This is a genomic window from Nocardioides alkalitolerans (genome assembly GCA_038184435.1).
Classification (GTDB): Bacteria; Actinomycetota; Actinomycetes; order Propionibacteriales; family Nocardioidaceae; genus Nocardioides; species Nocardioides alkalitolerans_A.
Window position 1 is genome coordinate 3,123,091 of sequence record CP116227.1, and the last position, 229,203, is coordinate 3,352,293.

Below are 229,203 nucleotides of genomic sequence, written 5' to 3' on the forward strand. Positions count from 1 at the left end.
GTCGAGGGCGGCCGGCACGTAGCCGTCGAGCCAGGCGTCGACGTCCGTGGCGGTGAGCGGGTGGGCGTCGGCGGGCTGGTCGACCGGGCGGGGCGCGGGGGCCTGCGCCTCGCTGCCGGCGCTGCCGCCGCACGCGGTCAGGGCGAGGAGGCCGGCGGCGGCGAGGGCCGTCGCCGCCGACCGGATCGGGGTGCGGGATCGGGGTGTCGTGTCCATGCTCCGACCCTCGTCCCGCGACCCCCTCCCGGGCATCGGGCGCGGGTGCTCACCGCGCCTCCTCCTTCCGGAGGAGACGGGGTCGTGCGGACGTCGCTCAGGAGGCCGCCCCGGCCGCCGCCACGACCGCGTCGGTCAGCCGGTCGAGCAGGGCGGAGGCGACGCGCCAGCGCTGCCAGAACAGGGGTACGACGACCGGATCGGCCGGCAGGCGCACGAGCCGCCCGCGCTCCAGCGCGTCACCCAGCTGGCCGTCGAGGAACATGCCCCAGCCGAGCCCGCGGCGCACGGCCTCGGCCATGTCGGCCGTCGTCGGCACCCGGTGCACGACCTCCGGCGGCGTCGCCCCCGCGGCGGCCACGATCTCGTGCTGCAGGTCGTCGAGCTCGTTGAAGCGCACGAGCGGCAGCCGCGACCAGTCGAGCCGCCCGTCCACGGTGGCCCGCTCGAGCACCGCCGGGGCCACGACGGGGTGGTAGCGGAGGCCGCCGATCGCCCGCACCGAGCAGCCCTGCACCGGGGTGGGGTCGGACGTGACCGCGGCGAGCACCCGCCCCTGCCGGAGCAGCCGGAGCGTGTGGGCCTGGTCCTCGACGTACACCTCCAGCGCGACGCGCTCCCACCCCGCCGCGACCCCGAGCACCTCGTGGAACCAGGTGGCGAGCGAGTCGGCGTTGACGGCCACGGCGGCGCGCAGGACGTCGGAGTCCCCGCCCAGCCGGCGGTCGGCCTCGGCGGCGAGGAGCGCGGTCTGGCGCCCGAGCGTCACGAGCACCTCCCCCGTGGGCGTCGCGCGGCACGGCACGCTCCGGGAGACGACGACCTGCCCGACCTGGGTCTCCAGGGCACGGATCCGCTGGCTCACGGCGGACGGCGTCACGTGGAGCGCGCGGGCCGCAGCGTCGAAGGTGCCGGCCTCGACGACGGCGACGAGGGCGGCGAGCTGGGCCGGGGCGTACATGAAGCAATGCTAATGCTCGTGCAGATTCTTTCGCTTCCCTTCAGAAGCCGCGCTGCCTAGCGTCGGCCCCATGGACGCCACCACGACCGCCGTCGCCGCCGCGACCGGGCTCCTCACCGGGCTCGGTCTCATCGTCGCGATCGGCGCGCAGAACGCGTTCGTGCTGCGCCAGGGCCTGCTGCGACGCCACGTCGGCCCGGTGGTGGCGGTGTGCGCGGCCTCCGACGCGGTGCTGATCGTCGCGGGCGTCGCCGGGATCGGCACGCTGGTGGCGCTCGCGCCGGCCGTCGTGGACGTGCTGCGCTGGGGCGGGGTCGCCTTCCTCACGGCCTACGGGCTGCTGGCGCTGCGCCGCGCCGTACGCCCCACGGCTCTCGACCCCGCGACCGCCGCCGGGCGCGGCGTCGGCCGGACGGTCGCGACCGCCGCCGCCCTCACCTGGCTCAACCCGCACGTCTACCTCGACACGGTGCTCATGCTCGGCTCCGTCGCCCAGCAGGAGGGCCCCGGGCTCCGCTGGTGGTTCGCGGGCGGGGCGGTGCTGGCGAGCGTCCTGTGGTTCACGGGACTCGGGTACGGCGCAGGTCGCGCCCACCGGCTGCTCGAGCGCCCCGGCACGTGGCGCGTGCTGGAGGCCCTGGTCGGTGTCGTCATGCTGGCGATCGCCCTGCGCCTGGCGCTGCAGCCCGTCTGAACCGCGCGGGGAGTGACTGGACGCGTCCCCTAGAATCGGGGAGTCCCGACCTCCGTTCCGCCCTTGCTGACGCCTGCCCGCGACCAGCACCGACCACGAAGGCCGTGCATTTGCTCGCAGTCGCCGTCGCCCACTTCATCGCCGCCGCGGCCGCCCCTGCCCTCGTCCGCCTCGTCGGACGCCGCGCGTTCCTCGTGCTGGCGCTCCTCCCGGCGGCGACCACGGTCTGGGCACTGACGCTCTACGACGACGTGAAGGACGGCGGCACCGTCACCTCCGTCGTCGACTGGGTGCCCTCGATCGGGCTCGAGCTGGCCTTCGCGGTGAGCACGCTGCAGTGGGTGATGCTCCTCATCGTCGCCGGCATCGGCGTGCTGGTGATGACCTACTGCGCCTGGTACTTCAAGGACGGCGACCCCGGTCTCGTCATCTTCACGACGAGCTTCACGGCCTTCGTCGGCGCCATGCTCGGCCTCGTCCTGGCCGACGACCTGCTGGTGCTCTTCGTGTTCTGGGAGCTCACGACGATCTTCTCCTTCCTGCTCATCGGCTTCGAGCCGACGAAGCGCGCGAGCCGCCTGGCCGCGATGGAGGCCCTCATCGTCACGACGCTCGGCGGGCTCGTCATGTTCGTCGGCATGCTGCTGCTCGGGCAGGAGGCCGGCACCTTCCGCATCACCGGGATCCTCGCCGACCCGCCGTCGGGCCCGGCGGTGACCGTCGCCGTGCTGCTGATGCTCGTCGGCGCGGTCAGCAAGTCGGCGATCTTCCCCTTCCACTTCTGGCTCCCCGGCGCCATGGCGGCCCCGACGCCGGTCAGCGCCTACCTGCACGCCGCCTCGATGGTGAAGGCCGGCATCTACCTCGTCGCCCTGCTCGCCCCGGCCTTCGCCGGCGTGCCCGGTTGGCACCTGTCGCTGCTCACCCTCGGCACGGTCACCATGCTGATCGGCGGCTGGCGGGCGCTGCGGCAGCGCGACATCAAGCTGCTCCTGGCCTACGGCACGGTCAGCCAGCTCGGCTTCCTCACCGTCGTCTTCGCGATCGGCTCCCGCACTGCCGCCCTCGCCGGCCTGGCGATGCTCCTGGCGCACGCGCTGTTCAAGGCGCCGCTGTTCCTCGTCGTCGGCATCGTCGACAAGCAGACGGGCACGCGTGACCTGCGCGAGCTGTCCGGCGTCGGCCGCGCGATGCCCGCCGTCGCCGCGGCCGGCGTCATCGCCGGCGCCTCCATGGCCGGCCTGCCGCCCCTGCTCGGCTTCGTCGGCAAGGAGTCCGTCTTCGCCGCGCTCCTCGAGCTGGCGCACGGCGAGACGGCGGGCGTGCCCGGCTGGGCGGGCTGGCTCGTCGTCGCCGGCCTCGTCGCCGGATCGGCGCTGACGGTGGGCTACACCGTGCGCTTCCTGTGGGGCGCCTTCGCGAGCAAGCCCGGGGTGGAGCCCACCGTCGTCAAGGCGCCCCACCCGGCCTTCACCGTCTCCCCGGTGCTGCTCGCCGCCCTGTGCCTGGGCGCGGGCTTCGCCGGCGCTCCGCTGACGACCGCGTTCGCGCCGTACGCCGACACCCTGGTGCCGGGCTCCCACGAGGAGTACCTCGCGCTCTGGCACGGCTTCGGCCTCCCGCTCCTGTTCTCCGTCGTCGCGATCGTGGTGGGCATCGGGCTCTTCCTGGTGCGCGAGCCGCTCTGCCGCTTCCAGGCCCGCACGGCGCTGCCGGTCACGGCCGAGGGCGTCTACCGCTTCGGCATGCGGGCCGTCGACCGCTCGGCCGTCGAGGTGACCGGATCGTTCCAGCGCGGCTCGGTCGCGAACTACCTCGCGATCATCCTGCTGGTGGTGCTCGCCCTGCCCGGGTACGCCGCGGTGCGGGCCCTGCTCGACGAGGGGTCGCGGATCGAGCTGGTCGGCTACGACCGCCTGGCCCAGCCCATCATCGGCGCCGTCATCGTCGCCGCGGCGATCGCGACGGTGCGGTCGCGCCGGCGTCTGCGGGCGGTGATCCTGGCGGGCGTCACGGGCTACGGCTGCGGCCTGCTCTTCCTCGTCCAGGGCGCACCCGACATCGCCCTCACCCAGGTGCTCGTCGAGACGGTCACCCTCGTCGTCTTCGTGCTGGTGCTGCGGCGCCTGCCCGAGTACTTCACCAACCGGCCGCTGACGCGCCGCCGCTACTGGCGGGTGGCGCTGGCCGCGCTGTTCGGCACGGCCGCCGCGGTCTTCGTGATGGTGGCCGCCGCGGCGCGCACGGCCACGCCGGTCTCGGAGGCCTTCCCCGCGGCGTCGGTCGACTTCGCCTACGGCAAGAACATCGTCAACACCACGCTCGTCGACATGCGCGCCTGGGACACGATGGGCGAGATCTCGGTGCTCGTGGCCGCGGCGACCGGCGTGGCGAGCCTGATCTTCCTCGACACGCGCATGTCGGGCATCCGCCGGGTCGCCGACATCCCCTACCCCCAGGGCGTGGAGAAGCAGCCCACCAAGCCCGGGCGCCGCGTGTGGCTGCCCGGCCCCCGCACGCTGAGCCCCGACCGCCGCTCGATCATTTTCGAGGTGGTCACCCGCCTCGTGTTCCACATGATCATGGTGTTCGCGATCTACCTGCTCGTCGCGGGCCACAACACGCCGGGCGGCGGGTTCGCGGCCGGCATGGTGACCGGCCTGGCGCTCATGATCCGCTACCTGGCGGGCGGCCGGTACGAGCTCGACGAGGCGGCACCGATCGACGCCGGCATCCTCATCGGCACCGGGCTCTTCATCGCCACCGTCGCGGGCCTCGCGCCGATGGCCTTCGGGGGCACCGTCCTGCAGTCCTACGACGTGTACGTCGACCTGGGCTTCCTGGGCGAGCCCCACCTCGTCTCCTCGGTGGTCTTCGACATCGGGGTCTACCTGGTCGTCGTCGGCCTCATCCTCGACCTGCTCCGCACGTTCGGGTCACGGCTCGACCGGCAGATCCTGCGGGCCGAGCGCGAGGACGACTCCGTCTCCCGTGCGACCGGAGGGGTGCACTGATGCAGGTCAACCTCACGCTCCTCGTGGTCGTCGCCGCCCTCATGGGCGCGGGCGTCTACCTGCTGCTCGAGCGCAGCCTGACGCGCGTGCTCGTCGGGCTGGTGCTCATCAGCAACGGCGTCAACGTCATGTTCCTCGTGGCGAGCGGTCGGGCCGGCACCTCGCCGATCGTCGGCAGCTCCGACCCCGCGGACATGGCGGACCCGCTCCCGCAGGCCCTCGTGCTCACCGCGATCGTCATCACCCTGGGCACGGTCGCGTTCCTGCTCGCCATGGCCCACCGGTCCTGGCAGCTCAACGGCAACGACGACGTCCAGGACGACGTGGAGGACTCCGCCATCCGCAAGCTCGCCATCGACGACGCCAACTCCGACAGCTACGACCTGAGCACGTCGGGTCAGCACGAGGACGACCCCGTGGAGGAGGGCGCATGACCGCGCTCGTGCCGCTGCCCGTCCTCCTCCCCCTCCTGGGGGCCGGGGCGGCGCTCATGCTGTCGAAGCGCCCGCGGGCGCAGCGGGCCATCACCGTCGGCGTGCTCGCCGCCATCGTGGTCATCGCGGCCGTGCTGCTCGTCGCCGCCGACCAGGACGGACCGCAGGTCGTGTGGCTGGGCGAGTGGAAGCCGATCGGCATCGCGCTGGTCGCCGACCGCCTCGCCGCGCTCATGCTGCTCGTGTCGGCGATCGTGACGCTCGCCGTCCTCCTGTACTCCATCGGTCAGGGCATGACCGGCGACGAGTCGGAGACCCCCGTCTCGATCTACCACCCGACCTTCATGGTGCTGGTCGCCGGCGTCTCCAACGCCTTCCTGGCCGGTGACCTGTTCAACCTGTTCGTCAGCTTCGAGATGCTGCTGTTCTCCAGCTACGTGCTGCTGACGCTGGGCGGCACCGCGGCCCGCATCCGGGCGGGCACGATCTACGTCGTCGTCAACGTGCTGTCCTCGATGCTGTTCCTCGTCGCCCTGGCGGCCGTGTACGCCGCGGTGGGCACCCTCAACCTGGCCCAGATCGCGCAGCGGGTGGACGACCTTCCCGACCACGTCGCGCTGACGCTGCAGCTGCTGCTGCTCGTGACGTTCTGCATCAAGGCCGCCGTGTTCCCGCTGTCGCTGTGGCTGCCCGACAGCTACCCGACCGCGCCGGCGCCCGTCACCGCGGTGTTCGCGGGCCTGCTGACGAAGGTCGGCGTCTACGCCATCATCCGGCTGCAGACGCTGATCTTCCCCGGCAGCCCGCTCACCGACCTGCTCCTGTGGGCGGCCCTGCTGACGATGGTGATCGGCATCCTCGGCGCGATCGCGCAGTCGGACATCAAGCGCATGCTGTCCTTCACGCTGGTCAGCCACATCGGCTACATGATCTTCGGCGTCGCGCTCGCCACGAAGACGGGGCTCTCGGGCGCGATCTTCTACGTCGCGCACCACATCACCATCCAGACCGCGCTCTTCCTGGTGCTGGGCCTCATCGAGCGCCGCGCGGGCAGCACGGCGCTGCTCCGGCTGGGCGGGCTCGCCCGCTTCGCCCCGGTGCTGGGCGTGCTGTTCTTCATCCCGGCGATGAACCTCGCCGGGATCCCGCCGCTGTCCGGCTTCCTCGGCAAGGTCGGCCTGCTGCAGGCCGGTCTCGCGGAGGGGTCGTGGCTCGCCCTCGTGCTCGTCGCCGGCGGCACCCTCACCAGCCTGCTCACCCTGTACGCCGTGGCGAAGACCTGGGCGCTCGCCTTCTGGCGCTCGCCGGAGCAGGCCCACGAGATGATGAAGCTGCTCCCCGGCACCGGCGACGCCCACACCGAGGAGGACGCCGCGACCCCCCAGCTCGTGCGCCACCGCGGCCACGTGCACGTCGGCTCCGTCGCCTTCGGCGAGCGCGACCTCGCGGAGGCCAAGCGGGTGGCCGACGCCGACGAGCCCGACCGCGACCTCTACCAGCGCGTCATGGACGGCTCGCTGCCGGACCGCCTGCCCTTCTCGATGGTCGGACCCGCCGCCGGGCTGGTGCTCGTCAGCATCGTCATCACCTTCGTGGCCGGGCCCCTGTTCGGCTTCACCGACCGGGCGGCGGAGGACCTCATGGAGCGCACGCCGTACTTCTCCTCCGTGCTCGGGGAGGACACCCCGTGAGCCCCCAGATGAAGACCACCCGGTCCGGGAAGCAGCGGCCCGCCCGCTACCGCTCCGTGCAGTGGCCGATGGTGCTGGTGCTGACCCTCGTCTGGTGGGTGCTGTGGGGCTCGTACTCGCTGTTCTCGCTGCTCGGCGGCGTGGCGGTCGCGGTCTCGGTGTCCCTCGTGTTCCCGCTGCCGCCGCTGCGGATGCGGGTGCGGGTGCACCCCTGGGCGCTGCTGGTGCTGCTCGCCCGCTTCCTGTGGGACGTGCTGCTCGCTAGCCTCCAGGTCGCGTGGCTGACCCTCTTCCCGCCGAAGCCGCTGACGAGCGCGCTGGTCGAGGTGAAGCTGCGGACCGACTCCGACTTCGTGCTGACCGTCGTCGCCGAGCTCCTGTCGCTGGTGCCCGGCACCGTCGTCGTGGAGGCGCACCGCGCGAGCCACACGCTCTTCCTGCACGCGATCGACGTGACCGACGAGGCGGGCATCGAGCGGGTACGGCGCGACGCGCTCGAGCAGGAGGCCCGGGTCCACCGGGCCTTCAAGGTGAGCGACGAGGACCTCGAGGAGGCCGTCTCATGACCGTCCCGCTGATCATCTGCGGGGTGCTGCTGGGGGTGTCCGCGCTCCTGGTCGTCATCCGGATGACGCTCGGCCCCACCACCCTCGACCGCGCCATCGCCTTCGACGTGCTGATCGCCATCAGCATCTGCGCCATCGCCGTCGAGGCCGCGATCGACCGCAACTCCGAGACCATGCCGCTCCTCCTCGTCGCGACGCTGCTCGGCTTCGTCGGCTCGGTGAGCGTCGCCCGGTTCTCGCCCGGGAGCGACGACGTGGAGGCCGAGGAGTCCGACGATCCCGTCAACCGCGCCCGCGGGGTGGCCAACCGCCGCGAGCGGAGCCTCCGCGAGCACAGCCTGCGCCGCCGGAGGATGAACCGATGACCGTCACCACCGTGCTCGACGTCGCCGCCGGCGTGCTCCTGCTCGCCGGCGCCGTGCTCTCGCTCATCGCCGCGATCGGGCTGCTCCGCTTCCCCGACCTGCTCACCCGCATGCACTCGGCGACGAAGCCGCAGGTGCTCGGCCTGCTGCTCGTGGTCCTCGGCCTCGCCCTCCGGCTCCGCGAACCGTCCGCCATCGCCATCCTCGCGCTGGTCGCGGTGTTCCAGATGGTGACGGCCCCCGTGGCGTCGCACATGGCCGGCCGCGCGTCGTACCGCGCCGGCCAGGTGCGCAAGGACCTCCTCGTCGCCGACGAGCTCAGCGACGCGCTCCCCCGGCTGGAGGAGAACCGCGGGGCGCCGTGAGGGCGCTGATCCCACCCCGCCGTACGACGCACCACGGCCCGGCACCCACGAGGGTGCCGGGCCGTGCTCGTGCTGGTCGCGCGTCGGGATCAGCGGCCGGTGCGCTCCGGGCGCTGCTCGCGGCTCCAGCGGGTGTCGCTGCGACCACCGCGGCTGTCGCTCCGCGGGGAGCGGGAGTCGCTGCTGCGGCCGCGCTCGCCGTAGGACCGGGTGTCGCTCCGGCCGCGGTAGCCGCCCGTGCGCGGGGCACCGCCACGCGGGCCACCGTTGCGCTGTCCGCCGCCCTGGCGCGCCGGCGGCGCGGTCGTGCCCGACGCGACGAGCGCCTCGGCGGTCATGGGTCGGGGGGCGGTGCGGATGTCGTGGTGGCGCACGTCGACGGACGCGCCGCGCTGGAGCCGCACGAGGGCGTCGAGGAACTTCGGCGTCGTGATGGTGACGACGGCGCCGTCCGTGCCGGCGCGGGCGGTGCGGCCCGAGCGGTGCAGGTAGGCCTTCGGGTCGGAGGCCGCGTCGAAGTGCACGACCAGCTTGACGCCGTCGACGTGGATGCCGCGCGCGGCGACGTCGGTGGCGACGACGACCTGCGCCGCGCCCGACGAGAAGCGGGCGAGGTTGCGCTCGCGGGCGCGCTGCGACAGGTCGCCGTGGAGGTCGACCGCGGTGACGCCGTGCTGCTCGAGCGCGGAGGCGAGCTCGATGGCGCCCTCGCGGGTGCGGGTGAAGACGATGGTGCGGCCGTTGGCCTCGACGAGCTGCACCGCGGCGTCGACCTTCTCGCGGAAGCCGCCCACGACGAGCGTGTGGTGGGTCATCGTCGTGACCGCGCCGGCGTTCGGGTCGAGCTCGTGGACCTTCGGGGCCGTGAGGTGGCGGCGCACCAGCTTGTCGACGTCACCGTCGAGCGTGGCGCTCAGCAGCATGCGCTGGCTGCCGGCGGGCGTGCGGCCGACGAGCTCGTCGACGGCCGGGTAGAACCCCAGGTCGCAGAGGTGGTCGGCCTCGTCGAGCACCGTCACCGCGATGTCGTCGAAGGAGCAGTGGCCGCGCTCGACCAGGTCGCCGAGGCGGCCCGGCGTCGCGACGACGATGTCGGCCCGCTGGCGCAGCTGGCGGGTCTGGCGCTCGTAGGGCACCCCGCCGTACACCGTCGTCAGCTTGAGGCCGACGCCCGCCGCGAGGGGCTGCAGCGACCGCGCCACCTGCGTGGCGAGCTCGCGCGTCGGGACGATGATGACGGCGCGCGGGTGGTTCGGGCGGCTGCGGGCGCCGGCGAGGCGCTCGAGCACGGGGATGCCGTACGCGAGGGTCTTGCCCGACCCCGTCTGCGCGCGGCCGAGCACGTCGGCGCCGGCGAGCGCGTCGGGGATGACGGCGGCCTGCACCGGCGTCGGGGTCGTGATGCCCTGCGTGGCGAGCGCGGCGACGATGTCGCGGCGCAGCGCGTCGAAGACGGTGGCCTCGGGGGTGGTCTCCGGGCTGGTCTCGGGCGTGGGGGTGTTCTCGGACATGCGGGTTCTCATTCCTCGCGCACACGCGCGATGACAGGCATGCGTCTGCGCCCGGAACCACGGGTGCGGGTCCGGGGGCCTGACGAGACGCGATCTCGATGGACCCGATCGCTGGTCTCTGCGCCGCGGGAAGCCGCACGCACCACACCGGGCACAAGGAAGAGTGACCCCGACCGACGCTGTCGGTCCGGGGAGCCACTGGCCGTCGACCAGGGTACGGCGCCGCGCGACCCCACCCGCAATCCCGGCGCCTGTCGGTTGGGTCACCCGCAGCGCGCCCCGAGGGGAGGTGGCACCCTTGGCCGGGTGAGCGAGGACCTCGACCCCCGACCGACCCTCATGCGCCGCCGCTGGTGGGTGACCTTCACGGTCCTGCTCGCGGGCCTGGTCGTGGTCGTGTGGTGGGTGCGTCAACCCGACGGCGAGCCCGTCGAGGAGCAGGCCGGCGGCGACGGATCCTCCGCCGAGGCCGCGACGGGCGGCGACGCCGACGGCTCCCTCGTCACGCCGGACTCCTTCGACGCGATCGGCGGCGGTGCGTGGACGCGCGACGTGTCGCCGGAGGCCGAGGACCGGCTGGAGGAGGCGTTCGGGGTGTTCGACGACCGCCCCGCCGGGGCCGAGGGCACGCCCGCGGGCGCCGTCTACGCCATCGGCGAGAGCACCGACCTGGCGGCCCAGCTGGTCGTCGCCATCTTCGTCAGCGACGAAATCGCCGCCGTGGACGCCCCCGAGCTCGCCGCCCAGACCGTCTCCTTCAACCTGGGCCAGGAGGTCACCTCGTCCGAGGTCGACGGTGGCGGCGGTGTGGCCTGCGGCTACGTGCCGGTCGTGCTCGAGGACGAGAGCCGGGCGGAGCAGTGGTTCTGCGCCGCGGCGTACGGCGACGCGGTCGCCAACCTCCTCCTCCCCCTCACCGTCGAGGGCGAGGAGGACGCGACGGCGCAGGCCACCGCGTTCCTCAACGCCGCCCGCGCCTGACCCCCGCGCGACCCCCGCGCGTCAGGCCTCGCCCCCGAGCGGGAGGCGCAGCTCGTCCGGCGCGCCGTCGGCGATCCGGACGGGGACGCCCCAGTCCTGCTGGTGGAGGTGGCACGCCGCCCCCACAGGCACCTCGCCGTCGGTGTCCGCGTCGCACGACGCGGCCCGGGCCGCCACGTGCAGCACGCCCTCCCCGACCGCCGGGTCGAGCTCGAGCTCCCGGGTCAACGGGACCGCGCGGCCGTCGCCGCCGCGGAGGAGCGCCGGCGGCGTCGCCGTCACCAGCAGCTGCGTGGCCGGCCCGAACCGCTCGTCGACCTTCTGGCCGGGCGGCGGCACGAACGGCACCACCAGCCGGAGCCGCGCCGCGACCTCGGTGACGGGCCGCTGCGTGCGGTGGGCGAAGCCCTCGGTGGTCACGGCGGCACCCAGGGCCACCGCGCTCAACCGGTGCGCCGTCGACTCGACGACGACGAGTGCGTCACCGGCGACGTACGCCGCGCTCGGCTCCGCGAGCCCGGTCGCCAGCGTCGTCAGCTCGCCGGTGGGCCCGACTGCGGGGTCGAAGCGGCGCACGGCCCCGTTGTAGGTGTCGCAGACCGCGACCGAGCCGTCGGGGAGCGCGGTGACGCCCAGCGGGTGCTGCAGGAGCGCGGCAGGGCCGTCCGGACCGCCGGCACCGCCGGGCCCGTCGCGGAACCCGAAGTCGAAGAGCCCGGTGCCGACGGCGGTGCGGACGACCAGCCCGTCCTGCTCGTCGTGCTCGATCCACCGGAGCGACGAGGTCTCGGAGTCGGCCAGCCACAGCCGCGCGCCGTCGCGGGAGACCGCCAGCCCGGAGGTCTGGGCGAACCACGCCTCCGCGAGCGGCCCGTCGAGCAGGCCCTCGTTGGTCGTGCCCGCGGCGACCTCGACGTCGCCCGTGCGCGGGTCGAGCGTCCACAGCTGGTGGATGCCGGCCATGGCCACCCACACCCGGTCGCGCCACCAGACGACGTCCCACGGCGAGGAGAGCCGCTCCGTGCCGTCGCCCTGCATCCACTGCGTGCCGTCGCCGGCGAGCGTGGTGACCACGCCGTCGGCGAGGCGCAGCCCGGCGAGGCGGTGGCCGACGGTGTCGGCGACCACCGCGTCGTACCCCGCCGCGGTCGCCACCTCCGCCGGCAGCAGGCAGACGCCGTTGGGCTCGCGGAAGCCGCCGAAGCGGCGCTGCACGGGCCCCTCGGGGGCGGCCAGCTCGACGACCTCGTCGTGACCCGCGTCCGCGACCAGCACCCGGCCGTCGGGCAGCGGCACCGCCGACGCCGGGAACCGCAGGTCGCCGGGGGTGACGGGCGGCGCCACGTAGGGCGAGTCGCCCGGCTGCAGCGTGCCCCGCGCGCGGTGCTCGGCCACCAGGCGGTCGAGCAGACGGTCGATGGCGTGGGCGTGGCCCTCCCCCGCGTAGTGCGCCACCACGTAGCCCTCCGGGTCGACGAGCACCAGCGTCGGCCAGGCACGCGCCGTGTAGGCCTGCCACGTCTCCAGCTCGGGGTCGTCGAGCACCGGGTGGTGCACCCCGTAGCGCTCCACGGCCGCCACCAGCGCGTCGGGATCGGCCTCGTGCACGAACTTGGGGCTGTGCACGCCGACGACCGTGAGGTGCTCCGCGTGGCGCTCCTCCACGGGCCGCAGCTCGTCGAGGACGTGGAGGCAGTTGACGCAGCAGAAGGTCCAGAAGTCGAGCAGCACGAACCGGCCGCGCAGCTCGGCCGCGCTGAGCGCCCGGCCCCCCGTGTTGAGCCAGCCGCGCCCCCGCAGCTCGGGGGCACGGACGCGGGGCACGAGGCCGTGGTCGGTGCCGTGGTCGGTCGTCATGGGGACGACGGTAGAGGGCGGCACCGACACCCGGGGACGGCCGTCCACAGGCGGCCCGACGCCCTAGGCCCGGCGTGCACGCCCCACTACTCTGGCGGACATGTCCACCCCTCCACCCAGCGCCGCCGAGGTCCCCTCCGACACGGACACGACGGCCCGCCTGACCTCCTACGTCGACGTCTGGTGGGCCGCGGTCGAGGACTTCCTCGCCCTGGCGACGTCGCTCGCCCCCGAGGAGTGGCGACGCCCGACCGACCTGCCCGGCTGGACGGCGCACGACGTGCTGGCGCACCTCGTGCACCTGGAGTCGCTCACCGTCGGCGGCGAGCACCCCCAGGTCGACATCGGCGAGGCGGCCCACGTGCGCAACGACATGGGCCGTTTCACCGAGCAGGGCGTCGTCGCGCGGCGTGACGCCGACCCGGCGGCGCTCGTGGAGGAGCTGCGGAGCACGACCCGGGGGCGGTACGACGATCTGCGGGCCCACCCGCCGACCGATGCCTCCGCGACGGCGCCCGGGGCGTTCGGCCTCCTCGGCTGGGACACCGAGACCTTCCTCGGCAACCGGCCCTTCGACGTGTGGATGCACGAGCAGGACCTGCGGCGTGCCGTCGACCGGCCCGGTGGCCTCGACGGCCTGCCCGCGGCGTACTGCGCGCAGCGTCTGCTCCGCTCCGTGCCCTTCGTCGTCGGGAAGCGGGTGAAGCCCGCGCCCGGCACGTCGGTGGTGGTCGAGGTCGGGGCCCTGCCCCCCGTCGGCGTCCTCGTCGGGGAGGACGGCCGGGGGCGACCGGTGCCCGTCGAGGAGCTCGACGCCCCCACCGCCACGATCCGCACCGACCTGGAGGCCTTCTGCCTCGCCTCGGGCGGCCGCGGCGAGGCCGACCCCGCGCGCTGGGAGCTGTCCGGCGACGAGGACCTCGCCCGCCGCGTGGTCGCGAACCTGGCGGTGACGCCGTGAAGCACGACCCCCGCACCTGGTCCCTGGCCGAGATGCCCGACCTCGCGGGCCGCACCGCGGTCGTCACCGGCCCCACGAGCGGCCTCGGCACGGCGACGGCCCGCGAGCTGGCCCGGGCCGGCGCCCGCGTGGTGCTCGCCGGCCGCAGTCCGGCGAAGCTCGACGCCACGACGTCGGAGATCACGGCCGCCGTTCCCGGCGCCGACCTCGAGCGGCTGGTGGTCGACCTCGCCTCCCTCGGCTCCGTCCGCAGCGCGGCGGCGGACGCGGCGCGCCTGGGCCCGATCGACCTGCTCGTCAACAACGCCGGCGTCATGGCGACCAAGGCGCAGCGCACCGACGACGGGCTCGACCTCCAGATGGCCACCAACCACTTCGGCCACTTCCTGCTGACCGGGTTGCTGTGGCCGCAGCTCGTCGCCGACGGCGGTGGGCGGGTCGTCTCCGTGTCGTCGTTCCTGCACACGGTGGCCCGCCGCGCGCCCCTCGGCGACCCGCGCACGCCGCCGCGGCGCTACTCCCGCTGGGGCGTCTACGCGCAGACGAAGCTCGCGAACCTGCTCTTCACCTACGAGCTGCAGCGCCGCGCCGAGGCCGCGGGCGCACCGGTGACGGCGCTCGCCGCGCACCCGGGGTACGCCGCGACCCACCTGCTGTCCTACGGCCAGACCGGCCGCGGCACGGGCGGGCTCGCGTCGATCCTCAACGCCGTGGCGTCCGCGACGGCCCAGTCCGCCGACGACGGGGCGCTGCCGACGCTGATGGCGGCCACGGCCGACCTCCGGGGCGGCACGTTCTGCGGACCCAGCGGGTTCAACCAGCTCCGCGGGCTGCCGCGCCCGGTGGGGTCGACGAAGCTCGCGCGCGACCCCGAGGCGCAGCGCCGCCTGTGGGAGATCAGCGAGGAGACGGTCGGGCTCAGCTGGCCGTGAGCCGGCCCTGAACCCTCAGCGCGAGCGCGGCCCGAAGGTCGGTGCGATCTTGGCGAAGGCCGACTCCCGCGCGACGCGGGTGTTGCGCGTGGCGAGCAGGATGACCTGCTCGATGCGCTCGCGCGCGAACGTGCGGCGGGCGCTCGAGGTGCGGGCGCCGTCGAACAGGCGCTTGGCGGCGGCCACCGCGTCGGGGGACTTGGCCTTGATCTCGACCACGAGCGCCTCCGCCGCAGCGACGGGGTCGGCGTCGACGCCGGTCACGAGGCCCAGGTCGAGCGCCTCCTTGCCCGACACGACCTCGGCCGTCATGGCGAGCTTCTTGGCGACGTCGAGGCCGACGAGCTCCGAGATGCTGCGCACGCCGCTCATGTCGGGGATGAGGCCCCACTTGCCCTCGAGCACCGACCAGCGGGCGTCGGGCGTCGTGAACCGGAAGTCGGCGGCGAGCGCGATCTGCAGGCCGCCGCCGTAGCAGTGGCCGTGGACCGCCGCGATCACCGGCACGGGCAACCGCCGCCAGGCCCAGCACGCCTCCTGGAACGTGTTGGTGCCCCGGAGCGGCGAGGGCACGAGCGCCCGGGCGACCCGGCCGGGCCGCTTGAGCACGGTGCCGAAGTCCAGGCCCGCGCAGAACGACTCGCCGGCCCCGCTGAGGATGACGGCGCGAAGGCTGCGGTCGTGGCGCAGCCACCGCGCGACGCGGATCAGGTCCTCGAGGGTGTCGAGGGTGAGCGCGTTGAGCTTGTCGGGCCGGTCGAGCACGACGCGCGCGATGCCGTCCTCGACGGTGCAGGAGACGTAGGTGGTGGCGGGCGACGCAGACATGGGCGTCATGCTACTCGTAGGTAACTCACGACCAGGTCAACGTTCCGTCGTCGAGGTCGGAGCGGCGCAGCGCCCGGAGGTCGTACAGGTAGTTCTGCACCACCTTCCACGGCGCCTCGGCGCCCTGCTTCGGGAGCTGGTCGACGGAGCGCTGGACGTAGCCGGCCTCGAGGCCCAGCAGCGGCGCCTCCGGGACGCCCGGGTCGCGGTGCACCTCCACCTTGCGGAGCCCCGTGCTCCGCATCCGCCCGAGCAGCCGCGAGACGTAGTCCGCGACCAGGTCGGCCTTCAGCGTCCACGAAGCGTTGGTGTAGCCGATCGTGTAGGCGAAGTTCGGTACGCCGGTGAGCATGAGACCGCGGTAGCTCATCGTCTCGGGCAGCTTGACCTCGGCGCCGTCGACCGTGAACTGCAGGCCACCGAAGGCGAGCAGGTTGAGCCCGGTCGCCGTGACGACGATGTCGGCCTCGATCTCCTCGCCGCCCTCCAGCCGGATCCCCGTCGGCGTGAACGTGGCGATCCGGCCCGTCGCGATCGACGCCTCGCCCGAGCGCAGCACCCGGTAGAGGTCGCCGTCCGGCACCACGCAGAACCGCTGGTCCCACGGGTCGTACGGCGGGTTGAAGTGCGTGTCGACGTCGAGGCCCGGCACCTGGCGCTTGGTCCAGGCGCGCACGCCGCGCTTCACGACGGACGGGAACGTCTGGCTGGCGTTGAAGAACACCATCTGCTGCAGCACGTTGCGCCACCGCGTGACCTGGTAGGCCGTCATCTCGGGCAGCACCTTGCGCGCCAGCAGGGAGAGCTGGTCCCGCGCCGGGATGGAGATGACGTAGGTCGGGGTGCGCTGCAGCATCGTCACGTGCTCGGCCGTGGCGGCCATCGAGGGCACGAGGGTGATCGCCGTGGCCCCGGAGCCGATGACGACGACCTTCTTGCCGCTGTGGTCGAGGTCCTCGGGCCAGGCCTGCGGGTGCACGAGCTCGCCCTCGAACAGCTCCTCGCCGGGGAAGGTGGGCCGGTAGCCGGCGTCGTAGTCGTAGTAGCCCGCGCAGCAGTAGAGGAAACCGGCCGAGTACGTCGCGGTCTCGCCGTCGACGACCACCTCGACCGTCCACCGGGAGGTCGCCGAGTCCCACGCGGCCGCGACCACCTTGTGGCCGAACCTGATGCGGTCGACGAGGTCGTGCTCGGCGGCCGTCTCCTCGACGTACTCCCGGATGGAGGCACCGTCGGCCAGCGCCTTCTCCCCGAGCCAGGGCTTGAAGCGGTAGCCCAGCGTGTACATGTCCGAGTCGGAGCGCACGCCGGGGTAGCGGAAGAGGTCCCACGTGCCGCCGATCGCGTCACGGGCCTCGAGGATGAGCAGCTCGAGGTCGGGGTGGTCACGGGTCAGCCGGGCCGCGGCACCGATGCCGGAGAGGCCGGCCCCGATGACGAGGACGTCGACGTGCTCACGCGGGGAGGGACGGCTGGAGGGAGCCGGGGTCTGCGCCATGCCCGGCATCATGACCCGGACCGGGCCCTGTTGTCACGCGTTCAATAGCGTGGATCGGGCCCGGTCCGGGTCAGGAAGGTCACTCGTTGGTGCCGGGGATCAGCTGCAGGCGGATGTCGCCGGTGGCCTGCGGGTCCTCGTCGTACTCCGTCACGACGACCGAGTAGTCGTCGCCCTGGCGCACCTGGACGAGGCAGGTCTCGTCGCCGAAGGAGCTGTCACGGTTGCAGATCTCGTTGCCGTGCTTGTCGAAGACCTGGAGACGGAAGTCGACCGCGGGGTCCGCGATGTTCTCGAGGAAGACGGTGAGCGACCCGCTCGTCGTCGCCACGAACGGGGCGTTGCCGCCGCCCGCCGGCATCGTCGTCTCGAGCGTGGTGCCGCCCTCGCCCCAGACCGCAGCACCCTCGGGCGCCTGCGCCGGGGTGAGCCGGGACCGGTCGGCCACGGCGAGCACCGTGCCCTCCAGGTCGCAGATCGCGTCGCTCGTGCAGCTCGAGATGTACATGCCCTCGGGGAGCACGAAGGCGCCCGAGAGGTCCTCGTAGATCGCCGCACCCATGGGCGCGCCCGCCGGCAGCGGCACCTCGTCGCCCAGCTCCAGCGTCTCGGCGTCGACCACGTCGACGAACACCTCGACGGTGTCGGAGCCCGCGAAGACGTTGAACTCGACCTCCTGCTCGCCCGAGCGCTCCGGCACGAAGGCCGCGAAACCCTCCTCGCCGTACCAGCCCTGGGCCGAGGTCACCTGCATGGCCGCGTCCTCGGGGAACGGGATGCCCATGTCGTCGGAGCTGGAGAGCAGCACGATCTGCGACTCGTCCGCCTCCACGGTGAGCACGGCGGTGTCGTCGTCGACGGGGATCTCGTTGACCTCGCCGAGCGTGATCCCGGCCGCGTCGGGCCCGTCGGTGCCCTCGGTCCCCTCGGTGCTGCTCGTCTCGGGGTCGTCGGCCTCCCCCGGGTCGTCGTTGTCCTTGAAGACGGTGAGCACGAGCGCCGTGATGACGACACCCACGACGAGCACGCCGACGACGCCCCAGATGGCGATCCACTTGCCGCGGCCGCCACCGCCGTTGGGGGACGGCTGCCCGACCTCGCCGTAGCCGCCGCCGTAGCCACCGCCGCCGTAGCCACCGCCGCCGTAGCCACCGCCGTACCCGCCACCGGGCTGGCCGTAGCCGCCGGACTGGGGGTAGCCCGCGTCGTACCCGCCGGACTGGCCGTAGCCGCCCTGCTGGCCGCCCGACGGCGCGCCGTACGACGAGGACGGGGGCAGCCCGCCGCTGACGCTCGTCGGGGCGTCGCCCGGGTCGGCGGAGCCGGACGGGGAGGGGCCGCCGGTGACGTGGGTCGCGTCGGCCGGGGTGCCGCACGTGTCGCAGAACGCGGCGTCGTGGGGCATCTGGTGTCCGCAGACGGCACAGGTGCTCATGGGGTGTCCTTCCAGCACTCGTCGTCCGCGCCCAGACGCGGGCGGCTCGGGAAGACAGCGAGGGCCGGACCGCCTCTACCCCGCGAGGGACCCGCTCAATCAGGCCCGCTCGATCAGGCCCGCTCGATCAGGACCGCTCGATCAGGCGACGCGCTCCACGTCCGCCTTCTTCTGCGCGCGCAGCCGGCGGGCCTGCTGCTCGAGGCGGAGCTGGGCCACGCGGCGCACCTTGCGGTCGCCCGTGGTCATCGCCCACAGCATCTTGAGCTGGCTCGGCAGGTTCTCCTTGGTCGTGGTCTCCAGCCAGCCGTTGGGCAGGGAGAGACGGACGACCTTGTGCCAGGCCGAGTAGACCTGCGCGGGCAGCGACGCGGAGTGGTAGTTGAGGTCGTACTTCTCGAAGAGCGCCTGCACCTTCGGGGCCACCTCGGCGTACCGGTTCGACGGCAGGTCGGGGAAGAGGTGGTGCTCGATCTGGTGCGAGAGGTTGCCGGTCATGAAGTGCATGGCCTTCGAGCCGGAGATGTTGGCGGAGCCGAGCATCTGGCGCAGGTACCACTCGCCGCGGGTCTCCCGCTCCGGGATCGCGGCCTTCTCGTAGGTCTCGACGCCCTCGGGGAAGTGGCCGCACATGATCACGGAGTGGCTCCACACGTTGCGGACCAGGTTGGCCGTGAAGTTGGCGGCCAGGGTCGGCAGGAACGAGCCGGTCGGCAGCGACAGCAGCGGGTGGACGACGTAGTCCTTCGTCATCTGCTTGCGGATCTTGCCGAGGGTGGCGCGGGCGGCCTTCTTGAAGGACTCCGGACGGCGGTCCTTCGGCGTCTTCAGGTTCTTGCCGAGCTCGAGGTCGTAGGCCGCGATCCCGTACTCGAAGAAGCACGCGTTGATGAAGTTCCAGATCGGCTGCGCGAGGTACATCGGCACCCAGCGCTGGTCCTCGTCGACGCGCATGATGCCGTAGCCGAGGTCGTTGTCCTTGCCGACGATGTTCGTGTAGGTGTGGTGCACCTCGTTGTGGCTGTGCTTCCAGCCCTCCGCCGTCGAGGCGTTGTCCCACTCCCAGGTGGTCGAGTGGATCTTCGGGTCACGCATCCAGTCCCACTGGCCGTGCATGACGTTGTGGCCGATCTCCATGTTCTCGACGATCTTGGCGATCGAGAGGCCGATGGTGCCGACGACGAACGCCGGGGGGAACGCGCTGGCGAGCAGCACCGCGCGCGAACCGAGCTCCAGCTTGCGCTGGGCGTCGATGACCTTGCGGATGTACGCCGCGTCCCGCTCCCCGCGGGTGTCGAGCACCTCCTGGCGGATGGCGTCGAGCTCGATGCCGAGCTGCTCGATGTCCTCCGGCGTCAGGTGCGCGACGGGGTTCTGGTCCTTCTTGGTGACGACGGTCATGGTGATGTCCTCCCGGGGATCAGACGTCGAGGTGGCATGGGCCGGCAGCGGCCGTGATGCAGGTCTGGATGCGGATGCCGCCGGGCCCGGTCTCGCCGGGCACGGCGGTGGTGAGCTCGCCGTTGCGCAGGTCGCGCACGGAGCCCTCCTTCAGCGGTACGACGCAGCCGAAGCAGACGCCCATGCGGCAGCCGCTCGGCATGAGGACGCCGGCGGACTCGCCCGCGTCGAGGAGCGTGGTGGACCCGTCGGTCTCGACGCTCGCGCCCCCGGCGAAGGTGACCGCGCCGCCCTCGCCGACGACGAGCGTCGCGGGCCGGAACTGCTCGGTGTAGAGCACCAGGTCGCGCGCGGCGTGGTGGGCCTCGAGCGCGTCGAGGAGGCCGCCGGGACCGCACGCGTACGTCGCGCGCTCGTCGAGGTCGGGCACCAGGTCGCCGAGCGTGTCGACGTCGAGGAGGCCGTGCACGTCGTCGTACCGCGCCACGAGGTGGATGGCGCCGGCGGCGTCGAGGGCCTCGAGGTCCCGGATGAAGATCGAGTCGGGGCGGCTCGGCGCGACGTGCACGACCGTGATGTCGAGGTGCGCGCTGCGGGCGGGCCGCACGACGCCGGTGTCGGTCACGGGGAACAGGTTGCGGAGCATCCCGACGACGGGCGTGACGCCGGAGCCGGCGGTCACGAAGAGCAGCTTCGCGGTCGCGGGGCCGTCGGTGACCTCGGGCGCCAGCACGAACTCGCCGGTGGCCTGCTCGAGGTGGACGAGGGTGCCGACCCGCACGCGGTGCACGAGGTGGTGGGACACGACGCCCTCGGGCACGGCCTTGACGGTGATCGAGATGTTGCCGTCGGGACGCGGGCCGTGGGTGAGCGAGTAGGCGCGCCACTGGCGGACGCCGTCGACGTCGATGCCGACCCGCACGTACTGGCCCGGCACGTGCCCGGCCCAGTCGCGGCCGGGGCGGATGACGATGGTGGCGGCGTCGGCCGTCTCGGGGGTGACGGCGACGACCTTGCCGCGCAGCTCGGCGCCCGCGCGGAGCGGGTTGAAGAGGTCGAGGTAGTCGGCCGGCACGAGCGGGGTCACCGCCGCGTTCGCGACCCGCTCCAGGCGCGCACGGAGCGTCGTGGAGCCTGCGCGGCGACGGGTCGCCGACGTCAGCAGGGGCACTGAGGAGCTCATGTGTCCATCGTGAGGGCTCGGACGCTTCGTGTCGTCACGCTCCGCAGGTGAAGTTGCGGCATGATGTTGTTCGCTCGGAACAACTCGGAGGTGCTCCATGGATGCCGCAGGCGACGCAGTCACCCTCTCGGAGGGAGCCGTGACCGCGCTCCGCAGCGCTCTGCCCGACGTCGCCGACCGGACCGTCGACGCCATCATCACCGAGGTACCCAGCTATGAGAACGCCCTGTCCGGACCGATGGGCGCCACGATCCGGCAGGCCGTGCAGCTCGCGCTCGGCGGGTTCGTCGCCCTCGTCTCCGGCTCCTCCGCCGCGACCGGCCGCCGCCGCGACCCCCGGAGGCCGGCGACGGCGTCGACGCGGGGCGCCTACGACCTGGGCCGGGGCGAGGCGCGCAGCGGACGGTCGATGGAGGCGCTGCTCGCGGCGTACCGGATCGGGGCGCGCGTCTCCTGGCGCGAGCTGTCCCGCGTCGCCGTCGACCACGGCGTCGGCGCCCGGATGCTCGCGGAGTTCGCGGAGCTCGTCTTCGCGTTCATCGACGAGCTCTCCGCCGCCAGCGCGGCCGGGCACGCCGACGAGCTCGCCGCGAGCGGCCGCGTGCGGCGACGCCGCCTGGAGCGGATCGCGCACCTGCTGCTGGAGCGGGCGCCCGCGGACGCCGTCCACGCGGTCGTCGCCACGACCGACTGGGAGCCGCCCGCGACGCTCACCGCCCTCGTCGTGCGCAGCGACCAGGCGCGGGCCGTGCTCACCGCGGTGGACCCCGCCACCCTGCAGCCCGCCGACGAGCTCCCCGCCCTCGCCGACGGCGAGCGCACGCTCCTGCTCGTGCCCGACGTGCGGCGGACGGTGCTGCTCGAGCAGCTGGGGCAGTACGACGCGGTCGTCGGCCCCACGGTGCCGTGGCTCGAGGTGCGCACCTCCTACGACCGGGTCGAGCGTGCCCTCGGCCTTCCCGGGCTCGACGGGACGGACCGGGTGGACGGGCTCCTCGACACCGACGACGTGCTCGTCGACCTCGTCGTCCACGCCGACCCCGCTGCCCGCGCCGCCCTCCGCGCCCGCGCGCTGGCCCCGCTCGAGGGCGTGCGCGCTGACACCGCCGCCCGGCTCGAGGAGACGCTCCGCGCGTGGCTCCTCCACCAGGGCCGCCGCGAGGAGGTGGCCGCGGCGCTGTTCGTGCATCCCCAGACGGTGCGGTACCGCATGGGCCGCGTGCGCGAGCTGTGGGGCGACGCGCTCGGCGACCCCGAGGTCGTGCGCGAGCTGGTGGTGGCGTTGGCGTGACGCAGCCCTCCGAACGCGGATACTGGTCCCCATGACCTCGCTCCCCCGCCGTGTCGTCGCCGGCCTCGCGTTCGCCCTCGTGCTCACCGGGTGCAGCGGCAATGACTCCGACGGGCCGAGGGTGGCGACGGCCGAGCCGTCGTCCGAGGCCCCCGGCGCCGACGGGCCCGAGGTGCGCACGGACGACTCCGACGACTTCGCGGACCAGTCCTACGTGGCGATGGGCGACTCCTACACCGCGGCGCCCGGCGTGCAGCCGGCCGACGACTCCTCGGGTCTGTGCGGTCGCTCCGAGGTGAACTACCCCCACCTCGTGCAGGGCGCGTTCGGCGGCTCCGAGCTCGCCGACGTCTCCTGCTCCGGCGCCACCACGGCGGACCTCCTGGCGCCGCAGCAGCTGTCGACGGGCGCGGTGCCGGCCCAGATCGACGCCGTCACCGCCGACACCGACATCGTCACCATCAGCACGGGCGGCAACGACTTCGGCGCCTTCGCGCTGCTGGCGGGCGACTGCGTGCAGACCGGCTGCGAGGACATCGACATCGCCGCCGTGCAGGCGGGCCTGGCCCAGCTGTCGACCGACCTCGCGGGCGCCATCGAGCAGGTGCAGGAGCGGGCGCCCGAGGCGCGGGTGCTCGTGGTCGGCTACCCCCAGGTGGTGCCCGCGGGCAACGAGGGCTGCGACGACGTGCCGCTGGACGCCCAGACCATCGGCCTGGCCCGCCTCCTCAACCAGGAGCTCTCCAACGCGCAGAAGCGCGCCGCCGAGACCGCCGGGGTCGAGTTCGTCGACCTCTACGCGGCCACCCAGGGCCACGCGCTCTGCTCCGACGAGCCGTGGATCAACGGCGGCGACACCACGGGCGCCGTGCCCTACCACCCGCTCGAGTCCGGCCAGCGCGCCGCCGCGGCGGCGATCGTCGAGCTGCTGGACAGCTGAGCCCGGCCCCCGGCCCCGACGCTCAGCCCAGCTCGATCCCCGCGCCGTACACGGCCTGACCGGCGACGTACGTCGCGGCGACGGGCATCTCCCGCAGCCAGGCGCCCTGCTCGGCGGTGGAGCCGAACGCGGCGTACGGGTCCGCGTCGAGCAGCACGAGGTCGCCCGGGTGCCCGGGGGCGACGGTGCCCCAGCCGTCGGTGGACGCGGCGAGGGCCTCGGCGACGGTGAGGGCCTGCTCGCCGTGCCACGGCTCGCGCTCGTCGGCGCTACGGTGCACCGCCGCGGCCATCGCGAGCCACGGGTCGAGCGGCGAGACCGGCGCGTCGGAGCCGAGGGCGAGCTCGACGCCGTCGTCGAGCATCCAGCGGAACGCGAAGCAGCGGCTCGACCGCTCCTGCCAGATCTTCTCCGTGAGGTCGCGGTCGTCGAGCAGGTGCGCGGGCTGCACGCTGGCGCGGATGCCCAGCTCGGCCATGCGCCGCGAGTCGGCGCGGCCGACCATCTGGGCGTGCTCGATGGAGCCGCGGGCACCGGTCGTCGCGTACGCCGTGAGCGCGGCCGCCACCGCCGCGTCACCGATCGCGTGGGTCGCCACGTCGAGGCCCGCCGCGTGCGCACGCTCGAGAAGCGTGCGCAGCTCGGCGCCCGACAGGTTGGGCTGCCCGGCGGGGTACTCGAGGCGGTGGGCGTCGGCGTAGGGCTCGCAGCACCACGCCGTCCGGGTGTTGAGCGACCCGTCGGAGATGATCTTGAGCGGCCCCATCTGCAGGCGGTCGTCCTGCGGGCCGGTCACGTCGGCCACGCCCGGCAGCACGTCCCCCGTGCGCAGGCCGAGCGAGAGGACCTCGTCGAGTCCCTCGGCGTACGTCGACATCCGCACCCGCAGCCGGTCGCACCCCTGCTCCCAGCGGTGCAACCAGTCGGCCGCGCCGCCGGAGAACTCGAAGTCGACGAGGCCGACGATGCCCAGCGAGGCGGCGGTGTCGAGGGCGCGGCGGTAGGCCGCGGGCGACGTCCCGTCGTCGCCGACGAGGGTGGAGAGGCGCGCGTACGCCGCGAACCACTCCGCCTCACGCACCACGGAGTCCCGCACGGGCATGGCGAGGTGGAGGAGCGCCGTCGTGTTGAGCCACGCGTGGTGGCCGTCGCCGGAGATGAGCACGACGGGCACCTCGCCGGAGACCGCGTCGAGCTCGCTGACGGTGACGTCGCGGTCCCAGCCGCCGGAGCGGTGGCCCCAGCCGATGACGGGGTGGCCGGGCTGCTCGGCCAGCCGCTCCGCGACCATGCGGGTCGCGTCCTCGGGCGAGCGGGCCGCGGCGAGGTCGAGGCGCTGCGACGCGAGGGTCCACTGGCCGAGGTGGACGTGCTGGTCCCAGAGGCCCGGGATCAGCCAGCGTCCCTCGGCGTCGACGACGTCGGCCGCGGTGGCGCCGGGGTGGACGGGCAGGTCGGGACCGACCGCGGTGACACGGGCGTCGGTGACCACCACGTCGACGGGACGGGGCGAGGGGCCGGCGACGACACCGGGCCCGACGGGCACCAGGCGCGCCTGGCGGATGAGCAGCGTGGACACGGGGCGCAACGGTAGCGAGCGTCGGTGACCCACAGCGCCTCCCGGGCGGGCAGACTGGTCACATGTCCTCCCCGCTGCCCCCGCCGCCGCTGCCCCCTCGGTCCGGCGGTCGACGCTCGCAGGGGCGGGGGACGGTCGTCATCGCCTTCGTCGTCGCGTTCGTGCTGGCCTCGGTGACGTCGCTGGCGGTCATCCTCGTCGTCGACCAGGTGCGCGACCGGCAGGCCGACGACCGGAGCGACGAGGACCGCTCCGAGGGCCCCACCGACGACTCGTCCGACGACTCCTCCGACGGTCCTGGGGACCGCGAGGGCGACCCCGTCGACGTACCGGAGCTCGCGGCACCCACGGAGCCCGCCCTGGCGGCGGCGGTGAGCGAGCCGCGGGAGGACTCGGTCTACCCGGAGGTCGGCGACCCCGGGGTGGACGCGCTGCACTACGCGATCGACTTCTCGTGGTTCCCCGAGGACGACGACTTCACGGCCACGACGGCGGTGACCTTCCGCGCGACCACGACGGCGGAGCGGTTCCAGCTCGACCTGGCCGAGCACCTCGACGTCGAGTCCGTCGCCGTCGACGGCGAGCCGACGGACGCGTTCGAGCACGACGGCAAGGACCTCATCGTGGACGTGCCCGTGACCGCGGACGAGCGGTACGTCGTGGAGGTCGTCTACGGCGGCCCGCCCCAGCCGGTCGACGCGCCGACCACGCGGTCCGACTTCGAGGGCGTCGGTCTGCAGCGCTCCGACTCGTCCGACTACGACGGCTGGCTGTGGACGATGCAGGAGCCGTACGGCGCGTTCACCTGGTATCCCGTCAACGACCAGCCCGCCGACAAGGCCATCTACGACATCACCGTGCACACGTCGCCCGACTGGCAGGGCGTCGCGAACGGCGTGCTGACCTTCTCCGAGTCGAACGACCTCGAGTTGGTCAACCGGTTCCACGCGGACGCCCCCATGTCGTCGTACCTCTCGACGATCGCCGTCGGGGACTACGAGCTCACGGAGGACGAGAGCGACTCGGGCGTGCCGCTCGCCTACTGGACCCCGTCCGGCGACGAGGAGATCCTCCAGGCGATCGAGGAGACCAAGGACGCGCTCGCCTGGGTGGAGGACAAGCTCGGCCCCTACCCGTTCGACAGCCTCGGCTCCGTCGTCGTCGACTCCGAGAGCGCCATGGAGACCCAGACGATGATCACCTACGGCAACACCGGCTACACCCTGTCGCCCGAGGTGATCGTGCACGAGATCGTCCACCAGTGGTACGGCGACAAGGTGTCCCCGAACGACTGGCGCGACGTCTGGATGAACGAGGGCATGGCCATGTACCTCCAGATGCTCTACGAGGCGGAGGAGGCCGGCATCGACGTCGACGAGTACGTCACGTACTACGCCGCCGAGGACCAGTCCTACCGCGACGAGGCCGGCCCGCCGGCCGCCTGGGACCCGGACCAGTTCGGCCAGTCCAACATCTACGTGCCGCCGGGCGTCATGTGGCACGAGCTGCGCACGCAGCTCGGCGACGAGGTCTTCTGGGAGATGACCCGGGCGTGGCCGTACGCCGCGGGTGACGCCTTCGTGTCCACGGGGCGCGAGGAGTACTGGGCGTGGCTGTCGGAGCAGGCCGGTGGCGACCTGACGCCGTTCCTGACGGAGTGGCTGCTGGGCGAGACCGAGCCCCGCACGACGTTCTGAGGGGGTCGGTCCCGCCCGGGCGGGTTGGAGCGCGGGAGTAGGTAAGGAGGCATGACGGACTCCTCCAGCGCCCCCGGCTCGACCGGTTCGACCCCGCCGCCCAGCGTGATCGTGCTCTTCGGAGCCACTGGCGACCTGGCCAAGCGCAAGCTCTTCCCCGCGTTCCTCCGCCTCGCTGCGTCGGAGTGGCTGCCCGAGTCCTACGCGATCATCGGCTCGGGGCGGCACTCCCCCGGCTCCGACGACGAGTTCCGCGACCAGGTGCGCGAGGCGCTGCAGGAGAAGGCGGACGACGACGAGCGCGACGCCATCGACGGGCTGGTCGAGCGCATCAGCTTCCAGACCGCGTCGGCGGACGACGGCGCCGACCTGGCCGCGGCCATCGGCGACGCCGAGAAGAAGGTCGCCGAGGAGGCGGGCGCCGACGTCGCGGACGTGCGCCGGCTCGTCTACCTGTCGGTGCCGCCGTCGGCGATGACGGACATGATCGGCATGCTCGACCGGGAGGGCATCACGGAGCGAGCCCGCCTCGTCGTGGAGAAGCCGTTCGGTCTCGACCTGGCGTCGGCGGAGGAGCTCGACGGCGTGCTGCTCGACGCCGTCGACGAGGAGCAGGTCTTCCGCATCGACCACTTCCTCGGCAAGGAGGCGGTGCAGAACATCCTCGCGCTGCGCTTCGCCAACGGCCTGTTCGAGCCGGCCTGGGACCGCCGCTCCATCGCGTCGGTGCAGATCGACGTGCCCGAGGAGCTGACCATCGAGGGGCGAGCCGGCTTCTACGAGTCCACCGGCTGCCTGCGCGACATGATCTCGACGCACCTCTGCCAGCTGCTCGGCTTCGTCGCGATGGAGGACCCCGGGGCGTTCGAGGCGCAGGCGGTCCGGGACGCGAAGGCGGCGCTGTTCCGCGACGTACGGCCCCTGGACCCGGCACGGGTGGTGTTCGGGCAGTACGAGGGGTACCGCGACGAGGAGGACGTCGACGACGACTCGACGGTCGAGACGTTCGTCGCGGCCGAGGTCTTCGTCGACAACGACCGGTGGCGGGACGTGCCGTTCCTGCTGCGCACCGGGAAGGCGCTCGCCGAGGGGCGGCGCACCATCACGCTGCGGTTCCGCGACCCCGAGTCGGACATGTTCGAGGAGCCCTCGTGCGGCAACGAGCTCGTGCTCGAGCTGACCGACGAGCCGCAGATCACCGTCGACGTGCGGGCCAAGAAGCCCGGGCGGGCCTTCGACATCACGATGGCGACCATGCAGGTGCAGGTGCACGGCACGGCGGAGTCGTTCCCCCTGGAGGCCTACGAGCGCCTGCTGCTCGACGTGCTCCACGGCGACCAGACCCTCTTCACACGCTCCGACGAGGTCGAGCGGCTGTGGGAGGTCTGCCAGCCGGTGCTGGACGACCGGCCCGAGGTGCACCCCTACGCGCAGGGCTCGTGGGGCCCGCAGGCCGCCCTCGACCTCGCCCCGGGCGGGTGGCGGCTCGGTGGTTGAGTCCCGCACGGCGGGTGACGCGCCGGACATCGCCGCCCACGGCATCATCGGGGACCTCCGCTCGGCGGCGCTCGTCTCCACCGACGGCACCATCGACTGGTTCTGTCCCGAGCGCTTCGACCGGCCCAGCGTGTTCGCCTCGATCCTCGACGAGGAGCGCGGCGGCGCGTGGCGGCTCGCGCCGACGGGCGAGGTGACGCGCACGCAGCAGTACTACCTGCCCGACACCGCCGTGCTCGTCACCCGCTTCCTCACGCCCGACGGCGTGATCGAGGTGCAGGACTTCATGCCGGTGCTGCAGCCCCACGACCCCGACCACCAGCAGCGGCTCGTGCGCCGGGTCGCGGCGGTGCGCGGGCGGGTGCCGATCGCCACCGAGATCGAGGTACGGCACGACTACGGCGCCACCGCCGCCCAGCCGGTCGCGGTCGAGGACGGCGTCCACATCCCCGACGGGCACGTCGACCTGATGCTCACCTCGACGCATCCCCTGTCCGTCGACGACGGGGTCGTGCGCGGCGAGGTGACGCTCGAGGACGGCGAGGTCGCGCTGTTCGTGCTCGAGGTCGTGCCCAAGGGCGAGGAGCCCGAGCCCTGCGCCGTCGACGACACCGAGCGGTTGCTCGACCTGACGTCGGCCTACTGGCGCGGATGGCTCGCCACGTCGTCGTACGCCGGCCGTTGGCGCAGCACCATCGAGCGCTCGGCGATCACGCTCAAGCTGATGTGCCACGAACCGACCGGAGGGGTCATCGCGTCGCCGACGACGAGCCTGCCCGAGGAGATCGGCGGCGGGCGCAACTGGGACTACCGCTACGTGTGGATCCGCGACGCCGCCTTCACCCTCTACGGGCTGCTGCGGCTGGGGTTCACCGACGAGGCGGGCGCGTTCACGGCGTGGCTGTCGAAGCGGATCGGGGAGGCCGACGCCGACCACCCGACCTACGAGAAGCTCGGTCCGCTCCGCGTGCTCTACGACCTCGACGGCAAGGTACCGACCGAGGAGCACGAGCTCGACCACCTGTCGGGGCACCGCGGGTCGCGGCCCGTGCGCGTCGGGAACGCGGCGGTCGAGCAGCTGCAGCTCGACATCTACGGCGAGCTGATCGACTCGATCTACCTGTTCGACAAGTACGGCAGCGGCATCAGCCACGACGGCTGGACCGACCTCGTCACCGTGCTCGACTGGATCATCGGCAACTGGGACCGCGACGACCACGGCATGTGGGAGATCCGCGAGGACCCCCGGCCCCACACCACGTCACGACTCATGTGCTGGGTCGCCGTGGAGCGGATGATCCGCGTCGCCCGCAAGCGCGGCCTGCCCGGCGACATCGCCGCCTGGGGGAAGGTGCGCGACGAGATCTACGAGCGGATCATGAGCGCCTCGTGGAACGCCGAGCTGGACTCCTTCACGCAGACCGAGGGCGGCGACGTGCTCGACGCCGGACTGCTCCTCATGCCGCTCGTGAAGTTCACGGCGCCCGGCGACCCGCGCTTCCTCTCGACGCTCGCGGCGGTCGAGGAGCACTTGGTGACCGACTCGCTCGTCTTCCGCTACGACCCCGGCGCCGACGGCTCCTCCGACGGGCTCGAGGGTGCCGAGGGGACGTTCTCGATGTGCTCCTTCTGGTACGTCGAGGCGCTCACCCGCGCGGGCCGGCACGACGAGGCGCGGCTCGCGTTCGAGAAGATGCTGACCTACGGCAACCACCTGGGGTTGTACGCCGAGCAGGTCGGGCTCACCGGCGAGCAGCTGGGCAACTTCCCCCAGGCCTTCACGCACCTGTCGTTGATCTCCGCCGCGACGAACCTGGACCGGGCGCTGGGCTGACGGGCTCGCCCGGGTCAGCCGCGCAGGCAGAGGTAGGCCATGCCGAGGACCCCGCGGTAGCCCTCCTCGTAAGCGGCGCGCTGCTGCTCGTGCCGGCGGCGGATCTCGGGAGCGGCGGGGTGGTCGTGCCCATGCGTCTCCAGCCAGCGGGTGAAGCGGCCACGGAAGCCCGCCTCGAAGGCGTCCCACTCGTCGAGGTCCGCCCGGTCGGCCCGGAGCACCTCGAAGCCCGCCTCCCTGGTCAGCTCCACGAGGGCGTCGAGGGTCACGAACTCGTCGTCGCGCCCCGACAGTGGGGCCGTCGCCGCCGGGTGGGGCGGGGCCGACCAGATGGCCTCGCCGTAGACCAGGCGCCCTCCGGGGCGGACCAGATCGCGAAGGGCGTGCAGTGCCGCGGCGTAGTCGAGCCGCTGCGCCTCCTCCACCGGCGGCCCCCAGATCTGGCTGGCACCGATGCAGATCACCGCGTCCGCCGGGCGCAGGTCGGCGTCGCGACCGGGTGCCGCCTCGAACGTCGCCCTTGCCGCCAGCCCGCGCACCCGCGCCTGCTCGACGGCCCGCGCGATCGACGGCGCCGCACTGTCGATGCCGCGGCCGTGTGCCCGCGGCGCGGCCGCCAGCACCCGGAGCAGGAGCTCACCCCAGCCGCAGCCCAGGTCCAGCACGTCGGCAGGCTCCGGGTCGGCCACGAACTCGACGAGCCCCGCGGCGCGCTCCTCCGAGAGCGGGGTCAGCCAGGTGAGCGACGCGTGGAGAGGTGGCAGCTCGGGCTCAGGTCTCGCCGTCATCCGACCATCCTCCCGGCTGGGCGCGCCGGTCGGCGAGTGCGATGAAGAGGCGGGCCTCGTTCTCGGAGCAGGGGTGGGTGCCGGACGGGCCGGTGGTGAAGCCGAGGCCGTTCGGGGTGAGCCAGACGTAGCGGCCGGGGGCGCGTTGTCTCGCGTGGTAGCCGGCGTGGGTCTTCCAGCGGTGGTGGCGGCGGACGAGGGGGCCGGAGTTGTGGGTGCCAGTCTGTGCTGGCTGTCTGACTCCCCTCTCGGGATCGAACGGGGTGGGGTGGTCGTAGTCGACGTTGCGGCTGGTGGAGGTGGCGTAGGGCCAGTAGTCGCCGCCGGTGATGAGGTGAACCCGTTCTTTCACTGACTCGGGGTGTTCGTAGGCGGTGGTGCGGACGGCGTCGGCGAGGTCGATGACCGGCTTGACGGTGACCTGGGTGGTGGCGAGGAGCTGGTGGAGGGCGCCGAGGGTGCGGGGCCCGAGGGCTTCGACGCGGGCGACGCCCTGGGTATCGAGGAGGGTGGCCTCGTGGAGGTGGACGTAGAGGACCGTCTTCGGCCGCAGCTTGGTCAGGTCGGTGCTGCGGAGGGCATCGAGGACGTCGACGGGCAACGCGGTCGCGCGTGAGGGCGGCAGGGGCTCGTCGTCGGTGACCGGCTCCGGCGCGACTCCAGTCTCAGCGCCGCTCGCGGTGGTTTCGTGCTCGACGAGGAGCGCGAGGAGCTCGGCCGGCCGCGCGAGGTAGCCCAGCGCAATGGCCCGCACCTCATCGGCGGTGGCGTCCGGGTGGCCCGGAGCGATGATGTCGGCGACCCGGGTGACGGTGGCCTGCACCCAGGCCGCGTCCCCGGCGTCGAGGCGGGCGATCAACGTCCGCAGCCCGAACTCGTCGGTGCGTCCGAGCCCGACATAACGCCGACGCTTCTCCTCCTCCACGCGGGCCTCGTGCAGGGCAGGGTCGGCCTCGATCACCTTGCCCTCGGCCACCGTCAACACCCGCCCGGGCGCCTCGGTCGCGATCATCCGCGCCACCGCGACATCCACGATTCCGACCACCGAACCCGACAAGTGGCGCGACATGCGGGCGACCTTCCGCGCGACGTACACCTCCGCACCACCCTCCCGCACCACCGCCCACGTCAACGGGAGACGGTGCTGCAAGTCCAGCACGTCGGCCAGGGCGTTGATCGTCGCCGCCACCCCGGCACCCCGCGCGAGGGCGATCTCACCGAGCGCGTGGTCCTGCACCCGCGGCGTACCCTCCCCACCCACCATCACCAACGGGTTCCGCAGACGGGTGGACTCCCCCGAGTGCACCGCCGCCCACGCCGCGATCACCTCCAGGTCACGCACCTCCGCCAACCGGCGGGCGCGCACCGCCTCCGCGGCTGCATCCAGCAGCCCACGAGGCGAGAGATGGTCGAACATGTGTGCGATTCTACGCCCGCCCACCGACACCCGCCACCGCGAATCCACAGGCCCGCACCCTGCGCCGTACGACCCAACTCGACGCTCCTGCCGCGCCGTACGACCCAACTCGACGCGCACGCCGCGCCATACAACCCAACTCGACGCAGGCCCGAGTTCACCATCCCCTCAGCATCGGCGACTACCCTGCCGCGCGTGACCGCCGCGACCGACGACCCCGTCCTCGACCTCACCGAGGACGAGCGGGCCGAGCTCGCGGCGTACGAGGCCGGTCGTCGGGACCGCAGGATCGGTTGGCTCCTGCTCGTCGCGGGCGTCGTCGGCGCCGTCGCGGCCGTGACGCTGCTGCTCGAGCGGATCCAGCTGCTGCAGGACCCGAGCTACATCCCCTCGTGCAGCCTCAACCCCGTGCTGAGCTGCGGTTCGGTGATGACCAAGGAGCAGGCGCGGGTCTTCGGGTTCCCCAACCCGGTGATCGGGGTCGCCGCGTCCCTGCCGTGGCGGTGATCGGCGCCGGCGTCCTGGCGGGCGCGGCCTACGCACGCTGGTTCTGGGCCGGGCTGCAGGTCGGCGTCACCTTCGGGATCGGCTTCGTGGCGTGGCTGATCAGCCAGAGCCTCTACGAGATCAACGCCCTGTGCCCCTACTGCATGGTCGTCTGGGTCGTGATGGTGCCGCTGTTCTGGCAGGTGACGGTGCGCAACGCCGAGGCCGGCGTGCTCGGCGCCGGGATCGCCCGCTCGGGCGCGGTCCGCGTCGCCCGCGCCTGGTCGGTGCTCGCCGTCGTGCTCGTCTACCTGCTCGTCGCGCTGCTGATCCTCCAGCGCTTCTGGGACTACTGGTCGACGCTGCTGTGAGGCGCCCGTGAGGCTCACCCGCAGGGCCGCCCTCACCGGTGCCGGGATCGGCACCGCGGCCGTGCTCGCGGGCGGTGCGGGCGTCGCGACGGGCGTGCTGCCGGGCCGCGCGCAGCTCTACTCCCGCCTCGGTCTCGACGGGGAGGACGGCCAGGTCCCCGACGTCGAGCCCGGCGACCTCGTCAGCGGCGAGCTCGTCTCGGCCGCCCGGGGCGGTCGGCGCGTCGGCTGGAGCCTGGCGACCCCGCCCGGCACGAGCCCCGAGGGCCTCCCCCTCGTCGTCGTGCTCCACGCGCGCGGCGCCGACCACACGTCGGCCTTCGCCCGCGACTACCTCGGCCTCGACCGCTTCCTCGCCGCGGCCGTCGCCGACGGGATGCCGCCGGTGGCGCTCGCCAGCATCGACGGCGGCAACGCCTACTGGCACGAGCGCCGGGACGGGGACGACCGCGACGACCCGGGGGCGATGGTCGTCGACGAGTACCTCCCCCTCCTCGCCGACCGCGGCCTCGACACGAGCCGTCTCGGCCTCCTCGGCTGGTCGATGGGCGGCTTCGGCGCGCTCCGCCTCGCCGGGCTGCTCGGCCCCGACCGCGTGCGCGCCGTCGCCGCGCTCAGCCCGGCGCTGTGGCGGGAGTTCGACGACACCGCGCCGGGTGCGTTCGACGACGCCGCCGACTTCGAGGCGGTGACGGTGATGGGCCGCCAGGGCGACCTCGACGGCATCCCGGTGCGCGTCGACTGCGGCCTCGGGGACCCGTTCTGCGACGCCGCCGAGGAGTACGTCGCGGGGTTCGCCCAGCGACCCGCAGGCGGGTTCGAGCGCGGCGACCACGACCGCGGCTACTGGCGTCGCCTCGCCGGGCCGCAGCTGCGGTTCGTCGGCGAACGGGCCTGACCGCCGGCTGTCACCGGCGGCCCCTAGGATCCCGCCTGTGGAGCCCTTCCAGAGCCTGCGCTCGAGCGCAGGAGCGGCGAGCCCTGACCTGCTCGCGGCGTACGAACGCGTCGACTGGGCCGCCACCGCGGTCGGTCCGCCCTCGTCGTGGTCGCCCGCCCTCGTCGTCGCGGTGCGACTCGTGCTGGCCACCCCGATCCCGTCGGTGCTCTTCTGGGGGGACGAGCGCACGTACTTCTACAACGACGCCATCGCGGGCGTGCTCGGCGACCGCCACCCCGTGATCCTGGGCCAACCGGCCGAGGCCTCGTTCCCGGAGTCGTGGGACCAGGTCGGGCCGCTCATCGCCGACGTGCTCGAGCACGGGCGGTCCGCCCGGCTCGAGGACGCACTCGTGCCGGTGCAGCGCCACGGGCGGGTCGAGGACCACTGGTACAGCTACGCCTACTCCCCCGTGCGCGACCTCGACGGCACGATCGTGGGCGTGCACGGCGTCTCGATCGAGACCACCCGTCAGGTCCTCGCCCAGCGCCGCCTGCAGCTGCTCAACGCCCTCGGCAACGCGACCGCCGGGGCGCAGTCGCTGCTCACCCTGCGCGTCGCCGCTCTCGGGCTGCTCCGCACCGAGCTGCCCGCCGTCGAGGTCGTCGACCTGCGGATGCCGGTGCCGGTCACGGAGGCCGCCGCGCCCGGCACGCGCACGGTCGTCGCCGTCACCGGCGAGGTGGGAGGGACCCGGACCGCCGCGGAGGAGAGCGCCGTCCCGGGTGCAGACCGCTGGTGGACGCACCCCGACGGCGTCGGGCCCGGGCACGGCATCGTGGCGTGGGAGCCGAAGGAGGATCAGGCTCGTCCGCCGGGCGCGGTCCGCGTGAGCTCGCTCGGCTCCGCCGCCTGGCTGCAGGAGCAGACCATCCTGGTCTGCCGGGGCGACGCCGCGACCGACGAGGACCTCGGCCCGTTCCTGCAGGTCGTCGCCGACTCGATCTCCGCCGCGGTGATCCGCATCCGTGGCCTCCAGGGCGAGCGGGCCGACGCCGCCAGCGACCGGGCCCTGTCCCTCGAGCTGCAGACGGCGATGCTCGCCTCCCGCCACGACGCCCCCCAGGTCGAGGGGGCCCGCACGGCGAGCCGCTACGTGCCGGCCTCGGCCCGGCAGGAGGTCGGCGGCGACTGGCACGACACGTTCCCGCTGCCCGAGGGTCCGCTGGTGGTGACCATCGGCGACGTGGCCGGGCACGACGGCCGCGCGGCCGCGGCGATGGGCCAGCTGCGCAGCCTGGTGCGCGGCATCGCGCTCGCGACCGCCGGCGCCGGCGGTCGGCCCAGCCCGGCCCGGATGACCGAGCTGCTCGACCAGGCGATCGAGCACTTCGAGGTGGGCGCCGTCGCGACCTTCCTCCTCGCCGAGGTCGCCGTCGAGCAGCTCGACGGCGACGCGGGCTACACGATCCGCTGGGCCAACGCCGGCCACCCGCCGCCCGTGCTGCTCGGGCCCGACGGCACGGCGTCGCTGCTCGACCCCGGGGGCGAGATGCTGCTCGGCATCGACCCCGCCACGGTGCGCCGCGACCTCGAGGCGGTCCTGCCGGCCGGGTCGACCCTGCTGCTCTACACCGACGGGCTCGTCGAGCGCCGCGGGGAGCTGCTCGACCAGGGCATCGAGCGCCTGCGCGTCGCCGTCGGTGACGCCGGCGCCGGACCGGACGCCGATCCCGACGCCCTGTGCGACCACGTGCTGACGGCCCTCGGGCCCTTCGAGGACGACGACGTCGCCGTCCTCGCCGTACGCCTGGGCTGAAGCCCGCGACGTACGGCGAGGCGGACGGTCAGCCGATGCGACCGAACGACACCGTCTGGTGCAGCGACTTCCACGCCGGCTTGGCGATGGCGATCCCGAGGGTGAGGTTCTTGCCCCGGTACGCCGCGGTGGGCGTCCACGAGGCCGACCGCGCGCCCGGCACCTTCGCGCCGTCGGCGAACCACTGGTAGTAGACCGTCGCGCCCGACGAGACGGCGGTCGCGGTCAGCGCGGGCCCGGTGACCGACGAGACCCGGCCGACGCGGGGGGCGCCGGAGCGGATCGCGGGCGCGGCCACCCAGCCGGCGGGCACGGAGCGCTGGCCCACACGACCGAAGTCGAAGGAGCCGTTGCGCGGGAAGTAGCCCGGCGCGGTGAGCTGGATGCCGAGGGTCAGGTGACGGCCGACCGTCTGCGCCGGCGGCACGTAGGTGCGCTTCGTGGCCCCGGGGATCCGCGCGCCGTCCAGGAACCACTGGTAGTTGGCCGTCACGCCGGACACCGCGCCCGTGTGCGTGAGGACCGCCGGGGTGACACCCACCGACGAGCCCGCGACGGGGGCGCCGGACTTGCGACCCGCGTTCTTGATCCAGCCGGACGGGAACTGCGCGACCGGGTCGGAGGTGACGACCCACCACGGCTCGTCCCAGCCCAGGTAGACGGAGCCGCGGTCGGCCTTCTCCGCGCGGATGGAGACGAAGGCCAGGCTGTCGCCGGCGGTGTGGGGCAGCACGAAGCGGGTCACGGGCGCGCCCGTGGTGACCTCGTCGACGACGAGGTCGAAGGGCAGCTCCGTCTCCTCGCCGTCGACGACCACGACGGCGACGCCGTCCTCGTCGCGCGCGGCAGCACGGGCGGCCGCCGCGACCGCCGGGCGGTCGGCCGTGCGGAAGTCGCTGTCGAAGCCCCAGCCCCAGTAGTCCCAGTCCTCCTCCGACACCGTCACGACGCGGGTGTGGAAGGTCGTGCCCTCCTCCCAGGCGCCGTCGAACGCGATGTCGATCGGCTTGCCGGTGGGCAGCTCCTCGTCGACGGCCTGTCCCGCCACCTCGAGCCGCGCGTCCACCGGGCTGTCGACCTCGTCGTACGTGAACTCCGTGCTCGTCGACTCGACCACGCGGCCGCGGATGCCGAGCTGCTCGATCGTGACCGTGTAGGTCTGGCCGTCGACGAGGACGTCGTCACCGAAGCCGCAGTCGATCCAGCCGTAGCCGACACGCTCCTCGGGGTCCCAGTACGCCTCGGCGTCCACGGCACTCTCCGGCGACAGCCGCAGGCGGTAGGACGACCCCGGGGTCGCGTCGTCGAACTCGAGCAGCACCCCGCAGAAGGGCGCGACGTAGGGCAGGAAGACCTCGTCGGGGATCTCCTCCGGGATGTCGTCCACCGTCAGGTAGTCGATGTCCGTGATCGCGAGCCCGGCCGGGTCGGCCTGGGCCGGCCCGACGAGCGTGAGACCGCTGGCTGCGAGAGCCGCGGTGCCGGCGACGACGACGCCGGACCTGACGATGGTGCGCATGAGTTCCCCCTCGACGTGAGGAGCCCGGCGCGACGCGCACCGGGCTCGTGCTGCGCACGGTAGGGCACGGAGGCGTACGACGCGGGCGATCCGGCGCGCTGGTCTGGACCGCCCCGGCCAGGATCGAGTCCGGGGGAACGCACCGTGGCCCCAGCGCGTCGGGGAACGGCGCGCTGGGGCCACGGGCCCAGGGGTGGTGCGTCAGCCGATGCGGCCGAACGACACCGTCTGGTTGAGCGACTTCCACGTCGGCTTGCTGACCGCGATGCCGAGCGTGAGGGTCTTGCCGCGGGTGGCCGCGGTCGGCGTCCAGGAGCGCGACGTGGCGCCGGGGACCTTCTGGCCGTCGACGAACCACTGGTAGTGGACCTTGGCGCCCGACGAGACGGCGGTCGGGGTCAGCGTCGGACCCGAGACCGAGGAGACGCGACCGACGCGGGGGGCACCGGACTTCACGGCCGGGGCCTTGATCCAGCCGGCAGGGACGGAGCGCTGGCCCACGGTGCCGAAGCCGAACGAGCCGCTGCGGGCGAAGTAGCCCGGCGCGGAGAACTGGATGCCCAGCGTGAGCTGGCGACCGAGGGCCTGCGTCGGCGGCACGTAGGTGCGCTTGGTCGCGCCAGGGATCTTCTTGCCGTCGAGGAACCACTGGTAGTAGGTCGTGACCTCCGCCACCTTGCCGGTGTGCGTGATCGTCGGGGCGGAGACGCCGACGGCCGAGCCGACGTACGCCTTGCCCGACTTCGTGCCCGGCGAGGTGATCCAGCCCGACGGCACCGTCGAGGTGGCCGGGGAGGTGACGATCTCGAACGGCTCCTCGAAGGCCACGTAGACCGGCGCCTTGCCCGGCTTGTCGGCGCGGACCGACACGAAGACGTAGTCGCCGCCCAGGTGGTGGGGCAGCGAGAAGCGCGACACCGGCGCGGAGCCCGTGACGGTGCGGTTGAGCACGTCGACGAACGGGTCCTCGTCGACCTCCCAGTCGCTGTCGACGACCTCGCGCGGGACGATGCTCACGCGCGTGGTGAAGGTCGAGCCCTCCTCCCAGGCGCCCTCGTAGGCGATGTCGATCGCGCGGGCGGTCGGCAGGGTGTCACCGGCGCGCTGGCCGTCGACGGCGACCCAGGCGTCCAGCGGCGCGCCGACCTCGTCGTACGCGATCTCGGAGGTGGTGGACCCGAGCTTCGCGCCGCGCGCGGAGTACTCGTGCACCGTGACCAGGTAGGTCTCACCGTCGACGAGGACCTCGTCGCCGTAGCCGCAGTCGACGCCCGCCGCGCCGAAGCCCTCGCTGTCGTACTCGACCCAGTTCACCAGGTCGAGCGGCGTGCTCGGCGTGGCCGCGCTGGCGACCGTGACGTCGTAGTCGGCCGCCGGCGTCGCGTCCTCGAACGTCACCTCGAACCCGCAGGTCTCCGAGACGTAGGGCGACCACTCGGTGTCACCGGCCTGGGGCTTCGGGTAGGTCGGGCCGCTGATCGTGATGTCGCCCGGCGCCGCCGCCTGGGCGGGCGCGGTCGCGAGCCCGCCGAAAGCCAGCGCGGCGACGGCGACGACGCCGGTCGTGGTGGTGGTGCGCATGTGTTCCCTCTCCTCAGAAAATTCTCAGGAAGCCTAGGAGGAGGTGGCACTGCACCGCGGTCGAATTGATGGATCGGCGCTCAGCAGACCCGATCCGGCCCCACCGGTCTGGACCAGGAGGACACACCCGGCCCGCTCAGTCGAGGCAGAACTCGTTGCCCTCGGGGTCGCGCATCACGACGTGCCCCTTGCCCAGACCCGGCTCCGCCTCGTGGCGCTCGACGCGGGTCGCGCCCAGCGCCACCAACCGCTCGGCCTCGGCCTCGAGCGCCGCCATCCGTTCGTCGCCCTCGAGCCCCGGCGCGGCGCGCAGGTCGAGGTGCAGCCGGTTCTTGACCGTCTTCCCCTCGGGCACCCGCTGGAAGTAGAACCGCGGCCCGACCCCGGCGGGGTCGCTGCACGCCGAGGCGTCGTTGCGCCGCTCGGGCGGCACGCCCCAGGCGTCGAGCGCCGCCTCCCAGCTGGGGAACCCCGCCGGGGGCGGATCGATCTCGTAGCCCGTCGCCGCCGCCCAGAAGGCGCTCAACGCCCCGGGGTCCCCGCAGTCGAAGGTCACCTGCACCGTCACCGCCATCAGCCCTGCTCCTTCCGTCGGACCGGCCGCCGCACGCGCCGCGGCACCACGACCCCGCGCTGCGGCGCCGCTCGCCCGCCAGCCTCCGACGACGCCCCCGTCGGGAGCAACCCACCCCACCTGACGTACCGCTGCTCGATGTCCATGACCCCACCGTCGCAGCAATTCAGGAACACTTCGGTCCGCTATCGGTGGCAAGATTCGACCGTGCCGGAGACGACCACGGAGCGGGTGCTGCGCCTGCTCGGCCTGCTGCAGCAGCGCCGCACGTGGACGGGTCCCGAGCTCGCGGCGGAGCTCGGGGTCACCGACCGCTGCGTACGGCGCGACGTCGCCCGCCTGCGCGACCTCGGCTACCCCGTCAACGCGGCCCAGGGCGTGGGCGGCGGCTACCAGCTGGGCGCGGGCGCCGCGCTGCCGCCGCTGCTGCTCGCGCCGGACGAGGCCATCGCGACGACCGTGTCGCTGCTGCTCGCGGCCGGCGGCACCGTTGCGGGCGCCGCCGACGCAACCCTCCGCACCCTCGCCAAGCTCGACCAGGTGCTGCCGCCCCGCCTGCGCGCCGAGGTGCGCGCCATGGCGGAGACGACGGCCACCCTGGAGCGGGGCGGCGTGCAGGTCGACGGCGGCACGCTCATGCGGCTGGCGGGCGCCACCCGCGACCGCGTGCGGGTCCGCTTCGCCTACGCCCGGCCCGGCGGCGGGCCCACGGAGCGCGACGTCGAGCCCTCGGGCCTCGTCGCCACCGGTCGTCGGTGGTACCTGCTCGCCTGGGACACCGACCGCGACGCCTGGCGCACCTTCCGCGTCGACCGGATCGGCGACCTCGTCGTCACGACCTGGCGCTGCAGCCGTCCGCCGCACCCGGATCCCGCGACGTACGTGCACAGCAGCGTCACGGCCTCGCCGTACCGGTTCGTCGCCACGGCGCGCGTCGCGCTCCCGCTCGACGAGGTGCGCGAGCTGCTCGGACCCCAGACCGCCCGGGCCGAGCCGGACCCCGAGCCCGGGTGGACGCGGATCGTGGCGGGGGCGGACGACCTGGAGTGGATGGTGCTACGCCTTGCGGAGATCGACGCCCCGCTGGAGCTCCTCGACCCGCCCGGGCTCCGCACCGCCGCCGCTGCCCTCGCCGAGCGCCTCGGACGCATGGCCGGCGGCTGAGACGGCGGCTGAAGCCGCGGGCGTGGGACCACGCGAGCCCGCCGGCCCCTCCTCCGTGGAGGTGGCCGCCGTTCCGGTCGCCATCGCGGCCATCACGGCGGCGGAGGCGACCCAGCGGGAGGTGACGAGGACGGTACGACGCGGGCGACCCATCCCCCGAGGGTGACGCGCCTTGCTGAGGGTGGCCTGAGGCCTGCCGACCTCAGCCCGGCTCAGCCGACCTCAGCCAGCCTCAGCCGACCGGCGGACCCGCGAGGAGCGCCAGGCCGGTCAGCACCGCGACGGCGACGACGCCGGCGGCCAGGCCCTGCAGCGGCTTGCGCACCAGCCACGAGACCGGCTTCTCGAGGCCACCGGACGCCGGCTCGCTCGCCAGCCGCCACGTGTCGCCGAGCAGGCCCTTCCGCTCCGTCGCGAGGTCGAACCAGATGGTGAAGAAGGGCGGGATCGCGGAGGCGAGGCCCGTGATGGTCCGGCGGAACGACCACCGCTGGTCCTGCGCGACGACGATCGTCGTCAGCAGGAACGCGATGAACGCGATGCCGTGGAGCATGCCGCCGACGCTGACGACCGCCTCGGTCGTCTCCGTGACGTACTTCAGGAACATCCCGGCGAGCAGGAGGGCCCAGGTGCAGGCCTCGGTGACGGCGACGACGCGGAACAGGCGGCGGGGCGACATGGCCCGCATCCTACGACGTCGTGTCGTAGATCGCCGATCCGTGGTGACGACTCAGGCGAACGCGCGCTCGACGAGCGACGTGAAGAAGCCGAGGCCGTCCGTGCCCGGCCCGGTGAGGTCCTCCACCGCGTGCTCGGGGTGCGGCATGAGGCCGACGACGTTGCCCGCGACGTTGGTGACGCCGGCGATGTCGCGCTGCGACCCGTTGGGGTTGCCCACGTAGCGCGCCACGACCTGGCCCTCGCCCTCCAGGCGGTCGAGCGTCGCCTCGTCCGCGACGTACGCCCCCTCGCCGTTCTTGAGGACGACCGTGATCTCCTGACCGGCCTCGTACGCCGAGGTCCACGCCGTCGACGCGTTCTCGATGCGCAGGCGCTGGTCGCGGCAGATGAACTTGCGGTGGTCGTTGCGGATCAGCGCGCCGGGGAGCAGGTGGGACTCGCAGAGCACCTGGAAGCCGTTGCAGATGCCGAGGACGGGCATGCCCTTCCCGGCTGCCTCCACCACGGAGGTCATGACCGGCGAGAAGCGCGAGATGGCGCCGCACCGCAGGTAGTCGCCGTAGGAGAAACCGCCCGGCAGGACGATCGCGTCGACGCCGCGGAGGTCCTCGTCGCCGTGCCAGAGCGCCACGGCCTCGTTGCCGCCGATGCGGACCGCGCGCTGCGCGTCGACGTCGTCGAGCGAGCCGGGGAAGGTGACGACGCCGATCCTCACGCCTGGTCCTCCACGCGCACCGTGAAGTTCTCGATCACGGGGTTGGAGAGCAGCTTCTCGGCGGCCTCGTGGACCTGCGCGAGCACCTCGTCGGTGACCTCGGCGACCTCGAGCTCGAAGCGCTTGCCCTGGCGGACCTCGCTGATGCCGGTGAAGCCGAGGCGCGGCAGGGCGCCGGCCACCGCCTTGCCCTGCGGGTCGAGGATCTCGGGCTTGGGCATGACGTCGACGACCACACGGGCCACGGGGCGCTCCTGGAGGTGCTGGGGGTTGCTGCGAGGGCTGCTGCTGGGGGGTTACCGGGGGCCATCCTAGTCCCGCCGCGACCCACGCCCGACCAGCGGGACACGGTCGCGGGGGAGATGTGCCGGCCGCACGTCCTGTGCGAAACTCGATCGGGTTGTCAGCCTCCCCGACCCCAGGTGCTCCCCTCCCCCATGACTCCTCCCACCGCCACCCTCCAGCGGTCGCCCGAGGCCGGTCCCGCGCCGCGTCCGGCGGCCGGGGCGGCCCCGGCGGTCGACCCGCACACGAGCCCCCAGCCCGCCGGCACGCCCCACCCGCCGCGGGTGCGCGCCATCGACGGGCTCCGCGGGGTCGCGGTCACGGCCGTGGTGCTCTACCACCTCTTCCCGACGCTGGTGCCCGGCGGCTACCTCGGCGTCGACGTCTTCTTCGTGATCTCCGGCTTCGTCATCACGGCGAGCCTGGTCCACCAGCGCCGGACCGAGGACGGCCCGGGCCTGGTCCGGTTCTGGGTACGGCGCGCCCAGCGTCTCCTGCCCGCCCTCCTGACCCTGCTCCTCGCCGTCGCCGCGGCCGCGGCGCTCGTCGGCCCCGTCGTGAGCGGGCGCCTGCGGGAGCAGGTGCTGTCGGCGCTGACCTTCACCAGCAACTGGTTCCAGGCGAGCGCCGAGTTCTCGTACTTCGAGCACACCGACCCGCCACTGCTGCAGCACCTGTGGTCCCTGGCGGTGGAGGAGCAGTTCTACCTCGTCTGGCCGCTGCTCCTCGCGCTCCTCCTCGTCGCGGTCCGGCGCCCCCGCACCCGGGTCGTCGTCGTGCTCGCCGCGGCCGCCGCCAGTGCCGGCGCCATGGCGTGGCTCCACACACCCGGCCAGGACCCGAGCCGGCTCTACTTCGGCACCGACACCCACGGCTTCGGCCTCCTGCTCGGCGCGGCCGCCGCGCTCGCGGTGCCCCTCTTGACGGGCACGCCGCGCACCCCCCGGGTGGCCGCCGTGCAGCGCGCGCTGACGCACCCCGTCGTACCGATCGCGGCAGCGCTCGCCGTGCTCCTCGCCATGGCGAGGCTGCGCGACGACCTCGACCTGACCTACCGGGGCGGCATCGCCGCCGTCGCCCTGGCGACGGCCCTGCTCCTCGTCGGGCTCGTCGTCCGCGGCGGCGGACCGGTCCGCGCGGTGCTCGTCGTCCGTCCCGTCGTGTGGCTCGGCGAGCGGAGCTACGGGATCTACCTGTGGCACTGGCCCGTGCTCGTGCTGCTGCGCGGCGCGTTCCCCGACAGCTCCGGGATGCTGCGGGGCGCCCTGACGGTCTACCTCACCCTCGCGGCGGCCTCGCTGAGCTGGCGGTACGTCGAGCGCCCGGTCCTGCGGCACGGCTTCCGCGGCGCCGCGCGGAGGGCCTGGCGCGTGGTGCGGGCGGACCTGCTCCCCCGCGGTGTCGTGCTCGTCGTCGGCCTCGCGGTCCTCGCCCTCCTCGCCGGACAGGGCCTGCGCCAGGCGCCGGACCGCGGCCAGGTGGAGAGCCTCGTCGCGACCGGGCAGGACGCGCTGGCCGACGCCGGGGCGTCGCTGGAGGACGGCCCGGCGGCGGAGCCGTCGCCCGAGGCGGAGCAACCGGCGCCGCCCGCGCTGGCGGACGCGTCCCCTGCCGAGATCGGCGCGCAGACCGTCGTCATCGGCGACTCCGTCACCCTCGCCGCGGCCCCCGGTCTCGTGGCGGAGCTGCCCGGCGTCGGCGTCGACGCCGCCGTCGGACGCCAGCTCGCCGAGGCACCCGCGATCGTCACCGCGCTGCGGGAGGCGGGCCGGCTGCGGCCCTACCTCGTCGTCGCGCTCGGCACGAACGGCGACATCAGCAGCCGCGACCTGAGCGCGATCGTCGCGGCCATGGGCGAGGGACACCGGCTGGTGCTCGTCACCGCCCACGGCGACCGCCCCTGGATGCCCGAGGTCAACCGCAAGCTCCAGGCCTTCGTGACGGCGCACCCCTGGGTCGGGCTCGCCCGCTGGGACCAGGCCGCCGCCCAGGTCACCGACTTCGCCTCCGACGGCATCCACCCCGGCGAGCAGGGCGGCGCCGTCTTCGCGCGCACGGTCGTGGAGACGCTGCGCACCCTGCCCTGATCTGGGGGCGCGCGGCACACTGGAGGCATGTCCAACCGCGTCCCGCCCGGCGCCGCCGGCGCCCTGACCCTCGAGTTCCCGCAGTCGCTGGCCGTCTACGAGGACTACGCCGCCGCCCAGCGCACCGTCGACCACCTCTCCGACGCCGAGTTCCCCGTCGAGAACTGCATGATCGTCGGCACCGACCTCAAGCAGGTCGAGCGGGTCACCGGCCGGCTCACCTACCCGAAGGTCGCCGCCGCCGGCGCGATCTCCGGCGCGTGGCTCGGCCTGTTCCTCGGCCTCATCTTCTCGTTCTTCGTCGAGCAGAGCCTGGGCGCGATCCTGCTGTCCACCGTGCTCCTCGGTGTCGCGTTCAGCGTGGTCTGGGCGGTGATCGGGTACGCCGCGACCGGCGGCCGCCGCGACTTCAGCTCGGTCAGCTCGGTGGTCGCGACCCGCTACGAGGTGCTGGTCGAGCACAAGCACGCGGCCCGCGCCCGCGAGCTCCTCGCCGACCTCCCCGGAGCGCTGCCGAACCCGTTCGCCTGAGCCTCGCTCAGATCTCCCCGAGCTCCGACAGGAGCGGGGTCGCGGCGGACACGCTCGCGTAGAACGCGCGGTACGCCGCACGCTCGTCGGGCGTCATCGTCGCGAGGTCGAGACGGATCGGACGACCGTCGGCGTCGGAGAGCCCCGGCGGCACGTAGTCCGGGTAGTAGGCGTCGACGACGACCTGCAGGAGCTGCGGCGCCAGAGCGTTCTCGAGTGCGTCCTCGACCATCCAGCAGTCGACCCCGTCGGTGCACGCGCCGTCGCGCACCGCCTCGGCGACCCGCACCGCGCCGACGTAGGCCGATCCCGCGCCCTCGACCACCGAGGCATCGAGCGCGCCGGCGTCCGCGACGGCCGCCTCGAGGTCGCCGCGGAACACGTCGGCCGCCCACGCGCCGTACGCGGTGGCGAAGAGCTGCCCACCGCCGCCCTCGCGCGTCGCCACGGCGATGGCCCGCAGCAGGTCGTCGCGGGGGAGGTCGGGTGCTCCGGCACCGGCGCGACCCGAGCCGGCCGGTGCCGCACCGCCCAGCGTGGCGTGGAGGGCGGACGGCCACCGGGCGAGCGTCGCCAGCAACGCGTCCGCGAGCGCGGGCTGGATGTCGTCGGCGTCGCCGACGACCGTCACGGCGGTCGTCAGCAGGCTCGCGGGGTCCTCCGCATCTCCGTCGGGCGCCAGGGCGTAGGGCAGCGCGGTGGCCACCCGCGCCGCCTGCTCGCCCGACCACGGGGTCTCGACCAGGACGGCCCGCAACCGTTCCGCGTCGTCCGCGGGCAGCCCGTCGCCCCCGTCGAAGAGGTCGACGGTGGCGCGCTCGGCCGCCCGGGCGAGCGCCTCCGGCACCTCCGGCTCCTCCGCCCCGTCGCCGCGCACCAGGGCCACGACGCCGATCACCGCGACCACCACGACCGCGACGGCGATCGACACGGCCGTGCCGACGACCGACCGACGTGGTGCCATCAGATGGGCTGGGGCACGCCGGGCCGCATGCCGGCGGCGACCGTGATGTCGGTCTCCTCCAGGTCCGCCGCGGCGTCCTGCATCGCCTGGGCGTGCTCCCGCACCCGGCGGGCCCAGCCGTTGTACTCCTGCGTCCAGGTGGACTGCAGCGTCGACGACGCGGGGCCCGAGGTCGAGCCCGGCAGCGCCGCCGCGATCTGGCCGGCGTGCTCGCCGGCGGACAACCCGTCGACGGCCTCGCCGGCCGCCCCGATCCGCTCCGCCGCGCTCTGGATGTCCGAACGGACCATTGCCACGGTCATGCCTGTTCCTCCTCCTGCCGGGACCGGCTCAGTTGCCGTCCTGGCGCTCCGTCTGGCTGGCCGACCCGTCGAGCTGGTCGGCGAGGTCGCTGGAGAGCTGGCCGGCCACGCCACCGGGGCCGCTCGTGCCGTTGAGGCCGGCCCACGCGTCGGCCTGGGCCTGGGTCCACTCGTTCATCGGCACCGCCCGGCCGTCGGGGCCGACGAGCTCGGGGGCGTACTGCTGGAGGTAGTCGACGGGGAGGTTGCGGTAGACCGCACCCTCCGCCACGCCCTGCAGCGCGCCCTCGGTGTTGTAGACGTACGAGCCGATGTCGGCGCGCACCTCGTTGGTGGTGTCGACGTCGTTGAGGCCTGTGATGCCGTCGACCGCGAGGTCCACGACGTCCGGGGCCACCGCCCCCACGAACGGGATCTCGCCGGCGAGCTTGTTCGCGACGTACCCGCCCGCCTGCCAGTAGCCGTCCCCGGCGTTGCTGGCCTCCTGGTCGGCGCGCAGGCCCTCCGCCCGCAGGTGCTCGCTGTAGCCCTCGCCGAGCGAGCCGACGACGTCGGCGAACGGGGAGTTGACCGACGAGATCGCGTTGTCGAGGCGCGAGTTCCACTGGCCCGTGAGGTCCTGGCCCTCGGCGCCCGCGTCGACCGCGCCGCTGAAGACCGCGTCGTACCCGTAGTTGGCGTAGAGCGTCGCCGCGCCCGTGAGGTTCTGGCCCGCCGTCTCGTCCTGGCCGACCTGCTGGAGCACGTCCCGCAGCTCGGCCTCGGAGAAGCGCGCCCGCATGTCGGCGGTCTGCTCGCCCGGCAGCCACGGGTTGGTGTCCCCCTGCGACTGCAGGTCCTGCGCGCCGGGGCCGCTGAACGCGTCGTACACGTCCGGCATGTAGGCGCCGAGGATGGTGGAGTAGTCGCGCTGCAGCGACGGGTAGTCGTCGAGCGCGCCGCCCTGGGCGGCCGTGACCGCCTGCTCGGCGAGGTCGGCGGAGACCGGCGTCGGCGACTCGGTCGTCGCGGACACGAGGGCGTCGCCGAAGTGGCGCATGCCGGTGACCCACTCGTCCTCGTGGGGGCTGATGTCCCACTCGCGGTCGTTGAGGTAGTAGTCGATCCGGTTCGCCGGGGCGTCCTGGCCCTCGGCGACGTAGGGGTCGCCCGACAGGAAGTCCCGCGCCGCGTCGGGGTTGTGCGACATGCCCTCGAAGACGCCCGCCATGGGGTCGAAGCCGCTCGGCGTGCCCGGGTCGAGGCGGTCGTCGTACATGAAGTCCTCCCACGAGCGGGAGTCGTCGGCGCCGTACGCCGTGTAGTCGAGCCGGGCGTCCGGCCCCGTCGACCACTGGTTCCACGGGTGGCCGCCGTTCTCGGCCATGTACTCGACCTCGTAGCGCTCGACCTCGGACCCCAGCCGGTTGAGGAAGTACGACCCGTGGCCCGGCTCGCCGGCCGCGACGCCCAGCAGCTGGAGACCGTTGACCGTGTCGGTGCCCCAGTTGTAGTTGTAGTCGGTCGAGCTGGCGTGGTCGACGAGCGTGTCGACCCACGACTCCGCGACGTGCGTGGTCGAGCCGGCCTGCCCGTCGGCGGTGATCCCCGAGGTGCCGGCGGCCAGGAGCGCCCCCAGCTGGCGCTGCGACTCGCCCATGGTGCCGACCGTCGGCGGCTCGGTGCCCTGGTCGCCGTGGGGCATGAGCAGGTTCTGCTGGAGCTCGAGGTAGGTCTCCGGTCCGATCTGGTTGAGCGCGGTGGTCGCGACCGTCGAGTTGTGGCCGAACGCGGCGAGCTGCGCGTTGAGCTGGGCCAGCTCGGAGTCGGTCAGCCAGTCCTCGGGGTCGGTCTCCTGCTCCCCGTAGTTCCAGTCGCCGTAGTTCAGCCGCTCGAGCTGGCCGGCCAGCGACTCGCCCAGCGCCTGCTGCTGCTGCGTCGAGAGCTGGTCGACGTAGGGCGCGGTCTCCTCCGGGTGCTCCATGAAGTAGTCGACGAGCTCCGACTCGCTGAGCCCCTGGAGGTGGGGCGGCAGGCCCGCGTCGGACAGCGTGCCGGTGCCCCCGTCGTACTGGTTCGACTCCGCGCTGCCCAGCACGGCCGCGAGGTCGGCGTCCGCCTGCTGCGCGTCCGACAGCGCCGTCGTGATCTCGTCCACGGCGCCCTGGACGGCCTCGCGGTCGCCGTCGCCCTCCTCCGCGCCCGCCGGGGGATCGGCGCGGACCTGGCCGCCGGCCGTCGACAGGAGCCAGCCGCGCGCAGCGATGGTCTGCCGGGCGGCCTCCACCTTCTGCTGGGCCGCGAGGATCGTCGAGGCCGCGGTGTCGATGGCCGTGATGACCGGGGCGATCTCCGCCACCAGGTCGTTGAGGTCGTCGCGCAGCCGCGTGTGGTTCGTGCGCGCCGACGTCGACCCGTCGCCCGTCCACGTGCTCGGGGGGTACCCGTCGTCGACCTCGTCCTGCAGGTCCAGGAGCGTCCTGCGGTCCTCGTTCAGCCGGTCACCCACGGCCGACAGGTCGGTCGGCTTCCAGGACAGCAGGGTGTCGATGTCGACCATCCGGTCCTCCTCGTCGCGCCGCCCCTCTCCCGTCGGGGGCGGAACCGGCGAGGGTCGTTCCCGCCCCGGCCGCCGGAGAAACCCGGCGGCCGGGGAACGGTCAGTCGAGCTCGCGCTTGAGGATCTTGCCGGTGGCGGTCATCGGGAGGGTCTCGACGATCTCGACGGTGCGCGGGTACTTGTACGCCGCGAACTGCTCCTTGCCCCAGGCGACCAGCTCGTCGGCGGTCACGGGGTCGGCGGTCTTGTCGAGGATGACGTACGCCTTGACCTCCTCGCCGTGCGACTCGTGCGGCACGCCGATGACCGCGGCGAGGGAGACGGCGGGGTGCGTCATCAGCACCTCCTCGATCTCGCGGGGGTACACGTTGAAGCCGCCCCGGATGATCATGTCCTTGGCGCGGTCGACGATGTAGTACCAGCCGTCGGCGTCCTTCTTGCCGAGGTCGCCCGAGCGGAACCAGCCGTCCTGGATCGCGGCCGCCGTGGCGTCGGGCCGGCCGTAGTAGCCCTTCATGATGTTGGGGCCCTTGATCGCGATCTCGCCGACGGCGTCGTCCTCGGTGACCTCGTTCCACTCGGCGTCGATCAGCTTCATCTCCACCCCGGGGATGGGGGTGCCGATCGAGCCGACGCGCGGCTCCTCGCCCCACGGCGAGAACGAGGCGACGGGCGAGGTCTCGGAGAGGCCGTAGCCCTCGAGGATCGTGACGCCGAACTTCTGCTGGAAGTTCTTGTGCACCTCCTTCGGCAGCGCGGAGCCACCGGCGGCCGCGACCCGCAGGTTGGCGGCGAGGCTCGAGACGTCGACGGAGTCGTCGAGCGCGCCGAGGAGGCCCCAGTACATCGTCGGCACGCCGGCGAAGAAGGTCACCTTCTCCTTCAGCATCAGGCCGAGCGCCGGCTGCGCCTCGAAGCGCGGCAGCATGACGACGGTGCCGCCGAAGGCGAACGCGCTGTTCTGGATGACCGTCTGGCCGAAGGAGTGGAAGAGCGGCAGCACGCACAGGTAGGTGTCGGGCTCGTCCGCGTTCGCGCCGAAGAGCTGCTCGCTCACCAGCGCGTTCGACAGCATGTTGGAGTGGCTGAGCTCGGCGCCCTTCGGCTGGCCGGTCGTGCCCGACGTGTAGAGGATGACCGCCGTGTCGCCGTCGTCGGTGGCGACGGACTCGAACGTCGGGGCCTGGCCGGCGAGGGCCTGGGCGAACGTCTCCGCGCCCTCGATCGGCGACGGAGCGGCCGGGTCGGCCGTGATCACGAAGAAGTGCTCCGCGCCGGGCGTCTGGTCGAAGCCCGCCTTGCCCTCGGTGCCCATCGGCAGCTCCGGCGTGCCCTGGAAGCAGAAGTAGGCCTTCGCGTCGGAGTCGTCGAGGTGGTAGGCGATCTCGCGGGCCTTGAGCAGCACGTTGAGGGGCACCACCGTCGCGCCGGCCTTGAGGATGCCGTAGTAGACGATCGAGAAGTACGGCAGGTTGGGGCAGGTCAGCGCCACCTTGTCGCCCGGCTTGATGCCCCGGGAGACGAGCAGGTTCGCGACCTGGTTGGCGGCACCGTCCACCTGGGCGTAGCTCAGGCGGGTGTCGCCGAGGATGATCGCGGTGCGGGTGGGGAACTGCTGCGCGGAGCCCTCGAGCAGGGACGACAGGTTGGTCATGGGACTCAACCTACTGGGAGGTAGTGAGGCCCGTCACCCAGTTCGGCGCGCCAACAGCCGCGCGGCCGACCGCAGGTCCGCACGGAGCGCGGGCGGGGCGGCCACGCGCAGGGCGAGGGCCACTGGCGCGAGGGGACCGGGCACCTCCAGGTGCGCCACCGCGCGGGCGTCGGTGCCGCCGTCGGCACGGGGCGTGTAGGTCATCGCGAGGGTGGCCCGCACGAAGCGCCACGTCCCGGCCTCGACCCAGCGGTGGGGCGGCTCGCTCGCCTCGACGGTCATCCGCGGCCGCACGCCGGGGACGACGGTGACGTCCTCCCACGACGTACCGGTGTCGCCGGCGTGGTCGCCGACCGCCGTCACGGCGGCCACGCGGCGCAGGCTGGACTGCCACTCCGGCCGGTTGGCCGGGTCGGCGAGGTAGGCGTGCACGACGTCGGGCGACGCCGCGAACGGCACCGTCAGGTCGGCGATCAACCGGGGGACGGGCACGTCAGAACCTCTCTCCGGTGAGCCGCTCGTAGGCCTCGACGTACCGCGCCCGGGTGAGCTCCACGACCTCCGCGGGCAGGGCGGGCGGCTCGGCCCCCGAGGTGCGGTCCCAGCCCGCGGCGTCCGAGGTGAGCCAGTTGCGCACGACCTGCTTGTCGAAGGACGCCTGCGTGCGGCCCGGCTGCCAGTCGTCGGCCGGCCAGTAGCGCGAGGAGTCGGGGGTGAGCACCTCGTCGGCGAGCACGATGGTGCCGCGCCCGCCCTCGCCGGGCGCGCGGCCGAACTCGAGCTTCGTGTCGGCGAGCAGGATGCCGCGCTCGCGGGCGAGCTCCTCGGCGCGGGAGTAGACGCGCAGCGTCAGGTCGCGCAGCGCCTCCGCGTCGTGCGCCCCGATGGTGCGGGCGACGGCGTCGAACGACACGTTCTCGTCGTGGTCGCCGAGGTCGGCCTTGGTCGCGGGCGTGAACACCGGCGTCGGCAGCCGGTCGCCGTCGACGAGGCCGGGCGGGAGCGCGATGCCGCACACCTCGCCGGTCGCCTCGTAGTCCGCCAGGCCGGAGCCCGTGAGGTAGCCCCGCGCGACGCACTCGACGGGGAACATCTCGAGGTTTGCGCAGACGACGGCGCGGCCCGCGACGGAGGCGGGCACGTCGGTGGAGACCACGTGGTGGGGCACGAGGTCGGCCAGCTGGTCGAACCACCACAGCGACATCCGCGTCAGCAGCTCGCCCTTGTCGGGGATGGTCGAGGAGAGCACGTGGTCGTAGGCCGAGATCCGGTCGCTCGCCACCATCAGCAGCCGGCCGGCGTGCTCGCCGGCGTCGATGCGGTAGAGGTCGCGCACCTTGCCCGAGTGCAGGTGCGTGGCGCCCTCGACGACCGGGGCGGGCGGGATGTTCGCGATCACGGGCGCCATCCTCCCACCCGCCCGGAGGCGGGTCAGGCAGCGGTGACGCGGCCGGACACGTCGGCGAGGAACGCGCCGTACGCCTCGGCGAAGACCGCCGGCGCCTCGAAGAAGGCGAAGTGCGCTCCGCCCTGCTCCCGCGGGAAGACGACGAGGCGGGCCCCGGGCACCTGGCGCGCGATCCACTCCTGGCTGCTCGGCGCGACGTGCGACACCTCGCCACCGACGACGAACGCCGGGACGTCGACGTCGGGGAGGACGTCGCGCCAGTCCTGCAGCGCGTGGTCCTGCAGGAGCCGGGAGCCCCACGGCATGGGGAGCAGGAGGTTCTGCTCGGCCAGCCACTCGTAGTCGGCGTCCGGGATGTCCGGCGTCAGCATCGTGCGGAGGAAGTCGCGCCGCGCCGTCGGCCCGTCCGGCCCCAGCAGGACCTTGCAGAACCCCTCGAGCCCCGCGAAGTCGAGGATCGCCCCGACCTCGGGGGCCTCGGCGGGGTCCATCCACGGCAGCACGGCAACGACGCTCGGCTGGTCGACGAACGCCACGCTGCGCACGCGGGCCGAGCCGTGGCCGTCGAGGTAGGACCACAGGATCGACGCACCCATCGAGTGCCCGAGGAGGTGGAACCGCTCGTCACCGAGGTGGTCGAGGAGCTCCGCGAGGTCGGCGGCGAGACTGGCGATGCGGGCACCCCGCTCGGTACGGCCCGAGAGTCCGTGGTTGCGCATGTCGAAGGTGACGACGTCGCGCTCCTCGGCCAGCAGCGGGGCGACCCGGTCGAACATCGCCTGCGACTGCGACCACCCGTGCAGCAGGACGAGGGTCTCGGGGGACCCACCCCCGGCGCCGGCCGTGCGCGCGGGGAAGCGGCGCCACTCGATCGCGCACCCGTCGCGCGTGGTGAAGGTCGACGTCGTCGGCATGAGGGGCTCCTTCGAGGCTCGACCCCCGCCGACCGTCGGCGGGTGACCTGGGCCACAGCGTGCACCGACGGACCCACCCCGACCACCTCCCGCCGTCGAACGCGGGCCCGGCGCCGTGCTCACTCTGTCGAAGGGCGGTCCGCACCGGGGAGGTCGAGGAGCTCGAGGCCGACGTGGAGGGCGAGCCGCGTGCGGCCGTCGGCCAGGTCGAGGCCGGTCAGCTCCGCGATCCGCCCGAGGCGGTAGTAGAGCGTCGTGCGGTGCACGTGCAGGGCTGCGGCGGTGGCGGGACCGGCACCCGCGTGGTCGAGGTAGGCACGCACGGTCGTCACCAGCGAACCGTCCACGTCCGCCGCGAGGAGGCGGCGCAGCTCGTCGGGGACGGCCTCGGCGCGCTCCGCGGCCGGCACGCGCAGCAACGCGGCCCGCACGCCGAGCCCGGCCCAGTGGGCGACCACGCCGGAACGCCGCGGGTCCGCCACCTCCGTGCTCGCCAGGGCGAGCCGGGCCTGGGCGTCGGACCGGTGGGCCTCGGCGAGGGACGGCACGCCCGCCCCGATCCCGACGCGGACCCGGGACGCGTCGGCGGCGCTGCCCGCGACGTACGCCGCCCACCGGCGTGCCGCCTCCCCGGTGGCGTCCGCGGACCACGGCGAAGGCGTGCCGACCACCAGCACCGCACGGCGGTCGTCGGCGGGGTCGAGGGCGCCGGCCTGCCAGACCGCCGCGCGGTCGACGGCGGGGCGGGCGACGGCACGGCGCAGCCGGGACCGCGCCGTCCCCTCTCCCGGGTCGCCGTCGAGCGCGACGCGCAGCACGGTGAGGTCGCGCGCGGGCACGGTCCCCTCGGCCTCCAGACGCCCCAGCGCAGGCAGGCGGACGTGCGGGTCGGGGCTGAGCACGTCGTGGAGCAGGCCCGGTTCGACCACCGGCGCCGTGAGGACGGACGCCGTGGCGGTCGCCTCGAGCAACGGCGCGAGCTGCGCCGCGACCCGCTCCGTCGCCGCCAGCTCGTCCGGCCCCAGCGTGCCGTCCGCGTCCATCACCATGAGCAGGCCGCGCAGCTGCCCGCGGTCACGCACGGGCACGCACACGCGGGCCCGCATGCCGATCTCCGGAGCGGCCGGCACGACGCCCGGCACGGTCCACCCGGCGACGCCCTGCGCCAGCACGTGGCGCACCGCGTCCGGTCCGGCGTCCCGCTGCAGCACGGCCCGGACCCGCACCTCGTCCTCGTCACCGAAGTGGCGGCTCGTGGCGAGGAGACGGACCTCCGGGTCGTCCAGCACGACCGAGCGACGCAGGCGGTCGGCCAGGTCGTCGATGAGCTGCTGCACGGACACGGGCCGGGATCCTACAGACGGAGCAACCCCGCGCCGACGCTCTCGACAGGCAACGGGTGCGTCCCGGGCGGTCCCGACCGCAGGCTTGCGGGATGGGCGAGCAGCGGTTGCGGGGGCGCACGGTGGTCGTCGTCGGCGCCGGCACGAGCGGGCACCGGCCCGGCATCGAAGCCGGCATCGAAGCCGGCATCGAAGCCGGCAGCGGATCGGGCAGCAGGCCCGGCAACGGGGAGGCGGCGGCGCTGGCGTACGCCGCGGAGGGCGCCCACGTCGTCGCGGTCGACCGCGACGAGGAGCAGGCCGTGCGCGTCGCCCGGCGGATCGCGGCCCGCGGCGGCAGCGCCCTGGGCCTGCGGGCCGACGTCGCGGTCGAGGCCGACGTGGTGGCCATGGTGGCAGCGACCGTCGCGGCGTTCGGCGCCCCGCACGTGCTGCACCACAACGTCGGCGTCGCCACGATGGGCGACGTGGTCGACCTGCCGCTGGAGCAGTGGCGCCGCGCCCTCGACGTCAACCTGACCGGCGCCTTCCTGACCTGCAAGCACGTCCTGCCGCACATGCTGGCGGCCGGTCGCGGGGTGGTCACCTCCATCTCGTCGGTGGCAGCCGTCCGGCACACCGGCTACGTCTACCCCGCCTACAGCGCCACGAAGGCCGCCCTCGACCAGCTGACGGTGTCGATCGCGCTGACCCACGCCGCCGAGGGGATCCGGGCCAACGCCGTGCTGCCGGGCCTCATCGACACACCGCTCGTCGGCGACCAGATCGACGGCAGCGACGCGGCCCGAGCGGCACGCCACGCGGCGAGCCCGACCGGCCGGATGGGACGGCCGGAGGACGTCGCCGCGGTCGCGGTGTTCCTCGCGACCGACGACGCCCGCTACGTCAACGGGGTGTGCCTGCCGGTCGACGGCGGGCTCGCCGCCCGCTGCGGCTGAGCGTCACCGCCTCATCGTCGGCGCGGACGTCCCTGGAGCCACGGCTCCAGCAGCCGGGTGATCCACGGCAGTCCGAACCACACCATCACCGGCGTGGCCACGGTCGTCTGCAGCACGATCCGCCAGTGCAGCGCGAGGTCGGGCAGCAGGCGCGCACCGAGCTCGCCGAGCAGCAGGCTGAGCGGGAGGAACACGACGAAGATCGAGACGGCCTGCTTCCAGCGCGGCGGCGGGCTCGGGATCCCGGGGTAGGCGACGTCGTGGTGCTCGGGCGGGTCGAACCACCCCTCGATCCCGGTCATCCGCTGCACGCGGAACTCCCCCACCAGACCTTGCGCGGCGCCGAGCCACCAGGCCCGCTGCGGGGACGCCTCCCACGCCGCGAGCGCCTCGTGGTCGGCGAACCGGTAGAGCATGTGCCACGCGTCGTCGCCCTCCGCCGACCGCACGTAGCCGTGGCCGAGGAACCCCGGGAACTGCTCGGCCAGCGCCGTACCCGCCCGGATCCACGCGATCATCTCCGCCTCGCGCGTCGGATCGGCGTACCGGGTCGCGGCGACCGTCACCGGTCCCGCCTGCTGTGCCGTCATGCGACCCCATGGAACGGCACGGGGTACGCCGCGCGCACGCCCACGAGGGTGTGAGTCCCGCCTCGGTCGGGTGCGGGGCCGGCGCGGCACCGGCCTAGGCTCGCGTCATGTCCGTCGTGAAGATCAACGCCATCTCCGTCCCGCCGCAGGCCGCGCCCGAGCTCGAGAAGCGCTTCGCCGAGCGCGCCGGCACCGTCGAGGGCCAGCCGGGCTTCCTCGGCTTCCAGCTGCTGCGCCCGACCGCCGGCGAGACGCGGTACTTCGTCGTCACGCACTGGGCCGACGAGGAGTCGTTCGCCGCCTGGCGCGACGGCGACGCCCGCGCCGCGCACGCGACGCCCGAGGGCGAGGCACCGCGCAAGCCCGTCGCGTCGGGGGCCGACCTGCTGGAGTTCGAGGTCGTGCTGGACGTGTCTCCGTCCGCCTGAGCGTCAGCCGACCCTGTCTGGGCGCCGGCCGGCAGGAGTTCTGCGGAACGGGTGCGATTTCCGGGCGCCCGGAACTGCATCCGTTCCGCAGGACTCCTCGGGGGTCCGGGCTGACCCCGGCCCCTTGTCCACAGGCGGGACCGAGCCGGATCGACGAGCACCGCCACCGGGAAGAACCGGGGGCGTGCCGCCGATCGAACCTGCCCCTCCTGTGGTCCGAACCGGACCCAGCCGACGTCGTGCCTGGACCCGGGTCACGCCCGGCGTGCACCGGTCCGCCGACGCCGTCGACCCCTTCCGCGCCGGCCTCGTCGCCTGGCAGCAGGTGCTCCCCCGTCGCGCATGCTTCACCGGTCTCACCGCGGCACGGCTCCGCGGCTGGTGGCTCCCGGAGCTGCCGACCGTCGTCCCGGTCTTCGCCGCCGTCGGGCCACGTGACGGCACCGTCGAGCGTCGCGGGCTCGTCGTCCAGCGGTTGACCGGACCCCCGCCGTACGAGCTGGACGGCGGCCTCCGCGTCGCCGACCGTGTCGAGACCCTCCGGAGCGCGGCCCGGTGGCTGGGCGTGCTCGACCTCGTCGTGCTCGTCGACGGGGCGTTGGCGGCCGGCGTCCCGCGTGAGGTGCTCGACGGGGCGGGCGATTGCCGCCGCCGCGGGGTCGGACGGCTCCGCACGGCCCTGCAGCTGGCCGACGCCGGCGCCGAGTCGGCCTGGGAGACGCTCCTCCGCGTGCTGCACGTCGTCTGCGACGTGCCCGTCCGCACCCAGCACCCCGTGGTGCACGACGACGTCCAGGTGGCGGGCGGCGACCTGTGGATCACGGGGACGCGGACGCTGCAGGAGTACGACGGCGCCCACCACCGCGAGTCGCGCCAGCAGGCCGAGGACCTGGCCCGGCAGCGACGGCTGACCCGGGTGGGGTGGACGCGGAACGGCTACGTGCGGAGCGACGTGCTGCGGCGCGCCCACCAGGTGCTGCGCGACGCCGACCGCGCCCTGGGGCGACCGCACGACCCCGACCGGCTCCGGGCGTGGTTCGACCTGCTGCGCGGCTCGGGCTTCTCCGCGGCGGGCCGCGCCGAGCTCGCGCGGGCCTGGGCCCGGCCGAGCGGCGGGCGCACCCGCCGCTAGAGGATCTCCCCCGGCGCGTACGCCGCGGCCTCGGGGTGCGCGGCGGCGAGCGTCTCGACGGCGGCGACCACGGCCTGCACCTGGGCGCGGGCGGCGCCGGTGAACTCGATCGGGTCCGCCACCAGCGCGTCGATCTGCTCGCGCGTCAGGCCGAGGCGGGCGTCGCCCGCGAGGCGCTCGTACAGGTCGTTGACGGCCAGTCCCTGCCGCATCTCGAGGGCGACGCCGACGGCGTGCTCCTTGATGGCCTCGTGGGCGCTCTCACGGCCGACGCCGTTGCGGACGGCGCTCATCAGCACCTTGGTGGTGGCGAGGAACGGCAGGTAGCGGTCGAGCTCGCGCTGGATGACCGCCGGGAAGGCCCCGAACTCGTCGAGCACCGTCAGGAAGGTCTGGAAGAGGCCGTCGGCGGCGAAGAAGGCGTCGGGCAGCGCGACGCGGCGCACGACCGAGCAGGAGACGTCGCCCTCGTTCCACTGGTCGCCGGCCAGCTCGCCGACCATCGACAGGTAGCCGCGGAGCACGACCGCGAGGCCGTTGACCCGCTCGCAGGAGCGGGTGTTCATCTTGTGGGGCATGGCCGACGAGCCGACCTGGCCCTCCTTGAAGCCCTCCGTGACCAGCTCGATGCCGGCCATGAGCCGGATGGTGGTGGCGAGGTTCGAGGGCCCGGCCACCAGCTGCACGAGCGCGGAGACGACCTCGAAGTCGAGCGAGCGCGGGTAGACCTGGCCGACGCTGGTGAGCACGCGCGAGAAGCCGAGGTGGGCGGCCACGCGCTCCTCGAGCTCGGCGAGCTTGTCCGCGTCGCCGCCGAGCAGGTCGAGCATGTCCTGCGCGGTGCCGACCGGGCCCTTGATGCCGCGGAGGGGGTAGCGCGCGAGCAGCTCCTCGATGCGCTGGACCGCGACGAGCATCTCGTCGGCGATCGTCGCGAACCGCTTGCCGAGGGTGGTCGCCTGCGCGGCCACGTTGTGCGAGCGACCGGCCATCACGGTGGTCTCGTGCTCCGTCGCGAGCCGGGCCAGCCGGGCGAGCGCCGCGACGGCGCGGTCGCGGAGGATCAGCAGCGACTGCTGCACCTGCAGCTGCTCCACGTTCTCCGTGAGGTCGCGCGACGTCATGCCCTTGTGGATGTGCTCGTGACCGGCGAGGGCGCAGAACTCCTCGATGCGGGCCTTCACGTCGTGGCGGGTGACGCGCTCGCGGGCGGCGATCGAGGCGAGGTCGACCTGGTCGACGACGGCCTCGTAGGCCTCGACGACCCCGTCCGGCACGTCGATCCCGAGGTCGCGCTGCGCCTTCAGCACGGCGATCCACAGCTGTCGCTCCAGCACGATCTTGTGCTCGGGGGACCAGGTGCCCGCCAGGTCGGCGGCGGCGTAGCGCGTGGCGAGGACGTTGGGGACGGAGGCGCGGGTCACGGGCCGCATCCTCCCACGCTCGCCCGGAGGGGGGTGGCGCGAGGGCCGCCGGGCGGCGACGATGGGACGCGGTCGCCGGCGACCCCCCTCCCGGCGATGTCTCGGAGCATCGAGGAGCCCCCGTGCGGAAGCTGCTGTCCGGTCTCGTCCTGTCCCTGTCGCTGGTCGCCGGCGTGCTGCTGGTGGCGCCCCCGCCGGCCACCGCCGCGGCGACGACCACCCTGAGCATGTCCCCCACGTCGGTCGCCGCCGGCGGCACGACCACCGTCGTGATCCGGTCGACCTTCACCCCGGTGCCCGGGAGCTTCCGGCTGCAGGAGCGCCGCGGCACGCAGTGGGTGACGGCGAAGGAGCTGCCGTCCTACCGCAACTACGGCTTCGAGCTCGCCGTCGGCGGCACGACCGGCACCCGCACGTTCCGGGTCGCGGCGAAGGCCGACAGCCGCACGTGGGTCCACAGCCGGGCCGTCTCGATCACGGTGCGCTCCGCGACCTCCACCGCGCTCAGCACCACGACCCCGCGGGTGGCCAAGGGCGGCACGGTGCAGCTCGCCGCCCGCTCGACGTTCCTGCCCGACGCCGGCTCCTTCAAGCTCCAGGAGAAGCGGGGCTCGACGTGGTCGACGGTGGCGTCGCTGCCGTCGTACCGGAACTACGGCTTCACCCACCCCGCCGGCGACAGCGACGGCGTGCGCACCTTCCGCACCGTCGCCACCTCCGGCGGCACCTGGGTGGGCAGCAGCTGGGTGAGCGTCACGGTCGGCACCCCGGCTCCGCCGCCGACCGACGAGATCGCCGAGGCCCGCAACCGCATCGTCGCCGACACCAACGCGGCCCGTGCGCGGCAGGGCCTGCCCGCCCTCGCGCAGCTGTCGGGCATCACGACCGTCGCCCAGGACTGGGCCGAGACGATGGCCGCGAACCGGCGGATGGAGCACAACCCGAGCTACGCCAGCCAGATGCCGCGCGGCTGGACCCGGGCGGCGGAGAACGTGGCCTACGGCTACAACGTCACGTCGGTCGTCGACGCGTGGATGAACAGCCCCGGCCACCGCGCCAACATCCTCGGCGACTTCACGCACATCGGTGTCGGCGTCGCGAAGGGGTCCGACGGACAGCTCTACTACGTGCAGAACTTCGGGAAGTACTGACCGCCCGGGGCCCCGACGTCAGACGCCGACCTCGCCCCGCTCCGCGGCGAGCGCGATGTCCGTGCGGTGCTGCGCCCCGTCGAAGCCGATCCGCTCCACCCCCGCGTACGCCGCGGACCGCGCCTCGGCGAGCGACGGGCCCACCGCGGTCACGGCGAGCACGCGGCCACCCGCGGTGACGACGTCGGCGCCGTCCCGCGCCGTACCGGCGTGGATGACGTGGACCCCGTCGAGGGCCTCGGCGTCGGCGAGGCCGGAGATGACGTCGCCCGTCGAGGAGGTCTCGGGGTAGCCGCCGGAGGCCATCACGACGGCGAGCGCGGCACCCGACTTCCAGCGCGGCGGCTCGACCTCGTGGAGCGTGCGGGTCGCGGCCCCCAGCAGGAGCGGCGACAGGGGCGAGTCGAGCAGCGCCATGAGCGGCTGCGTCTCGGGGTCGCCGAAGCGGGCGTTGAACTCGACCACGCGGGTGCCGCGCGAGGTGAGGGCGAGGCCGGCGTAGAGCAGTCCCGCGAACGGGGTGCCCCGCCGGGCCATCTCGTCCACGGTCGGCTGCAGCACCGTGCGCAGCACCTCGGCCACGAGGCCCTCGGGCGCCCAGTCCAGCGGCGTGTAGGCGCCCATGCCGCCCGTGTTCGGGCCCTCGTCGCCGTCGAAGATGCGCTTGAAGTCCTGGGCGGGCTGCAGCGGGTAGACCGTGCTGCCGTCCGTGATCGCGAAGAGGGACACCTCGGGGCCGTCGAGGTACTCCTCGATCACCACCCGCTCGCACTGCGCCGCGTGGGCGAGCGCCTCGGCGCGGTCGCTGGTGACGACGACGCCCTTGCCGGCGGCGAGCCCGTCGTCCTTCACCACGTACGGCGCGCCGAACTCGTCGAGCGCCGCGGCCGCCTCCTCGGGGGTCGTGCACACGTGGGCCGACGCCGTGGGGACGCCCGCCGCCGCCATGACGTCCTTGGCAAAGGCCTTCGAGCCCTCGAGCTGCGCCGCCTCGCCGGACGGGCCGAAGCAGGCGATGCCGGCCTCGCGCACGGCGTCCGCGACGCCCGCGACGAGGGGCGCCTCGGGTCCGACGACCACGAGGTCGACCGCGAGCCGCTGGGCCAGCGCGGCGACGGCGGCGGGGTCGAGCGGGTCCACGTCGTGGAGCGAGGCGACGGCGGCGATGCCGGGGTTGCCCGGCGCGGCGTGCACCTCGGCGACGCCGGGGTCGAGCGAGAGGGCCCGGGCCAGCGCGTGCTCGCGCCCACCGTTTCCGATGACCAGCGTCTTGAGGGGGGTCGTCACGGGCGACGATCCTAACGGGCCTGACGGGGCCTAACGGGCCCCGGGCGCGGCCACCTCACCGTGCTCGACCAGCGCCACGTCGGGCTGCGTGCCGCGCACGCGGAGGCCGAGCGCGGCGGCCGACGTGCAGGCCAGTGCCACGACGACCATGAACGGCGCGAAGATCTCGGCGGCGCCCCAGACGGTGGCGGCCCAGCCCGCGACGATGGTGGGCACGGCCATCGCGCCGTACGCCAGCACGTAGAACGCCGACATCACCTCGCCGCGGTGGTGGGCGGGCACGACCTGCCCGAGGTGGCGCAGGGACGACCCGAAGGCGAGGCCGAAGAAGAACCCGAGGACGGCCGACGTGCCGAGCAGGACCGCGGCGTTGCCGAGGGCCACGGACCCGATGCAGACGAGGAGCATGACCGCCGTGCCGAGGTCGCCGACCACCGCGGCGTGACGGGCCGACCACCGCGCGCCGACCGCCTGGCTCGCCGCGGCGGTGGCCGCGGAGATCGCCACGACGCTGCCGCCGAAGAGCAGGTTCGTCGTGCCCACCGCGTGCGCCGCGATGCTCGGGAACAGCGAGAGGAAGACGCCGAGCACCGACCACGCGGCCATCACGCCCAGCGCGGCGAAGCGGAAGTCCGCCGAGATCGCCCGCGGCACCCGGGGACGGGCCACGTTGAGCCGCACGGCGCGCCCGTCGCGGTGGGGCTCCGGCATGAGCAGCACCGCGAGGCCGCCGAGGAGGGCGAGGGCCGCGAGCACGACGTACGGCGCGACCAGCGGCGCCGCGCCCAGCTCGGCGTCGACCGCGACGAGGAAGATGACGACGGCGATGCCGAGGTTCATGGTGACGCCCGAGTGGAGCCCCACCCGCGCCCCGTCGGCGGGGCGCAGGTCGAGCAGCGCCGCGGACCCCGACACGACGATGGCGCCGACGCCGAGACCGTGCAGCACGCGGGCGACGAGCAGCGCCGCCACCCCGTCGGCGACGGCGAACACGGCGAGCCCCGCGAGCACGAGGCCGATGGCGACCAGCAGCACGGGACGCCGACCGAAGCGGTCGGAGACCGACCCCGCGACGAGCACGCTGGCGAGGGCGGCGACGGCGTACGCCGCGAAGACGACCGTCGTCGTGATGGGCGCGAAGTCCCACTCGGCGGCGTAGATGCCGTAGAGCGGGGCCGGGGCGCCCGAGACGCCGAGGCCGAGCGCAGTCAGCAGGAGGAGGGCCGGGTAGGGCCACCGGACGGGCCGGTCGGTCGGGGTCATGCGCGCCTCCTGCTAGATTCGATGCCGATCGAACTCGTGGCAGACTACAACAAGTTCGATGCTGATCGAACGCGAGGAGGACGAGGTCCGATGACCGAGACGGAGGCGTGCTCCCCCGTGCCCGGGCTCGCGGCGACCGCCGACGTGGCGTCGGTGCAGGTCGTGCTGGCCGCGCTCGCCGACCCGGTGCGGCTCGAGATGGTGCGGCGCCTGGCGGCCGCCCCCGAGCGCACCGAGCGCTGCTCGGCGCTCTACGACGACATCGGCAAGTCCACCGCCAGCCACCACTTCAAGGTGCTGCGCGAGGCCGGCCTGACGGAGCGCGCCTACGTGGGCGGTGTGCTCCACCAGCGCCTCTGCCTCGACGCGGTCGAGGCCGCCCTGCCCGGACTGCTCCCGTCGGTGCTGTCCGGGCTGGGCTGACCCGACGAGCTCGCGGGCTCAGACCGGGTTGACCACGATGGTCTGCTCGCGGCCGGGGCCCACGCCGACTCCCCAGAACGGCGCACCGGAGAGCTCCTCCAGCGCCTTGACGTAGGTCTGGGCGTTGGCCGGCAGCTCCTCGAAGGTGCGGCAGCCCGAGATGTCGGTCTGCCAGCCCTCGAAGTACTCGTAGACCGGTGTCGCGTGGTGGAACTCGGTCTGGGTCATCGGCATCTCCTCGACCCGCTGACCGTCGACCTCGTAGGCCACGCACACCGGGATGCGCTCCCAGGAGTCGAGCACGTCGAGCTTCGTCAGGAAGAACTCCGTGAGGCCGTTGACGCGGGTCGCGTAGCGGGCGATCACCGCGTCGTACCAGCCGCAGCGGCGCGTGCGGCCGGTCGAGACGCCGACCTCCCCGCCGATGCGCTGCAGCGCCTCGCCGTCGGCGTCGAACAGCTCCGTCGGGAACGGGCCCGAGCCGACGCGGGTGGTGTACGCCTTGATGACGCCCACCACGCGGTCGATGCGGGTGGGTCCGATGCCGCCGCCGACGCAGACGCCGCCGGCGACCGGGTTCGACGAGGTGACAAAGGGATAGGTGCCGTGGTCGACGTCGAGCATCGTCGCCTGGGCGCCCTCGAAGAGCACCGTCTTGTCGGCGTCGAGCGCCTCGTTGATGAGCAGCGAGGTGTCGGCCACCATCGGGCGCAGGCGCTCGGCGTAGGACGTCAGCTCCTCCACGACCGCCCCGACCTCGATGGCCCGGCGGTTGTAGACCTTCGACAGCAGGTGGTTGCGCGTCTCGAGCGCCGCCTCGACCTTCTGGGTCAGGATCTTCTCGTCGAAGATGTCGGCGATGCGGATGCCGACGCGGTTGACCTTGTCGGCGTAGGCCGGGCCGATGCCGCGGCCCGTCGTGCCGATCTTCTTGTTGCCGAGGAACCGCTCGGTGACCTTGTCGATCGTGGAGTGGTACGACGCGATGACGTGCGCGTTGGCGCTGACGAGCAGCTCGGCGGTCTCCACGCCCTGCTCGTGGAGCAGGTCCAGCTCGCGGAACAGCGCCTCGGGGGACACCACGACCCCGTTGCCGATGACGCAGGTCGCGCCCTTGGTGATGATGCCGCTCGGCAGCAGGTGGGTCGCGAACTTCTTGCCGTCCACGACGATGGTGTGGCCGGCGTTGTGGCCGCCGCTCGTGCGGACGACGTAGTCGATGTCGTCCGTCGTGGCGAGCAGGTCGGTCGCCTTGCCCTTGCCCTCGTCGCCCCACTGGGCGCCCAGGATGATGATCGCGGGCATCGCAGCCCTCTCGTTGTCGGGTGTCGTGCTTGCGGTCCGTGCAACGCACGAGCCCCGGTGCGGGCAACAGCGTGCCGGGTCACCAGGGCTCTTGCGGCCCCACGCTACCAAACCCCGCCGGGACCGGCCCGCTCGTCGGGCCCGCTCCCGGCCCGTCCGGTGGGGGCCTCGCGTAGTCTCGCCGCGATGGACCCGCTGCTCGTGATCACGAACGCGTCCGCCGGCACCTCCGACGAGGAGACGCTCGAGCGGGCGCTCGACGTGCTGCGCGAGAAGGCGTCGGTCGAGGTGGCCGCGACCTCCAACCCCGGCGAGCTCGACGGGGTGCTGCACCGTGCCGGCTCGCGCCGGATCGTCGTGGCGGGCGGCGACGGATCGCTGCACGCCGTGGTGACCGCCCTGCACCGGCGCAACGAGCTGGGCGACCGCGTGCTCGGCCTGCTGCCCCTCGGCACCGGCAACGACTTCGCCCGCGGCGCCGGGATTCCGCTGGAGATCGAGGCGGCCGCCCGGGTGGTGCTCGACGGCGAGGTGCAGCCCGTCGACGTGCTCGTCGACGAGCTGGGCGGCGTCGTCGTCAACAACGTGCACCTGGGTGCGGGCGCCCAGGCGAGCCGCCGCGCCGTCCGCTGGAAGGAGCGGCTGGGGTCCGTCGGGGTCGGCAAGGTCAACCTCGGCAAGCTCGGCTACCCCATCGGCGCCGCGCTCGCCGCGGTCAAGCCCCCGCACCTCCGGCTCCACGTCGAGGTCGACGGCCGCACCGTGGCCGACCTCGACAACCCCGTGCTCATGGTGGCCGTCGGCATCGGCCGCACCGTCGGGGGCGGCGCCGCGATCACCCCGGAGGCCGAGGTCGGCGACGGGAAGGCCGACGTCATGGTCGCCTTCGCGACGGGCCCGGTCGAGAAGCTGGGGTACGTCGCGGACCTCGCCCTGCGCCGCCACCAGGAGCGCGACGACGTGCGGTACCTGCGGGCCACCTCGGTCGCCGTGGCCGGCGAGGAGTTCTGGACGAGCGCGGACGGCGAGATCTCGGGCCCCGAGCGCCGGCGGTCGTGGCGGGTCGAGCCCGCGGCGTACCGGATGACGCTGCCGCGCGACACCCCCGACGCCTGAGCGCTCCCGCCCCTCAGATCCAGCCGCGGCGAGCGGCCTCGACGCCCGCCTGGAACCGGGAGTCGGCCCCGAGGTCGATCATGAGGTCGGAGACCCGGCGGCGCACCGTGCGGAGGCTGACGCCGAGGGTGCGGGCGATCTGCTCGTCGGCGGCGCCCGCCGCCAGCTCGGAGAGCAGCAGCCGCCGGCTGCGCTCCCGGGCGCCGCGCAGGTCGAGCTCCGGCACGGGCACGGCGCGGTCCCAGAGCAGCTCGACGTACTGCGCCAGCAGCAGCACCAGCGCCCGCTCGTGCACGGCGAGCACCCCGGCGGTCTCGTAGCCCGGCATGTCGGGCACCAGGGCGTGGGTCAGCGGGATGACGAACAGGCGCGTCGGCACGTGGGCGAGCACCCGGATCTCCTCGCCCATCCGTGCCCGCTCGGCCAGCGCCTCGGGGGCCTGCTCGAGCGCACGGACGGGATAGAGCGCCCGCGCACTGCGGCCCGAGCGGAGTGCCTCGGTGAGGGCCCGCTGCAGCGCCGGGTGGGTCGGCTGGCGCCACTGGTCGGGCCGCAGCGACAGGATGTCGCCGGTGCTCTCCTCGATCCAGCGCGCCATCGTCGCGGCGGCCTCCCCCTCGGGGATCCGGTGGCCCGACAGCGGCTCCCCCGCGTCGGGCCCCACGGGGATGCGGGGCACGACCTGCGGGACCGTGGTCGCGAGCTCCCGCACCCGACGCACCGCGGCCTCCACGCGGAGGACCTCCTCGTCGAGGAGCTGGCTGAGCACGTGCGCCATCGGCGGCACCTGGAGGAGCCCGGCGGCGTCCACCGCCACGGCGCCCATGGCCACGAGCGGTGCGAGCGCCCGCTGCAGCTCGGCGGGACCGTCGAAGTCGAGGGCGTCCGCGACGTCGTCGAGCGCCTGGCCGTGACGGCCGTGCACGCGCCAGTAGAGGTCCTCGGTCTCCAGGGTGAGGCCGAACTCCGAGAGCGCCGCCTGCACCGCCCGCCGCGTCACCATGTCGCCACCGTAGCCAAACCCTGGCAACTTCCTGTCACTGGCGCGTCGGAGCCACCTGTCCGGATCGGGTCAGTGACAGCATCGACCCTGACGCTCGGTCGCTCCGCGGGGGACGCGATCAGTCGGCCCGTCGGGGGACGGATCCGCGAGCGTCAGCAGAGGGCGCCGTGCCGAGGGGATACGGCGCCCTCGCACATTTCCCGGCCCCCGCGGCGGCCCGGTAACCTGCCACGCGGCCCTCTTTCCCACGCACCAGAGCGAAGCAGGCGAGCACCCAGGCATGGCACGACGCAGCAGCGACTCCCCCGCCCCCGAGCCCACCGACTGGGTGACCCGGGCCGCGGACGACGCGATCCGCCACGCGGGCGGCGACCCGCGCGACCCCGCGGTCGCCGAGCAGCTCCGCGCCGCCGGCACGGTCGTCACCTGCGCGTCGGGCATCAGCCCCTCGGGCCCGATCCACCTGGGCAACCTGCGCGAGTTCCTGACGACGCACTTCGTGGCCGAGGAGCTGAAGCGCCGCGGCGTACCGGCTCGTCACCTCCAGTCGTGGGACGACTTCGACCGGCTCCGCAAGATCCCGGAGGGGGTCGACCCGTCGTGGACCACCCACATCGGCAAGCCGCTCTCCGCGGTCCCCGACCCGTGGGAGTGCCACACCTCGTGGGCCGAGCACTTCAAGGCGCCGCTGCGGGCCGCCCTCGCCGAGATGGGCTGCACGATGGAGGAGGTCGACCAGACCGACCGGTACCGCGCCGGGGCCTACACCGCGCAGGTGCTCCACGCGATCGAGCGTCGCGACGTCATCGAGTCGGTGCTCGCCCGCCACCGCACCAAGCAGGCCGTCCCCGAGGACGCCTCCGCCGAGGAGGCCGCCGCGCTCGAGGACTCGGTGGCCGAGGACGACGAGCCGACCCAGACCGGCGACCTCGCCCGGTTCCCCTACAAGCCGTTCTGCCGCACCTGCGGTCGCGACACGGTGACGCTGACGTCGTACGACGAGGAGACGACCGACCTCGCCTACACCTGCGACGCCTGCGGCGACTCCCACGTCACCAACGTGCGCACGCAGCCCGAGGGCAAGCTCGTCTGGAAGGTCGACTGGCCGATGCGCTGGTCGGTGGAGGGCGTGAACTTCGAGCCCGGCGGGGTCGACCACGCCTCGCCCGGGTCGTCGTACACCGTCGGCAAGGAGATCGTGAAGCTCTACGACGGCCGTGCGCCGTCGTTCGTGGGCTACTCGTTCGTCGGTGTCGCCGGCATGGCGAAGATGTCGTCGTCGAAGGGCGGCGTGCCCACGGCGGCCGACGCGCTCCGCGTGCTCGAGGCGCCCGTGCTGCGCTGGCTCTACGCGCGGCGCCAGCCCAAGCAGGCCTTCACGGTGGACCTCGGTCCGGAGGTCGTGCGCCTGTACGACGAGTGGGACGCCCTCGGCAAGAAGGCCGCGAACCCCGCGAAGCGCGACGCCCAGGTGCTGGCGTTCGAGCGCGCCTCGACGACGTCGAGCGCCGGGACGCTGCCGACGCCGCCCGTCGTCGTGCCGTTCCGCACGCTCTCGTCCATCGCCGACGTGACCGCCGGCAGCGCCGACCAGATCAGCCGGCTCGTGGGCGACCTGGGGCACGCGCACGACTCGGTGGCCGACCTCGAGCCGCGGCTCGGCCGGGCCATCACCTGGACCCACGAGTTCGTGCCGGAGGAGGACCGCACCACGGTGCGGACCACCCCCGACCGCGAGCTGCTCGCCTCCCTGGGCGAGCTGGAGCGCACGTGGCTGCACCTGTTCCTCGAGCACCTGCCGAGCGCCTGGGCCGACGGCTCGCCCGACCTCGACCGCGTCACGACGGTGGTCTACGGCGTGCCGAAGCTGGCCCGCGGGCTCGCGCTGGAGGACCAACCGACGGACGAGGTGAAGGCCGACCAGAAGGCGTTCTTCCGGCTGCTCTACCGGCTGCTCGTGGATGCCGAGCGCGGCCCCCGGCTGCCCACCCTCGTGCTCGCCCTGGGCCCGGACACCGTCCGGGCACTCATCCAGGCGGCCTGAGCCGGTCCCCCTCCCGGGACGTCATGCGAGGCGGCGGCGCGAGCCGCCGCCTCGCATGACGTCCGGAGGAGTGGTAGGGCGTCAGACGGCGCCGAGCAGGGCGTCGTACGCCGCGGGGCTCGAGTCGCGCAGGAACTCCGAGCACCGCTCCCACTCCGCCGTCTCGCCGATCTCCCGCGCGGTGAGCGCGAGCAGGGCGAGGGCGCGCAGGAAGCCACGGTTGGGCTCGTGGTCCCACGGCACCGGGCCGTAGCCCTTCCAGCCGTTGCGGCGCAGCTGGTCGAGGCTGCGGTGGTAGCCGACGCGGGAATAGGCGTAGACCGTCACGGCGTCCGCCCCCTCGGCCTTCGCCTGCTCGGCGAGCGCGGCCCAGGCGACCGGCGACTCGGGGTGACGGCGGACGACGTCCGCAGGGGCGGAGCCCTCCAGCTCAGCAGCGGCGGGGTCCTCGGGCAGACGGGTCGGCGGCGGACCCGCCATCAGGTCGACGTGGCTCATGCCCCCCAGCCTGCCACGGGTCAGCGCGAGGCGACGATCAGCTCCGCGATCTGCACCGTGTTGAGCGCGGCACCCTTGCGGAGGTTGTCGTTGCTGACGAACAGGGCCAGGCCGCGGCCGCCGTCGACGCCCTCGTCGACGCGGATCCGGCCGACCAGCGACGGGTCCTTGCCGGCCGCGTCGAGCGGCGTCGGGATGTCGACCAGCTGCACGCCGGGGGCGTCCGCGAGGAGCTCCTTGGCACGCGCCGGCGACAGCGGCCGCGCGAACTCGGCGTTGATCGCCAGCGAGTGGCCCGTGAAGACCGGGACACGCACGCAGATGCCGGAGACGCGCAGCTCGGGGATGCCGAGGATCTTGCGCGACTCGTTGCGCAGCTTCTGCTCCTCGTCGGTCTCCTCGAGGCCGTCGTCGACCAGGTTCCCGGCGAAGGGCAGCACGTTGTAGGCGATCGTCTTCTTGTAGACCCCCGGCTCGCCGAACGCGACGGCCCCGCCGTCGTAGGCCAGCTCGCGAGCCTTGTCGCCCGCCGCCTCGATGCCCGTGGCGAGCTCCTCGACGCCAGCGACGCCGGAGCCCGAGACCGCCTGGTACGTCGACGCGACGAGCCGCACCAGGCCGGCCTCGTCGTGCAGCGGCTTGAGGACGGGCATGGCCGCCATCGTCGTGCAGTTGGGGTTGGCGATGATGCCGCGCCCGGCCGCGATGACGGACGCCGCAGCCTCCGGGTTCACCTCGGAGACGACCAGCGGGATCGCGGGGTCCTTGCGGAAGGCGCTGGAGTTGTCGACCACGATGACGCCGGCGTCGACGAACCGCTGCGCCTGCGCGCGCGACGTCGTCGCGCCCGCGGAGAACAGCGCGATGTCGAGACCGCTCGGGTCGGCCGTGGACGCGTCCTCGACCGTGATCTCGCGGTCACCGAAGGGCAGCACGGTGCCCGCCGAGCGCGCCGAGGCGAAGAACCGCACCTCGTCGGCCTCGAAGCCGCGCTCGAGGAGGATCTGCCGCATGGCGACGCCGACCTGCCCGGTGGCGCCCACGACGCCGATGTTCACGCCCATGTCAGCGCCCCGTCCCTGCGTAGACGACGGCCTCGCCGTCGGAGTCGTCCAGGTCGAACGCCGTGTGCGCCGCGCGCACCGCGTCGTCGATCTGGGTCTCGTCGATGATGACCGAGATGCGGATCTCCGAGGTGGAGATCATCTCGATGTTGACGCCCGCCGCGGCCAGCGACGCGAAGAACTTCGCGGTGATGCCCGGGTGGGACTTCATGCCGGCACCGATCAGCGAGACCTTGCCGATCTGGTCGTCGTAGAGCAGCTTGTCGAAGCCGACCTGCTCCTGGAGCGCCGCGAGCGCCGTCACGGCGGTCTGGCCGTCCTCGCGCGGCAGCGTGAACGAGATGTCCGTGCGGCCCGTCGCGGCGGCGGAGACGTTCTGCACCACCATGTCGAGGTTCACGGCCGTCGTCGCGAGCGTCTCGAAGATGCGCGCCGCCTCGCCCACCTTGTCGGGCACGCCGACGACGGTGATCTTGGCCTGGCTCTTGTCGTGGGCGACGCCCGAGATGATCGCGTCTTCCATGGCTGCTCCCTGCTGCTCGGGGACGATCCAGGTGCCTTCCTTCTGGGAGAAGGTCGAGCGCACGTGGATGGGCATGTTGTGGCGGCGGCCGTACTCGACGCACCGCAGGTGGAGGATCTTCGCGCCGTTCGCGGCCATCTCGAGCATCTCCTCCGTGGAGACGCGGTCGAGCTTGCGGGCCTTGGGGACGATGCGGGGGTCGGCCGTGAAGACGCCGTCGACGTCGGAGTAGATCTCGCAGACCTCGGCGCCCAGCGCCGCCGCGAGCGCGACCGCCGTAGTGTCGGAGGCGCCACGGCCGAGGGTCGTGACGTCCTTCGTGTCCTGGCTGACGCCCTGGAAGCCCGCCACGATCGCGATGTCGCCGGCCTGGATAGCCTGCTCGATGCGGCCGGGCGTGATGTCGATGATCTTCGCCCGGCCGTGCGCGGAGTCGGTGATGACGCCGGCCTGCGAGCCGGTGAACGAGCGCGCCTGGTAGCCCAGCTGGTTGATCGCCATGGCGACGAGCGCCATCGAGATGCGCTCCCCGGCCGTGAGGAGCATGTCGAGCTCGCGCGGCGGCGGGATCGGCGTGACCTGCTGCGCGAGGTCGCGGAGCTCGTCGGTCGTGTCACCCATCGCGGAGACGACCACGACGACGTCGTGGCCCTTCTTGCGGGTCGCCACGATGCGCTGCGCGACCCGCTTGATCCCGGCCGCGTCGGCCACGGACGAGCCGCCGTACTTCTGCACGACAATGCTCACGTCAGACCCTCTTCACCCAGTACGACGCGGCCCGTCGCCTCGCGACGGACCGCTCTTGACCGGCGCCGATCCTACCGGCGCGGCCGGGGTGCGCCCGACCGCGTCCCACGGTGGGAGCCGCCGCCGGACCTGCCGAGGGGGCGGGGGCTCAGCGGCCGGCGTCGAGCATCTCGTCGGCGGCCGCGATGCGCTCCACCTCGCCGACGAAGCTGGCGTCGAGACGGGCGTGGGCGACGATCGACTGCAGGGCCCGGAGGGCACCCGAGGCCTCGCTGCCCCAGCTCGCGACGTACGAGAACTGCCACCACCAGAGGGCCTCGGCGACGCGGCCGGCCTCGAAGTGGCGCAGGCCGTGGGCGAGGGCGGAGGCGACCGACGTGAGATCGTCGGACAGCGTCGACTCGACGAGCTCCGGCGCTCCCCCGGTGTCGGGGCCGTAGGGGTCGAACACCTCGGTGAACTGGTCCACCCCGTCGAGCAGGTCGGCCAGCCGCAGCCGCATCTCGTCGAGGTCGGGATCCGGACCCGCGTCGGGCTCGAACTCCTCGACCGGGTCGAAGTCCTGCTGCACCCCGAGGCGCGCTCCCGCGAGGAGCACCTGCGAGACCTCGAGCAGCAGCAGCGAGATCGACCGGCTGCCGTCGGCCTCGCGGGCGATCGCCTGCAGCGCCACGAGGAAGCTCGCGACCTGGTCGGCGATCTGCTGCGCGAACTCGTCGGGCGCCTCGCGGGTCTCGACGGGCGCGACCTCCGCCAGCGACCGCAGCGCGGCCTCGTCCTCCGGGTCCAGCCCGGTCAGGTCGAAGACGACGCCCTCGTCCTTGAAGCTGTCAGTCATCTGCCGATCTCCTCCCGACGAAAGCGCGGCCGAGGGTGACCTCGTCGGCGTACTCCAGGTCACCACCCACCGGCAGTCCACTCGCAAGTCGGGTCACGCGCAACCCCAGGGGCTTGAGCATGCGCGTGAGGTAGGTCGCCGTCGCCTCGCCCTCGAGGTTGGGATCGGTCGCGAGGATGACCTCGGTGACCGCGCCGTCGGCGAGCCGCACCATCAGCTCGCGGATGTGGAGCTGCTCCGGGCCGATGCCGTCGATCGGGCTGATGGCGCCGCCGAGCACGTGGTAGCGCCCCTTGAACTCGCGGGTGCGCTCGATCGCGACGACGTCCTTGTACTCCTCGACGATGCAGATCACCGAGACGTCACGGCGCGGGTCGCGGCAGATGCGGCACTCCTCCTCGGAGGAGACGTTGAAGCAGATGCGGCAGAACTTCACCTTCACCGTGACCTCGACGAGGGCGTCGGCGAGCCGCCGGACGTCCGTCGGGTCGGCCTGCAGCAGGTGGAAGGCGATGCGCTGCGCGCTCTTCGGACCCACGCCGGGCAACCGGCCGAGCTCGTCGATGAGGTCCTGGACGACGCCTTCGTACACCGAGCGGGACCGCCGCTCAGAAGCCGATGCCGCCGGGCAGGCCCGGCGCACCGCCCTGGGGACCGCCCTCGGGGCCGCCGAAACCGCCGAGACCGCCGGCGAGCGGGCCGAGCTTCTCCGCGGCCATGCGGTCGGCCTGGGTGCGCGCGTCCCGGTACGCCGCCACGATCAGGTCACCCAGGTCGGAGAGCGAGTCGGGGTCGGCCGCGTCGACGGCGCTCGGCGGGATGACCACGCCCTTCAGCTCGCCCGAGCCGGACACGCGCACGGTCACGCCGCCGGACGAGCCGTCGACCTCCGCCTCCTCGAGCTCGGCCTGCGCGGCCACGAGCTGCTCCTGCATCTGCTGGGCCTGCTGGAGGAGGGCGCCCATGTCGAAGCCGCCTCCCCCGGGGAGGCCGCCGGCCGGGTCGAACGGGTTCTGGCTCATCGGGTGCTCCTCGGTGGATCGGGCGGGTCGGGTCGGACAGGTCTGCGGGCCCCAGTGTGCCGGGGTGGTGTGCGGGTCAGTCGTGGCGGATCTGGTCGATGACGACTGCCCCGAGCTCCCGCTCCAGTAGCGCCGTGCCCGCCAGGTCGGGGGCGTCGTCGACGGGGTCGTCGGGCGACGCGGCATCGTCGGGGTCGTCGAGCCAGGCGGGCGGCTCGTCGGGCGGGGGGCCGTCCTGCGCCGCCGCCCGCTGGCCGGCGGCCGCGTGCGCCTGACGTGCGGCGTCTGCCGGTCGGGCGGGGGGCTCGGGACGCTCGACGGGCTCCGGGCGCTCCGGGCGCTCCTGGCGCTCCGCCTGCGGGGCGGGGCCGGGCTGGTCACGCGGCTCGGTCTCCGCGGGGCGCTGGGTCTGTGCGGCGGGGGCACCCGCTCCGCCGGGCTCGACGGCGGGAGGCTGCGGGGCGCGTGGCGGGGTGGGCCCGCCGCCTCCGGTGCCCCCGCTGCCTCCGGCGGCGCCCGGGTCGACGATCGCCTCGATGCGCCAGTCGAACCCGAAGGTGCGGACCGTCGCCTCCTGCACGACCTCGATGCTGCCGCCCGACTCGAACGACGAGCGGGCGCCGGCGTTGGCGAACCCGAGCGTGAGCACGCCGTCGGAGAACGCCACGACCTGCGCGTTCTTCGACAGGTGGATCCAGGTGACCCGCCGCATCGACTTCGTGGCCTCGACGACCTCGGGCCACAGCCGCCGCACGTCGGCGAGCGTCATGCCGCCCGAGGACGAGCCCGCGCCGGACGGGGCTGCGCCGGACGGGGCCGGAGCGGCCGGGGCGGACGGGCCCGGCGTCGGCTCCGGGGCGGCCGGGGCGGGAGCAGCGGGAGCCGCCTGGGCGCCGCCGGGCACCACCGCGGTGGGCCACCCGTCGTCGGTGGTCGGGGCGTCGGCGTACGCCTGCTCGCCGGGACGCTCGCCGGGGCGGTCCGCGGGCGGGCCGGCGGGTGCGGCCGGCTCGGTGCGCTCGGGCTCCGCCGGCCGAGGAGCCGGCTGGCCGCCGTCGTGCTCACCGGGGCGGTCCCCGGGGCGGTCGCCGACCGGCGACGGAGGCGCTGCCGGACGCGGCGGCACCGGGGGCGGCTGGTCGGCGACGGGGCGCGGGTCCCGGCGCTCGGCCGGACGCTCGGGGGCCTGCGGCGCGGCAGGGGCCGCGGCCTGGGCCTGGGCCGGCAGCGCGTCCGCGAGCCGCGGGCGCACGGTGCGCGGCGCCGGGGCGGCCGCACCGTCGGCCTCGGCGGCGATCGCGGCGCCGCCGGGCATCGCCATCCGCCGCTCGATGCGGTCGAGGCGCGCCATCACGCCGTCGCTGGTGGAGTCGGCGGCGGGCAGCAGCACCCGGGCGCAGATCAGCTCGAGGAGCAGCCGGGGCGCCGTGGCACCGCGCATCTCGGTGAGCCCGGCGGCCACGAGGTCGGCGGCGCGGCTCAGCTCGGTCGCACCGAAGCGGGCCGCCTGGGCGCTGAGGCGCTCGCCCTGGTCCTCCGCGACCTCGAGCAGGCCGGTCGCCGGGGCGTCGGGCACCGCGGCGATGATGACGAGGTCGCGCAGGCGGCGCAGCAGGTCCTCCGTGAAGCGCCGCGGGTCCTGGCCCACCTCGATGACCTTGTCGACGACGCCGAACACGCCCGCGCCGTCACCCGCGGCGAACGCGTCGATCACCTCGTCGAGCAGCGTGTCGGGGGTGTAGCCGAGCAGGCCCGTCGCCAGCGCGTGGGTCACGCCGTCGGGGCCGGAACCCCCGATGAGCTGGTCGAGCACCGAGAGGGTGTCGCGGGCCGAGCCGGCACCGGCGCGCACCACGAGCGGCACCGCCGCGGGCTCGATCGGCACGCCCTCGCGGTCGCACAGCTCCTGCAGGTATCCCGACAGGAGCTTCGGCGGGATCAGCCGGAACGGGTAGTGGTGGGTGCGCGACCGGATCGTCGGGATGACCTTGTCGGGCTCCGTCGTCGCGAAGATGAACCGGAGGTGGGGCGGCGGCTCCTCCACCAGCTTGAGGAGCGCGTTGAAGCCCTGCGTCGTCACCATGTGGGCCTCGTCGATGACGTAGACCTTGTAGCGGCTGTGGACGGGCGCGAAGAACGCCTTCTCCCGCAGGTCGCGGGCGTCGTCCACACCACCGTGGGATGCGGCGTCGATCTCGATGACGTCGATGGAGCCCGGGCCGCCGCGCGCCAGGTCGCGGCACGAGCGGCACTCGCCGCACGGGTCGGCGATCGGCGCCTGCTCGCAGTTGAGCGCCCGCGCCAGGATGCGCGCGCTCGTGGTCTTGCCGCAGCCGCGGGGGCCCGAGAACAGGTAGGCGTGGTTGACCCGGTTGCTCGCCAGGGCGGCGCGCAGCGGCTCGGTGACGTGGTCCTGGCCGATGACCTCGGCGAACGTCTCCGGGCGGTAGCGCCGGTAAAGAGCGAGGGGGGAGTCCACGAGAGGCACCCTAACGAGAGGCGCTGACAACCTCGACCGCAGCGGTCGGGGGACGAAAAGGCCCCCCGTGCACCCGGCAGAGCTCACTTACCCTTGCTGCCTTCCGGCCCTGGGGGAATTGGGCGAGGTGCCGCCACACGGGGGGTTGGCAGCGAGTGTAGGCGACCCCCCGAGCGAGCGACAACGCGACCACTCCGGGGACGGCGGAGCGCGGCGGACCGCGCCGTACGGCGGGTGTCGGCGCGCCCACCGGATTTCACCGGCCCCGCGGGACCCAGTACGCTCCTCGGCGGAGGTATCGCCTAGTGGCCTATGGCGCACGGCTGGAATCCGTGTTGGGTTAACGCCCTCGGGGGTTCGAATCCCCCTACCTCCGCCACGTGCTCGACGCGAGAACCCCCGCCGGGGTCGACCCGGCGGGGGTTCTCGCGTTTCGCGGGCGCGATGTCAGACCGTGATCTCCAGCCGCCGGATGCTGTCGTCGACCACCGTGAAGATCATCCGCAGGTCGACCTCGCCGCCGGGGAAGTTCCCGGACAGGTGGGTGGCCACCTCCCAGGCGTCGTCCGCCGGCCGGGTGACCGCGCCCAGCGTCGTCACGACGTCGAACTGCCGTGCCGACTCCTCGAAGACCTCGAGGGTCGCGGCGCGACCCTCGAGGGGCACTCGGCGAGGTCCTCCACTTCGCCGTCACGGTCACCAACCGCACGGAGGCCGAGACCCGGGTGGTGATCGACTACGTCGTCCACTTCCGCAAGGCCAACGGGACGTCGTCACCCAGGGTGTTCAAGCTCGCCCAGCGCAGGCTCGCCCCCGGCCGCTCCGCCGACCTACGGGGCACGCACGCGTTCCGCGAGCTGACCACCCGGCGCCACCACGGCGGCGAGCACGCCCTCGAGATCCAGGTGAACGGACGCCGGCACGGCTACACGACCTTCACCCTCGAGACGGACTAGATCAACGCTATACAGAAATACATAAACGCTATACAGAAATACATAACAGCGCTGCACTCGAGGCATGATCTCGACCCCAGCACCGACCCCGCCCACCGCCCACCGTGACCGTCTCGACGGACGCCGCGCCCTCGTGACCGGCGGCTCCAAGGGCGCTGGCCGCGCCGTCGTCACGCGGCTCCTCGAGATGGGGGCCGACGTGTGGACGACCGCCCGCACGATGCCTGCCGGCCACGACCGCCCCGACCGCTCCATCGCCGCCGACACCGCGACGCCCGAGGGCGTCGCCCGCGTGGCCGAGCGCATCGCGGAGGCCGGTCCCCTCGACGTACTGGTGCACGTCGTCGGCGGGTCGACGACCCCGACCGGCGGTTTCGCCGCCGCCGAGGAGGAGCACCGGCTGCGCGAGCTGAACCTCAACCTGCTGGGGGCGGTGCGGCTCGACCGCGCGCTCGTCCCCGCCATGGTCGAGGCAGGCGCCGGCACGGTCCTCCACGTCACCTCGATCCAGCGGCAGATGCCGCTGCACGACGCGACGCTGCCGTACGCCGCGGCGAAGGCCGCGCTGCGCACCTACAGCAAGGGCTTGGCCACCGAGCTCGCTCCCCGCGGGGTGCGCGTCAACGCCGTCAGCCCGGGCGGCATCGCGACTGAGTCCCACGCCGACTTCGTGGACCTGCTCGCCACGGGCAACGGCATCACGCACCGGGAGGCCGAGCAGGGCATCCTCGACTCGCTCGGCGGGGTGCCGCTGGGGCGCTTCGCCACGCCCGAGGAGGTCGCCGACCTCGTGGGGTTCCTCGTCTCGGACCGCGCCGCGACGATCATCGGCGCCGAGTACGTGATCGACGGCGGGACCGTCCGCACGGTCTGATCGCGTGGGGCGCGAGGTTCGGACGGCCCGACCGCGGGAAGAGCGGGACCCATGACGGACGACCAGATCACACCCCTGCCCCCGCTCTCGTGGTGGCTGCTCCTCGCCGTCGGTCTGGCCGCGGTCGCGGGGATGCTGTACCTCGCGTTCGTGCCCGCGACGGTCCACCAGACCGTCGACGACGACGACCACCCCGGCTACACGACGACGTGCGCCTCGCTGGTCGCGGCCGGCTGGCCCGGCGACGTGCACCCGAGCGAGCGCCAGACCTCGCGCGGCGTCACGGAGACCGACACCTCCGAACCGCCGTACGACGCCTGCCACGCCCGCCGCACCCTCGCCGCCGCAGGGATCGGCGCGCTCGCCGCTCCCGCGAGCGCGCTCGTCTACCTCGTGGCCGTCAGCCGCCGACGTACGCCGCGGGTCGACGCCCCGGCGTGACTCCATGCCTCACGGGCAGGCGGTCTCCCGCTGCTGCACGTCGCTGCCGCCGATGCGGCCCAGCGGCGTACCGGGGGAAGCGGTGGACGGCGCGAGGTAGCAGCTGTAGTCGCTGCGGTTGAAGCCCTCGAGGTGCAGGTGGGGACCCGTCCAGCAGTTCTCGTCGTAGGCGATGTCGCCCCCGACCACGCCCAGGACCGTGTCGGTGTCCACCGTGTCGCCCTCGGCGACGCGCACCTCCTCGAGGTGGAGGTAGGCCACCCGGCCGATCTCGGTGCCTCCCTCGCTGACCGAGACCTGCACTCCCTCTCCCCCGCCACCGTTCGAGCACGAGGGGGCGACCTTGGCGACGGTGAGGGTGAGGCCGTCCGGTCCGCTCAGGCGTGGACGCACCGGGGTCCCGGCGGGGACGCCGTAGTCGGCCGACCAGTCGCCGGGGTACCCCGTCTCGGCGTCCTCGAAGTTCACGGCCGTGTGGTGGCCGTCGGGGTGACTGGTGAGCGTCGCGTCGTAGTCGGCCTCGATCGTCACCTCCGAGCCGCCCGCGTGGGCCGGTGGGGCGAGGAGGGCGGTCGAGGCGGCAGTGGTCGCCGTGGTGGCGGCAAGCGTGAGGGCAGCAGCGGCTGCGGTGTGGAGGCGCACGTTGTTCTCCCGAGAGTCGACGTTCGTTCCGCGTTCCACGCTACGACGACGAGGCGGTGTGTCAAGGCCCCCGGTCGTGCCCGGGACTCAGTGCCAGCTCCGCGAGCTGCGGGTCGACGTCACCAGCAGCGGACGGTCGCCGAGCAGCCCGGACCACCGCACGGCGAGGGCCAGCGCGTGCCAGAGCAGCGTGCTCGTCCCGGCCGAGAGCGGCTTGCCGTCGTCGTCGACGGTCGTCACGCCGTACGTCGCCGCGGCGCGCCCGGGCCACAGCCGCGCCACCTGGCCGGAGGCCACGACGGCGCGCTTCTCGAGGAGCTCGAGGCTGGTGTAGCCCATCGGCACGTTCGCCAGCAGCGCCTCGTCGGCGAAGTCCGCGAGCTCGCCGCAGCGCGACAGGCCGTGGTTGGTGCGCACGAGGAACAGCAGCTCGTCGTGCCCGGTCGCCGTCGCCGCGGGACGACCCGCGAGCCACCCGGACGGGCCCGGGGCGCGGAGCTCCTGACGCCCCACCCGCACCGAGCGGTCGTGCCACGCGTCGGCGTCGGTGACCATGGGGATGTTCAGGCTCACCGCCGCCGCCACCGGCTCGTCGCGGGCCGCAGCACGAGCGCGAGGGCCAGCGCCGCCCCGGCGAGCAGGCCCCACCACAGGAACTCCGAGCGTGACACCCCGAGGTGGTCCTCCGGCGCGCGCGGTGCCCGCGCCTCGACCGTCTCGCCGGGCAGCGTCGTGCTCGTCGTGACGGTGCCGTCGGGGGCCACCTCGAGCACTCGCGTCAGCGCCTCGAGGGGCTGCACGACCCCCGCCCCGCCGTACGCGTTCGGCGCGTCCGTCACCCCGCCCGCCGTCGCGACGATCCGCGAGGCCACCTGGGGGGCCGTCCAGCCGTTGCCCGAGCTGAACATGACCGCGGCCAGGCCGCTGACGACGGCCGTGGCGTACGACGACGAGGCCGGCACCTCGCACGCCCCGTCAGGCAGCAGGGTGAGCGCGCCGCCGCTCGGGGCGACGACGTCCGTCGAGTAGGACGGCCGCGTCCACGACGAGGCCGGGGCGCCGAGCTCCGGCATCGCGGCGACGCCGAGCACGTTGGGGAGGTCGTACGCCGCGGGGTAGGCCACCGCGTCCGACGGATCCTCCTGCGGGCGGTTGCCGAGGCTCGGCGGGTCGCCGCCCTCGACGTTGAGGCCGGCGGCGACGACCAGCACGTCGAGGTCGCCCAGCTGCTGGACCAGCGAGCCGATCTCCGGCGACTGCGAGGCGTCGACGGTCATGGACACGTTGACGACCTTGATGTTCCCGCCCGCGTGGTTGGCGACGACCCACTGCAGGCCCGCGGCCAGTCCGGCGACCGACGGCTCGACGAGCCCGTCCTGCCCACCCTCGCCCGTGTTCACGTCGGCGACCTGCACCGCGTAGATCTTCGCGGCCGGAGCGACCCCCACCCCCGGACCGCCGCCGCGTCCCGCGATGATCCCCGCCACCTTGGTGCCGTGGTAGGACTCCGTCGTCGGCGTGGTGCCGGCCAGGTTCACCGATCCCGCCACCGGGAGCGCGTCGCTGGCGGCCACCCCCGTGTCGATGACCGCGACCCCGACCCCCTCGCCGCGCGCGATGCGGTGGAGCGACGCGTAGTCGAGGTCGGTCGCCAGCGGAGACGTCCCCTCGCTGCTCAGCGGCTCCCCGTTCTGCGACGGTCCCGCCGGGCACTCGACGGCCGCCGCCGGCGCGGTGGCCCCGGGCAGCAGCGTCACGCACGTCGCCGCGGCCGTCAGCCCGAGCGCCGGTACGACGCGCCCCACCGCCCGTCGGATCACCCGCCCGCTCCCGCCTCGGCCTCGGCGCCCTCCTCGGCGGGCGCCTCCTCGCCCGGGGCGACCGGCGGGCAGGTGCGGTCCGCCTGCGCGCTGGACCCGATCGGTCGGAGCGCCTCCTCGCGGGTCAGGGTGACCCCGCAGCCGAAGTGCTCGATCCAGGCCGTCGGCACGACGGCGGCGTCGTCGATCCCGTAGCCGAGCTGGGTGAGTGCGTCACCGGGCAGCGCGTAGCGCACGCCCTGGGAGTCGACGAGGAACGCGTCGCCCGCGCGGGTGTCGGTGAAGCCGCCGACCCGCACGACGGCGCCACTGCCGCGCTCGACGAAGGTGCGCACCTTGTCGGCGCCGACCCCCTCGGCGGCCGCGGGCGCGGACGGCCGGAACGCGAGGGACACCGTCGGGGGCACGTCGTCGTGGGTGCTCAGCACGACGCACGGCTGCTGGGCCGCCGCGTCCTGCCGGAGCTCGGGACGGTCGACGGGCCAGACGTCGTTGGGGGCCGGGTCGGCGTACCGGGTCCCGATGTCGCCGGTGACCTGGGACGGCTCGCCGATGTTGGGCAGCGTGCGGTAGACCGCGGCCCCGAAGTCCGACATCTCGCGGTAGCCGTCGGCCGTCAGCACGACCTCGTCCCCGTTGCGGTCGAGCACGAGCATGCCGGTGAGCGCCGGGTTGCCGTTGGAGAGGGTGAGCCCCTCGATGCCCTGGCCGGGCTGGTCGAGCTGCCCCTCGAAGTCGAAGGCGTCGAGCCCCAGCGGGGGCGCCGCCGGGAACAGGTCGACCCAGTCGCGCGGCACCTCCACGACGTCCTCCGGCACGGGCCCCTCGAGCACCTCGAGCAGCTCGGCGGCGGCCTCGGCGGACGGGATCTCCATGCGGAAGACGCGTGGCGTGCCGTTCGCGTCGGGCTGGCCGGGGGCCAGCAGGAAGTAGGCGCCGCCGCTGCTGACGACCATCGCCGCCTGCTCGTCCACCTCGACCGAGGGATCGGACGCCACGGCGACCTGGAACCCGCCCCCGTTCGTCGTGCACCCGGTCCACCCGGTGCGGACCAGCGCGTCGCCACCCGGCATCGCGACCGGCGCCTCGGGGATGCCGATGGCGTCGGCCTGCTCGTACTTGTTGATCTCCTCCTCCGGCACCGTCGTCGGGTTGAGGTCGGAACCGAGGATGAGGCGCGCCGAGGTGGCGTTGACGATGGGCACCAGCACGGTGTCCTCGCCGTTCTCCCCGACCTGCACGAGGTAGAGCTGCACCGAGTCCTCGGCGAGCACGACGCCCTCGCTGTCGGCCCAGCCGGCGTTCGGCCGGGGCTTGATGAAGCCGAGCACGGCGGCGGCGGCCAGCACGAGCACGGTGATGGCGACGCCGCCGATGATGGCCCGGCCGGGCCGGCTCGGCTCGACCTCGCGGCCGCCCGGGGCGCCGGAGACGAAGGCGGTCACGAGCCGCCGACGGCTGAAGGAGTAGGCCTCGACGAGGTCTCGCTTGGTGGCCACGTCAGCGCGCGATCAGGTCGGGCACGCCCACCGCGAGGGCGAGCAGCGGGAAGAGGGCCACGAGCGCGATCGTCTCGGCGATGTCGCCCAGACGCGCGCGGCGCACCGAGGTGCCGCCCGGCACCAGCGTCGTCAGGAGCACGAGGCCACCCGCGACCGCCAGCGCGACGGCGGCGGTGGGCCGCCAGTCCGGGTGGACCACGAGCACGCTGACGGCGGTGACGAGCAGCCCGAGGATGCCGGTGCCGAGACCGACGAGCACCTCGAGCCCGGTGCGGTACTGCCGCGTCCGCATCATCACCACGACGCAGCAGAGGGCGGCGAGCACGGTGCCGGAGAGGCCCAGCCCCACCGCCAGCGGCGCGACCAGCACCACCAGCAGGCCCACCGCGGAGGTGATGCCGACGAGGATCTCGTGGGCCGTGCGGGCGTCGGCCAGCACCCGCTCCGGATCGATGTCGTCGGGGTCGTTCTGGATGTCGTCGACGGTGGCCAGCTGGTCGACCCGGGTCGAGGTCGCGCTGAGCGCGAGCCAGGGGAAGACGCTGCCCGCCACCACGACGAAGACGAGCACGACGGTGAGGACGGCGCTCGGGTCCCAGTCCGTCACCCCGAACAGCCACCCCCCGACGGCCATCAGCCCGCCGAGGAGCACCGGTGCGGCGAGGAGCGGGCGACCGTCCTCGAGGCCCACCACCACGACGAGGGCCACGGCCAGGACGCCGAGACCGACCGCGGTGAGCACCGGCACGTCCCACTCCACGGCGGCCAGGTAGCCCGCCACCCCGCCGTACGCCGCGCCGAGGAGACCGACGACGACCGCCGCCTGCCGCTCGTGCTGGACGCGGGACAGGACGACCGCCCCGGCGCCCAGCACCAGGGCGATGACCGCGGCGCCGACGCCGGCCAGGAGGGAGTCGCTCTGGATGAGGAGCGACCAGGCGCCGACCCCGAGGAGCAGGGCCGCGGCCCCGAGGGCCGTGCGGCGACCCGCCGCCGGCTCCCAGGGCTTGAGCTCGCGCTCGACGACGTCCGTCATCGCCTCGACGACGTCGTCGTACACGCGCGGCGGGTCGTCGTCGACGCCCGCGCTGACGGTGAGGAGGCCACCGTCCTCGACGCCCTGGATCATGAGGCCGGCGTCGTGGGCCAGCGTGCGGCCGTCGTGGGTCACCACGCGGTAGCCGCCGTGCACCGTCGCGGCGTCGAGGAGACCGACGCTGCGGGCCAGCTCGGGCACCAGCTCGGCCACCGGCACGGCCGACGGGAGGACGAGGTCGACCCGCCGCCGCCCGGACGCCACGGTCACACGCACCAGACCCGACGTACCGACCTGTGCCTGGCTCATCGTGGGGCCCCTCCTCGGGCTCGGCGGGTCACGCGCCCGGAGGGCGGCCCGCAGGGGGAGGTGCGGCGGGGGCGCCGCACCCGGACACACGAGCCGCCCCGACCATCACTGGTCGGGGCGGCTCGGTCGACGACTCAGACCGGGAAGCGGTCCGCGCCGCGGAGGTCGGCCGCGCGGTACTCCTGGTTGGAGGCCTGGACCGCGTTGCCGGTGCTCTCCAGCAGCGCGATCATCTCGGCGATCGCGGTGTCCCACTGCGCCTTGGCGGTGAGGTAGGCCTGCTGCGCCTGGCCCTCCCACTCGCTGCGCAGCGGCGAGAGCTCGCTCTCGAGCTGGTCGAGGCGCCCCTCGATGTCGCGGGCGGTGCTGACGAGGTCCTGCGAGGCAGCCTCGAGGCTGCCGTGGTTGACGCGGATTCCGCTCATGTCTCTCTCCTGCTCCTCGAGCCCGGCTCAGCCGAGGCGGTTGAACTGCGACTGGAAGGTGTCGGCCTGCGTGGTGTCCGTCGAGACCGCGTCGGTCTCGGTGTCCCGCAGGGAGGCCTCGAAGTTGTTGAGGGCGTTGGTGATCGTCTGCTGCTTCTCCTGCCAGGCGTTGTGCAGCTGGTGGAAGGCCGCGGCACCCTGGCCGCCCCACTGCGCGCCGATGCCCTGGATCTTGCTGGAGAGCGTCTGGCTCTTGCGGTCGAGGTCGATCTTCGCCTCGGCGACCAGCTGGGCCGCGCTGGAGAGACTGCCCTCTCCGATCTGAACGTTCGACATGCTCATCTCCTTCTCCCCCGAGCGGTTTCCGAGACGCGCGAGGAGCTGACCGTGTGGTTCGGACTCGCCGGGAGAGGTCGCTGCCCACCCGGACGGTGGCGTGTGGTACCCGGGGCCCGAACCGGTAAACACCTCAGCCGACGATTTCCCAGATTCTGCGGAAAACCCCGACCGTCACGACGAAGGCCGGCACGGCGAGCGCGACGGTCAGCGCCTCGGCGATCTCGGCGCGCCGTCCCCACCACACCGAGCGCCACCCGCGGCCCAGCGCGACGGCCGCGGCGACCACCGCGACACCGACCACGACGGCGGCCAGCCCGAGACGGCCCGACCACGACTGCTCCGCCACCACGGCCACCAGCACGCACCCCAGGCACCACAGGCCCGCGAGCCGCAGGGCCACCCGTGCGGCGGGGTGCCGGTAGCTGCGGGCCACCAGCAGCTGCGTGCAGCCCACCAGCGTGACCAGCAGCGGCGCGCCCACCTCGTCGATCGGCAGACGGGTCGTCTGCAGCACGAGGGGGGCGGCCACCAGGGAGACGGCGAGCACGGCCGTCGCCGCCGACCCGACCAGCCGTGCCCCGCGCTCGACGACGTCCTCGACGGCCGCGCGGCGGATGATCGTGCGGGTGCGCCGGCTCGTCGTGCGGTCGCGCGCCGACCAGGCCGAGACGGCCAGGCGTTCGAGGTCCACGAGAGTCTGGTCGGGCACGTCGACGGCCACACCGGGCACGAAGCGGCCCGCCACGAGGCAGAGCAGCAGCAGGGTCGCCCACACCACCCGCTCGTGGAGCCCGACCACCGCGGCGAGGCCGGCCACGACGAACACCGTGCCCCCGGCCCACATCCACACGCGCAGCTGCTCGTCGGACACCCCCGTCGAGGCGCGGGCGACCGCCGCCGTGACCGCCGCCCCGAGCGCTGCGATGCCGACGACCATGGGGAGCCGCGCGGACGCGGGGTCCCAGACGGCGACGAGCGCCGCCGTACCCCCGAAGACGGGAGCCGCCAGCACCCGCAGCTCCACGAGGCGGCCGAGCGGGAGCACCCCCACGAACGCCCCCGCGAGCAGCAGCCCGACCAGCAGCCGCCGGTCGTCCTCGCTGCCGCCGGCCAGCACCCCGAGCCCCGCCAGCAGGGCCGCGGCCGCGGCCAGCGCCACGAGGCAGCGGGCCACGGGACCCGGCCCGTCCGCAGGGTCCGTCCGGTGGCGGTCGCCCCGCTGGCGGTCGGGTACGGCGGGGGGTGCGCCGTACGTCGCCACGACGACGCTGCCCGAGCGGATGCCGGCGTCGGCCAGGGTGACCCGGCCGGGCAGCTCGGCGCCCCGGTGGTCGCAGAGGCGTGCGGGCGTGCGCTCGCCGGTCTGCTTGGCGTACTCCCGGAGCACGTCCACCGCGGAGGCGCCCTCGGGGACGAGGAGGTCGAGCACGCCGGAGCGGCCGTGCACGGAGAGCGCGAGCGTGCCCGTCGTGCTGCCGGCAGCCGCACCGGCCACGGTCTCGGTCATCCGACCCCTCTCTCGTCAGGGCGCGCCGGTGGCGCACGAGGGAGGCTAGTTCCCCGCCCGCGACCGGACTACCCGTCCCGATCGGGACGGGTTTCCAGCGACATCTCCACAAGGTGCGCGGCGGGGGTTTCGCCAGGGGGTCCGACGGGGCACGAAGGCGCCGGTGCGGCCTGCCCTGGCGCGTACCGTGAGGGGCCCGACCGGGCCGACGAGGGGAGCCGTGTGAGCACCACGCTGCGCAGCAGCCACCGCATCGACGCACCCGAGGTGCCGACCGGGCAGATCGTGCTGCAGCCGCCGCCGCAGATCCAGGAGCACGAGGGCGCCAGCGGCGTGCTCATGAACGCGATCCCGATGCTGGGCAGCATCGGCTCGATCGTCGTCATCGCCTCGCTCTCCAGCCAGGGCGGCACGACCGGCGGACGCTCGATGCTCGCCGCGGGCATGTTCCTCTTCGCGACCCTCGGCTTCGTCGCCGTGCAGATCGACCGGCAGCGCAAGCAGCGCAACCAGCAGGTGACGGGGTCGCGCACGGAGTACCTGCGCTACCTCGCCGGCATCCGCCAGGCGGCACGCGACTCGGCCGACCGGCAGCGCGAGGCCCTGACCTGGCACCACCCCTCCCCCGACGCCCTCCCCGCCGTCGCCGAGGACCGCACGCGGCTGTGGGAGCGCGCCTCGGGCGACCCCCACTTCCTCCAGGTGCGCTGGGGCGTGTGCCCGCAGCCGCTCTCCGTCGAGCTGGTGCCGCCGGAGAGCGCACCCATCGACCAGGTCGACCCCGCCGCCGCCTCGGCCCTGCACCGCCTCCTCGTCGTGCACCGCGTGCAGCCCGGCCTGCCGGCCTCGGTCGACCTGCGCGCCTTCGACCGCGTCGAGGTCTGCGGGCCCGAGGAGCAGGCGCGCTCCCTCGCGCGGGCGATGCTCACCAGCGCGGTCGCCTTCCACGGCCCCGAGCAGGTCGTCGTCGCGGTGCTCAGCTCGGAGGCCAACCTCGAGCACTGGGACTGGCTGAAGTGGCTCCCCCACGCGCAGAGCGCGCAGCAGTCCGACGCCGTCGGCCCCATGCGGATGGTGAGCACGTCCATCGACGACCTCGGGGCGCTCCTGCCGCCCGACCTGGCCGAGCGGCCCCGGTTCGGTGCGGACGAGCGCGCGGCCACCCCCCACGTCGTGCTCGTCGTCGACGGCGGCATCCTGCCGCCCGGCAACCACGTCATCCCGCCGGACGGTCTCCACGGCGTCACGGTCATCGACCTCCCCGCGCGGTGGGAGGAGCTCGAGGACCCGACCCGCCTGCGTCTCGAGGTCGTCGGCGAGGAGTCCGACGGCCGTCCGCGCATCGACGCCATCCGCGTGCGCACCGAGGTCGTGCACGGCACCGGCGACCAGTGCTCCATCGCGAGCGCCGAGGCCCTGGCCCGGCGGCTCACCCCGTTGCACACCGTCGCGAGCGGCGACTCCGGCGAGGGCGGCAACCCCGCGGAGATGTCCGGCCCCACCGACTTCATGGACATGCTCGGTCTCGGCGACGTCCACGGCTACGACCCGGCCGGGGCCTGGCGCCCGCGGCCGGCCCGCGACCGCCTGCGCGTGCCCATCGGGACCGGCGACGGCGGGCTCGTGCACCTCGACATCAAGGAGTCCGCCCAGCAGGGCATGGGTCCCCACGGGCTCGTCATCGGCGCGACCGGCTCCGGCAAGTCGGAGTTCCTCCGCACCCTCGTGCTCGGTCTCGCGATGACGCACTCCTCCGAGCAGCTCAACATGGTGCTCGTCGACTTCAAGGGCGGCGCCACGTTCGCCGGCATGTCGGAGATGCCGCACGTCTCGGCCGTCATCACCAACCTCAGCCAGGAGCTCACCCTCGTCGACCGCATGCAGGACGCCCTGTCGGGCGAGATGGTGCGGCGCCAGGAGCTGCTGCGCGAGGCGGGCAACTACGCCTCGATCCGCGACTACGAGCGGGCGCGCGCCGGCGGCGAGGACCTCGCGCCCCTGCCGTCGCTGTTCATCGTCGTCGACGAGTTCTCCGAGATGCTCACGGCGAAGCCGGAGTTCATCGACCTCTTCGTCGCCATCGGCCGCCTCGGCCGCTCGCTCGGGCTCCACCTGCTGCTCGCCTCGCAGCGCCTGGAGGAGGGCCGCCTGCGCGGCCTCGAGTCCCACCTGTCCTACCGGGTGGGCCTCCGCACCTTCTCGGCCGGCGAGTCGCGCGCCGTCCTCGGCGTGCCCGACGCCTACGAGCTGCCCGCCGTGCCCGGTCTCGGCTACCTCAAGCCCGACCAGTCCACGCTGCTGCGCTTCAAGGCGGCGTACGTCTCCGGGCCCCCGCCGGCGAGCTCGCGCGCCACGGTGCGCCGCGACGAGGGCGGCAACGTGCGCGGCATCCTGCCCTTCACGATCTCCGAGGTGCAGACGCTCGAGCCGCTCGAGGACGAGGTGGCGCCGGTCGAGGAGGTGCGCCCCGCCGCGCAGGGCGAGCAGCCCTCGCTGCTCGACATCGCCGTCGACCGCATGCACGGCAAGGGCCCGTCCGCCCACTCGGTGTGGCTGCCGCCGCTCGACGTGCCCGACACCCTCGACCAGCTGATGCCGGACCTGACGACGACGCCCGACGCTGGTCTCGTCTCCCCGCACTGGCGCAGCATGGGCGGCCTCGTCGTGCCCCTCGGCACCGTCGACCGCCCGCGTGAGCAGCGGCGGGACACCCTGACGATCGACATGGCGGGCGCCGGCGGTCACGTCGCGGTGGTCGGCGGCCCCCGCAGCGGCAAGAGCACCCTGCTGCGCACCATCGTCACCAGCACGGCCCTCACGACGACGCCGCTCGAGTCCCAGTTCTTCGTGCTCGACTTCGGCGGCGGCACCTTCGCGCCGCTGGCCCGGCTCCCGCACGTCGCGGGCGTGGGCACGCGGGCCGAGCCCGACGTCGTACGGCGCATCATCGCCGAGGTGCAGGGCATCGTGGACCGCCGCGAGGCCTACTTCCGCAACCAGGGCATCGACTCCATCGAGACCTACCGGACGCGGCGCCGGCAGGGGCGCGCGGACGACGGGTACGGCGACGTGTTCCTCGTGGTCGACGGGTGGAGCACGCTGCGTTCCGACTTCGACGACATCGAGATGTCCCTGCAGCAGCTCGCCGGTCGCGGCCTGACCTTCGGTCTCCACATCGTCGTGGGCGCCTCGCGCTGGCCCGACTTCCGCGCCGCGATGCGCGACGTCTTCGGCACGCGGCTCGAGCTGCGGCTCGGTGACCCCATCGACTCCGAGATCGACCGCAAGATCGCGGCCCTCGTGCCGACCGGCCGCCCCGGCCGCGGCCTCGTGCCCGGCAAGCTGCACTTCCTCGGCGCCCTCCCCCGCGTCGACGCCACGCCCGACCCGGCCACCATCGGCGACGGCGTGGACGAGCTCGTGCAGCGGGTCTCGGCGGCGTGGACCGGCCCGACCGGTCCCAAGCTGCGGCTGCTCCCCGAGCAGATCGAGTCGGACCGCGTGCTCGCGCAGGCCGCCGAGACACTGCTGGAGGGCGGCCGGACCCTGGCCGACAGCGGTCGGATCCTCCTCGGCGTCAACGAGAAGGAGCTCGCGCCGGTCGGTCTCGACGTCGACGCCGAGCCCCACCTGCTCGTCTTCGGCGACGGCCGCTCCGGCAAGAGCGCGCTGCTGCGCTCCTACGTGCGGGAGGTCATGCGCACCCGCACGCCGAAGCAGGCGCAGGTCGTGGTCGTCGACTACCGCCGGTCGCTGCTCGGGGAGGTGCCGGACGAGTACCAGCTCAACTACCTGACGAGCGCGGCCCAGGCGACGCCGCTGCTGCGGGACCTCGCGAAGTACCTCGAGAACCGCATCCCCGGCCCCGACGTCACCCCCGACCAGCTGCGCAACCGCTCGTGGTGGCAGGGCTCGGAGGTGTTCGTGGTGATCGACGACTACGACCTCGTCTCGACCGGCTCGAACTCGCCCGTCCAGCCGCTGCAGCCGCTGCTCGCCCAGGCCCGCGACGTCGGCCTGCACGTCGTGCTCGCGCGGCGGTCGGGCGGCGCGTCCCGCGCGCTCTACGAGCCCGTCATCCAGTCCCTGCGCGACCTGGCCATGCCGGGCATCGTGCTGTCGGGCTCGCCGGACGAGGGTGCGCTCATCGGCAACGTGCGCCCGCAGAAGGCGCCGCCCGGCCGGGGCCGGCTCGTGACCCGCGACCGCGGCACGGAGGTCGTGCAGCTGTCCTGGTCGCCGCCGACCGACCTCTGACCTGCGGTGGAGCCGCGCCGAGGGGAGCACGTGCGCGTCCGTCGGCCCGCCGCCGTCCGTATGATCACCGGGTGATCTTCAAGCGGGTGGGCAGCGGGCGTCCCTACCCGGCCCACGGCCTCGACGCCAAGGGCTGGGCGGCGGTGCCGCCTCGACAGGTGCGGCTCGACCAGCTGGTGACGACGAAGGACACGCTCCAGCTGGCGGCGCTCCTCGACGAGGACTCGACGTTCTTCGGCGACCTCTTCGCCCACGTCGTCGTGTGGCGCGGCGAGCTGTTCCTCGAGGACGGCCTGCACCGTGCGCTCCGCGCCGCCCTGCAGCAGCGCAACGTGCTCCACGCCCGGGTCGTGGTGATCGACTCGTGAGCGACGCCATCGACACCCGGGTCCGCACCGCGATCACCATGACGGTGCTGGTGGTCCTGCTCCTCGGCGCGGCCGTCTGGGGCTGGACCCGGCTGACCGCACCCGTGCCGAAGCCCGACCTGGGCGCCGCGAGCAGCGGCGTCTGCACCCCGCGCGACTACGAGGCGGGCGCGACCCTGACCGCCGCCGACGTCGTCGTCAACGTCTACAACGCGAGCGGCCGCTCCGGGCTCGCGCAGCAGACGATGACCGCGCTCACCAGCCGCGGCTTCTCCGCCGGCAACACCGGCAACGCGCCCGAGGGCACCGAGGTCGCCCGGGTGGAGATCCGCGCCAACAACATCGAGTCGACCGCCGTCGGCATCCTGCGGGCCAACCTCGGCGACCCCGTCGTCGTCACGCTCGACGAGGACGTCGACGCCGTGACGCTCTACGTCGGCCCCGGCTGGGACGAGCTCAAGGGCGAGGAGGGGTCGCGCACCGTGCCGGTCGCCGAGTCCATCTGCGGACCCAACGACGTGCCGCTGCCCTGATCTGGTCTGGGTCTGGGTCTGGGTCTGGGGCCGGGGCCCGAAGTGGGACGTTGGTACACCGCCGCCCCGCTCCGGACTACCCAACCGCACAGTTCCGGGCCTCCCCGGCGCGCCCGCCCCCTCGCCGTACCCGCGACGTCATGCACCCCGGCGTTCCGGGCCGGCGGTTCGCACGACGTCCGCGAGGTGGTTCAGGCCTTGCGCCCCCAGCGCGCGAGGCGGCCGTGGCGCGACACGAGCCGCAACCGCTCCTCGGTGCTCTCGCGCAGCCCCCGGGGCGTGACGATGATGAGGTCGTCGCCGCGCCGCAGCGCGGTCGTCGGCTCGGGCACGAGCACCGACTCGCCCCGCACGACCAGCGAGATCGAAGCCCCCACGGGCAGCCGCAGCTCGCCGACCTCGACGCCGTGGAGGTGGGACTCGGCCGCGATGCGCACCTGCAGCAGGTCGGCCGCGACCCGCTCGAGCGGCGCCGCCTCCACCTCCAGGTCGCGCAGCTCCTGACCGTCGACCAGGCCGAGGCGGCGGGCCACCCAGGGCAGCGTGGGGCCGGTGAGCAGCGTGTAGGCCACCACCAGCACGAAGACGATGTCGAACAGCTGGGTCGCCCCCGGCACCCCGGCGGCGAGGGGGATGGTGGCGAAGACGATGGGTACGGCGCCGCGCAGGCCCGCCCAGGACAGGAACGCCTGGTCCCGCCAGGGGGCGCGCTGCACCAGCGAGCTGACCGCCACCGACAACGGACGTGCGACGGCGGTGAGGATGAACCCGGCGACGAGGGCGATGCCGATCGTGTGCCAGGTCAGCCGCTCCGGCGTCAGCAGCAGGCCGAGCATGATGAAGAGACCGATCTGCGCCAGCCAGGCGACACCCTCGACGAACGACCGGGTCGCCCCCCGGTGGGGGAGGTCGGCGTTGCCGAGCACCAGCGCCGCGACGTACACCGCGGCGAAGCCGGAGGCGTGCGCCAGCGCGCCCAGGCCGTAGGCGAGGACCGTGAGGCAGACGACGGCGAGCGGGTAGAGGCCGGAGGACGGGAGGGCGGCGCGCCGCATCGTCCAGGCGCCGGCCCAGCCCACGGCCAGGCCGACGGCGAGGCCCACCACGAGCTCGTAGAGGATCTCCAGCGCCATCGCCAGCACGCCGTGCTCGAGCGCGCCTCCCGCGCTCACGAGCACGACGAGCACGACGGTCGGGGCGTCGTTGAGGCCCGACTCGGCCTCGAGCACGCCCGTGATGCGGCGCGGCAGCGGCACGACGCGGAGCACCGAGAACACGGCGGCGGCGTCGGTGGCCGACGTGGCGGCGCCCAGGAGCACGGCGATCTGCCACGGCAGCCCGAGCAGGTAGTGCACGCCGAGCGCGACGACCGTCACCGAGACGGCCATGCCGATCGTGGCCAGCGCGAGCCCGAGCGGCATGCTCGGCCGGATCTCGCGCCAGTCGGTCGTGAGACCGCCCTCCGCGAGGATGACGACGAGCGCGCCGAAGCCGATGGCGTGCGCGAGCGCCGCGTCGGAGAACTCGATGCCGAGGCCCGACGAGCCGAGGGCGACGCCCATCAGCAGGTAGAGGATGAGGCTGGGCAGGCCCGCCCGCGACGAGACCCGCACCGCGAGGATCGCGAGGAGCGTGACGGCCGACCCGACGAGGAGGAACACGTCGAGGTCGTGCGCGTCGAACGTCACGGGCTCACCTCGGGGGTCGGTTCGGGCTGATTCTACGGAGCGCCGACGGTGCGCGCGGGACGAACGACGGTGGTGCGCCCGTGAGGTGCGCCGCGCCTGGGGAGCGCGAGCGGGCCGACCCGTCGCTCGTCCCCAACCCGTCCCCGACGCTCCGTGTTCCCCAGGTACGTCGCGGTCCCTCCCCCGCACGTCGTGCGTGCGGTTCGCTTCTCGTGGGTCGCGCGCCGCGGCCCTCGGGGGAAGGAGACCACCGTGCTGCTGCCGGACACGGCCGCGCTCCGGGCGCTGGCCACGACCTACCACGACCGCTCGGCCGACCTCCGCGACGAGGCCGCCGCCCTCGTCGCGCGAGCCGTCGCCGCGCCCTGGCAAGGTGCTGCGGCCGACGCCATGCGGGCGGCGGCCCGGGCGGCGGCCGACCGGATGCGGGCGACGGCCGACGAGCACAGCGACGCCGGTGCCGCGCTGGCCCAGCACGCGGCGCAGGTGGAGGCGACGCTCGAGCTCATCGCGGGCCTGCGGCAGCGGTTCCTCGAGCTCGCCGCCTCGGTGGGCGCGACGCTCGTCGACGTGGCGGGCGACGTGCTCGACGCCGCAGGCGCCCTCGGCGACACCCTGGGCGACACCCTGGGCGACACCCTGGGCGACGCCGTCGGCGGGCTCGGCGAGCTGGTCGGCATCGGGGGCGACGACGCGGCCGCCGAGCTCCGCGACCGGCTCTCGCGCATCCGCGTGCCGGCGCCGGGCGACCCCGCCTGGCTCGACCTCGACGTCCCGGGCCTGCGGTGAGCGGCGACGCGACCCCGTCGCTCACCACGACGGGCGGCGCGGGCGGGTTCGAGGCCCAGCTGGAGGCGGTGCGGGGGCTCGCGACGGAGTACGACGCGGTGGCCGGGCGGCTCGTCTCCCTCGGTGGCGGTGCGGCGGCGACGCTCGTCGACCCGACGCTCGTCGGCAGCGCGCCGTGGTCGCCGGCCACCTTCGCCGTCGCGGAGGCCCACGTCGCGGGGCTCAACCTCGGCCCGACGGGGCTCCCCGCCGGGGCGGCGGGGTGGTGGGCCCAGGCAGCGGCGGTCCGCGCGGCGGCCACCCTGCTCGAGGAGGCCGACGCGCTCGTGGCCGACCTCCACCACGACCTGCGCTACCTGGCGTCCTACCAGGCAGGCTGGGCGCTCGGCACGATCGGTCGCGCCCTCGGCGTGGACGCCGACGGCCTGCGACCCGACGGGTCGGCCGCCGACCTCCGCGGCCTGGCCGCGCGGCTCTCCGGAGCGCCGGGCGACGCCGAGGGCGCCGGAGCCGCCCTGGAGTCCTGGGCGATGGCGAACCCGGAGGCGGCCGAGTCCCTGGTCGCGTGGGCGCCCGGTCTCCTGGAGGGCGCCTGGGACTCGGGCGACGTGGTGCCGACGCCGTTCGGGGGGCGGTGGTACCTGCCGAGCGTCGGAGCGGCAGCCGGCGTCCTGGGCCTCTGGTACGTCGACGGTCGCGCCCACGTCGAACGGGTCGCCGCCACGACGAGCCGGGGCCCGAGCGACCTCGCCGCCGGTGTCGCCGCCCTCGACCGGGTCAACGAGCTGTCGTCGACCGAGCGTCCCGAGGGCAACGGCACCATCGAGATCCAGCGCATCGGCTCCGGGGAGCAGGCCCGGTGGGTCGTCCTCCTGCCGGGGACGGACGACCCCGGGACCCTCCCCGGGGAGCAGGACGACGACGTCCGCGACCTCGGCACGAACCTGCGGGCGATGGCGGGCCAGTCGACCGCCTACCAGCGCGGCATCGAGGCGGCGATGACGGAGGCCGGCATCGGTCCCGACGACCCCGTGACGATGTGGGGGCACTCCCAGGGCGGCATGGCGGCCGTCCAGGTCGCGAGCGGTGGTCGCTTCGCGGTGGAGGACGTCATCACGCTCGGCGCACCGATCGGGGCGATGCCACCGGCCCCGGACGGGGTACGCGTGACGTCGCTGGAGAACGAGCGCGACGTCCTCGTGCTCCTCGACGGCACGCCCAACCCCGACCGGGTCGAGCACCTCACGGTGCGCTTCGCCGGCGGAGGCTCGACCCCCGGGGAGGCGCACTCCCTGGCGGAGTACGCCCGGGGCGCCGCGGCCGTGGACGCCGCGACCGACCCGGTGGTGCGGCAGCGGGTCGAGGAGCTCCGGGCGTCAGGCGCCCTCGGGGCCGGGGAACCGGCGGTCTCGTGGACCTACCGCATCACCCGGGAGGGGATCGGGTGAGCCGCTGCTCAGGCGGGATAGCCGGTCGGGTTCTGCGACTGCCAGCGCCAGACGTCGGCGACCATGTCGTCGAGGGAGCGGCGGGCCGTCCAGCCCAGCTCCTCGGCCGCGCGGGTCGTGTCGGCCCAGTAGGCGGGCAGGTCGCCGGCCCGGCGCCCCACCACCTCGTGCGGCAGCTCGCGACCGACGACCGCGCAGAAGGCGTCGAACAGCTCGCGCACGCTCGTGCCCCGACCACCGCCGAGGTTGAAGGCGCGCACGGGCGTCGCCTGCTCGTCGAGGTGCTCGAGCGCGGCCACGTGGCCCTCGGCGAGGTCGACCACGTGGACGTAGTCGCGCAGGCAGGTGCCGTCGGGCGTGTCGTAGTCGTCGCCGAAGATCGCGAGCCGCTCCTGCCGGCCGACGGCCACCTGCGCGACGTAGGGCATGAGGTTGTTCGGCACCCCCTGCGGGTCCTCCCCGATCAGGCCCGACGGGTGGGCGCCGACGGGGTTGAAGTAGCGCAGCAGCGCCACCCGCAGCCCCGACGTGGCGGCGGCGTGGTCTGTCAGCACCTGCTCGGTCATCACCTTGGTGCGCCCGTAGGGGTTGGCGGCGGCGAGCGGGGCGTAGGTCTCGACGTACGGCACCGGGGCGTGGTCGCCGTAGACGGTCGCGGAGGAGGAGAACACGAACCGCTCCACGCCGTGGCGCCCCATGGCCTCGAGGAGGGAGAAGGTCGCGTCGAGGTTGGTGCGGTAGTAGCGGAGCGGCTGCACGGCGCTCTCGCCGACCGCCTTGAGACCGGCGAAGTGGATGACCGCGTCGGGGCGGTGCTCGGCCACGAGGGTCTCGGTGCGCGCCGCGTCCGTCAGGTCCACCTCGACGCACGGCACCTCGACGCCGGCCAGCTCGCGCAGGCGGTCGAGCACCGCCGGCCGGGCGTTCGAGAAGTCGTCGGCCACCACGACCTCGTGTCCCGCCTCGAGCAGGGAGAGCACGGTGTGGGAGCCGATGTAGCCGGCGCCGCCGGCGACCAGGATGCGCACGCGGTCATCGTAGGGAGGCTCGTCCGGCCGGGTGGGGTGATCGGCCTCGCGGGCGCTGTGATGTTTCGTGGAGGGAACAGGGGGAAGGCAGGACCACCGACGTCGGGGGATGGACGCAGAAGAGTGCGGCACACGACGAAAGGGCGACGGACATGTATGGCGATGCGGCAGTGATCCGCAGACGCGCCTCGGAGCTGGACGAGCAGGCGGTCGACATCCGCGCGCTGGCAGACCGGTTGGTCGCCGGGGCGGACTCGGTCGGTTGGACCGGTCGTGCTGCGGACGACCTCCGTCTGCGCATGCGCGACCGCGCCGCCCAGCTGCGCGACGTCGCGGGCCAGCACCAGGACGCCGGGCAGGCCCTGGCGAAGCACGCCGGTGCGGTCGGCGAGGTGAAGGACGCGATCGCCGGCATCGAACGCCGGGCGCACTCGCTGATCGCCGACGCCCGCCACCGGCAGGCGGAGCTCGCGACCTTCGACGACGCCGCGGGGGTGCAGCGCACCCTGAGCCCCACCGACCAGCAGCTGGTCGACTTCGATCCCCCACCGCCGGGCCATAAGGACTGGCTCTCCGTCTCCCTCGCGGGACTGTGAGGAAGCAACCATGACGACGATCGATCTCGGCGTTCCGAGTCCCACCCCCACCCACCTCTTCGACCGGCTCCCCCGACGGGTGGCCCTCACGCTCCCCGAGCTGCGGCTCTGCGCCGAGCGCGCCGGTGGCGCCCCGCTCCCCTTCGTCGACGTCGAGCCCGCCCCGGCGGACGGTGCGGCGCCCGACGCCCTCGCCGACCGGCTCGGCGTGCGCCCGGCGGACGACGACGCGACGGCGTACGCCGAGGCGCTCGCCTCCCTCGGCGACCCGTCCGTCTCGCTGACCCGCCGCGGCCTGCTGACCGGCGACGGCGTCGACGCCGGGATCCTCGGTGCGGTCGGGCTGCTGGCCACGCCCCGCATCGGGGTCGACATCGACGTCGTCGTCGCCGGCGGGGCCCGGGCCAAGGCCTGGCACCGCCAGGCCGACGGCGCCGTCGCCAGCCTCGCCACGGCCGACGGCCTCGTGTTCGAGCTCGCGTGGTTCGACAGCGAGGCCTGGCCCGACGAGCTGCGCCGGGTCGCGGCCGTGCCGGAGGACGTGCCGCTGGCGCCCTCGTCGGTCCCGGAGTCCGTCGACCTGCCCTACGAGCTGGTGGACGCCGCCGGCGAGGCGCTGCGGAGCAACCGCTCCGACGTGCTGCCCGCGCTCGTGGCGCAGCACTCCGGCGAGGCGCGGGACGCCGGCGGCCGCGTGCTGCCCGACGGCGAGGTCCTCACCGTCGTGCGCGCCCTCCACGACGAGACCCAGGGTCGCGTCCGCGCGATGGTGGCGGACGTCGGCACGGGCAGCACCACCGTCGGGATCGTCTCGTGGGTGCTGCTCGCCGACGGCTGGCACGGCCTGCGCCCCCACCGCGACGGCGACCAGCACCGCGTCGAGGTGCACCGCGTCGAGCCCGGCGACTTCCCCGCGGCGCTGGCGCCGGTCCTCGCGGAGGTGGCGGGATGACGACGCGACCAGCCGGCCCCGCACGACCGGACGACTCGGAGGACCCGGTGGACCAGACGACGAACGACCCGACCGACCCGATCGACCCGACCGACGGCGAGACCAGCGCGTCCGCCCGGTCGGCGGCACAGCAGGACACCTACGACCAGATGCTGGCGCTCGCCGACCTCTTCGACGCCACCGGCGACGACCTCCGGGCGCGGGCGCGCCTCGGAGAGGCGATCCTCGCCGACGACGACGTGACGGCCTCCGCCCCGCTCTCCCCCCGCACGTGGGAGGACGCCGAGGCCGAGATCCGCTCCGCCACGCTCGGCAAGCACGGGCTGCTCAACCGCTCGCTGGAGCTCGACGCGGACGCGCTCGCCGTGCGCGCCACGGTGCTCACCTACCGCTGGATCGACGAGCTGCAGGACGTCGCCTACCGCACGCTGGGCTCCGTCGCCGGGCGGGCGATCGGCTACCTGGCGCCCGAGGTCGCGCTGGGCGGGGCGATCGTGTCGGCCGGGCTGATCGAGACCGACGCGCTGGAGCGGGACGGGCTCGCGGCGTACCTCGGCGAGCTCGCCGAGCAGAACCCCGACCTGCTCGACCACGTGACGAGCGGTGGCGGCGGGCTCGTCGAGAGCCTGCAGCTGCGCTCGCTGCTGACGGCCAGCTACCTCGCCGGCGAGCGCGGTGCGGCCGCCGGGCGGGCCGGCCTGGAGACCGTCGGGGCCACCTCCTTCACCTCCGACGCGGGCGCCGCCTTCCGCGACATCGCGGTCGCGCTGGTGGACGAGGAGACGGAGGGCGCCGCGGCGGACACGGGCGCCGCGACCGTCGACGACCTGCGCGCCCCCCGGTCCATCGAGGAGCTCATGAGCGCGTTGGCGGCCACCACCCGTCGCGTGCAGGTGCAGCGCGTCGGCGCCGACCGCTTCATCGCCTACCTGCCCGGCCCCGACGCGCACACCCCGGCGCGCCTGCGGCTGGTCGGCGGCGACCACGGGGCGTACGGCGCGGAGGTCGTGGCCGCCGTCGAGCAGGCCGTGGGCGACACGACCGGCGCGCGCGTCATGCTCGTCGGCTCCGCCCAGGGCGGTCTCGCGGCCGCGGAGGTCGCGGCCGAGGCGTCGTCCGACAAGTTCACGATCGAGCAGGTCGTCACGGCCGGCGCCCCATCCTCGCAGGTCACCCGGGTGCCGGAGCCCATCCGCGTGCTCTCGCTCGAGGACCGCGGCGACCCGGTCGCCCTGCTCGGGTCGCTCATCAACCAGGGCGTCGGCAACCGCGTAACCGTCGTCTTCGACGGTGACGACGCGCGGCGCTCGGCCGGGCAGGACCTGTACGTCGCGGGCGGACGCGCCGCGGACGCCTCGAGCCACCCGGCGCTGCGGGCCGAGATCGACCGCCTCACGGAGCTGGGGTACCTCGCCGGTTGACCCCCTCTCGGGGGTCGTGGTGCCGGGCCGACGGGAACCGGTGGCCTGGCACCACGACCGCGAGCGCCGGGATGAACACCCGCCGCGCTCAGAGCACCTTCTGCACGAACTCCTCGAGCTGCGCCAGGTTGCGGCACTCCACCATCGGCACCACCGCGCCGTAGCGGGAGGCCGCCGAGTCGCCCGTGTCCCAGTTGCGGGGGTGCTCGGGGTTGAGCCACCACGCGACCCGGATTCCGTGCGTCATGGCGCGGAGGTCGTCGAGCGCCAGGTCGGAGTAGTTGCTGCGCGCGTCGCCGAGCACGAGCAGGGACGACGCGGGGCCGAGCGCGTCGCCGTACTCCTGTCGGAAGGTCCGCAGCGCGGATCCGTAGCTGGTGCGCCCGACCAGCGCGGCGTGCTGGATGCTGGCGGCGAGCTCCTCCATCACCTCGACGGGGTCGCGGCCGGGTCGCAGCACGCTCGTCACCTCCGTCGTGCGGTCGACGAACGTGAAGGCGCGCATGCGGCCGAAGTGCTCGCGCAGCGCGTAGGTCAGCAGCAGCGTGAACTGCGCGAAGTGCGCCACCGAACCGCTGACGTCGCACAGCACGACCAGGTCGGTGCGGTGGGGACGCTTCGGCCGGTGCCTCGTGGTGATCGGCACCCCGCCCGTCGACATCGACGCGCGCACGGTGCGGCGGAAGTCGAGGGGCCCGCGGCCCTGGGCGCTGCGCTGCTTGGCGAGCCGCGTCGCCAGCCGGCGGGCCAGCGGGCCGATCTGCCGCCGCATCTCCTCGAGGTCGTCGCGGCGGGCCGCCGTGAACGCGACCCGGTCGATGCTGGGGCGCACGGCGACGTCCGCGACGTACTCCGGCGTCTTGCGCTCCGCGATCCGGCGCCGGGCGTCGTCCTCGACCAGGCGCGTGAAGCGTCCGATGCCCCGGGCCGCCCGCCGCTCGGCGACGAGCCGCGCGGCCGGGTCCATGGCCGCGGAGTCCGTGTCGCCGAGCAGGCCTGCCGCGAGCCGGTCGGCCAGCTCGCCGGGGGCGAGGCGGCGGAGGGTCTGGTACGCGGAGTACGCCGTCTGGCCCGGCTGCCGGCCGGGCATCGCCCCGAACCGGCCGACGGCCTCGGCCGCGAGGCGCTCCAGGGCCGGGGCGGACGGGTCGCCCTCGGTGCGCAGCTCCGCCTCGAGACCGGCCGTCAACCGGTCGCGGAACGCCGCGATCGCCTCGGCGTTGTCGCGGGCGGGATCGGTCGCCCGCCCGGTGGCCGGGTCCTCGACCTCGGGATCGAGGGTCGGGAGGCCCTCGCCGACGAGGTGGGGGAAGTAGAGGTCGAAGAGCGTGTCGAACGTCGGGCGCTGGGCGGGCCGCTTGACGAGGGTCGCGGCGTACCCGGCCCGGATGGCCGACCGGTCCGCCCAGTCGAGCGCCCGCCACGCCTCGACCGCGTCGAGGCCCTCCGACAGGGACACGGGCAACCCGGCCCCGCGCAGCGCCTCGACGAAGGCGATGTGGCGGTCGACGAGACCGCTGGTCGGTGCGACGCCCTCGGCCACCGCTCAGCCCCTCAGCTTGAGCTCGCGCACCGCCCGGTCCTGGTCGGTCGCGTGCTTCAGCACCGCGCCGAGGGTGGCCGTGATGGCCGCCTGGTCGAGCTCGCGCACCTCGAGCGCCACGAGCGTGCGGGCCCAGTCGATGGACTCGGCGATCGACGGGGCCTTCTTCAGCTCGAGCTCGCGCAGCCGCACCACGGTCTCCACGAGGCGGCGGGCCACGGCGTCGTCGAGCTCCGGCACCTGGGCGGTGACGATCTCGCGCTCACGCTCGGCGTCGGGGTAGTCGAGGTGGAGGTAGAGGCAGCGGCGCTTGAGGGCCTCGGACAGCTCCCGCGCCGCGTTCGACGTGAGCACGACGAACGGGCGGCGCGTCGCCGCGACCGTGCCCAGCTCGGGGATCGTCACCTGGAAGTCGCTGAGCACCTCGAGCAGCAGGCCCTCGACCTCGACGTCGGTCTTGTCGACCTCGTCGATGAGCAGCACGGTCGGCTGCTCGCGACGGATGGCCGTGAGGAGCGGCCGGGTCAGCAGGAACTCCTCGGTGAAGATGTCGTCGTGCGTGGCGTCCCAGCCCTGCGTGGGGCCGTTCTCGCCGCGAGCGGCCTGGATGCGGAGCAGCTGCTTGGAGTAGTTCCACTCGTAGAGCGCCCGGGCCTCGTCGAGGCCCTCGTAGCACTGAAGGCGCACGAGCTCGGCACCCGTGGACCGGGCGACGGCCTTCGCCAGCTCCGTCTTGCCGACGCCCGCCGGGCCCTCGATGAGCAGCGGCTTCTCGAGCCGCCCGGCCAGGAAGGCGGTCGTCGCCGTCGCGACGTCCGCCAGGTAGCCCGCGTCGGCCAGCCGGCCCGTCACGTCGTCGGGCGAGGAGAACCAGGTCATGCGCCCCATAGTGGCACCGACCCTGACAGCGAGGCTGTCAGGGTCGGTGCGAGGGGACGGGGGAGGTGGAGCAGGGTCAGGCGACGCGCTTCCGGCCGGTGACCATGTTGAAGACGATGAGCGCGATGATCGCGCCGATGATCGAGCCGATGAGGCCGGAGGCGCTGAAGTTCATGGGGCCGTCGCCGATGAGCGAGGCGAGCGTGCCTCCGACGAACGAGCCGACGAGGCCGAGGACGAGCGTTCCGATGATGCCCATGCTGTCGTCGCCGGGGACGACAGCGCGTGCGATGAACCCGGCGATGAGGCCGATGACGAGGAAGATGATGAGACCCATTTGTTCAACCTAGCGCGGTGGTCCAGTCCACCCAATGGTGCTAATGGGCCTCGCCGAGGTCCTCGTGCGCGCGGTGCGACTCGGGCTCGATCTGGAAGGTCGCGTGGCGCACCTCGAAGTGCTCCGCCACGCAGCTGCTGACCCGGTCGAGCATGCCGCCGACGCCGTGGGTGGCCAGCGCCTCCTCGGTCACCGTCACGTGCGCGGACATCGACGGCAGGCCCGACGTGATGGTCCACGCGTGGAGGTCGTGCACGTCGACCACGCCGTCCATCCGGCGGAGGTGGGCGGTCACCTCGGCGAGGTCGAGACCGTCGGGCGCGACCTCGAAGAGCACCCGGAGCGCGTCGCGCGCGAGGGTGAACGCCCGGGGCAGGATCATCACGGCGATGAGCAACGAGGCGATCGGGTCGGCCTGCTGGAAGCCGGTCAGCAGGATCACGAGCCCGGCGACGATCGCGAACACCGACCCGAGAAGGTCGGCCATCACCTCCATGAGCGCGCCGCGCAGGTTGAGCGAGCCGGTGTCGGAGCGGCTCAGCACCGCCATCGAGACCCCGTTGGCCACGAGGCCGGTGAGCGCGAACAGCACCATCGGCCCTGCATCCACCTCCCCGGGGTCCGCGAGGCGCGAAACGCCGGCGACCAGCAGCACGGCGCCCAGCACGAGCAGCACCACGGCGTTGGCCAGGGCGGCGAGCACCTCGGCGCGGTGGTAGCCGAACGTCGTGCGCTCCCCCGCCGGCCGCGCCGCGACGTACGACGCCCCGAGCGCCAGCAGCACGCCACCGGCGTCCATCGCCATGTGGGCGGAGTCCGCGAGCAGCGCGAGCGACCCCGTGAGGATGCCGCCGACCGCCTGGAGCACGAGGATCGAGGCGGTGACCGCCAGGACGATCTTGAGGCGTCGCCGGTCGGCCGCCCTGCCCGCTCCGTGGCCCCCGTGACCGTGACCGTGGCCGTGTCCCATCGCGCTGCTCCTGAGGTCGACGCTCGTGTCAGGTCGCGACCATACCCCCCGGGGGTATCTTGCGGCTGGTTCTCATTCGCCCGTACGGCGCGGGATCAGCGCGCGAAGGCCGGGGTGGGGCCCAGCGCCTCGCGCCCGTGCGGCTCGAACCAGGTCCCCAGGTCGGGGCCCTTCGGCACGACCTGCGTCGGGTTGATGTCGCTGTGCACCACGTAGTAGTGCTGCTTGATCTGCTCGAAGTCCGTGTTCTCGCCGAAGCCCGGCATCGTGAACAGGTCCCTGGCGTACGCCCACAGCGCCGGCATCTCGCTCAGCTTCTGGCGGTTGCACTTGAAGTGGCCGTGGTAGACGGGGTCGAAGCGCGACAGCGTCGTGAAGAGCCGCACGTCGGCCTCCGTCAGGCGGTCGCCCATGAGGAACCGCCGGTCGGTCAGCCGTTCCTCGAGCCAGTCGAGCGCCGTCCACAGACGGTCGTACGCCGCGTCGTACGACTCCTGCGACCCTGCGAAGCCGCAGCGGTAGACGCCGTTGTTCACCTCGGTGAACACGCGCTTGTTGACCTCGTCCATCTCGTCGCGGAGGTCGTCGGGCCACAGGTCCGGGGCGTCCTCGCGGTGGTGGTCGCGCCACTCGGAGAAGAAGTCGTGGGTGATCCACGGGAAGTCGTTGGTGACGACCTTCCCGGTCTCGACCTCGACGACGGCCGGCACCGTGATGCCGCGCGGGTAGTCGGGGATCCGCGCGAAGTAGGCCTCCTGCAGCCGCTCGATGCCCAGCACCGGGTCGCGGCCGCCCTCGTCGAGGTCGAAGGTCCAGGAGCGCTGGTCGTGGGTCGGGCCGGGCGTGCCGAGCGAGATCACGTCCTCCAGCCCGAGCAGCTGGCGCACGATGATCGCGCGGGTCGCCCACGGGCAGGCCTTCGCCGCGACGAGGCGGTAGCGCCCCGGCTCGGCCGGCCACAGCGGCACGTCGGTCGGGCCGTGCTCCGGCCGTCGCGGCTCGCCCGTCGCGGGGTCGACGGCGGTGATGCGGTCCGGGATGTAGTTCATGTCCCGGTCGAAGCCCTTGCCCTTGGCCACGTAGCCGGGCTTCTCGTCGGTCTCGGCGCTCATGCGCCCAGCCTAGAGAGGGAGCCCAGGGAGAGGACCTAGACGGCCGGCGGGGGCAGCTGCTGCGGTCGACGGCGGGCGGCGCGCCCCGTCACGACGAGGGCCACGATCGATCCGACGAAGGCGAGCAGCGCGACACCGATCACGATCCAGGCCCGGTCCCGCAGGCTGGCGAGCAGCGCGTCGATGACGGCGGTGGCCAGCGCGCGGTCCTCGCCGCGCACCTGGAGGCCGGCGATCTCCGAGCCGGCCGCGACGGCGACGAGCAGCAGACCGGTGGTGATGACCGTGCCGAGCGCCCCGACGAGGAGCGCCGTGAGGCGGGAGCGACCGGCTGGGATCGCGATCGCCCCGACGAGCAGCACGAGCGCCAGCACCGGCAGCCAGGTGCCGGCGGCGACCAGGCTCTGGTAGGCGCCCTGGGCGTCCTCGAGCCGCTGCGGCGGCGCGGTGCGGAAGGTCATCGAGCCCTCCGGGCGGTCCGCGACGGGCAGGCCCTCGGCGCGCATCCGCTCGGCGGCCAGGTTGTAGAGGTCGGCCAGCGAGATCTCGACGTCGCCGTCGGCCGCCGCGGCGTCGCCCCGCAGGATCGCGACGATCTGCTGGTGCGCCGTGCGGTTCGCCTCCTCCCACACGGTGGGGAAGTCGTCGCTGTCGAGCACCTCGTCGACGACGGCGCCGATCACGTCGGACGCGCCCGGCACGTCACCGACCTGCAGCTGCGCCGTGAGCACCCGGGACAGCTGCTCGCCGACCTCGCGCCGCACGACGGGGTCGTCGGACAGGTCGCCGACGTTCGCGACGTACGCGTCCGTGTCGTCGACCTGCGTCTTCGCCCACGACGCGGCGACCGCCAGCGGCGCGGTCACGGCGAAGGCGAGCGCGAGCAGCACCCCGATCGCGGTCCGGAACCCTCGCACCGTCACACTCCTCTTCCCGCACCCTGCGTGGCCAGGGAGGCCACGAAGTCCAGCTTGTCGAGCACCGGCTCCGGGATGACGAACGGGTAGAGGTCGTCCTTGCCCATGGACCGGTTGATCTGGTTGAGCGCCACGCTGAGCGGCACCCACACCCCCAGCACGAGGTCGCGGAACGAGGAGAACGCGGACGGGTCGATCGTCACCAGTCCCTGCGCCGCCGCCGTGTCCACGGTGTCGGAGATGTGCAGGTAGTGCGCGAACGTCTCCGCGAAGTCCTCGAAGGGGTGCATGGTGGCGTACGTCGTGATGTAACGCCCCTCCCAGCCCTCCGGCGGCCCCTCGCTGTAGTGCCGGTCGATCTCCGCCTGGTAGTCGGCGGTCTCGTCGCCGAAGAGCTCGCGGCAGCGCTCGAGCCGCTCACCCCCGGTGACCAACGTGTACTGCAGGTAGTGGCCCACCTCGTGCCGCAGGTGACCGAGCATCGTGCGGTAGGGCTCACCCAGCTCGACCCGCACGCGCTCGCGGCGGGCGTCGTCGCTCTCCGCGAGGTCGATCGTGATGACCCCGTCGGCGTGGCCGATGACGACGTTCTCCTCGACGCTGCTCAGCATGTCGAAGCAGAGGCCGCCGACCGGGTCCTCGTCACGACCGACCACCGGCAGGCCGAGCGCGTCGAGCTCCACCACCAGGTGGCGCTTCGCCGACTCGGCCGCCGGGAGCTGGGCCAGGCCGACCGCGTCGCCGTCCGCCGGACGGGTGCGGGTCAGCGCGCACGCCTCGCAGGAGCCGCCCTGGGTGGAGGTCACCCAGGTGCACCCCGAGAGGCCGCGGTTCGCGCAGACCCACCACCGCTCGCCCTGGTGGTCGACGTAGCGCCCGTCGTCGTCGACGGGCACGATCGCCCGCTCCGCCCGCGAGAACCCCAGCCGGGTGTCGCACGCGACGCACCGGGAGTTGCCGAAGAAGAGCTCGTTCTCACACACACGGCAACGGAAGGACCTCACGACCCGGAATCCTCACACGGAGGACCAACCGACCTCGCTCAGGACTCCCGCAGCGGGATCACGTCGCTGTCGATCCGCCACTCGCCGTCCTCGTCGACGAGGTCCCACGTGGTCGACGACTCGCCGAACTCGCCCGTGTAGTCGACCTCCGCGGTGCCCGAGTCGCCGGACACGTCGACGCTGGTGACGGTCACGTCGTCCCACTGCTTCGAGGCCGTCGCCGCGGTGCCCAGCTCCGCGCAGTCGGTCACGTCGTAGTAGTTGAAGTTGAGCTCCTGCACGTCCGCGGAGTTGAGGTCGCAGACCGTCTCCCAGTCGTCCTCGTCGACGGCCGCGGCGAAGGAGTCCGCGACCGACTCGGCGTCGGACGTGTCGGCACCGCCGCCGTCGTCCGAGCCCTGCGACTCGTCGTCGGTCGGGTCGTCGGAGCCCTGCGACTCGTCGTCCGTCGGGTCGTCGGAGCTGTCCGAGCCACCGTCGGCCGTGGGGTCGTCGGACTGCGAGTTCTCGTCCGCGGTGTCGCGGTCGTCGTTGTTGTCGTCGTTGTTGCCGAGGACCAGGAAGCCCACGACGAGCGCCGCGATCAGCACCACCGCGACGACGCCGCCGATGATGGCGAAGAGCTTGCCCTTGCCGCCGCCACCGCTGCCGCCGGGCGTGCCGGAGTCCCAGCCGCCCTGCTGACCGAATCCCTGCTGGTAGGGCGGCGTGCCGCCGTAGCCGGGCTGCTGGCCGAAGCCACCGGGCTGCGCGCCGTACCCGCCCTGCTGGCCGAAGCCGCCCTGCTGGCCGTAGCCCTGCTGCGGGTCGGACCCGGGGGCGCCCTGGCCGAACGGCGTGCCGACGGCGGTCGCGCCGTCATCCGGCAGCGTCTGCTCCGTCCACCGTTGCCCGTCCCACCACCGCATCGTCCCCGAGCCGTCGTCGTACCAGCCGGGCTCCGTCACACCGTCGTCGGTCATGCGCTCATCCTCTCTCCTGCGGGGCGTTCTGTCGCGGATCAGCTGGGGATCAGGTCGGTGTCGAGGCGCCACTCGCCGGACTCGACGACGAGCGTGACCTCCTGCTGCCCCGGCGCGCCCGCGCTCGACGTGTGGGCGAGCGTCGCGGTCGCGGTGTCGCCCTCGCCCGCGCCCTCCGGGACGTCGAGCGAGCGCACCTCGACCTCCGCCCAGTTGCGGTCGCCCGCCGCGGCGGCGACAGCGGCGCAGTCCTCGACGTCGAAGAAGGAGAAGTTGTAGATCTGGATCCCCTGCGAGCTGGCGTCGCAGACGGTCTCCCAGTCGTTGCCCTGGGCGGCCACCGCGATCTCCTGTAGCAGCGCCGCGGCCGCTTCCTCGGTGGCGCCCGGAGCGGCCGCGGCGTCGGGGGCCGCGGCCGTCGGCTGCTCGGCGGGCTCGTCGGCGCCCTCGTCCGCGCTGCCGTCGTCGCTCGAACCGTCGTCGCTCGAACCGGAGCCGCCGTCGGAGTCGCTGTCGTACGTCGCGTCGACGCCCTCCACCCGCCAATCGTCGTCCTCGCGGACCATGTCGAGCACGATCTCGTCGTCGTTCTCGGCGTCGATGTCGGGGTTGTCACCGTCGTACTCGTAGGTGCCCGGCACCCGCACCTTGATCTCGTCGTCGGCCTCGGGGTCACCCTCGACCACCTCGACGTCGCCCGGCACGAACTGCCCGTTGTCGCTGAGGTCGGCGCGCAGCTCGTCGATGTCGGCGTAGTCGCCGAACACGTCGCTCGTCCCGTTGCCCAGCAGCTCGTCGTAGGTGGCCGACGCCAGGTCGTCGAAGTCGTCGCAGTCGGTCGCGTCGCCGGCGTCGAAGTCGCTGTAGAGGTCGTCGCGCCCGTCGGTCGACGTCAGCTCGCACATCGTGCGGAAGTCGAGGGTCGCGTAGGCCTCGGTGTACTCCACCGCGACGTCCTCCGGGCCCTCCGCGGCCGACGTCTCCTCGTCACGCCTCGGGTCGTCGTCGCTGTCGCGGAACCAGACGAAGTACGACGCGACGCCGCCCCCGATGAGCACGAGCGCCACCAGGGCCGCCACCAGCGCGACGAGCCCACCGCGCTTCTTGGTCGGGGGCTGGCCGGGCTGGCCGTACTGACCGGGCTGGCCGAACTGACCCACCTGGCCGTACTGACCGGGCTGGCCGTACTGACCGGGCTGGCCGTACTGACCGGGCTGGCCGTACTGACCGGGCTGGCCGTACTGACCGGGCTGGCCGTACTGGCCCTGCGGCGCCTGAGGTGCCCCGGGGCCCTGGGCCGGTCGCGACTGGTCCGTCCACTGCTGGCCGTCCCACCAGCGCTCGCCGCCTGCCCCGTCGGGGTACCACCCCGGTCCCGCCTGCCCGCTCATCACGTCCTCTCCCGGTCACGGAACCCCCCGTGACGCCCGGCAGGTCTTCCACGCTGCGCGGCGTCCGAAACGGTCGTGGCCCCCGCGCCACGGAAAATGCCGCGGTGGGGCCACGGCCCCGGAGGTTCAGCTGGGGAGCGGCGCCACGTCCACCGCCACGGACAGCCGCGAGGAGGACGCCTCCGTGTAGATGACGCCCTTCAGCGGCGTGACGTCGGCGTAGTCCCGGCCCCAGGCCACGGTCACGTACCGGTCGTCGGCCCACGTGTCGTTGGTCGGGTCGACGGCGAGCCACGTGCCGGGGCCGCGGCCGCCCTCGGCGTCCGGCAGGCCCGGCACCCAGACGGCGCTCCACGCGTGGCTCGCGTCCGCGCCCACGAGCCGCTCCCGGCCGGGCGGCGGTGTGGTCGCCAGGTAGCCCGACACGTAGCGCACCGCCAGCCCGTGGGAGCGCAGCCCGGCGAGCGTCAGGTGGGCGAAGTCCTGGCAGACGCCGGCGCGGTCCGCCATCAGGTCCGCGACCGTGCTGCTCACCGTCGTCGCCGCCGGGTCGTAGGCGAAGTCGGCGTGGATGCGTCGCACCAGGTCCGTGACCGCCTCACCGACCGGGCGGCCGGGCGTGAGGGAGGCCGCGACGTACGCCCGCACCTCCGGCCCCTGGTCGGCCAGGGAGGAGGGAAGGGCGTACTCCCACGCCTCCCACGCGTCCGGGCTCTCGGGGCGGGCCGCCGGTCGGGCGTCCTCCCAGGGCTGGGCGAGCACGGCCGCGTCGTACGCCGGGGTGGTGACGTCGACGACGCTCTCGGCGTACACCTCCAGCTCGCGGTGCCGCGTGACGACCTGGAAGTACGACGCCGTGTTGCCGTGGACGTCGACGTCGTCGCGCACCTCGGCCGCCGGCGTCACCTGCAGCGAGCGCTCGTGCACCTGCTGGAACGGCAGCTCGCGGGGCGTCAGGTAGGCGATGCCGAGGCTGTTGGTGACGTCGTCGTCGTAGGTGTAGGTGGTGCGGTGCCAGACGCGGTACCTCACGGGGCGTCCTCCCCGAGCGAGCCCTGGTGGCGCGGGAGCCGCTCGACCAGCTGCCCGAAGGGCCGGGGGCCAGGACCGGCGGCGAGGTGCAGCGCGGCGACGGCGTCGGAGAGCTGGGCGACGTCGGCGACGAGCTGGGCGAGGAACCCCCGCAGGTAGGGCCGGTGCGCCCCGCCGATCGCGACGAGCGCCCGCACGTCGACCGTGGTGACGCGCTCCGCGAGCTCCTCCAGCAGGCGCTCCGGACGGGTCGAGCCCGTCGAGCCGGGCATCGCCGCGAGGTGGCCGCGCAGCTCGTCGAGGCAGAACGCCACCGAGCGCGGGTTGTGGGGGTCGAGCAGCAGCAGCTCGAGCACGCTGTCGACCTTGACGTAGCCGCGGTGCCGCCGGCGGTGCGTCACCACCGACTCCGTCGCGCCGAGCACGACGTTGAGCACCCGCCGGTCCGTGTCGAGCCCGCGCCGCTCCACCGTCGCCGCGGCGAGCAGCCGCGCGACCTGCTGGGCGCGCTCGAGGGTGCGCCCGGCGCCGGCCATGTGCCAGCCCGGGTCGCGCACCATGTTGGCCGTGACGCCGGTGAGGGCGAGCATGCCGTCGAGCATGCGGCCGCTCGCCTCCTCCACGCGGTGGCTGTGGGGCGAGGCCGTCAGGGTCGCGGCGGCGCGGTCCAGCGCCGCGAACGCCCGCCAGGTGTCCGCGGACAGCTGGTCGCGCACGCCCCCGGCGCACGACCGCAGCGCGGCCAGCGACTGCGCGACGCTGCCCTCCCGCGCCGGGTCGAGCAGCACGGCGTGGAACTCGGCGTCGAGGGGCGCCCCGAACGCCTCCGCCCGCGCGGCCTCCGGACCGGCGAGACCGGCGAAGGCCGCGGCGTACGGCGCGGTGTCCGGCAGCGGGCAGAGCCGGTGGATCGCCGACCACGCGACGGCCAGGCTCGCCCCGCCCGACGACCACGGCCGGGCGCGGTAGTCCTCCGCCAGCGCGTGGGCGGTGAGCACGAGGCGCAGGAGGTCCTCGGCCCGCTCGCGGTAGCGGCCGAACCAGAAGAGGTCGTCGAGCACGCGCGGACCGCTGGCCGCGCCGGGCACCGCGTAGGACAGCTGCAGCTGGTGGGCCAGGTGCTGGTCGGGCTCGGCGGCGTCCTTCTTGAGGACCCAGACGTCCTTCGACACCCACGGCGAGGTCCGCCCGCCGTCCCGGCGCTCGCGCACCGTGGCGAGCCCGCCGACGAGCGGGCGGTAGGACGAGCCGTACCAGAGCGAGAAGGTCCGCAGCGACATCGGACCGGGAGCGATCCGGCCGGTCGGCGGCCCGTACGACGCGCGCTCGCGCCCGAAGGTCGGCACCTGCGAGAGGGCGATGGGCTGCTGGCCCACGTGGGCGTGCGGCTCGGCGAGGATCCGGGCGCGCAGGGAGTCGGGGTCGCCGTCGACCCGGGTGCCGTCGATGCGCCGCACCTCGAGCTCGTCGAGCCGGTCGAGGACGGTGCGGCGCTGCTCCGCCTCCCCGCACCACCAGGTCGGCACCGCGTCGAGGCGCAGGTCCTCCCCCAGCAGGTGCTGGGCGACCGCCGGGAGGTAGGGCAGCAGGCCCGGGTTCTCGAGCACGCCGGAGCCCAGGCCGTTGACGACGCGGACCGTGCCGCGGCGTACCGCCTCGGAGAGGCCCGCGACCCCCAGGCGCGAGTCGCCGCGCAGCTCCAGCGGGTCGCTGAACGCGGCGTCGACGCGCCGCAGGATGACGTGCACCGGCTCGAGGTGCTCGAAGACACGCATCCAGACGGCACCGTCACGCACCGTCAGGTCGCTGCCCTGCACGAGCGGGACGCCGAGGGTGCTCGCGAGGAACGCCTGGTCGTAGGCCGTCTCCGAGTGCGGTCCCGGCGAGAGCACGACGACACGGGGGTCGGCGGGGTCGCCGGGCGCCGCCTGCAGCAGCGACGTGCGCAACGCGTGGAAGAAGGGCGCCATCCGGTGCAGCGTCGCCTGGCGGTAGAGCTCCGGCAGCACCCGCGAGACGACCCGCCGGTTCTCCATGGCGTACCCCATGCCGGACGGCGCCTGCGCCCGGTCGGCCAGCACGCGCCACTCGCCCGCGGCGGTGCGGCCGAGGTCCGTCGCCGAGAGCAGCAGGGGTCGGGGGTCCGCGTTGGAGGCCCGCGCCACGACGCGGGCGTAGCCCGGGTGGCCGAGCACGAGGGGGGCCGGGAGCACGCCCGAGCGCAGCAGCGTCCGGGGTCCGTAGAGGTCGGCCAGCACCGCGTTGAGCAGCTCGGCGCGCTGCGTCAGCCCCACCTCGAGGGTCGACCACTCGTCGGGCTCGATGACGAGGGGCACCGGGTCGAGGCGCCACGGCTCGGGACGCTCCCCCGGCAGCGCGTAGGTGACGCCGTCGTCGGCGAGGGTCCGCTGGATCTCGTCGTCGACGCGGGCGAGGTCACCGGCCGTGAGCCGGAACGCCGCCTCCGCGAGCGGACGCCAGGCGGGCCGGAGGGTGCCGTCGGGGGCGACCAGCTCGTCGTACCGGTCGGGGGCCTCCCCCAGCCGCGGCTGCGCCAGCGCCGCCGTGTAGTCGTCGAGCACGGTCACCGGGACACCCTGACACGGCGGGTGCCGCCGCGGAGGGTCAGGAGGCCTCGGTCACGGAGTACGAGACGACCGAGCCGCCGCCGACGGGGTCATCGATGACGGACACCGCGACCTCCCACGCCTCGCCCGTGAAGCTGCCGATCAGGACCTCGCCGAGGTCCTGCGACGTCGACTCCTCGTAGCCGTCGGCCTCGAGCAGGCCCGCGGCCTCGTCGTACGCCTCCTGGGGCGTGCCGTCGTGCTGGAGCGCGGCGGTGTAGACGCCCGTCTGCTCGGCACCCACCTGCACCTCGCCCTCGACGAGCGGGACGTCGTCGGGGAAGCCGTCGGGGAGCTCGTCGTCGAAGCCGAGCTCCTCGAGGTCGTCGAGGTCGCCGGTGGGCACCTCGGAGGCGTCGGCGTCGTTCGCGTCGCCGGACTCGCCGGACTCGCCCGCGTCGCCCGACTCGCTCGAACCGGCGTCGCTCCTGTCGCCGTCGTCGTCGCTGCACCCGGCGAGCAGGGCGACGCCGAGGACGGCGGCGACGGGGAGCAGGGCGAGGCGGCGGACCTGGAGGCTCTTCATGGCCGGGTTCCTATCGGGCAGCGGTGAACGGGTCGCGAACGACGGGTGGCCCAGTCCACCACGAGGTGCGGCGCGGGCCGCGCGTCAGGTCAGGGCCGGCGCCACGACGAAGGCGGCGCGGGTCGGGTACTCCGCGTCGTCCGCCGACTGCCCCGTCACGTCGGCCACCGAGAGCCCCACGACGGCGTCGTCCGCCTCCCGGGTGAAGACGCGCATCTCCGTCATGCCCTCCGGGTCGACGGGGGCGACCTCGGCGAAGCCCGCGCCGACGAGCCGGTCCTCGATCGCCGTCGCGTTGTCGTCGGCCGAGCCGGGCAGGCGCTGCAGCACGTACCACCCGAACTCGTCGCTGCCGAACGACGCCACGTCGGGCAGCGCCACGTCGTCCGCGAGCATGCCGTCGGGCAGCTCGGGGAGCTGTCCCACGCGGTCCAGCGCGGTCTCGTCGAGCTCCGGCAGCGCGTCGACGACGGCCTGGATCCGCTCGCCCGAGGTCGCCCCCGGCGCCGGGAGCGTGGGCTCGGCGGTGGTCTCGGCCGCGACGTCCCGGCTGGCCTCGGCCGCCGGGTCGGCCTCGTCGCCGCTGCAGCCCGCGAGGAGGCCAGCGCCGAGCACCGCCCCGACGAGGGCGGCGGTCACGCGGGCGGTCGGACGCGGCGTACGGCGCATGCCCGCGATCGTCGCAGCCGATGCTGAACGGTTGCTGGGAGGGGGCGCGGGCTCCTCCCCCGCCGCCGGATGTCATGCGGAGCGGCGGCGCGGGCGACCGGAACGCATGACGTCCCGGGGGCGGCGGGGCGGGCCGGGCGGAAGAAAACGCGGAGTGCGGTGGGGAGGGGATGAGGAGAGTGCGCCGGCCTCGGCGTGGGGGTGAGACGAGTGCGGGATCCGACCCCGCGACACGCCGAGGAGGCCGGGGCTCCGTCCGCGTTCTCTTTCTCCGGTTCGGGAGCCCCTCCGGTTCGGTCCGCGTTTTCTTCCCCCACGGTGGGACGCCGCGACGGCCACCAGCCCGGTCCGCGCGGTCCGCTCTCCCCGTGACGGGGGCGAGGAGGAGCGGCCGTGCGGGCCGGGCTGGTGGGGTCGGGGGTACCGCGGGTCAGCCGAGGACGGTGATCGTCCCCGTCGTGCCGTCGACCTCGATCTCGGCGCCGTCGGGGATGCGGCTCGTGGCGCTCGCGGCGGAGACCACGCAGGGGATGCCCAGCTCCCGGGACACGATCGCGGCGTGGCTGAAGGGTGCCCCGACGTCGACGACGACGGCGCCGGCGGCCATGAACAGCGGCGTCCAGGACGGGTCCGTGATGGGCGCGACGAGGATCTCGCCGGGCTCGAGGGCCGACGGGTCGTCGGGCGTCAGGAGCACGCGGGCGCGACCCCGGGCGACGCCGGTGCAGCCCGAGACGCCGGTGATGGTGCCGCCGGCGGCGAGCACGTCGCCCGCGGCCGCGTCCCGCCGCTCCCACGTCTCGACCGGCGGCGGGTCGCCGGCCACCACGAAGGGCGGCACGAGGTCGAAGAGCGCCAGGTAGGACGTCTCGCGCTCGCGCACCGTCGCCGTGAACGACGACGGGTCGGCCAGGTAGGCGTCGAGCTCCTCCTCGAACAGCATGAAGACCTGCTGCGCGTTGTCGAGGGCGCCCGCGGCCACGCCGCGACGGCCGAGCTCGAGCGCCGCGAGGCGCTGCTCGTGCATGAGCATCGCGGCGGTGGTGCGGCCACGCTCGCGACCCCGCAGCCACAGGGCGGCCGCGCCGTACGCCGCCTCGAACTGCGCGAGACCCTCCTCCGATCCTGCGAGGGCGGCGCGCAGCTCGGTGGCCGCGGCCTCGCGCTCGGCGGCGCGGGCCTCGGCCTTGACGGCCGGGTCCTCGCCCTCGTCGACACGACGCATGCGGTCGATCGTCGACAGCACCATGTCGGGCTTGACCCCCCACGTCAGCGCGCGGATCTCCCACTCGGCAGGTCCGCGGAAGTCCCAGTCGGCGAGGAACTGCCGGAGGTCGGCGACGAACGCCTGCACCTCCGCCTCCTCGCTCGCGACGAGGCGGTCGTGGAGACCCTCGGTGCCGGCGTCGAACAGCGCCGCGACCGGTCCGGTCGAGGCCGCCCGGCCCAGGCGCCAGATGCCCTTCGACGGGCCGGTCGAGTCGACGTCACCGATGCCGCTCACGAGGGTGAGGGCCAGCTCGGGACGACCGACCGCGGCGGCCACCTGTGCCATGGCCCCCAGGCCGACGCCCGACTTGAGGCTGGCCTCGATGTGGTGCTGGAAGAGCCGGCGGGCGAGCGCGTCGAAGGACGTCAGCCGGCGACGCAGCTCCTCGTCGGTCGCCGCGGAGAGGTCGGGCCGCTGCGCGCGGATGGCGTCGACCTCGGCCCGGTCCGCGTCGTACGCCGCCAGGTCGGTCGCCCCCAGCACCTCGCCCATCAGCCAGGCACCGGCCTTGGCCTCGAAGGCGGGGTCCTCGTCGAAGTCGCGGCGCTCGCTCTCGTAGGACGGGATGCCCGGCATGTCGCCGAAGTACTGCAGGTCGACGGCCTCCGCGGACATGCCCGGCACGCGCACGCCGAAGAGACGCATGAGCGACATGTTGATGTAGAGGTAGCTGCCGAACGCCGGGAGGATCGCCTTCTCGACCGACGCGTCGTAGAGGTCGTGGTCCCAGACGCCACACGCGACGAAGGCGTCGCGCCACCCCGGCTCCAGGTTGTGCTGGAAGCCCGCGGAGGCGTTCAGGGGGCTGATCGGGTCGGGGAAGATCTCGCCGACGTTGGCGCGCGAGTAGAGCGGGAACAGCTTCGACGTGGCGTCGTCGATCGGCCAGTCAGTCATGCGAGATCTCCTCGGTCGGGAAGGTCCGTGGCGTCGATTGCGACGCTGCAGTCACATCATGTTGTGAGGCCGGTCACCTGTCAATAGGTCGATGTCGACCCGAGAATCCCCGCCGATCGACTTCTCTGGGGATCGAGCCCGCGAACAACTGGACGAATGTGCGACGGTTCCGTCACAATCGTCATTCCACTGCGAGAGGCGGTCACGCGTGCGCATCCTGGTCACCAACGACGACGGCATCGAGGCACCCGGCCTCCTCGCCGCCGCCCGCGCCCTGGTCGACGCCGGTCACGACGTCGTCGTCGGCGCCCCGACCCGTGACTTCTCCGGCTCGGGCTCGGGTCTCGGCCCGATCGACGACGGCTCCGTCGTCGGGTGGCGCGAGCACCGCCTGCCGGGCGTCGACTGCGCGGCGTACGCCATCGACGCCCCGCCGTCCTTCGCCGTGCTCGCGTTCTGCTCCCGGCTCTTCGGGCCGTCGCCGGACCTCGTGGTCGCCGGCATCAACGACGGCTACAACACCGGGCGCCTCGTGCTCGCCTCGAGCACCGTCGGTGCCGCCCTCACCGCCGCCACCGTCGGGGTCGGGAGCATCGCGGTCAGCACCGCCGAGGCGCCCCACCACCGCTACGACACCGCCGCCGCCGTGCTCGTCGCCGTCGTGCGCCAGGTCGTGCAGCAGGGCCGGCGCGGCGCCTGCCTCAACGTGAACGTGCCCGCCCTCGACGTCGCCGACCTCGCCGGCGTCGAGGTCGGCGGCCTGGCGCGCCGCGGCCTCATGGGCCTCGGCCTCGAGCGGGGCGACGACGTCATCACGCTGCGTCGCTACGCGAACGACCGCGGGATCGACGGAGGCACCGACGCGGCCCTCGTCGGGGCGGGGTACGTCGCGGTCACCGCCCTCACCGGCGTCACCCAGGCCGACCACGGACGGGCGGGCAACGCGGGCCTCGCCGCCGTCGTCGACGCGGCCCGCGCACAGCTCCGCGCCCACGCCGGCGCGACCCCCGTCTAGCAGGTCCGCCCCCTCCCGGGAGACCCGGGAAGGGGGCGGCGGGAGCGTCGGGGATCAGTCGAACTCGACGACCACCCGCGCACCGAGGGGCCGGGACTGGCAGCCGAGCACGTAGCCGTCCTCGATGTCCTCCTCGGCCAGCGCCTCCGTCGAGCCCTGCACGACCTCGCCGTCGACGACCGTGCACATGCAGGAGCCGCAGGTGCCCTCGCGGCAGGAGTACGGCGCTTCGACGCCGTTCGCCAGCATGACGTCGACGAGCGTCTCGGAGCGACCCCAGCGCAGCAGGTGGGTGCGCCCGTCGAGGGTGACCTCGAGCTCGGCGGCGTCGTCGTCCGCACCGGCGGGCTCCGCCACGGCCAGCGCGAAGGGATCGCCCACGAGGGAGTGGAAGTCCTCCTGGTGCACGGCCCGCGGCGCGGCCCCGCAGGCCACCGCGGCCTGCTTCGCGACGTCCATGAAGGGCGCCGGTCCGCAGAGGTACCAGGGCTTCTCGCCCGTCGGGCCGGTCAGCTCGGCCAGGCCGTCCACGGTGGGCAGCCCCCGCTCGCTCTCCAGCCAGTGCCGCACCTCGAACCGGTCCGGGTGGGCGGCGGCGAGCGCGTCGAGCACGTCGGCGAAGATCACCGACTCCGCGTCCCGGTTGGCGTAGAGCAGCGTCAGACGCCCGCCCGGCACGGCCAGGGCCGCTCGCACGATGGAGATCATCGGCGTGATCCCGCTGCCGGCCGCGGCCAGCACCATCGACGCCGCGAGGTCGTGGGGCACGAAGGTGCCGGCCGGGGGCAGCACGCGCAGCGTGGCGCCGGGACGGAGGTGCGCGCACAGCCACCCGCTGGCGTAGCCGTCGGGCGTGCGCTTCACCGTGACGGTCGGCGCGTCGCCGGGCGCGCTGCTCAGCGAGTAGCAGCGCGCGACCCGGCCGGTGCGCTCGCTCGGCACGGCGAGCGTGAGGAACTGGCCCGGGCGGTGCACGAACCGGTCGGCCAGGTCGGCGGGCACGTCGAAGGTGATCGACACCGCGTCGGCGGTCTCCTGCACGACGTCGCGCACGGCGAGCTCGTGGCCCAGCAGCACCGGGTCGAGGGACGTCGCGGTCACCGGTCCTCCTCCGCCCGCGGCAGCAGCCGGTACCAGGACTCGCCGAGGCTGCGCCCCAGCTCGTCGATGCGCTCGCGCCGCGGCGTCGACGCGGGCAGGCCGACGTGCACGTAGGCGAGCTGCTCGGTGAGGCAGCCGAGCGCCTCCGCCAGCAGGTCGAGGTCCTCGCCGGCCCGGAGGTGGCCGCTGTCGGTGAGGCGCTGCAGCCACCGACGCGTGCGCGCGACGAAGTCGCCCCGCAGCCGCAGCCACAGCTGGAGGAACCCGTCGTTGGCGCTGGCCGCCGCGGCCTCGCGCAGGAGGCGCAGGGTGTGCCGGTAGCGGGCGTAGCTGTGCAGGTAGCTCGTGTTGCTCTCGACGAGGCTCTCGAGCTCGAAGCTGTGCCCCGTACGGCGCGTGGGCACCACCGCGAGGGCCTCCAGCCCCGGCCGGAGCGCGGCCAGGAAGACGTCGTCCAGCGACGTGAAGTGACGGTAGAAGTTGCCCTGCGCCGTGCCGGCCCGGTGGACGATGTCGGAGACGCGGGTGCGGGTGTAGCCGTACTCGGTGAAGCACTCGATGGCCGCGGTCACGATGCGCTCACGGGTCTGCTCGCCCCGCTTGTTGGGCCGCTTGGCCGACGGCTCGCCGTCGCGCAGGCCGACGTCGTCGTAGAGCCCGCCGATCATGTCGCTGACGTCGATCACCTCGGGGTCGCTCACAGCTCCTCCGCCCAACGCTCGAGGGTGGCGACGTGGGGGTTCCCCGTCGCCGGTCCGGTGGCTCCGTCAGGCGCGCCCGTGCCCGTCACGTCGCCCCGGTGGACGGTGCCGGCGGCGCCGTCGACCGTCACCAGGGTCCCGGGCGTCGCGGTGAGCGCGTCGACGACGCCCTCGCCCGCCCCGACGACGCACGGCAGGCCGATCTCGCGGCAGACGAGCGCCGCGTGGGAGGTGCTGCCGCCCAGCTCGGTGACGACGGCGACGGCCTCGAACATCAGGGGCACGTCCTCCGGCACGGTCGCCGGACGCACCAGCACGAAGGGCGTGCCGGCGGCCGACAGCTCGAGGGCCTGGCTCTCGTCGCTCACCGCGACGCCGACGGCGACCCCGGGACCGGCGGACAGGCCGGTGGCGAGCACCTCGGTGCCCGCGCCCACGGAGCCCTGCGCCGCGGCGGCGGCCCGCTGGTCGGCACCGACGCGGGCCACGGCCTCGGCCCTCGTGATGAGGCCCTCCTCGGCCAGGTCGACGGCGATGCGGGCCGCGGCGACGGCGGACCGCTTGCCGGCCCGGCTCTGCAGCACGTAGAGCCGGCCGCTCTCGATGGTGAACTCGATGTCGACCAGGTCGCGGTGCTCGCGCTCGAGGAGCGCGGCCACCTCGGCCAGCTCGTCGTGGAGCTCCGGCGACCGGGTGGCGAGGGTCGCGAGGGGCTGGGGCGTGGCCGCGCCCGAGACCACGTCCTCGCCCTGGGCGCGCGGCAGCCACTCGCCGTACAGGGTGGGGGCGCCGGTGCCGGGGTCGCGGCTGAAGAGCACGCCCGTGGCGGAGTCGTCGTCGCGGTTGCCGAACACCATGGCCTGCACGGTCACCGCCGTGCCGCCGCCCTCGCCGAGGCCGTGGCGCTGCCGGTAGGCGCGCACGCGGTCGTTGGTCCAGGAGTCGAAGACGGCGCCGATCGCGGCACGGAGCTGCTCCCAGGGGTCCTCGGGCGGCAGGGCCCCGGGGTCGTCGAGGACGATCTCGCCGAAGGAGGCACAGAACCGGCGCCACGTGTCGTCAGCCCACTCCGTGTCGCCGGTGCTCGTCGCGAGCGCGTCGGCGAGGTCGCGGGTGAGACCGAGGTTGAGCACGGTGTCCATCATGCCCGGCATGCTCTGCGCCGCGCCCGAGCGCACCGACACGAGCAGCGGCTCCGGTCCGGCGCCGAACGTGCGCCCCGTCGCCCGCTCGAGATCGCGGATGCCCGCGACGACCTGCGGCCAGACGCGGTCGGGGAGCCGGCCGCCGGCCGCGTGGTACTCCTGGCAGACCCGGGTCGTCACCGCGAAGGCGGGAGGGACCCGCAGGCCGAGGGCCCGCATGGCGTTGACGCTGCAGGCCTTGCCACCGAGCAGCTCGCGGTCGCCGGGCTCCGCACCGTCGAGGGTGACGATGTCGGCCGCGGTCATCAGGTCGGTCATGACGGGTCCTTCCGGTCGGACGTGGTGGGGGCGGCGGGCCTGGCGGCCCCGGGGGGACCGGGGGGACCGGCCCGGTGGGCGGCGGCGACCCGCGCCGCGAGCAGGCCTCCCTCGACGGGGACGTCGACGCCGTTCAGCCAGGTAGCCGATCGCCCGAGCGCGAAGACCACGACGGCCGCGATCTCCTCGGGCCGCCCGTGGCGGCCGACGACGCCGGCTGCCCGGGCGATCGCGTCGACGCCCATGGAGGCGCGGAAGTCGTCGAGGATCGGCGTCTCGATGGGGCCCGGGCTCACCGTGAGCGCGCGGCGCCCGGCGGGGAGCAGGTCGGCGGCGAGCAGCTGGGTCGCGAGGTTGAGCGCGGCCTTCGACGTGTCGTAGGCGGCCGGGCCCTCCAGCCCGTGCACCGCCAGCCACGCCGCGACGCCGTCGGCGTCGGTGACGTCGAGCAGGTCGCGGAGCGCCTCGGGTGGTACGGCGCTGCGGTGCGCCGCCACGGACGACACGTTGACGACCGCCCCGCCGGGCTCGATCCGGTCGACGAGCCCGGCGGCCAGGCGCCGCGGGCCGAGCAGGTTGACGGCCAGCACCGTCGCGGGCGGGCACGTGCCCGGGACGCCCGCCACGTTGGCGAGGCCCGCGACCTCGGACGGGAGGGCCGCCAGGGCGGCGTCCACCGAGGCGGGGTCGGCGAGGTCGACGGCCACCGGGGTGACGCCGGCGAGCGGCACCGGACCCCGGTCGAGCGCGATGACGCCGTGCCCGGCGGCCAGCAGCTGGGCCGCCACCTCGCGTCCGATGCCGGAGGCGGCACCCGTGACGACGTACGGCGCGGCGCTCATGCCATCACCGCCGTCAGCTCGGTCATCTCGAGCAGGCCGTGGGTGCCGAGCTCCCGACCCCAGCCCGAGTCACCGGAGCCGCCGAAGGGCACGGCGGGCCGCTCACGGGTGCGCACGCCGTCGACCTTCACCTGGCCGGCGCGGATCTCGGCCGCGACGGCGACCGCCGTGGCGCGCGAGCCGTCGGTGCCGGCCGACCACACCTCGGCCGAGAGGCCGTACCGGGTGTCGTTGGCCAGGCTGATGGCGTGGTCGAGGTCGTCGTAGCCCTGGAGCACGAGGACCGGTCCGAAGATCTCCTGCTGCGCGGCCGCGGCGCCCGCCGGGAGGTCGGCGAGCACGACCGGGTCGACGAACCAGCCGTGCCCGACGGCCTCGCTCGGGCGACCGGTGCCGGTGACGAGGCGGCCCCCGTCGGCGAGGGCACCGGCGACATGGCCGAGCACGCGGTCGCGGTGGGCGCGGGTGACGAGTGGGCCCTGGCGGGTGGCGGGGTCGGCCGGGTCGCCGAGCACGAAGCGGCCGACCTCGGCGCGCACGACCTCCTCCACCTCCGGCAGCACCGCGGCCGGGAAGAGCAGCCGCGTCGTGGCGTTGCACGCCTGGCCGGAGTTGACGAGGCCGCTGGCGAGCACGGCCGGGACCACCTCCGCGAGGTCGGCGTCCGGCAGCACGAGGGCCGGGGACTTGCCGCCCAGCTCGAGGGTGGCGGGCGTCAGGGTGGCGGCCCCCGCGGCGGCGACCAGGCGGCCCGCCGCGACGCTGCCGGTGAAGGTGAGCCGGTCGAGACCGGGGTGCTGCGTGAGCGCGGCGCCCGTCACGGGGCCGGTGCCCTGCACCACCTGCAGGAGGTCGGCCGGGGCACCGTGGGTCGCGGCGGCCTCGGCGACCAGCAGGGCGAGCCGCACGGCGTCGTACGGCGTCTGCTCCGACGGCTTGAGCACGACGGCGCAGCCCGCGCCGAGCGCGGCGGCCACCTTCGCGACGATCTGGTGCACCGGCATGTTCCACGGCGTGATCGCGCCGACGACGCCCGCGCCCCGGCGGTGCAGCACCGCCCCGTCCGAGGTCTGCACCCACGCGAGCGTGCGGGTGAGCGCGGCCGTCGAGCGCAGCACGCGGGTCGGCAGGTCGACCTGCGTGGCCGCGGCCAGCCAGAGCGGCATGCCCATCTCGGTGCTGACCGTGCCCGCGACGGCGTCGCCGTCGCGCTCCAGCAGGTCGGCGAGCGTCTCGAGCAGCTCGGCGCGTCCGGCCGGGTCCACCCGGGTCCACCGCTCGTGGGCGGCGCGGGCGCGGCGTACGGCCTCGTCGACCAGGGCGGCACCGGCCTCCCGGCTCGCCCCGACGACCTCCTCCGTGAACGGGGAGACGACGTCGTGACGGTCACCGCCCTCCGCGCGCTCCTCGCCCCCGAGCACGTGGCCCGCGAGCGCGGGCAACGGGCTCACGCCTGCTCCAGGCGGACCGGCAGCGTCTTGATGCCGCGGAAGAAGTTGCTGCGCAGGCGCCGGGCGTCGCCCATCACCTCCAGGCGGAGGCCGCGCTCCACGAGCCGGGTGAAGAAGAGGCGCGCCTCGAGCCGGGCGAGGTTGGCGCCGAGGCAGGCGTGCTCGCCCCACCCGAAGCCCAGGTGCTCGTTGGGGTGCCGGTCGATGCGGAACTCCTCGGGGCGCTCGAACGCGCGCGGGTCGCGGTTGGCCGAGCAGAACCACATGACGACCTTCTCGCCGGCCCGCACGGTGCGGTCGTGCAGCTCGACGTCACGCGTGGCCGTGCGCCGCATCGAGAGCACCGGGCTGACCCAGCGCACCATCTCCTCGACGCCCACGCGGACGGCCGAGGGGTTGACGCGCAGGTGGTCCCAGGCGGCGGGGTTCTCGTGGAGGGCCAGGACCCCGCCGGAGAGCAGGTTCCGGGTCGTCTCGTTGCCCGCCACCATGAGGATCAGGTAGTACGCGTCGAGGTAGCCGCGGCTCAGCGGGACCCCGTCGAGCTCGGCGGCGGTCAGCGCGCTGACGAGGTCGTCGGCCGGGCAGGCCCGCCGCTGCTCCTCGAGGGCCCGGAAGTAGGTGAAGACCTCGTCGCGCGCCCGCACGGCGGTCTCGGGGCCCTCCGAGTAGTCCGGGTCCTCCGACGCCATCTGGTTGGTCCACCGCAGCAGGTGGGGGCAGTCCTCGAGCGGAGCGCCCAGGAGCCGGCCGATCATCACGAGGGGCAGCTGGGCGGAGATCTTCTGGACGAGGTCGAACTCGCCGGTGCCGACGTGCTCGTCGAGCAGGTCGTCGATGACCTGCGTGATGTCGGGCTCGAGCTTCTTGACCTTGGCCGCCCGCACCTCGGAGGCCGCGAGCTTGCGCAGCGGACCGTGGTCGGGCGGGTCCACGTGGTGGATGCTGCGGGCGCCCGACCCCTCGGCGCGGCGGTCGGCGATCTGGGTGCCCTCGGTGACCGTGAAGGTCGCGTGGTCAGCGGCGACGCGCTTGACGTCGTCGTACCGCGTCACCGACCAGAAGCCGCGGCCGCCGGGCTCGTCGTTCCAGTGCATCGGACGCTCGTCGCGCAGCCGGGCGAAGACCTCCTCGTCGCGCCCGAGCTCGAACGGGTGGAGACTCATGAGGTCGAGGTCGTCGACGGAGGTCATGCGAGGGCTCCTCGGTGCGCGTCGTTTGTGACTGTTGAGTCGCATCATAACCCACGTCACACCGCGCGGGAAGTCTCCGGCGGGTGGCGCTGAGCGGGGTCGGCGCGCTAGCGTCCCCTTGTTAGTGACACCGACGTCGCATTTCAGGGAGGAGCGGTCGATGTATCCGCCCACGGTCGCAGCCCGCACCCCGGACCTGCCCGCCTACGTGATGGCCGCGACGGGCGAGCAGCTCACCTTCGCCGAGCTCGACGCCGCCTCCAACCAGCTCGCGCACCTGCTGCGCGCCCACGGGGTCGTCGCCGGCGACACGCTCGTCCTGCTCCTGCCCAACGGTCTCGCCTGGCCCGTCGCGGTCGCGGCCGGGATGCGGACCGGGCTGCGCGTCACGCCCGTCAACTGGCACCTGGGCACGCCCGAGCTGTCCGCCCTCCTCCTCGAGGCCGCGCCCCGCGCCGTCGTCACGACCGTCGCGCTGGGCGCGACCCTCCACGCTGCCCTCGCCGACGTGCGGGAGGCACCCGCGGTCGTGCTCACGGTGGACGGCACGGCGCCCGACGGGCGCTCCCTGGACCTCTGGGCCGCGCTCCGGGAGCAGCCCGCGCACCCCGTCGACGACGAGCTGCTGGGCGCGCGCGTGCTCTTCAGCGGCGGCACCACCGGTCGCCCCAAGGCCTTCCGGCAGCCGCTCCTCGGGGTCCACCCGCTCGACGCCCCGGCCCGCCATCCCGCGCTCGCCGAGCGGCTCGGCATCGGCCCCGGCATCCGCTTCCTCTCCCCCGCGCCGAGCTACCACGCCGCGCCGTTCACCTTCCAGCTGATGACGCTCGCCGCCGGTGGCACCGTCGTCTGCCTGGAGTCCTTCGACCCGGAGCGGGCGCTGCACGCGCTGGTCGACCACGAGGTCACCCACTCGCAATGGGTGCCGACCATGCTGTCGCGGCTCCTCGCCGTACCGGGGCGGGACGAGATCCCGCGGGCGCCCTCGCACCGGGTGGCCGTGACGTCGGGCGCCCCGTGCCCCGTGCGTCTCAAGGACGCCGTGAACGACTGGTGGGGCGACATCCTCCACGAGTACTACGGCGCCTCGGAGGGCTACGGCCACACCTACGTGTCGCCCGCCGAGTCGCGCGCCCGGCCCGGCACGGTCGGCCGCCCCCTCGGCGAGGCCCGGGTGGTCGTCGTCGACGACGCCGGGAACCCGCTCCCGCCGGGCGAGGTCGGCCGGGTCACCTTCGCGCAGCCCGGCACCGGGGAGCTGCGCGGCATGGGCGACCTCGGGCGCCTCGACGACGACGGCTTCCTGCACCTCACCGGGCGCAGCACGTTCATGATCATCTCGGGCGGCGTGAACATCTATCCCGAGGAGATCGAGGAGACGCTGCTCGACGACGCCGAGGTGGCGGACGTGGCCGTCTTCGGCGTCCCCCACCCCGACCTCGGCGAGCAGGTCGTGGCCGTCGTCGAGCTCGAGGACGGGCACACGGCCGACGCCACGACCGCCGACCGGCTCGCCGAGCACTGCCGCGCCCACCTCGCCCGCTTCAAGACCCCGCGGGTGTTCGAGTTCGTGCCCCGGCTGCCCCGGCTGCCGACCGGCAAGCTCGACAAGACCGCGCTCCGGTCGACCTACGCGTCCCGTGCCGCCACCCCGAACCCGACCCCGATCCCCACGGAAGAGAGCCGATGACCGAGCAGGCCACCCACGACCGATCCTTCGAGGTGCTCCACGCGGTGCGCGTCAAGGGCCTCACCACCGACCCGGTGCTCGCGGACTTCCTCGGCGTCGCCGAGGACGGGCTCGCGACGTACACCGGCCCGCTCGTGGAGGCCGGGCTCCTGCTGCGGCGCGAGGGCCGGTTCGCCGGCCACACCCTGACGCCCGCCGGCAAGGAGGCCGCGGCCGAGCGGCTCGCCACCGACGCGGAGACGCGCGACGCGACGCCCGCCCTGGCGCGCCTGTACGACGCGTTCCTGCCGGTCAACGGGGACTTCAAGCGGCTCTGCGAGCGGTGGCAGGTGCGCGACGGGCAGCCCAACGACCACACCGACGCCGCGCACGACCAGGCGGTCTTCGCCGACCTGCACACGCTCCACGACGGGTTCGCGCCCGTGCTCCGGGGCGAGGACCTGCCGGCGCGGATCCGTCGCTACGCCGACCGCCTCGACGGCGCCCTGGCGCGCATCGACGGCGGTGAGACCGGTGCCTTCGCACGGCCGATGAACAACAGCTACCACGACATCTGGATGGAGCTCCACGAGGACCTCATCGTCTCGGGCGGCCGGGTGCGCGACGCGCACGACGAGGGATGAACGCCCCGACCGGCCCCCTCGAGCCGCTCCGGTCCGCGGGGGCGGTGAACCTGCGCGACCTCGGCGGGGTGCGGACGAGCGACGGGCGCCGGGTCCGCACCGGGCGCCTGCTGCGGTGCGACTACCCCGCGTTCGCCGAGGGCGCGGCCGGCGCCGACGTCGTGGCCCGTTCCGGGCTGCGCACGGTCGTCGACCTCCGGCTCGAGGAGGAGATCGGGGTGGAGTGCCCGCCCTGGACGGCGCTGGGCGTCGACCACCGCCAGGTCTCCCTGGTCTCGGGCCGCGGGGACTCCTGGCACGCCGGGTACGCGCGCTACCTCGTGCACCGGCCGCAGCACGTCGTCGAGGCGGTCCGCCTGCTCATGGAGCTGCCCGGACCGGCGCTCTTCCACTGCGCGGCCGGCAAGGACCGCACCGGCGTCGTCGCCGCCCTGCTGCTCAAGGCGCTGGACGTGCCCGACGACGAGGTGACGGCCGACTACGTGCGCACCGCCGAGGTGCTGCCGACGATCATGACGCGCCTGCTGGGGCACGAGTACTACCAGCGGATCCTGGCCCGGACGACGCTGGAGGACCAGACGCCGACCGAGCAGAACATCGGCGAGCTGCTCGCCCACCTCGCCGCGGCGGGGGGCGCCGAGCGGTGGCTCCTCGACCACGGCCTGCCCGAGGAGACGCTCGCCGCGTTCCGCGCCGCCATGCTCGAGTGAGGCTGCTGGAGTGAGACCCGGCTCCGGGACCGTCCGGCGACGGTCCCGGAGCCGGGGATCGGGGGGCCTGGGCCGGCTTGCCCGGCTCGGGCCGGCTCGGCCCGGCTCGGGCCGTCAGGCCGGGGCGAGCACGCCGGACACGTTGCGCATGGCCTCGATGCTGTGCCAGTCGCGGGCGGCGGCGCAGTTGCGCTCGAGCAGCGCCAGGATGAGGCGGTTGACGACCTCGTTGTCGGGGAGCACGGCCACCGCGGCGAGCGTGATGAAGAGGCCGCTGAGCAGCTGCAGCTGGTAGTCCGCGGTCGCCTCCTCCAGGTCGTAGGACCCGCCCCGCTCGGCGAACACGTCCACGTAGTGGCGCAGCAGCCGGTGCTCGTCGGCCCGGCGCTGCGCGACGTCGACGCTGCCGGAGAGGAAGTAGCCGACGTCGTACATGGGGTTGCGCAGGCCCGTGACCTGCCAGTCGATGAGCACCGCACCGGGCCTGCCGTCGGGCAGCGTCTCGAAGAGCACGTTGTCGACGCGCGGGTCGCCGTGGGTCAGCGTGAGCCGCGACTGGCTCTTGAGGTGCCAGGGGCGTACGACGCCGGGCGCGGCCGCCACGATCGCGAGGTCCTCGGCGGGGAGGCTGCCGGCGAAGCGCGCGAGGGAGAGCTCCGCCCCGCGGGTCGTGGCGTCCGACCAGTAGTCGCAGACGGCGGGCAGCCGGATCAGCCAGTCGGGGGCGGTCGCGTCGTCGAGCGGGAACGCCGAGTGCAGCCGCGCGAACTGGGTGATCACGGCCTCCGCCTCCACCGACGAGCACCCCGCCACCTGGTTGCCGGGCACCGCGGTCGTCGTCAGGTCCTCCATGACGAGGTTGATGGTCGTCTCGTCACCGCCCACGAAGTAGGTCCGCGGGATCCGACAGGCGCCGCTGGCGCCGACGGCGCGGTAGCCGCCGATCTCCCGGTGGTAGGCGCCGCTCCCGAGCGCGTGCGCGTGGGCGCCGGGCGCGCTCGGTCGGAACTTCACGACGAGCGTGTCGGGTCCGCCGTCGGCGTGGTCCGCGGCGTACGAGATCGCGACGCGGACCGTGTCGCTGACGTTGCCGGCGCCGACGGGCTCGTGGGTGATCGCGGCGACCTGTGCGGCGGGGTGCCCGCCCGCGCGCAGGACGGTCTCGACCCAGGCGGCGTCGAGGTCGGCGACGGAGTCGAGGACCGGCGGGACCTCGGTGGGGTGCGTGCTCATGACCATGCTCCTTCGGCGTAGGGGGCGTTCCAGACGTCGGTGACCCGACCGTCGCGGACGCGGAAGATCTCGATGCCGCAGAGGCGGTCACCGGTGCTGCGTCGGGTCGCCTCCCAGGTGAGGGAGGCGATCTCGTCGTCCCCCACGAGATGGACGATCGTGAACTGCGGGTCGTGCGTCGCCAGGTCGCGCGTGATGCGCTCGACCTGCTCGTCGTGGCTCATGGCGGTGCGGCGCGCGGGAGCGCCCGGGTCGTGGCGGACGACGGGGTCGGTGCAGATCTCGCGCACGAGGTCGACCCGGCCGGCGTTGTAGATCTCCAGCACGTAGCGCTCGACGGCGCGGACCGCGGCGCTCACGCTGGCACCCGGTCGGCGGCGCGGTAGGCCTCCACGACGGACACCAGCTCGCTCGGCGTCGCGCCGTGCATGATGACGCCGTCGACCCCGAGGTCGAACTGCGCGGCCACCCGGTCGGCGCACCGCTCCGGACTGCCCGTCGCCGCGCAGTCGAGCCACTCGGCCGGCAGCACGGCGCGGAGCCGCTCGAGCTGCTCCGGGGTCGCGACCGCGTCGGCCCACCCGTCGAGCTCGCCCACCACGTCGCTGCGGCGGAACTCCCCGAGCAGCGCGGGGTCCCACCGGTTGGTGGAGACGAGGAGGTCGCCGTAGACCTGCAGGTACGTCGCGAGCCGACCCACCGTCTTCTTCACGAAGGTCTGCTCGTCGATCTCGTCGGTGACCGTGGCGTAGCAGGACCAGACCTTCACGGCCGCCGGGTCGCGCCCCGCCTGCTCGGCCGCGTCCCGCACCTCCTGGACCACCCGCGCCGTCGTCTCGTCGGAGAAGAAGGTGTGGAGCACGACGAGGTCGAACGCCCGGCCCGCCAGGGCAAGCGTTGCGGGACCGAAGGCCGTCGTGCCGAGCCGGATGTCCTCGTCGAACGTCGGGTCGAGCTTGAGCGCCGGGAACTGCCCGAGCGGACCGTCGTAGTCGCGCACCGTCTCGCCGCGCCACAGGCGGCGCATCAGGTGGGCGAACTCCTCCATCTGCACCGTCGTCGTCTGCTTCAGGCCGAGGGCGGCGATCTGCGGCCGGAGGCCCCGCCCGATGCCGAGCACGAAGCGCCCACCCGTCAGGCGGTGCATCGTCGAGGCGAAGGCCGCCGTGATGGCGGGGTGCCGGGTGTTGATGTTGGTGGCGGCGGTCGTGATGTCGATCCGCTCGCTCACCGCGCCGGCGGCGCCCGACAGGCTGCACGCCTCCTTGACGTTGAGGCGCTCGGACAGGAACGCGTTGCCGAGCCCGAGCTCGTCGGCGAGCCGGACCTCCGCGATCAGGTCGCGCGGCGACTCGACGTGGCCGCCCAGCGCGTAGAAGCCGAGGCGATCGACGCCGGGGCGTCCGGTGGGGGCAGGTCCTGGCGGCATGCACGCTCCTTGTTAGCGACTACTGTGTCACAAATCATGTGACGGGCGTCACCGTAGTGCGCGGCGATCATGCGGTCAATAGGACCTCGGGTTCAGCGGAGACGGGTTCGATTTGTGATCGGCGAGACACGAAGGGCTGTCACACGCCCCGGACGTCATGCGGACTGCAGGCCCCGACGGCCGGGGCGCATGACGTCCGGGGAGGGAGGCGGGGGAGGGGGTCGCCGGCATGAGGAAAACGCGGACCGAGGGTCGCGCAGGGTCCGCGTTTTCCTCCCGCGGCCCGACCACGGTCCGCGTTTTCCTCCCCCGGGCGGGTCCGCCCCCTCCGGACGTCATCCGGACCGCGGGCCCCGGCGGCCGGGACGCATGACGTCCCGGAGCGAGCGTCAGCCCCGGAACGCCCCCGCCACGGCGAGCACGCGCTCACAGGCCTCGGCCTCGCCCACGCTGATGCGCACGCCGTCGCCGGGGAAGGGGCGCACGACGATGCCGGCCTCCTCGGCCGCCGCGGCGAACGCGAGGGTCGCCTCCGGGTCGCCCGGGAAGGGCAGCCAGACGAAGTTGCCCTGCGCGTCGGGCACGGGCCAGCCCTGCTCCCGCAGCCCGGCGAGGAGGTGCGCCCGCCGCGCGACGAGCTCGTCGACCCGCGCCACCATCGCCTCCTGCTCGGCCAGGGACGCCACCGCGGCGGCCTGGGCGACGGCGGAGACGCCGAACGGCAGCGAGACCACCCGCAGCGCCGCGGCCACCTCGGGGTGCGCGACCGCGTAGCCGACCCGCAGCCCGGCGAGCCCGTAGGCCTTCGAGAACGTGCGCGTCAGCACCACGTTGGCGTGGGCGCGCACCGTCGCGACGCCGTCGACCGGGTCGTCGGAGCGGACGAACTCGACGTACGCCTCGTCGACCACCACGAGCACCCGCGTGGGCACGCGGGCGAGGAAGGCGTCGAGCTCCGCCTGCGTCACGGCCGGGCCGGTCGGGTTGTTGGGGGTGCAGACGACGACGACCCGGGTGCGCTCGTCGATCGCGGCCGCCATCGCGTCGAGGTCGTGGCGGCCGTCGGCCAGGAGGGGTACGGCGCGGCCGACGGCCCCCGAGGTCGCGAGCGCGATCGGGTAGGCCTCGAAGGAGCGCCAGGCGTGGACGACCTCGTCGCCGGGATCGCAGTAGGCGCCGACGAGCTGGTAGAGCAGGCCCACCGAGCCCGTCGCCACCGCCAGGTGGTCGGTCGGGACGTCGAGGTGGGCGGCGAGCGCGGCGTACAGGTCCGTGCTCCCCATGTCGGGGTAGCGGTTCAGGTGCGCGACCGCGGCGGTCGCCGCCTCGAGCACGCCGGGCAGCGGGGGGAACGGGTTCTCGTTGCTCGACAGCTTGTAGGACGTGAGGCCGGGGCGGGCGGTGGGCGGCTTGCCGGGAACGTAGGCCGGGATCGCCAGCACGTTGCTCCGCGGGGTGGGCAGGTCTGCCGGGGTGTCGGACATGGGGCGCACGTTAGGGCTCGCGGGACGCCGCCCGCCAGGGGCGCAGCACGAGCGCCGCCACGAGCCCGAGCCCGGCACCGATGACGGCGCCCGTCGCGTTGTCGACGATGTCGGTGATGTCGCAGGCGCGGTCGAGCCGCGCCAGCTCGAGCTGGGTGAGCTCGATGGCGCCGGAGTAGGCCGCCAGGCCGAGCACCAGCAGCGGCACGAGCACCCAGCCGGCCCGCCACCGGCAGGCGGCGACGGTGCCGAGCAGGCCCGCGGGCACGAAGAGCGCCGTGTTGAGCAGCCGCTGGCCGCCGTCGAAGATCCAGAACCCGTCGGGCGCCGGGCCGCCGTAGTCCATCGAGCAGAACTCGGCGCGAGTCTCGGCCGCCACCCAGCCCGGCGCGCCGGTGGCCGGCACGAGGGTCACCAGGGCGATCACGACCACCCACCACGCGAACCCCGCGGCGGCGACGGCGAAGACGGGACCGGTGCGCGGCGCGAGCAGCAGCGCCACCCCCGCCAGCACGAGGCCGGAGAGGAGGGCGCCGAGCACCATCACCTCGGGTCCGCCGAACGTCACCATGGCGCCCGACGGTAGCGGGCCTCAGGGCAGGACGACCGCTCCGCCGGGCACCACGTCGAGGTCACGGCCGACGACCAGGTCGGTCGGGTTGGTCAGGCAGCGCACGGAGCCGCCGCCCTTGTGGAGCTCGGACAGGTCGAGCAGCACGACCCGGAAGCCCCACGCCTCCAGCTGGTCGCGAACGCGCGGCGGGCAGGCCGGCATGAGCACGGTGCGGCCGACGACGACGGCGTTGGCGCAGAAGGTGAGCGCCTCCTCCTCCGTGAGCACGAGCGGCTCCGGCACGAGGTCGAGCAGCGCCGCCGCGGAGGCGTCGTCGAACGCGGCCGGGCACACCATCGCCCGCCGCTCGTCGAGGGGGCAGAAGGCGAGGTCGAGGTGGTACATCGCGGGGTGCACGATCCGCAGCCCCCGCACCCGTACGTCGAGGGCCGCGGCCACCGGCGCCAGCGCGGCCTCCTCGGTGCGGGGCCCGAAGCCGGCCACGAGGTCGCCCCGCCACGCGAAGAGGTCGCCCGCCTCGAGGTGGGGACCCGCGCCGTCGCGCCCGACACCGAGCACGACGCGGCCCCGGCTCTCGGCCCAGGAGGCGGCGCTCGCCGTCTCGGACCGACGCTCGGCGTACCGCATGTGGGACGCGAGGAACGCCTCCCGGCCGTCGGCCAGCGTGAGCGCGATGCCGAGGTTCATCGCGTAGACCATGTCGGGGCTGTCGGGCCGCTGACGCAGCACGTCGACGCGCGCACCCGCGTCGCGGAGCGCGGCGAGCATCGCGTGCCACTGCTCGCGGGTGCGCTCGGGATCGGGCTGGTCGGCGGGGTCCATGAACGGGTTGATGACGTAGTCCACCCGGAAGTGGTCGGGGCTGACGACGGCGTAGGACCGGCCCCAGGCGAGCTCGCCCGCGCCCGTCCCCCGCACCTGCTCGACCGTCTCCGCGATCGCCTGCCGCGACGGCTCCTGCACCAGGGTCATGACCCCACCTCCTCGATTGTCCGACAATCCGACGAGGGGGAGTGTGGCACACCGCCGACGCGTTCCGCGAGAATGCGCGGGTGCCCGATCCCTACGCCGGCCTCCACGTCGAGGTCACCTCGACCACGCAGCGCGTCGCCGACGAGCTGCGGCGGGCCGTCTTCGACGGCGAGCTCGAGGCCGGCACCCCGCTGCGCGAGGTGGCGCTCGCCGCCTCCCTGGGCGTCGCCCGGTCGACCGTCCGGGAGGCGCTGACCCTGCTCGTGGCCGAGTCGATCGCGACGCGGGAGCCCAACCGCGGGGTGAGCGTCGCCGTACCCGACGCGGACGCCGTGCGCGACGTCTGCCGGGCGCGCACGGTGCTGGAGTCGGCGGGGGTACGTCGCTGGGGCGACGCCAGCGACGCCGAGCGCCAGGAGGTGCGGGACCGGCTCGCGGCCTACACGGGGGCGGTGGCGCGGGGGGCGGGCTACGCCGAGCTCAACGAGACCCACCTCGAGTTCCACGTCGCCCTCGTGGGGCTCGCCGGGTCGCCGCGGCTCGTGCACACCGCCCGGGCCCTCGTGGCCGAGCTCAAGGTCGTCCTCGCCCAGATCGACCGCGCCGAGCGCAACGCCCACGACCAGGCCGACAGCCACGAGGCGATCGTCGCGCTGCTCGAGGCGGGGCGGGTCGAGGACGGCCTCGTCGCCATCGACGAGCACCTCCGCGACGCCGAGCGGGACATCCTCCACGCCCTCGGAGCCACCTGAGGATCACCTGAAGCGAGGTGCAGGGACTGGCCCGGTCTGCCTACGATCGGCCCCGTGAAGTTCGTCGCCTGGGTCCTCGTCAACGCGCTCGGCATCGCCGTGGCCGCGTGGCTCTTCGACGGCATCTCCTTCGACGGCGCCACCAGCGGCCAGGCGGAGATCGAGGACAAGATCCTCCCGCTGCTGGGCGTGGCGCTCATCTTCTCCCTGGTCACCGCGTGGGTCGCGCCGATCGTCAAGCTGCTGTCGCTGCCCCTCGTGATCCTGACGCTCGGCCTCTTCCTGTTCGTCGTCAACGCCGCGATGTTCCTGCTCACCGGGTGGCTCGCCGACCAGTTCGACATCCCGTTCCACGTCGAGGGCTTCTGGACGGCGCTCGGCGCCTCCATCGTCATCACGATCGTCACCTGGCTCGTCGAGGCCGTCACCGACACCGAGGTGCGCGGGTGACGGTCCCGCTCCCCGCCCCGCGCGACCCCGCGACGTACCGCGTCGCCGTCGTCTGCCTGGGCAACATCTGCCGATCGCCGATCGCCGACGTGGTGATCGAGGACCGGCTCGCCGCGGCGGGCCTGTCGGGCGCCGTCGCGGTGGAGTCCTTCGGCACCGGGCCCTGGCACGTGGGCGAGCCGATGGACGAGCGGTCGGCGCGGGTGCTGCGGGAGGCGGGGTACGACGCGACCCGTCACCGCGGGCAGCAGGTCACCGCCCAGCACGCGGGCCGGTTCGACCTGGTCCTCGGCATGGACAGCTCGAACGTGGCCGACCTCGTCGCGCTGCTGCCGGACGACGTAGAGCGCATCCACCGCTTCCGCGACCTCGACCCCGAGGGGCCGGGCGACGTGCCGGACCCCTACGCGGGCGGACCCGAGGGCTTCACCAGCACGCTCGCCGTCGTCGAGCGCACCGCCGACGCCCTCGTCGGTCGGCTCGCCGACACGTTGCCCGTGCGGGAGCCGACCGCATGACCCGACAGCCGCTCCTGGCGCGCCGGGCCGAGGCGCTGCTGGGCACGGCTGTCTCCGCCACCTCCCCCGTCGCCGGCGGCGACACCTCGACGTCGACGCGTCTCCGCCTCGCCGACGGCCGGAACGCGCTGATGAAGACGCACCCCGGCGCGCCGCCCGGGTTCTTCGAGGCCGAGGCCCGCGGCCTGCGCTGGCTCGCCGAGGTGACCGACGGCGTGGCCGTGCCCGAGATCCTCGCCGCCGCGGAGGACTGCCTGCTGCTGCGGTGGATCGACCCCGGTCGTCCCACCGCCGACGCCGCCGCCGAGCTGGGCGCGCGGCTGGCTCGCACCCACCTCGCCGGAGCCGCGCTGGGCGCCGAGGAGGACGGCTTCATCGGCCGCCTCCCCCTGCCGTGCCGCGCGCCCGCGGGCGTGTCCTGGGCGGAGTTCTACGCCGTGCGACGCGTGCTGCCCTACCTGAAGCTGGCCCGCGACCGCGGCGCCGTGCTCCCCGAGGACGCCGCCCGCGTCGAGGCGCTGCTCCCCCGCCTGCCGGCCCTGGTGCCCGACGAGCCGCCCGCCCGTCTCCACGGCGACCTGTGGAACGGCAACGTCCTGTGGGGCGTCGGCGGCACGGTGCACGTGCTCGACCCCGCGGCGTACGGCGGCCACCGCGAGGTCGACCTCGCCATGCTCGCGCTCTTCGGGCTGCCCCACCTGCGCGAGCTCACCGACGCCTACGAGGACGCCAGCGCGGCCCTCGGGCGCCCGCTCGACGCCGAGTGGCGCGACCGCCTCGGGGTGCACCAGATCTTCCCGCTGCTCGTGCACGCGGCGCTGTTCGGCGGTGGGTACGGCGCGCGTGCCGGCGCGCTCGCGGCGTCGTACGGCTGAGGCGGACCGCGCCCGTGTAACGCGGTGTCCGGGCTACTCCACACGCGTTCTACCACCGCACCAGTGGCACGGACACCGCGTTACACGCCGAGGGAGTGGCGTTCTCAGGCGCGACTCAGCCCCGATCGGCATACTGCTGGGGTGCCAGACAGCAAGGGGTCCCGCGTGCTCGTCGTCGACGACGACCGCGCGGTGCGCGATTCGCTGCGGCGGTCGCTGGAGTTCAACGGGTACGTCGTGGCGACCGCCTCCGACGGGGCCGAGGCGCTGGCGCAGATCGCGTCGGTGGCGCCGGAGCTCGTCGTGATGGACGTGATGATGCCGCGCCTGGACGGGCTCGAGGCCACGCGCGCCCTGCGGGCGGCGGGCAACGACGTCCCCGTGATCGTGCTGACCGCCCGCGACGCCGTCGGCGAGCGGGTCGAGGGCCTGGACGCGGGGGCGGACGACTACCTCACCAAGCCCTTCGCGCTGGAGGAGCTGCTGGCGCGGATCCGGGCGCTGCTGCGCCGTGCCGTGCCCACGGAGCAGGCCGACGAGCGCCTCGTCTTCGCCGACCTCGCGATGGACCTCGCCTCCCGCGAGGTGTTCCGCGGCGAGCGGGCCATCGAGCTCACGCGCACCGAGTTCACGCTGCTCGAGATGTTCCTCCGCCGGCCGCGCCGCGTGCTGGAGCGGTCGTTCATCCTCGAGGAGGTCTGGGGCTACGACTTCCCGACCACGGCGAACTCGCTGGAGGTCTACGTCGGCTACCTGCGCCGCAAGACCGAGGCGGAGGGCGAGCCGCGGCTGATCCACACGGTGCGGGGCGTGGGCTACGTGCTGAAGGAAGCATGAGGCCCCTGCCGCCCCGACCCGAGACCGCGCCGAACGACGCGGAGCCCCCGGCCGAGACGGACCCGCACGACCCCGGGCACGACGCCGGGCTGCCCGAGCGGCGCTGGCACTACCGCCGCTCGCTGGCGAGCCGCGTGACGCTGCTCACGACGATCGCGGTGGGCGTGGCGGTGGCGTTCCTGTCGCTGAGCGTCTACTTCGTCGTGCGCATCCAGCTCGAGGACACGATGGACGAGCAGCTGCTCGACCGGGCGACGTCGATGGCGGCCGGCCTCACGTCGGCCGCGGCGGACAAGGACCGCGACCAGCTCCTCACCCAGCTCCGGTTCCTGCCGCGCGACTCGCGGGTGCAGATCCTCTTCGCCGACGGGAGCATCCTCCTCACCAACGGCACCACGACGCTCCCCCTGGGCGAGGAGGAGTGGGACGTCGCCACGAGCGACGCCGACCACGCCGTGCTCCGCTCCGTGACGATCGCCGGCGACCACGTGCGCATGGCGACGGTGCCGATGGACCTCTCCAACGGCCGCATCGGGGCCCTGGTGATGACGCAGAACACCGACTCGCAGCAGAAGTTCCTCGGCAAGCTCGGCCTGGTCATGCTCGGTTTCGGCGGCACCGGCGTCATCCTCGCGGCCGTCGCCGGCACCGTGGTCGCCCGCAACGGCCTGCGGCCGGTACGCCGCCTCACCGAGTCCGTCGAGACCATCGCCCGCACGGAGGAGCTCACCCCGCTGCGGGTCGAGGGTGACGACGAGATCGCGCGCCTCGCGACGGCGTTCAACCAGATGCTGACGGCGCTGAGCGCGTCGCGGGAGCGCCAGAAGCAGCTGGTGGCGGACGCCGGCCACGAGCTGAAGACCCCGCTGACGTCGCTGCGCACCAACCTCGACCTCCTCGCGCAGGCCGAGGACACCGGCGCCGCGCTCTCCCCGGAGACCCGCCGCGAGCTCATCGACGACGTGCGGGCGCAGATCGTCGAGCTGAGCACCCTCATCGGCGACCTCGTCGAGCTCGCCCGCGACGAGCAGGTGCGCCACGTCGTCGAGCCGGTCTCCCTCGTCGAGGTGCTGGACAAGGCCGTCGCGCGGGTGCGGCTGCGCGCGCCGTCGGTGACGTTCGAGGTGCGCGCGGCCCCGTGGTGGCTCGTCGGGGAGTCGCACTCGCTCGAGCGCGCCATCACCAACCTCCTCGACAACGCCGCCAAGTGGAGCCCCACCGACGGCCGGGTCGTGGCGACGCTGGCCAACGGCATCCTCACCGTCGACGACGAGGGTCCGGGCATCCCGGAGGCGGACCGCGAGTACGTCTTCGAGCGCTTCTTCCGCTCCACCGAGTCCCGCGCCATGCCGGGCTCGGGCCTCGGTCTCGCGATCGTGCGGCAGGTCGCGGAGCGGCACGCCGGCTCCGTGCGCGCCGGTGTCTCGCCGTCCGGCGGGGCGCGCCTCACGATGACGCTGCCGGGCGGTCCGCTGCACCCCGACGCGACCCGCGCGATCCCGCGCGAGTCCCGAGGTGCGACGACGGCCCCGACGGGGTAAGGAGCCCGCCATGAGCGACCAGCGCCCGCCCCTCCCCGGCCAGCCCGGCCAGCCCGGCTACCAGCCCGGCTACCAGCCCGGCCAGCAGCCCGGACAGCACCCGTCGGGCCCGTACCAGCCCGGCCAGCACCAGCCCGGCCAGCACCGGCCGAGCGGACCGCCCCCGGGCGCGCCGTACGGCGGGGGGCCGCGACCGCCGCAGCAGCCGTCGCCCGCGTCGTACCCGCAGCAGCCCCGCCGCGGGAGCGGCGCCCTCGGCGCCGGGGTGGTCGTCGGTGCGCTCGTGCTCGGGGTGGTCGGCGGCATCGGCGGCGCGGCGGGGTACTCGGCGCTCGTCGACGACGACGGGATCTTCTCCTCGAGCGGCGACGGGGGCGGCTCCGACGGCGACACGCGGATCCAGGCCGACGACCTCGACACGGGCAGCATCGACCCGCTCGACCTGGTGTCGGTCAACGACATCTCCAACGCCGTGCTGCCCGCGGTGGTGCAGATCAACGTGCCGGTGACGGGCGGGTACTCGCAGGGCTCCGGCTTCGTCGTCTCCGACGACGGCGAGATCCTCACCAACCACCACGTGATCGAGGGCGGGTCGTCGGGCGAGGCCATCGTCGTCACCTTCGACGACGGCACGCTCGCGGAGGCGGAGGTCGTCGGCAGCGACCCGCTGCTCGACGTGGCGCTGCTCCGGCTCACCGACGCGCCCGACGACCTGACGGTCGCCTCGCTCGGGTCGTCCGACGAGACCGAGGTGGGGCAGGCGGTGGTGGCGATCGGCGCGCCGTACGGCCTCCAGTCCACCGTCACCGCCGGCATCGTCAGCGCGCTGAACCGGCCGTTCGTGCTCGAGCTGCCCGAGGGCCTCGTCGCCTACCCGGCCATCCAGACGGACGCGGCGGTCAACTCCGGCAACTCCGGCGGTCCGCTCGTGAACCTGCGCGGCGAGGTCATCGGCATCAACGGGGCGATCGAGCTGGCGCAGAGCGACCAGGGGTACGACGCGGGGTTCATCGGCATCAGCTACGCCATCCCCATCGACGACGTGCGGCACGTCGTCGACCAGCTGCGCGAGGGCGAGGAGCCCGAGCACGCGAGCCTCGGCGCCAACGCGGAGACCGCCGTCGTGGAGAACATCGTCGACGGAGCCGCCGTGCTCACCGAGCTCGCGCCCGACGGTGCCGCGGCCCAGGCCGGGCTCGAGGAGGGTGACATGATCACGGAGATCGGCGAGCTGCACGTCAACAGCGCGCGGGCGCTCGTGACGTCCGTGCTCACGTTCGAGCCGGGCGAGGACGTCGAGGTGACCTACATCGACGGCGACGGCAACGAGGAGACCACCACCGTGACCCTGGGCAGCGACCTGGATGACTGACCGCACCACCGCCCGCAGCACCGCCCGCACCGTCGGGATCGCCGGCGCCCTCGTCGCCGTCGTCGCCCTCGCCGGGTGCGGCGGCGACGGGGACGACGACGCGTCCTCGGTCCCCACCTCCTCGGCCAGCAGCTTCCCCACCGACGACGTGGTCGAGGTCGGCGACCCCTGCGAGGCCGTGTCCGGTGCGGAGATGGGCGAGCTGCTCGGCCTCGACGAGCCGTTGACCGCGACGAGCGCGGGGGCCGGCAACTACCGCGGGTGCAGCTATGCCGACGCCGACGACGTCGTCGTCATCAACACGACGCGCTACGCCTCCGCGGCGCCGTTCGAGGAGGTGTGGGACTCCCTCGACCTGGGCGACCTCGCCGTGCAGGACGTGACGGTCCCGGGCGCCGACGCGGCGGGCCTCATCGTGGCCGCCGAGGAGGGCAGCCTCGCCATGACCGCCGCGGTCGCCCACGACGGCCTCGTGGACCTGGCGAACTTCTACGTCGTGGCGCCGTACGACGAGGCGGCCACCACCGCCGGGATCACGACCCTGCTGGAGCGGCTGGCGGCGCAGCCGGCGCCGGCGCCCTAGATCCCCCGTCGGACCCGGCGCGGGCCACGGCCGCCAGCACCCGCTCCAGCTTCCAGCCCGCCTCGGCCCACTCGTCCTCGACGGTCGAGCGGACGGTGATGCCCCCGCCCGTGCCGGCGCGCCAGGTGCGGCCGTCGCGGCTCGCGAGGCTGCGGATGACGACGCCCAGGTCGGCGCCCTCGCCGTCGAGCCAGCCGAACGCGCCGGCGTACACGCCCCGGGCGGTCGCCTCGACGGCCTCGATGACCTGCATGGTGCGGTGCTTCGGGGCCCCCGTCATCGAGCCCGCGGGGAAGAGCGCCCGCACGGCCTCGACCGTGGTGACCTCGGGCCGCAGCTCGCCGACGATCGTGGAGACGAGCTGGTGGACCGCGGCGTAGGTCTCCGTGACCATCAGCTCCGGGACCGTGACGGTGCCGGGGCGGCTCACCGAGCTGACGTCGTTGCGGAGCAGGTCGACGATCATGAGGTTCTCGGCACGGATCTTGGGGTCGGTCGTGAGGGCGTCGCGCAGTGCCGCGTCCTCGGCGGGCGTCGCGCCCCGCGGGGCCGTGCCCTTCATGGGCTTGGTCTCGATGCGCCGGGCGCGGCCGTCGTCCGTGGGCGCGATGCGGGCGTAGCGCTCCGGCGACGCCGCCAGCAGCCAGCCCCGGGCGCTCGTCGCGTCGGGGGCCTCGGTCACGTCGTGCTGGAGGAACGCGGCGTACGGCGCGGGCGTCGCGGCCCGGAGCGCGGCGTACACCTCCGCGGGGGCGGCCGCGGTCACGGCCTCGGCGCGGTGGGTGAGGTTGACCTCGTACGACTCCCCCGCGTGCAGCGCCTCCTGCACCTGGGTGAACGCGGTGCGGTACCAGGCGGGGGGGCGGTCGGTTCCCCGGCTAGCCGGGGAACCGACCGCTTTGACCATCAAATTTGATGGTCTAAGTGGCGCGTTCCCCGGCTGACCGGGGAACCGACCGCTTTGACCATCAAAGTGTCGCAGGCGCGAGGGGCGCATCCAGACGGCGTCGGGCGCGTCGGAGGCGTCGCGCCGGGCGGGCAGGTCGCGGCGCGCGCCGTACCCCAGCCACCCGAACCACCGCGCCCCCGGCGCCGCCGCCACCTCGCGCTCGAGCACGGCGAACACGTCGTCGCCCACCACGACGCCGCGCCAGGCGCCGGGGCGGCCGGTCCAGCGGCGTACCTCGCCGGTCGTCGCGTCCCACGTCAGCGACACGTCGTCGTCGTCGAGGCCCGCCACCACCGTGCGGTCGCCCGACCAGGGGCGGCCGGCGGTGCCGTCGAGGACGACGCAGCGGGGGTACGCCGCGGCGAGGGCCGCGACGTCGGCGTCGGTCACGCCGGGCGCGGGCGCCGTCACCGCGCCCCCTCCAGGAAACGCGCCACCAGGTCGGCGCCGTGCTCGCTCAGCACCGACTCGGGGTGGAACTGCACGGCCTCGAGCGGGAGCGTGCGGTGGCGCAGGCCGAGCACGACGTCCCGCCCGTCCTCGCCCGCGCAGGTCGCCGAGACCTCGAGCACGTCGGGCACGACGACGGCGCCGAGGGAGTGGTAGCGCACCACGCGGAAGTCCTGCGGCAGACCCGTGAACACCCCGCGACCGTCGTGCCGCACCACGGCGACGTCGCCGTGGGCGGGGTGGAGACGGTCGACGCGGCCGCCGTACGTCGTCACGAGACCCTGCAGCCCGAGGCAGACGCCGAGCACGGGCCGGGTGGCGGCCCGGAGCACCTCGCGACCGACCGAGAAGTCCGTCGGCCGCTCGGGGTGACCGGGGCCGGGCGAGAGCACCACGACCTCGTGGGCGAGCACCTCGGCGGCCGTCGTCGCGTCGTGCTGCACGACCGTCGGCAACGCGCCCGTCACCGACGCGACGAGGTGGGCCAGGTTGTGCGTCGAGGAGTCGCGGTGGTCGACGATGACGACGTCGACCGCTCCACCCGCCGGGCCCATCACGCCCCGACGAGCAGGTCCCGGACGAGGCGGTGGATCAGCGCGAAGCCGTTCTGGGTGAGGATCGACTCGGCGTGGAACTGGATGCCGCGGTAGTGCGGCCCCGCCACGAGGTGGACGTCGCCGGTCGCCGGGTCGGCGTCGACGTGCACGCCCTCGCCGATCGTCGCCCGGCCCCGCGCGTCGACGCCGTCGACCCGGCCGACGAACGTGTTGTAGAAGCCGACCCGCTCGACGTGCCCGTCGATCCGCACCGGCGACTGCGTGCCCTGGAAGACGATGTCCTTGAACGCGAGGGGCACGCCGAGGTGGTGGCAGAGCGCCTGGTGGCCGAGGCAGACCGCGAGGAAGGGCCGCTCGGCGGCCACCAGCTCGGCGACGGCCGCGCGGAGCTGGCCCATCTTCGGGTCGGTGTCGTCACGGGGGTCACCAGGCCCGGGGCCGACGATCACGAGGTCGTGGCCGTCGAGGACGCCGGGCGCGTAGGCCTCGTGGCGCACCACGGTGCTCGTCATGCCGAGCACGCCGAGCACGTGGCGCAGCATGTTCACGAAGTCGTCCTCACCGTCGAGGATGACGACGCTCTTGCCAGCGAGGTCCGGGTCGGGCTCCTCGTCGCCCTGGTCGGTCAGCCAGAACCCGGACAGCCGCCGGTTCCGCGACGCCAGCGCGAGCAGCACGTCCTCGTCGGCGACGAGCTCCGCCACGTCGACCTCGCTCGCGGGCCGGGCCGGCACGAGCCCGAAGGCCGACAGGATGCCGCCCGCCTTGGCGTGGGTCTCCGCGACCTCGTACGCCGGGTCCGAGTCCCGCACGAGCGTCGCGCCGGCCGTGACCGTCAGCCGCCCGTCGGGCTTGACGTCCGCCGTGCGGATGACGATGGGGCTGTCGAGCACCGGGGTGCCGTCCGGGTCGCGCCCGAAGATGGCGAGGGCACCCGCGTAGTACTCCCGGCCGCCGGGCTCGTACTCCGCGATCAACCGGGCGGCGTTCTCGACGGGGCTGCCGGTCACGGTCGCGGCGTACATGGTGTCGCGCAGCACCTCCCGGACGTCGCGGTCGGTGCGGCCGGCGAGGAGGTACTCCGTGTGCACGAGGTGCGACATCGGCTTGAGGAACGGCCCCAGCACCTGCCCGCCCTCGTGACAGACGTCGCACATCATCTTCAGCTCTTCGTCGACGACCATGAAGAGCTCGTAGATCTCCTTCTCGTCGGCGAGGAAGGAGAGCAGGTCGCGCTTGAGCGACGTCTCGTCGGCCTCGCGCGGCAGCCGGAACGTGCCGGAGATGGGGTTCATCCGCACGTGGCCGCCGTGCACGCTGACGTGCCGCTCGGGGCTCGCGCCGACGAGGTACCGGTCGCCCGTGAAGAAGAGGAAGGTCCAGTAGGCGCCGCGCTCGCGGGCCAGGAGACGGCGGTAGACCTGCAGCGCGCGCTCGGCGGTCCAGTCGGCGACGACCGCGCGGTACTGCCGCGCCACCACCAGGTTCGCCCCCTCGCCGCGACCGATCTCCTCGTCGATGATCTGCCGGACGACCTTCGCGTAGTCCTCGTCCTCGACGTCGAACCCGCCCCGGTCGACGAAGTCGACCTCGCCGTCGGGCAGCGCCTCGAGCATCTCGGCGACGCTGAACTCCCACTCGGTCTCGACGTCGACCACCACGAGCGGCGTGCCGTCGTCGTGGGCCGCGAAGCCACGCTCCGCGATCTGGCGGAACGGCACGGCGACGAGCCGGTCGCACTGCCGGCCCGGCGCGGGCTCGCCGGTCTCCAGCGGGATGTCGAGGATCGAGTCGACCTCCGAGCGCGTGCCCCCGACCAGGCCGACCGTGTCGCGGTCGCCCGCCCGGGTCGAGCGGCGGATGATCGCCCAGGCCTCGTGCCCCTGGAGCGCGGCGAGGGCGTCCTCGGCGTTCGGGCGGGCGGCGGGGGCGGTCGTCATGGGCGGGAGCCTACTTTCCCCGGTACGCCGCGGTTCCGCCCCGCTCGTTCGTGGGACCGGTCACGAGACGAGGGGCGGATCGGTGCGGAGGTAACCGGTCCAGTGCTTCTCGAGCGTCATCCCGGCCCGCTCGTAGACGCCCAGGGCGCCCGTCGGGTTCGCCGAGTCGACGTCGAGCGCCGCGCGGTCGAACCCGTCCCGACGGCACACCTCCAGGGTGTGGCGCAGCAGCACCGACGCGAGGCCCCGGCCCCGGTGCTCCCGGGTCGTGCCCACGCGCGCGATCCAGGCCTCCCGCAGCCCCGTCACCTGCCGGACCGCGTCCCACTCCTCCACCTGCACGTAACCCGCGATCGCCCCCTCCCCGTCGACGGCCAGCAGGCTCACGTCGCCGCGGAAGCTGCGGCTGCTCGTCACCCACTGCCGCCACTCGTCCGGCGTCCACGCGGACGAGCCGGGGTGGTCCCGGAAGACCTCGTTGTGGACGACCCGCAGGGCCTCCTCGTCGCGGGACGGGTCGTAGCGCCGTACCCGCAGACCCTCCGGCAGCGTGCCCACCTCCTGCTCGGGGAGGGGCTGCACGCCCAGCGTGAGGGTGTAGCGGTGCGGGTGCAGGCCGATGCCCGCCAGGAGGTCGGCCTGGTCGGCCTGGTCGCTCAGGCCGCTCACCTTGAGCTGGGCCGGCAGGTGGGGCGCCAGCGTCCGGTGCCGCTCCTGCGCGCGGGCCAGCATCGCGGCCGCGAGCCGGGTGCCGATCCCCTCGCCGCGGCGGTCGGGGTGCACGCAGCCGGAGCCGTACGCCGTGAGCTCGGCCCCGCCCGGGTCCCGGGGGATGATCCGGAAGCAGCCCACGAGGGCGCCGTCGTCGACGGCCACGACCCAGTCGCGGGACCCGTCGAGCAGCGGGTCGGCGAGCTCCTCCTCGAGGTCAGCGAGGTCGAGGTGCTCGTCGGTCTGGTCGACGGCCTCGACCTCCCGCAGCAGCACGTCGAGGGCGGGCAGGTCGTCGGGCTGGAAACCGCGGAGCTCGATGGACACGTCCGGCACGGTAGGCGCGGGCGTGGGGCGGGGTCGACGGGTTTTCGGGGGCGCGCAAGATCGCCGCAAGCCGCCACGCTCGCCGGACGGGGGGGAAATCGCCGCTCTCCTGCCCACCGCCCTCGCGTCCTGGTGGCGCTTCGTGTCGCGGCGCGTCGACCGCGTCCTCGCCCGGTGGGAGCGGTTCCGCGCGTTCGAGCAGACCGAGCAGGAGCGCGAGGGCGTTCGGGCCTGAGGCCTGTCGAGCCCCTCAGCCAGCCCCCGGAACTGTGCGGCTGGGGCGGCCCGGATCGCGTGCGACCTGCACCAACCGCACATTCCTCGGGCCCGTGCGGCCCGTCCGGGACCAGCCCCGGCCGCGCCTCAGCCCCGCGCCGTACGCCCCTCGCGCGCCCAGCGCGCGACGTGGTCGACGAAGGTGCGGCGGTCGAGGGTCCAGTTGTGGTGGGCCGCGACGTACGCGTGCCCCTGCTCCGCCAGCGACCGGGCACGGTCGCGGTCGTCGGCCAGGGCGAGCACCTCGTCGACCGGGGCGTGGACGAACGGCACGACGACGCCCCCGCCGGACGCGGCGACGAACGACTCCACCTCGGGCAGCGGAGTGGCGACGACGGGCACGCCGTGGGCGAGGTACTCCATGTTCTTCGTCGGCAGCGACACCCGGTGGTTCAGCTCGTCGTGCAGCAGCGCCAGGCCCGCCACCGCGCCGTGGATGAGCGGGAGGGCGCGGTCGTTGGGGACGAAGCCGTGCCACACGAGGGCACCCGCGTCGTGGGCGGCCTGCAGGGCGGCGCCGGTCTCGCCGTGCGCCGTACCGACGACCTCGACGCGCACGTCGTCACGTCCCCGCGCCCGCAGGCCCTCGGCGAGCGCGACGATCTCGCCGGCGCCGCGGTCGCGGGTGAGGGACCCGAGGTAGACGACGCGGGCGGGGCCGTCGGGGTCGGGACCGGGTACGTCGTCGGGCACGGCCGTCGAGTTGGGGACGACGGGGTGGTCGCCGTGGAAGAGCGAGCGGTAGCCGTGCTCCGCGAGCAGCAGGTGGTGACGCTTCTCGGCGCGGCCGAGCAGCCAGGTCAGGAAGCCCGCGAGCGGGACCCGCAGCCAGGTCGGGATCCAGGTGCGGATCTGCACGGTGGCCGGCACGTTCTCGTGCACGTCCCACACCACCGGCGTCGCCCCCGCGGCGCCGGCGACGAGCAGCAGCTCGGGGTCGTGGAGCAGCACGAGGTCGTGCGCGGGCGCCAGGGCGCGGATCTTGCGCCGGGCGTCGAGGAGCGCGCCGAGGCGGCGTCGGCCGTAGGACCGGCGCACGTCCACGCAGTCGACCCCGGGGCGCGCGTCCACGCCGAAGCCGCCGAACGGCGCCAGGTAGGTCACCGCGAAGCCCGCGTCGAGCAGGGCGCCCATCTCGCGGTGGGCGATGCGGGCGTCGCCCGGGTGGTGCACCACGGTGCAGACGAGCACGCGGAGGCCGGCGCCGGGAGAGTCGGTCACCCGGGCGAGCCTAGTGGTCGGCGCGCGGCCGGGGATTCGGCGTGGCGCGGGCGGGGTACGAGCGCGCGGCGCAGGTCACACCATCACGTCCAGGAGCACCCATGTCCGACGCCCTCCCTCCCCGTCCCGGTCAGCCCCGCCCCGGTCCGCCCCAGCCCGGTCAGCCCCAGCCCGGTCAGCCACCCACCCGCGGTGGCGGCGCGAACCGCGGGCTGCTCGTCGGACTCGCCGTGCTCTTGGGCGTGCTCCTGCTCGGCGGCGGGACGTGGGCCGTCGTGGCGGCGACGTCCGACGACGCGCCGGGCAGCGTGCGGGAGACGGCCGAGCAGGCCGTGGACGCGGCCGAGGACCTCGACGTCGACGCCGGTGCGCGTCTCCTGTGCACCGCCCCGAGCGACGACGACCGGGCGGACCTCGAGGACGCGATCGACGAGGCCCGGGAGACGGCGGGCACGGACGACCCCGCGGTGGACTACGAGATCAGCGACGTCGAGGAGTCCGACGAGGGCGGCTCGGCGGTCGTCCGCGCCGTCGCCGACCAGGAGGAGCTGGGCGACGCCTTCCTCGAGGTCCGGCTCGACGTCACCGCCGACGACGGCGACTACTGCATCGACGAGATCGAGGTGCTCGACGGCGCCGGACCGTGAGCCTCACCGCGGCGGGGCCGCTGACGCGGGTCGTGCTCGGCCTGCGGATCGCCGCGGTGATCGTCGCCTGCGGCCCGGCGCTCGTGGCGCTGGGAACCGGCGCCGGCACCACGCGACGTCTGCTCGGCGGCCTCCTCGGCAGCTTCGCCCCCGCGGGCGTCGCCGCGCTCCTGCTGCTCGCGCTCCCGGTGTGGCTCGCGGTCAGCGGCTGGCACGCCGGCGCTCACCGCGCCGCCGCCTGGGCCTTCGTGGCCGGGTGCGCGGTCACGGTCGTCGCGGGCACGCTGCTCGTCGCCCGCTACGGCCACCTGCTGACGACGGGTGTGCTGATCGCCGTCGTCGGGGCAGCTGTCGTGTTCCTGGCCGCAGCGAGCACCACGGCCGCGAGCACGACGGCCGGAAGCCCCCGGTGAGCCTCAGCCCACCGTGCTCAGCAGCTGCGTCGCGCGCGTCAGCACGACGTAGAGCGTCGCGCGACCCGTCTGCGACTCGTCCTCGATCTCCTGCGGGCGCACCACGACGATGCCGTCGAACTCGAGGCCCTTGGTGTCGAGGCCGGTGAGCACGACGACGCGGTCGGTGCCGCTCGGCGTCACCGTCGAGTCGACCGAGCGGGCTGCGGACGGCGCGTCCTCGGCGCGCTCCGGCCAACCGGCGAGCCAGCCGTTGACCTCGGAACGCCGGGCGACGGGCACCACGATCCCGACGGTGCCGGCGACCGCGTCCGCGAGGCGCGCGACCTCGGCCCGCACGGCCTCCTCCAGGTCCGCCTCCGCGACGGGACCCACCTCGACGGGCGCCGCACCCGTGCGCCGTACGGCGTCGGGGAGGTCGGCGTCGAGGCCGACGCGCTCGGCGTACGCCGCGGCGTACGCGTAGATCTCCGCCGAGTTGCGGTAGTTCGTCGACAGGTGGAAGCGGAACTGCTTCTTGCCCTCGAGGGCCGCGGCGCGCGCGGCGTCGGACTCCGCGGGCACGGGCCACGACGACTGGGCCGGGTCGCCGACGATCGTCCACGAGGCGGTGCGGCCGCGGCGGCCCACCATGCGCCACTGCATGGGGGTGAGGTCCTGCGCCTCGTCCACGAGCACGTGCGCGTAGGGGTCGTCCTCGATGCGGTGGGTGGGCGGGGCCCAGGCGCGGCCGCGGGGGGCGTACTCCCGCTCCGAGGCCGTCGTCAGCTCCTGGATGTCGACGCCGCCCTCGAGGTGGCCTAGCACGTCGTCGAGCTGGGTGTCGGACTCCGTCGCCGCCGGCACGTCGCCGAGCGCGTAGCGCAGCTCGTCGATGAGGGGGACGTCCTCGATCGTGATGCCGGTGCCGTTGCGGGCGTCGACGGGCCCGTCGGACCACGACTTGAGCAGCAGGCGCTGCTCCTCCGGCTCCAGGATCCCGTTGGCGACGCGTCCGAGCAGGTCGGGGTCGCGCAACCACGTGAAGACGTCGACCGCGGCGAGCGGCGGCCACCAGGCGGTGGCGAAGTCGAGGAAGGAGCGGGTCGACAACAGGTCCTCGTCGAAGTACTCCCGCCCGAGGTCGCGACCGCGCTCGGAGCGCACCTGACGCCACAGGGCGTCGAGGAGCGCCCGCGGCACCCGCGTCAGCTGGCGGTTGCGCAGGCCCTGGCCCATGAGCTGGCGGCGGATGCGGCCCAGCGTCGTGCCGTCGAGCACGAGGCGGTTGTCGCGCCAGAACAGGGAGAACTCGCGCGGCGAGTCGGGCGCCTGCTGGCGGGCGAGCCGCCGGACGACCTCGGCCATCCGCTCGGAGCCCTTGATGTCGGCCACCCGCGGCTCGTCGTGGCGGGTGGCGCGCACGCCGTCGACGACCTCGCCGAGCGAGCGCAGCGCGACGGCGGTCTCGCCGAGGCTCGGCAGCACGCGCTCGATGTAGCGCATGAACACGCCGCTCGGGCCGATCACCAGCACGCCGCCCGACTCGAACCGCCGACGGTCGTTGTAGAGCAGGAAGGCCGCGCGGTGCAGCGCGACGACCGTCTTGCCGGTGCCGGGACCGCCGGAGATGGCGACGACGCCCTTCGAGGGCGCGCGGATCGCCTCGTCCTGCTCCGCCTGGATGGTGGCGACGATCGAGTGCATCGACCGGTCGCGGGCCCGGGAGAGCTGGGCCATGAGCGCGCCCTCGCCGATGATCGGCAGCGACCGGCCGGCGGCCTCCTCGGCCTCCTGGGCCTCGGCGTCGAGCAGCTCGTCCTCGACCCCCTCGACGACGGTGCCGACGGAGCGCAGCACCCGCCGGCGGACGACGCCCTGGGGGTTGGCGGCCGTCGCCTGGTAGAACACCGCGGCGGCGGGCGCCCGCCAGTCGATGAGCAGCATGTCGTGGTTCTCGTCGCGCAGGCCGATGCGCCCGATGTAGCGCGGCGCGGGGTCGCGCTCGCTCGTCAGGTCGAGCCGCCCGAACACGAGGCCCTCGTGGGCGGCGTCGAGCTGGGCGATGCGCTTGGCGGCCTGGAAGACCATCGCGTCCCGCTCGACGAGCCCGCCCTCGTGGCCCAGGCTGCCGCGCTGGTGGCCCTCGTCGGCGAGCCGGCGGGCCCGTTCGGTGGAGGCCACGAGCTCGGCCTGCACGTGGTCGACGAACGCCTGCTCGGCGGCGACCTCCCGCTCCGCGACCTGCTCGTCGGTGCCCTGTCCCTGGGTCGGGTCCTGCGTCACGTCTCGTGCCCTCTTCCCACCCGTCACCGGGGCTCTGCGACTCCTCAGCCCGGCGATACGGGCAAGCAGAGAAGCGTACCCCCGCCCTGTGACGAATCGGATTCCGCGACCGCGGACCGGCACGCGTCGTACGCCACGTCCGGTCGCCCGCCGCACCCCTGGTGCGACCCCGCACAATGGTGCGCGTGAAGCGCGCGATGGGGTGCCACCTCGAGATCGAGGTCTTCGACCCCACAGAGGTGGAGCTCCAGGTCGCCGTCAGCGGCGCGTGGGGCGAGGGACAGGTCGTCGAGTCGCTCCGCTGCACCCTCGACGGCCAGCCCGTCGACGTGCGGGAGGTGCGCGACCCCGCCGGCGCCCGCATCCACGTGCTCGACGCCGGACCGGGCCGGCTGGTCGTCGACTACGACGCCGAGGTGACGGGACGGGCGCGACCGGCCACCGGCGCGGCCCACGAGCGCTCCCTCTACCTCCGGCCCAGCCGCTACGCCGAGGCCGACAAGTTCTTCGGCTTCGCCGCGACCGAGTTCGCCGACGTCGTGGAGGAGCACGGGGACGACGCCGCCGTGCTGCTGCCGTACGTCGCGGCCTGGGTCGGCTCGCGGCTCGACTACGTGCCCGGCGCGAGCGGCCCGACGGACTCCGCGAAGGACACGCTGCTGGCCGGGGCGGGCGTCTGCCGCGACTACAGCCACCTCACCGTCGCGCTGCTGCGGGCGCTCGGGGTGCCAGCGCGGCTGGCGGCGGTCTACGCCCCCGGCTGCGACCCGATGGACTTCCACGCCGTCGCGGAGGCGCTCGTCGGCGACACCTGGCACGTCGCCGACGCCACCTGTCTCGCGCCGCGCTCCAGCCTCGTGCGCATCGCGACCGGCCGGGACGCCGCCGACACCGCGTTCTGCGACAACCACGGCGGCGGGATCCAGCTCCACGTCTCGCAGGTGCACGCGATCGTCGACGGCCCCCTGCCCGGCGACGACCTCGCCGAGCTGGTCGCGATCACCTGAGGCGCCCGGTCCCGCCGGACCCGCCGCCGGACCCGCCGGACCCGCTCAGCGGGAGCGGGAGAACCACGCCGTCATCGCCTCGCGGGCCGCGTCGGAGCGGAAGAGCCGCGCGCTGAGCTCGACCATCGCCTCGCCCTCGGCGTCGATCCGGGCCAGCAGCGGCGCGTTGAGCAGCGCCTTCGTCGCGGCGAGGCCCTGCGGGGCGCCCGTGAGCAGGGACGCGACGACGCGGTCGACCTCGGCGTCGAGGTCCTCGGGGGCGACGGCCGTGGTGACGAGCCCGTACGCCGCGGCCTGGGCCCCGTCGAACACCTCGCCCCCCAGCGCGGTCAGGGACGCGGCGCGGTCGGTGAGGCGCGGGAGCACCGTCAGGGAGATGACGGCCGGCGTGACGCCCAGCTTCACCTCGGTCAGCGCGAACGTGGCCGCGGTGCTCGCCACGACCACGTCTGCGGCCGCGACGATGCCGATGCCGCCCGCCCGGACCGGGCCGGGGAGCACGACGACGACCGGCTTCGAGTGCGCCACGATCCGGCGCTGCACCTCGACCATCGCCCGCGCCCCCTCCTCCATCGGCACGGTGGCGGCCTCGGAGAGGTCGGCGCCCGAGCAGAAGACGCGGTGCGCCGAGCGGAGCACGACGACCGTGACCGTGTCGTCCGCGTCGGTGGTCGCGAGGTGGTCGAGGAGCTCGGTCACGAGCCGGCGCGACAGCGCGTTGCGATTGCCCGGGGAGTCGAGGGTGAGGGTCGCGACCCGGCCGTCGGCGGTGTCGGCGTGGGTCAGGTGGACGAGCTCGTCGGTCATGGCACCGCATCCTGCCGGTGGCAGGCACGGGCGTCCACGGTCGGTCCGCCCCGTGGGTACCGTCAGGACGTGACAGCCACCGGTGGACAGCCAGAGCCGCGTACGCCCCGAGGCGGGCGGTCGGTCGGCGTCGAGGAGGAGATGTGGCTCGCCGACCCGCGCACGCGCCGGGCGCGGGCGCGGGCACCCGAGGTGACGGAGCGCCGTACGGACGGGGTGGAGGCGGAGCTCTTCCGCCACCAGGTCGAGCTGACGACCGAGCCCCACACCGACCTGGCCGACCTCGCCGCGGACGTCGCGGCGCAGCGCGACCGGGCCGTCGCGGCGGCCGAGGACGCGGGGCTCCTCCTCGTCGCGGCGGGCACCGTGCCGCTCCCCCACGACGAGCTCGTGCTCACCGACGACGCGCGCTACCGGGCGATGGCGGACCGGTACGGCGCGGTCGTGCGCGCGGCCGGCACCTGCGGGATGCACGTGCACGTGGAGATCGCCTCGCCGGAGGAGGGCGTGCGGGTGCTGGACCGGATCGCGCCGTACCTGCCCGTCGTGCTCGCCCTCAGCGCCGGCTCGCCGTTCGAGGACGGGCGGGACACCGGCCACGCCTCGTGGCGCAGCCAGCAGTGGGCGCGGTGGCCGAGCGCCGGCGTGACGGAGCCGTTCGGGGACCTGGCCGGCTACCGGGCCGCGACCGAGGCGCTCGTGCGGTCGGGGGCGGCACGGGACGCCGGCATGCTCTACCTCCCGGCGCGGCTCGCCGCCGACTACCCGACCGTCGAGGTGCGCGTCGCCGACGTGATGACGGAGCGGCACGACGTGGTCGTGCTCGTCGCGCTCGTGCGGGCGCTCGTCGAGACCGCCGCCCGCGACGCCCTCCCCCAGGTCGCGTGGCGCACCGAGCTGCTGCGCGCCGCGCACTGGCGCGCCGCGAAGGACGGCCCGGACGGACGGCTGCTCCACCCCGGCCGCCCGTACGACGAGCCCGCACCCGCGACGGACGTGGTCGCCGCCGTGCTGGAGGTGGTGGCCGACGCGGCGACGGACGCCGGCGACGGGGCGCTGCTGGAGCAGGGCGTGCCCCGGCTGCTCGCGAGCAGCGGCGCCGCGACCCAGCGCGCGGTGCACGCCCGCACGGGACGGCTCGAGGACGTGGTCGACGACCTCGCGCGGCGTACCGCCGGGCGGTGACGGCCCGCTCGTCGTCCCCAGCGGTCGGTTCACGTGCAAAGCGGTCGGTTCCCCGGCTAGCCGGGGAACACGCCGCTTTGACCATCAAATTTGATGGTCAAAGCGGCGTGTTCCCCGGCTAGCCGGGGAACACGCCAGCACCTCGTCCAGCACCTCCACGAACCGCGCGGCGTCGTGCTCGGTGGCGACGAGGGGCGGGCGGACCTTGAGCGTCGAGCCCCACGGCCCGCACACCGACGTCAGGACGCCCCGGTCGCGCATGCCGTTGACGACGTCGGCGGCCAGCGCGGCCCCGGGCTCGGTCGAGCCCTCGGCGGCCACGAGCTCGACGCCCACGAAGAGCCCGTCGCCGCGCACGTCGGCGACGACGGGGTGACGGGCAGCCACCTCCTGCACGCCGGCGCGGAGGGCCGCTCCGACGCGCGCGGCGTTCTCCTGCAGGCCCTCGTCCTCGATCACGTCGAGCACGGCGGCCGCAGCGGCGACGCTGACGTGGTTGCCGCCGAAGGTGTTGAAGTAGGGCACCGTCGAGGCGAAGGGCTCCAGCACCGCGGACCGCGCAGCCATCCCCGCGATCGGGAGCCCGTTGCCCATCGGCTTGCCCATCGTGACGATCTCCGGGTCGAGGCCGTGGCGCTCGAAGCCCCAGAACGCGCTGCCCGTGCGGGCGAAGCCGGGCTGCACCTCGTCGGCGACGAGCACCCCGCCCGCGGCGCGGACGGCCTCGACCGCGGGCGCGAGGTAGCCGACCGGGTGGCTGTGCACCCCGTCGGACGACAGGATCGAGTCGACGAGGAACGCGGAGGGCCGCACCCCGGCGACCGCCATCGCGTCGAGCGCCCGGTGCACCGCCGCGAGCAGCTCGACCGCCGGGTCGACTCCCGCGCGGCGCAGCGGGTCGGGCGCCGGGACGGTCCACACGTGCTCGCCGCGCGGTGCCCCGCGCCCCAGCGACGGCGACGCACCGGTCACGAGCGCGGTGTTGCCGTGGTACGCCTCCTCCGTCACGATCACGCCGGTCCCGCCCGTCGCGGCGGCCGCGACCCGCAGCGCGAGGTCGTTGGCCTCCGACCCGGTGCAGGTCAGCATCACCTGGTCGACGGCCGGGGGCAGCAGCCCGAGGAGACGCTCGGCGTAGGCGACGAGCCCCGCGTCGACGTACCGCGTGTGCGTGCTCAGCGTCGCCGCCTGCCGGGCCACGGCGGCGGCGACCCGCGGGTGGGCGTGGCCGACGCTGGCGACGTTGTTGTAGGCGTCGAGGTAGGCCCGCCCGTCGGCGTCGTAGAGGTAGGACCCGCTCCCCCGCACCAGCTCGAGCGGCTCGCGGTAGAAGAGCCGGTACGCCGGGCCCAGCGCCGCCGCGCGCCGCCGCAGGAGGTCACCTCGGCTGCCGTCCGGGCCGCCGGGACCGTCCGCGTCGGGTCGGTACGCGTTTGCGTCGAGGATGCTGGAGCGGGTCGCCACGGATTCTCCTTTTGGTATGGAACTCCCGACCAGCATGCCTGCACGCCTTGTTACATCTCGTTTCAGACCCGTGAAATCCACCGACGAATTGGTCTGCCCGGTCGATCGAGACGGTCTACTGGTCCCCGAGCGGGACCGTCCCGCCGCACCCGGGGAGGACCCATGCTCAGCGTCGAGGACTGCGACGAGATCCTGGCGGCCGCCCTGCCCGCGTACGGCGCGGGCGACGCCCCCCGCCGGCTCCTCAGCCTGTCGGAGAACGCGACGTACCTCGTCGGGACGGGCGCCGACCGGGTCGTGGCCCGGGTGCACCGCCCGGGCTACCAGACCCCCGCCTCCATCGACGCGGAGCTCACCTGGCTGGACCGGCTGCGGGTGTCGGGGACCGTCACCGCCCACGCGGTCGTGCCGGCGCTCGACGGGCGCCGCGTCGTCAGCGTGCCGCGACCTGACGGCGACCGCCACGTCGTGCTCTTCACCTTCGTCGTCGGCGGCACCGGGGAGGAGCGTCCCGACGCACTGCCCACCGAGGAGCTCGGCCGCGTGACTGCGCGGATGCACCGCGACGTCACGGACTGGGAGCTGCCCGCGGGGTTCACCCGGTTCCACTGGGACGCCGCGGCCTGCCTCGGCCCCGGCGCCCGCTGGGGCGACTGGGCCGCCGGTCCCGGGGTGCGCACCGCCGACCTGCCGGTGCTCGACGCGGCCGCGAGCGCCGTGCGGGCCCGGCTCGCGGCGTACGGGCAGGGCCGCGACCGCTACGGCCTCGTCCACGCCGACCTGCGCCACGCGAACCTCATGGTCGGCGACGACGGCTCGCTGACGGTCATCGACTTCGACGACTGCGGGTTCGGGTGGTTCCTCTACGACCTGGCCACGGTGACGTCGTGGATCGAGCACGAGCCGGGAGCGCAGGCCACGGCGGCGGCCTGGCTGGCCGGCTACCTCACCGAGCGACCCCTCACCGAGGAGGACCTCGCCATGGTGCCGACGTTCGTCATGCTCCGCCGCCTCATGCTCACCGCCTGGCTCGGCACCCACCCCGGCTCGCCGCCGGCGCTCGCCCTCGGCACGACGTACGGCGCGGGCACCGGCGACCTGGCCCGCCGCTACCTCCACGACCCCGCGTGGTTCCGGCTCCCCGTGCCGGCCGCCACCCACCGGAAGGACTGAGACCGTGTTCGACCTCTCCGACGTGAAGGTGCTCGTCACCGGCGGCTCCCGCGGCATCGGCCTCGGGATCGCGACCGTCTTCGCCCGCGCCGGGGCCGCCGTCGCGGTCACCGCCCGTGGCGCCGCCGACCTCGAGGCCGCGGCGACGACGCTCGAGGACGCCGGGGCGCGCTCGGTCGTCACCGTGGCGGGCGACCTCGCCACGGGGGCCGGCGCCGCGGAGGTCGTCGGCACGGCGATCGCGGAGCTCGGCGGCCTCGACGTGCTCGCCGCCAACGCGGGCATCTTCCCCGAGGCCCGGCTGCGGGACATGACGGAGGAGGACCTCGCGCAGGTGCTCGCCGTCAACGTCGGCGGCACCGTGCACGCCGTCCAGGCGGCGCTCCCCGCGCTCGAGGCCTCAGGCCGCGGCCGGGTCGTGCTCACCTCGTCGATCACCGGGCCGACGACCGGTTTCCCGGGGTGGTCGCACTACGGCGCCTCGAAGGCGGCGCAGCTGGGCTTTATGCGGAGCGCGGCGCTCGAGCTCGCGCCCGCCCGCATCACCGTCAACGCCGTGCTGCCCGGCAACGTGCTGACCGAGGGGCTGGCGGGCATGGGCCAGGACTACCTCGACGGCATGGTCCGCTCGATCCCGATGGGAGCGCTCGGCACGCCCGCGGACATCGGCCACGCGGTAGCGTTCCTCGCGAGCCGCGAGGCCGGCTTCATCACGGGGCACGCCCTGGTCGTCGACGGCGGACAGGTGCTGCCCGAGTCGCCGGACGCGGTGGCCTGACGGGGCCCGACCGGGTCTGACCGGGCCTGACCGGGCCTGACCGGGCCAGGAGCAGGGAGGACCGACGTGCCGGAGACCGAGGGCGGCGCGGTCGCGGAGGACGTGCGCCGCCGCATCGTGCGTCTCCTCTCCTCGGGCGCCCTGCGGCCCGGCGACCGCCTCGGCACCGAGCGGGAGATGGCCGAGCGGTTCGACGTCTCCCGGGCCACCCTGCGCAGCGCCCTCGTGCCCCTGGGCCGGGCGGGGGTGCTGGAGCGTCGTACCGGCCGCGGCGGCGGCACCTTCGTGCGCGCCGGGCTCGTCGAGCGCGAGGCCGCCGAGCGGCTGGGGCTGCCCGAGCGCCTCGACGCGACGGGGCACGCCGCGGCGACCGCGCTGCTGGGATCCGTGCTGCGTCCCGCGGGCGACGCGGAGGCGGCCACCCTGCGGCTCGAGCCCGGGGCGACGGTCGTGGAGGTCGAGCGGGTCCGGTACGCCGACGGCCTGCCCCTCTCGCTCGACGTCGCCCGCTTCCCGTCCGCCCTCGTGCCCGACCTGCTCGCGCAGCCGCTGGAGCAGTCGCTCTACGCGCTGCTCGACACCGTCTACGGGCTGCGACCCGACGTGACCGAGGAGCAGGTCACCGTCGTGCGCGCCAACGAGCGGGAGGCGCGGGAGCTCGCCGTACCCACCGGCTCCCCGCTCCTCCACGTCGCCCGCGTCGCGGCGACCGCGGAGGGCACCCCCTTCGAGCTCTCCGACGACCTCTTCCGGGCCGACCGGGTGCGGCTCGTCGCGCGGCGTACGGCGCGGAGCGTCGACCGCGTCGAGAACCGGGCCGCCGACGGGGTCATCGAGATCGGGCTGGGCACGGGATGAGCGGGCTGCACGGGAGGCCTGGGGGGATCGGCGGGATCGTGCTCGCCGGGGGCCGCGGGTCGCGGCTCGGCGGCGTGCGGAAGGCCGACCTGCGGCACGACGGCGCGACGCTCCTCGACCGCGCCCTGGCCGCCTGTGCGGACTGCGCCGAGGTCGTGGTGGTGGGCGACCCACCGGCGGGCGGCCGCGCGGGGGTGCGGTTCGTGCGGGAGGAGCCCGCGTACGGCGGGCCCGCCGCCGCCCTGCTCGCCGGAGCAGCCGCCTCGGCGCCCGGGACCGACCTGCTGGTGGTGCTCGCCGTCGACATGCCCCTGCTCCACCGCGGCACCGTGGCGCGGTTGCTCGCGGCCGCGGGGGCCGGGCCGGCACTCGACGGGGCGGCGCTCGTGGACGCGACCGGCCGGCGGCAGCTGGCGATGGTCCTGCGCCGCGCGGCCGTGGACCGCGTCGCGCCGCCGCCCGCGGACCGGTCCGGTCTGCCCCTGCACCGCCTGCTCGACGCGCTGGACCTCGCCACCGTGCCGGCGCGGGCCGACGAGGCCGGCGACGTCGACAGCTGGGACGACGCCGCCCGGCTCCGTGTCGAGGCTCTTCCGGATGAGGGGAGTCCGTCTGGTCGGTTCCCCGGTCAGCCGGGGAACCGACCGCTTTGACCATCAAATTTGATGGTCAAAGTGGCGTGTTCCCCGGTCAGCCGGGGAAAGTGCCGCCGCCCCCTACGCCACCAAGGCAGCGGCGAGCGTCACGGCGGGGACGGACAGCACGGTGGAGGCGAAGACGACGTCGCGGGCCAGCACGACCCCGCGGTCGTACCGCGTCGCGTGCACGAACACGTTCTGGGCCGTCGGCAGCGCCGAGATCACGGTGACGGCCAGCAGGGGCGTGCCTTCGAGGCCCAGCAGGTAGGCGCCGACCGCCCACGCGACGACGGGCTGGACGACGAGCTTGAGCCCCACGATGAGGCCCAGCTCGGGGGCGTCGCCGAGGCCGGGGCGGGGGCCGAGGCGGAGGAACACGCCGTACGCGATGAGCATCGACGGCACCGCCATCCCGGCGACGAGCTCGAGCGGGTCGTGGATGGGGCGGGGCAGGGTGAGGTCGGTGCCGGCGAGCACGAGCCCGATCACGGAGCCGACGGTCAGGGGCGTGCGCAGGGGCCGGCTGACGATCCGCCACACCGACAGCCGCTCCTCGGCGACGGCCACGTCCATGACCGTCAGGGCGAGCGGCTGCAGCACGAGCAGCTGCATGAGCAGCACGGGCGCGACGAGCGCCGCGTCGCCGAGCACGTAGGCGGCGATCGGGATGCCCAGGTTGCCGGCGTTGACGTAGGCGGCGCACAACGAACCCACGACGGTGTGCGCGAGGTCCCGGTGGAACACGAACCGCGCGAGGAGCACGTAGACCACCACGTTCACCAGGACGGCCGCCGCCGACGCCAGGAGCGCCCCGGTGAAGAGGGACCCGATGTCGGAGTCCTCGAGCACCGTGATGAGCAGGGCGGGGCTCGCGACGTAGAACGCCAGGAGCGACAGGGCCCGTTGGCCCGGCAGGTCGATGATCCCGAGGTGCGCGAGCAGCAGGCCGAGGCACACGAGCAGGGTGATCGTGGTGAACCCCTCGAGCACCGCCGTCACGGGGCGAACGCTATCCGTCGATCGGACCCATCCCTCCGACGGCCCGTGACGAACCACCCCCATGGACACCAGCGCACCCCCTCGCCGTCGCGGCCGGATCCTGCTGGCCGCGGCCGGCGGAGTGCTCGCCACGATCGTCGGCATGGCCGTCGGCCACCTCGTGGCCGCCCTCACCGACCCCGCCGCCTCCCCGGTGCTGGCCGTCGGCTCCACCGTCATCGACCTCACCCCCACCCCGGTGAAGGAGTGGGCGGTCGCCCAGTTCGGCACGGCCGACAAGCCCATCCTCATCGGCTCGGTGCTGGCGGTGACCCTCCTGCTCGCGGCCGTCGCGGGCGTGATCGCCCGACGGCGCTTCGCGGTGGGGCTCGTCCTCCTCCTCGTGCTCGTCGGCGTCGCCGGGCTGCTGGCGCTGCTGCGCCCGACCGCCGGTCCGCTCGACGTGGTCCCCGCCCTCGCCACCGCCCTCGCCGGCGGCGGTGCCCTGTGGTGGTGGCACCGCGCGACGGTCGGCGCTCCCGCCCCCGCGGACGGCACGACGGGCATCGACCCCGACGGTGACCCCGACGCGCGCCGTACGACGGGACCCACCCGCCGCGGTGTGCTCATCGCCTCCGGCGTGCTCGCCGGCACGGCGGTCGTGGCCGGCTCCGTCGGCCAGTGGATCTCGACGGTCCGCACCCGGATCGGCAACATCGTGCTCCCGAAGCCCGCCGAGGCGGCACCGGCGCTCCCGGAGGGCCTCGACATCCCCGACCTGTCGCCGTTCCGCACGCCGAACGACCAGTTCTACCGCGTCGACATCAACCTCACCGTGCCCGTCGTCGACCACGAGTCGTGGACGCTGACCGTCGACGGCGACGTCGAGAACGAGCTCACCATCACGTGGGACGAGCTCCTCGACATGGACATGGTCGAGCGGGACATCACGATGACCTGCGTCTCCAACGACGTGGGCGGCCAGTACGTCGGCGCCGCCCGCTGGCTCGGCGTCCCCCTGAAGACGATCCTCGACCGGGCGGGCGTCGGTGACCGCGCCGACCAGATCCTCTCGACCGCGGTCGACGGCTTCACCATCTCCACCCCGCTCGACGTGGCCACCGACGGCCGCGACGCCCTCGTCGTGGTCGGCATGAACGGCGAGCCCCTGCCCCGCGAGCACGGCTTCCCGGTGCGGCTCATCATCCCGGGCATCTACGGGTACGTCGGCTCCACGAAGTGGCTGACGAAGCTGACGCTGACCACGTACGACGACGACGTCGCCTACTGGACCGAGCGCGACTGGGCGACCGACGCCCCCGTGAAGATCTCCTCGCGCATCGACGTGCCGAAGGCCGCGACGACGGTCGACCCCGGCACGGTCGTCATCGCCGGCGTCGCGTGGGCGCAGACCCGCGGCATCGCCAAGGTCGAGGTGCAGATCGACGGCGGGGCGTGGCAGGAGGCCACGCTCGGGCCGGACGCGGGCGTCGACTACTGGCGGCAGTGGTACTACGAGTGGGACGCCAGCGACTCCGGCAACCACGCCTTCACCGTGCGCGCGACCGACGAGACCGGCGAGGTGCAGACCGACGTGCGCATGTCGCCGTTCCCGGAGGGCTCGAGCGGGTACCACACCCGTGCGGTGATGGTCGCCTGACGATCCGTGCGCTGCGGGCCGCACCGGCCCGCCCCCCTCGCCCGTGGCGGGGACACCTCAAGCCGAGGGGTGTCCCCGCCACGGGTCATGTGCGGGCGTCATGCGGAGCGGTGGCCCGAGGCGCCGGGGCGCATGACGTCTTGGGTACGGCGCGGGGCCGGCCCAGCGCCGTACCCGCGCCGCCGCGCCGCCGCGCCGACGCGCCGCCGCCGCGAAATGTGCGGATGGGACAGGCCCACCGCACCCGGACCGCCCCAGGCGCACAGTTCCGCGCCCCGCCGACGGGCGCCCAGGAAAACCCGAAAAAAACTTCCACCCCCACCAATCCATCCCACCGGGGGTGGCGAACAACGTTCGTAAGCCCGCCGCGACCGGCACATCCCCCAGGTGCCGGTAGGGGAGCGGGACCACGACAGGAAGGTCAGCACGATGAAGACTCTCAACCGCCGCTCCACGGTCCGCCGCGCGAGCGGGATCGCTGCTCTCGCCCTGACCATGTCGGTCGGCCTCGCCGCGTGCGGCGACGACAGCAGCGACGACTCCAACGACGGCACCTCCAGCCCCGACACCTCCGAGTCGTCCGACGCGGGCATGTCGGAGGACCCGAGCATGGGCGAGTCGTCGGACGGCGCCATGGAGGACACCACCTTCGGCGAGGCCTGTGACCAGATCCCCGCCTCGGGTGCCGGTTCCCTCGAGGGCATGACCGTCGACCCGGTCGCCACGGCCGCGGGCAACAACCCGCTGCTGAGCGAGCTCGTCGGCGCGGTCGGCATCGTGCCGGGCCTCGCGGACACCCTCAACAGCGCCGAGGCGCTGACGGTCTTCGCGCCGTACAACCCCGCCTTCGAGGCCATCGACCCCGCCACGATGGAGTCGCTGACGGCCGACCCGGAGGCGCTCGGCGCGATCCTCGGCTACCACGTGCTCCCCGAGCGTCTCGAGCCCGACGAGATCGCGGGCACCTACGCCTCGTTCGCCGGCCCCGAGGTCACGGTCGAGGGCGACTCGTCCGGCATGACGGTCGGCGCCGAGGGCACCGAGGCGACCGTGCTCTGCGGTGGCATCCAGACGGCCAACGCGACCGTCTACGTCATCGACTCCGTGCTGATGCCGCCGGCCACCACCGAGTGACCACGCAGCACTGAGGAACCAGGGACACTTCTCCCATGACGACCCTCCGTTCCGTGCCCTCCGGCGATCCGCCGGAGGGCACGGGCGGCCGTGGCCCGGCCGCCGACCTGCCCGATGAGGTGGGACCGCGTCTCGCGGAGCTCCTGCACCGTTCCTCCCTGGGGGACGAGCAGGCCTTCGCGGAGCTGTACGACGCGACCTCGGCGCGCCTGCACGGCCTCGTCCTCCGCGTGGTGCGCAACCCCGCGCAGGCCGAGGAGGTCACCCAGGAGGTGTTCCTCGAGGTGTGGCGCATGGCGAGCCGGTTCGACCCGGCACGCGGCTCCGCCCTCTCCTGGCTCATGACGATCGGCCATCGCAAGGCGGTCGACCGGGTGCGCTCCGCGGAGGCCTCGACCCGCCGCGACACGTCGTACCACCAGCAGACCCAGCCGATCGACCACGACGCCACGGCGGACGCCGCCCACGCGTCGTTGGAGGCCCAGCGGGTCCGCACCGCACTGCAGGCGCTGACCCCCGTGCAGCACGAGGCCGTGAAGCTGGCCTACTTCGGGGGCTACACGCACACCGAGGTGGCCACCATGCTCGACTTGCCCGTGGGCACCGCGAAGACGAGGATCCGAGACGGCCTGATCAGGCTGCGCGACGCGATGGGAGTGGGACAGTGAACGACATCCACGCCCTGTCGGGCGCCTACGCGGTGGACGCGCTCTCCGACGAGGAGCGCGCCGGTTTCGAGGAGCACCTCGAGGGGTGCCCCACGTGCCGCGAGGAGGTCGACTCCCTGCGCGAGGCGGCCGCCCTGCTCCCCGCCACCACCGAGACCGCGCCGTCCCCGGCGGTGCGCGCCACGGTGCTGGCCGGCATCACCCAGGTCCGCCCGCTCCCGCCCCTCGTGGCCCACGGTCCGGAGGCCGACGACCGGTCCCACGGAACGGTGGTGCCGCTGCGGCGGCGTCGGTTTCGCACGGCGCTGGTCGCAGCTGCTGCGGCAGTGATCGTGGCCGGCGGCGTCGGTGTCGGGATCAGCCAGCTGGACGACGCCACCGACGGCACCTCCCAACAGGCCGATCCCGAGCCGAGCGAGGTCGAGCAGGTGCTCACCGCCTCCGACGTGCAGATCGTCGAGGCCTCGACGACCCTCCCCGAGGGCACCCAGGCCGCCGTGCACTGGTCGCCGTCGCTCGGCAAGGCCGTGGTCGTCACCGACGGCATGCCCGCGGCGCCGAGCGGTCACCTCTACGAGCTCTGGTACCAGGACAGCGACGGCGACATGGTCCGCGCCGGCCTCATGCCCGAGGGCGAGGACAACACCGTCCTGCTCGAGGGCGACGGCTCGGGCGCGAAGGCCGTCGGCATCACCGTCGAGCCGGCGCCGGACGGGTCCGAGGAGCCGACGATGCCCCCCGTCGCCTTCTTCGCCCTCGACGACGCATGACCGGGACCCCCCGGCGTCTCGCCGTGGTGGGTTCCGGCGTCGCCGGCCTGACCGCGGCGTACGTCGCGTCGAAGAGCGCCCACGTCACCCTCTACGAGGCCGACGCGCGGCTCGGCGGCCACGCCGACACCCACCTCGTCCCCGTGCCCGACGGGCGGGGCGGCGAGCAGCTCGTGCCCATCGACACCGGCTTCATCGTGCACAACGAGCGCACCTACCCGGTGCTGCTGCGGATCTTCGCCGAGCTCGGCGTGGCGACGCAGGACTCCGAGATGTCGATGTCGATCCGCGACGACTCCGCCGGACCGCACGGTCTCGAGTGGGCGGGCGCCCTGAAGCTGGCCGGGCTGTTCCCGACGTGGCGCAACGCCACGCGGCCCGCGTTCCTCCGCATGCTCGCGGAGATCCCGCGGTTCCACCGGCGCGCCCGGCGGCTGCTCGAGTCCGAGGCCAGCGACGTCGACGCCCGCGTCACGTTCGGCGAGTTCCTCGACGCCGGGCGCTTCTCGCCGACGTTCCGCACCCACTTCGCCGAGCCCCTCGTCGCCTGCGTGTGGTCGACCGACCCGGCGCAGGCGCTCGACTACCCGGCGCGCTACCTGTTCCGGTTCCTCGACCACCACGGCATGCTCGGGATCTTCGGCTCCCCCCAGTGGCGGACGGTCTCGGGCGGCTCGCGGGAGTACGTCGCGCGCATCGCCGCCCGGCTGCCCGACGTGCGCGTCGGGACCAAGGTGACGGGCATCGAGGAGACCCCCGACGAGGTGCGGGTGACCGACGGCAACGGCCAGGTCGCGTCGTACGACGCGGTGGTCGTGGCCACGCACCCCCACCAGGCGCTGGCGATGCTGGCGGCCCCGACCCCGGCGCAGCGCGAGCTGCTCGGGGCGATCACCTACACGCCGAACACCGCGCAGCTCCACACCGACGCGTCCCTCCTGCCGCGGCAGGAGAAGGCGCGCGCGTCGTGGAACTACCTGCGCCGCGACCCCGCCACCCTCGCCGACCTGCCGTCGGTGGAGGAGCGCGGCGGGCCGGTCACGCTGACCTACGACCTCAGCCGACTCATGCGGGTGCCGCACCTGCCGGGGGCGCCCGACACGCGCTTCCTCGTCACGCTCGGCGGGCTCGACCTCGTCGACCCCGCGCAGGTCGTCGACACGATGGAGTACGAGCACCCGCTCTACACGCGGGAGTCCGTCGCCGCCCAGGCCCGGCTCGGCGAGTGCGAGACCCCGCGGGTGGCCTTCGCCGGCGCGTACCACGGGTGGGGCTTCCATGAGGACGGCGCGCGCTCCGGCCTGCAGGCCGTCACCCGGCTCGGCCTCGGCTGGCCGGAGGACGACGCCAGCGCGGGGCGCGGGCGGCACGCGGCCCGTCGTCCGGGGGCACCGGCCGGCACCGACCCCGCCGGCACCGTCTACCGCACCACGGTGCGGCACACCCGGCGGCGGCCGTGGAAGCGCAGCTTCGCCCACACCTCGTCGACCTGGGTGATCGACCTCGACGACCTGCCCGACCACGGCCGGATGGCCTGGGCCCGGGGCAGCTTCGAGGCGCGGGACCACCTCGGCGAGCCGGATCGCTCGCTGCGCGCCAACGTCGAGGCCTTCCTCGACCTCCACGGCATCGAGCTGGCCCGCGGCGGCGACCGGGGCCGCATCCTCATGGCGGCACAGCCGCGGGCCTACGGCTACTGCTTCAACCCGATCAGCGTCTTCTGGTGCTTCGCCGGCGACCAGACGCTCGCCGACGTGCCGGTGGCCGTGGTGGTCGAGGTGCACAACACCTACGGCGACCGTCACGCCTACCTGGTGCACCCGGACGCGTCCGGGCGGGCCGAGACGACGAAGGCCATGTACGTCTCGCCCTTCCACGGCACCGACGGCACCTACGCGGTGGCCGTGCCCACCCCGAGCGCCGGGCCGGACGGGCGGCTGCACGTCGCGGTCACCCTCCGCACGGACGACGGGGCCACGTTCAGCGCGTCGCTGACCGGTCGCCCCGACCCCCGGCCGAGCGCCTCGTGGCGCGCGGCCCCCGCGACGCTGCGGGCGTCGTTCCTCATCCGCCTGCACGGCATCACACTGTGGGCACGTCGGCTGCGCATCCAGCCGCGCCCCGCGCACCACCAGGAAGGTGTCCGATGACCACGGAGATCCCCGAGTCGTCCCACGGCTCCGCGTCCGCGTCCGCCCCCACCGTGCCCCCGGCCCCCGTGCGGGTCGACGCCGCGCGGTGGCCCGGGCTCGACGTCGTGCCGTCGGGGCCCCGCGCGGCGGCGTACGCCCGGGTCGCGCGCGTGCTGTTCCACGGCGTCGTCGACCGGCTCGACCTCACCGTCCGCGTCGGTCCCGGCGCCGACGCGCCCGTCTGGGGCCGCGGCGGCCCGGAGCTCGTGCTGCGCCGCCCCGACGAGTTCTTCGCCCGCCTCGGACGCCAGGGACTCATCGGCTTCGGGGAGGCCTACCTGACGGGCGCCTGGGACGTGCCGTCGCCCGCCGAGGGCGGCACGAGGGGCGCGCTCGGCGACGTGCTCACCGTGCTCGCCGCCCAGATGCCCACGCTGGTGCCGCGGTGGATGCAGAAGCTCCGGTCGGCGTACGTCTCCCGCCCGCCGTCCCACCAGGTCAGCTCGCAGGAGAACAGCCGCGCCAACATCGCGCACCACTACGACCTGAGCAACGACCTCTTCGAGGCGTTCCTCGACCCGACGATGAGCTACTCCTCGGCGCTCTTCGAGCACCAGGCGATCCCGCGGGTCGACGCGGTCGGCGCCCACCACGTCGCGACCTCGCCCGACCCCCGCGATCCCGCGTCGCTGGAGGAGGCGCAGGGGCGCAAGATCGAGCGGCTCCTCGACGCCGTCGGCGTCGGCGAGGGCACCCGCCTGCTCGAGATCGGCACCGGCTGGGGCGAGCTCTCACTGCGGGCCGCCCGCCGCGGTGCGCGTGTCCACTCGGTGACGCTGTCGACGGAGCAACAGGCGCTGGCCCGCGAGCGCGTCGCGGCGGCCGGGTTCGCCGACCGGGTCGACGTCGAGCTGTGCGACTACCGCGACGTCGTCGCCCCCGAGGGCGGCTTCGACGCCGTGGTGTCGGTCGAGATGATCGAGGCGGTCGGCTACGACTACTGGGGCACCTACTTCGCGAAGATCGACGAGGTGCTCGCCCCCGGCGGTCGCGCCGGCATCCAGGCGATCCTCATGCCGCACGACCGCATGCTCGCGACCCGGCAGACCTACACCTGGATCCACAAGTACATCTTCCCGGGCGGCTTCCTGCCCTCCGTGCAGGTCATCGACGAGATCACCCGCGACGAGACGGCCCTGCGCCTGCTCGGCGGCGCCGACCGGCTGTCCTTCGGCGGGCACTACGCCGAGACGCTGCGTCGGTGGGACGAGCAGTTCCTCACCGCCTGGTCGGAGCACGTGTCCGGGCTGGGCTTCGACGCGACGTTCGCGCGGATGTTCCACTTCTACCTGGAGTACTCCCGCGCTGGCTTCGCCTCCGGCTACATCGACGTCCAGCAGCTGGTGCTGGAGAAGGAGGCCGGTCGATGACCGCCACCACCCCCTCGTCCTCGTCCTCGTCCGGCTCGGGTTCCGGCGTGGCCGGCCGCCTCGCCGAGGCCCTGCGGCCCTTCGTGGGCGGCGACCTCCCCGTGCGCCTCCGCGCCTGGGACGGCTCCGAGGCCGGTCCCGTCGACGCGCCCCTGGTCGAGCTGCGCAGCCCCGCCGCCGTACGCCGCCTCGTGCGGCACCCCGGGGAGCTGGGTGCCGCGCAGGCGTACGTCACGGGCGAGCTCGAGGTGCACCACGACCTCGACGACGCGCTGACCCACGCGTGGTCGGTCGTCGCGGAGCGCAACCTGTCGGGCGTGCGCCCGGGACCGCAGGCGTACGTCGCGGCCCTCCGCGCCGCCGTCGACACCGGCACCGTCGGGCTCCCTCCCCGCGCTCCGCGCAGCCAGGCGCAGGTGGGCGGTCCGCTCAACGCGCTCCTCGGCCGTCGCCTGCACTCGAAGCTGCGGGACCGGTTGGCGATCAGCCACCACTACGACCTCTCCAACGAGTTCTACTCGCTGATCCTCGACGACCACATGGCCTACTCCTCGGCGTACTACACGCAGCCGCCGAGCACGCCCGGCTACACGCTCGAGGACGCGCAGGCCGACAAGCTCGACCTCGTCTGCCGCAAGGTGGGGCTGACGGAGGGCGCGACGTTCCTCGACGTCGGCTGCGGTTGGGGCTCCCTGTCGCTCTACGCCGCGGAGCACTTCGGCGCGAAGGTCACCGGCGTGACGATCGCCGCCGAGCAGAAGAAGTTCATCGACGCCCGGATCGCCGAGCGCGGTCTCGGCGACCGCGTGGAGATCCGGCTGCAGGACTACCGCGACGTGCCGGAGGCCGCCTCGGGCGCCGGGCACTTCGACGCGGTGGCGAGCCTCGAGATGGGCGAGCACGTCGGTCAGCAGAACTACCCGACCTACGCGAAGGTGCTCCACGACGCCGTGAAGCCCGGTGGTCGGGTGCTGGTGCAGCAGATGTCGCGCTCCGGCGGCCGCAAGGGCCACCCCGGTGGCGGTCCGTTCATCGAGTCGTTCATCGCGCCCGACATGCACATGCGGCCCGTCGGCGAGACGGTCGACCTGCTCGAGGCCGGCGGCCTCGAGGTGCGCGACGTGCACGCGCTGCGCGAGCACTACGTGTGGACCGTCGACGCCTGGATGGAGCGGTTCTCCAAGGCGGAGGCACGGCTGACCGAGCTCGTCGGCGAGGAGGTCGTGCGGGTCTGGCGGCTCTACCTCGTCGGTGGCCGCATGGCGTTCCGCGACGGCCGCATGGGCGTCGACCAGATCCTCATGGTGCGTCCGGGAGCCGCGCACAGCCTCCCGCCGCGCCGGGACTGGTGAGCGCGCTCGTCGCGGCCCTCGTGGCCGCGGCGGTGATGGTGGCGGTGCTGATGACCGCCACCGCGCTGGTCGCCCGCCGGGTCGGGCGGCTGGCCGTCGTCGACGTCGTGTGGGGCGCCGGGTTCGTGCTCGTCGCGGTGGTCGCGGCCGTGGTCGCGACCCTCGTCGACGCCGGCGGGGGCGGCACGGTCGCGCACCGCTGGCTGGTCGTGCTGCTCGTCGCCGTCTGGGGCGGACGCCTCGCGTGGCACATCCGCTCGCGGGCGCACGGGCTGCTCGGGCCGGGCGAGACGCCGCCGGAGGACCCCCGCTACGCGCAGCTGATGGAGGACAAGCCCTTCTCCTACGCCGTGACGCGGGTCTTCGTGACGCAGGGCGTGGCGATGTTCGTCGTGGCCCTGCCCGTGGTGGTCGGCGCGGCCGTCGCGGTGCCGGAGTCGTCGTGGCAGCGGTGGCCGATCGTGGTGGGCCTCGTCGTGTTCGCGGTCGGGCTGGCGTTCGAGTCCGTGGGCGACGCGCAGCTCGCGGCGTACAAGGAGATCCCGAAGGCCGAGCGCCCGCCGGTGCTCGACACCGGCCTGTGGGCCTGGACCCGGCACCCGAACTACTTCGGCGACGCGACGGTCTGGTGGGGTCTGTGGCTCGTCGGCGGCCTCGGCTCGGGCTGGGTCGCGGGGCTGGCCACGCTCGTGGCACCCGTCGCGATGACCTACTTCCTGGCGTTCGCCACGGGGGCGCGCCTGCTCGAGCGCGAGATGATGAAGCGCCCGGGCTACCCGGAGTACGCCGCGCGGACGTCCATGTTCGTCCCGCGGCCGCCGCGTCGGGCGGCCTGACGCTCGGCGGATCCGGCAGGATCGGGGCATGACCGAACCGCGCGTCGCCCTGTACGTCGACTTCGAGAACCTCGTCGCGTCCCAGTACGACGCGGTCCACGGCCGCCACGCCTGGCAGCGCGACCGGGTGGTGCACGCGGCGGCGGACGACCCCGTGGTGGCGCCCCGGCTGGAGGCCTCGCGGCTCGACGTCGACGCGATCGTGGACTACGCGGCGTCCCTCGGGGTGGTGGCGATCAGCCGGGCGTACGCGAACTGGGCCTCGCCCGCCTTCTCCTCCTACGCGCGGGACCTGACGTCCCGCGCGATCGACCTCACGCAGCTGTTCCCGCTGTCCGGGACGAAGAACGGCGCCGACATCCGGCTCGCGACGGACGTGGTGGACGACCTGACGCGCTACGCCGACCTCACCCACGTGCTCGTCGCCGCCGGCGACTCCGACTACGTGGCGGTGGCCCAGAAGGCGAAGCGCCTCGGCCGGTCCGTCGTCGGCGTGGGCGTCGCCGGGTCGATCGGCCGCTACTGGGAGGCCGCCTGCGACGAGTTCAAGCGGTACGACGCGCTGCCCGGCGTGGAGCCGGCCGTCGCGTCGCCGCCCGCGACCGCCGGCGGGGGCACCGCCTCCGACGAGGATCCCGACACGGACGACCGCGCCCGCCCCGTGCCGTACTCCAAGCTCTTCCGCCGCGCCGTCAACCTCGTGCAGAAGCAGCGCAGCGACGAGAAGGTGCCGTTGTCGGTGCTGAAGCAGGTGCTGGTGCGCATGAGCCCGGGCTTCGACGAGACGACGCTCGGCTTCGACTCGTTCTCCGCCTACGTCCGCGCCCAGGAGGGCGTCGAGACCGACGAGCGGAACCAGCACGTGTGGTTCGCGCGGTAGGTCGTCGCGTCGAGTTGGGTTGTTCGGCGCGGCGTTCGCGTCGAGCTTGGTCGAACGGCGGCGGGTCTCGGGGTTGTCCACAGCTCGTACGGCGGCTTGTCCGGCGTGGTTCAGAACTGTCGGTGGGTGCGGGTTGAGTGGTGGCCATGACGGGGGTCTGCTCAACGGGCGACGCCGATGGCTTCGGGCCACCGGTGCCGGAGCCCCCTGCCGACTTCTTGGTCGATCTGCCCGATCCCGATTGGTTGGAGCACGCGTTCACCACGGGGGAATGGCCCGTCGAGGCGACGCGCGGGTGCCGGATCGTGCGGCGCGGCGAGAGCCAGTACGACGCGCCTGAGCCGGCCGCGGAGCCGGCCGCGGAGCCGGAGCCTGGGTGGGTGGTGCCGGGCGTCGCCTCGAGTCCCGGTGCGGTCGACATGGGGCATCCGGTGCTGGAGGCAATCCGGGGGGCCACGGCCGTTCTCGCGGACGATGGGCGGACCGGGCTTGGGTGGCTGAGTGCGCCGCAGACCGGGATCGCCCTGGTCGACGCGCACCGGCTCGCCGCGCGCGCGTCGGCGCTGGTGGCCGTGTTGGTGCAGCACGCCGAGGAGGTCGAGCTCTACCGGCAGAACGGCGCCTCTACCGCCGCGGTATGGCTTGCGAACGCGACCGCCGTGACACGTCGCGACGCCTACCGTCTGGCCCGCATCGGTGAGGCCACGGCGGGCCGCTGTGCCACCCACCTCGGCCCGGGCTGCCTCAACGGCACCGTGAACACCGAACAGGCGGACGTCATCGTCAAGGCCCTCGACGCGCTCCCCGACGAGCTACCGGCCGAGCTGCGACTGCAGGCAGAGGAGACGCTCGTCGGGTTCGCCGCCGACCACGACGCCAAGGCCCTGCGAGCCCTGGGCAAGAAGATTCTCACCGTCATCGCCCCCGAGGTCGGCGAAGCCCACGAGGCCGCGCTGCTCGAACGGGAGGAACGCGAGGCCCGAGCCGTGTCGCGGTTGTCGATGGTCTCCGATGGCCACGGCAAGGTCCACGGACGGTTCACGCTGCCCGAGCTGCACGGGGCGATGCTCCGCAAGGCCCTCGATGCCTACGCCGCCCCGAAGCATCTCAACACCAACGACGACCCCGAGCAGCGGTTCGTCACCGGCCGCCCGACGCCGGAGCGCTACGGACAGGCCTTTCAGCAGCTGCTGGAGATGCTCGACGAGAAGGACCTCCCGGCCGCGGGCGGGACGGGTGCGACCGTCGTCGTGACCATGACGCTCGAGTCACTGCTCGATGGTCTGGCGGCCGCATCGCTTGACACCGGCGGCACCCTCAGCGCGGGCGAGGCGCGGCGGCTGGCGTGCGAGGCCGGGATCATCCCCGCCGTCCTCGGCAGCAACAGCGAGGTCCTCGACCTCGGCCGCACCGCCCGCTTCCACACCAAGGCCATGCGCACCGCCCTGGCCATCCGCGACAAAGGCTGCATCGCCGAGGGCTGCACGAGACCACCCCACCAGTGCCACGCCCACCACCTCACCCCGTGGGCGCACGGCGGCCACACCAACGTGCAAGACGGCTGCCTCCTCTGCGACCAGCACCACCACCAGATCCACGACCCGCTCTACCTCGTCGAACGCCTCGGCACCGGCAAGCTCCGCTTCACCCGCCGCGAGTGACCCCGCCCGGCGGGGACGTCAGCCCAGCGAGGCCAAGCGCTCGGCGACGACCCGCTCGATCTCCTCACCGATGGGCCACCAGGCCTCGTCGAGCTCGTCCCAGAGCTCTTCCTGCTCCTCGGTGAGGTCGTCGTGGCAGTCGTTCGGACGCATGTCGAGGTAGGCCGCTTCAGCGCGCGCCAGCAGGTCGGCCGCCTCGACCAGCCCCACGGAACGCAGAGCCGTGAGCGCGTCGGCGACCAACGGTCCGCTCGTCTCGCGGTTGTTCTCGATCATGCCGAGGAGGCCTCCGTTGCCCACCACACCGACCAGTGCGACCAGCGCGCCGAGGTCCCACCGCTCGCGGTCGACCGGGGCCGCCAGCGCGTCCCGCGGCACCGTGCACTCGTTCCAGAAGTCGACCGCGACCTTCTCCCTGTCCCGTTCCACCACGTCCGCCACTCCCTCCCGATTGGCCCGGCGGGCCCCGACTCACGCACTATCGTCGCCGCAGTCCGCACGAAGGGGGAACGTCGGTTGAACCAGGCCAGCACGCAGCGGCGCGACATCCAGGGGTTGCGCGCGTTCGCTGTGACAGCCGTGGTCCTCGACCACCTGCTGGGCTGGCCGCACGGCGGGTTCGTCGGCGTCGACGTCTTCTTCGTCATCTCCGGCTTCCTCATCACCGGCATCCTGCTGCGCGAGCACGAGCGCACGGGCACGATCTCCTTCACCGGCTTCTACCGCCGCCGCGCCAAGCGCATCCTGCCGGCATCGATCCTGGTGCTGGCGGTGACGGTGGCGTTGTCCTACGCCCTCGTCGGCAAGCTGCGCGCCGACAGCATCGCCACCGACGGCCTCTGGGCCCTGTTCTTCGGCGCGAACTGGCGGTTCACGACGCAGGCGACGGACTACTTCGCGGCCAACGGCCCGGTCTCGCCGCTCCAGCACTACTGGTCGCTGGCGGTCGAGGAGCAGTTCTACTTCGTGTGGCCGTGGCTGATGCTGGGCGTCCTCGCCCTCCTCGCGGCCCGCACCCGCCGTCGCACCGGAACGACCCCGCACACGACCACCCGCCCCGACCACCACCGCCTCGTCGTCGGCGTCGTCCTGGCCGGCGTCGTCCTCGCCTCGTTCGCCTGGGCGCTGCACCAGACCGCGGCGGCCCCGTCGGCGGCGTACTTCTCCACCTTCACCCGCGTCTGGGAGCTCGGCCTCGGCGCCCTCGTCGCGGTCGCGGCGCCGCTGTGCGCCCGCATCCCCGACGCGGTCCGTCCCGTGCTGGCCTGGGGCGGGCTCCTCGGCATGACGGCCTCGCTGTGGCTGGTCACCGAGGACGCCGGCTTCCCCGCGCCGGCCGCCGCGCTCCCCGTCGTCGCGACGGCCCTCGTGATCGCGGCCGGCACCTTCGCCGAGCGGGGTCGCCAGCAGCGCTTCCTGCTCCCGTTGACGAACCCGGTGGCGGGCTACGTCGGCGACATCTCCTACTCGCTCTACCTGTGGCACTTCCCCGTCGCGATCCTCGGCGTCGTGGTGCTCGGCGACTCCCCGGTCGTGCTGGCCGGCCTGGGTGTCGTGATGCTCGTGCTCGCCGCGCACTCCTACCACCTCGTCGAGCAGCCCCTGCGGTCTGCGCCGTGGCGGCTCCCCCGCCGTACGCCGCGCCCGGCGCGCGCCGGGAGGAAGGGTCTCCTGCGCCCGGCGTACACGGGGGTCTTCCTCCTCGCCCTGGCCGCGGCGCCCGTGATGCCCTCCCTGGTGCTCGCCGACAACGGCGTGCGCACGCTGAGCGACGCGGACGTGGCGGCGATCGACGCGGAGACGCACGCGGAGTACACGCCCGCCGTCGCCGACCTGCAGACCGACATCCGGGTGGCGTTGGCCGCCGGGGCGTGGCCCGAGCTCGATCCGGCCATCGAGGAGGCCATGGCGGCCCGCGAGGTGCCGAGCAGCGTCATGCCGTGCGGCGACATCGACGGCGTCGACGTGGCGGGCTGCACGTTCGGCGAGCTCGACCGGGCGGCCGGTGGGCAGAGCATCGCGGTGGTGGGCGACTCGATCGCGGTCAACTACGTGCCGCTCCTCGCCGGCGCCCTCCCCGAGGGCTGGAGCCTGACGTCCCTGGGTGCCTACGGCTGCCCGTTCACCGACCTCCTCTCCGAGCACCCCGACGCCGCGATCGTCGACGGGTGCGAGCAGCGCAAAGCCGACGTCGTCGCCGCCGTCGAGGAGCTCCGGCCGGACGTGCTCGTGGTGGCGGACATGTACGCCCCCCGCACCGAGGTCGGCGAGGAGGGCACGATCACGCCCGAGCACTGGGCGGAGAGCACCCGCGCCCAGCTCGACGAGGTCGCCGACGCCGTGGGCCGCACCGTCGTCGTCGCGCCGCCGCCCTCCGACGTCAACATCGACGAGTGCTACAACCTCCTCTCCTCGCCCGTGGACTGCGTGAGCAAGGTCCGTGGCCAGTGGAGCGGGATGCGCGACGCCGAGGCGGCGATGGCCGAGGAGATGGGCGCGACCTACGTCGACAGCCGCGACTGGTTCTGTGCCGACGACCGCTGCCCCGCGTTCGTCGACGACACCCTGGTGAAGGTGGACCTCGTCCACTTCTCGCAGCCCTACCAGCGGCTCATGCAGCCGGCGTTCACCGAGCGGCTCGCGACGCTGGGCGTGGTCCCCGCCCCGGAGACCCCCGCCCCGGAGACCGCCGTCCCGGAGACCGCCGCCGCCTCTTGAACGCGGTTCAACAGCGTGTCACGATGCGGTCCATGACCGACCTCGGCACCCCGCTCGACCTGCCCTGCGGGCAGCGCCTGCCCAACCGCCTCATGAAGTCGGCGCTCTCGGAGGCCCTCGGCACCTCCGCGGGCGCGCCGACCCGCCGACTGGAGCGGTTGTACGACGCGTGGGCGGGCGGCGGCTGGGGCCTCGTCGTCACGGGCAACGTCATGGTCGACCTCCGCCACCGCGGCGAGCCCGGGAACGTCGTCGTCGAGGACGACCGGCACCTCGACGCCCTGCGCCGCTGGGCCGCCGGCTTCCGCGCCTCGGGCACCCCGCTCTGGATGCAGGTCAACCACCCGGGCCGCCAGGCCAACGTGCTCGTCGGCCGCACCCGCCCGGTCGCACCGAGCGCCGTCGCCGCGGACGTCGCGGTCGCCACCCGGCCCCGCGCCCTGTCCGAGCCGGAGATCCGGGAGACGGTCGAGCGGTACGCCGCGACAGCCGCCGTCGCCGAGTCCGCCGGCTTCGACGGGGTGCAGGTCCACGGCGCCCACGGCTACCTCGTCACCCAGTTCCTCTCGCCCCGCTCCAACCAGCGCACCGACGCGTGGGGCGGCGACCCGGAGCGCCGGCGCCGCTTCCTGCTCGAGGTCGTGCGCGCGATCCGGGAGCGGGTGTCCCCCGGCTTCGCCGTCGGCATCAAGCTCAACTCCGCCGACTTCCAGCGTGGCGGCTTCACCGAGTCGGAGTCGCGCGAGGTCGTGGCGGCGCTCGCCGAGGAGGGCATCGACCTCCTCGAGGTCTCGGGCGGCACCTACGAGTCGCCCGTCATGTTCGGCCCCGACACCCGCCGCGCGTCGACACGCGAGCGCGAGGCCTACTTCCTGGAGTACGCCGCGTCCGTCCGCGACGCGGCCGGCGGCGTGCCCGTCGCGGTCACGGGCGGCTTCCGCACCCGCGCGGCGATGACCGCGGCGCTCGGGGGCGACGCCCCGGCGGACGGCGCCGGCACGGGAGCCGCCCCCACAGGAGCGCAGGGCGAGTGCGACGTCATCGGCCTCGGGCGCCCGGCCTCGGCGTACCCCCACGTCGCCCGCGACCTCCTCGACGGCCGCCTCGAGCGCATCGAGCTCCCGGCCGTGCAGGTGGGGGCCCGCCGGCTCGTCCGCCGCCTCGCGCCGCTGCACACCGTCGACAGCGCGCTCGACCTGTCGTGGCACACCGACCAGCTGCACCGTCTCGGCGCCGGCAAGGCACCCGACCTGACCCGCCCGTGGTGGCGCACCGCCGTCGCCGCGACGCTCCGCAACGGGCCCGGCGCCTTCGTGCCGAAGCGGGGCTAGGTGCCCGAGGGCGACAGCGTCCACCTGCTGGCGCGGCGGCTCGACCGCTCGCTGCGCGGCCGCACCCTCGCGCGCAGCGACCTCCGCGTGCCGCGGTTGGCGACGAAGGACCTCGCGGGGCGCGAGGTGCTCGAGCACGCGACCCACGGCAAGCACCTCCTGACCCGCTTCTCGGGCGGCGTCACCCTCCACTCCCACCTGCGGATGGACGGCAGCTGGACCGTCACCGGCGCCGGCAAGCGCCTCCCGCGCCGCCTGCTCCCCGACGTGCGGGTCGTGCTCGAGACGACGGCGGGGCCGACCGCCTGGGGCCAGAAGCTGCATGACCTGGCGCTCGTGGCCACCGCCGACGAGTCAGCTGTCGTGGGTCACCTCGGCCCCGACCCGCTGCGGGACGACTGGGACCCGCAGGAGGCGGTACGGCGCCTGCTCGCCCACCCGACGACACCCCTGGTCTCCGCCCTGCTCGACCAGACGAACCTCGCCGGGCTCGGCAACCTGTGGGTCAACGAGCTCGCCTTCCTCGTGGGCCGCAGCCCGTGGACGCCGGTGGGCGAGGTGGACGTCCCCGCCCTCGTCGACCGTGCCGCCACGGCGCTGCGCCACTCGGCGACCGTGCCGGGTGCCTACCAGGTGACGACGGGGATCGCGCGACGCGGCGAGAGCCACTGGGTCGCCGGCCGGGCGCGACGCCCGTGCCTGCGCTGCGGCACAACGGTGCAGGTGGTGGCCGAGCTGCCGAACGACGCGGCCCATCGTCGTACGTGGTGGTGCCCGCGCTGCCAGCCCGGTCCGGGTCCGGAGGTCCGGGTGCCGTCCGTGCCGCGCTGACGGTCACGGTCCACGGCACCCGGCTCAGCCGTGCCGCTCGCGGTAGCGCAGCGCCGCCGCGGGGTGCAGCGGTACCGGGAAGGTGTCGAAGAGGGTGGCGGGCGCCAGGTACTGCAACCCTCCCGACGGCTGCGGCACCAGCTGGGGTCCGGCCTCGAACAGCGTGTCGACGACGTGCGCGACCGTCTCGTCGTCGAGCCCGGGCCGGCAGAGGAGGTGAACGGCGACGCCGGCCGTGCGCACGTCGGCGGCCTGGTCCCAGACGTCGCGGGGCAACCGCACGCTCTGGTACGGCGCGGCCGGGCCCCGCGCCGCGTCCACCAGGCCACCCAGGTCGAGGGCCCGCACGGGATGGGTGCGCACCAGGGAGGCGAGCTCCGGCGACGGCTGACCGCCCCACCACAGCAGGGCGTCGACGGTCCCGCCGGCGAGGGCGACGACCCCCGTGCCGTGGGAGGCGGCACGGAGCTGGACGCCCAGGGCCGGCTCGAGGAGACGGCGGGCCGTCTCGGCGGAGCCGGACCCCAGCGGGCCGACCGCGACGCGACCGCCCGCGAGGTCGCGCGCGGAGCGGAACGGGCTCGTGGCCCGCACGAGGCAGTGCAGCGTCGTCTGGTAGAGCCGGGCCACCGCGACGGCGGCGTCGACGTCCACCGCCACGGCGTCGGCCAGGCTGGGCGCCAGGTCGGCCGAGCCCGCGCGCAGGAGGGCGAGGTTGTCGAGCGAGCCGCCGCTGGCGACCACCCGCACGCGACCGACGGGTCCGGTGCCCCGCAGCTCACCGCCGAGGAGACGGGCGAACCGGGTGAAGCTGCCGCCGAGCTCGCCCCCCGCGACCACCAGGTCGCGGGCCGCGCGGCGCGTGTCGGACGAGACGGCCGCCGGCCCCAGGGTCGCGAGGCCGGCGGTCAGCGCCGCGCCGCCCGCGGCACGGACGAGGCCGCGGCGCGAGACGCGGCCCGTCATCGGCGCCCCTCGACGCGGGGCAGGTCGAGCTCGACGGCGAGGCCGCCGGCGGCGGACCGGCGCACGGTCATCGTGCCGCCGTTCGCCCGGGCGAGGGCGTCGACGAGCGCTAGGCCCAGGCCGGTGCCCGGGCGGTCGGCGTGGCGCGAGGAGCGCCAGAACCGCTCGCCGACGCGCACCAGCTCCTCGTCGGTGAGGCCGGCGCCGTCGTCCTCGACGGTCACCGTCGCCCGGTCCCCGATCCGGTCCCCCGCCCCCTCACCGGCCGGCCCACCGTCGACCGGCGCGAGCGTGGCGCCCGGCGCGAGGGTGACGTGGATGCGGGGCGCCTCGCCGGCGTACTTCACCGCGTTCTCGATGGCGGTGTCGACCATCTCGACCAGGTCGTGCACGGTCACCGCGAGCACGACGTCGGGCGCGACGGTGGCCGTGACCGCGGCGCCGGTCGGCGCCCAGCGCTCGGCGAGGTGGGCCTCGAGCGCGGCGCCGTCGCTGGTCCCGCCCGCCGGCGGTCCGCCCTCGCGCACGGCGAGGGCGGCCCGGCGCTCGTTGATCCGGTGCTCGGCCTCCGCGAGCCCGAGGAGCCGGTCGACCGTGCTGTCGAGGCGGTCGAGGTCGCGCTGTACCGCGGTCACCACGCCGGGGTCGGCCGTGCCGTCCCCGGCCAGCAGGTCGACGTGGAGCCGCACGGCGGCCAGCGGGTTGCGCAGCTGGTGGGAGGTGCTGGCCACGAGGTCCCGCTGCTGCTCGACCGTCGTGGCCAGCGTCGTCGCCATCAGCCGGAACGAGGTGGCCAGCCGCCGCAGCTCGGGCGGGCCGGAGAGCGTGAGGTCGTGGACGGGGGCGCCGCTCGTCAGGGCGTGGGTGGCCCGGTCGAGGCGGTGGACGGGACGCACGATCCAGCCCGTCGTCCAGACGGTCGCCGCCGCCAGGGCGACGAGGCCGAGCGACACGGGGACCAGCAGCACGAGCCAGCCCTGGAGCACCGCGCGCTGGGAGCGCCGGAGGTCCACCTCGGTGACGACCACGCCGCCCGCGAGGTCCTGCTCGATCGCCACCGGCGTCGAGAGCAGCACCCGGTCGGCCGACCAGGGGGTGACGAGCGGGACGTCGAGCTGCGCGAGGTTGGTGCCGAAGTCCCGCACCCGCTGCAGCACCTCCTCGGCGCCGGGGTCGAGGTCGCCGACGGCGGCCAGCACGCGGGCGGAGTCGTCGAGCACGATGACGTCCTCGCCGAACAGCGCGTGGTAGCGGTCGAGGTAGCGCTGCAGCGGCACCGTGTCGCCGTCCTCGATGGCCGCGCGCGCCAGGTCGGCCGTGCGCAGCACCGCCTCGCGCCGCTCCCGCTCGATCTCGCTCGTGCGCCGCTCGGCGATCGACTCCATGAGGGGGGTCAGCAGCAGGCCCAGGGCGACCACGACCACCACGAGCAGGGGCACCGCGACGCGCAGCCGCATCAGTCGACCTGCAGGCGGTAGCCGTAGCCGCGGATGGTCTCGACGAGCCCGGGCCGGCCGATCTTGCCGCGCAGCTGGGTCAGGTGCACGTCGCAGGAGCGGGCGGCGCTGTGGGAGGTGTCGCCCCAGACCTCGTCGAGCAGCAGCTGCTTGCTGACCGCCTCACCGGGGCGGCGCGCGAGCACGGCGAGCACCGCGAACTCCTTCGTCGTGAGGGCGACCTCCGCGCCGCCCACGACCACCCGCCGGCTGGCGAGGTCGACCTCGACGTCGCCAGAGACGACCCGCTGCCCCGCGTCGGACCCGACGTCCTGGGCGCCCCGGCGGCGGGTGACGACCCCCAGGCGGGCGAGCAGCTCACTCATCCGGATCGGCTTGACCAGGTAGTCGTCCGCGCCCAGGTGGAGCCCGCGCACCACCGAGCGCTCGTCGCCGCGGGCGGAGACGATGAGGACCGGGACGTCCGAGACCTGCCGCAGGCCCTGCAGCACGTCGAAGCCGTCGCCCGCGGCGAGGCCGAGGTCGAGCAGCACGGCGTCCGCTCCCCGGTGCCGCCGCAGCGCGTCGTCGGACCGGGTCGCCCGCACGGTGGCGTGCCCGTGACGCTCGAGCACGGCGCGGAGCGCGCTCGCGACCGAGTCGTCGTCCTCGACGATGAGGATCCTCATGCGGCGCATCGTAGGGACCCCCGCACCGGCGTGGGGGCATTCCGGGAGCGGTCGCCCGGTGCTTTCCTAAGGCCACGTTAGGAAGCGGCACTCGCTAGAGACGCGTGACCCAGGTCACTCCTACGGTCGGTCCACCTCGCCGGGTTCGGGACCCGCGCAGGGCAGTCCACCGCAGCGGCAGTCACCTGCCCTGCCCGTCGTACGGAGCCACCATGCCCACGAAGAACAGCCCCGCCCGCCGCACCGCCGTCCGCGGCACCACCGCCGCCGCCGGCCTCGCCACGCTCGCCCTCGTCGCCGCCACCGGCTGCGCACCCGGCAGCAGCAGCGCGAGCGGCGAGGGCTACCCCGACCGCAACATCGAGGTCGTCGTGCCCTTCGCCGCCGGCGGTCCCACCGACACCGTGACCCGCCTCGTCGGCGACCCCATGGCGGAGGAGCTCGGCGTCCAGCTCATCGTGCAGAACGTCGAGGGCGCGGGCGGTACGGTCGGCGCGGGTCAGGTCGCGAGCGCCCGCGACGACGGCTACACGCTCCTCATGCACCACATCGGCATGTCGACCGCCCCGACGCTGTACGACGACCTCGCCTACGACCCGCTGGAGGACTTCGAGCCGGTCGGCCTCGTCACCGAGGTGCCGATGACGATCATCGCCCGCGGCGACCTGGAGCCCGACAGCCTCGAGGACCTGTTCGCCTACCTGGAGGAGAACGAGGGCGACGTCACCATCGCCAACGCCGGTGTCGGGTCCGCCTCCCACCTGTGCGGCCGCCTCATCCAGCAGGAGCTCGGCATCGAGCTGCAGGAGGTGCCCTACGACGGCGCCGCGCCCGCGATCGCCGACCTCGTCGGCGGCCAGGTCGACGTGCTGTGCGACCAGACCACCAACACGACGGGCCAGATCGAGGCGGGCGACGTGAAGGCCTACGCCGTCACCACGCCCGAGCGCGTCGAGTCGCTCCCCGACCTGCCCACCACGGCCGAGGCCGGCTTCCCCGAGGTCGAGGTCGCGGTGTGGCACGCGCTGTACGCGCCGGCCGGCACCCCGTCGGAGATCATCTCCACGCTGCGCGACGCCCTCGCCGTGGCGCTCGAGGACTCGTCGGTCATTGACCAGATGGCCAGCCTCGGCACCGCCCCGGTGGCCGCCGACCAGGTGGAGCCCGAGGCCGTGACGACGAAGCTCACCGAGCAGATCGACCTCTGGGGCGACGTCCTCAGCTGAGGCCTCGCACCACCCCTCCCGCAGAGCCCCGGGGCCGGGCGGCCGCGCCACCGCGCGACCCACCCGCCCGGCCCCGGACACCACCCGTCGTGGCCGCGTCGCCGCGCCCTGCCCGCGACCGCCCCTCAGCGCACCTCGGAGAGACCCATGTCGTCACCACCCCCCAGCAGCACCGAACCCGACGCCGGTACGACGGGGTCCGGCCTCCACGACAAGCACGGCGACCTCGTGGCCGGTGTCCTGTTCGTCGGCCTGGGCCTCGCCTTCGCCGTCCCCTCGCTCGGCTACGGCCTCGGCACCTGGGGCGAGATGGGCGCCGGGATGTTCCCGTTCGTGCTCGGCCTCGGCCTCGTCGGACTGGGCGCCGCGATCGCCCTCGGCACGGTCCGCGGCGGCGAGTCGACGCCCGGCCTCACGCGCCTCCCGTGGCGCGCGATCGTGTGCGTCACCGGCGCGGTCGTGGCGTTCGCCTACCTGATCCCCGTGCTCGGCCTGATCCCGACCACGGTGATCACCGTCTTCGTCACCTGCCTCGCCTCCCCCACGACGACCCTGGTGAAGGCGGCGCTCGCCACCACCGGCATCACGGTCGCCTGCTACGTCGTCTTCGTCCTCGCGCTGCAGCTCCGGCTGCCGCTGTACTGGTTCTGAGGGGGCGACCGTGGACCTCTTCTCGAACCTCGCGCTCGGCCTCGAGACGGCCCTGCAGTGGGAGAACGTGCTCTTCTGCCTCATCGGCGTGGCCCTCGGCACCGCCGTCGGCGTGCTGCCCGGCATCGGCCCCACCGCGACCATCGCGATGCTGCTGCCGATCACCTTCAACTTCGACAGCCCGACCACCGCGCTCATCATGCTGGCGGGCATCTACTACGGCGCCCAGTACGGCGGCTCGACCACCGCGATCCTCATCAACCTCCCCGGTGAGTCGTCGTCGGCGGTGACGGCGATCGACGGCCACGAGATGGCCCGGCGCGGCCGCGCCGGCGTCGCGCTGGCCACCGCGGCCCTCGGCTCCTTCGCCGCGGGCACCGTGGCGACGGTCGTGCTCGCCGTCGCGGCACCCCCGCTGGCGAAGGTCGCGCTGTCGTTCGGCGCAGCGGAGTACTTCGCCCTCGTCGTGCTCGGCCTCGTCATGTCGATCGCCCTGGCGCGCGGCTCCGTGCTCAAGGCCCTCGCCATGATCGCGCTCGGCATCCTCTTCGGCACCGTCGGCCAGGACACCTACACGGGGCAGCCCCGGTTCGCCTTCGGGATCCCCGAGCTCTTCTCCGGCATCAGCTTCGTCGCCCTGGCGGTCGGCGTGTTCGGCATCGCCGAGATCCTCCGCAACCTGCGCGACCCGCAGAGCCGCGGCGGACTGGTCGGCGGGGTCTCGAGCCTCTGGCCGAGCCGCGCCGACTTCAAGCGGATGCCCGGCCCCGTCGGGCGCGGCACCGTGGTCGGCTCGCTGCTCGGCATCCTGCCGGGCGGCGGCCACATCCTGGCGTCGTTCGCGTCGTACTCCATGGAGAAGAAGCTCTCGAAGAACCCCGGCGAGTTCGGGCACGGCGCCATCGAGGGCGTCGCGGGCCCGGAGTCCGCGAACAACGCGGCCGCGCAGACGTCCTTCATCCCGCTGCTGACGCTCGGCATCCCGTCCAACCCGGTGATGGCGCTCATGATCGGCGCGTTCATCATCCAGGGCATCACCCCGGGGCCGACCGTGATCGACGAGCAGCCCGCGCTCGTGTGGGGCCTCATCGTGTCGATGTTCGTCGGCAACGCGCTGCTCGTGGCGCTCAACCTGCCGCTCATCGGGATCTGGGTGCGGATGCTGAAGACGCCGTACTGGATCCTCTTCCCCACGATCGTGGTGCTGGCGTCGATCGGCACCTACGCGGTCGGCCTCAACGCCTACCACGTGCTGATGATCGCGTTCTTCGGCCTGCTCGGCTTCGTGCTCATCCAGTGCGGCTGCGAGCCGGCGCCGCTGCTGCTCGGCTTCGTGCTCGGTCCGCTGCTCGAGGACAACTTCCGCCGGGCGATGCTCATCTCGCAGGGCGACCCGTCGACCTTCGTCACGCGGCCGCTGTCCGCCTCGCTCCTGGCCGTCGGCCTGGCCGTGCTGGTCGTGTCGGTGCTGCCCGCGATCCGCAAGAAGCGCGACGTCGTCTTCGTCGAGGACGACTGAGCCGGCCCGGCTCCCCCCCACCCCTCGATCCCCCCCACCCCTCGATCCCCCTCACCCGCAGGAGCACACCGTGACCGTCCTCATCGCCCACGCCGCCACCGACACCGCCGAGGCGGTGCTGGCGACCGGCCTCCACTACGCCGAGCGTCTCGGTGTCCCCGCCCACGTCGTCAACGTGCTCACCGGGGAGGCGCCGCTCGAGGAGCGCGGCGCCTCGCCGGACGACCTGACCGAGCTCCGGGCGCGCGTCGCGGGCGCCGCGGTCGCCGTGGAGGTCGAGCAGCTGCGCGACCCCGACCCCTCCGAGGCGATCCTCACCCGCGCGGCCGAGCTGGGCGCGGTGCTCGTCGTCGTCGGCGTGCGCCGGCGCAGCCCCGTCGGGAAGCTGCTCCTCGGCAGCGTGTCGCAGAAGGTGATCCTCGAGGCGGAGATCCCGGTGCTCGCCGTGAAGTAGCCCCGCACCTCCAGAACAGGACGGCCCCACCCCGACCGACCGGCCCCGCGATCCTCGCGGGGTCGGTCGTCGCTTTTCCCCGCGCCTCTAGCCAGCAACTGGCACATCGCATATTGTATTTCGCATGCCGGTTCCCTCCTCCGCCGTGCCGCGGACCCCCCTCCTGCGTGAGCGCGTCTTCACGACCCTCCGCGCAGCGATCGTCGACGGCACGCTGCAGCCCGAGGAACGGCTGGTCGAGACGGAGCTCTGCGCGTGGCTCAACGTGAGCCGCACCCCGGTGCGCGAGGCGCTCGGCCGGCTCGAGCAGATCGGCCTCGTGCTCGTGCGGCCCAGCAGCTCCACGATCGTCAGCCCGCTCAGCACGCGGGCGGCGGCCGAGGCGCAGGCCGTGGCGGCCAGCCTCCACGAGCTGGCGGCCCGCGAGGCCGTGCCGCTGCTCCGCGACGAGCACGTGGACGCGATGACGGCGGCGAACGACCGCTTCGCCGACGCGCTGGCTCGCGGCGACGTGCAGGCGGCGATCGAGGCGGACGACGCGTTCCACGGCGTCTTCGTCGACCTGGCCGCCAACCGGATGCTCGCCGGCGTCCTCGAGGACGTCACCCCGCTGCTGCGCCGCATGGAGCGGGCCCGCTTCGCGACCCTCGTCGGCCGGGCCTCGGTCGGCCAGCACCGCCAGATCATCGAGCACGCGCTCCTCGGCGACGTCGACGCCGCCGCCCGCGCCACCCGTGAGAACTGGCTGACGCTCGACCCCGCGGCCGACTGACCGCACCCCACCTCGTACGGCCCCACCACCCCACTGGAGGAGAACCCCATGAGCTTCGACGGCCTCGACCGGTTCGAGCGTTACCCCCTGCTGTTCGGCCCCAGCCCCGTGCACCCGCTGCAGCGGCTCACCGAGCACCTCGGCGGCGCGCAGATCTGGGCCAAGCGGGAGGACTGCAACTCCGGCCTCGCCTACGGCGGCAACAAGACGCGCAAGCTGGAGTACATCGTGCCGGACGCGATCGCCCAGGGCGCGGACACGCTCGTCTCCATCGGCGGCTACCAGTCCAACCACACCCGCCAGGTCGCCGCGGTGGCCGCCAGGCTGGGCATGAAGGCGCGCCTCGTGCAGGAGAAGTGGGTGGACTGGCCGGACGCGGTCAACGACAAGGTCGGCAACATCCTGCTCTCGCGGATCATGGGCGCCGACGTGCGGCTCGACCCCGCCGGCTTCGACATCGGCATCCGCAACTCGTGGGAGCAGGCGCTGGAGGAGGTCCGCGCGGCCGGGGGCACGCCGTACGGCATCCCCGCCGGCGCGTCCGAGCACCCCCTCGGCGGTCTCGGCTTCGCCAACTGGGCGCGCGAGGTGGAGCAGCAGGAGGCCGAGCTCGGCGTCTTCTTCGACACCATCGTCGTCTGCACCGTCACCGGCTCCACGCACGCGGGCATGATCGCGGGCTTCGCCGCCACCGAGCGGCCCCGCCGGGTGATCGGCATCGACGCCTCCGCCACCCTCGAGAAGACGCGCGCGCAGGTCGAGCGGATCGCGCGCCACACCGCCGACCTCATCCAGATCGGCCGCGACCTCCGCGACGACGAGATCACCGTGCTCGAGGGCTGGGCGGGCGACCTCTACGGCATCCCCGTGCAGTCGACGCTCGACGCGATCCGCCTCAGCGGCGAGCTCGAGGGCATGATCATCGACCCCGTCTACGAGGGAAAGTCGATGGCCGGGCTCGTGGACCTGGTGCGCTCGAAGGAGATCCCGGACGACGCGACGGTGCTCTACGCGCACCTGGGCGGCCAGCCGGCGCTGAACGCCTACTCCGGCATCTTCTCCTGACCCCACCGCGGGACCCGTAGCACCCGCAGCACCCGAAGCACGAGGAAGGCGCGAGCGCATGACGACGGCATCCCCCACCGGCCAGCAGACCGGCCAGCAGACCGGCCAGCAGACCGGACCGCAGACGGTCTCCGCGAGCGACCTGGCGACGCTCGAGGGCATCGCGACCCGCGTGCGGTGGCTCGCCACCGCCATCGTCGACGCCGCCAACCGGGGGCGGGAGAACCACAGCGGGATCAAGGTCGGCGGCCACCAGGCCTCCAGCGCCTCGATGGTCGAGATCATGGTCTCGCTGTGGTTCGCCGAGCTCGAGAACGGCGACCGCGTCTCGGTGAAGCCCCACGCCTCCCCCGTGCTGCACGCGGTCAACTACCTGCTGGGGGACCTCGACCCGAAGTACCTGCCCACCCTCCGGGAGCTGGGCGGACTGCAGTCCTACCCGAGCCGGCTCAAGGACCCCGACACGGTGGACTTCTCCACCGGCTCGGTCGGGATCGGCGCGACCGCGGCACTGTGGGCCGCGGTCTCCCACCGGTACGTCGCGTCCCACTTCGACAGCACCCCGCCGGCCGGGCGCTTCATCAGCCTCCTGGGCGACGCCGAGCTCGACGAGGGCGCGATCTGGGAGGCGGTGGCCGACCCGGCGGTCGCCGGCCTGGGCGAGCTGCTCTGGATCGTCGACCTCAACCGGCAGTCGCTCGACCGCGTCGTGCCCGACCTGCAGATCCACCGCCTGACGGGCATGTTCGAGGCGGCCGGCTGGCAGGTGGTGACCCTCAAGTGGGGACGCACCATCCTCGGGCTCTTCGACCGGGAGGGCGGCGACGAGCTGCGGGAGCGGCTCGAGTCGATGCCGAACGAGGAGTACCAGCGCATCCTGCGCGCCGACCCCGACCAGCTCGTCGACCGCATCGCCGGTCCGGCGCCGAGCGAGCGCCTGCGCGCGCTCCTCGGGTCCCTGCCGGTGGCCGACCTCGCCGCGGCGGTGCGCGACCTCGGCGGGCACGACCTCGACCTGCTGCTCAGCACCTACCGGCAGATCGACCCCACGCGTCCGACGGTCGTCTTCGCCTACACGGTGAAGGGCCGCGGCCTGCCCACCGAGGGTCACCCCAACAACCACTCGGCGCTCCTCACCGCCGACCAGATGACGCTCCTGGCGGAGCGCAGCGGCGCCGACCTGGACGACCCCTGGGCGCTCGCCGCGCCGGGCTCCGACGAGGCGCGCCTGTGCCGGGAGCGGGCGGACGTGCTCCGGCGCACGCCCCGGTCGGCCCCGCGGCCGCTCCGTGCCCCGGCGGAGCTGGGCCGCGCCCACCGCGCCCCGATCTCCACGCAGGCGGCGCTGGGCCGCGTGCTCGTCGATCTCAAGCGCGACGCGCCGGAGTTCGCGGCGCGGGTCGTCACGACCAGCCCCGACGTCGCCTCGTCGACCAACCTCGGCGGCTGGATCAACAAGTCGGGGGTCTGGTCGTCGAGCGAGCGCCGCGACTGGTTCGCCGACGACGCCGAGCGGGTGCTCAAGTGGTCGGAGCAGACGACCGGGCAGCACATCGAGCTCGGCATCGCCGAGGTCAACCTGGTGGGCCTGCTCGGCGAGCTCGGCACCACGTGGTCGCGCTGGAACGAGCGGCTCGTGCCGATCGCGACCATCTACGACCCGTTCGTCTCCCGCGCCCTCGAGCCGTGGTCCTACGGGATCTACGCCGGCGGCCAGTCGATCATCATCGGCACGCCGTCGGGCGTCACCCTCGCGCCGGAGGGAGGTGCGCACCAGTCGATCACCACCCCCTCGATCGGCCTCGAGCAGCCGGGCTGCGTGGCCTGGGAGCCCGCGTTCGCGCAGGACCTCGAGTGGTGCCTGCTCCACGCCATGGACCAGGTGGGCGTCGAGGGCGGCACCTCGGCGTACTTCCGCCTCTCCACCCGCCCGCTCGACCCCCGGCTCTCGGCACTGCCGGAGGACGGGGTGCTGCTGGAGCGGCGGCGCGCGCAGGCCATCGCGGGCGGCTACCGCATCACGACGCACGACCCCGCGGACGAGCAGGTGACCCTCGTGGGCGTCGGCGCGCTCATGCCGGAGGTGGTCGCCGCCGCGGAGCACCTCGCCGCCGCCGGCGTCACCGCGGGCGTGGTGTGCCTGACGAGCCCCGACCTGCTGTTCCGCTCCTCGCAGGGCCGGTCGCCGCAGGGCCGGGGGTCGGACATCGCCGACGTGCTCTTCCCCGCCGCCTTCCCGACACCCCTGGTCACCGTCATGGACGGCCACCCCCACACGCTGTCGTTCCTCGCGAGCCTGCGCGGCGACCGGTGCCGGAACCTCGGGGTGAGCGCCTTCGGGCAGTCCTCGAGCCTCGAGGACGCCTACCGCCTGCACGGCATCGACACCGCGAGCATCGTCGACGCGGGCCTCTCCCTCGTGGGGAGGTGACCCCTCGGGGTCGGGCTCAGAGGCGGGGGCGGTGCTGGTGCTGCGGGTCGACGAGCTGGTACGCCGCGGCGATCGCCAGCAGGAGCTCGTCCGAGCCGTCGGGGCCGACGACCTGGACCCCCACGGGCAGGCCGTCGACGTCGAAGCCGACCGGCACGGACACCGCGGGCAGCCCCGTCGCGGAGATGACCGTCGCCATGCGCATCCACTCGAGGTAGGTGTGCATCGTCTCGCCCTCGATCTCCTGCGGGTGCTCGAGGCGGGCGTCGAACGGCTGGACCTGGACGGCGGGGGCGACCAGCACGTCGTGCTCCGCGAAGAAGGCGTCGGTCGCGCGTCGCAGCCGGGCCCGGGCGAGCACGGCGGAGCGGTGGTCGTCGGCCGTGAGGGCGGCCCCCAGACCGAGGTTCCAGCGCAGCGCCGGCTTCAGCCGGTCGCGGTGGTCGCGGTAGAGGTCGGCGTAGCCCACGTAGAAGTCGTGGGCTCGGGTCGTCGCGAAGACCTCGTCGGCGTCGCGCAGGTCGGGCTCCGCGGTCACGACCTCCGCGCCGAGACCGGCGAGCCGGCCGGGTGCCTGCTCGGCGACGGCGAGCACGGCCTTCTCGACCGGGAGGCCGAGACCGAGGTCAGGGCTCCAGGCGACCCGGAGGCCCCGCAGGTCGCCCGCGGCGATCCCGGCGGGGACGGGCCGGGCCGGCGTCGGGACGAGCGCCGACGCCGGGGATCCGGCGCTCATCACGCCGAGCAGCAGGCGCACGTCCTCCACGGTGCGGGCCATCGGTCCCTTGCGAGAGATCCACGCCCAGGGGTCGGAGGACCCGAGCGGCACGCGTCCGGCGCTCGGCCGGAGCCCGACGAGGTTGGTGAACGAGGCGGGGGTGCGGATCGAGCCGCCCATGTCGCTGGCGTCGCCCGCGGGCTGGATGCCGGCCGCGATCGCCGCCGCGACGCCGCCGCTGGAGCCGCCGGCGCTCCGGGTCGGGTCGTAGGGGTTCGTCGTGGTGCCGAAGACCGGGTTGAAGGTGTGCGACCCCGCCGCCAGCTCCGGCACGTTGGTCTTGCCGGTCGTGACGACCCCCGCCGCCCGGAGCGCGGCGACGACCGGGGCGTCCCGCTCCGGCACGCGGTCGGCGAAGAGGGGCGACCCGAGGGTCGAGCGCATGCCCGCGACGTCGTGGCTGTCCTTGTGGGTCATCGGCACGCCGTGCAGCGGCGGCAGCGGACCGCCCGCGGCGGTGGTCTCGTCGGCGCGGGCCGCCTCGGTCCGCGCCCGCTCGGGGTCGAGGGTGCAGACGGCGTTGATCACGCCGTCGACCTCGTCGACACGGGCCAGGTGCGCCTCCACGGCCTCGCGCGACGACAGCTCGCGGCGGCGGATCAGGTCCGTCATCGCCGTCAGGGAGAGAGCGCAGATCTCGTCGTGGTCCATGTCGGCATCCTGCGGTCCGCGCGCACATCGCCGCCAACCCTCACCCGGCATTGGCCGCACGTGACGGTTCTGGCCGCGGTGGTGGCGAGATCCGCCATACGGGCCCGACCGTGCCCAGGCCCTCAACGGGAGCCGCCGACGTGACTAGCGTCTCGCACCACTCCATCGGGTGCTCGTCGACGACGTCGGACGCCTGGACCCGTCCCCGGCGCCGCTGCCCGCACCCGCCCGGCGCCCGCCGCAACGAGGAGGCACCTCCCGTGACCGTAGAAGACTCCCGCACCACCACCGTCGACGAACCGGGCCTCTCGCCCGTCATGGCCCGGCTCTTCCGCGCCCTGGCCCTGGTCGAGCGGGTCGGCAACCGCCTGCCCCACCCCTTCTGGCTCTTCTGGATCCTCAGCGGGACGCTCGCCGTCGCGAGCGCCGTGCTCGCTGCCCGCAGCACGTCGGTGACGCTGCCCGGCTCGGGCGACGACGTCGTGGTGCGCAACCTGCTCTCGGCCGACGGCGCCGCGTTCGCCCTCGGGTCGGCGCTGGAGAACTTCGCCGGCTTCCCGCCGCTGCCCGTGGTCGTCACGGTCCTCATGGGGGTGGCCGTCGCCGAGCGGAGCGGCCTCATGGCGGCCGTCCTCCGCGTCACCATCGTGCGGCTCCCCGCCCGGTGGGTGACCTTCGCGGTCGCGTTCGCCGGCACGGTCTCGCACGTGACCTTCGACGCCGCCTTCGTCATCCTCATCCCGATGGCCGCGCTCGCCTTCAAGTCCGTGGGCCGCAGCCCCGTCGTCGGCGTCGTCACCGCCTACGTCTCGATCTCGGCCGGCTACAACGCCAGCCCCCTGGTGACCCCCTCCGACGCGATCATCGCGTCGCTCACCACGAGTGCCGCGCAGGTCGTCGACCCGTCGTACGTCGTCAGCCCGCTCGCCAGCTACTACTGGAACGCCGCCTCGTCACTGCTCGTCGCGGTCGTCGTGACCGTCATGATCGAGCTCGTGCTCTCGCGGCGTCCGGGGCAGGAGGCGGATGTCGAGGAGCTCGAGGCCGGCGCCCCCGCGGACGGACCGACCACGCTGGCGCTCACCCGCACCGAGTCGCGCGGCCTGTGGCTGGCCCTCGGTGTCGGCACCCTCCTCGTCGGCGCCGTCGTCGCGGCCACCCTCCCGGACTCCTCCCCGCTGCGGGGCGAGTCGGGCACCTTCACCCAGTCGATCCTGCTGCTCAACGTCGCCGTCGTCGTGGCCGTCACCTTCGCCGTCATGGGCTTCATCTACGGCCGGGTCACGGGGTCCATCGCGTCGGCCGGCGACCTGCCTGGGCTGATGGCCGAGGGTGTGCGGCTCGTCGCGCCGATCATCGTGCTGTTCTTCTCGATCTCGCAGTTCCTCGCCTACTTCTCCTGGACCGGCATCGGCTCGGTCACCGCGGTCAACGGCGCGGAGCTCCTCGAGCGCACCGACACGCATCCCCTGATGGTGCTCGTCGCGCTCGTGGTGGTCGTCAGCGTCATCAACCTGCTCGTCACCAGCGGATCGGCGATGTGGTCGCTGATCGCGCCGATCGTCGTGCCGATGCTCATGTACATCGACGTCAGCCCCGAGGTCGCCCAGACCGTCTACCGGATCGGCGACTCCTGCACCAACGCCGTGACGCCGATGAGCGCGTACTTCGTGCTGGCGCTCGGCTACATGCAGCAGTACCGCCGCAGCGCCGGCATCGGCACCCTCGCCTCCTTCACGCTGCCCATCGCGATGGTGCTGCTCGTGGCGTGGATCGCCTTCTTCGCGCTCTGGTACGCCGTCGGGCTGCCGCTCGGACCGGGCGTGCCGGTGCGGTAGCGGGCTGAGCGCGCAGGGCCAACCCGCGACTACCCGTGCGGTCCGCCGGCCGGCACGCGCACGCCGGAGCGCTTCATCGCCTCGAGCACGACCGCGACGTGGACGCCCTGCACCATCTCGCGCCAGGCGCCGCCGCCCACGACGGCGTACAGGGCCGCCTGGTCGCGCACGGCGAGGTTGACCACGAGGTCGTAGTCGCCCGCGGTGGCCACGGCCTCCCGCACGGCGGGGTCGGTCAGCAGGTGCTCGACGAAGTCGGGCAGGCGGCCGGGCCGCGCCCGGACCCACACCATCGCCTCGAGGGGGAAGCCGAGCACGCTCGGCTCGACCACGGTCCGCGACCAGAGGTGGCCGTTCTGCTGCAGCCAGTCCAGGCGGCGGCGCGCGGTGGACTCGCTGACGCCGGCGGCCCGCGCCACGTCGATGACGCTGGCGCGGCCGTCGGCGGCGAGGGCGCGGGTGATGGCGCGGTCCGTGGGCGACAGGGTGGGCGGCTCGCTCCCGTCGGGCTGCTGGACCCCGAAGGGCGGCACCTCGAGCGCCGCGACCTGCGCCGGGGTGAGGATGCCGGGCCGCCACTGCCGCACGGAGCGGAGCACCCGCAGCAGCGGGTCGGCCTGCACCCGCACCAGCCCGACGACGGCCGGCAGCTCGTCGAGCACGAGCGCCGGGAGGTTGGCGTTGCTGACGCGGATCTCGGCGACGCACTGCGCCGTGCCGCTCACCGCGTAGGAGAAGACGCAGTCGGAGCGCTGCGCGAGGGCCGTGGCGGTCGCACGCACCGACGCGACCGCGCACTCGACCCGCACCAGCACGGCCGCGTTGTGGCCGCTCAGCGTCGAGATCCGCACGACGCCGGCGTCCAGCAGCGCGGTGCCGCGGCGGGTGACGCTCCGCTCGGACTCGTCGAGCACCTCGGCGATCCGGCGCCAGGGCGCCCGGCCGTCGACCTGCAGGGCGGCGACGATGCGGCGGTCGAGGTCGTCGATGTCGGGAGCGGTGCCCACGGTCACGGGGCGAGGGGCTTGGCCAGGTGCTCCGGCAGCCGGTCGAGGCAGCTCTCCCAGCCCTCGCGGTGGGAGTCGAGCTCCTCGTGGCGCAGACCGGAGTGGACGACGCGGAGCCGCGTGCCGGCGTACGTCGGTTCGAGGCCCACCGAGACGGTGCTCTCCTGCTCCTCGCCGTCCCAGCGCCACGTCCACCGCGCCCAGCCGGGGGCGCACGCCCCCTCGTAGCGGCCGCTGACGCCCATGCCGACCACGTCGGAGACCACCCGCCACACCCCGTCCTCCACCGGGTCGCTGACGGCCACTGCCGCGAACCGCTCCGGCCAGAACCACGCACTCAGCTCGTCGGCCTCGGTCAGCGCGCGCCAGACCCGGTCGGGCGGTGCCGACAGGTCACGCTCGATCTCCACGGTCGCCTGCATCCTGCGACCCTACGGCGCGGGCGCCGGGCAGGTCGATGGTCGTGACCACCGACGTGAGGCTCGGACGGGGCGGCGTCGAGCTGAACCCGAAGCGGCACGGCGGGTCCACGGGCCGCAGCTCCCCGAGCGGCACCCCGTCGAACGACCCGTCGAGGCTGGTGACGGCGTGGACGCCGGTCGCGCCGTACCACTCCCGGCGGCCGCCGCCCGCCGTCCCGCGGGTGCGCACCCCGCGCAGCACGACGCGGGCGACCGGGTCGGTGACCGCGCACCACGCCGGCGCGGTCGCGACGCGGCGCGGCACCAGGCCCACGAGCCGGCCCAGCGCGGTGGGGCGGCCCACGCCGATCGCGAGGCGGAGGGAGTCGCTGGCGAACACGCGCTCCCCGGGCGCGGCCGTCAGGGTGGTGGGCTCGACGCGGATCTCGTCGAAGGTGTACGTCGCGGCGATGAAGTCCGCGAGCTCCCGGGTCGGCGCGACGAGCACGCGGTGCCCCGCCGCGGTCTCGACCATCGCGTCGGCGACCTCGCCGAAGGGGGAGCGCACCCAGCGGCCGACCACGACCCGGGTACCGCTCGCGGACCCGACGCCGGCGATCTCGCCGTCGAAGCGGACCCTCATTCCGGCGCCACCCCCGGTACGTCGCCGCCCAGCCACCGCTCGGCGACCTCGGCCAGCTCGCGGCGGCGCGCGTCCTTCATCTTCTCGAGCGTGCGGACGGCCATCGAGGTGCGCGGGTTGGCGGCGAAGCCGTCGCGGTGGTCGTCGACGAACTGCCAGTAGAGGGCGTCCCAGGCGTCCGCCCAGCCCGCCTCCCCGTCCCTCTTGGAGAAGTCGCTCATCTTCAGCACGTAGTTCGACCCCGACACGTACGGCTTCGTCGTGATGGCCTCGGCGGCGGCGAACTGGCTCATCGCGTAGACGTTCGGCACCATCACCCAGTCGTAGGCGTCGACGAAGAGCGCCATGAACCACTCGTAGACGTCGTCGGGGTCGGTGCGCAGCAGCAGCATCGCGTTGCCGATCACCATGAGGCGCTCGATGTGGTGGGCGTAGCCGTGCCGGAGCACGCGCCGCACGACGACGTCGACGGGGTGGAGGCCCGTCGTGCCGTCCCACCAGCCCGGGCCGAGGGCGCGGGTGAGGTGCAGCCGGTTGGTGGTGCGCAGGCGGCGACCCTGGGTGACGTAGATGCCGCGCATGTACTCCCGCCAGCCGATCACCTGCCGCACGAACCCCTCGAGGCTCGGCAGCGGCACGTCCTCGGCCGCGAGCACGGCGTCGAGCACCTCCCGCGGCGAGAGGAGGCCGATGTTGATGACCGGGCTGAGCGTGCTGTGGAGGAGGAACGGCTCGTCGGCGGCGATGGCGTCCTCGTGGGGCCCGAAGCGGCGCAACCGGTCCTCGACGAAGCGCTCCAGCCAGCGCTTCGCCTGCGCCCGCGTCGTCGGCCACCGGAACTCGTCGGGGTCGCCCGGGTTGTCGGGGAACTCGGCGGCCACCCACGCGATCGCGTCGCGCACGTGCTCGTCGCGCTGCAGGCGCGGCAGCGGCGGCACGTCGAGGCCGCCCTTCGGGTAGGGCTCGCGGTTGTCCTCGTCGAACGACCACTTCCCGCCCACCGGTCCGTCGCCGTCCATGAGCACGTCGAGGCGTCGGCGCTGCCACGCGTAGAACGTCGACATCCGGGGCCGGCTCCCCCGCCGCCGGCCGAGCTGCTCCTGCACGTCGGCGGCGGAGGTGAGGAACGCGGGCGTCTCCTCGACCGTCGGCTCCACGCCGAGCTCGTCGGCGACCGCGCGCAGGTCCCGGTCGAGCCAGTCGTCGACGACGTCGAACCAGCTGACCTCCGTCACCTCGCGCTCCCGCAGCAGCTCGACCAGCTGGGCCTCGGTGTCGCGGTCGCCGCGGCTCTCGACGTACGCCGTCGCGCGGCCCGCCTGCCGCACCTCGGCCTCGAAGCGCTTCATCGAGGCGCGGTGGAGGACGAGCTTGTGGGTGTGGAAGGCGTACTGCCGGAGGAAGAGGTCCGGCTCGACGAGCACGAGCAGGTCGGCGTCCGCCGTGCGCTGCTCGTCGAACAGCTGGTGGGGGAGGACGAGCCGCGCGTGCATGGCGCCAGCGTGCTCCGGCGGACCAAGCGCCGCGCCGGCGTGGCCCACCTCACGACCTGCTGACCCGGCTCGTTACCGAGTGGTAGCAATACGCCCATGACCTCCCGCACCGTGTTCATCACCGGCGCCGCTGCCGGTATCGGCCGTGCCACCGCGCTCACCTTCGCCCGCCAGGGCTGGACGGTGGGCGGCTACGACCTCGACGAGGCCGGCCTGGCCACGCTCGTCACCGAGGTCGAGGCCGTCGGCGCGACCGCCGTCGTCGGCCGTCTCGACGTGAGCGACGCCGACGCCTTCCGCGACGCCGTCGACGACTTCGTCCGGCAGACCGGTCGCCTCGACGTGCTCGTCAACAACGCCGGCATCCTGCTCGCCGGCAAGTTCGAGGACATCGACGTCGCGCGCCACCAGAAGGAGATCGACGTCAACGTCCGCGGCGTCGTCAACGGCGCCCACGCGGCGCACCCGCACCTCAAGCCCGGCTCGACGCTGGTCAACCTGTGCTCCGCGTCGGCGATCTACGGCCAGGCGGAGCTGGCGAACTACAGCGCCACCAAGTTCTTCGTGCGCGGCCTGACCGAGGCGCTCGACATCGAGTGGGGTCCGCAGGGCATCCGCGTCGTGGCGCTCTGGCCCCTCTTCGTGCAGACGGCCATGCTCGACGGGGTGCGGACCGGCACGACCGACACCCTCGGCGTGCGCCTCGGCCCCCAGGACGTCGCCGACGAGATCGTCGCCGTCGTCGAGCCGGGCCGCACCGCGCGGGCCCTCCACCAGGTCCACTTCCCCGTGGGCCGGCAGACCCAGGTGCTCTCCGTCGCGTCGCGCTTCTCGCCGGCGTGGCTCACCCGGATCGTCAACAAACGGTTCGCCGCACACTGAGCCCGACCCCTAGGGTCGCGGGGGTGACCGCACGACCTGCCTCGCCCCCCGACGTACCCGCCGCCGCCCGCGTGCTCGCCGCCGCCTTCGCCGACTACCCGTGGACCCGGTGGACCGTCCCGGCCGACGACCACGAGCGGCGGTTGGAGGAGCTGCAGGAGCTCTACCTCGCGCACGCGCTCGAGGTGGGCGTCGTCCTCGTCGACGATGCGCCGGAGGTGCGCGCCGTCGTCGCGTTGCTGCCGCCCGACGCGCCCGAACCGGCGCCGGCGGTGCAGGAGCGGGTCGTCGCGCTCCACGGCGACCGGCTCGCGGTGCTGGCCGACGTCGCGCTCCCGCCGGCCCCGGACGACGCCTGGACGCTCGCGACCCTCGGCGTGCACCCCGACCACCGGGGCGCGAGGCTGGGCACGGCGTTGACGGAGGCCGGGCTCGCCGCCGCCGCAGAGCGCGGGGCGACCAGCGTCGCCCTGGAGACGTCGGACGAGCGCAACGTGCGCCTCTACGAGCGGCTCGGCTTCGCGGTGACCGCCCGCACCGAGCTGGCCGACGGCCCGGTCGTCTGGTCGATGACGCGCGCCTGAGTCACCGCTCCGCGAGCCACTCCCCGAAGGTCTGGCGCCCCACGAGGTCCGGCGCCGCGGGCACGAGCGCCCCGGCCCGCACCCCGCGGCCGAAGGCGCCGGGCACCCGCACCGGTACGACGAGGCGCGGCCCCCCGTCGCGACGAGCCGTCCGGCGGGCCATCGACGCGAGGTCCTCGCGATGCGGGCCCGCGAGGTCGAGGGTGGACCGGCGGGGCGGCTCGACCGCGAGCCGGGCCAGGTGCGCGGCGACCTCGGCCGCCGCCACCGGTCGCACCGGCATGCGGGGCGCCAGACCGATCGGGCCGAACGTGAGGCCGCCCAGCAGCTGGCCCGCGAACTCGTGGAACTGCGCCGCGCGGAGGATCGTCCACGGCACCGGCCCCGACGTCACGAGCTCCTCCTGGCGCAGCTTGCCGACGTAGTAGTCGAACGGCACCCGGTCGATCCCCACGATCGAGAGCGCGAGGTGGTGGCCCACGCCGGCCCGGTCCCCCGCCGCGAGCAGGGCCGCCGTCGTGCGCCCGAAGAACGCCGCCGACTCCGCCGCATCCCTGGTCATCACGTTGAGCGCGTCGACGACGGCGTCGACCCCGACGAGGCGCTTCGCCAGGTCCTCCGTCAGAGCGTCGCCGTCCTGCGCCAGGTCGACGCCCGTGGAGCGCGCCAGCACGACGGTCTCGTGCCCCGCCCGCTCCAGCTCCGCCACCGTCAGCGCACCGACCAGCCCCGTACCGCCCGCGACCGCCACCCGCATGTCCGTCTCCTCCTGCTCGCGACGGCCCCGTGCGGGCCGTCGGGGACCTGACGACGTAGCCCAGCGATCTGTGAGGTCGGGTTGTCCCCCGCTCGTAGCGTCGACCCATGAGCGAGACCAACGACGCCGTCGCCGATGTGTGGGACGACTGGCAGGACGCGGTGAACATGGCCCCCGCCGAGCTGGAGAAGTGGCTCGAGACGGACGAGTCGAAGTCCGTCGGGCAGGGGGCGGGCGAGTCGACCGGGCACAAGTCGGGGCGCCGGATCGTCGAGATCAAGCGGACCAACAAGACCGACCTGACCGACGACGACGCCGCTCACATGAAGAAGGTCGTGGGTTACGTGCACCGGCACCTGGAGCAGCGCCCGGAGGGCGACGTGTCGGAGACGAACTGGCGCTACTCGTTGATGAACTGGGGGCACGACCCGCTGAAGTAGCGGATCCTCCCCCTCGCGGACGTCATGCGGACCGTCGCCCCCGACGACCACCGCGCATGACGTCCGGCAGGGCGCCTCGCGGACGTCATGCGGACCGTCGCCCCCGGCCGCCGTTTCGCATGACGTCCGGCACGGCGCCTCGATCAGTACGACTTCGGCAGCCCCAGCGTGTGCATCGCGACGAAGTTGAGGATCATCTCGCGGCTCACGGGCGCGATCCGGCCGAGCCGGGCGGCGACGAGCATGTTCGCCAGCCCGTACTCCACCGTCAGGCCGTTGCCGCCGTGGGTGTGCACCGCGACGTCGGTGGCGTTGCAGGCGATCTCGCCGCCGGCGTACTTCGCCATGTTGGCGTACTCGCCCGCGCCGAAGTCGTCACCCGCGTCGTACAGGGCCGCCGCCTTCTGCCACAGCAGCCGCGCCTGCTCGAGCTCGATCTTCACCTTCGCCAGCGGGTGCGCGATGCCCTGGTGCGCACCGATCGGCGCCTCGCGCCACACCGAGCGCTCCTTGGCGTAGGCCACCGCCTTGTCGAGCGCGTAGCGGGCCATGCCGCAGGAGAACGCGGCGCCCATGATGCGCTCGGGGTTGAGACCGGCGAAGAGCTGCCACATGCCGCCGTCCTCGGAGTGCGGGTCGCCGACGAGCGACGTGGCGGGCACCCGCACGTCGTCGAGGAACAGCGTGAACTGCTTCTCCGGCGCCTGCCACGCCATCGGGATGACCTGCTTGGAGAAGCCGGGGGCGTCGGTCGGCAGGACGAACAGCGCGGGCCGCAGCTTGCCGGTGCTCGCGTCCTTCATCCGCGACACGATGAGCACGCTCTGCGCCTCGTCGACGCCGGAGATGTAGGTCTTCTGGCCCGTGAGGACGTAGTGGTCGCCGTCCTGCGTGGCGGTCGTCGTGATGTTGTGCGAGTTGGAGCCCGCATCGGCCTCGGTGATGCCGAAGGCCATGAGGTGGGTGCCGTCGGCGATGCCGGGCAGCCACCGCTCCTTCTGCTCCGGGGTGCCGCAGCGGTTGATGATCGAGCCGCAGATCGCGGGGCTGACGACCATCATGAGCAGCGGCGCGCCGGCCGCGGCCGACTCCTCGAGCACCGCCGCCAGGTCGGCCATGCCGCCGCCCCCGCCGCCGTGCTCCTCGGGGATGTTGACGCCCAGGAAGCCGGACCGGCCCATCTCGAGCCACATCTCGGTCATCTTGCCGCCGTCGCGGGCCTGCTTCGCGACGTACTCGTGGCCGTACTTCCCGGCCAGCTTCGCGACCGCCTCCCGCAGCGCCACGCGCTCGTCGGGCTCCGTGAACATCGCGCTCATGCCTGCTCCTCGTCGAGTTCCACGACCGCGAGCACGTCGCCCGCCGCCACCTGCTGACCTGCTGCCACGCCCACCTCGGCGACCACGCCGTCGTGGGGCGCGGCGACCGCGTGCTGCATCTTCATCGCCTCGAGCACGAGCACGGTGTCGCCGGCGGCCACGCGCGCGCCCGCCTCGACCGCGACCCGCACGACCGTGCCCGGCATCGGCGCGAGCAGCGAACCGCTCGCCACCGCGTCGGCGGGGTCGACGAACCGGGGGACCACGTCGAGCGCCACGTGCCCGTCGGGCCCGTCCACCTCGACGGTGCCGGTGCCGCCCGGCGGCACGACGACCCGGTACGTCGCGCGCACGCCTCCGCTCTCCAACGTCACCTCGTCGGGAGCGGCGGCCACGACGGCCCCGTCGAGGCCCTCGATGCGGTAGCCGTCACGGCCGCCCCACCACGCGACGGCGAGGTCGCCCGCAGCGTCGCCCCCGGCGTCGCCCTGGGGGTGCTCGAACCACGTGAGCTGCGGCTGCGACGGCACGTTGCGCCACGCCACCGGGATCCGGGTCTGCACGACGCGCTCCGTGCGGGCGGCCTCGGCGAGGGCGAGGGCGGCCGCCTGCGCGGCCCGGGTGACCCGGTCGGCGTCGGTCGGCGTCACCCACGAGCGCTCCCCCAGGAACGCCGTGGACACGTCGCCCGCCAGGAACCTGTCGTCCTCGAGCAGCGCGACGAGCTGGTCGCGGTTGGTGCGCACGCCGTGGATCCGGGCCCGACGGAGCGCATCCGCGAGGGACCGCGCCGCCTGGCGCCGGGTCGGCGCCCACGCGATGACCTTGGCGAGCATCGCGTCGTAGTGCGTCCCCACGGCCGTACCGGCCGCGAAGCCCGCGTCGAGCCGCAGGCCCGACGGGCCGGGGTCGACGGTGAAGGCGACGTCGGCACCGGGCACGTCGAAGGCCGTCAGCAGGCCCGACTGCGGCTGGTAGTCGGCGGCCGGGTCCTCCGCGTAGAGACGCACCTCGATCGCGTGGCCCTGCGGCTCCCGACGCGGGTCCGGCAGCGGCAGCCCCTCGGCGACGGCGATCTGCGCCTCGACGAGGTCGATGCCGAAGACCTGCTCGGTGACGGGGTGCTCGACCTGCAGCCGCGTGTTCATCTCGAGGAAGAAGAACTCCTGGGACTCCGCGTCCATGAGGAACTCGACAGTGCCCGCGCCGCGGTAGTCGATCGCGTCCGCCGCGCGGCGGGCCGCCTCGTGGAGCGCCCGCCACGTCTCCTCGCGCAGGCCCGGGGCCGGCGCCTCTTCGACGACCTTCTGGTGGCGGCGCTGCAGGGAGCAGTCGCGCTCCCCCAGCACGACGACGCCCTCCGGCGTGCCGACGACCTGCACCTCGACGTGGCGGCCGCGCTCGAAGAAGCGCTCGACGAAGACGGTGGGGTCGCCGAAGGCCGAGGCGGCCTCGTCGGAGGCCAGCTTCACGGCCGCCTCCAGGTCGTCGAGCTCCCGCACGACGCGCATCCCGCGACCGCCACCGCCCGCGGAGGCCTTGACGATGACCGGCAGGTCAGCGTCGGTGACCGCGGCCGGCTCGAGCCGGTCGAGCTGGGGAACGCCCGCGTCCTGCATGAGCTCCTTAGCCCGGATCTTGTCGCCCATGGCCTCGATGGACGCGGGTGACGGCCCGATCCAGGTGAGGCCGGCCTCGCTGACGGCCCGGGCGAAGTCGGCGTTCTCCGACAGGAAGCCGTAGCCCGGGTGCACGGCGTCCGCGCCCGACGCCCGCGCGGCGTCCAGCACGAGGTCGGCCCGGAGGTAGGTCTCGGCGGGCGTGCTCCCCGGCAGGCGTACCGCGCGGTCCGCCTCCGCCACGAACGGCAGGTCCGCGTCGGCGTCGGAGTGCACGGCGACGGTCTCGATGCCGAGACGGCGGCACGTGGCCATGACGCGGCGGGCGATCTCGCCGCGGTTCGCCACCAGAACAGATCGGATCATCGGGTCGTCACATCCTGAAGACGCCGAAGCGCTCGGCGCCCCGGGTCGGGTTGTTGTCGATCACGGACAGGCAGATGCCGAGCACGGTCCGGGTGTCGCGCGGGTCGATGACGCCGTCGTCGTAGAGCATCCCGGACAGGAAGTACGGCAGCGACTGCTCCTCGATCTGCTGCTCGACGTAGGCCTTGATGCCGGCGAACCCGTCGGCGTCGAACTCCTGGCCCTTCGACTCGGCGGAGGCCTTGGCGACGATCTCCATGACACCGGCGAGCTGGGCCGGGCCCATGACGGCAGACTTCGCCGAGGGCCAGGTGAAGAGGAACCGCGGGTCGAACGCGCGGCCGTTCATGCCGTAGTTGCCGGCGCCGTAGGAGGCGCCCATGACCACCGAGAGGTGCGGCACGGTGGAGTTCGAGACAGCGTTGATCATCTGCGCGCCGTGCTTGATGATCCCGCCCTGCTCGTACTCCGCGCCGACCATGTAGCCCGTCGTGTTGTGGAGGAAGAGCAGCGGGGTGTCGACCTGGTTGGCGAGCTGGATGAACTGCGTCGCCTTCTGCGCCTCCTCGCTGAACAGCACGCCCTGCGCGTTGGCGAGGATGCCGACCCGACGACCGTGGATGCGGGCCCATCCGGTCACGAGCGACGGGCCGTAGAGCGGCTTGAACTCGTCGAAGGGCACGTTGGCGTCCGGCCCGACGCCGGGCCGGGTGCCGTCGACCAGCCGCAGGATCACCTCGCGCGGGTCGAACGGCTCCTTGAGGTCGGTGGGCACGAGGTCGAGCAGGCCCTCGGGGTCGAGGTCCGGCTCGGCGTACGCCGGGAGGTCGCGGTCCGCGCGGGCCTTGCGGTGCCCGAGGCGCGCGACGATCCGCCGGCCGATCCGGATCGCGTCGCGCTCGTCCGCCGCCAGGTAGTCGGCAAGACCCGAGACGCGGGCGTGCATCTCCGCGCCGCCGAGCGACTCGTCGTCGGACTCCTCGCCCGTCGCCATCTTCACGAGCGGCGGACCACCGAGGAAGACCTTGGCCCCCTCCTTGACCATCACCGTGTAGTCGCTCATGCCGGGGATGTAGGCCCCGCCGGCCGTGGAGTTGCCGAAGACCAGGGCGATGGTGGGACGCCGGTCGGCCGAGGCCCGCGTGATGTCGCGGAACATCTTGCCGCCGGGGATGAAGATCTCCTTCTGGGTCGGGAGGTCCGCGCCGCCCGACTCCACGAGCGCGATCGTCGGCAGGTTGTTCTCCGCCGCGACCTGGGCCGCCCGGAACGCCTTCTTCAGCGTCCACGGGTTCGACGCGCCGCCCTTGACGGTGGGGTCGTTGGCCGTGATGAGGCACTCGACGCCCTCGACGACGCCGATGCCGGTGACGAGCGAAGCGCCGACGGTGAAGTCGGAGCCCCAGCCGGCCAGCGGCGAGAGCTCGAGGAAGGCCGAGCCCTCGTCGACGAGCAGCTCGATGCGCTCGCGGGCCAGGAGCTTGCCGCGGCGCCGGTGGCGCTCGACGTACTTCTCCCCGCCGCCCGCGACGGCCTTGGCGTGCTCCGCGTCGAGCGCGTCGAGCTTCGCGAGCATCGCCGCGCGGCGCTCCTGCTCGACCGTGGTCGTGCCCGTGCTGGTCCCGCTCACTGCTCCTCCTCCAGGACGGCCTTCATGCGGTCGAGGGTCGTGCGCATCCCGCGCTCGTTGGTGCGCGCCCGCAGCGGTCCCAGCACCAGCCAGTAGAGGCGCAGGGGCAGGGTGGCCTCGAGGCGGTAGTACTCGGTGACCCGCGTGCCCGTGCCCTCCGGCTCCAGCCGGTAGCCCCAGTTGGTGACGGTCGTCGACTCCGTGCCGACGGCGAACTCGAAGACCCGCTCCGGCTCGCAGCGGGTCACGCGGCAGCCGGACCAGTACGTCGGGCCGACCCCGTTGCGCTTCACGTGCCCCTTGAACGTGGCGCCGACCGCGGGGCCCGTGGACCCCCGGGTCCAGCGCGCCTCGAAGGTCTCGGGCGAGAACTCGCCGATCCGGGTCACGTCGCTGACGAGCGCCCACACCCGGTCGACGGGGGCCTCGACGTGCACCGACACCTCGCCGCCGAGCGGACGCACCAGCCGCGGGCGGCTCACGCGGCGTACCCCAGGAGGCGGGCCGAGAGGTCCGCCAGCACCTCGTTGGCGCCGCCGCCGATGCCGAGCAGCCGCACGTCGCGGTAGTGCCGCTCGACCTCCGAGCCGCGCATGTAACCGGTGCCGCCGAACAGCTGCACCGCCTCGTGGCAGACCGCCTCGGCGGTCTTCACGGCCGTCTCCTTGGCCAGGCACGCCTCCGCGATGACCTGCTCCCCCGCGACGTGGCGGGCGGCGACGGCGTGCGTGTAGGTGCGCGCGACCTCGACCTGCCGGCGCATCTCGACGAGCTTGTGGCGCACCACCTGCCGCGAGGCCAGCGGCTTGCCGAAGGTCTCCCGCTCCTGCGCGTACGCCGCGGCGAGGGCCAGCGAGCGGGCGGCCGCGGCGTACCCCTGCACGGCCAGGCCGATGCGCTCCACCACGAACTGCTGCGCGATCTGGATGAAGCCCGAGCCCTCCGCGCCGACCAGGTTGGCGACCGGGACCCGGCAGTCGACGAACGACAGCTGGGCGGTGTCGGAGCAGTGCCAGCCCATCTTCTCGAGCTTGCGGTCGACGGTGAAGCCGGGCGTGCCGGCGTCGACGACGAGCAGCGAGACGCCGCCGTGGCCCTGGCCGGGCGTGAAGTCGCCGCCGGTGCGCACCGCGGTGGTCACGAAGTCGGCGCGGGTGCCCGAGGTGATGAAGGTCTTCGCCCCGTTGACCACGTAGTGGTCGCCGTCGCGCACCGCCCGGGTGCGGATCGACGCGACGTCGGACCCGCCCTCGGGCTCGGTGATGCCGAGCGAGCCGATCATCTCGCCGGCCAGCGTGGGCCGCACGAAGCGGTCGACGAGGTCGGGGTCGCCGGCGGTCGCGATGTGGGGCAGCGCGATGCCGTGGGTGAAGAGGCTGGCGATGATCCCGCCCGAGCCGCCGCCCTCGAAGATGCCCTCGCTGACGGTCACGGAGTCGAGCAGGTCGCCCCCGTCGCCGCCGACGGCCTCGTCGAACCCGACGCCCAGCAGGCCCGCCTTCGCGGTCCGCGCGTGGAGCTCGCGGGGCAGCGCTCCGGCGTCCTCCCACTCCTGCAGGTGGGGCGCGATCTCGCGCCGCGTGAACGCGGCGGCCGCCTCCCGCAGGGCCCGCCGCTCGGGGGTCGCCGTGAAGCCGACGTCCCCGGTGAGGGAGGTCGTCACGTCCGTGCCCGCGCTCACAGGAGCGCGTCCTCGACGCTGACCATGCGGCTGCGGACCCACTCGCCCAGGCCCTTGGCCTGGGGGTCGAACCGCGTCGACGCGGCCACCCCCTCGCCGAGCAGGCCCTTCACGACCACGTTGACGCCACCGAGGTTCGGCAACGGATACACCTCCACATCGAGTTCGGCGGCCTCCGGCACGAGCTCACGGATGCGGCTCGGGGAGATGAGCTTGGTGAGCCAGGTGACGCGCGCGGCGTGCCGCTCGGGGTCGTGGCGGTGGCCGCTCGTCGCGACCCACAGCCCGATGTTGGCGTCGCCGCCCTTGTCGCCCGAGCGGGCGTGCACGAACGAACCGAGCGGCACGCGGCGGGTCAGGGTGTCGACGGGCGCGGGGTACGGCGAGGGCCGGCGCGCGAGCTCCCCGTCGTCCGGCTCGGCGGTGTGCACCGGGTGCGGCACCAGCACGCGCTCCTTCTCCGAGCCGTCCGCGTCGAGCACCACGACGGTGTGCTCGACGGCCGAGCGGTCGACGTACGCCGGGTGGTAGACGCCGTAGGGCACCGGCTTGGCGGGGGGCGCGGTGATGGCGAAGCCCGGGTACGACGCGAGGGCGAGCTCGACGGCCACCGAGGTGAAGGCGCGTCCGACGGGCTCGGGGGCCGGGTCGAGCGCGGTCACGCGGAGCAGCACGGAGGCGGACTGCTCCGTGGGGGCGTCCGGGGTGGCCGGGCCCGTGTCGGACCAGGCGACGGTCGCGGGCCGGCCGGCGGACGAGGCGTCGAGCGCCGACTCTACCTGGGCCCGCACCCAGGCGGCCTTGTCGTCGATGTCGAGACCGGTGAGCACGAGCTCGAGGCTGTTGCGCCACCCGCCCAGCACGTTGACGGCGACCTTGAGGCGGGGCGGCGGCGCGCTGCCGGTGACGCCGTCGACGCGCACGCGGTCCGGCCCCTCCTGCGTGAGCCGCACCGACTCCAGGTGGGCGGTCACGTCGGGACCGAGGTAGCGGTGGGTCTGGATCTCGTACATGAGCTGCGCCGTCACCGTGTCGGTCGTGACCGCGCCGCCGGTGCCGTCGTGCTTGGTGACGACGAACGAGCCGTCGCGGCGCACCTCGGCGATCGGGAACCCGAGCGAGGTCGTCAGGGCGTCGGCCGGCAGGTCGCCGAAGCCGGAGAAGTTGCCGCCCGTGGCCTGGCAGCCGCACTCGATGACGTGGCCCGCGACGACCGCGCCGGCGAGCTGGTCGTGGTCGTCGGGGGTCCAGCCGAAGTGGGCCGCGGCGGGCCCGACGACCACCGAGGCGTCGGTGACCCGGCCGGTGACGACGACGTCCGCCCCGGCCGTGAGGGCCTCGGCGATGCCGAACGCACCGAGGTAGGCGTTGGCCGTGAGGGCGTCGGACAAGTCGCGCTCGTCGCCCGCGGCGGGCTGGAGGCGGACCGTGCCGGCCTTCAGGCCCGGGACGAGGTCGTCGCCCGCGACGTACGCGATCCGGGGGCTGAGCCCGAGGCCGCGCGCCACCTCGGCGAGCCTCCGCGCCAGGCCGGCCGGGTTGAGGCCGCCCGCGTTGCTGACGATCCGCACGTTCTTCTCCAGCGCCAGCCCGAGGCAGTCCTCGGCCTGGCGGAGGAAGGTCTTCGCGTAGCCCGCCTCCGGGTCGCGCATGCGGTCCTTGCCGAGGATCAGCATGGTGAGCTCGGCGAGGTAGTCGCCCGTGATCACGTCGACGCCGTGGGGACGACCGTCGGCCCCGGTGGTCGTGCCCTCGAGCATCTCGCGCATCGCGGAGAGCCGGTCGCCGTAGAAGCCCGAGCAGTTGCCGATGCGCAGCACGTCGCTGCCCGATCCCGTCATGCGTGCGCTCCTTCGGTGGTGGTGCTGAGCGGGGCACGGCCCTCACCCGGAGGGCCGGCGAAGGCCTGGGCGACGTCGAGCCAGCGGTCGGCGTCGGCGCCGGTGGCCGTGAGGGCGAGGTCGTCGCGGTGCGCGCGCTGCGTGACGAGGCGCGCGAAGTCGACCGCCGGGCCCTCGACGCGCTGCTCGGCGTCCTCCGGGCCGTCGGTCCAGGTGGCGCCCGACGGCAGCGTGAGGCGCACGTGGACCGGGGCCGCCGGCGCCTCGAGCCCGCGGATGACGAAGGAGAAGCCGCGGGTGCGCGCCCCGATGTGGCAGACGTGGCGCACGCCGTCGTCGTCCTGCGCGTCGAGCCCGAGGGCGTCCGTCACGTCGAGTCCGTGGGCCCAGGTCTCCATGTAGCGTGCCGTCCCCATCGACACCGGGCTCATCGCCGGGCCGAACCACGGCATCTTCTCGCCCGGCCGCTCGGCCGCCAGCTGCCGGAGCGCGGCCGCCAGGTCGGCGCGGCGTCCGCGCCAGTGCTCCAGGAGCTCCGCGGCCGGCACGGCCGCGCCCTCCGTCGCGCTGCGGTCGACGAAGCCGCTCGGGTCCTCGAGCGCGACCGTGACGATCGCGTCCCAGGCGGCCTTCTCCTCCTCGCCCCGTACGGCGCGGGCCGCCGCGGCCGCGGCGATGTCGGTCCACGCCAGGTGGGCGACCTGGGCCGCGACGTCCCAGCCCTCGGCGGGCGTCGGGCGGCGCCAGCCGGTGGCGTCGTCGGGGAGGTCCGCGACACGGTCGTCGAGGCGCTGGGTGAGCGCCGCCAGGTCGACCAGCACGCCCTCGAGCACGGGGTTCGGATCGGTCATCGGTGCTCCTGGGGATCGGTGCGGGCGAGCGCGGCGTCGAGGGTGAGCGCCCACTGGTCGAGGATGCGGGCGCGCCGGGCCGTGTCGTCGCCGAGCGTCTGTGCGAGGCCGAGGCCGCGCAGGAGGTCGAGGGTGGCCTGCACCAGCTCACGGACGCCCGGCTGTTCCTCGTCGGCGCCGAGCAGCTCGACGGTGAGGCGGTGCGTCTCCCGGCCGAGGTGACGCTCGAACGGGGTCACCACCTCGAGCAGCGGCGCGTCGCTCCGCGCGGCGACCCAGAGCTCGAGGGCGGCCGCGAACACGGGACCCGTGAACAGCTCGGCGAGGAGGCCGAGCACCGCGCGCGTGCTCCGCGACTCCTCCGGGAGGGCCGCGACGACGGTGGTGAGCTCGTCGCGTCGTACCGCCGCCAGGTGCTCGACCGCCGCCACCACCAGGTCGGTCTTCGACGGGAAGTGGTGGAGCTGCGCTCCCCGGCTGACGCCCGCGCGCTGGGAGACGACGGTCGTCGACGTACCGGCCCAGCCGCGCTCGACGAGCACGTCCACGCAGGCCTCGAGGAGCCGCGCGCGCATCGCCCGCGTGCGCTCGCCCTGCGGCACGCGGCCGGGCGCGGGTTCGGCGGCCGGGTCGGTGGCCGCGTCGGCGACCTGGGGGGCGGACATGGGGGGATCGTGACCCAGGTGGCAACAAACAGTCAAGACTGTCTTTTTGTGGGTGGTCTCCCCGGGACGTCATGCGATGCGGTGGCGCGGGGCGCCGGACCGCATGACGTCCCGGGTACGGCGCGGGGTGACCCCCAACGGCCCGTGAGGTCCTGCGGAACGGATGCAACCCGGACGCCGGCCGGATGGCATCCGTTCCGCAGGACTCCCGCCGGGAACGCGTGGCCGACTGACGAGGCGCCGCCGCCCCGCGACCGCGGAATTGTGCGGCTTAGACAGGTCCGGCTCGACGCGGCTCGTCCCCACCGCACATTTCCGGACCCCCGGGGTGAGGTCCGGCCCCACCCCGCGTGAGCGCCTAGGCAATCTCGAGCAGGTCCCGCTCCGACGTCGCGACCGATCCGGCGAGGCGTCCCGCCACCCCACGGACGGGTCCGCTGCCGGCGATGCGGGCCGCGAGGCGCTGGGCGCCCACGCCGAGGCGCGTCTCCGGGTAGGCCAGGCGCGGGAAGCCGGGCGGCAGGCCCTGGGTGCGGTCGACCACGGGTCGCATCCACGCGTCGTACTCCGTCAGCGCCTCCCCCACGTCCGCGTGGCGGGAGAGGGCGGCGGCGAGGGTGTAGCCGCCGAGCAGCGCCAGCGACGAGCCACCGCCCCCGAGCGGCGTCACGCACCAGGCGGCGTCGCCGACGAGCACGACGCGCCCGACCGACCAGCGCGGGAGGACGACCTGGGCGAGGGCATCGACGTACACGTCCTCCGAGGTCGCGAGCCCCTCCAGGATCCGCCCCGCCTGCCACCCGGCGTCGGCGAAGAGCTCCCGGAGCACGCCGTCGCGCCGCTCCGCGTCGGCACCGCGGAGGTCGTCGCGGTCGTGGCGGTCGCTGGCGTAGGCGAGCATCGCCCGCGTCGTGCCCCGGTTGTCGGGGCGCAGCATGACCTGGCGGCCGCCCGTGGCCGTGCACCAGCTCCACCACCGGTCGTCGGAGTCACGCCGCGGGATCGTGCCGTAGACGATGGTCACGTCGAGCGGCCGCAGCGCGTCGCGCTCCTCGTCGGCGGGGAGCAAGAGCGCCCGCGTCGAGGACCGCACCCCCTCGGCGACGACGACCAGGTCGCACTCCGCGACGGCGCCCGACGCGAACCGCACCTGCACCGGGCCCGCACCGGGATCGTCGTCGACGGCGGCGATCGTGTCGCCGTACCGCACCTCGACGCCCGACGGCAGCGCCTCCAGCACGATGCGGGCGAGGTCGCCGCGCAGCACCTCCAGCTCGGCGGTCGGCCCGTCCTCGCCCTCCCGCGCCGGGAACTCCGCGACGGTCGCCCCCTCCTCGTCGACGAAGCGGGTGCCCTCCTCGGTGGTGGTCGCCTCCTTGATCGCCGCGGTGAGGCCCATCCGATCGGCGACGGCGCGCGCCTCGCCCCGGACGTCGACGTTCTGCCCGCCGTCCCGGAAGGACGACGCGCGCTCGACGACGGTGACGGTCCAGCCGGTGCGAGCGAGCCAGTACGCCGCGGTGAGACCCGCGACGCTACCTCCGGAGACCACGGCACGACGGTCCATGGCCGTCACGGTAGGAGGACGGGCCAAGACCCGCGGTGTGACGCAGTCGGTTGGACCCGTCTGCAACCGTCGGGGTGTCTCACGCGTCCTTGGGGGAGGAAGCGCACCGCACCGTCCCCCGAGGAGGAACACCCGCATGCAGCCCGCACCCGGCCGTGGGAGCACCACGCCCCACGCCACGTCCCCGCTGTGGCCATCGGTCGCCGTCGCCGTGCTGCTGGGTCTGCTGCTGGTGCTCGCCACGACCCTGCTCCCGCAGCCGCACCCGGAGGGTCGGGGGGTCCTCCACCCCGCCTCGGTCGAGGAGCCGGCCGAGCACTCCCCCGACGCCCCCGCGGTCGACACCCAGGTCGTCGACGTCTCGCGCTGATCCTGCCGGGTCCACACTGGTGCGCATGACGAAGACGATCCTCATCACGGGCGCCAGCTCGGGACTCGGCGCCGAGATGGCGCGCCAGTTCGCCGCGCTCGGTCACGACCTCGCGCTCTGCGCCCGTCGCCTCGACCGCCTCGAGGAGCTGCGGGCGGAGATCACGGCCGCCCACCCCGCCCGCCGCGTCGAGGTCCGCGAGCTCGACGTCACCGACGACGAGGCCGTCCACCGGGTCGTCGCCGACCTCGCCGCCACCTTCGGCCACCTCGACCGCGTGATCGTCAACGCCGGCCTCGGCAAGGGTGCGCCGCTCGGCACGGGCAAGCACCACGCCAACCGCCAGACCGCGGTCACCAACTTCCTCGGCGCACTGGCCCAGACCGACGCGGCGCTCGAGGTCTTCCGCGCCCAGGGCGCGGGCCACCTCGTGATGATCTCCTCGATGGCGGCGATGCGCGGGATGCCGGGGTCGACGACGACGTACGCCGCGACGAAGGCCGGCGTCGCCCACCTCGCCGAGGGCGTCCGCGCCGACGTGCACGGGACGCCGATCAAGGTGACGGTGCTCTACCCCGGTTTCATCGCCTCCGAGATGAACGACGGCACCGGCGGCAACCCGCCGATGCTGGTCTCGACCGAGAAGGGCGTGCGGGCGATGGTCACCGCGATCGAGAAGGAGAAGGACTCGGCCTGCGTGCCCCCGCTGCCCTGGGCGCCCCTGAGCGTCGTGATGAGGCACGCGCCGCTGCCGCTCTTCCGCAAGCTGGTCTGAGGCGTCGCCGAGCGAACGCTCGGGCGGCAGGTTGGTGGGTAAAGCGGTCGGTTCCCCGGTCAGCCGGGGAACCGACCAGGGTCCCTCAGCCCCGCCCGTGCGGGGCGACGACGGCGCGGCTGGAGAGCTCGCCGGCCTCGAGCGCGCGGTAGGCCTCGAGCGCGTCGTCGAGCGCGTAGACCTCCACCTCGGGCGTGATCTGCCCGGCGCGGTAGAGGTCCACGACCTCGTGCAGCTCCTCGATCGTGCCCCAGTAGGTGCTCGTCAGCTCGACCTCGTAGGGCACCTTGTAGAAGTTCCACTCGAAGGTGCCGTTGGCGATGCCGACGACCGTCACCCGGCCGCGCAGCGCCACCACGCTCATCGCGAGCTCGATCGTGGGCGTCGCGCCGACGAGGTCGAAGACGGCGTCCACGCCGCGGCCATCCGTGATCTCCCGGATCGCCGCGGCCTGGCCCTCGCCGCCGGGGACCGTCACCGCACCGTTGGCCTCGGCCTTCCGCATCGCCTCGGGCTTGGTGTCGGTGGCGATGACGGTGGCACCGGTGAGCGCCCGGAGGATCTGCACGGCGATCTGGCCGAGTCCGCCGAGGCCGATGACCAGCGCCGTACGGCCGCCACCGGCGAGGGCGGGCAGCGACTTCTTGATCGCGTGGTACGGCGTCAGGCCGGCGTCCGACAGCGGCGCGGCCGCGACGGGGTCGGCGTCGCCGAGCGGCACGAGGTTGCGGGCCGGGACCGCGACGTACTCCGCCATCCCGCCGTCGCGTCCGAGGCCGGCCGCCAGGTGCGGCATGGAGGCGGCGTTCTCGCAGTAGGTGTCCTGGCCGCGGGAGCAGGCACGACAGCGCCCGCACCCCATCGGGCCGTAGACGAGGAAGGCCTCCCCGGGCTCGATCCCCCTGACCCCGTCGCCGAGCGCCTCCACCCATCCCGAGCTCTCGTGGCCGAGCACGAACGACGGCTTGAGCTGCGCCGGGCCGAAAGCCTCGTCGAACTCCCGGTAGACCGCGATGTCGGAGTGGCAGGCCCCCGCACCCGCCACCTTCAGCAGCACCTCTCCCGGCCCCGGCGTCGGCTTGTCGACCTCGCGCAGGCTGGGCGTCGTCTTGTACTGGTCGAAAACCACGGCTCGCATCGTTCGATCCCTCTCCTCGCGAGCGGCGCGGCGTGCGCCGCTCTCCCGCCGTCGACGGTACGCCGCGGGGCGAGGCCCTCAGCAGACGGGCGCGGGGCCGGTCTCGAGGTGGCTGTGCTCGTTGAACGACACGAGCCGCACGCCGCGGAGCCCGACCGTGACCTTGGTGAGCGACGTGTTGACGACGACCGGGGTCAGCCGCGTCCAGGGGCCCGCGAGCTCGGCCGGGTCGGATGCGGGGTCCCACAGGCCGACCATCGCCGCGGTCAGCCACGCGACGGGTCCGCCGGAGGTGACGACGACGATCGTGCCGGTGCGTCCGACGCGGTCGGCGGCGTCGGAGAGGGCGGCCTGCGTACGGCGCGTGAACGCCGCGAACGACTCGGCGTAGTCGTCGTGGTCGCCGCTGGTCCAGCGCATCATCGCCATCTGCAGCCACTGCTGGAACTGCTGCGGGTCGGGGTCGCCGCCGCCGACCATCGTGGGCAGGTGGGCGCGGAGCACCTCGCCGTGGTCGTAGTCGGCCCAGCGTTCGTCGACGGTGGTCCGGGCGCCCCAGGCACCCGTCACGGTGAGGGCCTCGACGGTCTCGCGGTGCATCCGACGGCCGGCGTGGACGACGAGGTCCGGCGCGACGCCCCGCGCGGCGAGGGCGGCGCCGAGCAACCGGCTCTGCTCCCAGCCGAGCGGCGTCAGCGTCTCCTCGTCGGTCCCGTCCTCGGCCCCGCCCCAGGAGGACTGGCCGTGGCGCACGAGCAGCAGCGTGCCCATCAGGACACCCACCCGATCGGGCCGTCGTCGATCACCGTGCGGCAGCGCCGGGCGAGCAGCCCGACCATGGCGCCGAGGCCCGCGAAGGCGGGGTTGGTGGTGGCACCCGCGACGTACCGCGCCCAGATCTGCTGCGCGATCACCGCCAGCCGGAACAGGCCGAAGACCTCGTAGAACCGCCAGGCGTCCGCGTCGACGTCGAGGCCGCGCGCCGCGGCGTACGTCTGGACGACCTGCTGCCGCGTCCACATCCCCTCGAGGTGGGTGGGCTGCCGGCGGGCGGAGCGGAAGACGGGCTCGTCGTCGGCCTGCACCCAGTAGGCCAGCGCGCTGCCGAGCTCGGCGAGCGGGTCGCCGACGGTCGCGAGCTCCCAGTCGAGCACCCCGACGACCTCCCACGGCGTGCCCGAGCCGGGGCCGCCGGCGAGCACGAGGTTGTCGAACCGGACGTCGTTGTGGACGAGGCAGGAGCCCACGTCGGCGGGCTGCTCGGCCGCGAGCCAGGCGGTGACGGCGGAGAAGTCGGGTACGTCGGGGGTCCGGGCCGCCTCGAGCCGGCGGGTCCAGCCGGCGACCTGGCGGGCGACCGAGTCCCCGCCGCGGCCGAAGCGCTCGAGGTCGTGCGCCACGACGTCCACGTCGTGGAGACGGCCGAGCACGTCGACGAGGCGCGCGCAGAGGCCGTCGAGGTCCGCGGGACGGGCCACCGCTGCCAGGTCGGGGTCGAGCTCGCCGCGCAGGATGGTGCCCGCGACACGCTCCATCACGTAGAAGTCGGCGCCCAGCACAGAACTGTCACCGGCGTGAGCCACCATCCTCGGCACGAGGTCGAACGCCGGGCGGAGGGAGCGCTGGATGTCGAACTCACGACCCATGTCGTGGGCGCTGCCGCCGCGGGCGCCGTGCGGCGGGCGACGCAGCACGAGGTCGCGCGCCTCACCCCCGGAGCCGTACCGGAGGGCGTAGGTGAGGTTGGACGCGCCTCCGGGGAACTGGCGCACCTCGGGCAGGCCGGGCGGGAGGTCCTCCGCCGGCGCGTGCGCGCGCAGCCAGGCGTCGAGCGCGACGACGTCGATCGCGTCCTCGTCACGCACCGGACGCGACGCGTTGCCCTGCTCGAGGTCGTCGTTGCGGATGCCGTTCTCCTTCGCCGTGTCCCGGAGTGGGGGTGGACCTCAGCATTGTGTCGGAGACAATCAGGCCCGCAGGCGGGAATCAGGTAACTCACAGGGGGAGCACGATGACGGGTGGCGCTCGGGGCCGCACAGCGCGCGCGCTGGCGGGGACGGTGGCGACGCTCGTCGCCGGGTCGCTGCTGGTGGCGTGCTCCGACGACGGCGACCGCGAGGAGGCGGAGCGCGCGGTCACGAGCCTGCGCGAGGGCCTGGTCGCGGGCGACCTCGCCGACGTGCCCCTGACCGGCGCCACCCCCGAGGAGGCGACGGCGGAGCTGGAGACGGTCGTCGCGGGGCTCGGCGACGTCGACCCGCAGGTCACGACGGGTGACGTCACGGTCGACGGCGACACCGGCACCGCCACGCTCGACTGGGTCTGGCAGCTCGGCGAACAGACCTGGAGCCACACGTCGACCGTCGCGCTGCGCAGCGAGGGCGACGACTGGCAGGTCGTCTGGTCGCCGACGGTCGTCGAGTCCTCCCTCGCCGAGGGCGAGGTGCTGCGGGCCGACACGACCGCCGCCGTCCGCGGCGACGTGCTGGCGGGCGACGGCGAGCCGATCGTCACGCTGCGCGACGTCGTGCGCTTCGGCATCGACAAGTCCCGCATCGACGCGGCCACCGCGCAGGCGTCCGCGCGCACGCTGGCCGAGACGCTGGGGATCGACGCCGACGCGTTCGTGCAGCGCGTGGCGGCGGCCGGCGAGCGGGCGTACGTCGAGGCGCTCGTGGTCCGCGCCGACGAGGCCGACCTCAACCTGCTGGGCGGCACGCCGGGGGTCGCGGCGATCCCCGACCAGGTGCCGCTCGCGCCGACCCGGGGCTTCGCCGCGCCGATCCTCGGCTCGGTCGGGGAGGCCACGGCGGAGATCGTCGAGGAGTCCGACGGCGCGATCCGCGCCGGCGACGTCGTGGGCCTCGGCGGGCTCCAGCGGCGGTACGACGCGGACCTGCGCGGCACCGACGGCCTCCGGGTCGTCGTGGTCCCGGCCGAGGGGTCCGACGCCGAGCCGCGCGAGCTCCACGCGACCGAGGCCGTGGCGGGCTCCCCGCTCGCCACCACCCTCGACATCGACCTCCAGGGCCTCGCCGAGGGGCTGCTCGCCGACGTCGGTCCGGCCAGCGCGATCGTGGCCGTGCGCCCGTCCGACGGCGCCCTCCTCGCGGCGGCGAACGGGCCGGGCACGGGTGGGCAGAACGCCGCCACCTTCGGGCAGTACGCACCGGGATCGACCTTCAAGGTCGTCACCTCCCTCGCCCTCCTGCGGGCCGGGGTCGGTCCCGACGACACCGTCGCCTGCCCGGCGCAGGTCACCGTCGACGGCCGCGTGTTCGAGAACTACGACGACTACCCGGCCTCCGGCATCGGCGAGATCACGCTCCGGGAGGCCGTCGCGAACTCGTGCAACACGGCCTTCATCGGCAGTGCCGACGCGCTGCCCGAGGGGGCCCTCGCGGAGGCGGCCGCCGCGCTCGGCCTCGGCGTCGACCAGGACCTGGGCTTCCCGGCGTACTTCGGCCAGGTGCCGGCGCCCGAGGGGGCGACGGAGGCCGCGGCCGAGACCATCGGCCAGGGCCGCGTGCTCGCCTCCCCGATGGCCATGGCGACGGTCGCCGCGTCCGTCGCCGCGGGCCGCGCGGTGCTGCCGACCCTGCTCCCCGACCACACCGCCGAGGCCGTGCCGGCCGGCACGCCCCTGACCGCCGACGAGGCCGCGGCGCTGCAGGAGCTGATGCGGGCCGTCGTCACCGACGGCAGCGGCCGACTGCTCGCCGACCTGCCTGGGGCGCCGGTCGGCGCCAAGACCGGCACCGCCGAGTTCGGCACCGCGAACCCGCCGGCCACCCACGCCTGGATGATCGCCACCCAGGGCGACCTGGCGGTCGCCGTCTTCGTCGAGGAGGGCGCCTCGGGCTCGGGCACCGCCGGTCCGATCCTGCGGTCGTTCCTCGCCGGCGCGGCCTGATCGGCGCCCCGATGTCACGCAGCCGTCACCTCGCGGGGGTGTCGCTCGCGGCTCCCGGGGAGTAACTTCACTCATCCACGCATCAGCTCCGTCGCGGTCTCGGGCCCGCCGACGTCGCCTGACGCCGGTCGGCGCGGGGCCGTGGCCCTCTCTCGGGGAGTCCACACGTGTCCGGGTCCGCGCGCCTCCGTCCCCTCGTCCGGGGCGGCCTCGCCCTCGTGCTCCTTCTCGTCGCCCTCGTCCTCACCGGCAGCCCGGCGCAGGCGACGAGCGGCCTCGAGGTCGGCATCCGCCTGACGTCCGGCAACACGCTGTCGTCGGGCACGCCGTTCCGCTACGAGGTCGCGCTCGTCTGCACGCGCTCCACGGACGCCTGCGCCGACGTGGTGGCACGGATCCCGTTGGGCGACGCCGCGGCGTACCAGCGGAGCGAGGAGCCCGCGACCGCCCCCGCAGGGGTGACGGTCACCCAGACCGTGGAGGACGACGACCTGGTCGTCCGGCTCACCGGTGCCCTGCCGGCCGGGGCCACGGCCCTCGCGACGTTCTCCCTGACACCGCCCAACGACACGACCCCCGACGGCACGAGCTGGGAGCTGGAGCCCGTGGCCACGAGCTCGAACGCGGGGACGAGCCGGCACGCGCCGCCGGGGTACGACGAGGAGGTGACCGCCCACGTCGACGCGACGACGACGGCGGTCGCCCACGTGGGCCTCACGGACTCCGCGCTGCGCCGGCCCGGCGACGAGGTGACGTTCGACCTCCGGGTCTCCTGCGTGCAGCCCGACACGGGCAACTGGTTCCCCGGACGGCTCGAGATCAAGGCCGAGCTCGCCCGCGGTCTCACGCTGGTCGGGTCGACCCCGGCCGGCGCCCGGGTCTCGGGCCGCACCCTCACGTGGACCCCGACGGGCGACGCGCTCCCCGCCAGCTGCCGCGAGCGGGGCGCCGACGGCGTCGTGGCCGGCACCGTCACGGCCCGCATCGACGAGGGCCAGACCGACCGCGCGCAGCTGCCGCTGTCGCTGCGCGTCACGCCCACCACGGCGGGTGGCGGTCACCGCTGGACGGGCGAGCCGGCGACCGACAGCGCCCAGGTCACCGTCATGGGCGCGCCGGGGGCGAGCCCGGGCTCGCTGTTCGCGGGCGCCTTCGGCCAGGTGCGCACGAGCACCTCCGACGACGGCACGGCCGAGGACCGCTCGCAGGCGACCTACCCGGGCAACTGGCTCGGGGTGCTCCCGGCCCAGCCGGCGTTCTCGCTCGAGCAGTTCCAGCCCAACGGGGCGACGGGGCTGACCCAGGCGGGCTTCAAGACCTCCTACAACAACATCGAGGACGGGTCGGGCTACGCCGTCGGGGTCGCCCAGCAGATGCCGTGCCTGGGCAGCGGCACCCGTCACGAGCCGTCGAGCGGCTCCTGCGTCCCCGCCTTCCACGCCACGACCGCGGCGCTGTGGGTGGACAACGACGCCGACGGCTCGACCGGCGAGGCCGTGCCGGGTGGTTACCGCGCGCGGGCCGTGCTCACCGACGGTCGCCGCGTCACCCTCCACCGCACCGGCGGCACGACGGCCCTCGACGACCGCGGCCAGTGGGTGGGCTTCTCCGTCCCCGACTCCGCCGTCGGCCGGGTCCGGGCCATCGAGTTCCCCGCGAGCACGGGCATCGAGTCCTACACCATGAGCTGGGCGGTGTTCGGCTACGTCGACCCCGAGGTCGACCCCGGCGAGGTCGTGGTGGCGCGCTCGTCCGCGTCGGCGACGTACGGCGACGACACCACGCAGCTGAGCACCCGCGACGCCGTGCTCACCGTGGTGGCCCGGCCGCAGCTGGGGGTGGACGCGTCGTACGCCGCCGCCACCCTCCCCGAGGTCGGCGCCACGACGACGCTCGACGTCACGGGCAGCGCGCTGCTGCCGGCCGGTTCCGACACCGACCTCGTGCTGGCCGAGCGGCTCCCCGAGGGCCTCGACTGGCACGGCAGCGTGCCGGCCACGCTGCCCGCGACGCTCGAGATCACCCACCGCGCGGGCGGCCGGGGCCAGACCGTGACCGAGCGCGAGGTCGCGCTGCCGCTCGTCGTCGCCCGCAACGCGGGAGGCAGCGGCCGCACGCTCGTGCGAGCCGTGGTCGACGCCGACGAGCTCGCCGCGCAGGTGACCGACGAGGCCGGCGCCCGCGTGCGCCTGCAGCTGTCCCTCCCCGTGGTCGCGACGCGGCCCGGCCTGCTCGCCCACGAGGCGCGGCTGGTCGCGCCCGGCACCCCGATCTCCCAGGTCTGCGCCCAGCAGCCGGCCACCACGTCGCGCTCGGTGCCGACCTCGACGACGGGCCTGGCCCACACGGCGCCCGGCTGCCTCGCGACGAGCACCGTGCAGGTGGAGACCGGCGACGGCGCCGCCTCCTTCTCCGTCGACGTGCAGGTGCAGGGCGACGCCGACGAGGAGCCGAAGGCCGCCCCGTCGCTCGGCCTCGCCGACGACGGCGAGGCGACCTACACGCTGCGGTGGCGCAACACGGCGACGACGCCGCTGAAGGACGTGACGGTCTACGACGTGCTCCCCACGCTCGACGACACCCTCCTGGCCGGCGCCGCGTCGGGCACACCGCGCGGCAGCGGCTTCGAGGTCGAGCTGCTCGACGTCGAGGCGCCGAACGGGGTCCGCGTCGCGACCGCCGACGACAGCGACGTGTGCCACTCCCTCGGCACCGAGCCGCAGGCCGAGGGCTGTGCCGCGTGGCGCACCGACGGCGACCCCGACGGGGTCCGCGCGCTGCGGCTGACGTCGGGCGCGACGTACGACATCGGCGAGGGCTTCGACGTCACCCTCACCGTGGGTCTGCCCGACGACGTGGCCCCCGGCTCCGTCGCCTGGAACACGGCCGCCGCGACGGCGCGCAACGCCTGGAGCGGCTCGACGCTGCCGCCGGTGGAGAGCGCGAAGGTGGGGCTGACGCCGTACGCCGAGGACCTGCCCCCGGTGGTGACGCTGGAGACCGACCGGGCCTACGCCGGGCCCGGCGAGCAGGTGACCTACACCGTGCGGCTCGCCAACCCGGGCCCGCACCCGATCACCACGGCCGCACCCGTCGGCACCCTCCCCGTCGGGCTCGACTTCGTCGCGGCCACCGCCGGCGCCGTCGTACGGCTCCTCCTCGACGTGCTCGACGGCCTGACCGGCGGGCTGCTCGGCGAGGTCGTCGGCCCGGTGGACGAGCCCGTGCCGACCCTGCCCGGCCTGCCCGTCGCCCCCGGTTTCGATCCCACGCAGCCCCGCAGCGCGGGCAGCGAGGTGACGTGGCCGGAGATCGAGCTGGCGCCCTACGAGACGCGCGACATCCAGCTCACGGCCCAGCCCGACGCGTACTCCGCCGGCAGCCTCCTGAGCCGCTTCGTCGTCGAGGGCGCGATCCTGCCGAACCCCTGCCCCGAGGGCGAAGGCGTCTGCGCCGAGGTCAACGTGCCGTCCGGCCAGCTCACCGTGACGCACGAGGCGGAGGGTGAGGGGGCGCCGCTGTACGCCGCGGGTCCGACCGCCGTCCGCGTCGACTGCGTGCGGGGCGGGGTGCCCGTGCACGGCTTCCCGCGCACGCTGCAGCTCGCCGACGGCCAGGTCAGCGCGGCGCTGCCGGTGCCGTACGGCGCGGTCTGCTCCGGCGGCGTCACGCAGGACCAGGGTGCGACGGACGTGGCGGTCTCGCCCGCGACCGGCACCCGGGTCACCCCGGAGACGCCCCAGGGGGCGCTCGTCGTGACAACCCGCTTCGACCTGGCGCGCGTCGTCGTCGACCGGCGGGTGTCCGGCGTCGGGGCCGCGATGGCGCCGGCGACGGCCCTCGTCTCCGTGACGTGCCGCTGGCGCGACGAGACCCTGCCGGGCTTCCCGATGCAGGTGTCGATGGGCCGGGGCGAGCGGGTCGGGCTCACCGCCCTGCTGCCCGTCGGCGCCCTCTGCACCTCGACGGAGACGTCGGGCGCGCCCGCCGACGAGGTGCCGGGGGGTTCCGTGGTCGCGACCGCCGTCGCGGGCGGGGAGACCCTGCTGTCGACCCACGGCGTCTACTCGGCGGGCCGCCTGCGCGTGACCGCCGGCGACGACCTCGACGACGACGCCCGCGTCGCCGTGACCTGCCGTCGCGAGGGCGCGGTGACGTGGTCGGGCGAGGTGCGGGCGGCTCCGGGCACGACGGCCGTCGCCCGCAGCGGGGGCCGCGACGTGCTCCTGCCGGCCGGCACCAGCTGCGACGCCGCGCCGACCGACCTGGCCCAGCGCGTGAGCGCCGACGGTGCCCTGGCGGTGGCGGCGGACGGCGGTGCCCGCGTCCAGGACCTCGACCTCGTCGTCAGCGCGGCTCCCGCCGCCCAGGCGGCCGTGGGCGACCTGCTCGACTCCGTGGGCCTCGGCGGGGTCCGCGGTCCCGGCGGCGTCGTCGGTGCCGGCCGTCTCGCGGACCCGTCGGTGGCGGTGCCCGGTCAGGCACCCACCGGGCCGGTGCCGCCCACGGGGGACCCGACGACGCGCACCACGACCGACGACGACCCCGACGGCGAGCTCGGCCTCGCCGCTCCCGCGAGCGGCGACACGGCGGACGACGAGGACGGGGGCCGCGACGTACCGGTCCTCCCGCTCGCCCTCGGCGGCCTCCTGCTCCTCGCCGCCGGCGCGCTCTGGACGCGGTTCCGCCTGTAGCCCCCCGAGGGTCGTGGTGTGAGGCCACCACTTTTCGCAGGCCTCACACCACGACCGGTGAGGGGAACGCGAGAGGGATCAGGGGCGAGGGCGCGTCCGCAGCAGCCACGCCACGCCGAGGAACGGCAGCAGCAGGGGCAGGTAGCCGTAGCCCTGCCCGAACACCGACCACACGGTGTCGTCGGGGAACCAGTCGGCGTGCACGACGCTGATCGTGCCGACCGCGATCACGCCGACCAGCTCGACGCACACCGCGACCCACGCGACACGGCGCCAGACGGCCCCGGAGCGGGCGAGGCCGAGGGTGGCCGCGACGTACACGAGCGCCGCGAACGCCGACAGCAGGTAGGGCACCAGCGCCTCGTCGGCGTGGGTGGCGAGCTGCACCGACGACCGTCCGGTTGCCGACAGGGCGAGGATCGCGTAGACGGCGACGAGCACGCGGCCCCAGCCCGAGGAGGTACGCCGCGGCGCGGCTGACGGGGTCGGCTCAGGCACCGGCGGGGCTCCAGATCTGCTCGAGGCGCACGACGAGGACGGGGATGACGAGCAGCACGACGAGCAGCACGCCCGTGCCGGCGCGGCCGGGTTCGCCGCCGGCCCACCAGATGCCGACGGGGATGACGAGGAGCAGCGCGACGAGGTAGCCGATGAACGTGACCACGTTGACGCCCTCGGGCGCGCCGCGCGCCACCTCGACGATCCCGACGACCAGCTGCGCGACGAGCAGCAGCTCGACGAACCACAGGGGTGCGGCGAGCTTCGGGTCGGGGCGGAGGTCGCGCACGACGTACCACGCACACCACGCCGCCGCCGCCAGCGAGACCGCGACGACGGCGATCTGGAGCGGGTCCCACATGGCGGCCATCGTAGGAGCCCGTCGAGCGGGTCCGTGGGCGCGCCCTACCCTGAGGCGGTGAGCGTCCCGACCACCCCGACGGCCCCGACCGCACTGCCCGCCCTGCCCACCGCCGACGACGTCGAGACCGCCGCGACACTGCTCGCGCCGGTCGTCCCCCCGACGCCGCTGCAGCGGAGCGCGCGGCTGTCGGCGGCGACGGGGCTCGACGTGTGGCTCAAGCGGGAGGACCTCACGACCGTGCGGTCCTACAAGGTGCGGGGCGCCTACACGGTCATCGCCGGTCTCGACGCCGCCGCCCGCGAGCGCGGCGTCACCTGCGCCAGCGCCGGCAACCACGCCCAGGGCGTCGCCTACGCGTGTGCCCGCGCCGGGGTGCGCGCGACGATCTTCCTGCCGCGCACGACACCGCGGCAGAAGCGCGACCGCGTGGCGACGCTGGGCGGCAGCTTCGTCGAGGTGGTCATCGCGGGCGAGGCGTACGACGACGCGGCGTCGGCCTGCGCCGAGTTCGCCGAGGCGTCCGGGGCCACCGTCGTCCCGGCGTTCGACCACCCCCAGACCATCGCGGGCCAGGGCACCGTGACCGCCGAGATCATCGACCAGGCGGCGGACGCGGGCCTCGAGCCCGCGGCGATCGTCGTACCGGTCGGCGGGGCCGGGCTCCTGGCCGGCGCCCTGACCCTGCTCGCGGAGCGGGCGCCGGGGATGCGGGTCGTGGCCGCGGAGCCCGCGGGGGCGGCCTCCCTGGCGGCGGCGCTCGAGGCCGGCGGACCGACGGACCTCGCCCACGTGGACCCCTTCGTCGACGGGGCGGCGGTGCGCCGGGTCGGCGCGGTGACGTACGCCGCCGTCGACGCCGCCCGCGCCGACGGGGGCGGCCCGGTCGACCTCGCCACCGTGGCCGTGCCCGAGGGGCTCATCTGCGTGGAGATGCTCGACCTCTACCAGGCGGACGGGATCATCGCCGAGCCCGCCGGGGCGCTGGCGAGTGCCGCGCTCCGCCAGGTGGTGGCCGACCCCGACGGCGGCCTGGTGCCCGGCAGCACCGTCGTCTGCGTGGTCTCGGGCGGCAACAACGACGTCTCGCGCTACGCGGACGTCGTCGAGCGGGCGCTGGTGCACGAGGGCGTGAAGCACTACTTCCTCGTCGAGTTCCCCCAGGAGCCCGGCGCGCTGCGACGGTTCCTCGACGAGGTGCTCGGTCCCGACGACGACATCACGTTGTTCGAGTACACCAAGCGCAACAACCGGGAGACCGGTCCCGCCCTCGTCGGCGTCGAGCTGGGCGACCCGGCCGACCTGCAGGGACTGGTCGAGCGCATGCGCACGTCGAACCTCCGCGTCCAGAAGGTCGATCCCGACAGCCCCCTGTTCGGCTTCGTGCTCTGACACGTCGGGCTCCGGCCTCAGGTCGGACGCTCCGCTGCCGATCGCGTGTTACGTCTAGGTGACGTGGGGCACACTGGCCCGCACGCAACGGGCGGTCCGCGACGGGACCGGCGCACAGGAGGTGGCCATGACGACGACCGGGACGCAGCGACGGCGCGGCACCGCGCGCCGCACCCTCTCCGCCGCCCCGGCGGGGTCCCTCCTCGTGCGGCGCGACCTCGGTGGCGGCGGTGTGCGCGCGACGGCGCTCGACCTGACGCTCCGGGCCACCGTGCGCCCCCTCATCGCCGCGTGGACCCTCGCGCCGGACCTGCCGTGGCCCTACGCCGTCGTCGACCAGGTCGGGCGGCTGCTCCGTCCGCTGCCGGGCACGACGTTCGAGCGCTACCGCCTGCCGCACTGCTCCGCCACGCGGATCACCACGGCCGCGTCGGCGGAGAGCGGCACCACGGTGGTCTACCTCCACGGCGGCGCCTTCCTCGTGGGCGGCAACCACCTCCACCGCCAGCTCCTGAGCCGCGTCGCCCACCGCACGGGCGCGACCGTGCTGGCGCCGGAGTACCGCAAGCTCCCCCGCCACACCGTCACCGACGCGCTCGAGGACGCCCTCGACGCCTACCGCCACGCCCTCGCCCACGGTGCCGACCCCGACCGCACCGTGCTCATGGGCGACTCCGCCGGCGGGTTCCTGGCGGTCATGCTGGCCGTCGCCGTGCAGCGCGCGGGCCTCCCCCGCCCGGCCGGCATCGTCGCGATGTCCCCGCTCGTCGACTTCCTCGCCCCCGAGCTGCCCTACCCGGGCTGCACCCTCTTCCCCCGCCGCGCGATCGGCCGGTTCCAGCAGCTCGCGGCGCGCGCCAACCGCCGCAAGGGCCTGGGCGACGCCCCGATCGAGTCGCCGACCCACGCCACGCGCCGCGGCCTCCCGCCCACGCTCGTGCAGGTCAGCTCCGCCGAGAGCCTGTACGCCGACGGCGTGCGCCTCGCGGAGGCCCTCGCCGACGCGGGCACGGCGGTCGAGCTGGAGGTCTGGGACAAGCAGGTGCACGTATTCCAGGCCGCCGCCGGCCTCCTCAAGGAGGCCGGCGAGGCCATCGAGAGCATCGGTGGCTTCGTCGATCGGGCGTTCGCCGCGGCCGACGGGGTCGCGGCCGACATCGCCTGACCTGGCCTCGCTGACCCGGCGGGCCGCCCGACCTCAGGGGCGCTGCAGGGTGCCCGGGTCGACGACGTTGCGCGGGTCGCGCAGCGCGCCGTGGAGCTGACCGTCGCCCGAGAGGCGCACGGTCTGGGGGTCGTCGAGCAGGTCGACCACGAGCACCGTGACGTTGTCCCGGCCGCCACCGTCGAGCGCCGCCTGCACGAGGTCGCGCGTGGCGGTCTCGGCGTCCCGGGTGCTGACGATGTGGGCGACGGCGCGGTCCTCGACCATGTCGGTGAGGCCGTCGCTGCACACGAGGAAGCGGTCGCCGGGCCGCGCGTCGAGCACGTGGATGTCGGGCTGCAGGTCGGCCTCGTCGCCGAATCCCGCGTGGAGGGACCGCATGACGACGTTGCGCATCGGGTGGTGGCGCACCGAATCGGCGCTGATGTCGCCCGAGTCGACGAGCGCCTGCACGAGCGTGTGGTCGTGGGAGACGCGCGCGAGCTGGCCGTCGCGCAGGAGGTAGGCGCGGGAGTCACCGATGTGGGCGAGCACGACGCGGTGGCCGTCGGTGGCCAGGGCGGTGAGCGTCGTGGCCATCCCCCGGCGCTCGGGGTCCAGGGCCACGCCGCGGTGCAGGTCGACGACGGCCCGGCGGATCGCGTCGCCGAGCACGAGCACGGGGTCGTCGTCGGGGTGCGCGCGCGTGGTCGCGGCCACCACGTAGGCCGCGGTCGCCGACGCGACCTCCCCGGCCGCCGCGCCACCGACGCCGTCCGCGACGAGCGCGAGGTACGGCGAGGAGTAGGCGGCGTCCTCGTTGTGGTCCCGCACGAGCCCCACGTGGCTCGCCCCCGTACCGACGAAACGCAGCATGCGGTCCATCGTGACACGCTCGGGTGAGCGTCGGCGCGCGATGCCGGCCGGCACGACGCCTGCGCGTGTGACGCATGGCACTCCTGGCGCTCTGGGCGTGCTATGGGGCCCCGTCGCGTCGTACCGTCCTCGACGTGACCCACTCGCCCCACGTGACCTGCATCGGCGGTGCCGTGGTCGACCGGTCCTACCGCATCGGCGGACCCGTCGCCCTCGGTGCGTCGAACGCGGCGACGGGCGCGACGTCCTTCGGCGGGGTCGCGCGCAACGTCGCCGAGAACCTCAGCCGGCTCGGCACGCGGGCGGCCCTCGTGTCCGTCGTCGGCGACGACGTCCCCGGACGCGCCCTCCTCGACGACCTCGACCGCCTCGGCGTGGACCGCTGGGCGGTGCGACCGCTGGCGGGCCAGACCACCGCGACGTCCGCCGCCGTGCGCGGCCCCGACGGCGAGCTCGTCGTCGGCGCGAGCGACCTGCGGGCCTTCGACGAGATCACCCCCGACCGGGTCGCCGAGCCGCTGTCGCGGGTCGACCCGGGCGCATGGGTGTTCGCCGACGCGACCCTGCCCAGCGCCACGCAGACCCGGTTGGCGACCGCGCGCCGCACCCGCGGCTTCCGCCTCGCCGTCGACACCGTCGCGACGTCGAAGGCCCCCCGGCTGCCCGCCGACCTCGGCGCCATCGACGTGCTGTTCACCAACGTCGAGGAGGCCCGGGCGCTGCTCGCCGACCGCGGCCGCGCCCTCGCGCCCGCCCCCGACGGCGGGGACGACTCCGACGCCGTGGTGCACGCCCTCCTCGCCACCGGGGTGCGTGCCGTCGTGCTGACCCTCGGCCCCGCCGGCCAGGTCGTGGGCCACGCCGACGTGCTCGTGCGCACCCCCGTGGTGCCCGCCTCCGTCGTCGACACCAACGGCGTCGGCGACGCGCTCGTCGGGGCCACCCTCGCCGACCTGGTGCGCGGCGTGCCGCTCGTGGACGCCGTGCGGTCCGGTGCCGCCGCCGCGGCCCTCACCACGGAGACGGCCAGCAGCGTCAACCCCGCCCTGTCGCCCGCGCTCGTCGCGTCGCGCCGGGTCGTGCCGGAGGGCGTGGCCTGAGCCGCGGCGCCGACGGTCGCCGTCAGCCGCCCCCCGGGCGCTGCACCTGGGCGGCCAGGCGCTCGGGGGCCTGCAGGCAGTAGGAGTCGGTCAGCAGCTCGGCCAGCTCCTCGACGTCGGTCGCGTCGTCGAGCACCAGGCCCACGGCGTTGCCCCCGACCACGAAGTACGGCTCCCCCAGGTGGCGGAACGCCATCACCTCGTCGGGCTCGGCCCGGAACGTGATGCGGAACAGCTGGTCCTCGCCCCCGAAGACGTGCGCCACCGTGCGCCCCGCGACGCGCCAGCGCACGCCCGTCCACGCGTCCTCCTCGACGCACTCCGGGAACGCCGCCAGCACGGGACGCAGACGCTCCAGCAGCGCGGGCGGGACGTCGGGGCGGCGGGCCATGGCGGCACGGTGCCACAGGACGCCGACAAGTTCGCCTCAGGTCCTCCGCGGGACCGATGACTTCCGGCGAGCGACGTGGTCTGCTCCCCCGACGCGGCCGATCAGCGGCCGCTCTCGACCCCGGAGCGCACCGTGACGACCCACATGAACACCTACCTCATCTTCGACGGCGAGACCCGCGCGGCGATGGAGCTCTACCAGTCGATCCTCGGCGGCAAGCTCGACGTCATGACCTTCGGCGACATGGGCATGGAGGGGCCGATGGCCGACGGCGTCATGCACGCGTTCCTCCACACCGACGACGGCCTCCGCCTCATGGCCTCCGACGGCGGCCCCGACAACGAGGTCGTCCACGGCACCGACTTCGCGATCGCCCTCAACGGCGAGGTGGAGGACGAGGCGCGCCTGCGCGGCTGGTACGACGCGTTCAGCGCGGCCGGCACCGTCGACGTACCGCTCGACAAGCAGATGTGGGGCGCCTGGTTCGGCCAGGTCACCGACCCCTTCGGCATCGCCTGGATGTTCAACATCGCCAGCGGCGACGAGCCGGAGGCCTGAGGGGGTGGCACTTTCCCCGGTCAGCCGGGGAACACGCCACTTTGACCATCAAATTTGATGGTCTAAGTGGTTGGTTCCCCGGTCAGCCGGGGAACCGACCACTTTGCACGTCAACCAACCGGTGAGGGTTGGGGCGGGCCTCAGCCGGGCAACGCCCCGACGGCGGGCTCGTCGCGGCCGAAGTAGTCCGCCATCACCCGCGCGACGACCGCGTCGCCCCAGCGGTCGAGCCGGGCCGGGCCGCCGGGGAGCCGCCGGTCGATCCGGTAGCGCCACGTGTTCAGCCCCAGCACGAGGGCGTGCGCCCACGGCGGACGCCACGGCAGCCCGAGGTCGCGCATGGACTCCCGGCCGAGGAACAGCGACAGCATGCTCAGCGTGCGCTCCGCCTTCCAGCGCCCGTGCGGCAGCGTCCGCAGCATCGCCACGATGTCCTGCGACAGCCGGGCACCCGCGGGCGTGACGTCGCCCTGGGCGAGGAGCACGTGGTAGTTGATCCGGTGCCGCTCGCGCTCGGCGTCGACCAGCCACTGCTCGTCGACGCCGAGCAGCCACCCGACGTACTTCCACAGGTGCATGACCGCGCGCGACTCCGCCCGCGTGACCGGTACGCCGAGCGCCCGGACCCCGAGGAGCACGACGCCGTCGAACAGGCCGAGCGTGCCGGCCTGGTCGGCCTGGTTGATCGGCAGGCCCCAGCGCGCGACGTCCCAGGTGTCGGCGAACCCGGCGTTGACGAGCGCGTGCATGGCACGGACGTGCACGGTGAGCCGCCAGCCCTCCCCCCAGCGTCCGTCGGCGTCGCGCTGCAGCGCGCCCGGCTGCGAGAGCGCGGCGGTCCAGGTCTGGGTCTCGGCGAGCCTGCGTCGGGTGGAGTCGCCGACGAGGCCGCCGGTCGCGACGAGCAGGTCGGGCGGACCCCCGAAGCGGTAGCCCCCGATGAGCGACAGCTGCAGGAGCACGTCGGCGGCGTTCTGCCCGAACCGCCGGTAGACCCGCGCGCCCTCCTCGACGAGCGCGGGGTCGACCCACGCGGGGGTCGCCTCGACGTGGGCGAGGAAGGTCCGCAGCGCCTCCGGCGCGTCCGGTACGGCGCCGATCCCGTCCGCGAGGGCGACCCGCAGCTGGCGGTGGGTGACGCGACGCGGGTCGCCCGCGGGCAGCCGCAGGGCCGCGGCGAGCCGTGCCCCGACGTCGTCCTGCTCGCCGAAGCCGGCGCCGATCCGGGCCAGCAGGTCCTCGTCGACGTCCCGGACGCGGGCGACGACCCGCAGCGTGCGGCCGAGCCGGCGACCGCGGGCCTCGGCGGCGCGGAAGCGGGAGGGGGGCGCGACGGGTCCGCCGACCTCGGGCTGGAGGGATGCGCTCATGCGCACCAGCCTGACGCGAGTCATCGCTCGCATACAATTCGCGTCATGGAACCCGTCCGGCGCACCGCCTCGACCCAGCGCCCCATCCCTGGCCTGCGGAGACAGCCGCGCCAGCAGCGCTCCCGCGCGATGGTCGAGCGGATCGTCGAGGCCGCTCGCGTCGTGCTCACCGAGGACGGCTACGACGCGTTCTCCACCAACCGGGTCGCCGCCCGCGCCGACGTGAGCCCGGGCTCGCTCTACCAGTACTTCCCCGACAAGGCGGCCCTCGTCGACGTCCTCACGCAGCGCTGGATCGAGCAGGTCAGCGAGGACGTCACCCGCGTGCTCCTCGACCGCCTCGACGCGACCGGGCCCGCCATGGTGCGCTCGACCGCCGACGCCCTCCTCACCGCGCTCTCCACCGACGTCGCCCTCCTGCGGCTCGTGTGGGAGGACCTCCCCGGCGCCCGCAACCTGGCGGGCCGGGAGCAGCTCGAGCGGCGCGTGCGGGACGTGCTCGCGGCGTACCTCGCCGTCCGCCTCCCCGCCGCCGACCGCCCCCGCGCCGCCCGCATGGCGTGGGTCGCGGTGCTGACGATGGAGTTCCTGACGGTGCGGTTCGTGCTCGACCCCGACCCGCCGCTGACGCGGGAGGAGCTGCTCGACGAGGTGGTCGCCATGGGCGTCCGGTACGTCGCGGTCGAGCCGGAAACCTCCGGATGACGCCGGGCGCGTGCCGCGCCTAGGTTCAGGATCGCGCGGCGACCGTGGGGTCCGTCGCCGACCGAGGAGGAGGTGCGGGCGATGGGGACGTTCGTCGGGGCCGACGTCGAGGAGCTCCGCGCGCTCGCGATCGAGCTCGAGGCGGGAGCCGGGGAGCTGCGGGACCTGTCGTCGGAGCTGTCCGGCGCCATCGCGGCGGCCGAGAGCTGGCAGGGCCCGGACGCCACCCGGTGCAAGGACGAGTGGGGGACCCTCGCCCAGAGCAGCATCGCCGATGTCGCGAGCGCGCTCGACACCGCCGGGCGCATCGTCCGCCGCAACGCCGACGAGCAGGAGGGCGTCAGCAGCGCCGACTCGACGGCACCGCAGGGCTACGGCTGGCTCTCCCTCGTGCCGGGCGGCATCGCGACCGCCAACGCGCTGAAGAAGATCTGGGGCGCCGGCAAGGGCCTGCTGCAGCTGCGCGGGTTCTTCGACGCGCTGCGCCACCCGGCGACCGGGTTCGGTGCGCTGACCCGGTTCGAGAAGGTGCGCGACGCGGTCGAGGCGCTCCTCGCGACGCGCAAGACGGGGATCATGGGGATGCTGTCGCGCATCTCGCTGCCCCTCACCGCCCTGCAGGGGGCGTGGCAGGCGGTGGCCGGCACCGGCTACGAGGGCTGGCGCGACACCGTCGGACGGATCGTCGGCGGCGCGGGCGCGGTGGGTGCCGTCACCCTCCTCGTCGGTGGCACCGCCCTGGCGGCGCCGATCGCGACGGCGGCGGCGATCGGGGTCGCGGCCTACGGCGTGTGGAGCGCCGGCAACTACGTGTACGACAACCGCGCCGCCATCGGGCAGTTCGTCTCCCGCGCCGCCGAGGGCGTCTCCACCTGGGCCTCCGACCAGGCGTCCCGGGCGCTCGACTCGGCCCGCGACTGGGCCCGCGGCTTCCTCGGCCTCGGCCGGCCGGCGGCGGTGGGCTCGTGAGCACCACCATGAGCGCCACCGTGAGCACCGCCGCGAGCACCGTGGACCCGGCGGCCGACGCACCGGCCGAGATCGCGACGCCGGTCGTCACCCTCACCGACGAGGAGCTGGCCGTGCTCGGCCACGCGGAGGGGCCGGCGGTCACGCCGTACCTCGCCGACCTCACCGGCGCGGTCCGCGACCAGGCGCTCGCCACGGCGCTCCGCGGGCTGCTGGCCCGCGGCATCGTCTCGTCGCCCGGCGGCGACGGCGCGCCCGAGCGGCAGGGCGACCGCGTCGAGCTCGACCTGCTCGTGCGGCAGGACGTGCTCTCCGTGCTGACCCTGCGCCGGGCCGCGGGCACCGTCGTGGCGGTCGCCCGCACCGGCGCCACCGTGCAGGACTTCCTCTACGCCCACCTCGTCGCCGAGTTCGTGCTGGTCGAGCAGGTCGGCACCGACGGGCACCACCGGTTCTCCCTCGGCCGGGCCGCGGACCTCGGCGACCTCCTCGTGGGCGCGGTCCTCCACCCCGAGGCCGCGAGCGGCGCGGCGGACGCCCCGGTCACGCTCTCCGTCCCGGCGGGCGACGTGTCCGGACCGGCCGCGGTCGCCGTCACGCCTCCGGCCCTCATGGCGCAGCTGGGCGCGGCCCACCTCCGCTCCGACGTGACCGTGCTGCGGGCCGGGGCGGACGTCGCACCGGGCGGGCCCGGCGAGCTGCTCGGCCTCTTCACCGGGCCCCGTGGCTGCTGGGTGGCACGCACCGCGGCGGGCAGCGGACAGGTCCGGATCGCCCCCGTCGACGTGGAGCAGGTGCGTCGCGACGTACGAGCCCTGGCGGCGGACGCCGCACCCACCCCCGAGAGCATCACCGAGAGCGGAGACGCCCGATGAGCAGCTTCCACGGCATGGACACCGAGCAGGTGGCCGCGCTCGGCACCCGGATGACGGCGGTCGCGGACCGGCTCCGCACGCTCGAGGCGACCCTCACCGCCCGCCTGCAGCAGGCCGCGTGGCAGGGCGCCGACCGGGAGCGGTTCGTGCAGGAGTGGGACGGGGCCTACGTCGCGTCCCTCCGCACCGCGGCGACCGCCCTCGAGCAGGCGGCGGCCGTGGCCGCCGAGAACGTGCGCGCGCAGGAGTCGGTCAGCGCCTGAGGGGTCGTGGCCCCAGCGCTACGGGGAGCGGCCCGGTGGGGCCGCGACTCAGCGGGTCGCGGTCTCGTCCGCGGGCGTCGGGCCCGGGTCGATCTTGTGCCCGGGGCGCCCGAAGCGCCGCAGGCTGTAGACGATCAGCCCCAGGGCGATCGCCGACGACGCGATGAGCGTGATGCCGGTGCCGACGCCGCCGAAGAGCCACCACGAGTCACGGACCGGCCACCAGCCGGGCGCGGGCGGTTGCACGATCCACAGCACCCCCAGGGCCGTGAGGCACAGCGCGCCGAGCGTCGACATCGCGACGCGGAACCACGTCTCGACGCCCTCGGCCGCCGTCCGCATCGCGGCGCGCTCGATGGGGGCGAGGCGGCGCTCGGCCCACTCGTACTGCTGCGACAGCACCGCGAGCCCGCCGAACAGCATGAGCAGACCGGGTCCGGGCAGCACGAGGGCTGCGATGCCGGCGACCACGAGGGTCCATCCGACGATCTCCAGGGCGATCCGCTTGCCTGCTCCGCGCACGGGTGCAGCCTGCCAGACAGCCGGGAACGGGGACCGGATTTCCCGGGCCTCGCCGCCTCCGCCCGCGGCGTCAGGTGAGCCCGAGCGCCCCGGCCGCGTCCCCGGCCAGCAGGAGTCCCACGATGGCCATCACCCAGTAGACCACTCCGTCCGTGACGCGCCGCAGCCAGGCGGCGAGGCGCGCGAGCGGCGCCTCGACGCGGTCGCGGAGCGCGAGCCGCACCCCGAGCAGCAGGAGGGCCGGGGCCACCATCACCAGGGCGTACGCCGCGACGACACCGACGGTGCCCACCACCGGCAGGTCCGCCGCGGTGATCAGCCCCACGGCGGCGAGGAAGGGCAGCATGCTCGCCACCTCGACGAGCACCGCCGCGAGGGCGACGCCGACGACGACGCGGTACGACGCGTCCGGGCCCACGAGGCGCTCCGCCCACGTGCCCGCACGGTCGGAGGACTCCCCCGGCTCGTGCCCCGGACGGCGACGCCACCACTCCAGCACCTTGTCCCCGACGGCTCCGGCCGCCAGCAGCGCGACACCCACGACGAGCTGGGCCCAGCGCAGCCAGGTCAGGTCGCCCAGGTCGAGCACCACGTCGCGGAGCGCGCCGGCGCCGAGCACGAGCGCCACGCCGACGGCGGCGTAGAGACCGCCGACGACGGCGAGGTACGCGGCGTACCGACGCACGTCGACCCGCGGCGCCAGCAGGAGGAGCAGCGGCAGCACCAGCGTGCCCATGCTCGTGCTGTCGACCAGCGCGAGGCCGACCAGCGCGGCGAGGGTGACGGGGTCCACGGAGCCGACGCTAGGGACGCGGGGGTACGCCGCGGATCAGCCGATGGTCGGAGCCGAGGCGTCTTCGGTCGGGGCCGGGGGTGCCGTCCGGATCAGAGCAGCATCGCGAGGGCGGACCCGGTGCCGGCCACGACGATCGCGGCGCGGAGCCACGCCACGGGGAGCAGCTTGGCGATGCGGGCGCCGGTGTAGCCCCCCAGCACCGAGCCCGCCGCCAGCAGCCCCACGACCCGCCAGTCGACCTCCGCGATCAGGACGAAGACGACGCCGGCCGTGATGTTCGCGGCCATCACCGTCAGCGTGCGGAGCGCACCCGCGACGTGGAACTCGACGTCGAGCGAGAGCGCCAGCACGGCCAGCATCATGACGCCGGCGCCGGCGCCGAAGTAGCCGCCGTACACGCCCACCAGCAGCACCCACCCCACCACCGGTGGGGTGAGCCGGAGCCGGGCCTCGCCGTCCTCGCCGCGACGGTGGCGCAGCCACGCGGCGATGCGCGGCTGCACGGCCACGAGGGCGCAGGTGCCGAGGATCAGCCACGGCACGATCGCCTCGAACACCCCCGCGGGCAGCAGCACCAGCAGCGCGGCGCCGCCGACACCGGCGACGGCGGTCAGGCCGAGGAGCTGCGCCGTCAGCCGCGGGTGGGTGCGCAGCTCGTCGCGGAACCCGGCCGCCGCCCCGAGCCCGGCCGGGACCAGGCCGATCGTGGTGCTGACGTTG

General features: G+C 74.3%; 211 protein-coding genes, 1 tRNA gene and 1 other RNA gene (2 of these 213 cut by a window edge). 97 read left to right on the forward strand and 116 right to left on the reverse strand.

From position 1 onward, the window contains the following. A protein-coding gene (locus PIR53_14900; protein ID WZH51298.1) for a serine hydrolase crosses the window boundary here: on the reverse strand, positions 1-216 show its start. 1,764 nt of this gene lie to the left of the window's left edge; the window shows 216 of its 1,980 coding nt (coding positions 1-216); the start codon lies at positions 214-216; its stop codon lies beyond the left edge, outside the window. 97 nt (positions 217-313) lie between these two features. Then, positions 314-1,177 carry an ArgP/LysG family DNA-binding transcriptional regulator gene (locus PIR53_14905; GenBank protein ID WZH51299.1) on the reverse strand — a complete coding sequence of 288 codons (864 nt, stop codon included), beginning with the start codon at positions 1,175-1,177 and terminating at the stop codon, positions 314-316. Between the two features lie 70 nt (positions 1,178-1,247). Here PIR53_14905 and PIR53_14910 point away from each other — a divergent pair, with 70 nt between their 5' ends. The 7 genes from PIR53_14910 to mnhG all read left to right on the forward strand — a co-directional run bounded on the left by PIR53_14910 (position 1,248) and on the right by mnhG (position 8,306). Next, positions 1,248-1,871 (forward strand): LysE/ArgO family amino acid transporter, encoded by a 624-nt coding sequence (locus tag PIR53_14910; protein ID WZH51300.1) that lies wholly within the window; start codon positions 1,248-1,250, stop codon positions 1,869-1,871. 104 nt (positions 1,872-1,975) lie between these two features. Then, positions 1,976-4,885 carry a Na+/H+ antiporter subunit A gene (locus PIR53_14915; GenBank protein WZH51301.1) on the forward strand — a complete coding sequence of 970 codons (2,910 nt, stop codon included), beginning with the start codon at positions 1,976-1,978 and terminating at the stop codon, positions 4,883-4,885. Next, positions 4,885-5,319 (forward strand): Na(+)/H(+) antiporter subunit C, encoded by a 435-nt coding sequence (locus PIR53_14920; GenBank protein ID WZH51302.1) that lies wholly within the window; start codon positions 4,885-4,887, stop codon positions 5,317-5,319. The genes PIR53_14915 and PIR53_14920 overlap by 1 nt, the downstream gene beginning before the upstream one ends. Beyond that, the gene (locus tag PIR53_14925) at positions 5,316-7,010 is read left to right on the forward strand and encodes a Na+/H+ antiporter subunit D (protein WZH51303.1); all 1,695 of its coding nucleotides are present in this window, start codon (positions 5,316-5,318) and stop codon (positions 7,008-7,010) included. Before PIR53_14920 ends, PIR53_14925 begins: the two co-directional genes overlap by 4 nt. Continuing rightward, positions 7,007-7,576: a Na+/H+ antiporter subunit E gene (locus PIR53_14930; protein ID WZH51304.1), complete on the forward strand. Its 570-nt coding sequence runs from the start codon at positions 7,007-7,009 to the stop codon at positions 7,574-7,576. The genes PIR53_14925 and PIR53_14930 overlap by 4 nt, the downstream gene beginning before the upstream one ends. After that, on the forward strand, positions 7,573-7,941 hold the full coding sequence (locus tag PIR53_14935) for a monovalent cation/H+ antiporter complex subunit F (GenBank protein WZH51305.1): 369 nt from the start codon (positions 7,573-7,575) through the stop codon (positions 7,939-7,941). Before PIR53_14930 ends, PIR53_14935 begins: the two co-directional genes overlap by 4 nt. After that, positions 7,938-8,306 carry a monovalent cation/H(+) antiporter subunit G gene (gene mnhG, locus PIR53_14940; GenBank protein WZH51306.1) on the forward strand — a complete coding sequence of 123 codons (369 nt, stop codon included), beginning with the start codon at positions 7,938-7,940 and terminating at the stop codon, positions 8,304-8,306. Before PIR53_14935 ends, mnhG begins: the two co-directional genes overlap by 4 nt. Positions 8,307-8,395: 89 nt before the next feature. On the opposite strand, the gene PIR53_14945 is transcribed toward mnhG, so the two are convergent. After that, on the reverse strand, positions 8,396-9,817 hold the full coding sequence (locus tag PIR53_14945; protein WZH51307.1) for a DEAD/DEAH box helicase: 1,422 nt from the start codon (positions 9,815-9,817) through the stop codon (positions 8,396-8,398). A 306-nt stretch (positions 9,818-10,123) separates the two neighbouring features. Between PIR53_14945 and PIR53_14950 the strand changes: the two genes are divergently transcribed. Next, positions 10,124-10,798, forward strand: a complete 675-nt coding sequence (locus PIR53_14950) for a hypothetical protein (protein WZH51308.1) — start codon at positions 10,124-10,126, stop codon at positions 10,796-10,798. A gap of 21 nt (positions 10,799-10,819) precedes the next feature. Here PIR53_14950 and PIR53_14955 read toward each other — a convergent pair whose 3' ends face one another. Further along, the gene (locus tag PIR53_14955; protein WZH51309.1) at positions 10,820-12,655 is read right to left on the reverse strand and encodes a redoxin domain-containing protein; all 1,836 of its coding nucleotides are present in this window, start codon (positions 12,653-12,655) and stop codon (positions 10,820-10,822) included. 100 nt (positions 12,656-12,755) lie between these two features. On the opposite strand from PIR53_14955, the gene PIR53_14960 reads away from it, so the two are divergent. Together PIR53_14960 and PIR53_14965 are read left to right on the forward strand one after the other, a co-directional pair. Further along, positions 12,756-13,616, forward strand: coding sequence for a maleylpyruvate isomerase family mycothiol-dependent enzyme (locus tag PIR53_14960; GenBank protein ID WZH51310.1), 861 nt, complete (start codon positions 12,756-12,758; stop codon positions 13,614-13,616). Continuing rightward, on the forward strand, positions 13,613-14,548 hold the full coding sequence (locus tag PIR53_14965; protein WZH51311.1) for an oxidoreductase: 936 nt from the start codon (positions 13,613-13,615) through the stop codon (positions 14,546-14,548). The genes PIR53_14960 and PIR53_14965 overlap by 4 nt, the downstream gene beginning before the upstream one ends. A 15-nt stretch (positions 14,549-14,563) precedes the next feature. Here PIR53_14965 and PIR53_14970 read toward each other — a convergent pair whose 3' ends face one another. The 5 genes from PIR53_14970 to PIR53_14990 all read right to left on the reverse strand — a co-directional run bounded on the left by PIR53_14970 (position 14,564) and on the right by PIR53_14990 (position 20,893). Further along, a complete protein-coding gene (locus tag PIR53_14970) occupies positions 14,564-15,376 on the reverse strand; it encodes a crotonase/enoyl-CoA hydratase family protein (protein WZH51312.1) in 813 nt (270 codons plus the stop codon). Positions 15,377-15,401: 25 nt separating this feature from the next. Next, a complete protein-coding gene (locus PIR53_14975) occupies positions 15,402-16,874 on the reverse strand; it encodes an NAD(P)/FAD-dependent oxidoreductase (protein WZH51313.1) in 1,473 nt (490 codons plus the stop codon). 79 nt (positions 16,875-16,953) lie between these two features. Then, the gene (locus tag PIR53_14980; GenBank protein ID WZH51314.1) at positions 16,954-18,309 is read right to left on the reverse strand and encodes a zinc ribbon domain-containing protein; all 1,356 of its coding nucleotides are present in this window, start codon (positions 18,307-18,309) and stop codon (positions 16,954-16,956) included. A gap of 141 nt (positions 18,310-18,450) precedes the next feature. Beyond that, positions 18,451-19,710, reverse strand: a complete 1,260-nt coding sequence (locus tag PIR53_14985; GenBank protein WZH51315.1) for an acyl-CoA desaturase — start codon at positions 19,708-19,710, stop codon at positions 18,451-18,453. Positions 19,711-19,729: 19 nt separating this feature from the next. Continuing rightward, positions 19,730-20,893: a ferredoxin reductase gene (locus PIR53_14990; protein WZH51316.1), complete on the reverse strand. Its 1,164-nt coding sequence runs from the start codon at positions 20,891-20,893 to the stop codon at positions 19,730-19,732. Between the two features lie 139 nt (positions 20,894-21,032). Here PIR53_14990 and PIR53_14995 point away from each other — a divergent pair, with 139 nt between their 5' ends. Then, positions 21,033-22,184: a helix-turn-helix domain-containing protein gene (locus PIR53_14995; protein WZH51317.1), complete on the forward strand. Its 1,152-nt coding sequence runs from the start codon at positions 21,033-21,035 to the stop codon at positions 22,182-22,184. Between the two features lie 31 nt (positions 22,185-22,215). Further along, positions 22,216-23,124 carry an SGNH/GDSL hydrolase family protein gene (locus PIR53_15000; protein ID WZH51318.1) on the forward strand — a complete coding sequence of 303 codons (909 nt, stop codon included), beginning with the start codon at positions 22,216-22,218 and terminating at the stop codon, positions 23,122-23,124. A 22-nt stretch (positions 23,125-23,146) separates the two neighbouring features. Here PIR53_15000 and PIR53_15005 read toward each other — a convergent pair whose 3' ends face one another. After that, positions 23,147-24,703 carry an amidohydrolase family protein gene (locus PIR53_15005; protein WZH51319.1) on the reverse strand — a complete coding sequence of 519 codons (1,557 nt, stop codon included), beginning with the start codon at positions 24,701-24,703 and terminating at the stop codon, positions 23,147-23,149. A 62-nt stretch (positions 24,704-24,765) separates the two neighbouring features. Here PIR53_15005 and PIR53_15010 point away from each other — a divergent pair, with 62 nt between their 5' ends. From PIR53_15010 to PIR53_15020, 3 genes are read left to right on the forward strand one after another with little or no spacing between them, the layout of a single operon-like run. Next, positions 24,766-26,400 (forward strand): M1 family metallopeptidase, encoded by a 1,635-nt coding sequence (locus PIR53_15010; GenBank protein ID WZH51320.1) that lies wholly within the window; start codon positions 24,766-24,768, stop codon positions 26,398-26,400. Positions 26,401-26,451: 51 nt separating this feature from the next. Beyond that, positions 26,452-27,897, forward strand: a complete 1,446-nt coding sequence (zwf, locus tag PIR53_15015; GenBank protein ID WZH51321.1) for a glucose-6-phosphate dehydrogenase — start codon at positions 26,452-26,454, stop codon at positions 27,895-27,897. Further along, a complete protein-coding gene (locus PIR53_15020; GenBank protein ID WZH51322.1) occupies positions 27,890-29,731 on the forward strand; it encodes a glycoside hydrolase family 15 protein in 1,842 nt (613 codons plus the stop codon). Before zwf ends, PIR53_15020 begins: the two co-directional genes overlap by 8 nt. 14 nt (positions 29,732-29,745) lie before the next feature. Here PIR53_15020 and PIR53_15025 read toward each other — a convergent pair whose 3' ends face one another. Next, positions 29,746-30,519 (reverse strand): class I SAM-dependent methyltransferase, encoded by a 774-nt coding sequence (locus PIR53_15025; protein ID WZH51323.1) that lies wholly within the window; start codon positions 30,517-30,519, stop codon positions 29,746-29,748. Further along, the gene (locus tag PIR53_15030) at positions 30,503-31,936 is read right to left on the reverse strand and encodes a hypothetical protein (GenBank protein ID WZH51324.1); all 1,434 of its coding nucleotides are present in this window, start codon (positions 31,934-31,936) and stop codon (positions 30,503-30,505) included. Before PIR53_15030 ends, PIR53_15025 begins: the two co-directional genes overlap by 17 nt. A 195-nt stretch (positions 31,937-32,131) precedes the next feature. On the opposite strand from PIR53_15030, the gene PIR53_15035 reads away from it, so the two are divergent. Genes PIR53_15035 through PIR53_15050 form a run of 4 tightly spaced genes read left to right on the forward strand, consistent with a single transcriptional unit; the run spans position 32,132 to position 35,492 of the window. Next, complete coding sequence (locus PIR53_15035) at positions 32,132-32,443, forward strand: vitamin K epoxide reductase family protein (protein ID WZH51325.1); 312 nt, start codon at positions 32,132-32,134, stop codon at positions 32,441-32,443. Then, entirely contained in the window at positions 32,434-32,793 is a 360-nt protein-coding gene (locus PIR53_15040; GenBank protein WZH51326.1) for a vitamin K epoxide reductase family protein, read from the forward strand. Before PIR53_15035 ends, PIR53_15040 begins: the two co-directional genes overlap by 10 nt. Positions 32,794-32,800: 7 nt before the next feature. Continuing rightward, complete coding sequence (locus PIR53_15045; GenBank protein WZH51327.1) at positions 32,801-33,691, forward strand: alpha/beta fold hydrolase; 891 nt, start codon at positions 32,801-32,803, stop codon at positions 33,689-33,691. A gap of 37 nt (positions 33,692-33,728) precedes the next feature. Continuing rightward, positions 33,729-35,492: a SpoIIE family protein phosphatase gene (locus PIR53_15050; GenBank protein WZH51328.1), complete on the forward strand. Its 1,764-nt coding sequence runs from the start codon at positions 33,729-33,731 to the stop codon at positions 35,490-35,492. Positions 35,493-35,520: 28 nt separating this feature from the next. On the opposite strand, the gene PIR53_15055 is transcribed toward PIR53_15050, so the two are convergent. The 3 genes from PIR53_15055 to PIR53_15065 all read right to left on the reverse strand — a co-directional run bounded on the left by PIR53_15055 (position 35,521) and on the right by PIR53_15065 (position 39,166). Next, the gene (locus PIR53_15055; protein WZH51329.1) at positions 35,521-37,011 is read right to left on the reverse strand and encodes a hypothetical protein; all 1,491 of its coding nucleotides are present in this window, start codon (positions 37,009-37,011) and stop codon (positions 35,521-35,523) included. Between the two features lie 201 nt (positions 37,012-37,212). After that, entirely contained in the window at positions 37,213-38,592 is a 1,380-nt protein-coding gene (locus tag PIR53_15060) for a hypothetical protein (GenBank protein ID WZH51330.1), read from the reverse strand. Positions 38,593-38,728: 136 nt separating this feature from the next. After that, positions 38,729-39,166 carry a VOC family protein gene (locus tag PIR53_15065; GenBank protein ID WZH51331.1) on the reverse strand — a complete coding sequence of 146 codons (438 nt, stop codon included), beginning with the start codon at positions 39,164-39,166 and terminating at the stop codon, positions 38,729-38,731. 207 nt (positions 39,167-39,373) lie between these two features. Between PIR53_15065 and PIR53_15070 the strand changes: the two genes are divergently transcribed. Then, on the forward strand, positions 39,374-40,330 hold the full coding sequence (locus PIR53_15070) for a transcriptional regulator (protein WZH51332.1): 957 nt from the start codon (positions 39,374-39,376) through the stop codon (positions 40,328-40,330). Positions 40,331-40,562: 232 nt separating this feature from the next. Here the strand turns inward: PIR53_15070 and PIR53_15075 are convergent, their stop codons facing one another. From PIR53_15075 to purS, 3 genes are read right to left on the reverse strand one after another with little or no spacing between them, the layout of a single operon-like run. Continuing rightward, on the reverse strand, positions 40,563-41,009 hold the full coding sequence (locus tag PIR53_15075) for a DUF3817 domain-containing protein (protein WZH51333.1): 447 nt from the start codon (positions 41,007-41,009) through the stop codon (positions 40,563-40,565). Positions 41,010-41,060: 51 nt separating this feature from the next. Next, positions 41,061-41,726, reverse strand: coding sequence for a phosphoribosylformylglycinamidine synthase subunit PurQ (purQ, locus tag PIR53_15080; protein WZH51334.1), 666 nt, complete (start codon positions 41,724-41,726; stop codon positions 41,061-41,063). Beyond that, positions 41,723-41,971 carry a phosphoribosylformylglycinamidine synthase subunit PurS gene (gene purS / locus PIR53_15085; GenBank protein WZH51335.1) on the reverse strand — a complete coding sequence of 83 codons (249 nt, stop codon included), beginning with the start codon at positions 41,969-41,971 and terminating at the stop codon, positions 41,723-41,725. Before purS ends, purQ begins: the two co-directional genes overlap by 4 nt. A gap of 192 nt (positions 41,972-42,163) precedes the next feature. Here purS and PIR53_15090 point away from each other — a divergent pair, with 192 nt between their 5' ends. Next, a complete protein-coding gene (locus PIR53_15090) occupies positions 42,164-44,098 on the forward strand; it encodes an acyltransferase family protein (protein WZH51336.1) in 1,935 nt (644 codons plus the stop codon). A 27-nt stretch (positions 44,099-44,125) separates the two neighbouring features. Next, positions 44,126-44,629, forward strand: coding sequence for a hypothetical protein (locus PIR53_15095; protein WZH51337.1), 504 nt, complete (start codon positions 44,126-44,128; stop codon positions 44,627-44,629). 7 nt (positions 44,630-44,636) lie between these two features. Here PIR53_15095 and PIR53_15100 read toward each other — a convergent pair whose 3' ends face one another. The 8 genes from PIR53_15100 to PIR53_15135 form a co-directional block, all read right to left on the reverse strand. Next, positions 44,637-45,593: a hypothetical protein gene (locus PIR53_15100; GenBank protein ID WZH51338.1), complete on the reverse strand. Its 957-nt coding sequence runs from the start codon at positions 45,591-45,593 to the stop codon at positions 44,637-44,639. After that, complete coding sequence (locus PIR53_15105) at positions 45,593-45,895, reverse strand: hypothetical protein (protein WZH51339.1); 303 nt, start codon at positions 45,893-45,895, stop codon at positions 45,593-45,595. The genes PIR53_15100 and PIR53_15105 overlap by 1 nt, the downstream gene beginning before the upstream one ends. A 28-nt stretch (positions 45,896-45,923) precedes the next feature. After that, positions 45,924-48,434: a hypothetical protein gene (locus PIR53_15110; protein ID WZH51340.1), complete on the reverse strand. Its 2,511-nt coding sequence runs from the start codon at positions 48,432-48,434 to the stop codon at positions 45,924-45,926. Between the two features lie 100 nt (positions 48,435-48,534). Then, positions 48,535-50,088, reverse strand: coding sequence for a long-chain fatty acid--CoA ligase (locus tag PIR53_15115; protein ID WZH51341.1), 1,554 nt, complete (start codon positions 50,086-50,088; stop codon positions 48,535-48,537). Between the two features lie 33 nt (positions 50,089-50,121). Then, positions 50,122-50,580 carry an SRPBCC family protein gene (locus tag PIR53_15120; protein WZH51342.1) on the reverse strand — a complete coding sequence of 153 codons (459 nt, stop codon included), beginning with the start codon at positions 50,578-50,580 and terminating at the stop codon, positions 50,122-50,124. 1 nt (position 50,581) lies between these two features. Next, positions 50,582-51,496, reverse strand: a complete 915-nt coding sequence (locus PIR53_15125) for a phosphoribosylaminoimidazolesuccinocarboxamide synthase (GenBank protein ID WZH51343.1) — start codon at positions 51,494-51,496, stop codon at positions 50,582-50,584. 23 nt (positions 51,497-51,519) lie between these two features. Continuing rightward, positions 51,520-52,410: an alpha/beta hydrolase gene (locus PIR53_15130; GenBank protein WZH51344.1), complete on the reverse strand. Its 891-nt coding sequence runs from the start codon at positions 52,408-52,410 to the stop codon at positions 51,520-51,522. Between the two features lie 119 nt (positions 52,411-52,529). Further along, complete coding sequence (locus PIR53_15135; protein WZH51345.1) at positions 52,530-53,753, reverse strand: helix-turn-helix domain-containing protein; 1,224 nt, start codon at positions 53,751-53,753, stop codon at positions 52,530-52,532. Between the two features lie 92 nt (positions 53,754-53,845). Between PIR53_15135 and PIR53_15140 the strand changes: the two genes are divergently transcribed. Continuing rightward, positions 53,846-54,691 (forward strand): SDR family NAD(P)-dependent oxidoreductase, encoded by an 846-nt coding sequence (locus tag PIR53_15140; protein WZH51346.1) that lies wholly within the window; start codon positions 53,846-53,848, stop codon positions 54,689-54,691. Between the two features lie 11 nt (positions 54,692-54,702). On the opposite strand, the gene PIR53_15145 is transcribed toward PIR53_15140, so the two are convergent. Continuing rightward, a complete protein-coding gene (locus PIR53_15145; protein WZH51347.1) occupies positions 54,703-55,281 on the reverse strand; it encodes an antibiotic biosynthesis monooxygenase in 579 nt (192 codons plus the stop codon). A 107-nt stretch (positions 55,282-55,388) separates the two neighbouring features. On the opposite strand from PIR53_15145, the gene PIR53_15150 reads away from it, so the two are divergent. Together PIR53_15150 and PIR53_15155 are read left to right on the forward strand one after the other, a co-directional pair. Beyond that, a complete protein-coding gene (locus PIR53_15150; protein ID WZH51348.1) occupies positions 55,389-55,709 on the forward strand; it encodes an antibiotic biosynthesis monooxygenase in 321 nt (106 codons plus the stop codon). A gap of 211 nt (positions 55,710-55,920) precedes the next feature. Beyond that, positions 55,921-56,841: a hypothetical protein gene (locus PIR53_15155; GenBank protein ID WZH51349.1), complete on the forward strand. Its 921-nt coding sequence runs from the start codon at positions 55,921-55,923 to the stop codon at positions 56,839-56,841. Here PIR53_15155 and purB read toward each other — a convergent pair. Further along, positions 56,838-58,274, reverse strand: coding sequence for an adenylosuccinate lyase (gene purB / locus PIR53_15160; GenBank protein ID WZH51350.1), 1,437 nt, complete (start codon positions 58,272-58,274; stop codon positions 56,838-56,840). The two genes, PIR53_15155 and purB, sit on opposite strands and share 4 nt — an antisense overlap. A gap of 113 nt (positions 58,275-58,387) precedes the next feature. On the opposite strand from purB, the gene PIR53_15165 reads away from it, so the two are divergent. After that, on the forward strand, positions 58,388-59,416 hold the full coding sequence (locus PIR53_15165; GenBank protein WZH51351.1) for a CAP domain-containing protein: 1,029 nt from the start codon (positions 58,388-58,390) through the stop codon (positions 59,414-59,416). Positions 59,417-59,434: 18 nt separating this feature from the next. Here PIR53_15165 and purD read toward each other — a convergent pair whose 3' ends face one another. Together purD and PIR53_15175 are read right to left on the reverse strand one after the other, a co-directional pair. Continuing rightward, positions 59,435-60,703 carry a phosphoribosylamine--glycine ligase gene (gene purD / locus PIR53_15170; GenBank protein WZH51352.1) on the reverse strand — a complete coding sequence of 423 codons (1,269 nt, stop codon included), beginning with the start codon at positions 60,701-60,703 and terminating at the stop codon, positions 59,435-59,437. Positions 60,704-60,733: 30 nt separating this feature from the next. Then, positions 60,734-61,966: an MFS transporter gene (locus PIR53_15175; protein ID WZH51353.1), complete on the reverse strand. Its 1,233-nt coding sequence runs from the start codon at positions 61,964-61,966 to the stop codon at positions 60,734-60,736. Positions 61,967-62,056: 90 nt separating this feature from the next. On the opposite strand from PIR53_15175, the gene PIR53_15180 reads away from it, so the two are divergent. Further along, positions 62,057-62,389 (forward strand): helix-turn-helix transcriptional regulator, encoded by a 333-nt coding sequence (locus tag PIR53_15180; GenBank protein ID WZH51354.1) that lies wholly within the window; start codon positions 62,057-62,059, stop codon positions 62,387-62,389. An 18-nt stretch (positions 62,390-62,407) separates the two neighbouring features. On the opposite strand, the gene PIR53_15185 is transcribed toward PIR53_15180, so the two are convergent. Beyond that, positions 62,408-63,694: an adenylosuccinate synthase gene (locus PIR53_15185; protein WZH51355.1), complete on the reverse strand. Its 1,287-nt coding sequence runs from the start codon at positions 63,692-63,694 to the stop codon at positions 62,408-62,410. 186 nt (positions 63,695-63,880) lie between these two features. Here PIR53_15185 and PIR53_15190 point away from each other — a divergent pair, with 186 nt between their 5' ends. Next, a complete protein-coding gene (locus tag PIR53_15190) occupies positions 63,881-64,810 on the forward strand; it encodes a diacylglycerol kinase family protein (protein WZH51356.1) in 930 nt (309 codons plus the stop codon). Between the two features lie 13 nt (positions 64,811-64,823). Here PIR53_15190 and PIR53_15195 read toward each other — a convergent pair whose 3' ends face one another. Further along, a complete protein-coding gene (locus PIR53_15195) occupies positions 64,824-65,813 on the reverse strand; it encodes a helix-turn-helix domain-containing protein (protein ID WZH51357.1) in 990 nt (329 codons plus the stop codon). Positions 65,814-66,093: 280 nt separating this feature from the next. On the opposite strand from PIR53_15195, the gene lysS reads away from it, so the two are divergent. After that, entirely contained in the window at positions 66,094-67,857 is a 1,764-nt protein-coding gene (lysS, locus tag PIR53_15200) for a lysine--tRNA ligase (GenBank protein WZH51358.1), read from the forward strand. Positions 67,858-67,938: 81 nt separating this feature from the next. Here the strand turns inward: lysS and PIR53_15205 are convergent, their stop codons facing one another. From PIR53_15205 to ffs, 8 genes are all read right to left on the reverse strand, one after another. Continuing rightward, positions 67,939-68,355: a DUF3151 domain-containing protein gene (locus tag PIR53_15205; protein WZH51359.1), complete on the reverse strand. Its 417-nt coding sequence runs from the start codon at positions 68,353-68,355 to the stop codon at positions 67,939-67,941. Between the two features lie 20 nt (positions 68,356-68,375). Then, positions 68,376-69,419, reverse strand: coding sequence for an aspartate-semialdehyde dehydrogenase (locus PIR53_15210; protein WZH51360.1), 1,044 nt, complete (start codon positions 69,417-69,419; stop codon positions 68,376-68,378). 1 nt (position 69,420) lies between these two features. Beyond that, positions 69,421-70,689 (reverse strand): aspartate kinase, encoded by a 1,269-nt coding sequence (locus PIR53_15215; protein WZH51361.1) that lies wholly within the window; start codon positions 70,687-70,689, stop codon positions 69,421-69,423. 148 nt (positions 70,690-70,837) lie between these two features. Next, a complete protein-coding gene (locus tag PIR53_15220) occupies positions 70,838-71,527 on the reverse strand; it encodes a DUF5063 domain-containing protein (protein ID WZH51362.1) in 690 nt (229 codons plus the stop codon). Next, positions 71,520-72,119 carry a recombination mediator RecR gene (gene recR, locus PIR53_15225; protein WZH51363.1) on the reverse strand — a complete coding sequence of 200 codons (600 nt, stop codon included), beginning with the start codon at positions 72,117-72,119 and terminating at the stop codon, positions 71,520-71,522. The genes PIR53_15220 and recR overlap by 8 nt, the downstream gene beginning before the upstream one ends. Positions 72,120-72,135: 16 nt before the next feature. Continuing rightward, entirely contained in the window at positions 72,136-72,549 is a 414-nt protein-coding gene (locus PIR53_15230) for a YbaB/EbfC family nucleoid-associated protein (GenBank protein ID WZH51364.1), read from the reverse strand. 76 nt (positions 72,550-72,625) lie between these two features. Further along, positions 72,626-75,028, reverse strand: a complete 2,403-nt coding sequence (locus PIR53_15235) for a DNA polymerase III subunit gamma and tau (GenBank protein WZH51365.1) — start codon at positions 75,026-75,028, stop codon at positions 72,626-72,628. Between the two features lie 56 nt (positions 75,029-75,084). Next, an RNA gene (gene ffs / locus PIR53_15240) (signal recognition particle sRNA small type) lies at positions 75,085-75,175 on the reverse strand. Positions 75,176-75,319: 144 nt separating this feature from the next. On the opposite strand from ffs, the gene PIR53_15245 reads away from it, so the two are divergent. Next, positions 75,320-75,407: transfer RNA gene (locus PIR53_15245), tRNA-Ser, on the forward strand. A gap of 68 nt (positions 75,408-75,475) precedes the next feature. On the opposite strand, the gene PIR53_15250 is transcribed toward PIR53_15245, so the two are convergent. Further along, complete coding sequence (locus PIR53_15250; GenBank protein ID WZH51366.1) at positions 75,476-75,694, reverse strand: hypothetical protein; 219 nt, start codon at positions 75,692-75,694, stop codon at positions 75,476-75,478. A gap of 59 nt (positions 75,695-75,753) precedes the next feature. On the opposite strand from PIR53_15250, the gene PIR53_15255 reads away from it, so the two are divergent. The 3 genes from PIR53_15255 (at position 75,754) to PIR53_15265 (ending at position 77,299) form a co-directional block, all read left to right on the forward strand. Beyond that, positions 75,754-75,984: a hypothetical protein gene (locus tag PIR53_15255; protein WZH51367.1), complete on the forward strand. Its 231-nt coding sequence runs from the start codon at positions 75,754-75,756 to the stop codon at positions 75,982-75,984. A 64-nt stretch (positions 75,985-76,048) separates the two neighbouring features. Then, positions 76,049-76,858 carry an SDR family oxidoreductase gene (locus PIR53_15260; protein WZH51368.1) on the forward strand — a complete coding sequence of 270 codons (810 nt, stop codon included), beginning with the start codon at positions 76,049-76,051 and terminating at the stop codon, positions 76,856-76,858. Between the two features lie 51 nt (positions 76,859-76,909). Beyond that, positions 76,910-77,299 carry a hypothetical protein gene (locus tag PIR53_15265; protein WZH51369.1) on the forward strand — a complete coding sequence of 130 codons (390 nt, stop codon included), beginning with the start codon at positions 76,910-76,912 and terminating at the stop codon, positions 77,297-77,299. Between the two features lie 9 nt (positions 77,300-77,308). Here the strand turns inward: PIR53_15265 and PIR53_15270 are convergent, their stop codons facing one another. The 8 genes from PIR53_15270 to PIR53_15305 form a co-directional block, all read right to left on the reverse strand. Further along, positions 77,309-77,941, reverse strand: a complete 633-nt coding sequence (locus tag PIR53_15270; GenBank protein ID WZH51370.1) for a M23 family metallopeptidase — start codon at positions 77,939-77,941, stop codon at positions 77,309-77,311. A gap of 87 nt (positions 77,942-78,028) precedes the next feature. Beyond that, positions 78,029-78,514 (reverse strand): hypothetical protein, encoded by a 486-nt coding sequence (locus PIR53_15275; GenBank protein ID WZH51371.1) that lies wholly within the window; start codon positions 78,512-78,514, stop codon positions 78,029-78,031. Beyond that, on the reverse strand, positions 78,511-79,761 hold the full coding sequence (locus PIR53_15280; GenBank protein ID WZH51372.1) for a S8 family serine peptidase: 1,251 nt from the start codon (positions 79,759-79,761) through the stop codon (positions 78,511-78,513). Before PIR53_15280 ends, PIR53_15275 begins: the two co-directional genes overlap by 4 nt. After that, entirely contained in the window at positions 79,758-81,260 is a 1,503-nt protein-coding gene (locus PIR53_15285; protein WZH51373.1) for a type VII secretion protein EccB, read from the reverse strand. Before PIR53_15285 ends, PIR53_15280 begins: the two co-directional genes overlap by 4 nt. A 1-nt stretch (position 81,261) precedes the next feature. Continuing rightward, entirely contained in the window at positions 81,262-82,608 is a 1,347-nt protein-coding gene (eccD, locus tag PIR53_15290; protein WZH51374.1) for a type VII secretion integral membrane protein EccD, read from the reverse strand. A 134-nt stretch (positions 82,609-82,742) separates the two neighbouring features. Next, positions 82,743-83,033: a WXG100 family type VII secretion target gene (locus PIR53_15295; GenBank protein WZH51375.1), complete on the reverse strand. Its 291-nt coding sequence runs from the start codon at positions 83,031-83,033 to the stop codon at positions 82,743-82,745. A gap of 27 nt (positions 83,034-83,060) precedes the next feature. Then, positions 83,061-83,369 carry a WXG100 family type VII secretion target gene (locus PIR53_15300; protein ID WZH51376.1) on the reverse strand — a complete coding sequence of 103 codons (309 nt, stop codon included), beginning with the start codon at positions 83,367-83,369 and terminating at the stop codon, positions 83,061-83,063. Between the two features lie 133 nt (positions 83,370-83,502). Further along, positions 83,503-84,879, reverse strand: coding sequence for a hypothetical protein (locus PIR53_15305; GenBank protein ID WZH51377.1), 1,377 nt, complete (start codon positions 84,877-84,879; stop codon positions 83,503-83,505). A 222-nt stretch (positions 84,880-85,101) separates the two neighbouring features. Between PIR53_15305 and eccCa the strand changes: the two genes are divergently transcribed. The 3 genes from eccCa (at position 85,102) to PIR53_15320 (ending at position 90,037) form a co-directional block, all read left to right on the forward strand. Continuing rightward, positions 85,102-89,136 (forward strand): type VII secretion protein EccCa, encoded by a 4,035-nt coding sequence (gene eccCa, locus PIR53_15310; GenBank protein WZH51378.1) that lies wholly within the window; start codon positions 85,102-85,104, stop codon positions 89,134-89,136. Between the two features lie 71 nt (positions 89,137-89,207). After that, a complete protein-coding gene (locus tag PIR53_15315) occupies positions 89,208-89,504 on the forward strand; it encodes a type II toxin-antitoxin system VapB family antitoxin (protein WZH51379.1) in 297 nt (98 codons plus the stop codon). Further along, positions 89,501-90,037, forward strand: coding sequence for a LytR C-terminal domain-containing protein (locus PIR53_15320; GenBank protein WZH51380.1), 537 nt, complete (start codon positions 89,501-89,503; stop codon positions 90,035-90,037). The genes PIR53_15315 and PIR53_15320 overlap by 4 nt, the downstream gene beginning before the upstream one ends. Before the next feature lie 191 nt (positions 90,038-90,228). On the opposite strand, the gene PIR53_15325 is transcribed toward PIR53_15320, so the two are convergent. Next, positions 90,229-91,725, reverse strand: a complete 1,497-nt coding sequence (locus tag PIR53_15325; protein WZH51381.1) for a potassium/proton antiporter — start codon at positions 91,723-91,725, stop codon at positions 90,229-90,231. Between the two features lie 252 nt (positions 91,726-91,977). Here PIR53_15325 and PIR53_15330 point away from each other — a divergent pair, with 252 nt between their 5' ends. Together PIR53_15330 and PIR53_15335 are read left to right on the forward strand one after the other, a co-directional pair. Further along, positions 91,978-92,514, forward strand: coding sequence for a hypothetical protein (locus PIR53_15330; GenBank protein WZH51382.1), 537 nt, complete (start codon positions 91,978-91,980; stop codon positions 92,512-92,514). After that, positions 92,511-93,962, forward strand: a complete 1,452-nt coding sequence (locus PIR53_15335; GenBank protein WZH51383.1) for a hypothetical protein — start codon at positions 92,511-92,513, stop codon at positions 93,960-93,962. The genes PIR53_15330 and PIR53_15335 overlap by 4 nt, the downstream gene beginning before the upstream one ends. Positions 93,963-93,970: 8 nt before the next feature. Here PIR53_15335 and galE read toward each other — a convergent pair whose 3' ends face one another. After that, positions 93,971-94,990: a UDP-glucose 4-epimerase GalE gene (gene galE, locus PIR53_15340; protein WZH51384.1), complete on the reverse strand. Its 1,020-nt coding sequence runs from the start codon at positions 94,988-94,990 to the stop codon at positions 93,971-93,973. A gap of 170 nt (positions 94,991-95,160) precedes the next feature. Between galE and PIR53_15345 the strand changes: the two genes are divergently transcribed. From PIR53_15345 to PIR53_15355, 3 genes are read left to right on the forward strand one after another with little or no spacing between them, the layout of a single operon-like run. After that, entirely contained in the window at positions 95,161-95,586 is a 426-nt protein-coding gene (locus PIR53_15345; GenBank protein WZH51385.1) for a hypothetical protein, read from the forward strand. Between the two features lie 10 nt (positions 95,587-95,596). Then, entirely contained in the window at positions 95,597-96,538 is a 942-nt protein-coding gene (locus PIR53_15350) for a hypothetical protein (protein ID WZH51386.1), read from the forward strand. Further along, entirely contained in the window at positions 96,535-97,959 is a 1,425-nt protein-coding gene (locus tag PIR53_15355; protein WZH51387.1) for a hypothetical protein, read from the forward strand. Before PIR53_15350 ends, PIR53_15355 begins: the two co-directional genes overlap by 4 nt. 88 nt (positions 97,960-98,047) lie before the next feature. On the opposite strand, the gene PIR53_15360 is transcribed toward PIR53_15355, so the two are convergent. From PIR53_15360 to PIR53_15425, 14 genes are all read right to left on the reverse strand, one after another. After that, on the reverse strand, positions 98,048-99,502 hold the full coding sequence (locus tag PIR53_15360; GenBank protein WZH51388.1) for a VWA domain-containing protein: 1,455 nt from the start codon (positions 99,500-99,502) through the stop codon (positions 98,048-98,050). A 3-nt stretch (positions 99,503-99,505) separates the two neighbouring features. Then, on the reverse strand, positions 99,506-100,390 hold the full coding sequence (locus PIR53_15365) for a MoxR family ATPase (protein WZH51389.1): 885 nt from the start codon (positions 100,388-100,390) through the stop codon (positions 99,506-99,508). 67 nt (positions 100,391-100,457) lie between these two features. Further along, positions 100,458-100,718, reverse strand: coding sequence for a GlsB/YeaQ/YmgE family stress response membrane protein (locus tag PIR53_15370; protein WZH51390.1), 261 nt, complete (start codon positions 100,716-100,718; stop codon positions 100,458-100,460). A 40-nt stretch (positions 100,719-100,758) separates the two neighbouring features. Next, positions 100,759-101,688, reverse strand: a complete 930-nt coding sequence (locus PIR53_15375; GenBank protein WZH51391.1) for a cation diffusion facilitator family transporter — start codon at positions 101,686-101,688, stop codon at positions 100,759-100,761. A gap of 95 nt (positions 101,689-101,783) precedes the next feature. After that, positions 101,784-102,800 carry a glutathione S-transferase C-terminal domain-containing protein gene (locus PIR53_15380; protein ID WZH51392.1) on the reverse strand — a complete coding sequence of 339 codons (1,017 nt, stop codon included), beginning with the start codon at positions 102,798-102,800 and terminating at the stop codon, positions 101,784-101,786. Between the two features lie 35 nt (positions 102,801-102,835). Then, complete coding sequence (locus PIR53_15385) at positions 102,836-103,717, reverse strand: hypothetical protein (protein ID WZH51393.1); 882 nt, start codon at positions 103,715-103,717, stop codon at positions 102,836-102,838. Between the two features lie 2 nt (positions 103,718-103,719). Continuing rightward, complete coding sequence (locus PIR53_15390) at positions 103,720-104,700, reverse strand: putative zinc-binding metallopeptidase (protein ID WZH51394.1); 981 nt, start codon at positions 104,698-104,700, stop codon at positions 103,720-103,722. Positions 104,701-104,759: 59 nt separating this feature from the next. Further along, the gene (locus tag PIR53_15395) at positions 104,760-105,683 is read right to left on the reverse strand and encodes a DUF2510 domain-containing protein (protein WZH51395.1); all 924 of its coding nucleotides are present in this window, start codon (positions 105,681-105,683) and stop codon (positions 104,760-104,762) included. Positions 105,684-105,721: 38 nt separating this feature from the next. Beyond that, positions 105,722-107,074, reverse strand: coding sequence for a DUF2510 domain-containing protein (locus PIR53_15400; GenBank protein WZH51396.1), 1,353 nt, complete (start codon positions 107,072-107,074; stop codon positions 105,722-105,724). Positions 107,075-107,200: 126 nt separating this feature from the next. Beyond that, positions 107,201-108,106, reverse strand: coding sequence for a transglutaminase family protein (locus PIR53_15405; protein ID WZH51397.1), 906 nt, complete (start codon positions 108,104-108,106; stop codon positions 107,201-107,203). Continuing rightward, positions 108,103-110,694 (reverse strand): circularly permuted type 2 ATP-grasp protein, encoded by a 2,592-nt coding sequence (locus tag PIR53_15410; GenBank protein ID WZH51398.1) that lies wholly within the window; start codon positions 110,692-110,694, stop codon positions 108,103-108,105. Before PIR53_15410 ends, PIR53_15405 begins: the two co-directional genes overlap by 4 nt. 37 nt (positions 110,695-110,731) lie before the next feature. Then, a complete protein-coding gene (locus tag PIR53_15415) occupies positions 110,732-111,259 on the reverse strand; it encodes a hypothetical protein (protein ID WZH51399.1) in 528 nt (175 codons plus the stop codon). Between the two features lie 84 nt (positions 111,260-111,343). Continuing rightward, entirely contained in the window at positions 111,344-111,928 is a 585-nt protein-coding gene (locus PIR53_15420; protein ID WZH51400.1) for a hypothetical protein, read from the reverse strand. Positions 111,929-112,358: 430 nt separating this feature from the next. Further along, on the reverse strand, positions 112,359-114,095 hold the full coding sequence (locus PIR53_15425) for a PEP-utilizing enzyme (GenBank protein WZH51401.1): 1,737 nt from the start codon (positions 114,093-114,095) through the stop codon (positions 112,359-112,361). A 208-nt stretch (positions 114,096-114,303) separates the two neighbouring features. On the opposite strand from PIR53_15425, the gene PIR53_15430 reads away from it, so the two are divergent. After that, positions 114,304-115,110, forward strand: a complete 807-nt coding sequence (locus tag PIR53_15430; protein WZH51402.1) for a 5'/3'-nucleotidase SurE — start codon at positions 114,304-114,306, stop codon at positions 115,108-115,110. Positions 115,111-115,164: 54 nt separating this feature from the next. Here the strand turns inward: PIR53_15430 and PIR53_15435 are convergent, their stop codons facing one another. Genes PIR53_15435 through PIR53_15460 form a run of 6 tightly spaced genes read right to left on the reverse strand, consistent with a single transcriptional unit; the run spans position 115,165 to position 121,861 of the window. Beyond that, a complete protein-coding gene (locus PIR53_15435) occupies positions 115,165-116,211 on the reverse strand; it encodes a ferredoxin--NADP reductase (protein WZH51403.1) in 1,047 nt (348 codons plus the stop codon). Continuing rightward, complete coding sequence (locus tag PIR53_15440) at positions 116,208-116,912, reverse strand: TetR/AcrR family transcriptional regulator (GenBank protein ID WZH51404.1); 705 nt, start codon at positions 116,910-116,912, stop codon at positions 116,208-116,210. Before PIR53_15440 ends, PIR53_15435 begins: the two co-directional genes overlap by 4 nt. Then, entirely contained in the window at positions 116,909-118,375 is a 1,467-nt protein-coding gene (locus PIR53_15445; GenBank protein WZH51405.1) for a pyruvate, phosphate dikinase, read from the reverse strand. Before PIR53_15445 ends, PIR53_15440 begins: the two co-directional genes overlap by 4 nt. After that, entirely contained in the window at positions 118,372-119,217 is an 846-nt protein-coding gene (locus PIR53_15450; GenBank protein ID WZH51406.1) for an SDR family oxidoreductase, read from the reverse strand. Before PIR53_15450 ends, PIR53_15445 begins: the two co-directional genes overlap by 4 nt. Continuing rightward, positions 119,214-120,668, reverse strand: coding sequence for an aldehyde dehydrogenase family protein (locus PIR53_15455; protein ID WZH51407.1), 1,455 nt, complete (start codon positions 120,666-120,668; stop codon positions 119,214-119,216). Before PIR53_15455 ends, PIR53_15450 begins: the two co-directional genes overlap by 4 nt. After that, the gene (locus tag PIR53_15460) at positions 120,665-121,861 is read right to left on the reverse strand and encodes a cytochrome P450 (GenBank protein ID WZH51408.1); all 1,197 of its coding nucleotides are present in this window, start codon (positions 121,859-121,861) and stop codon (positions 120,665-120,667) included. Before PIR53_15460 ends, PIR53_15455 begins: the two co-directional genes overlap by 4 nt. 160 nt (positions 121,862-122,021) lie before the next feature. On the opposite strand from PIR53_15460, the gene PIR53_15465 reads away from it, so the two are divergent. Genes PIR53_15465 through PIR53_15475 form a run of 3 tightly spaced genes read left to right on the forward strand, consistent with a single transcriptional unit; the run spans position 122,022 to position 124,884 of the window. Beyond that, positions 122,022-123,551 (forward strand): AMP-binding protein, encoded by a 1,530-nt coding sequence (locus PIR53_15465; GenBank protein WZH51409.1) that lies wholly within the window; start codon positions 122,022-122,024, stop codon positions 123,549-123,551. Further along, a complete protein-coding gene (locus tag PIR53_15470) occupies positions 123,548-124,174 on the forward strand; it encodes a hypothetical protein (protein WZH51410.1) in 627 nt (208 codons plus the stop codon). The genes PIR53_15465 and PIR53_15470 overlap by 4 nt, the downstream gene beginning before the upstream one ends. Beyond that, positions 124,171-124,884 carry a tyrosine-protein phosphatase gene (locus PIR53_15475; GenBank protein ID WZH51411.1) on the forward strand — a complete coding sequence of 238 codons (714 nt, stop codon included), beginning with the start codon at positions 124,171-124,173 and terminating at the stop codon, positions 124,882-124,884. The genes PIR53_15470 and PIR53_15475 overlap by 4 nt, the downstream gene beginning before the upstream one ends. A gap of 114 nt (positions 124,885-124,998) precedes the next feature. On the opposite strand, the gene PIR53_15480 is transcribed toward PIR53_15475, so the two are convergent. From PIR53_15480 to PIR53_15505, 6 genes are all read right to left on the reverse strand, one after another. After that, on the reverse strand, positions 124,999-126,117 hold the full coding sequence (locus tag PIR53_15480) for a phosphotransferase (protein WZH51412.1): 1,119 nt from the start codon (positions 126,115-126,117) through the stop codon (positions 124,999-125,001). Then, positions 126,114-126,476 carry a nuclear transport factor 2 family protein gene (locus PIR53_15485; GenBank protein WZH51413.1) on the reverse strand — a complete coding sequence of 121 codons (363 nt, stop codon included), beginning with the start codon at positions 126,474-126,476 and terminating at the stop codon, positions 126,114-126,116. The genes PIR53_15480 and PIR53_15485 overlap by 4 nt, the downstream gene beginning before the upstream one ends. Continuing rightward, entirely contained in the window at positions 126,473-127,546 is a 1,074-nt protein-coding gene (locus PIR53_15490; GenBank protein WZH51414.1) for a TIGR03857 family LLM class F420-dependent oxidoreductase, read from the reverse strand. Before PIR53_15490 ends, PIR53_15485 begins: the two co-directional genes overlap by 4 nt. Positions 127,547-127,935: 389 nt before the next feature. After that, entirely contained in the window at positions 127,936-129,030 is a 1,095-nt protein-coding gene (gene hisC / locus PIR53_15495; GenBank protein ID WZH51415.1) for a histidinol-phosphate transaminase, read from the reverse strand. Positions 129,031-129,040: 10 nt separating this feature from the next. Then, positions 129,041-129,601, reverse strand: a complete 561-nt coding sequence (locus tag PIR53_15500; protein ID WZH51416.1) for a VanZ family protein — start codon at positions 129,599-129,601, stop codon at positions 129,041-129,043. Positions 129,602-129,622: 21 nt separating this feature from the next. Further along, complete coding sequence (locus tag PIR53_15505; GenBank protein WZH51417.1) at positions 129,623-130,576, reverse strand: arginine deiminase-related protein; 954 nt, start codon at positions 130,574-130,576, stop codon at positions 129,623-129,625. Between the two features lie 80 nt (positions 130,577-130,656). On the opposite strand from PIR53_15505, the gene PIR53_15510 reads away from it, so the two are divergent. The 8 genes from PIR53_15510 to PIR53_15545 all read left to right on the forward strand — a co-directional run bounded on the left by PIR53_15510 (position 130,657) and on the right by PIR53_15545 (position 137,504). Further along, entirely contained in the window at positions 130,657-131,328 is a 672-nt protein-coding gene (locus PIR53_15510; protein ID WZH51418.1) for a GntR family transcriptional regulator, read from the forward strand. Between the two features lie 54 nt (positions 131,329-131,382). Beyond that, positions 131,383-131,778, forward strand: a complete 396-nt coding sequence (locus PIR53_15515; GenBank protein WZH51419.1) for a phage holin family protein — start codon at positions 131,383-131,385, stop codon at positions 131,776-131,778. Beyond that, positions 131,775-132,296, forward strand: a complete 522-nt coding sequence (locus tag PIR53_15520; GenBank protein ID WZH51420.1) for a low molecular weight phosphotyrosine protein phosphatase — start codon at positions 131,775-131,777, stop codon at positions 132,294-132,296. The genes PIR53_15515 and PIR53_15520 overlap by 4 nt, the downstream gene beginning before the upstream one ends. Then, positions 132,293-133,171, forward strand: coding sequence for a fructosamine kinase family protein (locus PIR53_15525; GenBank protein WZH51421.1), 879 nt, complete (start codon positions 132,293-132,295; stop codon positions 133,169-133,171). The genes PIR53_15520 and PIR53_15525 overlap by 4 nt, the downstream gene beginning before the upstream one ends. Positions 133,172-133,312: 141 nt before the next feature. Next, positions 133,313-134,008: a response regulator transcription factor gene (locus PIR53_15530; GenBank protein ID WZH51422.1), complete on the forward strand. Its 696-nt coding sequence runs from the start codon at positions 133,313-133,315 to the stop codon at positions 134,006-134,008. Then, positions 134,005-135,549: a HAMP domain-containing sensor histidine kinase gene (locus PIR53_15535; GenBank protein ID WZH51423.1), complete on the forward strand. Its 1,545-nt coding sequence runs from the start codon at positions 134,005-134,007 to the stop codon at positions 135,547-135,549. Before PIR53_15530 ends, PIR53_15535 begins: the two co-directional genes overlap by 4 nt. 10 nt (positions 135,550-135,559) lie before the next feature. Next, on the forward strand, positions 135,560-136,921 hold the full coding sequence (locus tag PIR53_15540) for a trypsin-like peptidase domain-containing protein (GenBank protein WZH51424.1): 1,362 nt from the start codon (positions 135,560-135,562) through the stop codon (positions 136,919-136,921). Next, the gene (locus tag PIR53_15545) at positions 136,914-137,504 is read left to right on the forward strand and encodes a DUF3558 family protein (protein WZH51425.1); all 591 of its coding nucleotides are present in this window, start codon (positions 136,914-136,916) and stop codon (positions 137,502-137,504) included. The genes PIR53_15540 and PIR53_15545 overlap by 8 nt, the downstream gene beginning before the upstream one ends. Here the strand turns inward: PIR53_15545 and PIR53_15550 are convergent. From PIR53_15550 to PIR53_15570, 5 genes are all read right to left on the reverse strand, one after another. After that, positions 137,455-138,864 (reverse strand): anthranilate synthase component I family protein, encoded by a 1,410-nt coding sequence (locus tag PIR53_15550; GenBank protein WZH51426.1) that lies wholly within the window; start codon positions 138,862-138,864, stop codon positions 137,455-137,457. The genes PIR53_15545 and PIR53_15550 overlap by 50 nt on opposite strands. Next, the gene (locus PIR53_15555) at positions 138,861-139,457 is read right to left on the reverse strand and encodes an aminodeoxychorismate/anthranilate synthase component II (protein WZH54465.1); all 597 of its coding nucleotides are present in this window, start codon (positions 139,455-139,457) and stop codon (positions 138,861-138,863) included. The genes PIR53_15550 and PIR53_15555 overlap by 4 nt, the downstream gene beginning before the upstream one ends. Then, entirely contained in the window at positions 139,457-141,400 is a 1,944-nt protein-coding gene (locus PIR53_15560; protein ID WZH51427.1) for a chorismate-binding protein, read from the reverse strand. The genes PIR53_15555 and PIR53_15560 overlap by 1 nt, the downstream gene beginning before the upstream one ends. A gap of 60 nt (positions 141,401-141,460) precedes the next feature. Continuing rightward, positions 141,461-142,438, reverse strand: coding sequence for a GNAT family N-acetyltransferase (locus PIR53_15565; GenBank protein ID WZH51428.1), 978 nt, complete (start codon positions 142,436-142,438; stop codon positions 141,461-141,463). 363 nt (positions 142,439-142,801) lie between these two features. Next, complete coding sequence (locus PIR53_15570) at positions 142,802-143,935, reverse strand: glycosyltransferase (protein WZH51429.1); 1,134 nt, start codon at positions 143,933-143,935, stop codon at positions 142,802-142,804. Positions 143,936-144,036: 101 nt separating this feature from the next. Between PIR53_15570 and PIR53_15575 the strand changes: the two genes are divergently transcribed. Beyond that, a complete protein-coding gene (locus PIR53_15575; GenBank protein ID WZH51430.1) occupies positions 144,037-144,582 on the forward strand; it encodes a hypothetical protein in 546 nt (181 codons plus the stop codon). Next, positions 144,579-144,995 (forward strand): hypothetical protein, encoded by a 417-nt coding sequence (locus PIR53_15580; GenBank protein ID WZH51431.1) that lies wholly within the window; start codon positions 144,579-144,581, stop codon positions 144,993-144,995. The genes PIR53_15575 and PIR53_15580 overlap by 4 nt, the downstream gene beginning before the upstream one ends. A gap of 3 nt (positions 144,996-144,998) precedes the next feature. Here the strand turns inward: PIR53_15580 and PIR53_15585 are convergent, their stop codons facing one another. Next, positions 144,999-147,260: an AAA family ATPase gene (locus PIR53_15585; protein ID WZH51432.1), complete on the reverse strand. Its 2,262-nt coding sequence runs from the start codon at positions 147,258-147,260 to the stop codon at positions 144,999-145,001. A gap of 185 nt (positions 147,261-147,445) precedes the next feature. Here PIR53_15585 and PIR53_15590 point away from each other — a divergent pair, with 185 nt between their 5' ends. Then, positions 147,446-148,267: a transglutaminase family protein gene (locus PIR53_15590; GenBank protein WZH51433.1), complete on the forward strand. Its 822-nt coding sequence runs from the start codon at positions 147,446-147,448 to the stop codon at positions 148,265-148,267. A gap of 45 nt (positions 148,268-148,312) precedes the next feature. Here the strand turns inward: PIR53_15590 and PIR53_15595 are convergent, their stop codons facing one another. Beyond that, on the reverse strand, positions 148,313-149,074 hold the full coding sequence (locus PIR53_15595; protein WZH51434.1) for an enoyl-CoA hydratase-related protein: 762 nt from the start codon (positions 149,072-149,074) through the stop codon (positions 148,313-148,315). Between the two features lie 69 nt (positions 149,075-149,143). Between PIR53_15595 and PIR53_15600 the strand changes: the two genes are divergently transcribed. Continuing rightward, positions 149,144-150,259, forward strand: coding sequence for a glutamate--cysteine ligase (locus PIR53_15600; GenBank protein WZH51435.1), 1,116 nt, complete (start codon positions 149,144-149,146; stop codon positions 150,257-150,259). Positions 150,260-150,343: 84 nt separating this feature from the next. Here PIR53_15600 and PIR53_15605 read toward each other — a convergent pair whose 3' ends face one another. Further along, positions 150,344-151,723 (reverse strand): aspartate aminotransferase family protein, encoded by a 1,380-nt coding sequence (locus PIR53_15605; protein WZH51436.1) that lies wholly within the window; start codon positions 151,721-151,723, stop codon positions 150,344-150,346. A gap of 162 nt (positions 151,724-151,885) precedes the next feature. Here PIR53_15605 and PIR53_15610 point away from each other — a divergent pair, with 162 nt between their 5' ends. The 4 genes from PIR53_15610 to PIR53_15625 all read left to right on the forward strand — a co-directional run bounded on the left by PIR53_15610 (position 151,886) and on the right by PIR53_15625 (position 155,185). Beyond that, on the forward strand, positions 151,886-152,896 hold the full coding sequence (locus PIR53_15610) for a phosphotransferase (GenBank protein WZH51437.1): 1,011 nt from the start codon (positions 151,886-151,888) through the stop codon (positions 152,894-152,896). Positions 152,897-152,900: 4 nt separating this feature from the next. After that, positions 152,901-153,674, forward strand: coding sequence for a 3-oxoacyl-ACP reductase FabG (fabG, locus tag PIR53_15615; GenBank protein WZH51438.1), 774 nt, complete (start codon positions 152,901-152,903; stop codon positions 153,672-153,674). Between the two features lie 66 nt (positions 153,675-153,740). After that, positions 153,741-154,532, forward strand: a complete 792-nt coding sequence (locus PIR53_15620) for a GntR family transcriptional regulator (GenBank protein ID WZH51439.1) — start codon at positions 153,741-153,743, stop codon at positions 154,530-154,532. Further along, positions 154,529-155,185: an NTP transferase domain-containing protein gene (locus PIR53_15625; protein ID WZH51440.1), complete on the forward strand. Its 657-nt coding sequence runs from the start codon at positions 154,529-154,531 to the stop codon at positions 155,183-155,185. Before PIR53_15620 ends, PIR53_15625 begins: the two co-directional genes overlap by 4 nt. 63 nt (positions 155,186-155,248) lie before the next feature. Here the strand turns inward: PIR53_15625 and PIR53_15630 are convergent, their stop codons facing one another. Then, a complete protein-coding gene (locus tag PIR53_15630; GenBank protein ID WZH51441.1) occupies positions 155,249-156,169 on the reverse strand; it encodes an AEC family transporter in 921 nt (306 codons plus the stop codon). 61 nt (positions 156,170-156,230) lie between these two features. On the opposite strand from PIR53_15630, the gene PIR53_15635 reads away from it, so the two are divergent. The 10 genes from PIR53_15635 to PIR53_15680 all read left to right on the forward strand — a co-directional run bounded on the left by PIR53_15635 (position 156,231) and on the right by PIR53_15680 (position 168,671). Beyond that, positions 156,231-157,808, forward strand: coding sequence for a molybdopterin-dependent oxidoreductase (locus tag PIR53_15635; GenBank protein ID WZH51442.1), 1,578 nt, complete (start codon positions 156,231-156,233; stop codon positions 157,806-157,808). A gap of 429 nt (positions 157,809-158,237) precedes the next feature. Continuing rightward, positions 158,238-158,942: a fasciclin domain-containing protein gene (locus PIR53_15640; GenBank protein ID WZH51443.1), complete on the forward strand. Its 705-nt coding sequence runs from the start codon at positions 158,238-158,240 to the stop codon at positions 158,940-158,942. Between the two features lie 35 nt (positions 158,943-158,977). Beyond that, positions 158,978-159,610, forward strand: a complete 633-nt coding sequence (sigK, locus tag PIR53_15645; protein WZH51444.1) for an ECF RNA polymerase sigma factor SigK — start codon at positions 158,978-158,980, stop codon at positions 159,608-159,610. Beyond that, complete coding sequence (locus PIR53_15650) at positions 159,607-160,380, forward strand: anti-sigma factor (GenBank protein WZH51445.1); 774 nt, start codon at positions 159,607-159,609, stop codon at positions 160,378-160,380. Before sigK ends, PIR53_15650 begins: the two co-directional genes overlap by 4 nt. Then, complete coding sequence (locus PIR53_15655) at positions 160,377-162,530, forward strand: FAD-dependent oxidoreductase (GenBank protein ID WZH51446.1); 2,154 nt, start codon at positions 160,377-160,379, stop codon at positions 162,528-162,530. Before PIR53_15650 ends, PIR53_15655 begins: the two co-directional genes overlap by 4 nt. Further along, on the forward strand, positions 162,527-163,942 hold the full coding sequence (locus PIR53_15660; protein WZH51447.1) for a cyclopropane-fatty-acyl-phospholipid synthase: 1,416 nt from the start codon (positions 162,527-162,529) through the stop codon (positions 163,940-163,942). The genes PIR53_15655 and PIR53_15660 overlap by 4 nt, the downstream gene beginning before the upstream one ends. After that, entirely contained in the window at positions 163,939-165,294 is a 1,356-nt protein-coding gene (locus tag PIR53_15665) for a cyclopropane-fatty-acyl-phospholipid synthase (protein WZH51448.1), read from the forward strand. The genes PIR53_15660 and PIR53_15665 overlap by 4 nt, the downstream gene beginning before the upstream one ends. Next, positions 165,291-166,130, forward strand: a complete 840-nt coding sequence (locus tag PIR53_15670) for a DUF1295 domain-containing protein (GenBank protein ID WZH51449.1) — start codon at positions 165,291-165,293, stop codon at positions 166,128-166,130. The genes PIR53_15665 and PIR53_15670 overlap by 4 nt, the downstream gene beginning before the upstream one ends. 28 nt (positions 166,131-166,158) lie before the next feature. After that, positions 166,159-167,010, forward strand: coding sequence for an NYN domain-containing protein (locus PIR53_15675; protein ID WZH51450.1), 852 nt, complete (start codon positions 166,159-166,161; stop codon positions 167,008-167,010). 146 nt (positions 167,011-167,156) lie between these two features. Next, positions 167,157-168,671: a DUF222 domain-containing protein gene (locus tag PIR53_15680; GenBank protein WZH54466.1), complete on the forward strand. Its 1,515-nt coding sequence runs from the start codon at positions 167,157-167,159 to the stop codon at positions 168,669-168,671. A gap of 18 nt (positions 168,672-168,689) precedes the next feature. Here PIR53_15680 and PIR53_15685 read toward each other — a convergent pair whose 3' ends face one another. Further along, positions 168,690-169,100, reverse strand: coding sequence for a DUF4375 domain-containing protein (locus PIR53_15685; protein ID WZH51451.1), 411 nt, complete (start codon positions 169,098-169,100; stop codon positions 168,690-168,692). 87 nt (positions 169,101-169,187) lie between these two features. Between PIR53_15685 and PIR53_15690 the strand changes: the two genes are divergently transcribed. The 3 genes from PIR53_15690 to PIR53_15700 are packed head-to-tail and all read left to right on the forward strand — an operon-like array spanning position 169,188 to position 173,551. Further along, positions 169,188-171,389, forward strand: a complete 2,202-nt coding sequence (locus PIR53_15690) for an acyltransferase family protein (GenBank protein ID WZH51452.1) — start codon at positions 169,188-169,190, stop codon at positions 171,387-171,389. A gap of 32 nt (positions 171,390-171,421) precedes the next feature. Then, complete coding sequence (locus PIR53_15695; protein WZH51453.1) at positions 171,422-172,720, forward strand: NADH:flavin oxidoreductase/NADH oxidase family protein; 1,299 nt, start codon at positions 171,422-171,424, stop codon at positions 172,718-172,720. After that, positions 172,721-173,551, forward strand: coding sequence for a DNA glycosylase (locus PIR53_15700; GenBank protein ID WZH51454.1), 831 nt, complete (start codon positions 172,721-172,723; stop codon positions 173,549-173,551). It begins immediately after the preceding gene. Between the two features lie 24 nt (positions 173,552-173,575). Here the strand turns inward: PIR53_15700 and PIR53_15705 are convergent, their stop codons facing one another. The 3 genes from PIR53_15705 to PIR53_15715 are packed head-to-tail and all read right to left on the reverse strand — an operon-like array spanning position 173,576 to position 176,642. Then, the gene (locus tag PIR53_15705; protein ID WZH51455.1) at positions 173,576-174,517 is read right to left on the reverse strand and encodes a TAXI family TRAP transporter solute-binding subunit; all 942 of its coding nucleotides are present in this window, start codon (positions 174,515-174,517) and stop codon (positions 173,576-173,578) included. Further along, positions 174,514-175,974 (reverse strand): HAMP domain-containing sensor histidine kinase, encoded by a 1,461-nt coding sequence (locus PIR53_15710; GenBank protein WZH51456.1) that lies wholly within the window; start codon positions 175,972-175,974, stop codon positions 174,514-174,516. Before PIR53_15710 ends, PIR53_15705 begins: the two co-directional genes overlap by 4 nt. Then, entirely contained in the window at positions 175,974-176,642 is a 669-nt protein-coding gene (locus tag PIR53_15715) for a response regulator transcription factor (protein ID WZH51457.1), read from the reverse strand. Before PIR53_15715 ends, PIR53_15710 begins: the two co-directional genes overlap by 1 nt. A gap of 212 nt (positions 176,643-176,854) precedes the next feature. On the opposite strand from PIR53_15715, the gene PIR53_15720 reads away from it, so the two are divergent. The 7 genes from PIR53_15720 to PIR53_15750 all read left to right on the forward strand — a co-directional run bounded on the left by PIR53_15720 (position 176,855) and on the right by PIR53_15750 (position 184,760). Next, on the forward strand, positions 176,855-177,868 hold the full coding sequence (locus tag PIR53_15720; GenBank protein WZH51458.1) for a tripartite tricarboxylate transporter substrate-binding protein: 1,014 nt from the start codon (positions 176,855-176,857) through the stop codon (positions 177,866-177,868). A 147-nt stretch (positions 177,869-178,015) separates the two neighbouring features. Then, positions 178,016-178,519, forward strand: coding sequence for a tripartite tricarboxylate transporter TctB family protein (locus PIR53_15725; protein ID WZH51459.1), 504 nt, complete (start codon positions 178,016-178,018; stop codon positions 178,517-178,519). 10 nt (positions 178,520-178,529) lie between these two features. Next, the gene (locus PIR53_15730) at positions 178,530-180,038 is read left to right on the forward strand and encodes a tripartite tricarboxylate transporter permease (protein ID WZH51460.1); all 1,509 of its coding nucleotides are present in this window, start codon (positions 178,530-178,532) and stop codon (positions 180,036-180,038) included. A 70-nt stretch (positions 180,039-180,108) separates the two neighbouring features. Beyond that, positions 180,109-180,492 carry a universal stress protein gene (locus PIR53_15735; protein ID WZH51461.1) on the forward strand — a complete coding sequence of 128 codons (384 nt, stop codon included), beginning with the start codon at positions 180,109-180,111 and terminating at the stop codon, positions 180,490-180,492. Between the two features lie 124 nt (positions 180,493-180,616). Then, positions 180,617-181,264, forward strand: a complete 648-nt coding sequence (locus PIR53_15740; GenBank protein WZH51462.1) for a GntR family transcriptional regulator — start codon at positions 180,617-180,619, stop codon at positions 181,262-181,264. A gap of 48 nt (positions 181,265-181,312) precedes the next feature. Then, positions 181,313-182,329 (forward strand): 1-aminocyclopropane-1-carboxylate deaminase, encoded by a 1,017-nt coding sequence (locus PIR53_15745; GenBank protein WZH51463.1) that lies wholly within the window; start codon positions 181,313-181,315, stop codon positions 182,327-182,329. Between the two features lie 58 nt (positions 182,330-182,387). After that, positions 182,388-184,760, forward strand: coding sequence for a pyruvate dehydrogenase (locus PIR53_15750; protein WZH51464.1), 2,373 nt, complete (start codon positions 182,388-182,390; stop codon positions 184,758-184,760). A gap of 16 nt (positions 184,761-184,776) precedes the next feature. Here PIR53_15750 and PIR53_15755 read toward each other — a convergent pair whose 3' ends face one another. Continuing rightward, a complete protein-coding gene (locus tag PIR53_15755) occupies positions 184,777-186,189 on the reverse strand; it encodes an amidase family protein (GenBank protein ID WZH51465.1) in 1,413 nt (470 codons plus the stop codon). Positions 186,190-186,449: 260 nt separating this feature from the next. On the opposite strand from PIR53_15755, the gene PIR53_15760 reads away from it, so the two are divergent. Then, positions 186,450-188,027, forward strand: coding sequence for an AbgT family transporter (locus PIR53_15760; protein ID WZH51466.1), 1,578 nt, complete (start codon positions 186,450-186,452; stop codon positions 188,025-188,027). A gap of 29 nt (positions 188,028-188,056) precedes the next feature. Here the strand turns inward: PIR53_15760 and PIR53_15765 are convergent, their stop codons facing one another. Genes PIR53_15765 through PIR53_15780 form a run of 4 tightly spaced genes read right to left on the reverse strand, consistent with a single transcriptional unit; the run spans position 188,057 to position 191,571 of the window. Next, complete coding sequence (locus tag PIR53_15765; protein ID WZH51467.1) at positions 188,057-189,040, reverse strand: Lrp/AsnC family transcriptional regulator; 984 nt, start codon at positions 189,038-189,040, stop codon at positions 188,057-188,059. After that, positions 189,037-189,456, reverse strand: coding sequence for an SRPBCC domain-containing protein (locus PIR53_15770; protein WZH51468.1), 420 nt, complete (start codon positions 189,454-189,456; stop codon positions 189,037-189,039). Before PIR53_15770 ends, PIR53_15765 begins: the two co-directional genes overlap by 4 nt. Beyond that, the gene (locus PIR53_15775) at positions 189,428-190,078 is read right to left on the reverse strand and encodes a hypothetical protein (GenBank protein WZH51469.1); all 651 of its coding nucleotides are present in this window, start codon (positions 190,076-190,078) and stop codon (positions 189,428-189,430) included. Before PIR53_15775 ends, PIR53_15770 begins: the two co-directional genes overlap by 29 nt. After that, positions 190,075-191,571: a cryptochrome/photolyase family protein gene (locus tag PIR53_15780; GenBank protein ID WZH51470.1), complete on the reverse strand. Its 1,497-nt coding sequence runs from the start codon at positions 191,569-191,571 to the stop codon at positions 190,075-190,077. The genes PIR53_15775 and PIR53_15780 overlap by 4 nt, the downstream gene beginning before the upstream one ends. A gap of 96 nt (positions 191,572-191,667) precedes the next feature. On the opposite strand from PIR53_15780, the gene PIR53_15785 reads away from it, so the two are divergent. Both PIR53_15785 and PIR53_15790 read left to right on the forward strand, forming a co-directional pair. Continuing rightward, positions 191,668-192,453 carry an SDR family oxidoreductase gene (locus tag PIR53_15785; protein WZH51471.1) on the forward strand — a complete coding sequence of 262 codons (786 nt, stop codon included), beginning with the start codon at positions 191,668-191,670 and terminating at the stop codon, positions 192,451-192,453. 23 nt (positions 192,454-192,476) lie between these two features. Beyond that, positions 192,477-193,037, forward strand: coding sequence for a GNAT family N-acetyltransferase (locus PIR53_15790; protein WZH51472.1), 561 nt, complete (start codon positions 192,477-192,479; stop codon positions 193,035-193,037). Position 193,038: 1 nt separating this feature from the next. Here the strand turns inward: PIR53_15790 and PIR53_15795 are convergent, their stop codons facing one another. Further along, a complete protein-coding gene (locus PIR53_15795) occupies positions 193,039-193,794 on the reverse strand; it encodes an NAD(P)H-binding protein (protein ID WZH51473.1) in 756 nt (251 codons plus the stop codon). Between the two features lie 107 nt (positions 193,795-193,901). On the opposite strand from PIR53_15795, the gene PIR53_15800 reads away from it, so the two are divergent. Beyond that, positions 193,902-194,234 carry a DUF3140 domain-containing protein gene (locus PIR53_15800; GenBank protein WZH51474.1) on the forward strand — a complete coding sequence of 111 codons (333 nt, stop codon included), beginning with the start codon at positions 193,902-193,904 and terminating at the stop codon, positions 194,232-194,234. A gap of 143 nt (positions 194,235-194,377) precedes the next feature. On the opposite strand, the gene PIR53_15805 is transcribed toward PIR53_15800, so the two are convergent. From PIR53_15805 to PIR53_15845, 9 genes are all read right to left on the reverse strand, one after another. After that, the gene (locus PIR53_15805; GenBank protein ID WZH51475.1) at positions 194,378-195,553 is read right to left on the reverse strand and encodes an acyl-CoA/acyl-ACP dehydrogenase; all 1,176 of its coding nucleotides are present in this window, start codon (positions 195,551-195,553) and stop codon (positions 194,378-194,380) included. Then, positions 195,550-197,538, reverse strand: coding sequence for a biotin carboxylase N-terminal domain-containing protein (locus PIR53_15810; GenBank protein WZH51476.1), 1,989 nt, complete (start codon positions 197,536-197,538; stop codon positions 195,550-195,552). The genes PIR53_15805 and PIR53_15810 overlap by 4 nt, the downstream gene beginning before the upstream one ends. 7 nt (positions 197,539-197,545) lie before the next feature. Next, the gene (locus tag PIR53_15815; GenBank protein WZH54467.1) at positions 197,546-199,114 is read right to left on the reverse strand and encodes a carboxyl transferase domain-containing protein; all 1,569 of its coding nucleotides are present in this window, start codon (positions 199,112-199,114) and stop codon (positions 197,546-197,548) included. A gap of 50 nt (positions 199,115-199,164) precedes the next feature. Further along, entirely contained in the window at positions 199,165-199,650 is a 486-nt protein-coding gene (locus PIR53_15820) for an SRPBCC family protein (protein ID WZH51477.1), read from the reverse strand. After that, positions 199,647-200,849 carry an acyl-CoA dehydrogenase family protein gene (locus PIR53_15825; protein WZH51478.1) on the reverse strand — a complete coding sequence of 401 codons (1,203 nt, stop codon included), beginning with the start codon at positions 200,847-200,849 and terminating at the stop codon, positions 199,647-199,649. Before PIR53_15825 ends, PIR53_15820 begins: the two co-directional genes overlap by 4 nt. Beyond that, positions 200,846-202,690: an acyclic terpene utilization AtuA family protein gene (locus PIR53_15830; protein ID WZH51479.1), complete on the reverse strand. Its 1,845-nt coding sequence runs from the start codon at positions 202,688-202,690 to the stop codon at positions 200,846-200,848. Before PIR53_15830 ends, PIR53_15825 begins: the two co-directional genes overlap by 4 nt. Beyond that, positions 202,687-203,541 carry a TIGR03084 family metal-binding protein gene (locus PIR53_15835; protein ID WZH51480.1) on the reverse strand — a complete coding sequence of 285 codons (855 nt, stop codon included), beginning with the start codon at positions 203,539-203,541 and terminating at the stop codon, positions 202,687-202,689. Before PIR53_15835 ends, PIR53_15830 begins: the two co-directional genes overlap by 4 nt. Next, positions 203,538-204,206 carry a TetR/AcrR family transcriptional regulator gene (locus PIR53_15840; protein ID WZH51481.1) on the reverse strand — a complete coding sequence of 223 codons (669 nt, stop codon included), beginning with the start codon at positions 204,204-204,206 and terminating at the stop codon, positions 203,538-203,540. Before PIR53_15840 ends, PIR53_15835 begins: the two co-directional genes overlap by 4 nt. Before the next feature lie 358 nt (positions 204,207-204,564). Next, the gene (locus PIR53_15845; protein ID WZH51482.1) at positions 204,565-205,773 is read right to left on the reverse strand and encodes an FAD-dependent monooxygenase; all 1,209 of its coding nucleotides are present in this window, start codon (positions 205,771-205,773) and stop codon (positions 204,565-204,567) included. Between the two features lie 136 nt (positions 205,774-205,909). Here PIR53_15845 and PIR53_15850 point away from each other — a divergent pair, with 136 nt between their 5' ends. Then, positions 205,910-206,143, forward strand: coding sequence for a hypothetical protein (locus PIR53_15850; protein WZH51483.1), 234 nt, complete (start codon positions 205,910-205,912; stop codon positions 206,141-206,143). A 25-nt stretch (positions 206,144-206,168) separates the two neighbouring features. Beyond that, the gene (locus PIR53_15855) at positions 206,169-206,918 is read left to right on the forward strand and encodes an SDR family oxidoreductase (protein ID WZH51484.1); all 750 of its coding nucleotides are present in this window, start codon (positions 206,169-206,171) and stop codon (positions 206,916-206,918) included. An 85-nt stretch (positions 206,919-207,003) separates the two neighbouring features. Here PIR53_15855 and PIR53_15860 read toward each other — a convergent pair whose 3' ends face one another. The 3 genes from PIR53_15860 to PIR53_15870 form a co-directional block, all read right to left on the reverse strand. Then, positions 207,004-208,056: an NAD(P)-dependent alcohol dehydrogenase gene (locus tag PIR53_15860; GenBank protein WZH51485.1), complete on the reverse strand. Its 1,053-nt coding sequence runs from the start codon at positions 208,054-208,056 to the stop codon at positions 207,004-207,006. Between the two features lie 78 nt (positions 208,057-208,134). Beyond that, positions 208,135-208,827, reverse strand: coding sequence for a histidine phosphatase family protein (locus tag PIR53_15865; GenBank protein WZH51486.1), 693 nt, complete (start codon positions 208,825-208,827; stop codon positions 208,135-208,137). After that, positions 208,827-209,921 carry a phosphotransferase family protein gene (locus tag PIR53_15870; protein WZH51487.1) on the reverse strand — a complete coding sequence of 365 codons (1,095 nt, stop codon included), beginning with the start codon at positions 209,919-209,921 and terminating at the stop codon, positions 208,827-208,829. Before PIR53_15870 ends, PIR53_15865 begins: the two co-directional genes overlap by 1 nt. A gap of 146 nt (positions 209,922-210,067) precedes the next feature. Here PIR53_15870 and PIR53_15875 point away from each other — a divergent pair, with 146 nt between their 5' ends. Then, on the forward strand, positions 210,068-211,969 hold the full coding sequence (locus PIR53_15875; protein WZH51488.1) for a penicillin-binding transpeptidase domain-containing protein: 1,902 nt from the start codon (positions 210,068-210,070) through the stop codon (positions 211,967-211,969). Positions 211,970-212,136: 167 nt separating this feature from the next. Next, the gene (locus tag PIR53_15880; protein ID WZH51489.1) at positions 212,137-216,663 is read left to right on the forward strand and encodes a DUF11 domain-containing protein; all 4,527 of its coding nucleotides are present in this window, start codon (positions 212,137-212,139) and stop codon (positions 216,661-216,663) included. A gap of 78 nt (positions 216,664-216,741) precedes the next feature. Here the strand turns inward: PIR53_15880 and PIR53_15885 are convergent, their stop codons facing one another. Together PIR53_15885 and PIR53_15890 are read right to left on the reverse strand one after the other, a co-directional pair. Next, a complete protein-coding gene (locus PIR53_15885; GenBank protein WZH51490.1) occupies positions 216,742-217,161 on the reverse strand; it encodes a hypothetical protein in 420 nt (139 codons plus the stop codon). Further along, complete coding sequence (locus PIR53_15890) at positions 217,154-217,522, reverse strand: hypothetical protein (GenBank protein WZH51491.1); 369 nt, start codon at positions 217,520-217,522, stop codon at positions 217,154-217,156. Before PIR53_15890 ends, PIR53_15885 begins: the two co-directional genes overlap by 8 nt. A gap of 57 nt (positions 217,523-217,579) precedes the next feature. On the opposite strand from PIR53_15890, the gene ilvA reads away from it, so the two are divergent. Together ilvA and PIR53_15900 are read left to right on the forward strand one after the other, a co-directional pair. Next, positions 217,580-218,914, forward strand: a complete 1,335-nt coding sequence (ilvA, locus tag PIR53_15895; protein ID WZH51492.1) for a threonine ammonia-lyase IlvA — start codon at positions 217,580-217,582, stop codon at positions 218,912-218,914. Positions 218,915-219,041: 127 nt separating this feature from the next. Continuing rightward, positions 219,042-220,079 (forward strand): alpha/beta hydrolase, encoded by a 1,038-nt coding sequence (locus PIR53_15900; protein ID WZH51493.1) that lies wholly within the window; start codon positions 219,042-219,044, stop codon positions 220,077-220,079. A gap of 33 nt (positions 220,080-220,112) precedes the next feature. On the opposite strand, the gene PIR53_15905 is transcribed toward PIR53_15900, so the two are convergent. Further along, positions 220,113-220,934, reverse strand: a complete 822-nt coding sequence (locus PIR53_15905) for a protein phosphatase 2C domain-containing protein (protein WZH51494.1) — start codon at positions 220,932-220,934, stop codon at positions 220,113-220,115. Positions 220,935-221,068: 134 nt separating this feature from the next. On the opposite strand from PIR53_15905, the gene PIR53_15910 reads away from it, so the two are divergent. Further along, positions 221,069-222,034, forward strand: coding sequence for a PfkB family carbohydrate kinase (locus tag PIR53_15910; GenBank protein WZH51495.1), 966 nt, complete (start codon positions 221,069-221,071; stop codon positions 222,032-222,034). A 22-nt stretch (positions 222,035-222,056) separates the two neighbouring features. Here the strand turns inward: PIR53_15910 and PIR53_15915 are convergent, their stop codons facing one another. After that, positions 222,057-222,425 carry an MmcQ/YjbR family DNA-binding protein gene (locus PIR53_15915; GenBank protein ID WZH51496.1) on the reverse strand — a complete coding sequence of 123 codons (369 nt, stop codon included), beginning with the start codon at positions 222,423-222,425 and terminating at the stop codon, positions 222,057-222,059. Between the two features lie 132 nt (positions 222,426-222,557). On the opposite strand from PIR53_15915, the gene PIR53_15920 reads away from it, so the two are divergent. Then, positions 222,558-222,983, forward strand: a complete 426-nt coding sequence (locus tag PIR53_15920; GenBank protein WZH51497.1) for a VOC family protein — start codon at positions 222,558-222,560, stop codon at positions 222,981-222,983. Positions 222,984-223,123: 140 nt separating this feature from the next. Here the strand turns inward: PIR53_15920 and PIR53_15925 are convergent, their stop codons facing one another. Then, positions 223,124-224,353 carry an oxygenase MpaB family protein gene (locus PIR53_15925; GenBank protein ID WZH51498.1) on the reverse strand — a complete coding sequence of 410 codons (1,230 nt, stop codon included), beginning with the start codon at positions 224,351-224,353 and terminating at the stop codon, positions 223,124-223,126. Positions 224,354-224,398: 45 nt separating this feature from the next. Between PIR53_15925 and PIR53_15930 the strand changes: the two genes are divergently transcribed. The 4 genes from PIR53_15930 to PIR53_15945 all read left to right on the forward strand — a co-directional run bounded on the left by PIR53_15930 (position 224,399) and on the right by PIR53_15945 (position 227,165). Next, complete coding sequence (locus tag PIR53_15930; GenBank protein ID WZH51499.1) at positions 224,399-225,058, forward strand: TetR/AcrR family transcriptional regulator; 660 nt, start codon at positions 224,399-224,401, stop codon at positions 225,056-225,058. Between the two features lie 81 nt (positions 225,059-225,139). Then, positions 225,140-226,027, forward strand: a complete 888-nt coding sequence (locus tag PIR53_15935; protein WZH51500.1) for a hypothetical protein — start codon at positions 225,140-225,142, stop codon at positions 226,025-226,027. An 8-nt stretch (positions 226,028-226,035) separates the two neighbouring features. Then, on the forward strand, positions 226,036-226,902 hold the full coding sequence (locus tag PIR53_15940) for a hypothetical protein (GenBank protein WZH51501.1): 867 nt from the start codon (positions 226,036-226,038) through the stop codon (positions 226,900-226,902). Further along, on the forward strand, positions 226,899-227,165 hold the full coding sequence (locus tag PIR53_15945) for a hypothetical protein (GenBank protein WZH51502.1): 267 nt from the start codon (positions 226,899-226,901) through the stop codon (positions 227,163-227,165). The genes PIR53_15940 and PIR53_15945 overlap by 4 nt, the downstream gene beginning before the upstream one ends. Positions 227,166-227,213: 48 nt before the next feature. On the opposite strand, the gene PIR53_15950 is transcribed toward PIR53_15945, so the two are convergent. The 3 genes from PIR53_15950 to PIR53_15960 form a co-directional block, all read right to left on the reverse strand. Beyond that, positions 227,214-227,687, reverse strand: coding sequence for a PGPGW domain-containing protein (locus PIR53_15950; GenBank protein ID WZH51503.1), 474 nt, complete (start codon positions 227,685-227,687; stop codon positions 227,214-227,216). 70 nt (positions 227,688-227,757) lie between these two features. Then, positions 227,758-228,480: a GAP family protein gene (locus tag PIR53_15955; GenBank protein ID WZH51504.1), complete on the reverse strand. Its 723-nt coding sequence runs from the start codon at positions 228,478-228,480 to the stop codon at positions 227,758-227,760. Positions 228,481-228,572: 92 nt separating this feature from the next. Next, positions 228,573-229,203 carry the 3' portion of a sulfite exporter TauE/SafE family protein gene (locus PIR53_15960; GenBank protein WZH51505.1) on the reverse strand. The gene runs 122 nt beyond the window's last position, so the window shows 631 of its 753 coding nt (coding positions 123-753); its start codon lies beyond the right edge, outside the window; the stop codon is at positions 228,573-228,575.

Excerpts from the sequence above, each read along its gene's own strand:
- PIR53_15860 (WZH51485.1), bottom strand. The coding sequence starts at position 208,056 with ATGCGAGCCGTGGTTTTCGACCAGTACAAGACGACGCCCAGCCTGCGC.
- PIR53_15855 (WZH51484.1), top strand. The coding sequence starts at position 206,169 with ATGACGAAGACGATCCTCATCACGGGCGCCAGCTCGGGACTCGGCGCC.
- PIR53_15800 (WZH51474.1), top strand. The coding sequence starts at position 193,902 with ATGAGCGAGACCAACGACGCCGTCGCCGATGTGTGGGACGACTGGCAG.
- PIR53_15830 (WZH51479.1), bottom strand. The coding sequence starts at position 202,690 with ATGACGGGATCGGGCAGCGACGTGCTGCGCATCGGCAACTGCTCGGGC.
- PIR53_15905 (WZH51494.1), bottom strand. The coding sequence starts at position 220,934 with ATGCTGCGTTTCGTCGGTACGGGGGCGAGCCACGTGGGGCTCGTGCGG.
- PIR53_15105 (WZH51339.1), bottom strand. The coding sequence starts at position 45,895 with ATGACCGTGGCAATGGTCCGTTCGGACATCCAGAGCGCGGCGGAGCGG.
- PIR53_15425 (WZH51401.1), bottom strand. The coding sequence starts at position 114,095 with ATGACTGACTGGCCGATCGACGACGCCACGTCGAAGCTGTTCCCGCTC.
- PIR53_15300 (WZH51376.1), bottom strand. The coding sequence starts at position 83,369 with ATGTCGAACGTTCAGATCGGAGAGGGCAGTCTCTCCAGCGCGGCCCAG.
- PIR53_15775 (WZH51469.1), bottom strand. The coding sequence starts at position 190,078 with ATGAGGGTCCGCTTCGACGGCGAGATCGCCGGCGTCGGGTCCGCGAGC.
- PIR53_15090 (WZH51336.1), top strand. The coding sequence starts at position 42,164 with ATGACTCCTCCCACCGCCACCCTCCAGCGGTCGCCCGAGGCCGGTCCC.
- PIR53_15810 (WZH51476.1), bottom strand. The coding sequence starts at position 197,538 with ATGATCCGATCTGTTCTGGTGGCGAACCGCGGCGAGATCGCCCGCCGC.
- PIR53_15460 (WZH51408.1), bottom strand. The coding sequence starts at position 121,861 with ATGACCTCCGTCGACGACCTCGACCTCATGAGTCTCCACCCGTTCGAG.
- PIR53_14985 (WZH51315.1), bottom strand. The coding sequence starts at position 19,710 with ATGACCGTCGTCACCAAGAAGGACCAGAACCCCGTCGCGCACCTGACG.
- PIR53_14960 (WZH51310.1), top strand. The coding sequence starts at position 12,756 with ATGTCCACCCCTCCACCCAGCGCCGCCGAGGTCCCCTCCGACACGGAC.
- PIR53_15195 (WZH51357.1), bottom strand. The coding sequence starts at position 65,813 with ATGGTGACGCGGCGGGCGGTGCAGGCGGCGCTCTCGGAGTTCGGCCTC.
- PIR53_15575 (WZH51430.1), top strand. The coding sequence starts at position 144,037 with ATGTCCGACGCCCTCCCTCCCCGTCCCGGTCAGCCCCGCCCCGGTCCG.
- PIR53_15780 (WZH51470.1), bottom strand. The coding sequence starts at position 191,571 with ATGCACGCGCGGCTCGTCCTCCCCCACCAGCTGTTCGACGAGCAGCGC.
- PIR53_15940 (WZH51501.1), top strand. The coding sequence starts at position 226,036 with ATGAGCGCCACCGTGAGCACCGCCGCGAGCACCGTGGACCCGGCGGCC.
- PIR53_15000 (WZH51318.1), top strand. The coding sequence starts at position 22,216 with ATGACCTCGCTCCCCCGCCGTGTCGTCGCCGGCCTCGCGTTCGCCCTC.
- PIR53_15190 (WZH51356.1), top strand. The coding sequence starts at position 63,881 with ATGGACCCGCTGCTCGTGATCACGAACGCGTCCGCCGGCACCTCCGAC.
- PIR53_15500 (WZH51416.1), bottom strand. The coding sequence starts at position 129,601 with ATGGTGACGTTCGGCGGACCCGAGGTGATGGTGCTCGGCGCCCTCCTC.
- PIR53_15845 (WZH51482.1), bottom strand. The coding sequence starts at position 205,773 with ATGGACCGTCGTGCCGTGGTCTCCGGAGGTAGCGTCGCGGGTCTCACC.
- PIR53_15110 (WZH51340.1), bottom strand. The coding sequence starts at position 48,434 with ATGGTCGACATCGACACCCTGCTGTCCTGGAAGCCGACCGACCTGTCG.
- PIR53_15355 (WZH51387.1), top strand. The coding sequence starts at position 96,535 with ATGACGACGCGACCAGCCGGCCCCGCACGACCGGACGACTCGGAGGAC.
- PIR53_15715 (WZH51457.1), bottom strand. The coding sequence starts at position 176,642 with ATGAGGATCCTCATCGTCGAGGACGACGACTCGGTCGCGAGCGCGCTC.
- PIR53_15210 (WZH51360.1), bottom strand. The coding sequence starts at position 69,419 with ATGGGCGTGAACATCGGCGTCGTGGGCGCCACCGGGCAGGTCGGCGTC.
- PIR53_15025 (WZH51323.1), bottom strand. The coding sequence starts at position 30,519 with ATGACGGCGAGACCTGAGCCCGAGCTGCCACCTCTCCACGCGTCGCTC.
- PIR53_15140 (WZH51346.1), top strand. The coding sequence starts at position 53,846 with ATGGGCGAGCAGCGGTTGCGGGGGCGCACGGTGGTCGTCGTCGGCGCC.
- PIR53_15395 (WZH51395.1), bottom strand. The coding sequence starts at position 105,683 with ATGACCGACGACGGTGTGACGGAGCCCGGCTGGTACGACGACGGCTCG.
- PIR53_15305 (WZH51377.1), bottom strand. The coding sequence starts at position 84,879 with ATGACCGAGACCGTGGCCGGTGCGGCTGCCGGCAGCACGACGGGCACG.
- PIR53_15260 (WZH51368.1), top strand. The coding sequence starts at position 76,049 with ATGATCTCGACCCCAGCACCGACCCCGCCCACCGCCCACCGTGACCGT.
- PIR53_14975 (WZH51313.1), bottom strand. The coding sequence starts at position 16,874 with ATGGCGCAGACCCCGGCTCCCTCCAGCCGTCCCTCCCCGCGTGAGCAC.
- PIR53_15205 (WZH51359.1), bottom strand. The coding sequence starts at position 68,355 with ATGAGCCACGTCGACCTGATGGCGGGTCCGCCGCCGACCCGTCTGCCC.
- PIR53_15720 (WZH51458.1), top strand. The coding sequence starts at position 176,855 with ATGCCCACGAAGAACAGCCCCGCCCGCCGCACCGCCGTCCGCGGCACC.
- PIR53_15610 (WZH51437.1), top strand. The coding sequence starts at position 151,886 with ATGCTCAGCGTCGAGGACTGCGACGAGATCCTGGCGGCCGCCCTGCCC.
- PIR53_15230 (WZH51364.1), bottom strand. The coding sequence starts at position 72,549 with ATGAGCCAGAACCCGTTCGACCCGGCCGGCGGCCTCCCCGGGGGAGGC.
- purB (WZH51350.1), bottom strand. The coding sequence starts at position 58,274 with ATGCGGCCCGTGACCCGCGCCTCCGTCCCCAACGTCCTCGCCACGCGC.
- PIR53_15475 (WZH51411.1), top strand. The coding sequence starts at position 124,171 with ATGAACGCCCCGACCGGCCCCCTCGAGCCGCTCCGGTCCGCGGGGGCG.
- PIR53_15930 (WZH51499.1), top strand. The coding sequence starts at position 224,399 with ATGGAACCCGTCCGGCGCACCGCCTCGACCCAGCGCCCCATCCCTGGC.
- PIR53_15890 (WZH51491.1), bottom strand. The coding sequence starts at position 217,522 with ATGTGGGACCCGCTCCAGATCGCCGTCGTCGCGGTCTCGCTGGCGGCG.
- PIR53_15740 (WZH51462.1), top strand. The coding sequence starts at position 180,617 with ATGCCGGTTCCCTCCTCCGCCGTGCCGCGGACCCCCCTCCTGCGTGAG.
- PIR53_15840 (WZH51481.1), bottom strand. The coding sequence starts at position 204,206 with ATGTCCGCCCCCCAGGTCGCCGACGCGGCCACCGACCCGGCCGCCGAA.
- PIR53_15450 (WZH51406.1), bottom strand. The coding sequence starts at position 119,217 with ATGAGCGCCGCGCCGTACGTCGTCACGGGTGCCGCCTCCGGCATCGGA.
- PIR53_15945 (WZH51502.1), top strand. The coding sequence starts at position 226,899 with ATGAGCAGCTTCCACGGCATGGACACCGAGCAGGTGGCCGCGCTCGGC.
- PIR53_14990 (WZH51316.1), bottom strand. The coding sequence starts at position 20,893 with ATGAGCTCCTCAGTGCCCCTGCTGACGTCGGCGACCCGTCGCCGCGCA.
- PIR53_15540 (WZH51424.1), top strand. The coding sequence starts at position 135,560 with ATGAGCGACCAGCGCCCGCCCCTCCCCGGCCAGCCCGGCCAGCCCGGC.
- PIR53_15415 (WZH51399.1), bottom strand. The coding sequence starts at position 111,259 with ATGAAGAGCCTCCAGGTCCGCCGCCTCGCCCTGCTCCCCGTCGCCGCC.
- PIR53_15420 (WZH51400.1), bottom strand. The coding sequence starts at position 111,928 with ATGCGCCGTACGCCGCGTCCGACCGCCCGCGTGACCGCCGCCCTCGTC.
- PIR53_15100 (WZH51338.1), bottom strand. The coding sequence starts at position 45,593 with ATGGCACCACGTCGGTCGGTCGTCGGCACGGCCGTGTCGATCGCCGTC.
- PIR53_14905 (WZH51299.1), bottom strand. The coding sequence starts at position 1,177 with ATGTACGCCCCGGCCCAGCTCGCCGCCCTCGTCGCCGTCGTCGAGGCC.
- PIR53_15145 (WZH51347.1), bottom strand. The coding sequence starts at position 55,281 with ATGACGGCACAGCAGGCGGGACCGGTGACGGTCGCCGCGACCCGGTAC.
- PIR53_15785 (WZH51471.1), top strand. The coding sequence starts at position 191,668 with ATGACCTCCCGCACCGTGTTCATCACCGGCGCCGCTGCCGGTATCGGC.
- PIR53_15850 (WZH51483.1), top strand. The coding sequence starts at position 205,910 with ATGCAGCCCGCACCCGGCCGTGGGAGCACCACGCCCCACGCCACGTCC.
- PIR53_14925 (WZH51303.1), top strand. The coding sequence starts at position 5,316 with ATGACCGCGCTCGTGCCGCTGCCCGTCCTCCTCCCCCTCCTGGGGGCC.
- PIR53_15865 (WZH51486.1), bottom strand. The coding sequence starts at position 208,827 with ATGGGCACGCTGCTGCTCGTGCGCCACGGCCAGTCCTCCTGGGGCGGG.
- PIR53_15535 (WZH51423.1), top strand. The coding sequence starts at position 134,005 with ATGAGGCCCCTGCCGCCCCGACCCGAGACCGCGCCGAACGACGCGGAG.
- PIR53_15055 (WZH51329.1), bottom strand. The coding sequence starts at position 37,011 with ATGCGCACCATCGTCAGGTCCGGCGTCGTCGTCGCCGGCACCGCGGCT.
- PIR53_15710 (WZH51456.1), bottom strand. The coding sequence starts at position 175,974 with ATGCGGCTGCGCGTCGCGGTGCCCCTGCTCGTGGTGGTCGTGGTCGCC.
- PIR53_15150 (WZH51348.1), top strand. The coding sequence starts at position 55,389 with ATGTCCGTCGTGAAGATCAACGCCATCTCCGTCCCGCCGCAGGCCGCG.
- PIR53_15400 (WZH51396.1), bottom strand. The coding sequence starts at position 107,074 with ATGAGCGGGCAGGCGGGACCGGGGTGGTACCCCGACGGGGCAGGCGGC.
- PIR53_14955 (WZH51309.1), bottom strand. The coding sequence starts at position 12,655 with ATGACGACCGACCACGGCACCGACCACGGCCTCGTGCCCCGCGTCCGT.
- PIR53_15470 (WZH51410.1), top strand. The coding sequence starts at position 123,548 with ATGACCGAGCAGGCCACCCACGACCGATCCTTCGAGGTGCTCCACGCG.
- PIR53_15380 (WZH51392.1), bottom strand. The coding sequence starts at position 102,800 with ATGAGCGCCGAGACCGACGAGAAGCCCGGCTACGTGGCCAAGGGCAAG.
- PIR53_15030 (WZH51324.1), bottom strand. The coding sequence starts at position 31,936 with ATGTTCGACCATCTCTCGCCTCGTGGGCTGCTGGATGCAGCCGCGGAG.
- PIR53_15490 (WZH51414.1), bottom strand. The coding sequence starts at position 127,546 with ATGCCGCCAGGACCTGCCCCCACCGGACGCCCCGGCGTCGATCGCCTC.
- PIR53_15480 (WZH51412.1), bottom strand. The coding sequence starts at position 126,117 with ATGAGCACGCACCCCACCGAGGTCCCGCCGGTCCTCGACTCCGTCGCC.
- PIR53_15675 (WZH51450.1), top strand. The coding sequence starts at position 166,159 with ATGACCGAACCGCGCGTCGCCCTGTACGTCGACTTCGAGAACCTCGTC.
- PIR53_15095 (WZH51337.1), top strand. The coding sequence starts at position 44,126 with ATGTCCAACCGCGTCCCGCCCGGCGCCGCCGGCGCCCTGACCCTCGAG.
- PIR53_15805 (WZH51475.1), bottom strand. The coding sequence starts at position 195,553 with ATGAGCGCGATGTTCACGGAGCCCGACGAGCGCGTGGCGCTGCGGGAG.
- PIR53_15925 (WZH51498.1), bottom strand. The coding sequence starts at position 224,353 with ATGAGCGCATCCCTCCAGCCCGAGGTCGGCGGACCCGTCGCGCCCCCC.
- PIR53_15125 (WZH51343.1), bottom strand. The coding sequence starts at position 51,496 with ATGGCGCCCGTGATCGCGAACATCCCGCCCGCCCCGGTCGTCGAGGGC.
- PIR53_15175 (WZH51353.1), bottom strand. The coding sequence starts at position 61,966 with ATGACCCCGACCGACCGGCCCGTCCGGTGGCCCTACCCGGCCCTCCTC.
- zwf (WZH51321.1), top strand. The coding sequence starts at position 26,452 with ATGACGGACTCCTCCAGCGCCCCCGGCTCGACCGGTTCGACCCCGCCG.
- PIR53_15365 (WZH51389.1), bottom strand. The coding sequence starts at position 100,390 with ATGGGGCGCATGACCTGGTTCTCCTCGCCCGACGACGTGACGGGCCGG.
- PIR53_15915 (WZH51496.1), bottom strand. The coding sequence starts at position 222,425 with ATGGCCCGCCGCCCCGACGTCCCGCCCGCGCTGCTGGAGCGTCTGCGT.
- PIR53_15555 (WZH54465.1), bottom strand. The coding sequence starts at position 139,457 with ATGGGCCCGGCGGGTGGAGCGGTCGACGTCGTCATCGTCGACCACCGC.
- PIR53_15705 (WZH51455.1), bottom strand. The coding sequence starts at position 174,517 with ATGACGGGCCGCGTCTCGCGCCGCGGCCTCGTCCGTGCCGCGGGCGGC.
- PIR53_15750 (WZH51464.1), top strand. The coding sequence starts at position 182,388 with ATGACGACGGCATCCCCCACCGGCCAGCAGACCGGCCAGCAGACCGGC.
- PIR53_14980 (WZH51314.1), bottom strand. The coding sequence starts at position 18,309 with ATGAGCACCTGTGCCGTCTGCGGACACCAGATGCCCCACGACGCCGCG.
- PIR53_15130 (WZH51344.1), bottom strand. The coding sequence starts at position 52,410 with ATGCCGACGACGTCGACCTTCACCACGCGCGACGGGTGCGCGATCGAG.
- PIR53_14935 (WZH51305.1), top strand. The coding sequence starts at position 7,573 with ATGACCGTCCCGCTGATCATCTGCGGGGTGCTGCTGGGGGTGTCCGCG.
- PIR53_15065 (WZH51331.1), bottom strand. The coding sequence starts at position 39,166 with ATGGCGGTGACGGTGCAGGTGACCTTCGACTGCGGGGACCCCGGGGCG.
- hisC (WZH51415.1), bottom strand. The coding sequence starts at position 129,030 with ATGTCCGACACCCCGGCAGACCTGCCCACCCCGCGGAGCAACGTGCTG.
- PIR53_15745 (WZH51463.1), top strand. The coding sequence starts at position 181,313 with ATGAGCTTCGACGGCCTCGACCGGTTCGAGCGTTACCCCCTGCTGTTC.
- PIR53_14945 (WZH51307.1), bottom strand. The coding sequence starts at position 9,817 with ATGTCCGAGAACACCCCCACGCCCGAGACCAGCCCGGAGACCACCCCC.
- PIR53_15525 (WZH51421.1), top strand. The coding sequence starts at position 132,293 with ATGACCCGACAGCCGCTCCTGGCGCGCCGGGCCGAGGCGCTGCTGGGC.
- PIR53_15185 (WZH51355.1), bottom strand. The coding sequence starts at position 63,694 with ATGCCCGCGATCATCATCCTGGGCGCCCAGTGGGGCGACGAGGGCAAG.
- PIR53_15935 (WZH51500.1), top strand. The coding sequence starts at position 225,140 with ATGGGGACGTTCGTCGGGGCCGACGTCGAGGAGCTCCGCGCGCTCGCG.
- PIR53_15265 (WZH51369.1), top strand. The coding sequence starts at position 76,910 with ATGACGGACGACCAGATCACACCCCTGCCCCCGCTCTCGTGGTGGCTG.
- PIR53_15625 (WZH51440.1), top strand. The coding sequence starts at position 154,529 with ATGAGCGGGCTGCACGGGAGGCCTGGGGGGATCGGCGGGATCGTGCTC.
- PIR53_15640 (WZH51443.1), top strand. The coding sequence starts at position 158,238 with ATGAAGACTCTCAACCGCCGCTCCACGGTCCGCCGCGCGAGCGGGATC.
- PIR53_15010 (WZH51320.1), top strand. The coding sequence starts at position 24,766 with ATGTCCTCCCCGCTGCCCCCGCCGCCGCTGCCCCCTCGGTCCGGCGGT.
- PIR53_15660 (WZH51447.1), top strand. The coding sequence starts at position 162,527 with ATGACCACGGAGATCCCCGAGTCGTCCCACGGCTCCGCGTCCGCGTCC.
- eccD (WZH51374.1), bottom strand. The coding sequence starts at position 82,608 with ATGAGCCAGGCACAGGTCGGTACGTCGGGTCTGGTGCGTGTGACCGTG.
- PIR53_15815 (WZH54467.1), bottom strand. The coding sequence starts at position 199,114 with ATGCTCGCGAAGCTCGACGCGCTCGACGCGGAGCACGCCAAGGCCGTC.
- PIR53_15295 (WZH51375.1), bottom strand. The coding sequence starts at position 83,033 with ATGAGCGGAATCCGCGTCAACCACGGCAGCCTCGAGGCTGCCTCGCAG.
- PIR53_15695 (WZH51453.1), top strand. The coding sequence starts at position 171,422 with ATGACCGACCTCGGCACCCCGCTCGACCTGCCCTGCGGGCAGCGCCTG.
- PIR53_15875 (WZH51488.1), top strand. The coding sequence starts at position 210,068 with ATGACGGGTGGCGCTCGGGGCCGCACAGCGCGCGCGCTGGCGGGGACG.
- PIR53_15350 (WZH51386.1), top strand. The coding sequence starts at position 95,597 with ATGACGACGATCGATCTCGGCGTTCCGAGTCCCACCCCCACCCACCTC.
- PIR53_15370 (WZH51390.1), bottom strand. The coding sequence starts at position 100,718 with ATGGGTCTCATCATCTTCCTCGTCATCGGCCTCATCGCCGGGTTCATC.
- PIR53_15680 (WZH54466.1), top strand. The coding sequence starts at position 167,157 with ATGACGGGGGTCTGCTCAACGGGCGACGCCGATGGCTTCGGGCCACCG.
- PIR53_15900 (WZH51493.1), top strand. The coding sequence starts at position 219,042 with ATGACGACGACCGGGACGCAGCGACGGCGCGGCACCGCGCGCCGCACC.
- PIR53_15115 (WZH51341.1), bottom strand. The coding sequence starts at position 50,088 with ATGACCAACCTGTCGTCCCTGCTCGAGGGCTCCGCGCAGCAGTTCCCC.
- PIR53_15795 (WZH51473.1), bottom strand. The coding sequence starts at position 193,794 with ATGCGGGTGGCGGTCGCGGGCGGTACGGGGCTGGTCGGTGCGCTGACG.
- PIR53_14910 (WZH51300.1), top strand. The coding sequence starts at position 1,248 with ATGGACGCCACCACGACCGCCGTCGCCGCCGCGACCGGGCTCCTCACC.
- PIR53_15375 (WZH51391.1), bottom strand. The coding sequence starts at position 101,688 with ATGGGACACGGCCACGGTCACGGTCACGGGGGCCACGGAGCGGGCAGG.
- PIR53_15060 (WZH51330.1), bottom strand. The coding sequence starts at position 38,592 with ATGCGCACCACCACCACGACCGGCGTCGTCGCCGTCGCCGCGCTGGCT.
- PIR53_15635 (WZH51442.1), top strand. The coding sequence starts at position 156,231 with ATGGACACCAGCGCACCCCCTCGCCGTCGCGGCCGGATCCTGCTGGCC.
- sigK (WZH51444.1), top strand. The coding sequence starts at position 158,978 with ATGACGACCCTCCGTTCCGTGCCCTCCGGCGATCCGCCGGAGGGCACG.
- PIR53_15665 (WZH51448.1), top strand. The coding sequence starts at position 163,939 with ATGACCGCCACCACCCCCTCGTCCTCGTCCTCGTCCGGCTCGGGTTCC.
- PIR53_15545 (WZH51425.1), top strand. The coding sequence starts at position 136,914 with ATGACTGACCGCACCACCGCCCGCAGCACCGCCCGCACCGTCGGGATC.
- PIR53_15655 (WZH51446.1), top strand. The coding sequence starts at position 160,377 with ATGACCGGGACCCCCCGGCGTCTCGCCGTGGTGGGTTCCGGCGTCGCC.
- PIR53_15220 (WZH51362.1), bottom strand. The coding sequence starts at position 71,527 with ATGACTGACAGCTTCAAGGACGAGGGCGTCGTCTTCGACCTGACCGGG.
- mnhG (WZH51306.1), top strand. The coding sequence starts at position 7,938 with ATGACCGTCACCACCGTGCTCGACGTCGCCGCCGGCGTGCTCCTGCTC.
- PIR53_15505 (WZH51417.1), bottom strand. The coding sequence starts at position 130,576 with ATGACCCTGGTGCAGGAGCCGTCGCGGCAGGCGATCGCGGAGACGGTC.
- PIR53_15835 (WZH51480.1), bottom strand. The coding sequence starts at position 203,541 with ATGACCGATCCGAACCCCGTGCTCGAGGGCGTGCTGGTCGACCTGGCG.
- PIR53_15075 (WZH51333.1), bottom strand. The coding sequence starts at position 41,009 with ATGTCGCCCCGCCGCCTGTTCCGCGTCGTCGCCGTCACCGAGGCCTGC.
- PIR53_14920 (WZH51302.1), top strand. The coding sequence starts at position 4,885 with ATGCAGGTCAACCTCACGCTCCTCGTGGTCGTCGCCGCCCTCATGGGC.
- PIR53_15595 (WZH51434.1), bottom strand. The coding sequence starts at position 149,074 with ATGACCGACGAGCTCGTCCACCTGACCCACGCCGACACCGCCGACGGC.
- PIR53_15180 (WZH51354.1), top strand. The coding sequence starts at position 62,057 with ATGACCGAGACGGAGGCGTGCTCCCCCGTGCCCGGGCTCGCGGCGACC.
- PIR53_15445 (WZH51405.1), bottom strand. The coding sequence starts at position 118,375 with ATGACCGACCTGATGACCGCGGCCGACATCGTCACCCTCGACGGTGCG.
- PIR53_15560 (WZH51427.1), bottom strand. The coding sequence starts at position 141,400 with ATGACGACCGCCCCCGCCGCCCGCCCGAACGCCGAGGACGCCCTCGCC.
- PIR53_15755 (WZH51465.1), bottom strand. The coding sequence starts at position 186,189 with ATGGACCACGACGAGATCTGCGCTCTCTCCCTGACGGCGATGACGGAC.
- PIR53_15465 (WZH51409.1), top strand. The coding sequence starts at position 122,022 with ATGTATCCGCCCACGGTCGCAGCCCGCACCCCGGACCTGCCCGCCTAC.
- PIR53_15770 (WZH51468.1), bottom strand. The coding sequence starts at position 189,456 with ATGCAGGCGACCGTGGAGATCGAGCGTGACCTGTCGGCACCGCCCGAC.
- PIR53_15725 (WZH51459.1), top strand. The coding sequence starts at position 178,016 with ATGTCGTCACCACCCCCCAGCAGCACCGAACCCGACGCCGGTACGACG.
- PIR53_14970 (WZH51312.1), bottom strand. The coding sequence starts at position 15,376 with ATGTCTGCGTCGCCCGCCACCACCTACGTCTCCTGCACCGTCGAGGAC.
- lysS (WZH51358.1), top strand. The coding sequence starts at position 66,094 with ATGGCACGACGCAGCAGCGACTCCCCCGCCCCCGAGCCCACCGACTGG.